Source organism: Rhizobium sp. AB2/73, assembly GCF_020871915.1.
Lineage (GTDB): Bacteria > Pseudomonadota > Alphaproteobacteria > Rhizobiales > Rhizobiaceae > Rhizobium > Rhizobium dioscoreae.
Genome location: NZ_CP067071.1, coordinates 673,937 through 900,404, shown reverse-complemented (window position 1 = coordinate 900,404; position 226,468 = coordinate 673,937). Strand labels below are relative to the sequence as shown.

Here is a 226,468-nt window from a genome sequence, read left to right as displayed (position 1 = left end):
TGGTGGCAACGCGCAGCTTGATGCCTTCCTGCATCGGGGAAATGGATTCGACCGTGCCGACGTCGGTGATAATTCCGGTGAACATCAAAAACCTCTTTCGTATTCGTCGCAGAGATCGTCGCCGAAGCGGCTCTGGCCAACATGCATAAAGTCAGCTGGGATATTGGACTTGAGGACCGGCGATTCAATACCGCCCTCGCCAATATCGGCCGGCCCCTGGAACAGCAGAATGCGATCGACGAGCCCGGCGTCGAGAAAGCGCTGCGCCGTCCTGGCGCCGCCTTCCACCAGCAGGGACGAGATGCCGCGCGTACCCAACGCCTCCAGCAGCTCTCCCGGCTCGCTGGAATTGGATTGCAACACCTCGACGCCGGCAGCATCGAGCGCCGCGCGCCGTCCAAGGAATGCAGCATCGGTATTGCCATCGAAGGACGGCGGATGGCCGGCAACTGCGATCACCGGATACTGCCGGGCCGTCCGGACCAGCTTGCTGCCGAGGGGCAGCCGCAGTTCACCATCGATGACGATACGGAGCGGCGAACGATCCTCCAGGCCGGGAAGCCGGCAAGTCAATTCCGGATCATCTGATATCGCCGTGCCTATGCCGACGAGAATGGCGTCGCTTTCGGCGCGCAGCATCTGGACCTGCGCGCGCGCGATATCGCCGGTAATGCGCACCTGTCCCTCGCCCGACTTGCCGATCATGCCATCGGCGGAAACGGCAAGCTTGAGAGTCACATAGGGCCGGTTTCTCGTCTGGCGCATGAGATAGCCGGCGAGAGACCGCCTGCCTTCCGCCTCCAGAATGCCGGCGTCGACCTCGATGCCCGCATCGCGCAGCATGGTGATGCCACGCCCGGAAACGCGCTGGTCGGGATCGGTGACGCTGATGACGACGCGTGCCACGCCATAGGCAATCAGCGCCTCGGCGCAGGGCGGTGTCTTGCCGTAGTGAGAACAGGGTTCCAGCGTCACATAGGCGGTTGCGCCCCGCGCCTCCTCCCCCGCCTCGGCCAGAGCCTGAGGTTCGGCATGCGGCCGCCCGCCAAGCGCTGTCACAGCGCTGCCCAAGACTACGCCGTCCTTGACGACGATGCAGCCGACGGACGGATTGGTGGAGGTCAGCCCCAGATGCCTGCGCGACAGGCGGATGGCCGCGGCCATGAAACGCTCGTCTTCAGGCCGCGGCGTCATGGTCAGGGATCCAGCGGATCGCGGGCGATCTTCGCGTTGATCTCGTCGATCACGTGTTCGAAATCCTCCGCATGCGAAAAATCGCGGTAGACGGAGGCGTAGCGCACGAAAGCGACGTCATCGAGGCTTTTCAACGCTTCCAGCACCTGCAGACCGATCTGCTCGGAGCTGATTTCGGTCTCGCCCGAGCTTTCGAGGCGGCGCACGATGCCGGATACGGCCCGCTCGATCCGGTCACGATCGACCGGACGCTTGCGCAGGGCGATCTCGAAGGAGCGCACCAGTTTGTCACGATCGAACGGCACCTTGCGGCCTGTCTTTTTGATAACCATGAGCTCGCGCAACTGCACGCGCTCGAAGGTGGTGAAGCGGCCGCCGCAATCCGGACAAATGCGCCGACGGCGGATGGACGTATTGTCCTCCGCCGGGCGCGAGTCCTTGACCTGGGTATCTTCTGAGCCGCAGTAAGGGCAGCGCATGCGCTCTCCTTAGCCCATGTAGCCGTACATCGGGAAGCGGTCGGTGAGCTTGACCACTTTCTCGCGCACGGCAGCTTCGACGGCAGCATTGCCTTCGTCGGAATTGGCGACCTTCAAGCCATCGAGCACTTCGATGATCAGATTGCCGATTTCACGGAACTCGGCTTCCTTGAAGCCGCGCGTCGTGCCGGCCGGCGTGCCGAGGCGGACGCCCGACGTTACGAAGGGCTTTTCGGGGTCGAAGGGAATGCCGTTCTTATTGCAGGTGACGTAGGCACGGCCGAGAGCGGCTTCCGCGCGCTTGCCCGTGGCATTCTTCTTGCGCAGGTCGACCAGCATCAGGTGGTTATCGGTGCCGCCGGAGACGACGTCGACGCCGCCGGAAATCAGCGTTTCGGCAAGAGCCTTGGCGTTCTTGACGATCTGGGCGGCATAGTCCTTGAAATCGGGCTGCAGCGCTTCGCCGAGGGCAACGGCCTTGGCGGCGATGACGTGCATCAGCGGGCCACCCTGGAGACCCGGGAAGACGGCCGAGTTGAACTTCTTTGCCAGATCCTCGTCATTGGTAAGGATCATGCCGCCGCGCGGGCCGCGGAGCGACTTGTGCGTGGTCGTGGTGGCGACATGGCAATGCGGGAACGGCGACGGATGCTGTCCGCCGGCGACGAGACCGGCAATATGGGCCATGTCCACCATCAGATAAGCGCCGACGCTGTCGGCGATCTCACGGAAGCGCTTCCAGTCCCATATACGGGAATAGGCCGTGCCGCCGGCGATGATGAGCTTCGGCTTATGCTCTTCAGCCTTGCGCTGCACTTCATCCATGTCGAGCAGGTTATCGCCTTCGCGCACGCCGTAGGACACGACGTTGAACCACTTGCCGGACATGTTGACCGGCGAACCATGCGTCAGATGACCGCCCGAATTCAGGTCGAGACCCATGAAGGTATCGCCCGGCTGCAGAAGCGCGAGGAAGACGGCCTGGTTCATCTGCGAGCCGGAGTTCGGCTGAACGTTGGCGAAGTTGACGCCGAACAACTTCTTGGCGCGCTCGATGGCGAGTTCTTCGGCGATATCGACGAACTGGCAGCCGCCGTAGTAGCGCTTGCCCGGATATCCCTCGGCATATTTGTTGGTCATGATCGAGCCCTGCGCTTCCAGAACGGCGCGCGAGACGATGTTTTCCGAGGCGATCAGTTCGATTTCGTGCCGCTGGCGACCGAGTTCCTTGCCGATCGCGCCAAAGATTTCCGGATCGGTGTCGGCAAGCGAGCGATTGAAGAAGGGTTCGGTGGACGCGTTGGTCATCGTGAAAGCTCCTGAACGGGCCGGAACGGCAATGCAGACGGTATTAGCGCCCGGGTCGCCGGAGAGCAATACGACCAGCGACATTTGCTGGGCAAACTACGATAGCTGACACCGACACACGAAAAAGCCGCGTCCGAAAACGCGGCTTCGATAAGAATTGCAATTGGAATGCCGATTATTGAACCGGCTGCTCCATGCCCTCAGTCGTATTGAGCGCCAACTGGGAATTGCCGTCGAGATTATAGATGTCGTCACGGAACTGGACGATGCCGTCGCGGGCGCTCCAGGCTGAAATATAAACGAAATAGACGGGCACTTCGGTCGCCAGCTTGATCGGCGTGTTGACGCGGGTGGAAATGACCTGCTCGATGTGCTGACGCGGCCAGCCTGGCGTTTCAGCCAGCAGCCAGGTTGCGAGGTCGCGCACGTTCTGAACGCGCACGCAGCCCGAGCTGTCGAAACGCATCAGCTTGTTGAACAGGCCCTGTTCGGGCGTGTCGTGCATGTATTCGTTGTTGGGATTATAGAAGTTGATCTTCGTGGATGCCATGGCATTCGTCTTGCCCGGGTCCTGACGGAACATCAGGTCCGGCGCCTTGTCCGAATTCCAGTCGATCGTCTCGGGGGCCACTTCCTGGCCCTTGCCGTCGAGAAGGCGAATGTTGTTCTTCGTCAGGTAGGTCGGGTCCTTGCGCATCAAGGGCACGATGTCCTTGACGACGATGGAGCGCGGCGCCGTCCAGTACGGGTTGAGGATGACCTCATAGATCTTCGAATTGATGATGTGCGTCGGCCGCGATTCACGGCCCACGATCGCCTGGTGGCGCAATGCCACCTGGCCATCCTCGACGGCTTCGACACGTGTCGCCGGGATGTTGACCATGACGTGACGACGGCCGAGGTCGGACGGGAACGTCTGGAGGCGAACAAGATTGGTGTTGAGCTGCTGCAGGCGGACATTGGCGGGGATGTTCATCGCCTTCAGCGTGAAATCGCCGAGGACGCCATCTGCCGGCAGTCCGTGGCGGGCCTGGAAACGCTTGACCGCACCGTCGACATAGGAGTCGAAGGCGGAGGAGATACCAGCCTCACGCGGCAGGTCGCCGGTGATCATCAAATGCTGACGCAGCGACTGTACCGCCGGATCGGTCACACCGAGCTGCATCGGCTGCTGGCTTGTCGGATTGATCTGCGGCCATCCGCCGTTGGCGGCGATACTCTGGTATTGCGCGATCGCCTGCTGAATATTCGGTACGGAATCTGGCCCGAGAATTGGCGTGTTCGACTGAACAGCAGCGGCGGTTCGCGCCGCAGCCTTGGCGTCGAACTGATCATCCCAATTGCCGCGAGAACGGTCGTTAATCAGCGCTTCCAGTGGGGTCGCGTTTTGCGCGAGAGCCGGAGCAGCCAGTGCGGCAGCGCCAAGAGTTGCAGCCGACCGCAGGAAAGCGCGGCGCGAAAAGGGTTCAATTCCGTTTTTCTTCGACATATCCTAACCGTTCAACGCTGCGATCCAATCATGCGCAGCCTAGAGAGGAAGCAGTAAATAGCGCAAGCCTGCGCCAAGTAACGTGGCTCAGTATCAATCCGTTCCCTTAATGCACCACCAAAAACTTAGCCACGAACTATCACAATATCGCGAAGCCAAGACCTTCAGGTCGGAAGATCGTATTTCGAGAACGCTGCCTGCAGTCGATTTCCGCTGTCATAGCAATATGGCCAATTCGTGTCTCCCGGCACGGAACTTGCTTTGCCGCGCGAGTGCGAAAGAAAAGCCAAACTGCATTTGCTAAAATACCACAGCTGCGCGTGGTTCATAGCGTGTCCTGATCTTGCGTCAATGGCTTAGCTGGCCGGGACGTTACATGTGACGGAAGGTGAAGCGCGGACGTGGCAAAAAACGCACAACGGCCGGACCATCAACGCGTTCAAGCCGGACACGCAGGGAACGTGTCCAGCTTGCTTTGACTGGAAGGTCTTGGGATCTGTCCCTACCCGCTACTTACAGGCGATAGAGGATCTGATCGTTCCAGAAGCGGTCGAGGCGCTGCAGGAGCTTGTTCATCTGGGTGAATTCGTCGGTGCCGATGCCGCCGACCTTGTCGATCGAGCCGATATGGCGCTCATAGAGCTTGGCGACGGTTTCGGCGATATCCTGGCCGGTTTCCGTCAGGCTGATGCGGACCGAGCGACGGTCGATGCGCGAGCGCTGATGGTTGATGAAGCCGAGGTCGACCAGCTTCTTGACGTTGTAGGAAACGTTGGAGCCGAGATAGAAGCCGCGGGAGCGCAGCTCGCCGGCCGTCAGCTCGGAATTGCCGATATTGAAAAGGAGCAGCGCCTGGACGGCGTTGACGTCGTCGCGGCCCTGACGGTCGAACTCGTCCTTGATAACATCAAGCAGGCGGCGGTGCAGACGCTCGACCAGGTGAAGGGATTCCATGTAGAGAGCCCGGATGTCATCAACCTGCTGATCCCGAGCGTTTGCAACTGCCTGCGGCTTGATTTTCGTGTTCATCATGACTTGGCCTCACTCTGTTTTGTTTGGCGGTGTCGTTTTCTTCCCGCCTTGAGTGAGACCCTATCGAATACACATAAAATTCTACTTAAACTGCAGGCTTAACAGCATCTTACCAGGAAGTGTTGCTGTCTCAGGGTAAATCAACCATTACCTGCTGCCGACGACGCCGGCGTTTCTCCTGCCACAGCAGGACGCGGAAAGCGCAATAGATCACCGCAACGCAGGCATGCAATATCATGATCAGCGGGTTGGATCCGAATATCTCCGGCCAGACGCCATACATCAACCCCTGCCCGCCTGCAGCCAGCACCCACATGACCGGCCCCCAGGAGACGGTAAGCCATAATCCAAGGGCTGCGACCGGAAAAACCACGGCAAGCCCGGCGCCCGCGACCTTCCAAGGCAAAGCGAGCAAATCGAAGCGGGCGTGACCATCCAGCGAATAACCGACCAGCATCGCCCAATATTGCAGGCCGAGCCAGAAGCAGGCGATCGCGATCAGCCGCAGGAACAGCACGAACAGGATGTCCGTCAGCGTATTCTTGGGTACGGTCGAAGAATCAGGTTCCATGCGCGAACAATACGTAGGAGGCACGTGCCTCGCCAGAATATAATGGCTGCGGCCTTTCGCCTTGTTTTGAATCCTGGGGACGGCGTGATAGGTACGCGCCCCATAGAGAATGCCATAAATAGACGAAGAAGGATGGCGGCATCATGGAGAACAAGACGCATCTCGTTGACGAGATCACCGGACATCGGCGCATGCGGCGCAACCGCAAGGCCGACTGGACGCGCCGTCTCGTGCAGGAAAACCGGCTGACGGTCGACGATCTGATCTGGCCGATCTTCGTGATCCCGGGCACCGGCATCGCCGAGCCCATCCCGGCCATGCCCGGCGTCAACCGCATGACCGTGGACAAAGCTGTGGAAGCGGCAAAGGAGGCAGCCGATCTCGGCATTCCCGCGCTCGCGACATTCCCGAACATCGAGATGGAACTGCGCGACGAGACCGGCTCCAACAGTCTCGAGAGGAATAATCTCATCAATCTCGCCACGGCCGCAATCAAGAAGGCCGTGCCGAATATTGGTGTCATCACAGACGTCGCGCTCGACCCCTTCACCAGCCACGGCCATGACGGCATCCTGCGCGGCAACGAAATCGTCAACGATGAGACGGTCGAGCAGGTAGCGCAGGCCGCCGTCTACCAGGCGGATGCCGGCGCAGATATCATCGCGCCTTCGGAAATGATGGATGGCCGTATCGGTGCGATCCGTCAGGCGCTCGATGCAGCCGGCCACCAGAGTGTCGGCATCATGAGCTATGCGACGAAATTCAGTTCGGCCTTCTATGGCCCCTACCGCGAGGCGATTTCGACCGGCGGTCTGCTGAAGGGCGACAAGAAGACCTATTATATCGACCCGGCAAACGGCACCGAGGCCGTGCGCGACGCCGCGCTCGACGTCGAGGAAGGCGCCGACATGCTGATGGTCAAGCCTGGCCTGCCCTATCTCGACATCTGCTGGCGGCTGAAGGAAGCCTTCGGGCTTCCGACCTTCGCCTATCAGGTCTCCGGCGAATACGCGATGATCAAGGCGGCTGCTGCCAATGGCTGGATCGACGGTGATCGCGTGATGCTCGAAACCCTGCTCGCCTTCAAGCGCGCTGGCTGCGACGGCATCCTCACTTATTTCGCTGTCGATGTGGCGCGACATCTGGCGAAGAAATAGCTTCAGGCTGCCGGCTTATTGTATTTGCTGGAGCCGATACCATATGTTCGGCAAATGTTTCCCCACTGTTTCCTCAAGGAGGAAAGCAATGAGCCTGAACCCCAGCCCGCTCTATGCAGCACCGGACGACTGGCGCGCCTATAGTGGCGTGCTGAGCCGGCGCATCTTTGCGTTCATCGTCGATTACATCATCGTTGCGCTGCTGTGCATTCCCGCGGCTGTGCTTCTGTTTTTCGTTTCGATACTGACACTGGGGCTCGGCTTCTTCCTCTACCCGGTGCTGTTCGTCCTTGTTGCCGGCCTCTATTTCGGCTGGACGCTCGGCGGCCCCTATCAGGCGTCGCTCGGCATGCGCGCCATGGGCCTCGCCATGGTTCGAGTCGATGGCCGGCGCATGGACTTCCTGACGGCGATCGTCCATCTGGCACTGTTCTGGATTCTAAATTCCGTCCTGACGCCGCTGATCCTGCTGGTGGGTCTCTTCACCGATCGCAGCCGGCTGGTGCATGACTTGCTGCTTGGTACGGTCATCGCACGGACGGCTTAAAACAACGCATAAGCATAGGACACCCGATGATTTCCCGCGTGCCTGATGGCCCGCGGGAGATATTTCTGTGCATGGTCCATTAGGAAACTTCGATCTTTAGCGAAGGACGTAGTTGACGTTTTCTAAACTTGGGCCATGCTTGTAGAAAACGGGTGCCGAGAGAAAGGTCAATCAACGGCAGATGAACACGCAGTCGACGCCATCTCCGCAGTTTTATCTGACGGCACCGGCTTCCTGCCCGTACCTGCCGCACGAGATGGAACGCAAGGTCTTCACACACCTTGTAGGACCTCGTGCCGCCGAGATGAACGATATCTTGACGCAAGGCGGCTTCAGGCGTTCTCAGAACATCGCCTATCGTCCCGCCTGCGAATCGTGCAGGGCCTGCATATCGGTACGCATCCTCGCCCAGGAATTCGAGCCCACCCGATCGATGAAACGGGTGCTGACCGCCAACAACGACATCATCGCCACCGAATTTCCGGCGCAGCCCTCCAGCGAGCAATATTCGCTCTTCCGTCGCTATCTCGACTATCGTCATCAGCAGGGCGGCATGTCCGACATGACCGTGCTCGACTATGCGATCATGGTCGAGGACACGCATGTGAATACCCGCATCATCGAATATCGCCGTCGCGAAGAGGGTTCGGGGCTGGAACAGCGCCCGAAGGGCGAACTGCTGGCTGCAGCTCTGACCGACGTCATGAGCGACGGACTGTCCATGGTCTATTCCTATTTCAATCCCGATCTCGATGCGCGGTCGCTCGGCACGTTCATGATTCTGGATCACATCAAGCGGACGAAGGCCCTGGGGCTGCCGCACGTCTATCTCGGCTATTGGGTCAAAGGCTCGCGCAAGATGGACTACAAGACGCGCTTCCAGCCTCAGGAGCATCTCACCCCACGCGGATGGGAGCGCTTTGATCCGGCCGCCGACGGCGACAAAGAAACCGTCCGCTGAATGTTCTCCCAGCTTTCGGACCACAAGAAGGGCCTGTTGCTGACGACGCTCGGCGGCCTTGCCCTGTCGATGGATATTCCCTTGATCCGGCTTTCCAGCGGCGAAGTCTGGTCGGTGCTGTCGGCACGCAGCCTTGCGACCATCGTCGTGGCGCTCGCAGCTCTTTTCGTCATCCGCCGGGTCACAGGCTCGTTGCAAGGCGTACTGCCGGGCTGGCTTGGAATTCCCGTCGGCTTCTTCTACGGGCTGACCACCATCACTTTTCTTCTCGCGGTCTATTATACCAAGGCGGCGAATGTGGTCTTCATCATCGCGCTCAACCCGATGTTCACCGCGCTGCTGTCTTGGATTTTCCTGAAAGAGCGGCCTGCCCTGTCCACCTTCATCACCATGGCAGTGATGATCCTCGGTGTTGGCCTGATCGTCGGCGACGGCATGGAGGCTGGACACCTGCTTGGCGATGCCCTTTCGGTGATCGCATCGCTTTCCATCGCCTGCGCAATCACGATCAGCCGCGCCTCGGGGCGGGATATGGGCTTTGCTTCCTTGCTGGCAGCGATCATCCCAGCCGCCGTCGGCCTCCATCACGTGGCTCCCTCCGGCTTTTCCATCGACCATCCCAGCTGGATCCTTTTCGATGGCGCCGTGCTGATGCCGCTTTCCTTCTGGTGCCTTGCGACAGGTACGCGCTTTCTCTCAGCGCCGGAAGTGGCGATGTTCTATCTGCTCGAAACGATCCTCGCGCCGATCTGGGTCTGGATGATCTTCTCGGAGGCGCCGACCACCATGACACTGGCCGGCGGCGCCATTCTGATCTTGGCACTGGCCGCCCACTCGCTCTGGCAGGCGCGGGTCAAAGCGAGAGCGACAATCACCGCGCAGAGCCTTGCGCATTGAAATGATCGTCAGCCAATGTTATAACCATGTTATTACATTGGAGCTAAATATGAACGTTACCATCCGCAAGATCGGCAATTCCGAAGGCGTGATTATTCCGAAGGAAGTTCTCGACCAGTTGGGACTCGGCGCTGGTGATACATTGGAGCTCAGCTTGAAGGATGGTGGATTGCTGATGCAACCGACCGACGCTGACTTTGCGCGCCAGATGGAACACGCGCAGCGTTTCATGGATCAATATAAAGTGGCACTCAAGAAGTTGGCAGAGTGATGCCCTTTATCTTCCTGACTAGGCCGCTCATCGAACAATTGCACAAGATGCAGATCAAAAGGTTCGGTGGCTCCTATGGTCTACGCGACGAAGGCTCCCTCGAATCCGCTTTGGCGCGGCCGATTAACAAAGCCCAATATGGCAGCAATGATATCATCGAACTGGCGGCCGCTTATCTATTTGGGTTGGCGAAAAACCGCGCGTTCATAGATGGCAACAAACGCATCGCCATCGTAGCGGCCGCAGTCTTTCTTATGGACAACGGCCACCGTATTCAAACGACGGACGCCAATCTTTACAGCTTTGTCGTAGCAGTAGCAGCTGGTGAAATCGACGAAGAAGGAGCAATGCGCTTCCTGCGGGACGTCTGTGTTCCAGAAGCAGGTTAGAAACTAACCGCCTCCTATTCACTTCAACGTTGGGTTTCCGATGTTTGTCAGCAATCGACCCGGCGGCCGGTTGCCGTGTGTTGAGGGCAAGCAGCACCAACCGGCCCTTTGCTAGGGCTCAGGGCGTTCGTCGCTGCAATCGACCCAACGGGCCGATTGCTCGGACCTAGGTCCGTCGATTCTCACCCCGAAAACCGGCCGCTTCTGGGGAAGCCCTTCGGGACGGCACGGCCGGCGCCGGCGCGGTCGCCCAACCATTCCACCAACTCATCCTTGCTCTTCGTAAAGGTGCGGCCGGCGCTGTCTTCCCAGGTCAGGCCATCGGCGATCGCGAAGCATCTGATATCGGCGATGCCGCCATCCTTGTAGCGCTGCAGGCGCACGCCCTTGCCGCGCGACATTTCCGGCACCTGCGAGAGCGGGAAGATCACCATTTTGCGGTTCTCGCCAACCACGGCGACATGGTCGCCCGAAACCGGAACCAGAAGCTTCGTTTCATCGGGATAGGAGACGTTCATGATCTGCTTGCCCTTGCGGGTATTGGCGACCAGTTCCGCCTCGGCAACGATGAAGCCGTTACCTGCCGTCGATGCGATTATCTGCTTGCGCTGCGGATCATGAACGAAGGCGGTCAGCACATCCTGATCGTTTTCCATGTCGATCATGATGCGCAGCGGCTCGCCATGGCCGCGACCGCCGGGTAGCTTGTCGCCTCCGAGCGTATAGGCCTTGCCGCCGGTGGTGATGATGAGGATCTTGTCCGTGGTCTGCGCCGGGAACGCGACCTTAAGACCGTCACCCTCCTTGAAAGTCAGCGACGATGTATCGGAAATGTGGCCCTTGAGGGCGCGAATCCAGCCCTTTTCCGAGACGACGACGGTAATCGGTTCCTTCTCGATCATCGCCTGCTGGATGGCCGCATCATCGGCTTCAGGCGCTTCGGCAAACTGCGTGCGGCGCCGACCGATATCGGTGGCCTTGGCGAATTTCTTCTTCACCTCGCCGATTTCCCAGGCAACCGTCTGCCACTGCTTCTCGTCCGAAGCGAGCAACGCCTCGATGTCGGCCTTCTCCTTCGTCAGGCCGTCGAACTCCTTGCGGATTTCGAACTCCTCCAGCTTGCGCAAGGAGCGCAGCCGCATGTTGAGGATCGCCTCGACCTGATTGTCCGTAAGGCCGAAACGCTCCATCATCACAGGCTTCGGCTCATCCTCCTCGCGGATGATGGCGATGACCTCGTCGATATTGAGATAGGCGACCAGCAAGCCGCCGAGAATTTCGAGGCGCTTTTCGATGGCCGCCAGGCGGAAGCGCGAGCGGCGCAGCAAGACTTCGCGACGGTGATCCAGCCATTCCTTCAGCACTTCGTTCAGCGCCATGACCTTGGGAATGCGGCCCATGGACAGAACGTTCATGTTGAGCGGGAACCGGCTCTCAAGCTCGGTGAGCTTGAACATCGATTCCATCAGGATCGTTGCGTCGACTGTGCGGCTCTTCGGCACGAGAACGACGCGGATATCCTCGGCGGATTCGTCACGGATGTCCTCGAGCAGCGGCAGCTTGCGCGCCAGAAGCAGTTCGGCGATCTTTTCGATCAGCCGCGACTTCTGCACCTGGAACGGAATTTCCGTGATGACGATCTGGTAGCCGCCGCGACCGAGATCCTCGATCTCCCATTTGGACCGGACGCGGAAACCGCCGCGGCCGGTCTTGTAACTTTCTATGATGCTCTGCCGATCATCGATAATGATGCCGCCGGTCGGAAAGTCGGGACCTGGAATATACAGTTCCACCAGCTTCTCGACCGTCGCATCGCGATCCTTGATCAGATGCAGGGCGGCGTCGCAAAGCTCGTGAGCATTGTGCGGCGGGATAGAGGTCGCCATGCCGACGGCAATGCCAGAAGAGCCGTTGGCGAGCAGATTGGGAAAAGCCCCAGGCAGAACGATCGGCTCGGAATTCGACTCGTCATAGGTGTCACGGAAATCCACGGCATCCTGGTCGATACCCTCGAGCAGCAGCTCGGAAACCGCCGTCATCTTGGATTCGGTGTAGCGCATCGCGGCCGGGCTATCGCCGTCGATATTGCCGAAATTGCCCTGCCCGTTGACCAGCGTGTAGCGCTGCGAGAAATCCTGCGCCAAGCGCGCCAGCGCATCGTAGATCGACTGGTCGCCATGCGGGTGATAGTTACCCATCACCTCGCCGACAATCTTGGCGCATTTGCGGAAGGCGGCGTTCGGGCGGAGCCCCATCTCGCTCATCGCATAGACGATACGGCGATGCACCGGCTTCAGCCCGTCGCGGACGTCCGGAAGCGCGCGTTGCGTAATCGTCGACAAGGCATAGGCCAGGTAACGCTCTTCGAGCGCGGCCTTCAGATCGACCGGAAGGATGTTGTCGTCGCCGTCACCGGGCGGCGGTGTCAGATTTTTTCCCATGGCCCTTGACTATAAGAGATGGCGATTCACAGCAAGAAATCAGCCGAAAGCACCTGTGGATGAAGGCGTTTCAGGCACATTGCAGGGTGGCTATCGATACATTTTTGCTGCTCTCGCTCTCTACACTCATTGCCGTTGGATTTTCACAGAAAGATCAATATAAGTCAGCGCAGTACACGCTCAATCTGTACGCCCCCGCCAATACCACCGGCTCAACGAGGAACGCCATCATGACTTTCTATCGGACCACGCGGCTGATGCTGTGCAGTGCCGCCATCCTGTCTTTCGCCAGCTCCGCCTTTGCGCTCGACGGCAATGATCTGCTGAAGAAGATCAACGACGTCTATGGCCTGCAGGGCGGTTCGATTGCCGCTAGCGGCATCGATGTCGACGGCAGCACGGTGACGCTGAAGGGTGCAAGCGTCAAGGCGGCCGGCATGGAAGACAGCATTCCGCTCGGCGACATCACCCTTGATGGCGTCGAGGAAAACAATGGCGGCTACACGATCGAAGAAATCGATTTTGCGGATGTCGATTTCAAAAAGGATGGTGCCTCCGTTTCCGCCACCGATCTCAAGCTGAGCGGCGTAGAGATCCCGGCCGACGCAAGCAAGGGCGACCTGAGCTCGCTGCTCTACTACAAGAGCGCCCATGCCGGCGCCGTGTCCGTAACGAAGGATGATACCGAGGTGTTCTCGATCGAGGGCGCCGACGCCAACATGAAGAGGCGTGACGACAAGTCGGGCGTCGACTTCGACGCCAAGATCAACGGCATCAAGGCCGATCTCAGCAAGGTCGACGATGCGAAGACCAAGGAAGCGATCGATGCGCTGAAGCTGCAGCAGATCGACGGCACCGTCTCTATGAAGGGCAGCTGGGAAATCGGCCCCGGCACGATCGACATCAGCGAATACTCCCTTGACTTCAGGGACATCGGCAAGCTGAACCTCGCCTTCAGCATTTCCGGCTATACGCCCGCCTTCGCCAAGTCGATGCAGGATGCGCTGAAGACGGTTCGCTCCAATCCGAACCAGCAGGAAGCGCAGCAGTCCGCCGGCCTCGCCATGCTCGGCCTGCTGCAGCAGCTCACCTTCAACAGCGCCCAGATTCGCTTCGACGACGCGTCGATTACGGCACGCGCGCTCGACTTCGCCGGCAAGCAGCAGGGCGTCACGGGCAAGCAGCTCGCCGACACGCTGAAGGCAATGACGCCGATCATGATGGCGCAGCTCAATGTTCCGGAGCTGCAGAATGCCGTCTCCGCAGCCGTCAGCGCCTATCTCGACAATCCGAAGAGCCTGACGGTCACCGCCGCTCCCGGCAAGCCGGTGCCTGTGCCGATGATCATAGGCGCCGCCATGGGCGCGCCGACGACGATCCCGCAGGTCATTGGCCTCAAAGTTTCCTCGAACGACTAACCGGTCATTTCCAAAACCATTCCGGAACCCGGCGATCTCGGTCGCCGGGTTTTTCTTTGCCTCGGCTCAGGCTTCCTGCCGCACTTGATAGCTTTTCAGTTCGTCGAGCGCATGAGACAAGAGGGCAAGCAATTCCTCCGTCGTCGCCCCATCGCGGGCCTGAACGGACATGCCCTGTACGATCGCACCGAGAAAGCGCGCGAGCGACCGAGCGTCCGCGTCCGGCCGCATATCCCCCTCCGCGATACCGCGCTCGATGCGGGCGGTGAAGATATCCAGCGTCTGCAGACGCATCGATGCGACATGATGGGCAATCGGCTCGTTCTCCTCCGCACAATTCAGCACCGCTGTGGATATCATGCAGCCCTTTGGATGCTCCGGAGCCGTGAAGATCTTGGCGGAGTTCGTCAGAAAGCGCTCGAAGGCAGTCACGGTATCCACCTTGTCCTGGAAGGGATTGCCGGGTTCCGGCCGCGGCATGCGCCGATATTGATCCAGCGTCTCACGATAGAGCTCGGCCTTCGAACCGAAGGCGGCATAGAGGCTTTGCGGCGTTATGCCCATCGCCGCCGTCAGATCGGCAATGGAGGAGCCGTCGTAGCCGTGCTTCCAGAAAGTATCCCGCGCGGCGGCAAGAACCGTTTCGCGATCGAAGGCGGGCGGGCGCCCGCGCTTGCGTGGCGAAGAATTTTCCTTCTCTTCAATATTTTTCACAATGGTCACTCTAGAATTATTTCCCGACTTGGTTTATTCAGGAATGGTCATTGTGATTATATAAGGTTTTTCCCCATGAGTCTTCCACTGGAAAATTTCGCTCCGCTCAACGACGGCAGCCTCGCTGAAGGCGTCGATGCTGCAATCGATTCCGCACTGGCAGACAAAAGGCTGGTCGGGACCGTCGTTCTGATCGCTCAGGACGGTGAATTGGTCTACGCCCGTGCCGCCGGTCTGGCGGATCGCGAAAATAAAGTCGCAATGCGGGAAGATGCCATCTTCCGCCTTGCCTCTGTCACCAAGCCGATCGTCACCATTGCCGCCATGCGGCTCGTCGAACAGGGCCGCATCGGTCTCGACGATCCGATCACCAAATGGCTCCCGGATTTCCGGCCGCGTCTGCCCGATGGCGGCGAAGCCGTTATCCGCATCCGGCATCTTCTCACCCATACCTCCGGGTTGGGCTACACATTCGCTGAGGCGCAGGATGGCCCCTATCACAGGGCTGGCGTATCCGACGGGCTGGACACACCGGGTCGTTCGCTGGCAGACAACCTCCAGCGCCTCGCCAGCGAACCCCTTCTCTTCGCGCCGGGCCAAAACTGGCAGTATTCCCTGGCGATGGATGTCCTTGGCGGCATCATCGAGAAGGAAACCGGCGGCCCGCTCGGCGGTGCGGTTGCCGATCTTGTCATGAAGCCGCTCGGCCTTTCCGACACGGGCTTCTACGTGCGCGACCGCAGCCGCCTGGCAGCCGCCTATGTGAATGATGCTCCCGAGCCGCAACGGATGGGAGATGAGGCGCTCGTTCCGATCTTCGATGGCACGATCCGCTTTGCACCCGACAGGATATTCGATCCCGCTTCCTACCACTCCGGCGGCGCCGGCATGGCCGGAACGGCAAGCGACATCCTTGCCATTCTGGACACGATCAGAAAGGGTGGAGCACCGCTGCTCTCTTCCGATACTGTGAAGACCATGATGTCAGATCAGGCGGGCGGCCATATGCAGGCGCAACAAGCGGGCTTCGGTTTCGGCTACGGCTGGTCCGTCGTCCTCGATCCCGTCGTCGCTCAGGTCCCCTTCTCGGCTGGCACGATCAAATGGGGCGGTGTCTATGGGCACAGCTGGTTCGTCGATGCCCAAAAGGGCCTGACGGTGGTCGCGCTGACGAATACAGCGCTCGAAGGCATGTGGGGGCAATTCACGATCGACCTGGCGAAAGCGGTCTATGCCGCAATCTAACTGATATCAGCAGACAAGCAAAAACCCGGCGATTGAGTTCGCCGGGTTTTGTATTTTGTCAAACCTTGGAGATCTTAGTCCTTCTTGACCGGCGGCACCGGGCGGATCGCCAGTTCGCGCAGCTGCGTCGGCGTTGCGGCCGAAGGAGCGCCCATCAGCAGATCCTGTGCCTGCTGGTTCATCGGGAAGAGCGAGATCTCGCGCAGGTTCTTGGCGCCGACCAGCAGCATGACGATACGGTCGATGCCGAAGGCAGCACCGCCGTGCGGAGGCGCGCCATACTGGAAGGCGCGGTAAAGACCGCCGAAGCGCTCTTCGACATCAGTCTGGCTAAGGCCGACCTTTTCGAAGGCGGCGACCATGGTTTCCGGCGACTGGTTACGGATCGAGCCCGACGCGATTTCGAAGCCGTTGCAGACGGCGTCGTACTGGAACGCCTTGATCGTCAGGGGATCCTGGTTCTGCAGCGCCTCGAGACCGCCCTGCGGCATCGAGAACGGGTTGTGAGCGAAATCGATCTTCTTTTCTTCCTCGCTCCATTCGAAGAACGGGAAGTCGACGATCCAGCACAGCTCGAAGCGATCGCGATCGATCAGGTTCAGTTCGTCGGCGGCACGGTTACGGGCTTCACCGGCAAACTTGTAGAACTTGGCGGGATCGCCGGCGACGAAGAAGCAGGCATCGCCATCATCGAGGCCGAGCTGGGTGCGGATCGCATCCGTGCGCTCTTCGCCGATGTTCTTGGCGAGCGGGCCGGCACCTTCGAGCTTTTCGCCTTCCTTGCGCCAGAAGATGTAGCCGAGGCCCGGCTGGCCCTGGCTCTGTGCCCAGGCGTTCATGCGATCGCAGAAGGCGCGCGAACCGCCGGTCTTGGCCGGGATGGCCCAGACTTCGACTTTGGGGTTGGAGGCGATCATGTTGGCGAAGACCTTGAAGCCGGAGCCGGCAAAATGCTCGGTAACGGCTTCCATGACGATCGGATTGCGCAGGTCCGGCTTGTCGGAGCCATATTTGCGGATGGCGACGTCATAGGGGATGCGCGGCCATTCCTTGGTGACCGGCTTGCCGTCTGCAAACTCTTCGAACACCTGGGTCATCAGCGGACCCATGGTGTTCCAGACGTCTTCCTGCGTTACGAAGCTCATTTCGAGGTCGAGCTGGTAGAATTCACCCGGCAGACGGTCGGCACGCGGGTCTTCATCGCGGAAGCACGGCGCGATCTGGAAGTAGCGGTCGAAACCGGCAACCATCAGCAACTGCTTGTACTGCTGCGGCGCCTGCGGCAGCGCGTAGAAGGTGCCGGGATGAATACGGCTCGGCACCAGGAAGTCGCGTGCGCCTTCCGGCGACGAGGCCGTCAGGATCGGGGTCGTATATTCGGTGAAGCCCACTTCGCCCATGTGGCGACGCATGGACGAGATGATCTGCGTGCGCTTGACGATGTTCTTGTGCAACGTTTCGCGGCGCAGATCGAGGAAGCGATACTTCAGGCGAACGTCTTCCGGATAGTCCGGCTCGCCGAAAACGGGCAGCGGCAGCTCCTTGGCGGCGGAGAGCACTTCGATCTCCTGGGCGTAAAGCTCGATCTCGCCGGTCGGCATGTTCTTGTTGACGGTGTCTTCCGTACGGGCTTTGACCAGGCCGTCGATGCGGATGACCCACTCGCCACGAACGGTTTCGGCGAGCTTGAATGCCGGAGAATCAGGGTCGGCAACGACCTGGGTGATGCCGTAGTGATCGCGCAGGTCGATGAACAGCACGCCGCCGTGATCTCGGACGCGATGAACCCAGCCGGCAATGCGGACGGTCGAACCGACGTCGGACTTGCGCAGGGCGGCGCATGTGTGGCTGCGATAGCGATGCATAGTATATATCCTGGGCTTGGCGGGCGGTGGCGCAAGGACATGCAAACCCCTCGCCCGCCGACGAGAAAATCGGGCGGAAAAGCGCATGGTGCGCCCGATTTGTCAAGGCTCGAACGCATGGCTTTCTCGCCCCCGGCGGGCGAGAAAGCAAAAACTTAGGCTTAGATGAGGGCTCGTCCCTCTTCTAAGTCTTAGTTTTTGCAAGAGAGGGGGTAGGTAGGGATGCACCTAATCTTTGAATTATACGAGCGAGAAGAGGACCCTCGCTCTTGCAATTTCAATGGCTTAGAAATTACGCTGCGCTTTGGAAAACGTCGCAGCTGCGCATTGTTTTCGCGAATTGGCGCAATCGAGCCGGTACGTCGCGGCGCATGCGCCCTCCTGTTTTGGCGATTGCGTCCAGGAAAGCATACGGCTCTATCGAGATCCAGCATGACGATAAACATATCGACAGCCGCAAGTAGCTGCTGCGGCAGTTTGGCTACCTTGATGCCATTGCTGAACATCACGGTCAACTTTAAACAGGCAGCCGTATATCTTCCCTCCGGAGCATGACATGCCGATCCTCACCCGCCGCAATCTTTTGAAAGCTTCAGCAGTTGCCGGTGCTTATGGCGTCGGTATCGGGATCGCCGGGAAATTTGCGGGCAAGGCGGCGGCCGCCGAGCCACTCACGCTGAAGACGGCCAAGATCGAGGCAAACCTTACCGACGGCGGCAAAACCAAGAACGTGCTCACCTATGGGGACGCCGGCATGCCGCCGGTCGTGCGCATGAAGAAGGGGGAGCCCTTCGCCGCGCGACTGATCAACGGCATAGACGATCCGACGACTATCCATTGGCACGGCATTCGTCTGCCCAACAATATGGACGGCGTGCCCTTCCTCACCCAGCCCTACGTCTATACCGGCGATCATTTCGATTACGCCTTTACGCCGCCGGACGCCGGCACCTTCTGGTATCACCCGCATTGCAATACGCTGGAGCAGATGGGCCACGGCATGACCGGCGTCATAGTGGTCGAGAACCCCAAGGATCCCGCCTTCGATTCGGAAGTGGTGCTCAATCTGCGCGATTGGCGGCTCGGCAGCGACGGCCAATTCATCGCGCAATTCAAGCCGCGTGATGCGGCCAAATCCGGCACCTATGGCACGGTGCGGACCGCCAATTGGCAGCAGGAGCCGCAATATGACGCGCCTTCCGGCGGGCTGGTGCGGCTGCGCATTGCCATCACCGACGTCACGCGCATCTATTCCTTCCGCATGGACGGCGCCGAAGCGACTGTGATCGCGATCGACGGCAATCCCGTGCCGCAGCGCTTTCCGCTCGATCTCCTGCAACTCGGTCCCGGACAACGACTGGAATTGGCAGTGCGAATGCCGGACAACGAAGGCGCCGTCGTCAAGCTTGAAGACATCAAAGGGACCAATCCGAAGGTGCTGGCGACGCTACGCGCCGTGGGCGCATCATTGAAGCGCGACATGCGCGATCTGGCGCCGCTCGAAGATAATCCCGTGCAGAAGGCAGACCTCGGTTCCGCCACCCATATTCCGCTGATCCTGAGCTCGACGGCGGAGAACACCGCCGATAACAGCATTTGCGGCTCGCTCGGCTACAGTTTCTGGGCGATCAACAAGGTGCCGTGGCCGGGCGATACGCCCGATCCAACCGCACCGCTTGCCGAACTCAAGCTCGGCAAGAGCTATATCATAGACATGGAAAACGTCACGCCGCACAGCCATCCGATTCACCTGCACGGAATGAGCTTTACCGTCATCTCCTCTTCAACGCGGCAGGTGCAGCCCTTCGTCTCCGATACCTATCTGATCCAGCCGGATGAAAAGGTGCAGCTTGCCTTCGTTGCCGGCAATCCCGGCGACTGGCTGCTGCATTGCCATATCATCGAACACCAGAAGACGGGCATGACGAGTTACGTGCGGGTGGCCTAGCCGATTGCGAGCCTCTTCAATTTCCAGTGGCCTTGGTCAAAGCCATCCCTGTTTCCGGCAATTTCAGCGAAAAGCGAAATGCGGCAAGAGCTTTGTCCGCGAAAGTATTGACATATCCGGCTGAAAGGAGAAGGAAGTTAAGAAAGTATTTTACCATTGAATGTGTTGATATGATCGAAACTACCGCCCAATTGGAGGCGGCCTGCCAAGAGCTGGCCAAGTCGGAATTCATCACCATCGATACGGAATTCCTGCGAGAAACGACCTTCTGGCCGGAGCTGTGTTTGATACAGATGGCAAGCCCCACCACGGAAGTGCTGGTGGACCCGCTGGCCAAGGGGCTGGATCTGGCACCCTTCTTCGAACTGATGGCCAACCCATCGGTTTTGAAGGTGTTTCATGCTGCTCGCCAGGACATCGAAATCATCTTCCATCGCGGCAATCTCATTCCGCATCCGATCTTCGATACCCAAGTTGCGGCGATGGTCTGCGGCTTCGGCGATTCGGTTTCCTACGATCAGCTCGTCAGCCGCATCAAGAATGTCCATATTGACAAATCCTCGCGCTTTACCGACTGGAGCCGGCGCCCGCTCTCGGAAAAGCAGCTCGACTATGCACTCGCCGACGTGACGCATCTGCGCGATGTCTATCTCTCGCTCAAGGAGCAATTGCAGCGCGAAGGGCGCGCCTCCTGGCTGCAGGAGGAGATGGCGATCCTCGAAGCGCGCGAGACCTACGACCTGCATCCGGACGATGCATGGCAGCGGTTGAAGATGCGGCTGCGCAAACCGCAAGAGCTGGCGGTATTGAAATACGTTGCAGCCTGGCGCGAACGCGAAGCGCGTGCCCGTAATGTCCCGCGCGCCCGCGTGCTGAAGGATGACGCGATCTATGAGATCGCCCAGCAGCAGCCGAAAGACACCGAAGCGCTGGCGCGTCTGCGCACCATTCCGAAAGGCTGGGAGCGCTCGGCAGCCGGTACGGCGGTGCTTGAAGCGATCAACGCGGCGCTGGCGCTGCCGAAGGCAGAAATGCCGCATCCGCCGCGCCACCAGCAGGCTCCCGAGGGCACGGCAGCGGCTTCCGAACTGTTGAAGGTCCTTTTGAAGCTGATTGCGGAAAAGCATGGCGTTGCGCCGAAGGTCATCGCCAACAGCGACGATCTCGACAAGATCGCCGCCGAGGGCGAGAAGGCCGATGTCGCCGCGTTAACCGGCTGGCGTCGAGATCTTTTTGGCGAGACTGCCCTGCAGCTGATCCAGGGCCAGGTGGCCCTGCGCTTCGTCGGCAAGCGGATCGAAACCATCGCCCTCTAGCCGCTACATTCTCCTTTCCCGCCGTCTTACGATTGCGTATGTTTCATGTATCGAGATGCCGGCTGCCATCACGATTGCGCCGTAAATCTCGTGAAATGAACGTCTTGTGTAATCGTTCTATTCGATGACGTTCCAGTTTGCCGGCGCAATCCCGCGTCGATAACGGGCGTCGCTTCTCGGCGGAAAAGTGAATGGGCATCTTCCATTCGATGCGCAACTGGATCCTGACATCGCTATTCGTCGCTTCGACGGGCGTCATCTACGGCAAGCTATTCTTTCCACAGGCGCCGATGTACATCGGTGCCGTCTTCGCGCTGTTCTGCGGCATGCCGCTGCTGGCCTTCGAACGCCGCATGATCCTGCCGCGGCTGAACGACTGGATGCATCGGCTGCCGACGCCGGCCTTCATCCTTTCGGCCCTGGTCGTCGATTTCCTGCTGATGAGCGCCGGTTACGCCATGGCCGGCAGTATCATGAAGCTGCTGGGGCTGGTCGTTGGCACCTGGAAAGACCTCACGCTGCTGACGATAGACGTCTATCTCTATGCCGTCGTCGTGACCGCCATCGTCATTTTCATCGGCCGCGTGCGGGAATTGCTCGGGCGCGACGTCTTCTCCAGCCTGTTGACCGGCCGCTACCGCAATCCGGTGCAGGAGGAGCGTGTCTTTCTTTTCATCGATCTCGTCGGCTCGACAGCTTTTGCCGAGGAGCATGGCGACCTGAAAACGCAGGCATTCCTCGGCGCGGTGTTCGGTGCCATGGCCGAGCCGGTGCGACGGCACAAGGGCGCGATCGACGACTATATCGGCGATGCAGCCATCATCACCTGGCCGCTCCAACGGGGCGTCAAGAATGCCAATTGCGTGCGCTGCGTCTTCAATATCCTCGACGATATCGAAAAAAACGCCGGAACATGGCTGAAATCCTATGGCAGGGTACCGCGTTTGCGAGCCGCTCTCCATGGCGGCAGCGTCGTAACGGCCGAAATTGGCGTCGACCACCACAAGATCGCCTATTTCGGCGACACGGTGAACACGACCGCAAGGCTGGAGTCTCTCTGCAAAACGCTGGAGCGTCAGGTGCTGATTTCAAGCGACCTTGCCAGAAGGATGGAGCTTCCCGAAGGGATCATCAAGGAAGAGCTCGGCGAGCATGCCGTTCGCGGCCGCGATCAGCACCTTGGCGTCATCGCCCTTCACACGCAGGACCAGCAGGCGCTGAAGACCATTCGCAATATATCGTAAGGAATACACATCGCTAGCTGCAGCCCGATATTGATGCACGCCAGGGCTTCACAGCCTATGGGTTGTCCACAGTCACCAAATCTTCACCTGAGCGTTAATTCACCGACATGGCTCCCCTGTTAAGCGGGATTGTTTTCACCACTTCTCGCCAACAAGGTGACATGATGACCCGAATGCTTTCCGCTTCCACGGCACTTTTCATTCTGCTTGCCGCCTCGGCGCAGGCAGACGAGCAGCAATTCAAGGCAAAGCTCGTCGGACAGGCGATCCTGCCGGCCAACACCATCATTGCCGCCCCAGCCGATGCGGCAGATTTCTTGAAAACGTCAGGCAAATTCACCACGCCGGATCGCAAGCGCACCGACGCTCTCGGCACAGTGCCGGGCAAGGATGGCGCCCGCGTCACCGACCTGAAGCTGCCCTTCGCCGGCCAGCCGATCCAGGGCTTCTCCGGCATCAAGACCATGCCTGACGGCACCTTCTGGACGCTCTCCGACAACGGTTTCGGCTCGAAGCAGAACTCGTCGGATGCGATGCTTTTCCTGCATCAGCTGAAATTCGACTGGGCCAGCGGCAAGGTCGAAGTCGTCAAGAACCTGTTCCTATCCGACCCGAACAAGAAGGCCCCCTTCCCGATCGTTATGGAAGGCGCCGACAAGCGTTACCTGACGGGCGCCGACTTCGACATCGAATCGATCCAGCCAGTTGCCGACGGCTTCTGGATCGGCGACGAGTTCGGCCCTTACCTGCTGAAGTTCGACACGAACGGCCAACTGACCGACGTCTTCGCAACGACGCTCGACGGCAAGCCGGTCCTGTCTCCTGACAATCCGCTGATCCAGCTGCCCGGCAACCCCACGCAGAAGATGCCGGCCTTCAACCTGAAGCGCTCGGGCGGCTTCGAGGGCCTCGCCATGTCGAAGGACGGCTCCAAGCTCTATGGTCTGCTGGAAGGCGCGATCTACAAGGATGACGGCCAGATGGAGAGCGTCGACGGCAAGACAGCCATCCGTGTCATCGAATTCGACGTTGCGTCGAAGAGCTGGACCGGTCGCAGCTGGCTCTATCCCTTCGCGGACAAGGGTGTATCGATCGGCGATTTCAACATGCTCGACGAGACGACGGCCCTGGTCATCGAACGCGACAACGGCGCCGGCACGAAGAACAAGGCCTGCGCCGATCCCAAGCAGCCGAAGCCGGATTGCTTCGAGGCTCCGGCCGAGCTGAAGCGCGTCTACAAGATCGAGTTCAGCGACGCCAATGTCGGCAAGTCCGTTCGCAAGATCGGCTATATCGATCTGCTGCGCATCGAAGATCCCGATCACAAGCGTCGCCAGGGCGGCGGCGATGGCTTCTACGACATGCCCTTCGTCACCATCGAGAATGTCGACCGCGTCGATGCCACACACATCATCATCGGCAACGACAACAACCTACCCTTCTCGGCGGGCCGCGCCGTCGACAAGGCTGACGACAATGAATTCAGCCTTCTCGAAGTCGGCGATTTCCTGAACGCGAAGTAAAAAACCCCCATCCCCCCAGGAGAAGGTGCCCGAAGGGCGGATGAGGGGGAACGCTTTATGACAGGCAGTTTTTCGAGCCTTAGGCGAAAGCCCCCTCAACCCGCGCCGCGCGCGACCTTCTCCCCGCTGGGGAGAGGGTTGTCTGTCATTCAAAGCAGAAGGCCAGCCGACGGTTGGTGAGCTTGCCGAGCTGCTGCAGGCGTCCGTCCAGTCGCTCGCCGGCAAAATCGTGATATTCGGCGGGGACGACGAATTCGAGATCCAGATCCGGGTTCGTCGAACGGCGAAACGACAGATTGCGCACGATACCGGGCATCGACGCCGAAAAGAGATAGACGACGCGCAGCAGGCCGCCGAGCAGCTTGGCGCGTTCGAGGTAAAGCGGAGTTGCAATCGTCGCCAGCGGCTCGGTCGCCCCGTCGTCGTTCAAGCCCTCGAAGCGATAGTAGTTGGCAAGCGCGATGAAGGCACGGCCGGCATGGGTAATGCCGACAAAAGAAGTATGAGCGATGATATTCAGCGCCTGCAGCCCGCGGTAATCCGGATGGGCGCGCCAGCTGATATCGGCAAGCAGACAGGCTGCCTGGCGATAGCGGCTCTCTTCCTCGGTCTCGGTTATACCGAAAAAGGGCATCATCCGGCCAGTCCAATCGGCAAGCTCGCGGGCATGTTCCGGTGAGCGCGCACGCAGAATGGCAAGTTCGCCTGCTGCGGTCAGCAGCGGGTCGCTGTTGCGCTCGGCCTCGGTCAACAACGAGTAGAGGTAGCCTTCGCGCACGCCCTGCGCGGAAAAGGAGATGACGGACGGCTTCATGGCGGTCAGTACTTCGCGCATGGCGACCGCGCCGAAAGGCAGCAGCGAACGACGATGCTTGGAAACCGCCTGCAACGCCGGATCCTTTGAATCCTTCGATTCGACGATCTGGTCCAGGAAGCGCAGCATCTCATCGAGCGGCACTTCATAGCCCTGCATCATGTGCAGCGGATATTTGCGGATTTCCATGTGCAGCTTGGCTACGCTTCGCCACGTGCCGCCAACTGCGTAGAAAGTGCGGCCCTCGCCCTTGCTCAAGAGCTTCGCGGTCTTAACGTGCTTGCGCGCGAAGCTGCGCGCCTTTTCAATCGAACCGCCGGCATATTCCGACAGGCGCAGGCCGCCGAGCGGCAGCGTGATGCCTTTGCCGATCTCCCGGTCCTTGATGTCGATCAGCTCCAGCGAGCCGCCACCAAGATCTCCGGCAATGCCATCGGGGTGGTAAAAACCGCTGATAATGCCAAGCGCGGAAAAGCGTGCCTCTTCTTCGCCCGAAAGCACCCGCACCTTGCGCTGGAGGATGGCTTCTGCCTGATGGATGAACTGCGGACCGTTGCTGGCCTCACGCGCCGCAGCTGTCGCCAGCACGTAGATGGTGGATGCGCGCGCCTGATCGGAGAGCGCCTTGAAGCGATGCAGTGCGGCCAGTGCCCGCGCTACGCTTTCCTCATCCATCTTTCCCGTCAGAGCTATGCCTTTGCCCAGGCCACATAGCACTTTTTCGTTGAAGAGGATGGTCGGCGACCGCGAATGGCCTTCATAAACGACAAGACGGACCGAATTCGACCCGATATCGACAACGGAGACAGGGGCGATGCCCGGAAGACGCCCCTGGGCTTCTGATTCAACCATGCAGGTCCAATTTATTTGTTGCGGCCCGACAGCAGCCCAGCGATGAGTTTCGGTGCGCTGGATTTCAAGGCTTCACCACGGCCGGACAGGCTGGGATTGGTCATGAAATACTGCTGTGCATTGAATGGCTCTTTTCCCTGACGCACTTCCATGCGCCGTGAAGTCCCGTCCGGCAATATCTCGTAGCTTTGCTGATTGTCAATGATATTGCCCAGCATGATCTGTGAAAGCACCTGTTCATGCACGGTCTTGTTGGTGAGCGGGACGAGGGTTTCGACGCGGCGGTCGAGGTTTCTCGGCATCATGTCGGCCGAGCCGATATAGACTAGCGCCTTGTCCGACGGCAGGCCGTGGCCGTCGCCGAAGCAGAAGATGCGGCTGTGCTCGAGGAAGCGGCCGACGATCGACTTGACGCGGATCCTTTCCGAAAGTCCGGGAATCTGGGGACGCAGGCAGCAAATGCCGCGCACGACAAGCTCGATATCGACGCCGGCGTTGCTGGCGCGATAAAGTGCGTCGATGATTTCGGGATCGACGAGCGAATTCATCTTCATCCAGATCGCCGCCGGACGGCCGTTCTTGGCATGTTCGATCTCGCCTTCGATATGCTGGAGGATGCGCGGACGCAGCGTATAGGGCGAAACGGCGATCTTCATGCCCTGTTCCGGCTCACCATAACCGGTGATGAAGTTGAAGATGTTCGCCATGTCGTGAGCGATCGTCGGATCGCAGGTGAAGTAGGAAAGATCGGTGTAAATCTTGGCGGTAACCGGATGATAGTTGCCCGTGCCGAGATGGCAGTAGGTGCGGAGCTTGCCGTCTTCGCGGCGCACAACCATGGACATCTTCGAATGGGTCTTGAGCTCGATGAAGCCGAAGACGACCTGCACGCCGGCGCGCTCCAGATCGCGTGCCCAGCGGATGTTGGCTTCTTCGTCGAACCGGGCCTTCAGTTCCACCAGCGCGGTAACAGATTTACCGAGATCGGCTGCATCGATCAGCGCGCGGACGATCGGGCTGTCGTTGGAGGTGCGGTAAAGCGTCTGCTTTATCGCCAGAACGTCAGGATCCCTAGCAGCCTGGAGAAGGAATTGGACCACCACGTCGAAGGATTCATAGGGGTGGTGGACGACCATGTCCTTTTCACGGATCGCGGCGAAGCAATCGCCGGCATGTTCCCGGACGCGCTCAGGAAATCGGGCGTTGTAGGGCTCGAAGCGCAGATCGTCGCGCGGCGCCTTGCAAATTTCGGAAAGCGTGTTGAGCGCGAGAAGGCCGGGCAGAACCGCAATGCGGTTTCCCGGAACGTTCAGCGACTCCACCACGAATTGACGAAGCTCGAGCGGCATTTCAGAGTCCGTCTCGATGCGGATCACCGAGCCGCGACGGCGGCGCTTCAGCGCGGTTTCGAAGAAGCGCACCAGATCTTCGGCCTCTTCCTCGACTTCGATATCGCTGTCTCGGATGATGCGGAACGTACCGGAACCCTGCACCTCATAGCCGGGATAGAGCCGGTGGATGAAGATGTTCACCACATCCTCGAGCGTGATGTAGCGAATGACGTTGCTGGCGTCAGGCAGGCGGACGAAACGATCGAGCGCCGGCGGCAGGCGCAGCAGCGCCGTCATCGGCTCGCGGCCATTCATGCTCTTCAGCTGCAGCGCGATCGAGAAGCCGAGGTTCGGAATGAACGGGAACGGATGGGCCGGGTCGATGGAAAGCGGCGTCAGGACCGGGAAGATCGCCTGTTCGAACTCGGTATGGAGCCACTGGCGATCGGCATCGGAAAGGGCAGCTGGGCGGACGATCAGAATATCTTCCTTGGCGAGATATTGCTGCAGGACGGCGAGCGAAGCCTGCTGCTCCATCTGAAGATTGTCGATCTCGCGCAGGATATCATCGAGCTGTTCCGCCGGCGTCTTGCCATCTGGGGTACGCACCAGGATCTTCTGGCGCACCTGGCCTTCAAGGCCGGCGACGCGCACCATGAAAAATTCATCGAGGTTGGCGGCGGAGATGGAGAGGAAGCGGACGCGCTCCAGCAGCGGATGGGCGGTGTTCAGCGTCTCCTCAAGGACACGGCGGTTGAACTGCAGCCAGGAGAATTCGCGGTTGATGAAGCGCTCGGGGCTGGTCAGCAATTCGCTGACCGCAGGTGCGGCCTCTGGATTTTCCTGGTTGGCGTCCTGATGTTCCGTGAGTGCCGAGTCCATGTTCCACCTACCCTCTTTCCAATCCTGTGCCACGTATATCAGTTTGACGACGGAACTGTGACAGTCGATGTCAGCTCAATCCGGCTGACCGGAGCCACCCAGTTCGTTCAAGACCTCGGCTGCCAACAGGCGCGTGATCCTTGTTCCTCGCGCCAATGCCAGCCGGTCCAGCCTGTCGACGATCAGCTGCGCCGCGTTCAGGGAACGCTCCATGCGATTGACGATATAGAGGACGAGTTTGTCATCGATATAAAGCTGGCGGTCGGCAAAGAGCTTGACGATTACCTGCGACAGCAATTCCTCGTCCGGCTCGCCGATCTCGACCACCGTCGCGGCCTTCAGGCGCGAGCGCAGGTCGGGCAGCGTCACCGGCCAGGACATCGGCCAGAGCCGGCTCGTCATCAGAAGACTGGTGCCGTTTTCGCGCACGCTGTTGATGACATGAAAGAGTTCCGTGTCGTCAAAGCCGAGGCGATCCACATCCTCGAAAATGACGGGGCCGTTCACCGCTGCAACTGCGGCATCGGAGCCGGCAACGGGATGAATGTGGACGGCGCCGCACCGTTCGGCCCAGATGCTGGCAAGATGCGATTTGCCCGACCCGACAGGACCGGCCAGGATCACCACCGGCGACGGCCAGTGCGGCCAGGAATCGACGATCTTCACCGCCGCGCTCAAGGGATCGGCGACGAGCAGATCGTCGCGCCCATTTGCGGGATCATGCGTAAAGGCCAAGGGCAGCTGCTCGGCGGCCTTCCGCCTTAGATCAGCGTTCTTTGCGTCGGTCATGTCTAGCTATTCTCGGTCTTGCCGGCCTTGGCTCTGCGCGCCTTGCCCGCTTCCGAGCGTCCATAATAGAGATCGCTCTGAAGGTAGCGCGAAAGGGCGAAGCGGACAAGAACACCGCAGGCGGCGGCGGCGGGAACGGCTATCAGCAGCCCGACGAAGCCGAAGAGCGCGCCAAAGGCAAAAAGGGCGAACATCAGCCAGACCGGATGGAGGCCCACGCTTTCGCCGACGAGCTTCGGCTGCAGCACGTTGCCTTCCAGAAACTGGCCGGTGAAGAAGACGACGAGCGTCAGGCCGACCCAGAGATAATCCGGCCAGAACTGAACCAGCGCGACGCCGACGGCCAGAACGAGGCCGACCATCGAGCCGACATAGGGAATGAAGCTGATCATGCCGGCGAAGAGGCCGATCAGCAGGCCGAAATTCAGGCCGACCAGCGAGAGACCGACGCCGTAATAGACGCCGAGAATGATGCAGAGCGAGCCCTGGCCTCGAATGAAGCCGGCGATCGCCTGATCGATCTCGCGAGCGATCTGGCGAACGGTGGCGACATGATCGCGCGGGATCCAGTCGTCCACCTTGGCGACCATCCGATCCCAGTCGAGCAGCATATAGAAGGCGACGACGGGTGTGACGACCATCAGCGAGAGGATGTTGACCAGCGCCTTGCCGGAGCTCCAGAGCTGCGCGAACAGACCGCCGACGAAGCTCAAACCTTCGGACATGATGCTGGAGAAATTGTCCTTGATCGCGCCGAGCTGGTTGCGGATCCAATCCGGCAGCACCATCGTCTGCGCCTTAGCGATCAGCTGCTGGATCTGCTGCACATAGGTCGGAATGTGCTGGATGAAATCGTTGAACTGATTGACGATGATCGGGATGAAGATCGTCAGCGCCAGCGCGAAGATCAGTATGAAGGAAACGAGGATCACCACCGTCGCCATCAGGCGGCTGAGGCCGATCCGCTCGAGCCGGTCGGCGACCGGATCGAGGAAATACGCTACCGCCATGCCAGCGATAAACGGCAGCAGGATCGTGCTGAAGATATAGATAAAGGCGATGAAGACGACGAGCACGATCACCCAGAAGGTGACTTGGCGCTTGAGGCTCGCCCCACTGACCTTTTGCTCCATCGTCTTCCCCGTTGTTTCACGCCCGTTTGCCGTGTGCTTAGGACATAGGATGATGCCGCAATTATGGTCAAGCCTGCGGCCGGAAATCTGCCTTGAGCAATGGGAAGCGGGGAAAATCGAAGGGTTTGCGGCGCTTGCGCCTTGCATAAAGGCCCCTATCATGCAATGGCGAGCCGATCAAAGCCCTGTCACAATGGACGGGCGGCCATCGGAGGCGGAAGCATGAGCCAGTCTGGAAAAAACGGTCTGACCTATAGCGACGCGGGCGTCGATATCGATGCCGGCAACCTGCTGGTCGAAAAGATCAAGCCTGCCGTCCGTTCGACACGCCGGCCGGGTGCCGATGGCGAGATCGGCGGCTTTGGCGGCCTGTTCGACCTCAAGGCTGCGGGTTTTACCGATCCGGTGCTGGTCGCCGCCAATGACGGCGTCGGAACCAAGCTGAAAATCGCGATCGACGCCAACTATCATGATACCGTCGGCATCGACCTCGTCGCCATGTGCGTGAACGATCTGGTCGTCCAGGGCGCCGAGCCGCTGTTCTTCCTTGATTACTTCGCCACCGGCAAGCTCGACCCAGACCAGGGTGCGGCGATCGTCGGCGGCATCGCGGCCGGCTGCCGTGACGCAGGCTGTGCGCTGATCGGCGGCGAGACGGCGGAAATGCCGGGCATGTATTCCCACGGTGATTACGATCTGGCGGGCTTTGCCGTCGGTGCCGCCGAACGCGGCCAGCTGCTGCCCTCGGGCGATATTGCCGAAGGCGACATCATTCTCGGCCTCGCTTCGTCAGGGGTTCATTCCAACGGCTTCTCCCTGGTACGCAAGATCGTCGAACTTTCCGGCCTTGGCTGGGATGCACCGGCTCCCTTCGCCGAAGGCAAGGCGTTGGGCGAAGCGCTGCTGACACCGACGCGCATCTATGTGAAGCCGCTGCTGAAAGCCATCCGCGAAACCCATGCCCTGAAGGCACTCGCACACATCACCGGCGGCGGCTTTCCAGAGAATATTCCGCGCGTACTGCCGAAGCATCTTGCCGCTGAAATCGATCTTGCCGCCGTCAAGGTTCCGCCGGTCTTCTCCTGGCTTGCCAAGATGGGCGGCGTCGACGCAAAGGAAATGCTGCGCACCTTCAACTGCGGCATCGGCATGATCGTGGTCGTCGCTCAAGAAAATGTCGATGCCGTGAAGGCGGTGCTTGAGGCGGAAGGCGAAGCCGTCGTTACGCTTGGCCGCATGGTCGCTCGCGAAGAAGGCTCTCCCGGCACCGTCTATAAGGGCACGCTCGCTCTATGACCACGCCGCGCAAACGCGTCGTCGTCTTCATCTCCGGCGGCGGCTCCAACATGCTGGCTCTTCTGAAGGCCGCGAAGGCAGCGGACTACCCGGCCGAGATCGTCGGTGTCATCTCCGACAAGGCGGATGCCGGCGGGCTGGCAAAGGCTGCGGCGGAAGGCATTGCGACCTTCGCTTTCGTCCGTAAAGAATTTGTCAGCAAGGAAGCCCATGAAGAGGCAATCCTTGCACAGCTTGAAGCCCTCTCGCCCGACATCATCTGCCTTGCCGGCTATATGCGGCTGCTCTCCGGCCGCTTCATCCAGGCCTACAAAGGCCGGATCATCAACATTCATCCCTCCCTGCTGCCGCTTTTCCCCGGCCTGCATACGCATCAGCGCACCATCGACGCCGGCATGCGCATTGCCGGCTGCACCGTACATTTCGTCACCGAAGGCATGGATGAGGGGCCAGTCGTCGGCCAGGCCGCCGTGCCTGTCCTGACCAACGATACCGCCGATAGCCTTGCCGCCCGCGTGCTCACGGTCGAGCATCAGCTCTATCCGCAATCGCTGCGGCTGCTGGCGGAAGGCAAGGTCAGGATGGAAGATGGCAAGGCCGTTAGCCTCGGCAAAACACCTGCTGTCGATGGACGGCAGATTTTGTCACTGCTTGGAGACGCAGAGTAATTACGCAACTCTGGCGTCGAACAACCCCTCATTCGCCCTTCGGGCACCTTCTCCCCAAGGGGAGAAGGAGGAAGTGCTTCGGATGCTGCCTTTTCAATAACGAAGCTAATCCGTCCGGGACTGTGTAACTCCATTGGAAGGTGGAAACGTCACCCTCTCAGCGAGATACTTTTGTCGAGCTGGTGCGTCTAGCAAAAACCCCTTCTCCCCTCGGGGAGAAGGTGCCCAAAGGGCGGATGAGGGGGATGCCAGATGCCTCCTCACGCCGCCATTGCCATCAGCGGATGCAGCGTGCCGTCGCTATAGACGATGCGGCCGCCGCGGAATGTGGCGCGGATGCGGTGAACCGAACCGGGCTCGACGGCGACCAGATCGGCAAGCTGGCCGACGGCAATTTCGCCGCGATCCGTCAGACCGGCCGAACGGGCAGCGTTGGCGGTTGCCGTCGCAACGGCCGCCGGCAGACCGCCAGTAACAACATCGGCGATCTTGAAGATCGCCGGTACGAAGGCAGCTGGATGATAATCGGCCGCGATGATGCCGAGCAGGCCGGAGCGAGCCGCGTCCAATGCGCTGAGATTGCCGGACATGGATTGGCCGCGCAGCGCGTTCGGTGCGCCCATCAGCGTCCAGAGACCGCGGCGGCAGGCTTCCTCCGCCGCCGGTCCCGTCACCGGAAATTCGCTGATCGTCACGCCGAGATCGTGCATCGCCGCCACCTTCTCGGCACTGTCGTCATCGTGCGAGGCCAGCGACAGCTTGTGCTTCAGCGCAAGCTCGACCACCTCATGGAGCTTGCGCTCGATCTCCGGGTCCTGGCGCTGCGCGATGCGCTGTGCGACCACTTCCTCGGCGGCTTCCCGCGACATGGAGCGGCGCTCCGACATGCTGCGGATGTAGCTTTCGATGTCGTTGTACTGCCCCTGCCCCGGTGTGTGGTCGGTGAGCGAAACCATATCGACGGAGCCCTCTTCCAGAAGCCGCTCCAGGGTCGGCGCCGCGCCGAGATTGGTGATCTCGTAGCGTGCGTGGACACGGTGGTCGATCAGGAGCTCCTCGCGCAGGCTGCCGATGCCGCGAATGACAGCCGAAGTGGTTTCGAGCGAACGGACGTGGCCATAGACGCTTTCGGTCGCGAAAGAGAGTGCTGCAAAGGCGGTGGTGACGCCGGCCGCCGCCAGCTTCTTATCCAGCTCATGAATGCCGAAATCGATCGGCATCATCGCATTCGGCCGCGGCGCGATCTCGCGCTCCACCATGTCGCAGTGCAGGTCGACGAAGCCTGGCATCAGCAAACGGCCGCCGCCATCAAACGTCGGCTGCTCCACCGGCTCCGAGCGGATTTCGGCAATCACGCCGTCTTCGATGCGCACGGCGCCCTTTTCGACGACCTCATTGGGAAGAACGAGCGTGAAATTGCTGAGCCACATCGGCTTTCTCCTGAAACAGCGTCCATGATCGAAGGAGGCTCGGAAACATTCGAATGTTTCCGGCCAGCACGCCCCGGTAAGCTCGATTCGTGACATTGTGATGAATGTCGAGCAGAGTTTTTACAAAGCTCCCGCTCACCCAGTGGTCTATTTCAAGGTGGCGACGTTCAAAGTCGCCCATTGCAGCAGCATGATCGTCTTGGCGTCATAGATCTCGCCCTTCTCGATCATCGCCATAGCATCGGACAGGCGAACTTCCAGCACCTCGATATCCTCATGCTCCTCCGCAAGGCCGCCACCATCGGCTACACGGTCGGAGGTATCGATCACGGCCGCGAAGAAATGGATAATCTCCGTCGAAGAGCCAGGCGACGTCATCGATTTGAAGAGGAAGCGGACGTCGCGCACGCGAATGCCGGTCTCTTCCATGGCTTCGCGGCGGATCGCGGCCTCCGGATCGTCACCATCGAGCAGGCCGGCAGGCACCTCGATCATCCGGTCGGGAAGACCGACAAGATGAGACGGGAGACGGTATTGCCGGACGAGTATCACCGTTTCGCGCCTGGGATCGTAAAGCAGGATGCAGGCCGCCGGCGTGCGATGATAGACCTCGCGCTTCAGCCGATGCTTTTCGCCCTGCGAATCCGTGTAGTCGACCTCAAATGTACTCAGCCGCGTCCATTGATCCGCCAGCGTGCTTTCGCTGACGATTTCGGCTTTCGCCTTTTCGAATTTACTCATGCCACGTCCTTGCGAAGCCAGACCTTGTTATCGTGGACAGCCGCACCGCCATAGGGCGCGACGGGATCCGCGCCGGTGAGCACATTGATGCCCTCACCATCGACGTGAGCCTTGTTCGGCCAGAGGCCCTCAGCGATCAGCACGCCCGGCTTCACTTCCGCTGTCACGCGGGCGTGGAGGCGAATATCGCCGCGTGTATTGCCGATGCGAACCAGCTCGCCATGAACGATCTCAAGCCGCTCGGCATCGGCCGGGTTGACCATCACTTCGGGGCGGCCTTCCTTCTGCCGCGACGTCTTCGTCTCCGCGAAACTCGAATTCAGGAAGTTGCGCGAGGGCGAGGTCGCGAGCCGGAACGGATGCTCGGGATCGGCCACCTCGATGACATCGACCTGATCCGGAAACTCCGGCAGCTCGACATGCGGCCCGAGCAATCCCACCGACGCTGGCGGGCGGTTCGGCGCCGGTTGATTGACCCAGTCCGGGCGGAAGCGGAATTTTCCGTCGGGATGGGCGAAGCCCTTGATGAAATGGGCCTCCTCGAAATCCGGCTGGCGATCGAACCATTTGTGTTCGAGGAAATAATCGTAGTCCGGCAGGCCGCTTCTGGACAGAACCCGGTCGATCATTTCGCGAGCGGAGAAGCCGAAGCCGGGGCGATCCGCAACGCCGAGACGCTTCGCCAGCTCCTCGATCACGAAGAGATTGCTGCGTACGGTCGGCGGCGGCTCGACGAGCTTCGGGCCGAGCAGAATGTGGTTCTGACCGCCGGCGCGATAGATGTCGTCATGCTCGACAAACATGGTGGCGGGGATGACGATATCGGCCGTGTCAGCCGTATCGGTCATGAACTGCTCGTGCACGGCGACGAATAGGTCGGAGCGGGCGAAGCCGCGCTTCACCAGCCGCTGTTCCGGCGCGATATTCACCGGATTGGTGTTCTGGATCAGCATGGCGGTTACCGGACCGCGATGACGCAGCGCCACGGCATCACCGATCAAGGCGCGGCCGATCTGCGACTGGTCGATCATGCGGATATCCATATCCTTCATGGCGCGGCCGGTCAGTTCGCTCGCATCCATGCGGAAGATATCACTGTTCGAATGGAAGGCGCCGCCGCCCTCATATTGCCAGGAGCCGAGCACCGTCGCGATCGACGCTGCCGCGTGCATGGCGATCGCGCCATTGCGCTGGCGGGTAAAGCCGTAGCCGAGCCGGAAATAGGTCTTCTTCGTCGTCCCCACCAGCTTGGCGAAGGCTTCGATCTCATCGACCGAGAGGCCAGTGATGCCGGCAGCCCATGCCGGGGTCTTCGATTTCAGGTGCTCTTCGAGACCGGCGGGATCGTCAGCATATTTGGCCATGTAGTCGCGGTCGGCATAGCCGTCGCGGAAGGCGACGTGCATGACGGCGCAGGCAAGGGCCGCATCCGTGCCCGGCTTGACGATCAAGGCCATGTCGGCCTGCTTCATCGTCGGGTTGTCGTAGATATCGACGACGATGATCTTGGCGCCGCGTTCCTTGCGGGATTTCACCGCATGGGTCATGACGTTGACCTGGGTGGCAACCGCATTGGTGCCCCAGATGACGACGCAATCCGTGCGGCCCATCTCGCGCGGATCGGGACCGCGCAGCACGCCCGTCGCCATGGTGAAGCCGGTCCAGGCCGGATTGGTGCAGATCGACGAGAAGAAACCGGAATAGCGCTTGGCATGGCGCAGCCGCTCGATGGAATCGCGCTGCACCCAGCCCATCGTTCCCGCATAGAAATAGGGCCAGATCGCCTCGCTGCCATCCTTGGCTTCGGCCTTGATGAAGGCTTCGGCGATTTCGTCCAGCGCATCGTCCCAGGAGAGCTCCTGCCAGCGCCCCTCGCCCTTGGCGCCGGCACGCCGGAGCGGTTTCATCAGACGATCGGGGTGATAGAGCCGCTCGGCATATCGGGCGACCTTGGCGCAGATGACGCCGGAGGTATAGGAATGATCGTTGGCCCCGCGAACCCGGCCGATCCTGCCGTCTTCGGTCAGATCGACCTCCAGCGCGCAGGTGGAGGGACAGTCATGCGGACAGGCCGTATGGCCGATGCGCGATTTGGCTTGGATAGGGGTCGCAATGTTCATGATGTTTGTATATTTCAAGCGGAGACCGGCCACTAGAGACAATCCGGCCCATCTCAACAATTCATGCGGACTTCACCGGCAATGAACTATCGGCACATCTACCACGCGGGCAATTTCGCCGATGTCTTGAAACATGCGATCCTTGCCCGCCTCGTCCGCTACATGCAGAACAAGGACAAGGCGTTTCGCGTTCTCGACACGCATGCAGGCATTGGGCTTTATGATCTCTCCTCCGAGGAAGCCCAGAAGACGGGCGAATGGCGAGACGGTATCGGCAGGGTGCTGGGGGCGGAATTGGTGCCGCAAGTGGCGGACCTGCTGGATCCCTATCTTGCCACCATCCGCGAGCTGAACGCCGAGGGCGGCGTCAGGCTCTATCCCGGCTCGCCGAAGCTTGCCCGCATGCTGTTTCGCCCGCAGGACCGGCTTTCGGCGATGGAACTGCATCCGGATGATTTCCAGCGGCTGCACCGCCTCTTCGAGGGCGATCACCATGCCCGCGTTACCGAGCTCGACGGCTGGCTGGCGCTTGGCGCGCATCTGCCGCCGAAGGAGAAACGCGGCATCGTGCTCGTCGATCCGCCTTTCGAGGAGGAAGGCGAATATGAACGGTTGATCGACGGGCTGGCGAAGGCCTGGCGCCGCTTTCCCGGCGGCACCTATTGCCTCTGGTATCCGATCAAGAAGGATGCGCCGATCAAGGCATTTCACGAGGCGCTGCAGGCGCTCGAAATTCCGAAGATGCTCTGCGCCGAGTTGATCGTCAAAAGCGATCGCGGCTTCACCGGGCTTACCGGCTCGGGCCTCATCATCGTCAACCCGCCCTTCACGCTGAAGGACGAGTTGCATGCGCTGCTGCCGGCCCTGAAGGATATTCTGGCGCAGGACCGCTTCGCCTCGCAGCGGGCCTTTTGGCTGCGTGGCGAACATTGAGACTATTCACATCCATATCCCGCAGGTGATTCCATGAGACTTCTTTGCTCGTCCACCTCCCCCTTTTCCAGCAAGGTGCGCATGGCGGCACGCCATCTCGGCATCAAGCTTGAGGAAATCCATGTCGATACGAATGCCGGTCCGACGCTGCTGATCGACAACAACCCGCTCGGCAAGATCCCGACATTGCTGACCGGCGACGGCGAGGCGATTTTCGACAGCCGCGCAATCATGCATTATTTCGATCGTCGCGAGGGCGGGCTTTACCCTTCGAAGAAGAGCAAGCGGACCGAAATCGAAGTTCTGGAAGCGCTCTGCGACGGCACCAACGAATGCCTGCTGTCGATCGTCTACGAGCGCCGACTTCGCGAACCCGAGAAGCAGCATCAGCCCTGGATCGACCGGCAGTGGACAAAAGTCAGCCGCGCCCTCACCCATCTCGACGCCGAGCCGCCGAAGATCGGCAAGAAGCTGCATGCGGGTCATTTCGCGCTTGCCTCCCTTGTCGGCTATCTGCAGCTCCGCTTCGAAGGGCAGTGGGAAGCTGACCATGGGGGATTGATAGACTGGGCGCGCAAGTTCGAGAAGCATTTCCCCGATTTTCCGGCGATGAAGCCGCAGGTCTGATTTCGCAGTACCGACAGCGACTCGCGGCGCAAGCCATGCCTTCGCCCGATTTTGGCAACGCAGATAAACAAAAAAGCCAGGGCGCAAACCCCGGCTTTTCCTTCATTCCATGTCGTCAAGCGATTAGAACTTGACGCCGATACCGACCTTGACGCTCTGTTCGTCGTAGCCGCGAGAGAACCGACCGGAGTCGAGGTCGAAGTTCTTCTTGCCGTAGTCCGTGTAACGGTACTCGAGACGAGCCGTGATATTGTTGGTGATGAAGGTTTCAGCACCTGCACCGACCGTGTAACCAACAGCCGTCTTGCTGTCAGACGACGTGTCGTCGGAGAGCTTGTTCTGGCCGAGTGCCAGACCGGCCGTGCCGTACAGCATGAACGGGTTGAAGTCGTAACCGAGACGACCGCGAACCGAGCCGTTGACACCGTTCTTGGCGGTCAGGCCGTTGCGGGTGCTGTCGGCGCCGGAGTAGCCGAGGTCAGCTTCGATACCATATACGATCTGGCCCTGCTGCCAGTTGTAGCCGGTGAAGGCCTGGCCGCCCCAGGCGTAAGCGTCGCCGTTGCGGTTGAAGTGACCGGCGTTCCAGTCGCCAGCGCCACCGATGTAGAAGCCGGACCAGTTGTTGACGGCCGGAGCTGCTTCCTGAGCGACGGGCGGCTGCGGAATCTGCTCAACAGCGTCAGCGGCATGAGCTGCGGTGTAGCCGCCAAGAGCGAAAGCGGAGACCATGAGGGTCTTGATAAGAGTACGCATACTTTTCTCCTTTCAGGCCCGTGTGCCCCGCTTACTGTCCTTGACTTCGAAGCGCCACGAGCAATTAAAACATATCCCTCCCGGATCGAGGTTGAAATTGGAATGCAAATGAGGAATTGGAAGAGCCAAAATATGATATCATTGTGGCACAGACGTGGCTGAATTTCGATGTTGCTTCATCGCAACAGAGGAATTGTTAACCCTAATCATCGGTTAAACCGTGTATACTTATTTTAAACTAAATATATCTCAAGTTTTACATAAGAAACCCCAGAGCGCATCATTTGACCATGCATCTTTTCATATGGTGTATCGACGCCCTATATGAGCATCGATTGGGTAACGACGAGCAAAAGGCGATCTCTTGAGCCAGGAAAAACTACGCACGGCGCTGATAACCGGCGCTTCCAAAAGAATAGGCCGGGCAATTGCCGAGGATTTGTCGGCTAACGGCTTCGCCGTGGCGTTGCATGCTAATCAGTCGCTCGCCGAAGCCGAGGAGATTGCGGCGAAACTGCGGCAAATGGGCCGGAGAGCCATTGCGATCAAGGCGGATCTGCAGAATTTGGGCGAAACTTCAACCCTTGTCGAACGGGTTGTGGATCCCCTCGGCCCGCTCGATCTTCTGGTGAATAATGCCTCAGCCTTCCTCGGCGATTCCGCGGGTCATTTTGACGAAGAAGCCTTCGAGGCGCATTTCGCAATCCATGTGCGGGCGCCGTCGATTCTGGCTGCCGATTTCGTCCGGCAGCTTCCCGAACCGCGTCCGGGCCTGATCGTCAACATGGTCGATCAGCGGGTCTGGGCGCTCAATCCGCGCTTCTATTCCTATACACTGTCGAAAGCCGCCCTCTGGACGGCGACTCAGACGATGGCGCAGAGCTTTGCGCCGCGTATCCGCGTCAACGCGATCGGCCCAGGTCCGACAGTGCGCAGCGTGCGGCAGACCGAAGAGGACTTTCAAGCGCAGATCGACGGCCTCATATTAAAGGCGGCGCCCGGGCTCGAAGAATTCGGCCGGACCATCCGCTTTCTTTTTGACACGCCCTCGATCACGGGCCAAATGATAGCGCTCGATGGCGGCCAGCACCTTGCCTGGGAAACGCCCGACGTGTCGGAGAGTGCGGAATGAATGGAAGAAAGCTGCCTGACGGCGGCGTTCTCTATGACGAATCAGAGGATATCGAAGACGACATCGAGGTGGAAGGCGATGCCGCAGCCTCCCCTATTGCGCCTGTCGACTGGAACGAAGGCGGAAAGAACGAGACGGGGCTGCGCGGCGCCGAGCTGATCGCCGAATTCGTCAAGCGACTACCCAACAATCCCGGCGTCTACCGCATGTTCAACGAGGCCGGCGACGTGCTTTACGTCGGCAAAGCCAGGAACCTGAAGAAGCGCGTTTCCAACTATGCCCTGGGCAAGGTGCACTCCAACCGCATCGCCCGCATGGTGCGCGAAACCGCCAATATGGAATTCGTGACCACGCGGACGGAGACGGAAGCGCTGCTGCTGGAAGCGAATCTCATCAAGCGCTTGCGTCCGCGCTTTAACGTTCTGCTGCGCGACGACAAATCCTTTCCCTATATTCTGATTACGGGCGATCATCGCGCGCCGGCGATCTTCAAGCATCGCGGCGCCCGCGCCCGCAAGGGCGACTATTTCGGCCCCTTCGCTTCGGCGGGCGCCGTCGGGCGCACCATCAATTCGCTGCAGCGCGCCTTCCTGATCCGCACTTGCACCGATAGCGTCTTCGAGACGCGCACGCGGCCCTGTCTGCTCTATCAGATCAAACGCTGTTCCGGCCCTTGCACGTATGAGATCAGCGATGCTGGCTATGCTGAGCTGGTACAGGAGGCGAAGGACTTCCTTTCCGGCAAGAGCCAGAACGTCAAGGCACATATGGCCGAGGCGATGAATGCTGCCGCCGAAGATCTGGATTTCGAACGCGCCGCCATTTTCCGCGACCGTCTGGCGGCGCTCTCGCATGTGCAGAGCCATCAGGGCATCAACCCGGCCGGCGTCGAGGAAGCCGATGTCTTCGCCATCCACCACGAGGGCGGCATTTCCTGCATCCAGGTCTTCTTCTTCCGAACCGGACAGAACTGGGGCAACCGTGCCTATTTCCCGAAGGCCGATCCATCGCTCTCGGGTGCTGAAGTGCTGAACGCTTTCCTCGCGCAATTCTATGACGACAAGCCGGTGCCGCGGCAGATTTTGCTGTCGGAGACGGTCGAGGAAATCGAACTGCTGGCAGCGGCCCTCAGCGAGAAGGCTGGTCATAAGGTTACGATCCTCGTGCCGCAACGCGGCGAGAAGCGCGATCTGGTCGAACATGTCATTGCCAACGCGCGCGAGGCGCATGGCCGCAAGCTCGCGGAAACCGCGTCGCAATCGCGGCTGCTCGAAGGCTTCAAAGAAACGTTCAAGCTTCCCTACACGCCACAACGCATCGAGATTTACGACAACTCCCACATCATGGGCACGAATGCGGTGGGAGGCATGGTCGTGGCCGGGCCGGAAGGCTTCGTCAAAAACCAGTACCGCAAGTTCAACATCAAATCGACCGACATCACGCCGGGCGACGACTTCGGCATGATGCGCGAAGTCATGACCCGCCGTTTCTCTCGTCTCCTGAAGGAGGAAGGCAAGCCCGACCGCAGCGGCGAGACCGACGCCAGCGTCGATGCCGCCGATCGCGCCTTCCCCGCCTGGCCCGATGTCATCCTCATCGACGGCGGCCAGGGGCAAATGACGGCCGTGCGCGCCATTCTCGATGAGCTCGGGATCACCGACAGTGTCATCGCCATCGGCGTCGCCAAGGGCGTCGACCGCGAAGCCGGGCGTGAGCGTTTCTTTGCCCCTTCGCGCGAAAGCTTCTCGCTCCCGCCGCGCGATCCCGTTCTCTATTTCATCCAGCGCATGCGCGACGAAGCGCACCGCTTCGCGATCGGCTCGCATCGCGCCCGGCGCAAGAAGGAGATGGTGAAGAACCCGCTCGACGAGATCGGTGGCATCGGTCCTTCGCGCAAGCGCGCACTTCTCCAGCATTTCGGCACCGCGAAGGCCGTGTCGCGTGCCGCCCTTTCCGACCTGATGGCAGTCGAGGGCATTTCCGAAGCGGTGGCGCGTCAGGTTTATAACCATTTCCACGAGGACGCCGCGAAATAGGGAAAGCTCGTCGCAAATTCCACGCAATAGCGGTGAAAAAACAGAAACAATATTGACGACAAACTGACCAAACCATCATCTAGGGTGTGACCACCAAAAAGTGCGGAGCGGTTTTTGGGATCACACTCCATCAGACAACTTCAGCGGGATGGGATCAACAGTGCCCAATCCGGTTCGGTCGAGACAACAGAAACGAAACGATTTCCATGGCTTCGCGCGCTTACAGCATCCCCAATCTGCTCACCTACGGCCGCATTATCTGCGTACCCCTGATCGTTCTTTGCTTCTTCATCGAGGGTAAGCTGGAGGGCTCCGATTTTGCGCGCTGGGTCGCGCTCTGGATCTTCATCATCGCCTCGATCACCGATTTCCTCGACGGCTATCTCGCGCGCATCTGGAACCAGACCTCGAATATCGGCCGGATGCTTGATCCGATCGCCGACAAGCTGCTGGTCTCGGCTATCCTGCTTCTGGTTGCCGCCGACGGTACCATTGCCGGCTGGTCGCTCTGGGCCGCCATCATCATCCTCTGCCGCGAAATCCTGGTTTCGGGCCTGCGTGAGTATCTGGCGGCGTTGAAGGTCAGCGTTCCCGTGACGCGCATCGCAAAATGGAAGACGACGGCCCAGCTCGTCGCCATCGCCTTCCTTCTGGCTGGGCCGGCAGGCGACAAGGTGCTACCCTATACCACAGAGATGGGCATCGTCCTGCTCTGGGTCGCAGCGCTTCTGACCATCTATACCGGCTATGATTATTTCCGGGCCGGGCTGAAGCATGTCGTGGATGAAGAATGATGACGAAACTCGTCTATTTCGCCTGGGTGCGCGAGCGGATCGGCAAAGCGGAAGAGGAGATTTCCCTTCCCGCCGATGTCGTCACCGTCGGCGATCTCCTGAGTCATTTGAAGGGCTTGGGCGAGGAATACGAGGCGGCACTTCAATTCCCCCAGGCGATCCGCGTCGCTATCAACATGGAACATGCGGAACACGATGAGCCGATCGCCGGAGCGCGGGAGATCGGGCTCTTCCCGCCGATGACGGGGGGGTGAGGAGCGGTCGGGCGAAGCCCGAGCAATCGATCCAGTGAATCGATTGCAGCGACGAACGCCCCTTCGACAGGCTCAGGATGCCAAAGCAAAGGGCTGGAAGGCTCCTCGGCCTGTTTGCGAGATCGATCAAGGAAATTGCGATGATTTCACCATTCGTCAAAGTCCAGCGCGAGGATTTCGATCTCCAGACGGAGATCAATCGGCTGACGGATGGGCGGCACGATATCGGCGCAGTCGTCACCTTCTCCGGTCTCTGCCGCGACGAAGGCGGAGCACTCGGCGCCCTCGAACTCGAACATTATCCCGGCATGGCGGAGGCGGAGATCACCCGCATCGCCAGACTAGCCATCGAACGCTTCGAGCTTCTCGGTCTGACGGCCATCCATCGCTACGGCAAGATTTCGCCCGGCGAGAACATCGTGCTCGTCATTGCGGCCGCGCCACATCGGCAGGCCGCCTTCGACGGCGCCAATTTCGTCATGGATTTTCTGAAGACCTCCGCGCCCTTCTGGAAGAAGGAGCACGGCAAGGATGGTACCGAAGGCGGCTGGGTTTCCGCCAGGGATGCCGACGATGCCGCGCGGGCAAAGTGGGCCGGCAACAGGTAAGCTTCAAGGCACCACTCTTTCGCGCCGGCTCATGACCAGCAGCAGGACGAGGAGCGAGAAAATGACGAAGTCGCGCCACAGGAACGGGCCGTAGGCACCCCACATCGTCTCCGTCAAGCCAAGGAGCGCTGCCCCGCCCGCTGACTTTAGCGGATCGGAATAGCCGCCGACCGCGGCGATCATCAGCACCTTGAGCCCGAACATCAGCCCCGCCCCGAAATCCATCGTTCCATAGTAGGAAGTAGCCAGCAGGCCACAGATGGTTGCGACGAGGGCTGACGCGACATAGGCCAGCAGGAAGACGCGATTGGCACTGGCGCCGCAGAGCTCGGCGGCGAGGGAATCGTCCGTCACCGCCCGCCAGATGCGCCCCCAGCCGGTACATTTCAGAACATAGGCGCCCGCGAGGATGACAAGGATCATCAGGGCCGTGTTGAGCAGCTGGATTTCCGTCAGCGTCACGCGGAAATCGCCGCTATCCCAGAAGACGACGGCATCGTTCAGGAAGGGCGGCAGCCAGATGCCACGCGTATTCGAAGCGAGTCGCGCCGTTTCCATCAGGATGATCATCATGCCGAGCGCCGCGACGATGACCGTATTCGGCGATTTTCGCGACAGCGGCAGCATGATGGCGCGGCCGACGAGGAAGCTGGTGCCGATCGTATAGCCGACGGCGGCGACGGCACCGAAGGCAAAGGCGGCCGGCAGAACCAGATACATCTTGGTGTAGCCGACATCGGTAAAGAGCACGAGCATCTGGCCGGCAAAGGCAAACAGCGCGCCATAGGTAATATCGGCCCGCTTCATGACCCCGAAGGCAATGGAATAGCCGAAGGCCAGCGTCGCATAGAGCGCAGCGAGCGGAACGGCATTCGCCAGTTGCTGCAGAAGATAAGCCATTCCACCTCTCCGAAGAACCAGCAAATAGTAACTGGCAAAATGAATTTTACCAGTTATAATTTTCGCCATGAGTTTTTCTTGGACCCCACATCGCTTCTCCGGTGGCGCGCTCGCGCTCGATGTCGCCAACAGCGTGATCCTGCGCCATGACGACGGGCGTCGGATCGACCGCTTCGAGGCACCGGGACAGATGGATAGCTTCCCGAAGGCGGCTGCCAATTTCTGCGCGGAGCGGGCGCTCTTCGGCGATATCCTGCCCGTGAAGCGGGAAAACCGGGCCGATTTCATTGCCCTCCGCGAGTTGATCGACCGCTATTTCCGGGCACGCATTCTTGGCGAGGCTGCCGATCTGCTGCTTGCGGATCTGCTTGCGGCATTGGCGAAAGTCCTGAAACGAGCCTCAGCCGATGGGCTCGATGCCGCGACGGTGCATTCGACGCTGCGCCTCATCGCCATGCCCGATCCCGAGCGAATGAAAATATGCCGCAACTGCGGTTGGCTCTTCATCGACCGCAGCAAGAACAAGAGCCGCGCCTGGTGCGACATGGCGGTTTGCGGCAACCGAGCCAAGGCCAGCCGGCACTACCGGCGCAAGAAGGAGGAGACTGCGCCATGAGATTGCGAAGGATCATGCTGACAATGATGAGCGCCGGGACCATCGCCGGCCTGGCGCTGGCCGGCTGCCAGAGGAAAGACGGCGAAGGCCCGACCCAGCTCACCGGCCGCCTCTTCGTCTTCAACTACCGCGTGGCGAGCGCAAGCTATATGATCACGCTGAAGAAGATCGCTCCGATCCCCGAGGGAACAAAGGCGATTGCGGAATTCGAAAATCCCGCGGGCGGTGATCCGCTCGTCGTCAACCAGAAGATCTATACATTCTGGGACAAGATCACGCTGGAAAGCCCGGACCTGCACTGCGTTCGCAAGGACCGCCCCTATGCTGTCTCAATCAAGCTGGTGGATGCCAGCGACAAGACGATCCAGACGATCAAGACCGAGGTCAAATCCGATCTCGACCAGACCGTGCTGCCGACGAAACCGCTGGTCGTCGGCCCGGTCTATACCGCCAATCCAGATGTCTTCAAAGGTGACGGCAACGCCGATTACGGGCGTGACGCAGCCTGTCCAGCATGAAAGCCGGGATCGAAATCCCGGCTTTCATGAGTCATTTCAAATCGTTCAGCGCTTTCGCTGAAAGGCCGATTCAGCCTACGATTTCGGTTTCGGAGAACCAGTACGCGATTTCGACGGCAGCCGTTTCCGGAGCGTCCGAGCCGTGAACGGAGTTTTCGCCGATCGAAAGGGCGAAGGTCTTGCGGATCGTGCCTTCGGCAGCGTTGGCCGGGTTGGTCGCGCCCATGATTTCGCGGTTCTTCAGGATGGCGTTTTCGCCTTCCAGAACCTGGACGACGGTCGGGCCGGAGGTCATGCCTTCGACGAGTTCGCCGAAGAACGGACGTTCCTTGTGAACGGCGTAGAAGCCTTCAGCTTCGCGCTTGCTCATCCAGACGCGCTTGGAGGCGATGACGCGCAGGCCGTTGTCTTCAAAAACCTTGGTGATGGCGCCGGTCAGGTTGCGCTTCGTCGCATCCGGCTTGATCATCGAGAAAGTACGTTCAATCGCCATGGGTCCATTCCTTGTAATCAGAGAAAAGTGGGCGGTCTTTACCTGCCCCAAGGCCCGAAAACAAGGGGGATCGGCCAATTTCACGCTGGTGTCACAGTCCGAGCGGCTGATTCGCGATCCGCTGGGTGGCGAAGCAGCTGCCCGCCGCCAAACTTCGCGATAAAATCACCACCACCATAAGAGGAGACGCATATGCTCAAACATTTCAAGATGCTTGCCGACTATAATCGCTGGGCCAATGTCCAGGTCTACAATGCCGCAGCAGACCTCAGCGACGCCGAATTTCACGAAGACCGCGGCGCCTTCTTCGGCTCGCTCCACGGAACGCTCAATCATCTCTTGATAGCGGACCGGCTGTGGATGCACCGTTTCAACGGCACCGGCGGCGTACCTGCGTCACTCGACACCATTCTGCATGGCACCCTTGAAGGCCTTTACAGCTTACGGGAGGCGGAAGATCGAAATATCGTCACCTGGCTGGAAACGCTAGATGCCGACGCGCTTGCCGTCGACATCACCTATACCTCGATCCTGCGCCCGGGCGCCATCACTGTTCCCCTCCATGCGGCAGTATCCCATATGTTCAACCATCACACCCATCACCGCGGCCAGTGCCACACTATCCTCACATCCATGGGCAAGCCGTCTCTGGTGCTGGACCTCCTGCATTTTCTGCGAAGCGAAGGACAGCACTGGATGTAGCCAGGGGAGAACCGTCGTTTCCCGTCTTCGCCCAGACGTTGATCACATGCCTCATTTTGTTGCGCTGCGGCGAGGATCGGCCGTTTTGTTCATGTTCCCTTAACCTGCCGACCTGCAGATTGATAAGATATATCAGCTCACGGTCCAAAGGCAGGCATGAAGAACTCGCAGACAAGCGTTTCGGCATATTCCATCAATGACGATGAAACGGAAACCGAGCTCGAGGTTATCGGCCGCTTCATGACGCGGCTGAAGGTGAAAAACCTGCCGCGCAACTATCAGCTCTTCTATGAAGCGCTCTATGGCCAGGACCGCTGTCTTGCCGAAGAGATCGAGGCGCTTGGCCCCCTTCCCCCGCAAAGCGGGCTCGACGAGATTGGTCTGAAGCATCGTCTGGTCAGCCATTGCGGGCTGGTGGCGCGCAAGTCGGAAAGCGATGCCGCCGAAATGCTGCGCGAAGTCGCCGATCAGCTCGCCAAGGGGCTGATGAAAAAGCAGCATTTTGCCCGCGAGATCGACACGACTCCGCATGGCAATGCTGCACTCGACAGCCTCAATGCCTCGCTCAGCAATCTCATGCTTTATGAAACGGAGTTGACCGAGCGGCTGCGCAACTGCGCCAACCTCTCGAAATCCTCGCAAAAGGCCGGCGCCTAAGCGCCTTCCCGCTCTTGCCTTCGGCGCCGAGTTCGGCCAAAACCGCGCCATGATTTCGATTTCAGACCTTTCCGCCCGCATTGCCGGCCGCCTTCTCATCGACCATGCCAGCGTGACGCTTCCGGCGGGCACGAAGGCTGGCCTCGTCGGTAAGAACGGTGCTGGCAAATCCACGCTGTTCAGGATCATCACCGGCGATCTCGCCGCCGAGAGTGGCTCGGTCTCGATCCCCCGCAATGCCCGCATCGGCCAGGTGGCGCAGGAGGCACCCGGCACCGAGGAGCCTTTGATCGATATCGTCCTGGCAGCCGATAAGGAACGCTCCGCATTGCTTGCGGAAGCCGAAACAGCGACCGATCCGCACCGCATCGCCGATATCCAGACGCGTCTGGCCGATATCGATGCGCATTCGGCTGAAGCGCGCGCCGCCAGCATCCTGGCCGGCCTCGGCTTCGACCACGAAGCGCAGAAACGCCCCGCCTCCTCCTTTTCCGGTGGCTGGCGCATGCGCGTTGCGCTCGCGGCCGTCTTGTTTTCCGAGCCGGATCTGTTGCTGCTCGACGAACCGACGAACTATCTCGACCTTGAAGGCACGCTCTGGCTGGAGGACTACATCCGCCGCTATCCGCACACGGTCATCATCATTTCGCACGACCGCGATCTGCTGAACACGGCGGTCAATTCCATCGTGCATCTCGACCAGAAGAAGCTCACCTTCTATCGCGGCTCCTACGATCAATTCGAGCGGCAGAAGGCCGAGGCCGACGAGTTGCAGATGAAGGCGAAGGCGAAGAACGATGCAGCCCGCAAGCACCTGCAGAGCTTCATCGACCGCTTCAAGGCCAAGGCCTCGAAGGCGCGACAGGCACAGTCGCGCATCAAGGCGCTGGAGCGGATGGGAACGGTCGCCGCCGTCATCGAAGACCATGTGATGGGCTTCAGCTTTCCGGAACCCGAAAAGCAACCCGCCTCACCGATCATCGCGATCAGCGGCGGTGCCGTCGGCTATGAGCCGGGCAAGCCGATCCTGAAACGGCTGAACCTGCGCATCGATGCCGACGACCGCATTGCGTTGCTCGGCTCCAACGGCAACGGCAAATCGACCTTCGCGAAGTTCATTTCGGGCCGGCTCGGCGCGGAGAGCGGCGAAGTCAGGCTCGCACCGAACCTGAAGATCGGTTTCTTCGCTCAACACCAGCTCGACGATCTCATCCCCAACCAGACAGCCGTGGAGCATGTGCGCCGCCGCATGCCCGAAACGCCGGAAGCGAAGGTGCGCGCCCGCGTTGCGCAGATGGGGCTTGCGACGGAGAAGATGGATACGCAGGTCAAGGATCTCTCCGGCGGCGAGAAGGCACGCCTTCTCATGGGCCTTGCCGCCTTCGACGCACCGAATCTGCTGATCCTCGACGAACCGACGAACCATCTCGATATCGACAGCCGCAACGCGCTGATCCAGGCGCTGAACGATTATTCCGGCGCCGTCATCCTGATCTCGCACGACCGTCACCTGATCGAAGCCACCGTCGACCGGCTGTGGCTGGTGCGCGACGGTACCGTCGCGACCTTTGACGGCGATCTGGAAGAATACCGCAGCCTCGTCGTCGCCAGCCCGAAAGCCAAGGACGACAAGGGCAAAGTAAATACCAGCGACGATTCCGTTTCCAAGGCGGATCAGCGCAAGCTCAATGCCGATCGGCGCGCCTCGCTCGCGCCGCTCAAGAAGAAGATCAATGAAATCGAATCCTTGACCGGCAAGCTTGAGAAACTGATTCAGGCCCTTGATGCAGAACTTGCGGATCCCGCCCTCTACGAGAAGGCGCCGGCCAAGGCTGCGGAAAAGGCAAAACAGCGTGCCGACGCGGCAGAAAAGCTCGCGGCGGCCGAGGAGCAGTGGCTGGAACTTTCATCGGAATATGAGAGCGGCATGGCCGGCTGAAGCTGACCGCTGGTTAAGGAATTCGCGGCCGCTCCTAACCGATCATTAACCATAACTGCAGAATATGCGCTCAACTTTCATGGACATAGTGTTGAGCGATTCTGATGAACTACCGTGTGTTGCTGGCTGGCCTCGCCGTGTCTCTGGCTCTCGGAGGATGCGCCACGAAGCCAGGCAATGAAGCATCGCTCAAGAGCAGCTATGCCGCCGAGGAGCCGCATCATAAACCGCTGAAGGCCAACGATCCAATCGAGATGGAGCCGAAGAAATGGCTCGTCGCCGATCTCGAAACGCGGGATGACCTGGCAGGCATGAACGGTCCGCATAATCTCGCCGGCCGCACGCTGGAGGTCTCGTCGCTCAAGGATATCAGGCTCGCCGACAAGGAGGTCATCCTGACCTTCGATGATGGTCCGGCTCCCGGCAAGACGGAACGCATTCTCGCCACGCTCGACAAATTCGGCGTCAAGGCCGCCTTCATGATGGTCGGCGAAATGGCGCAGGCACACCCGGCGACGGCACGCGAGGTGCTTGCACATGGCGATGCGATCGGCAGCCACACCTTCCGCCATCCCGATCTCGACAAGATGACTTTCGACGCGGCGATGACCGAGATCGCCCGCGGCAAGGATGCCGTCACCAAGGCGATCGGCACGGACGCTCCCTTCTTCCGTTTCCCCTATCTTGCCGACTCCAAACACCTGCGCACGGCCATTGCCGCCCGCGACATGATCGTCATGGATGTCGATATCGACAGCAAGGATTACTTCACTTCGACGCCCGCCTCGGTGGTCGATCGCACCATGAAGCAGCTCCATCAGCGCGGCCGCGGCATCGTTCTGATGCACGACATCCACCAGCGCACCGTCAGGATGCTGCCTGTTCTCCTGAGCCGGCTTGAGAATGACGGCTACAAGGTCGTCACGCTGAAATACAAGCGCGAGCTGACTCCGGCGACCAATCTGGTCGCACAGGCCGACACAAAGATGGTCCGCTAAGGCGGGCCTGCAAACGAACGCCGTCGCAGACAACTAGATCAATGGTTGCACCAGCTTCCGATACGCTTGAAACGCGCCGAGCGGCATGATTAGCTGCGGCTGTGATCACGAAGAGCGGGCGAGCTCGCCCGCTCGCATCCTGGGGGGAGAGTAACAGATGGATCGTCGTTCATTTCTGCGGAAAGCCGGCGTCGCCGGCGCCGGGTCGGTGGCAGCGGCTGCAACGCTTGCAGCGCCGGCCATTGCGCAGAGCAATCCGAAAATCAACTGGCGCCTCACATCGTCGTTTCCGAAGTCGCTCGATACGATCTATGGCGGCGGTGAAGTGCTGTCGAAATATGTTTCCGAGGCTACCGATGGCAATTTCAATATCCAGGTGTTTGCAGCCGGCGAAATCGTGCCGGGTCTGCAGGCTGCAGACGCAACTTCAGCCGGAACCGTCGAGGCCTGCCACTCGGTCGCCTATTATTATTGGGGCAAGGATCCGGTCTGGGCATTGGGAGCTGCCGTTCCTTTCGCGCTCAATGCCCGTGGCATGAACGCCTGGCAATATCACGGCGGCGGCATCGATCTCTTCAATGAATTCCTGGCGACGCAGGGGCTGATCGGCTTCCCCGCCGGCAATACCGGCGTGCAGATGGGCGGCTGGTTCCGCAAGGAAATCAACACGGTTGCCGATCTCAAGGGGCTGAAGATGCGTATCGGCGGCTTTGCCGGCAAGGTGGTCGAGCGCCTCGGCGTCGTGCCGCAGCAGCTCGCCGGCGGCGACATCTACCCGGCGCTCGAGAAAGGCACGATCGATGCAGCCGAATGGGTCGGCCCCTATGACGACGAGAAGCTCGGTTTCTACAAGGTGGCGCCCTATTACTATTATCCCGGCTGGTGGGAAGGCGGCCCGACGGTGCATGTCATGTTCAACAAGGCGGCGTATGAAGGCCTGCCGAAGGCCTATCAATCGCTGCTGCGTACGGCCGCGCAGGCGACGGACGCCAACATGCTGCAGAAATACGATTACCTGAACCCGGCCGCCATCAAGCGGGTCGTGGCCGAAGGGGCGAAGCTCCGGCCATTCAGCACCGAGATCCTGAATGCCTGCTTCGACAAGGCCAACGAGGTCTATGCGGAAATGGAAGCCAACAACCCGACCTTTAAAAAGATCTGGGAATCGATCAAGGGCTTCCGCGGCCAGCACTATCTCTACACTCAGGTCGCCGAATACAGCTACGACGTCTACATGATGACGCTGCAGCGCTCCGGGAAGATTTGAGCGACCGGTAGGTCCAAAAGAGAAAACCCCGGAGCGATGCTCCGGGGTTTTTCGTTGCGTCAGATCGACAAGCAGGCCGATGCAGACCGTAATGCCTCAATTAAACGACGGTGGCTGGCTGAGGTCGTTGGCCGGCGCGTTTGACGCGCCGCCGCCCTTATCCGCCGGCTTGCTGTCAAGCGAATTGCCGCCTGGAAGCTGCAGTCCCGGCAGGCCATTGCCATTATCCTGGCCGGGTGCACCGAAGCCCGGGACTTCAATCTTGATCGTGTTGGGATCGACGCCGGTGCCGGCTCCCTTGTAGTGCATGACCATCTGCGGGAACATGATCGTCAACGCCACCATCAGGATCTGGATGCCGACGAAAGGCACGGATCCCCAGTAGATCTGCCCGGTCGTGACGGGCGCGATCTGCTTGCCGGTCACCCTGTCGAGATAGGGCACACGCGCCGCCACCGAGCGGAGATAGAACAGCGCGAAGCCGAAGGGCGGATGCATGAAGCTCGTCTGCATGTTGATGCCGAGCAGTACGCCAAACCAGATGAGATCGATGCCGAGCTTCTCGGCAGCAGGTGCCAGCAGCGGCACGATGATGAAGGCAAGCTCGAAAAAATCGAGAAAGAAGGCAAGCACGAAGACGAGGATGTTGACGGCAATCAGGAAGCCGACCTCGCCGCCGGGCAGCGATACCAGCAGATGCTCGACCCAGACATGGCCGTTGACGCCGTAGAAGGTCAGCGAAAAGACGCGCGAGCCGATCAGGATGAACAGCACGAAGGCCGAAAGCCGCGTCGTGGATGTCAGCGCCGAGCGCACGACCTCCATGTTCAATCGACCCTTGGCAGCCGCCATTATGAGCGCGCCGACCGCCCCCATGGCGCCGCCTTCCGTCGGCGTCGCGATGCCGAGGAAGATCGTGCCAAGCACGAGGAAGATTAGCGCCAGCGGTGGAATGAGCACGATGATGACCTGCTGGGCCAGCCGCGACATCGCGTTGAGTTTCATCCCCTTATCGAGCACGGCGATCGCATAGATGAAGGCGACGCCAACTGTTGCACCGAGAATATCGGCGTTTTCGCCATAGGCGGGGGTCAGGTAAACATGGGCGGCATAGGCCACGCCGGCGCATATCAGCAATGCGATCAGCAAGGACGTGACGCCGGAGCCAAGCGAGCGAGCCTCCTTCGGCAATGCCGGCATGGAGTTCGGCTTCACGATCGACATGATCAATACATAGAGCATGTAGAGACCGGTCAGCACCAGGCCGGGAATCAGGGCGCCGGCATACATGTCACCGACGGAACGGCCGAGCTGATCGGCAAGCACGATCAGGACGAGCGACGGCGGGATGATCTGCGCCAGCGTGCCGGAAGCGGCGATGACGCCGGAGGCGACCCGCCGGTCATAGCCATAGCGCAGCATGATCGGCAGCGAGATTAGCCCCATGGCGATGACCGAAGCCGCAACGACGCCGGTGGTGGCCGCCAGCAGCGCTCCGACGAAAATCACCGCATAGGCGAGCCCCCCGCGGATCGGCCCGAACAGCTGGCCGATCGTGTCGAGCAGGTCTTCGGCCATGCCGGATCGCTCCAGCACGATGCCCATGAAGGTGAAGAACGGAATCGCCAGCAGCGTGTCGTTCGACATCACTCCCCAGAATCGATCCGGCAGCGCGTTGAGAAGCGGCCATGAGAGATTGATTGTGCCGCCCGAATAGGGTGCGAGTTCGACGCCGATCCAGAAGAACAGCAGTCCGTTCGCAGCAAGCGCGAAGGCGACGGGATAACCAAAAAGCAGGAAAATGATCAGCGAGGCGAACATGATCGGCGCCATGTTCCCAGCAATGAGTTCAATCATCAGCGCGCCTCCCCGGTCGGGGTTTCGACATCGAGCGGCGCATGCGTCGGCACGTAGGGGGTCGGATCATCCATATCGCCGCGCATGACGGCGATCTTCTTGATGATCTCGGACGTCCCCTGCAGCGCCAGCAGAAAGAAGCCCGCCAGCAGCAATGCCTTGCCCGGCCAGATGATCAGGCCGCCGGCACTCGAGGAAACTTCTCCCGACAGGAAGGAGGTGCGGACATAGGGCACGAGATCGTAGACCATCAGCAGCACGAAAGGCATCAGGAAAAGGCAGTGGCCGAGGAGATCGATCCAGTGCTGCACCCGGCGCGGCAGGGAGCCGTAGATGATATCGATGCGGATATGCTCGTTCTGGCGCAGCGTATAGGCGGCGGCGAGCATGAAGGCGGCGCCGAACAGATACCATTGCGCTTCCAGCCAGGCATTGGACGATGTGTTGAAGACCTTACGGACGATCGCGTTTCCTGCGCTGACCAAGACAGCGACCAGAATAAGCCATGAGACTGATTTTCCGATGATCTCAGTCACATAGTCGACGATTCGGCTGAAGCCGAGCAATGTTTTCATGACTTCCCCCCGCAGCGATTCTTTCCGGATCTTTTGGCTGCGCAGAGGAAGAGTGCCGATTTCAGGCTGTGAATCAAGAGCCGGCACCCGTTTTCCAAGCATCAAGATTGGACCTGGCGCCTGCATTTGCGATTTGCCGCCCTTGCCCGCATGCGGCATTCTGATAAAGATCGCATCAATAATCATACTAATCGAGAGACACCCATGTCCCCCATCAACCTCGCTATCGTCGGTGTCGGCAAGATCGTCCGCGACCAGCATCTTCCGTCCATCGCGAACAATGCGGATTTCAAATTGATCGCTACGGCGAGCCGCCACGGCACTGTCGAAGGCATCCCCGCCTTCACGACCATCGAAGCCATGCTCGATGCTGTACCGGAGATCGACGCCGTTTCTCTCTGCATGCCGCCGCAATACCGCTATGAAGCCGCCTACAAGGCGCTGTCGGCCGGCAAGCATGTTTTCCTGGAGAAGCCGCCGGGCGCGACACTCAGCGAAGTGGCCGATCTTGAAAACCTTGCAAAGAGCAAGGGCGTGTCGCTTTTTGCAAGCTGGCATTCGCGCTATGCGCCGGCCGTGGAGGCTGCAAAGAGCTTCCTCGCCAGCACTAATATTCGCAGCGCTCATGTGATCTGGAAGGAAGATGTCCGTCACTGGCATCCAAACCAGGAGTGGATCTGGCAGGCTGGCGGGCTCGGCGTCTTCGATCCCGGTATCAATGCGCTGTCGATCGTCACCCACATTCTGCCGCCGCTCTTCCTGACCGGCGCGACACTCGAATTCCCGGAAAACCGTGATTCGCCGATCGCGGCCGAGCTGCACTTCAAGAGCGGAACCGGCCTTCCCGTTCACGCCGAATTCGACTGGCGTCAGACTGGCAAGCAGAGCTGGGATATCGTCGCCGAAACGGATGCGGGACAGATGGTTCTCGCCGAAGGCGGCTCCAAGCTTTCCGTCAATGGCGAGCTGAAATTCTCCGCACCCGAAGCCGAATATCCTTCGCTCTATCGCCGCTTTGCCGAGATCGTCAAAGCCGGCGTCTCCGATGTCGACGTTTCGCCGCTGCGCCATGTCGCCGATGCCTTCATGCTCGGCAAGCGCAAATTCGTTGAAGCATTTTACGATTGACGGGGCTTTCCCGGTGAAGACAATGCCGCCCGCGGCGTGCTAGCGTGGCGCATCGTCTTCACTGGAGAGATGCCTATGGCATCGGAGCATGAACAATCTTTTGGCCTCGGCGTCGGTAACAAGTCCGTCAAGCTCGCCGATCCGAACCAGAGCTGGCACGAAGCCTACTTGCTGGAGGAAGCTGCCATTCGCAAGGCTCTCGGCGACCTTGCAGTCGATGTCCAGCATTTCGGCAGCACCTCGATCCCAACGATAAAAGCCAAGCCGATCATCGATATCGCCGTCGGCGTGCGGCGCTTCGAGGATGGGCTTGCCTGTGTCGAGCCGATGGCCTCCATCGGCTACGTCTATGCTGGCAGCAATATCGTGCCGGACGACCATATTTTCGGCCGAGACATCCAGGGCGATACCCGCACCCATCTCGTGCATGTGGTCGAACATGGCGGCCCCACCTGGCGCAACTTCCTGATCTTTCGCGACCGGTTGCGCAGGGAGCCGGATCTTGCGCATGCCTATGAGGCACTGAAGATCGAGCTTGCGGCAAAATATGCCAATGATCGCGCATCCTATACGGCGGCGAAGAAGGATTTCATTCAGAAGATCCTGTCGGAAGGCGCGTAGCTCTTCACGAGGAGAAAAAGGTCAGGCCTTCTTCTCCCAGCGGCCGTCCTGCGTCTGCTGCCAATAGGTGAGGTTATGCCCCTCGCCTTTCAGGCGTTTCCATTGGGCGCGCGCACTTTCCAGCTGTTCCTGATCGTAGCCGTCGAACATCAGCACGACGCGCTGATAGGCTCCGACATCCGTCGCCTCGGCGCCGTCGATGAAGAAACGCACGTTGGCATCATTTATGTTGTCAGGCGAAATCGTCAGCAGCACTGGCTGGCGACTTGCCAATTCGTCTTCGTCGGTGCCATGTGGCAAAAAGCTGTCCTCGCGATAGGTCCAGAGATGGCTATCGAAAAGATCGCGCCGGGCCGGCTCGCGCATCTGCACGGCGACCTGCCAGCCGCGTTCGACGCTCTTGTCGATCAGCGGCGGCAGGGCGTCTTCAAGCTTCGATTCCGTCAGGTGGTAGAAGAGAACGTCGGTCATGACGCCTCTTCTAGAGCAATTCCAGGAAAAGTGCGAAGCGGTTTTCCGTTCGGAATGCGTCACAAGGGAAGGATAGCGCATTTTCGCGATGCGAAGAAAAGCGGAAAGGCGCTATCTCACAAATCCGGCTGGTCACGATTCGTAATTGGCGCGGACCAGTTCATCGAGCAGGCGTACGCCAAAACCCGAACCCCAGGACTGATTGATCTCGTCCTGGACCGAGCCCATCGCCGTGCCGGCAATATCGAGATGCGCCCAGGGCGTGTCGCCGACGAAGCGCTTCAGGAACTGGGCAGCGGTGATCGAACCTGCGTGGCGTCCGCCGGTATTCTTCATATCGGCGAACTTGCTGTCGATCATCTTGTCGTAGTCCTTGCCGAGCGGCATGCGCCAAAGGCGCTCGTCGGTCACAAGGCCTGCCGCCGTCAGCTCACCCGCCAGCTTGTCGTCATTGCAGAACAGACCGGCCTGCAAATTGCCGAGCGCGACAAGGATCGCGCCGGTCAAGGTCGCCAGATTGATCATGAACTGCGGCTTGAAGCGGTCATTCGTGTACCAGAGTGCATCGCAGAGAACGAGCCGGCCCTCGGCATCCGTGTTGATGATCTCGATCGTCTGGCCGGACATGGAGGTGACGATATCGCCCGGGCGCTGTGCATTGCCGTCGGGCATGTTTTCCACAAGACCGATGACGCCGATGGCGTTGACCTTGGCTTCGCGTGCGGCAAGCGTATGCATGAGGCCGGTAACGGCCGCAGCCCCTCCCATATCCCCCTTCATCTCCTCCATGCCGGCAGCCGGCTTGATGGAGATACCGCCGGTGTCGAAGACAACGCCCTTGCCGATGAAGGCGACCGGCTTGTCCTTCGCCTTGCCGCCCTTCCATTGCATGACCACCAGCCGCGGCGGCCGGGCCGAACCTTGCGCGACACCCAGCAGGGCCGCCATGCCGAGCCGGCGCATTTCACGCTCCGTCAGGATTTCGATTTCGACGCCAAGTTTTTCCAGTTCCTTGGCCTTGGCCGCAAATTCCACAGGCCCGAGAACATTCGGCGGCTCGTTGACGAGATCCCGCGCGAGAATCACGCCGCCGGCCACGGCTTCTGAAGTCGCATAGAGTTTCTTGGCCGCTGCCGCTTCCTGGGTAACGATCGTCACCTTCACCGCCTTGCGGGAGGCACCCTTCTCGTCCTCATCGCCCTTCTTCGTCTTGTAGGTATCGAAGCTATACGCGCGCAGGAGCATGCCCAGGGCAAAATCGGCCGCTTCCTTTGGCCTGACTTCGACGCTGGGTGCATCGAGGAAGATCGCGACCTTCTCCGTGTTGCGGATTTTTGCAGCGGCGGTGCCGCCAAGCTTCAGCCAGTCGTGCGCGGTCAGGTCCTTGGCCTTGCCGGCACCGATGACGATGATCCGGTCGACGGGCGAGGCCTCGGGCGCGATGATATCCAGACTACTCAACGCTTTGCTCTTGAAGCCGGATACCGGCGCCGCCTTGGCGAAAACATTCGCCGGATCGGCGCTTTCGGCACCAGCCGGCAGCTCACTGTCCGTTCCTTTCAGGAGAATGGCCAGACCACCGCTGAGACGAGCCGACTTGGCGAAGGAAATCTCGAATTTCACAGACATTTCTGCTCCGATAACATGCGTCGTAATAAGAGAAGTTTGCACAACCATCATTCTAGGTTTGACTAGGGAACACAAGCGTTTGGCGCTGCATTCCTTATATATGGCGGTCGGCGGCTTCAAATCCCTGTCATTTAGCGAGGCTAGGCTATACGCGATGGTGTTTTAGCCGCCTCGGCGGCGCAATTCTTGTCGGAAAGCCGCCTTGATCATAGATTTCAACAGCCTCAATCGCGAAGACCGCTTTCCAGAGATTCTACGGCCGCGCACGGCAGGTGATGCCTTCATCGCTCTCTTCTGTCTCTGGTGGGCTTTGCTGGGTCTGTTTTCACTGTTTCCACAGATCGATCTCGGCGTCGCGACCATGTTTTTCCAACCGCAGCAATGCCTCGGAGGCAAGTCCGATCAGATCTGCGGTATTTTCCCTTATAGCGGCGATCAGAACATGCGCCTGCTGCGGGAAATATTCTTTCAGCTACCTTACGTCTTCGCCCTCGTGCTGCTCTGGATGCTTCTCAGATGCTGGCAGGATCACGGCGCAACCTTCAACGCGCTGAGAGCCCGCAATCTCAAGGTTGCGCTCGGCTCCCTGCTCCTGGGGCCCGTGCTGATCGTCAATCTATGGCTGAAAGCCTTCTCCGGGCGCCCGCGCCCACGACAGACCGACCTCTTCGGCGGCACGCTCGACTTCGTCCATGCGGGATCCTTCGCCGGAAAATGTGTCAGCAACTGTTCGTTCATTTCAGGCGAAGCGGCGGCTGCGGGCTGGCTGTTCTGCCTGATCCTCATCATCCCGCAGCCGTACCGATCGGCTGCCGCATTGCCGATCGCGGCCGTTTCGATCCTCATCCCCGCGCTTCGGGTCGCTTTTGGCGGACATTACCTCTCCGACGCCGTACTCGGCTGGCTTTCCTCGCTTGTCATATTCGCCGCGCTGCTCGCTTTATCCCAAACGACACACGACAGAAGAATCTCGGAAAATTAACGATTTTTTTTCGAGTTGGTTGTCGCCAAAAAAACGTAAACAGCGTAGAGGAGGGTGAATCTCTGTCGGCTCGTTCGGCAGCTGTTGCGTTTAAGGGCCGGCATGAAGTTATTCGAGACATATATCGTACGGCGTGTCGGTATGATGTTCCTGGTAGCGCTGCTGCCAGTGCTCGCCATTATTTGGACCACCCAGGTCCTGCAACGCATCAATCTCGTGACCGATAGCGGCCAGTCGATGGGCTCGTTTGCGAAGCTCGCGACACTCATCCTGCCGACGATCATCCCGATCGTTCTGCCTTTCGCATTGGTCATCGGCATCACGCAGACCTTGACGGCGATGAACAGCGATTCCGAGCTGACCGTCATGGAAGCTGCCGGCGCGAAGCGCAGCATCATCATCCGCCCGATCATGATTCTCGCCATTGCGATTAGCGTCTTCTCCTTTTTCGTGGACAATGTCGTCGAGCCGAGAGCGCGTGTCGCCGCCCGCCAGATGGTGGCCGAAGCCTATGCCGATCTTCTGTCCACCGTGATCGAAGAGAAGAACTTCCGGCGCATCGAGGATGGGCTCTATGTGCAGATCTCGCAGCGCCTTTCGGGACGAATCCTCAAGGGGCTGTTCGTGGTCGATTCCCGCGACCCCGCCTTTGACCTTATCTATTATGCCAAGGAAGGCGCCGTCGATCCGAGCGGCACGTCGCTGCTGATGAAGGATGGCGAGGTCCACCGCAAGACGCCCGATGGCAGCGTCTCGGTCATCAAGTTCGATTCCTACTCCTTCGACCTGTCGGATATGACGCAAAGCCGCGGCCAGGCAAATGCGCGTGCCAGCGACCGCAGCCTTGGCTTCCTGTTCAATCCGGATACGAACGATCCGGACTACAAGCAAAGACCTGGCGATTACCGCGCCGAATTGCATCGCCGCCTCAACGACTGGGCGCTGCCGGCAATCTTTGCGTTGATATCGCTTGTTATCGCCGGTGATGCGCGATCACATCGCGAGGCGCGGCTACATCCGATGGTATCGGCGCTGACGCTGTCCTTCGCGTTGCGCTGGGCGGATTTCTACGCTGCCAACCAGATCGACCATTCAGCCAAATTCATCGGCGTTCTCTACGCAATCAATATCATCGCGGCGCTTATCGCACTCATCCTGTTGCTGCGGAACCGGAAGATGACGATGCCCGTCTCGATCCGCAACCGCCTCAGCAATTGGCGGCAAAGAGTTCAGGACCGCATGCCGACCGCACCAGGCAGCTCGAACGGGGGCGGTGCATGATTTTCGGCACGCTCGGGCGCTACTTCTTCACGCGTTACATCGTGACGACGTTCTGGTTCTTCCTCGGCGTCCTCTCGATCGTTTATCTCGTCGATTTCAGCGAGACCGCTGGGCGGCTTGCCGGTCTGCCCGGATATACCGTCTCCATCGGCCTGCTGATGACGGCGGTCAGACTGCCATTCATCCTGCAGCAGACGGTGCCGTTCATCGCGCTCTTCGTGGGCATGACGGTACTGATCGCCCTCAATCGCCGCCGCGAGCTGGTTATCGCACGCGCTGCCGGCATCTCCGTCTGGCAGTTCATGACGCCCTTCCTGATGGGAGCTTTCTGCGTCGGGCTTCTGACCATGCTTGCGCTCAATCCGGTAGCAGCATGGGGCCAGCGACATGCCGAAGCGATCGAAGCCGACCTGCGCGGCGACCCGTCCTATCGCAATACACTTTCGATTCCGTGGCTGCGCCAGTCCAACGGAAAAGACGACACGATCATTGGTGCAAAGGCCATTCTGAATAACGGAACGACCCTGACGGGCGTCGTGTTTATCCACTTCGATTCACAGGGAAATATCGTCCTGCGACAGGATGCGGACTCGGCAAAGTTGGAAGATGGTTACTGGCTTCTTAACAATGTTGTCGAACGGCGGCCGGGTGAAATTCCGGATCACAAAAATTCGACACAGGTCCGTACGAATCTGAAACAGGATTTCGTCTCGCAACGTTTGGCGCAACCGGAAACCATTGCTTTTTATGATCTTTCTAATCGAATAAAGGTCGCACGCTCCTTCGGCATCTCGACCAACGCACTTGAGACACAGTTTCATTCGCTGCTGTCACAGCCATTCCTTCTCGTGGCAATGACTCTGATTGCGGCAACCGTGTCCCTAAAATTCAGTAGATTCAATCAATCGCGCTCTGTGATTCTGGGTGGAATCCTCTCCGGCTTCGTGCTTTATGTTGTCACCGTGCTTGTAAAGGCATTCGGGAGCAGCGGAGTGGTTCCTCCCTACGTGGCGGCATGGATACCCGTGATCGTCGCATTGGCATTCGGGGCAACGATCCTGCTTCATCAGGAGGACGGCTAAGTGGCGGCAGGCAACCGCAAGAGTATCAGAAAGTATGTGGCTGCCCTCGTTACGGGCACGGCCGCGTGTGCATATATTTTGAGTCCGGTCGTCGCTTACGCCCAGGCCAATAATAATAATGCCAACCCCAATAATGGCGGCGCCGGCGCTGCGACCTCCCCTATCAAGGTGAAGGTGCCGGAAGGCTCTAAGCTAGTCCTTTCGTCCAACGAATTGGTCTATAACAAGGATACGCAGATCGTTACGGCGACGGGTGCGGTCCAGATCAACTATGGCGGCTATAGAATGGTCGCCCAGAAGGTTGAATATAATCAGAAATCCGGGCGGATGACGGCTCTCGGCAATGTCGAGCTGATCACCCCGGACGGCAATCGCATGTACGGTGACAAAATGGACGTCACCGACAGCTTCTCCGACGGTTTCGTCAACGCTCTGCGTATAGAAATGCCCGACAACACCCGTATGGTCGCCGAAAAGGGCGAGCGGGTCGGCGGCAATCAGCTGATTCTCACAAAAGGCGTCTATACCGCTTGCATGGCCTGTTCCGAGCAAGGCCGCGCGCCACTGTGGCAGGTCAAAGCACAGCGAGTCGTCCAGAACGGCGTGACACACACGATTCGTCTCGAGCACGCCCGTTTCGAATTGTTCGGACAGCCGATCGCCTATGTTCCGTGGGTCACGGTTCCCGACAATACGGTCAAGCGCAAGTCCGGCTTCCTGTTTCCGTCGGTGACTGTTTCCCAGCGTCTCGGCGTCGGTGTAACGGTTCCCTATTATTACGTCATCTCGCCGAGCATGGATGCGACGGTCACCGCAACGGGCTACAGCAATCAAGGTCTGCTGCTCCAAGGTGAATTCCGCCAGCGCTTCGAGAACGGTACTCACACCCTGCGTGTTGCCGGCATCAGCCAGATGAATCCGGACGCCTTCACGGCCGGCACGACCGATGCCGAGCACAAAACGCGCGGCATGATCAACTCCAAGGCAGATTTCAGGATCAATCCTCGCTGGACTTTCGGCTGGGATGTCATGGCGCAGAGCGATAATAACTTCTCGCGCACCTATGGCCTGGATGGTCTCAACCAGAGCACCCATACGAACCAAGCCTATCTGACCGGCATCGGAAAGCGCAATTTCTTCGATATGCGCGCCTTCTACTATAACGTGCAGGACACAGACGATAACGCCACGGCGCAGAAGCAGCAGGCATATGTCTATCCGAGCGTCGATTATCACTATGTCGATCCGAACTCGGTTTACGGAGGCGAGCTGTCGGCAACGATGAATTTCACGCATCTGTCGCGTGATAAGACGTCTGTGCTCGATAATGTCGCAAATCTCGGCGACGCCAATCTGAATGACCGCTACCTCGGTCTTTCCGGAGATTATACGCGTCTGAGCACCGAATTGCAGTGGCAGCGTACCTTCGCTACGGATCAGGGCCTTGTTTTGACGCCGCTGGCAGCACTTCGCGGCGACGTCTACGGCCTGGACATGAACGGGCCGGCGGCCAATACCTACTCCGGCAATTATGACAACAGCGACTATGCCGCGCGCGGCATGGCGACCCTGGGTCTCGAAGCCAAGTATCCGTTCCTCATTACGACGAGCAACAGCACCCATGTGTTCGAGCCGATCGCACAGATCTATGTGCGCCCGGACGAGCAGCTTGCCGGGCGGCTTCCGAATGAAGACGCCCAGAGCTTTGTCTTCGATGCGACAAACCTGTTTGATCGTGACAAGTTCTCAGGCTTCGACCGCATTGAAGGCGGCACGCGTGCCAATGTCGGGTGGCGCTACACCGCCAGCTTCGACAGCGGTTACAAACTGCAGCATATTTTCGGACAGTCCTATCAGCTCGCGGGACGCAACTCCTTTGCGACCGACGATCTGGTCGGTGCAGGTTCGGATTCGGGACTTGAAACCACCCGTTCTGACTATGTCACCATGTTCGGCTTGACGACACCGCAGGGCATTTCGCTGTCGCAGTCCTACCGCTTCGACGAGAAGGATTTCGCCTTCCGTCGCGGGGATACGGCAGTCGGCTTCTCGAACGATGTGTTCCAGACATCCTTGATCTACACGCATATTGCGGCCCAGCCGCAATATGGTTTCACCAGCAATCAGGACGAAATCCAGTCGCGCGCGCAGATCAAGTTCAAGGAATACTGGTCCGTCTTCGGCACGGTCAGCTATGATCTCAACAGCAATGAGATCACTCGCCAGGGCGTCGGCCTTTCCTATGAGGACGAATGCACGATCTTCACCGTGTCATTCCTCGACAAGAAGGATTCGACAGCCAGTTCGGCCACCAATTGGTCGATCGGCGCTCGCCTGACCTTCCGTACGCTTGGCGACGTCAACCTCGGCAGCGTTCAGGACGCAACATTCTGATCTGAATCGAAACTGCAGAGAGCCGGCTTCATCGCCGGCTCTTTTGCATGGATGCGGTTGGCCGCTGCCGGCGTCATTGTTTCGCCGCAAGGATTTTGCAATTCATCGCGCTTGATGTAGACATGTGGCGCGAAGTTGCCGTACTGCGCAACAGGCATAGCAAAACGGCGCCATGCTGGCAGGAAATACCTTTGGGAAGGGGTAATTGATGTTTTCTGGAAAGACACCGATGCGCGCTCTGTTGTTCGGAGCCGCAGCCTTGGTTATGGCAAGCTTCGCCGTACCGAGCAGCGATGTTGCTTTCGCAGCAAGCGAAGTGAAGGTCCTCGTCAATAGCCAGGTAATCACATCCGGCGACATAGCCAGGCGCGTCGCCTTCCTCAAATTGCAGCGCCAGAAAGGCGATCTGAACAAGCTTGCCAAAGAGCAGCTCGTCGACGAAACGCTGAAGCGCGCGGAGATCTCCCGCCTGCGCATGTCCGTTTCGACGACGGACGTCGATGCCGCCTTCGGTCGTTTCGCCTCCAGCAACAAGATGACACCGGCACAGCTTAGCCAGATTCTCGAAAAGGCTGGCGTGGGCGTCGATCACTTCAAATCCTATATCGCCGTTTCCATGAGCTGGCCGCGGGTCGTCAATGCACGTTTCGGCGCAAGAAGCCGCATGTCGAACGACGATCTCGTGACGCGCATGACAGAAAACAAGACAAAGCCGGTCACGACGGAATATTTCCTGAAGCAGATCGTCTTCGTCGTTCCGGCTGCGAAGCGGAACGCCATTTTGAACCAGCGCAAGGCGGAAGCAGAAGCATCGCGGTCGAAGTTCCCGGGCTGCGACCAGGCAAAGGTCTTCGCCGCGACCATGCGTGACGTCTCCGTCCAGGACCTTGGCCGCGTCCTTGCACCAGAAGTTCCGGAAATGTGGAAGCCGCTCCTGGAGAAGGCTTCCGGCAACACGACCACGCCGATCGTAACCGATCGCGGCGTCGAATATGTCGCCATTTGCTCGCAACGTCAGGTGAATGATGACGTCGCCGCCGCTGCCGTGTTCCGTGCCGAGGATATCGGTAAGGACAAGGCAACGGGTGTGAGTGCCAATGACAAGAAGTATATGGATGAGCTGCGCTCAAAGGCGCAGATCGTCTATCGCTGATTGACGATGCCTCCGCGCTCTTCCCTCCCCCTCGCGCTCACACAGGGGGATCCGGCTGGCATAGGTCCCGACATCACCCTCGCCGCCTGGCTTCGCCGCGGCGAGCTGGATTTGCCGCCCTTCCTGTTTCTTGGCGATGCCGCCGTGCTTGCGGCGCGAGCTTCTCAGCTCGGCCTGACCGTACCGCTTGCGACTGCCGATCCGGCGAATGCCTGCAATATCTTTCCCGATGCGCTGCCGATCCTGCCGATCGAAGCTGGCATGGATGTCATCGCCGGCCAGCCGCATGTGGCGACCGCAAAAGGCACGATTGCCGCCATCGAAACGGCCGTTTCCCTTAGCATGAGTGGCCGGACATCCGCAGTCGTGACCAATCCGATCGCCAAATCGGTGCTCTATGATGCCGGTTTCGGTTTTCCCGGCCATACCGAATTCCTGGCGGATCTTGCAACGCGCGCCACTGGAAAGCCGGTCATGCCGGTCATGCTACTTGCCGGTCCCAAGCTTCGCGCGATCCCAGTCACCATCCATATTCCGCTGAAGGCGGTGCCTGAAGCGTTGACCTCTGATCTGATCGCCGAAACCTGCCGGATTACCGATCACGACCTACGCGTCCGTTTCGGCATCTCCAAGCCGCGCCTTGCCGTTGCCGGTCTCAATCCGCACGCGGGAGAGAATGGCGCGCTTGGCAAGGAAGACGACGAAATCGTACGGCCTGCGATCGACAGGCTCCGCTCCGAGGGCATCGACGCATTCGGGCCCCTGCCCGCCGACACCATGTTCCATGACGACGCCCGTCGACGTTACGATGTAGCCATCTGCATGTATCACGATCAGGCCTTGATCCCGGCGAAAGCGCTCGGCTTCGACGATTCCGTCAATGCCACGCTCGGCTTACCCTTTGTCCGCACGTCTCCGGATCACGGCACGGCTTTCGGCATCGCCGGCAAGGGTATTGCCAAGGAAGACAGCCTTGTCGCCGCGCTGAAGCTGGCCAGCGAAATCAGCAGCAAGACCGGAAACGATCCCTGATGGCCGCTCTCGATGGCTTGCCGCCTCTTCGCGATGTAATCCAACGCCACGGCCTCGATGCGCGCAAGGCGCTCGGCCAGAACTTCCTTCTCGACCTCAATCTGACTCAGAAGGTCGCGCGCGCAGCCGGATCGCTCGAAGGGGTCACCGTCTTCGAGGTCGGGCCTGGGCCGGGCGGTCTCACGCGCGCCATCCTGGCACTCGGGGCGGCCAAGGTCATCGCCGTCGAGCGCGATGCGCGCTGTCTGCCGGCGCTGGCCGAAATTGCCGATCACTATCCGGGCCGGCTCGAAGTTATCGAAGGCGATGCGCTGAAGACGGATTTCACCGCCCTTGCCCCGCAAGGACCGGTCAAGATCATCGCCAACCTGCCCTATAATGTCGGGACGCAGCTTTTGGTGAACTGGCTTCTGCCGGCGCAATGGCCACCCTTCTGGCAGTCCCTGACCCTGATGTTCCAGAAGGAAGTCGGCCAGCGGATCGTGGCGCAGGAGGATGACGATCATTATGGCCGGCTGGGCGTGCTCTGCGGCTGGCGGACAGAGGCACGCATGGCTTTCGACGTGCCGCCACAGGCCTTCACGCCGCCGCCCAAGGTGACCTCGACCGTGGTGCATCTGACGCCGAGGGAAAACCCCATTCCCTGCGCCGTCGACAAGCTGGAGAAGGTAACCCAAGCCGCCTTTGGCCAGCGCCGCAAGATGCTGCGACAGAGCTTGAAGCCGCTTGGCGGCGAGGCCCTACTGCTAAAGGCCGATATCGACCCGCAGCGCCGCGCCGAAACGCTTTCGGTGGAAGAATTCTGCCAGCTGGCGAATTGCCTGTAATCAGCTTTACAGCTTCGGCGTCTCTTCCAGCAGATCGCGGACGAAATCGAACATGCCATGCCGCCGGTCGCGGCGCAGGCGCTCGGCCTTGACGATCGACTGAACCGCATCGAAAGCAATGTTCAGATCGTCATTGACGATGACATAATCGTATTCGCGCCAGTGAGCGATCTCGGCCCGGGAATTGGCAAGACGCATGGCGATGACCTCTTCGGAATCCTCTGCGCGGCGGTGCAGCCGCGATTGCAGTTCGGTCATAGTCGGCGGCAGCACGAAGATGGAGACGACATCAGCCGGCATCTTCTCCTGCAACTGCTGGGCGCCCTGCCAGTCGATGTCGAAGAGCATGTCGCGGCCTTCCGACATCGCCGTCTCCACGGGCTCGCGCGGCGTGCCATAGAAATTGCCGTGTACCTCGGCCCATTCGAGCAGGGAGTCGGAATCGCGAAGGCGCTCGAACTCGCGCTGCGAGACGAAATGATAGTGCACGCCTTCGATTTCGCTCGGCCTGCGCTGCCGCGTCGTGACGCTGACCGAGAGGCTCACCTGCTTGTCCTTGTCGAGCAGTGTGCGCGCGATCGTCGACTTGCCGGCTCCTGACGGCGAGGAGATGGCTAGCATCAACCCCCGGCGGGCGATCGGAATGGATGTGGATGTCGCCGGCTTCATGGCCTACTCCAAATTCTGGACCTGTTCGCGGAACTGGTCGATGACTACCTTCAGCTCGATGCCGGCGGCAGTCACGGCCGCTGCATTCGATTTCGAACAGATGGTATTCGATTCCCGGTTAAATTCCTGTGCAAGAAAATCGAGCTTGCGGCCGACAGGGCCGCCCTTGGAGATCAGATCGCGCGCCGCGGCCACATGCGCTTTCAGGCGATCGATCTCTTCGCGCAGATCGGCCTTGGTGGCGAGAAGGGCAGCTTCCGCATGCAGACGGTCACGATCAAGGCCCGACGAGCCGTCCAGAAGCATCGAAACCTGCGTCGCCAGTCTCGCGGCAATTTCCTGTGGGGAACGGGACGGATCGCGCTCGACCGTTGATGTCAGCGCCTCGATCGTCGCGACATGACCGAGCAGAACCTTGCCGAGTGCATCACCTTCCTGCCGGCGCATGTCGCGGAGATCGGCGAGTGCCGCCTCGAGGCCAGCCATGATATCTGCGTCGCGCGCGGCGACGGCGTCCTCGTCTTCCTCGGCTTCCTTGAATTCCACTAGGCCGCGAACAGCCATCAGGCTTTCCAGGCGCAGCGGAGCGGGATCCACGATGCCGGCCAGCTGATCGCGCAGTGCCAGGACCGCCGTCAGCGCATCCTGGTTCACGACGACCTCGATACGGCTTTCTTCCACCGAGAGCGACAGGCTGACCTGAAGATTGCCGCGCGAGAGCCGATCCGCGATCGACTTGCGGACGTCAGTTTCGAGGCGCTCCAGACCCGGCGGCAAGCGCAGGCGGATATCCAAGCCCTTGCCGTTTACCGAGCGCAGTTCCCATGCCCAGCGGCCACGACCACTCGTTCCCTCACGCCGGGCAAAGCCGGTCATGGACTGCAACGCCATGCAAGCCTCCGATAGTTCCTGTCCCCAATCCATCGAAAATCTTCGGATTACGGGCCAATGTAAAGCGAATCCGCGCCGGGCACTCTATGCAGACCACGGCGCGGCGAGGATTAGTTGGTCTTCTTCTTCTGCTGCGCGCCCGAACCGGGGGCTACGGCAGCATCGTCAGGCTGACCATCCACGGCAATGGCGCTGGGATCTTCGCCCTTCTCGGCAACCAGCTTGCGCCAGCGCCTGACATTGGCATTGTGCTCGTCCAGCGTTGCGGCGAAGACATGTCCACCGGTGCCATCCGCCACGAAATAAAGGTCCTGCGTCTTCCAGGGGTTGGCGACGGCCTCCAGAGCATCCTTGCCCGGATTTGCGATCGGCGTCGGCGGCAAGCCCTTGATGAGGTAGGTATTATAGGGCGTGTCCTTCTTCAGGTCGGACTGGTAGATGGGGCGATCGGACGGCTTTCCTTCACCACCGAAGAGGCCATAGATGACCGTCGGGTCGGACTGCAGGCGCATACCCTTGCTCAACCGGTTCAGGAAGACGGAAGCGACATGGGCGCGTTCGTCCGCCACACCGGTTTCCTTCTCCACCATGGAAGCCAGCGTGATGAAATCCTGCTTGCTCGCCAGCTGGACGCTGGAATCGCGCTTCTCCCAAATCTGATCGACCAGTTTGGCCTGTGCCGCCGCCATCTGCTGAACGATTTCGGTGCGCTTGGTGCCGCGCGTGAACTTATAGGTATCCGGTCTCAGGCTGCCTTCCGGCGGCAGGGCCGACGGCAGATCGCCCTCCAGCACGACATCAGCTTGCAGCTTGTTGAACATCTGCCGCACCGTAAGCCCTTCCGGCAAAGTAACCGAATAGAGGATAGACTTGCCGGACTTCAGCAGCTCCATGATGTCCTTCATGGAAGCGCCGGCCTTGATCTCGTATTCGCCGGCGCGAAGCGTTTCACCATCATGCAGATAGGTGGCCGTCAACCAGCGGAAGATGCGCTGATCGGTGATGATGTTATTGGATTCCAGGCGGTTGGCGATCTCGCTGAGGCCAGCACCATTGCGCACGATGAAATTGGTGTTGGTCGTCAGAGGACCGGGACCCTGATAGATCGAAAACGCGTAATAGGCGCCGCCGATGGCGGCAACGGCGACGAAAACCGCAAGCGTCATCAGAAAGTTCAGGAAGATGACCATCTGGCTGCGGGCCTTGCGCGAACGCTTCGGCGGATCCGGAACACGCTCCGGACGCAGGGCTTCATTCGCCGATTTCGGGATAATCGGTCCTTTCTGCCCGTTCGGAGTTCCGTTGCTCTGGTTCGTATCGCTCACCGGCAATCCCTTCCTTTTTGTGATTGCCTGCTCTTTGGCCAAGCAATGCGGCAAAAAGCAGGTTCAGAAGATAAGGCGGAGCTCGAGGCTCCGACTTCGACCGATCAGGCGTTCCCGCACCACATTCCCGAGAAAGACGAAGGCGCAGCAACAATCAAGGGTGCGGGCGAGATTGCCACACCCTCACCCCAACAGTTACGCGTTGTTATTAAGCCTCATAACGGCGCAGGACAAGCGACGCATTCGTGCCGCCGAAGCCGAAGGAGTTCGACAGCGCGACGTTGATTTCGCGCTTGCGGGCCTTGTGCGGAACGAGATCGATGGCGGTCTCGCGCTCCGGATTGTCCAGATTGAGCGTCGGCGGGGCGACGTTGTCACGAATGGCGAGGGTCGCAAAGATCGCTTCGATGGCACCGGCAGCGCCAAGAAGATGACCGGTTGCCGACTTGGTGGACGACATGGAGATCTTCGACGCGGCATTGCCGACCAGCCGTTCGACAGCGCCGAGTTCGATCGTATCGGCCATCGTCGATGTGCCATGGGCATTGATGTAGTCGATATCGGCAGGCGTCAGGCCGGCGCGCTTCAGCGCTGATGTCATGCAGCGGAAAGCGCCTTCGCCGTCCTCGGACGGGGCAGTGATATGATGGGCGTCGCCCGAGAGGCCGTAGCCGACGACTTCTGCGTAGATCTTGGCGCCGCGCGCCTTGGCGTGTTCCAGTTCTTCGAGAACGACGATGCCGGCGCCCTCGCCCATGACGAAGCCGTCACGGTCGCGGTCATAGGGGCGCGAGGCCTTTTGCGGCGTATCGTTGAAGTCTGTCGACAGCGCCTTGCAGGCAGCAAAGCCTGCAAGCGAAATGCGGCAGACCGGAGCTTCGGCACCGCCTGCCACCATGACATCGGCATCGCCGAGCATGATCAGACGAGCAGCGTCGCCGATCGCGTGCGCGCCGGTTGAACATGCCGTGACGACGGCATGGTTCGGTCCGCGCAGCTTATGGCGGATCGAGACCTGGCCCGAAACGAGATTGATGAGACGACCGGGGATAAAGAAAGGCGAAATACGGCGCGGCCCCTTGTCGCGCAGCGTATAGCCGGCTTCGACGATGCCCTCGAGGCCGCCGATGCCCGAGCCGATCATGACGCCTGTTGCAATCTGATCCTCATCCGTTTCCGGGTGCCAATGGGCATCGGCCAGCGCCATATCGGCGGCCGCCATGCCATAGATGATGAAGGGATCGACCTTGCGCTGCTCCTTCGGCTCCATCCAATCGTCAGCATTGAACGTGCCGTCGGTGCCGTCGCCGACAGGAATGCGGCAGGCGATCTTTGCCGCAAGGTCTTCGACCTCGAATTCGGTCACGAGGCGTGCGCCGTTGTGCCCAGCGAGCAAACGCGTCCAAGACACCTCAGTGCCACAGCCCAAAGGTGATACCATGCCGGTACCCGTGATAACGACACGTCTCATCGCCCGCAGACCCCCGTCTTTTTATGATGATATGCGTATAAGCTTGCTTCGTCCGGCGTCGCCGGACGAAATAGGGCGGACTCTTCAGCCCGCCCCGTCAAAAAGCGCGAAAGATTAGGCCTGAGCCTTCTCAATGAACTTTACCGCGTCGCCGACCGTCAGGATCGAGTCGGCAGCGTCGTCCGGAATTTCAACGCCGAATTCTTCTTCGAAGGCCATGACCAGTTCGACGGTGTCGAGCGAGTCCGCACCCAGATCGTCGATGAAGCTTGCGCTTTCAACAACCTTGTCGGCGTCAACGCCAAGATGATCAACAACAATTTTCTTTACGCGTTCTGCGATATCGCTCATGTCGGTTTCCTCGACCTTATATCCTGATGAGAATGCCTTGTGACATCCCTACCCTAATTCAAACCTGCAGCATCTGTTCCGACGCCGCTGGCAAACCCGTTCAACCCGGCATTGAGATCCGGTCCAGCGCCTTGAATGTGGCCCAGTCCGCCTGAATTTTCCGGACGACTGTTCACAGTCATGGCCCGCTTAACACGGTTTAAGTCCGTCGCAAAGCCAGAAAATAGCCGGCTCCGGGTTGCTCAACATGCTATTGGCGGGAAAGTTCCCCCCAACAGCAATTCCTTTAGATCATCGCCATGCCGCCGTTGACATGGATCGTCTGCCCCGTGACATAGCTCGCCTCCGAGGAAGCGAGATAAGCAACGGCAGAAGCGACTTCCTGACCCGTGCCCATACGCTTCATGGGGATCGCCCCCATGATGGCTTCCTTCTGCTTGTCATTCAGCTTGCCCGTCATCGCGCTTTCGATGAAGCCGGGGGCAACGCAGTTGACCGTGACATTGCGCGTTGCGATTTCCTGCGCCAGCGACTTGGTGAAGCCGATCATGCCTGCCTTAGAGGCGCAGTAGTTCGCCTGGCCCGGATTGCCCGTCACGCCGACGACGGAGGTGATGTTGATGATGCGGCCGTAGCGGCGGCGCATCATCGGATGGGTCAACTCCCGCGTCAGGCGGAAGACGGCGGTCAGATTGACTTCCAGCACAGCGTCCCAGTCCTCGTCGCTCATGCGCACGAAGAGGCCGTCCTTGGTGATGCCGGCGTTGTTGACGAGGATATCGACGCCGCCGAGCTCTTCTTCAGCCTTGGCGCCGAGCGCTTTAACCTCGTCACGGTCCGACAGATTGGCGGGGAAGATCTTGACGCGATCGCCGAGCTCGGAGGCCAGCGTCTCGAGTTTTTCGACGCGCGTGCCGTGCAGGCCGACGATGGCGCCCTGCTTGTGCAGGAGCCGGGCAATTTCTTCGCCAATGCCACCGGAGGCACCGGTTACCAGGGCCTTGCGGCCGGTCAAATCAAGCATGTGTGTCCCTCGTTCCTTGAATGTATCAGGCAAGCAATGCGGCAAGCGCCGTGTCTATATCTGCAGCATTGTTGACGGCGATGCCGTTGACCGACTTGTCGATGCGGCGGGCAAGACCCGTCAGCACCTTGCCGGCGCCAATTTCATACAATGTTGTCACATTATTGGCGGCAAACCACTCCACCGTCTCGCGCCAGCGCACTTGACCGGTAACCTGCTCGACCAGCAGCCTCGCAATCTCATCGGCGTCAGTAACCGGAGCTGCCTTAACATTGGCGATAACAGGCACGACCGGATTGATCTTGGCAACTCCGGCAAGCGCTTCGCGCATGGCGTCCGCGGCAGGTGCCATTAAAGCGGAATGGAACGGTGCCGAGACGGGCAACAGGATGGCGCGCTTGGCGCCCTTGGCGGTCGCAAGTTCCGCCGCCTTTTCGACCGGGGCTTTCTCGCCGGAGATAACGATCTGGCCGCCACCATTGTCATTGGCGATCTGGCAGGCGCCGAGTGCGGAAGCCTCCTCGCAAACGGCGACGACATCGGCATGTTCAAGGCCGATGATCGCGGCCATGGCGCCGACGCCGACGGGAACTGCCGCCTGCATGGCATTGCCGCGGATACGCAGCAGGCGTGCCGTGTCAGCAAGCGAGAAGGTGCCGGCGGCACAAAGGGCGGAATATTCACCGAGCGAGTGGCCAGCGACATAGGCGACCTTGCTCTTCAGATCCAGACCGCGCGCTTGCAGTACACGGATAACCGCCATCGACACCGCCATCAGCGCAGGCTGCGCATTGGCCGTCAGGGTCAGCTTGTCTTCCGGGCCGTTGAAGATGACGTCGGAGAGCTTTTCACCGAGCGCTTCATCGACTTCCTCGAAGACGGCACGCGCCTCGGCGAAATTGTCGGCAAGATCCTTGCCCATGCCGACGGCTTGGCTGCCCTGGCCGGGAAATGTGAAAGCAATAGTCATTATAAAGCGTCCTTTTGGGGGTCGTTTTGCTTCCCAATGACATTGTTTGCAGCGGAGTCAATAGTGCAAGCCCCGCTGCCACAGGCTTTTGCGCCCGCGAAGTGCAATGATTTTTTTCTTGCGCTCGCTCAGATCGAGCCTAAATTTGCGCGACCTCATTCATTTTGACCTTCTCCCATCCCCAAGGTTTTCCCATGAAATATAAGAGATTAGGCCGCACCGATATTTCCGTTTCGCAGATTTGCCTGGGCACGATGACCTGGGGCACGCAGAACAGCGAGGCCGAAGCGCATGAACAGATGGACTATGCTGTCCAGAAAGGCATTAATTTTTTCGATACCGCCGAAATGTATCCGACGACGCCTGTGGGACCGGAGACTCAAGGCCGCACCGAGGAATATATCGGCACCTGGTTCGAGAAGACCGGCAAGCGTGGGGATGTGGTGCTCGCCACCAAAGTCGCCGGGCCGGGCCGCGAATATCTGCGCGGCGGACAAGGTCCGGACGCCGCCAATATCAATGCGGCTGTCGACGCCAGCCTGAAGCGGCTGAAGACCGATTATATCGACCTCTATCAGGTTCACTGGCCGAACCGCGGCCATTTCCATTTCCGTCAGAACTGGCGCTATAACCCCTTCAACCAGGATCGCGAGAAAGTCATCGCCGAGATCATCGAAATCCTGGAGACGATGGGCGAGCTGGTAAAGGCCGGCAAGATCCGCGCCGTCGGCCTCTCCAACGAGACGACCTGGGGTATCCAGAAATATCTGACGATCGCCGAGCAGAAGGGTCTGCCGCGCATCGCCACCACGCAGAACGAATACAACCTCCTCTACCGGCATTTCGACCTCGATCTGGCGGAGCTCTCGCATCACGAAGATATCGGCCTGCTCGCCTATTCGCCGCTCGCCGGCGGCATTCTTACCGGCAAATATGTCGGCGGTGCCCGTCCGGCCGGCTCGCGCGGCTCGATCAATCTCGATATCGGCGGCCGCCTGCAGCCGCTACAGGAACCGCCGGTCAAGGCCTATCTGGAAATCGCCGCCAGATACGGTATCGACCCGTCGAAACTGGCGCTGGCCTATTGCCTCACCAAGCCCTTCATGACTTCCGTCATCATCGGCGCGACGACGATGGCGCAGCTCGAAACCGACGTGGCCGCCGCTTATGTGACGCTACCCGAGGAGGCACTGGCCGAGATCGAGCAGGTGCACCGGAAATATCCGATGCCGATGTGAGAAGCCTGTCGATAGGATTCAAAACGAATAAACGGGCAAGTTTGCCCGTTTATTCGGCCGTTACAGCGGAAGCACTGCAGCAGATTTCGCGAACGTAGTCGTTGCCATGAGTGATGATGGCATTGAGAGGGATTTTTTTACTCCCTATCAGGTGTCGATATACCAGCGGAGCGATATTTTTGTCGTAGACGTCCTTAATGGTAAGGGCATACCGCCCCTGCGCGGTCAAATGGATCGCCATGGGAGGGTTTGCCCCCTTGGCCAACTGTATGGCTGTCTGCAACGAGGGATCGACGAATATTTGGATATATTGTTTGCCAAAGCGATTTTCTTCGAACTCGCGCACCCACACCGACGTCTGAAGCATATAGCCGGACTTTTTGCCGATCGACACACGATACCAGTCGCCGATGCTCTTCTTGATCGTCAACTCGCTCCCATTCGGGAAAGTCGCAATCGTCTTGGCGCTCATGTTTCGGCTTGTCTTCAGCAGGGCCGCTCCTGCGTCGTCTTGAACAATGCCGTTTCTCGGGATTGGAACTTGCAGAAGCGGCGACTCCTCGTTCAGTGGCTGAGTTGCCTTACGCGCTTCAGCACTCGCTGCCGGAGCATTGTTGGACGACGACTTTGCTGCGAACTCCTGAATCTCTTGGTATGACACGGTCGTTACCCGAAACTGTGTCATTTCGCTCGATGACAGATAACGAATATCGTTGCTGTCATATTTGAGCGTAAGCTGCAGCAAGCCAGGGTCGATGCCCATTTCGTTCATATAGGCAATCACGTCAGCGGTCTGCCGTTGGACGGCTGCTACGGCAGTCTCGACATCCATTCCTTTCGTATCGCTGAACGAAGACTTGTGAACGCCGATCGAGCCCGGGTGGGCAAAACGGCCCACTCCGCCAAGAAATGACAGGGAACAAGCCGAGGAGCATTCGGCGCTTCTTACAGCGAGTGTGCTGAGCCCCAGAGATCTAATCAGCCGGCCGAGTTCCAATGCTTTGTAGACATTTCCACCGCCGCTGTCGAAGCCGACGTAGTCAGCGTGGCTGGAAACAGCCTTTTCGCGGAATAGGCTCAAATCATCGTCAGCCTCGAAGCTGCCAACGACCGTAATATAGGTAATGCCATCATCCGCAGTTAGAACGTCGTAGCTCAGCCGAGCCGCTGCATCTTGCGCAAGCAGGGCGAAACCCAGAGCAAAACTCAGCAAAGCAAAGCTTTTCTTCACAGCCCACCCCCATTGCAGCCAAGCCATGAATTCCACAGCTCCGGCCGTTTCACAAGCCGTGATTGCAAACACACATTCGAAAGATTGGCCTTGCCGATGAAATTAAGAGCAGGCTCATATGGCAGCGGGAAAAAGCCGTGCTTTCGGCAAGCGGCCGATTACTCCGCCTTCGGCGCAATCGCCAATTCGGAACCATAGGCCTCGCGCAGTTCCTCCTGCCCTTTCACACGGTCCACGGACTTATGAAGCAGGATCGAGCGATAGCCTTCCGGACTCCGCCCCTCGATCAAGGTGACATCGGCATTTCCGGGATTGTCCGAGCGCTCGAACCAATCGACGGGGTGATGCAGGAAATTCATCTCGAAGGCCCGGTTGGTCACGCCATGGCCGACGATGATGACATTGTTCTTTCCGTTTTCGGCGTCGTGCATGACAGTCTGCAGGAACAGACGGACACGCTGGGCGACATCGGCGCGGCTCTCGCCGTCCGGCGGCCGGGCGTAGAACTTGCCGTTATTGTTGCGCAGCCTTGCCCATTTCTCGAACTCATCGGGGAATTTCCGCTTCTGTTCGGCATGATCGTATATTTCGGTGAAGAGGCCGAAGTCCTGCTCACGCAGGAGATAATCCTCTCTGGTATCTCCGATGAGCTCGGCGGGCAGAACCTCCAGCAGGGCATCCTTGCTCTGCCGCGTCCTCAGGAAGGGCGAATACCAGACGCTCAGCTTGCGCAATTCGGCTGATGGCAGCTCTTTCAGAGAGGCTGATATCGCCTGCCCTGCTTCCAGCACCTGTCGATACCCCCATTCCGTCAAGGGCACATTATGATCGCCGAACTGCCGATAGGCGCGGTCGTCGATATTGCCAAGGGATTCGCCGTGCCGAACGAGAAAGATGCGCATGAACCGTCCCTGTTGCTGCAATTCGCATTCCATCATATGGGAGAGCGCGGCGGGTGCAACGCTGCGGCGGATGGGAGCTCGCGATTTGGCCCAAGCATCGACGCCGCTCACGGGCAAAACGGTATAATTTCGCCCCTACCCTTGCCTTTCGAAGAAAAATCCGTATAAGCCGCCCTGTTCGCAACCCGGTCTTCTGGCTGGTGGCTGAACGGAGGGCCGGTTTCCGAGAAGGGAACCGTTCGGAACGGAAGCGTTCCAGCCTCCCGTGTCTCCGCTCTCGACCGTCTCGGAAACGCTTTTCTTGCTTGGGTTCACCCTCTCAGGAGCAGTCGTTGAGGCTTAGCCGCCGAATATCGGGTTCAGACCAACGCAAGAAAGGCAAAGCTATCCATGGCTCTTTACGAACATGTATTCCTTGCCCGGCAGGATATTTCCGCTCAGCAGGTCGACGCCCTCGTAGAACAGTACAAGGGTGTCATCGAAGCTCACGGCGGTAAAGTCGGGCGTATCGAGAACTGGGGCCTCAAGTCCCTCACCTACCGCATCAAGAAGAACCGCAAGGCTCATTACGCCCTGATGGACATCGATGCTCCGGCCGCCGCGATCCAGGAAATGGAACGCCAGATGCGCATCAGCGAAGACGTCCTGCGTTACATGACGATCGCTGTCGAGCAGCACGAAGACGGCCCGTCGGCCATGATGCAGAAGCGCGACCGTGACGACCGTCCCCGCCGCGATGGCGACCGCCCGGAGCGCAGCTTCGGCGATCGTGGTCCGCGCCCGGACCGTGGTGACCGCGAAGACCGTCCGCGCCGTCCGCGCGAAGACCGCGTATAAGGAGATTTGAGAGATGTCTGAAGTTTCTTCCGCACCGGTCCGCCGTCCGTTCCATCGCCGCCGCAAGACCTGCCCATTCTCGGGCGCCAATGCGCCGCGCATCGACTACAAGGACGTTCGTCTCCTGCAGCGCTACATTTCCGAGCGCGGCAAGATCGTTCCTTCCCGCATCACGGCCGTTTCCCAGAAGAAGCAGCGTGAACTCGCCCAGGCGATCAAGCGCGCCCGTTTCCTCGGCCTGCTGCCCTACGTCGTCGCTTAATAGCGTCTGACGCAGAATGAATTAGAGGGAAGGCAGCGATGCCTTCCCTTCTCCCTTTCGCGATGGGCGCGGATCGGAACCTTGAAACCCCATGTTGGGGATAAGCTTTCAGGCCCGTGTGGCGAAGGCATCCTCTAACTGCTCGATACGAAGCAGGACAGCGACGTGAAAAAGTTGAACGCAAAAGAGCTTGGCATCGGCGCGCTCGCCGGCCTGACCGCCGCCCTACTCGTGTATGGCGCGACGGTGCAGCCATTGCTGTTCATCCTGTTCGGCGCACTTTCCGCTCTCCCGATCCTGATCGTCGGCCTCGGCTGGGGCAATATGGCAGTTATCGTTGCCGTCGTGGTCGCCGGCATCGTCGGAACCGTTACGCAGTCGGTCTATTTCGGGCTCTTCGTCGTTCTCCTGACGCTGATCCCTGCATGGCTCAGCCATCTCGCCAATCTGGCGCGTCCCGCCTCCGAACTCGGAGGCCCGGATAATCTGATGGCCTGGTATCCGCTCTCCGACATCATGCTGCACCTGTGCGGTCTCGCCGCCATCGTCATCATCGTCGCCGGAGCGGTCATGGGCTACGGTGCCGATCTGGTGGGCCAGGTCGTCGACGCCTACATGGCCGCGGTAAACCAGCAGTCTCCCGATCTTCAGCTCAATCCGGCTGCGATCGTGAAGATGAAGTCGCTAATGCTTTACATGATCCCGATCGCCTGGGGCATGATCTGGGTTATGATGCTGCTGGCTGCCTATTACGTGGCGACACGTATCGTTGCGGCTTCGAGCCACAATCTACGCCCGCGCGAGGACATTCCCTCGGCGTTGCGCATGAACCGCAATGCAATCTTCGTCTTTCTCGCGGTGATCGTTGCGATCTTCTTCGGTGGCGTACTCGGCCTCATCGCCGCCGCCGTGCTCGGCGCCTTCGGCGCTGGCTTCATCGTTTCCGGCTTTGCTTCGCTGCACTACCGGACGCGGGGCAAGGACTGGCGTCTGCCGGTTCTGATCCTCTGCTACCTGGTATGCTTCTTGGTGACGCTGCCGCTCTTCATCGTTCTCATTCTCGGTCTTTACGATACCCGCAAGGCGATATCGCTGACCCCGAACAAGAATGCCGACACACCCAAACAAGACACGAAAATCTGACATCGAAAGGAACAACGAAAATGGAAGTCATTCTCCTCGAACGCATCTCCAAGCTCGGCCAGATGGGCGAAACCGTCAAGGTTCGCGACGGCTTTGCCCGTAACTACCTGCTGCCGCTCGGCAAGGCACTGCGCGCCAATGCCGCCAACAAGGCTCGTTTCGAAGCCGAGCGCGCAACGCTCGAAGCCCGCAACCTCGAGCGCAAGAGCGAAGCCCAGAAGGTTGCCGACGTTCTCGCCGGCAAGTCCTTCATCGTCGTTCGCTCGGCTGGCGAAACCGGCCAGCTCTACGGTTCGGTCGCTGCCCGTGACGTCGTCGAAATCCTCGCCGCCGAAGGCTTCAACGTCGGCCGCAGCCAGGTTCACATGAACACGCCGATCAAGGCTATCGGCCTGCACAACGTCACGATCGGCCTTCACGCCGAAGTCGAAATCACGATCGAACTCAACGTTGCACGCTCCGCTGAAGAAGCCGAGCGTCAGGCCAAGGGCGAAACCCTCACCTCCGCCGACGCCATCTACGGCGTTGACGAAGACGCCCTGCGTCCGGAAGATTTCTTCGATCCGGAAGCTGACCGCGACGGCGACGAAGAAGCTTGATCGTCAAGCCTTCGTAGGATTGCGAATGAAGAAGCCTGGGTCTTGCGGCCCAGGCTTTTTTATTAGTTGGAATGACGAGCCATCCTCGCCCTTCGAGGCTTCGCGCCTCAGGGGTAAGGATCGGCGCGGTTATAGTATAAAGCTCGGTGCAATATCCTGCCTTGCACAGGACAAAGCCGGATTTTCAGTCACCGGTCCTGGGCTCCGGCAATGGAGCCGAATCCTTGTCGATCGAAACGACGACGGACATGCCGGGCGCCAGCTGATCCGCCAGAGGCTGCCCATCCTCGATCTTGATCCTGACGCCGAGACGCTGGGCGACCTTGGTGAAATTGCCCGTGGCATTATCGGGTTTGATGACCGCAAATTCCGATCCAGCGGCCGGGGAGAAGCGCTGGATGCGGCCCTTGATCTTGCGATGTCCGAGCGCATCGACGGAGATCGTGGCGGGCTGATCGAGCTTCATGCCATCAAGCTGCGTTTCCTTGAAATTCGCGATGACCCAGACGTCCTTCGGAACGAGGTTCATCAGCTGCGTGCCGGGCGTCACATATTGGCCAAGACGCACGCCGATCTCGCCGACGCGTCCGTCCTGCGGCGCCCTGATGGTCGTATTGTCGAGATCGATATCGGCAAGCTGCACGGCCGCTTCCGCGCCGCTGACACCGGCTTCCAGCGAAGCGCGGTTGACGATGATCGTCGTCAGGTTCTGCTGGGAGACATCGAGAGCGGCCTTTGCCTGATTGACCGATGCCTGCGCCTGCTGCAGCGTCGCCTGCGCCTGCTCGGAATCGCTTGTCGTCGAGACGCCTCTGGAGACGAGTGTCGTAACGCGATCGAAGGCAAGCTGGGCACGCTTCAGCGCTGCATTGGCGCTGTCGATCTGCGCCTGGCTGGAGACGATGCCGGCCTTGGCGGCCTGCTCCTGCTGCTGCGAATTGGCGAGTGCGGCCTTCTGTCCGTCCAGCGTCGCGTGGGCCTGCGCCACCTTCTGCTTGTAGATGCGGTCGTCGATCTGGGCGAGCACATCGCCTTCCTTGACGAGCTTGTAGTCCTTGATCGGCACGTCGGTGATATAGCCGCTGACCTGCGGGCTGATGGTCGTGACATAGCCTTTGACATAGGCGTCGTCCGTGGTCTCGACCGAGGTTTTGAACGGCGGCAGATGCCAGGCGTAGAGCACCAGCATGACGCCGCCGATGCCGGCGAGAACGGCGATGACTTCGATTGGGGAGCGAACGAGCCTCGACATGGAGCTATTTCATATCCTCATGAGTTGGATGTCGCGACCTCTACCCGATCTTCGGCCATGCGAGCCCTGACGAAACGGAAGAGAACATGGATAGTTAGGCCGGCAAGAGAAAGGAAGGCGATTACGGCGGCGACAAAAAACGCATCTCCATAGGCAAGCATATTGGCTTCGCGGCTGACCTGCGCGCCGAGCAGCGCCAGCCCCTCTCCCTTCAGCAGCGCGCTATCCCCAATGACCTTGCCATAGGAGGATGAAAGCTGGCTGACGCGGGTGGCCACATGCGGATCCGTCAGCAGCACGCGCTCGGTCAGGACGGCCGAATGGAACTTCTCGCGAATGGTGATCAGCGTGCCGTAGAAGGCCGAGCCGACGAGGCCGCCGATGCTCTGCGTGAAGGTGAAGACGACGAAGAAGGTCACCAGATAGGGCGGGCCTTTGGATATAGCCTCCTTGAAGCCTGCCGACATGGATGGCGGCAAGAAGAGCGCCGCGCCGGCCGCCACCAGGGCCTGGCTGAGATACATCTGCTCGGGACGGGTCAAGTTCGTCACCTGCGAATCCATCAGCGAGCCCACGCCCATCAGAATGAGGGCGACGAACTGGATCTGCCAGCTGAAGCCGTAGCTCATGAAGACAGTGCAGATGAGGCCCCCGATGATGGAGAAGGCCAGGATGATCCAATACAGCACGGAAAGCTGATCATAGAGCAGCCCGACCGCGTTCTGATAGAAGGTCATGATGACGGAGGTCTGCTCGGCGGCAATAATGCGGAAGACCAGAAGGATCGCCGTCAGATGCAGAATTTCCGGACGCAGCAGCCAGCGAACGTCGATCAAAGGCGTCGACCGCCTCAGTTCGACAACGATGGCGACGGTCAGGGACGTGATAGCAATCACCAGGACGACCCCGAGCCATGGCACCTCCAGCCACCAATAGAGGCGCCCGACCGATAGGGTGACGGCAAGACAGCCGAAACCGATCGCCACGAGAAGATAGCTGAAGATATCGCCCAGCACGATAACCTTGACGCGCGGCGGCGGCGTCAGCGGCAGCAGATAGATGATCGGCATGACGAGGAGCGCCAATGCCATTTCAAGCGTATAGAGGCCGCGCCATTCCCCATAATCGAGTAGCGAGGGCGACACGAGGCGAGTGATGGGAGCGGCAAGCAGCGTATTCATCATCGCCAGGCTGACGCCGATCGTCATCTTCTTGGCCGGCTCGAAGGCCTCCAGCATATAAAGGAAGCCGAGCGTCGACAGCGGCGCGCCGGCAATCCCGCTCAGGAAGCGGACGACGATCGCAGAATGCAGGTCGGAGACGAAAAGATTGAGCAGCGAGGCAAGCACGAAGCCGAGAATGCTGACCTCAGCGAAATTGCGCACACCATATTGGAGACGGATCTTCACCAGCGCGATGGCGAGGCTGACATTGGGCGCCATATAGGCAGCAGAAAGCCATGCGGATTCGGTGGTGGTCGCCGCGATGGTTCCCTGGATCTGCGTAAGGTTGGCGAAGGCGAGATTGAGACCGAGGCCTTGCGTCAGGAAGAACATGACGGATGCCGCAATATAGAGCGGCACTTTCCAGCCCGGCATAGGCGGTGGAGCGGGTGGGACGGCGTTGGCTTCCGCATTGGCGACCGGGCCCGGATCCCCGCTCATGCACTACCTCATGATTTGCCGATATTCTGAAGATTGGCAGTCATGGCACGGATAACTTTCAGCGCCATGCCGACATCCTCGTCCGAAATCCCCTCCAAGATATCCGCACGCACACTGGTGGCAAGTGCCTCAACCTCGGCGGCAACGACTTTTCCGGATTCCGTCATGAAGATCTGTTTGGCGCGGCGATCGGATACGGCGGCGCGGCGCTCGATGAAGTTCTGCGCCTCCATGGCGTCAAGGATGCGCACGAGCGTCGGCGTTTCCAGCTCCAGCTCATCGGCAAGCTCTCTCTGATTTATTCCGTCCCGGCGGGAGAGCTTGCGAAAAACCCTCGCGCGGGAAAGGGTCATGCCGTGCTCTCGAACGAGGGCGTCAAACGCTGCCCTCAGCTTGCGATTGAACGCGGAGAGGTCGTCGAAGAGTTCTTGTCTTGATGGCGCACCTGGCATTATTGCAACTTTATATTATTAGCATCCTACCCTAATTTAAGGGGAATACCCGGATTTTCCCAGTTTTTCAAGCAGGATAGCCGCAACAGTTGATGCGCGCAGCGAAAGACCCGGCTAAAATATTCCCCACGGATAGTTTGCATAAGTGATTCGTGTGTCGATCTTTGCGTTGCAAAGTGGCCACAAGGGATTTTTTACGTGGCAGAAACTTGTCCCTGTGGACGAGTGGAACAACGTTAAAAGGTCGGTATGGCCACCCGTTTGCACGGTTGACCATGACACGAGATCATCGCAAACCAGTCGATACCCTAAAGCATGAAGAGATGGAAAATGAACGAAGCTGCGCGCAAGCTCGCTGCCATTGCTCCCGCCGACCAGCATTATCGCGAAGCGCCCAATAACATTGAGGCGGAACAGGCTTTGCTCGGTGCCATCCTCGTCAACAACGACGCCTATTATCGCGTCTCCGATTTCCTGAAACCGATCCATCTTTACGAACCGCTGCACCGCAAGATCTTCGAGGTCGCCGGCGATATCATCCGCATGGGCAAGACCGCCAACCCTGTGACCATCAAGAGCTTCGTGCCGGCTGACGAGAAGGTCGGCGACATGACGGTCGCGCAATATCTCGCGCGTCTCGCCGTCGAAGCCGTGTCCATCATCAATGCAGAAGATTACGGCCGTGCCATCTACGACCTGGCGCTGCGCCGTGCGCTGATCACCATCGGCGAAGACATGGTCAACATCGCCTATGACGCGCCGCTTGACATGCCGCCGCAGACGCAGATCGAGGATACGGAGCGCCGGCTGTTCGAGCTTGCCGAGAATGGCCGCTACGACGGCGGTTTCCAGTCGTTCAATGATGCCGTTGCACTGGCGATCGACATGGCGGCCGTCGCCAAGGAGCGCGACGGCGGCCTCTCCGGCATTTCCACGGGCATCCACTCGCTTGATAGCAAGATGGGCGGCCTGCAGCGCTCCGACTTGATCATCCTTGCCGGCCGCCCCGGCATGGGCAAGACCTCGCTTGCCACCAACATCGCCTATAATATCGCCGCCGCCTACGAGGGCGAAGTCCAGCCTGATGGCTCGATGAAGGCGAAGAATGGCGGTGTCGTCGGCTTTTACTCGCTGGAAATGTCATCGGAGCAGCTCGCCACCCGTATCATCTCCGAGCAGACGGAAGTCTCCTCCTCGAAGATCCGCCGCGGCGACATCAACGATGCCGATTTCGAGAAGCTGGTGGCCTGCTCGATGATGATGCAGAAAGTGCCGCTCTATATCGACCAGACGGGTGGTATTTCCATCGCCCAGCTCGCGGCCCGCGCCCGCCGCCTCAAACGCCAGCGCGGCCTCGACGTTCTGGTCGTCGACTACGTACAGCTCATGACGGGTTCGAAGAAGTCGGGCGAGAACCGCGTTCAAGAAATCACCGAAATCACGACCGGCCTGAAGGCGCTCGGCAAGGAGCTCAACGTTCCGATCGTGGCACTCTCCCAGCTCTCGCGTGCGGTCGAAAGCCGCGACGACAAGCGGCCGCAGCTTTCGGACCTGCGTGAATCCGGCTCGATCGAGCAGGATGCCGACGTGGTGCTCTTCGTGTTCCGCGAGGAATATTATGTGAAGAACCAGGAGCCGCGCGATCCGAACGATCCGAAATATGCGGAATGGGAAGCCCTGTTCGATCGCGTCAAGGGCACGGCCGACGTCATCATCGCCAAGCAGCGTCACGGACCGACGGGCACGGTGAAGCTGGCTTTCCAGTCGGAATTCACCCGCTTTGCCGATCTCGCCGACCCGTCTTTCACGCAGTACGAAGAACATTGACGCTTGCCGCGTCAATGCTCCGCTGGGACGAGAACCGCTTCGCACTTTTGCCGGAAAGGCTTCAGAGTCCCACAGCCCGCAGCAAAGCCACCGTCGCAACGCCGACGATAACGCTTGCCAGTAACGGCAAGCGGCGAGAGACGATTGCGGTGACCGCGCAGGCCAGCGTCTCCGCCCAGCCGGTAGCAAAAGCTGTGGGGGCAATGACAGCCATCAGCACGGCCGGTGGAATGACTTCGATTGCGGCTTGCCGGCGGTCGTCAAGCTTTGCGTAACGAATCAAGACGAGACCGCCAACACGGGTGAAGATCGTTGCGGCAGCCATGGCGAGGATGGCGAGCAGAGTGTTGAAATCGAGCGTCATGCCACCTGCTCCCGCGCCCTGCCCTTCCAGAAAGCCATTGCCAGTCCCGCCAGCGCGCCGGCTGCAATATGCCAGACACCAGGCACGAACTGGTGGACTACAACGGCTGCAATTCCGCTTGCGGCAAGCACCGCGCCGGTTTCCGGTCCTTTCCAGAAGCCCATGACCAGCACGATGAAGACGGCCGGAAAGGCGAAGTCGAGACCGATGACGGCGGGATCGCCGAGAAAGGCGCCAAGCAGAGCACCCGCAAGCGACGAGCCGACCCAGGCCAAGTAGAAAGGCGTGACGATGCCCGCATACCAGGCAGGGCGGAGCCGCATCGTGCCGGCGCGGAACTCCGCCATGGCCCAAATCTCATCGGCGAGAAACAGCATGGCGAGATAGCGTTTGATGCCGGTGAAAGATTGCATCTTCGTGCCAATCGAAGCACTCATCAGCAAGTGCCTGACATTGACGAGCAGGGCCGCGATGCCAGCACCCATCCAGCTTGCGGGATGTGTCCAGATATCCATCGCCACGAATTGCGAGCCGCCAGCGAAGACGAGCGCGCTCATCAGTGTGGTCTCCAGCGGCGAAAGCCCCTTGGTCGCCGAAACCGCGCCGAACACGAGGCCGATCGGCAGGACGGCGACGATCAGCGGAAGAATGGCACGCATCCCGGCTTTGAATTCGCCGGCAGGCCGGCTTTGCTGCAACATTGGCAACCTCCACTTCAACAATGACGGAGAGGTAGCCGACGGCCGCCGACGCTGTATTGAACGAAAGTGATTAGACGCATTCCGGACAGAAAGCCGTTTCGCAATTGGAAATGCGCTAGCCGACGCGGAACTGGCCCGGGGTGACGCCGGTGCGCGATTTGAAGTGGCGCGTGAAATGCGCCTGATCGGCAAAACCGCATTCCATGGCGACATCGGCGGGCATGCGGCCTTCCCTGAGCAATCGGCGGGCAACGATGACGCGCCGGTCGGTCAGAAAGGCATGGGGCGTAATATGATACTCCCTGCGGAAGGCGCGGATCAGGTGCGCGCGGCTCAGGCCTGCGATCTTGGCCAACTCCTCCAATCCGATATCGCTATCGAAATTCTCCGTGAGATAATCGCGGGCACGCGCGACGGCGCTACGCTCCTTGGTATCGACGGGAAGGACGATCGTGCTGCCGTAGCGCGCAAATAGGGCCGCCAGCACAGAGAACATGCCTTCATCGGATTCCAGCGCACCGGCGCCGCTCTCGAGTGTGCGATGCGCCTTGTGGAAGGCGCTTGCAAGCTGCGGATCGCGCAACAACGAATTGGCGAAAGATGGCGTCGCATTGAAGGCTTTGCCCGTGACGTCTTCCAGAATATCGACGAAGAGCTTCGCGTCCGGGTAGATCATGCGGTAGCGATAGCCTTCGCCGCCCGGAGCGCCGTCATGCACTACTCCAGGATTGATCATATAGAGATCGCCCGGTCCGGCTTCTTCCCGACTGCCGAGCAGCGTGGTGATCTGGCTGCCTCTTTCAATCGTCCCGATGCTGAAGGTGTCGTGCGCATGCGGCGCATATTCATGCGTCACGAAGCTTGCGCTCAGGCACTCCATGTCACGAAAGCGACCATCTCGCCAGAAGCGGGTCGATTCCACCTTGGCAAGCGGCATGGCGTCAGCCGCCTCTTTCTGCGAAACGTTCTGCATCCCCGAAGATTAGCGCGCCAGCTCCCGCGCGTCTTGAACAAAAGTGATCGCATGTGGGAAAGGCTGGCATCCACCCGTCCGCGCTTTTTTTGAGAAGGTGTGGTCGGATCCGTCGTTCCGCTGGACGATCCGAAGATGAAAACCTAAAAAGCATTTAGGCCCAAACTCGCCTTTTGGAGGAGAAGGAAAATTGAAACGCATTGAGATGACGGTAAGCGGCGGCTGCCAGTGCGGTGCCGTGCGCTATCACGCAACTGCCATGCATGATAATTCGCATCTCTGCCATTGCCGCATGTGCCAGAAAGCCTCCGGCAACATCTTTGCCGCGCTTGTCGCCGCGCCTGATGATGCGCTCACCTGGACGCGCGGCAAGCCGAGCATCTGGAAGAGTTCTGAGCTTGTCGAGCGCGGCTTCTGCGCCAATTGCGGCACGCCATTGTTCTTCCATCACCTCGAAAACGGCCGCACCAACCTGATGATCGGTTCGCTTGATAATCCGCATGCCTTCCCGCCGCATGCCAATACCTGCACCGAGAATATGGTGACATGGTTCGATACGGTCACGGGCATAGAAAATACCGGCGTGACTGAAAATAACGGCGCCGATTGGGCTGCGGCGATCAAGACGAGCAACAACCAGCATCCTGATCGCGATACCGCCTCATGGGCGGTGAGAAGGCGTGACGACTGAGCCTATTCCGGCGATCGCCAGCGGGGCACGATGCCGCTGTTCGGGAATAGACATCATCCCGGAAACCAAAGCCTACGACAGCCTGCCTTCAAGATGATGCGCGCAGCACACCTGGAGGTCTGTTCTTCAGCTCATTCGCGCCGCAAAGCAGCCTGTTGGTTTCCGACCTTCAGCCGGAAGCTATCGTCAGAAATGCGGTGGCGGTTTTATCTGGTTCCGCATACATGCCTCGCGGCACTTTTTCTTTTCATCGACGGCCAGTATCCTGCCCCAAGCCAAATCATCTCCGGCCACTTCCTATTCGGGACGCTCCATGACAGATAATTTCAATGACGATGATGCTTTCGCTTCCGCTGGCCTGCGGCTGACGGTTGACCTCGGCGCCCTCGTCGAAAACTGGCGTGACCTCGCGCGCCGCTCGGGCAAGGCCCGCACGTCAGCCGTCGTCAAGGCCGATGCCTACGGGCTTGGCATCGAGGATGTGGGCGAAACGCTTTATGCTGCAGGTGCGCGCGATTTCTTCGTCGCCACCGCCGACGAGGGTGCGACCTTGCGGCTCTACGCGCCCGAGGCGCGGATCTTCGTGCTCAGCGGCATCTGGCCGGGCATGGAGCGCCGGTTTTTCGAAAACGATCTCGTGCCGGTCATCGCTTCGGAAGAGCAGCTGACCTTCTGGATGGCCGTGCTGTCTGATTATGGCGATTACCCTTGCGCGCTGCAGGTCGACACCGGCTTCAACCGGCTCGGCCTGCCGATGGACGATGCGATCGCGCTTGCCGATGACGTCTCGCGTCCGGCAAGCTTTGCGCCGGTTCTCGTCATGAGCCACCTCGCCTGCGGCGACGATCCTTCCAACGCGATGAACGGGCAGCAGCTCGAGGCTTTCCGTAAAGTCAGTGCTGCCTTCGAAGGCATCGAGGCGAGCCTTGCCAATTCGGCCGGCATCTTTCTTGGGGCCGACTATCACTTCGATCTCACTCGCCCCGGCATCGCCACCTATGGCGGCGAGGCGGTTCCCGGCATGGCCAATCCGATGCGCCCGGTGGCAACGGCGGAGGCGCGGATCATCCAGACCCGCTCGGTCAAGGCAGGCGAGACGGTAGGGTATGGCCGCGCGCTTCAATTGACCCGCGACAGCCGGCTGGCGATCGTCTCGGCAGGTTACGCCGACGGCTATATGCGCAGCCAGTCGAGTGCCGGCGTGCCATTGCGCCAGACCGGTATTGCGGGCGGTCACGGCTTCATAGCCGGCCATAAGGTGCCCGTTGCCGGCCGCATCACCATGGACCTCACCATCTTCGATGTCACCGACCTGCCGGAAAACCTGGTCAGAGCCGGTGACTACGTTGAACTTTTCGGCAGCAACATCTCGGTCGACGAGGCCGCAAAAGCTGCAGGCACCATCGGCTACGAGATGCTGACCAGCATGGGGCTGCGGCACGAGCGCCGGTATATCTCGGAAGAGACCGAGGAATAGCCCGGCTACAGCTAGCAATATTTAGCGGGCGCTGATCGCCAACCGAACGCCAAGCGCCACGAACAGCGTGCCGAGACCGCGATCGAGCCAAAGGCCAAGGCTGCGATTGCGCCGAAGCGCGTCACTCAGGCGGCCGCCGAGCAGGATCAGCGGCGGCTCGATGAAAGCGGCGACGACAATGATCAGGCTTCCGTGCAGCAAAAGCTGTGCCCAGACCGGGCCGGCGCCTTCAACAACAAATTGCGGCAGGAAGGCCAGGAAGAAGATGGCGACCTTCGGATTGAGCAGCGAAACCATGATGCCCTGTCGATAGATGCGGCCCCAGGAGAGCGTCTTGCCCGCCTCCTTGATCCATGCCCCCTCGCCTTTCGAGCGAAGCGCCTGAATGCCGAGCCAGATCAGATAGGCCGCGCCGATCCATTTGACCGTCGAGAAAGCCAATGCCGAAGCGGCGAGAATCGCCGACAGACCGGCGGCCGCCATCAGCACATGCAGGCACGCGCCGCTCCAGATGCCGAATAACGCCGCAAAGCCGGAACGCATGCCGCTTCTGATCGTGTGGCCGAGAATGAAGGCGATATCCGGCCCCGGGGACAGGTTAAGAAGCGTCGCGGCGGACAAAAACGCGATCCAGTGCGCAAGCGAATAGTCAAACATCGGTCATCATCCATAAAACCCGGCATAAAAGCTGACACGATCGCCGTTGATACGGAAATCATTAGTTTTGATAGGCAGGGAAAGACATTATCTGACTGCCCAAGCGATTCGTCGCGAAAAGCGAAGTGTTTGAATTTGAGAATAGCGTCCTATGGCTAAGGCCCGCACACAATTCATCTGCCAGAACTGCGGCACGGTCCACAATCGCTGGGCCGGCAAGTGCGACAGTTGCGGCGCATGGAATACCATCGTCGAGGAAGATCCGATGGGCGGGATCGGCGGCGGACCGGCGAAGACGCCGCGAAAGGGCAAGCCCGTCACGCTGACCACGCTTTCGGGTGAAATCGAGGAAGCGCCGCGCATCCATACCGGCATATCCGAGCTCGACCGCGCCACCGGCGGCGGTTTCGTGCGCGGCTCGGCCGTTCTCGTCGGCGGCGATCCCGGCATCGGCAAGTCGACGCTACTGATGCAGGCGGCAGCGGCCCTCGCCCGGCAAGGACACAAGATCGTCTATGTCTCCGGCGAAGAGGCCGTGGCGCAGGTGCGCCTGCGCGCCCAACGGCTGAAGGCGGCCGATACCGAAGTGCTGCTCGCCGCCGAAACCAATGTTGAGGATATCCTGGCAACGCTCGCGGAAGGCAAGCGGCCGGATCTCGTCATCATCGATTCCATCCAGACCCTGTGGAGCGAGCTTGCCGAATCCGCACCCGGCACGGTAACGCAGGTGCGCACCGGCGTGCAGGCGATGATCCGCTTTGCCAAGCAGACGGGAACTGCCATGGTGCTGGTCGGCCATGTCACCAAGGATGGCCAGATCGCCGGGCCGCGCGTCGTCGAGCATATGGTCGATGCCGTTCTCTATTTCGAAGGTGATCGGGGCCATCATTACCGTATCCTGCGCACGGTGAAGAACCGCTTCGGTCCGACCGACGAGATCGGTGTCTTCGAAATGTCCGACGCCGGGCTTCGCGATGTGCCCAACCCATCCGAACTTTTCCTTGGTGAACGCAACGAAAAGTCGCCAGGCGCGGCCGTCTTCGCCGGAATCGAGGGCACGCGCCCGGTGCTGGTCGAGGTGCAGGCGCTGGTCGCGCCGACATCGCTCGGCACGCCGCGCCGCGCCATCGTCGGCTGGGATTCGGCGCGCCTTTCCATGATTCTCGCCGTTCTGGAAGCGCATTGCGGCGTGCGGCTCGGTCAGCACGATGTTTACCTCAATATTGCCGGCGGCTACCGCATTTCCGAGCCGGCTGCGGACCTTGCGGTCGCTTCTGCACTGGTTTCCTCTTTGGCCGGTCTTGCTCTGCCCGCCGATTGCGTCTATTTCGGCGAAGTCAGCCTGTCGGGCGCCGTCCGGCCGGTTGCGCACACCGCCCAGCGCCTCAAGGAAGCCGAGAAGCTGGGATTTTCCGCGGCCGTTCTGCCTGCCGCTTCCGCCGATCTGCCAAAGGGCAATGGCGGACGCTGGAGCGAGATCGACAGCCTGCCGGATCTGGTGGCGCGCATTGCCGGATCGAAAGGTGCGCTCAAGCGAGCGGAAGACGAAGACTGAGCCTTACTTCAGCCGTTCTTGGCGAAGAAGAGGCTCATGAATTGAGGCCGATGCCGACCATGAGGTCCGGCAAGTCTTGAAGTGGATTATAGATGCCCATTACGATTTTCGACGGTATTGTTATCGGCGTTCTTCTCTTCTCCGCCATTCTGGCCATGGTTCGCGGTTTTTCGCGCGAAATTCTCTCGATCGTAAGCTGGGGCGGCTCCGCGGTCGCCGCATATTATCTTTATCCGCTGCTCGTTCCCTATGCTTTGCAATACAAGGCCGACACCAAGATCGCCACGATTGCGTCAGCCGCCGTCATCTTCCTGCTGGCGCTCATCATCATTTCCTTCATCACCATCCGGATTGCCGATTTCATCATCGACAGCCGCATCGGCGCGCTCGACCGCACGCTCGGCTTCCTCTTCGGCGCGGCACGCGGCCTGCTGCTGATGGTCGTCGTCGTTGCCTTCTGGAACTGGCTGGTGGCACCGGCCGCACGTCCGGACTGGGTCAATAACGCCAAGTCGAAGCCTTTCCTCGATTCGATGGTCGAGAAGCTGACCGCAGCGCTGCCGCAAGACATTCAGGCAAGGCTGCCGGCCGAAATCCTCAACAAGATCGCGCCAAACCAGCAGCAACAGCAGCAGCAGGGAAGCGGCGACAACGCCACGCCGAACGATACTGCTCCGTCGGATGATGCACCTGCGCCGCAGACAAACAATTGACGGTGCGTTTACAGGCTTGACCTGCCGCCCGAGAATCGCCATTTGAGCGGCGTGACAATAGAAGATCCGGCCCGATATTTTTTCCGGCCGGATTTTAAGTTATTTTAATGGTCACTCGTGACGCCGCCCCGATCCGCCCACGTTGAGAGCAAAGGCCCGCAGCCATGAACCATTCCGTTTCCTTCGAGGACGATATCGACGGCGACACGCTGCATGAAGAATGCGGCGTCTTCGGCATCCTGGGGCACCCGGATGCGGCAACATTGACGGCGCTCGGCCTGCACGCCTTGCAGCATCGCGGCCAGGAAGCGGCCGGCATCGTCTCCTTTGATGGTCAGCGCTTCCACTCGGAGCGGCGGATGGGTCTGGTCGGAGACCACTACACCGACCCGGCTACCCTCGCCCGCCTCCCCGGTGACCGCTCGATCGGTCATGTACGCTACTCCACCACCGGCGAAACCATCCTGCGCAACGTCCAGCCACTGTTTGCCGAGCTAGAGGTCGGCGGCATCGCCATTGCCCATAACGGCAATTTCACCAACGGCTTGACCATGCGCCGCCAGCTGATCGCCGATGGCGCCATCTGTCAGTCGACCTCGGATACCGAAGTCGTGCTGCATCTCATCGCCCGCTCCAAGCATCCCTCCTCCTCCGACCGCTTCATCGATGCCATCAGGCAGATGGAAGGCGGCTATTCGATGCTCGCCATGACGCGCACGAAGCTGATCGCCGCCCGCGACCCGATCGGCATCCGGCCGCTGGTCATGGGCGAACTCGACGGCAAGCCGATCTTCTGCTCGGAGACCTGTGCTCTCGACATCATCGGCGCGAAATATGTCCGCGACGTCGAAAACGGCGAGGTCATCATCTGCGAGATCCAGCCTGATGGTTCGATCACCATCGACGCACGCAAGCCGGAAGTTTCACAACCCGAGCGTCTCTGCCTGTTCGAATATGTCTATTTCGCCCGTCCCGACTCCGTCGTCGGCGGCCGCAACGTCTACGTCGCCCGTAAGAATATGGGCATCAACCTTGCCAAGGAAGCGCCTGTCGCAGCCGACGTGGTCGTGCCGGTGCCGGATGGCGGCACACCGGCCGCCATCGGCTATGCGCAGGCAAGCGGCATTCCCTTCGAGCTCGGCATTATCCGCAACCATTATGTCGGCCGTACCTTCATCGAGCCGACGCAGCAGATTCGCGCCTTCGGCGTCAAGCTCAAGCATTCCGCCAACCGCGCCATCATCGAGGGCAAGCGCGTCGTGCTGATCGACGATTCCATCGTGCGCGGCACGACATCGGTGAAGATCGTGCAGATGATCCGCGATGCCGGCGCCAGCGAGGTGCATATCCGCGTCGCCAGCCCGATGATCTTCCATCCGGATTTCTACGGCATCGACACACCGGACGCCGACAAGCTACTCGCCAACCAGTACAACAGCCTAAAGGCCATGTGCGATTACATCGGCGCAGACTCTCTGGAATTCCTGTCGATCGACGGCCTCTATCGGGCCGTGGGCGGCGAGCCGCGCAACAATGCGCAGCCGCAGTTCACCGACCATTACTTCACCGGCGACTATCCGACGCGCCTCCTCGACAAGGAAAGCACCAGCAATGTGCGCAAGCTTTCTGTTCTCGCGAGCAATGGTTGACCTTATAAACGGTTGACCCCAGAAAGGACGGGGGCGTTCTGCCCCTATTCCTTTGCAACATATCCGGATCAAGGCAGCATGAGCGTCAATCTCAAGGACAAGATCGCCCTCGTCACCGGCGCATCGCGCGGTATCGGCTATTTCACGGCATTGGAGCTGGCCAAGGCCGGCGCGCATGTGATCGCCTGCGCCCGTACGGTCGGCGGACTTGAGGAGCTTGACGATGCCATCAAGGCTGCGGGCGGCTCGGCGACCCTTGTGCCCTTCGATCTTGCCGACATGAATGCCATCGATGCGCTCGGCGCCTCCATCTACGAGCGCTGGGGCAAACTCGACATCCTCGTCGCCAATGCCGGCGTGCTTGGCGTGATCTCGCCGATCGGCCATGTCGAAGCCAAGGTGTTCGAAAAGGTGATGACGATCAATGTCACCGCCACATGGCGGCTGATCCGTTCCGTGGAGCCGCTGCTGATGCGCGCCGAAGCGGGCCGCGCGGTCATCCTCTCCTCGGCCGCCGCCCATCGCTGCCGGCCCTTCTGGGGCCCCTATTCCGCCTCCAAGGCTGCCGTCGAGGCGCTGGCCCGCACCTGGGCCGGGGAAACGCAAAGCACGCCGCTGCGCATCACCAGCGTCGATCCGGGCGCTACCCGCACCGCCATGCGCGCTCAGGCCATGCCAGGCGAAGACCCGGATACGCTGCCGCATCCGCGAGAGGTCGCCCAGGCGATCGTTCCGCTCGTCGGCCCCGACGTTACCGAAACCGGCAAGCTTTTCGTCGTGCGCGAGAACAGGCTCGTCGACTATCGGATGCCGGAATAAAAACATCTCAGCCCTTTACGCGAGACGCCTTATCCCTACTTGACCAAATTCATCCGGCGCGCGATAAAGCCGCCCATGAAAACGGTTATCTGCATTATCTGCCGGAAGATTATTCGCTAGCGTTTCGCTGGCCTGGCCGTTTTCGTCTCCCAAAATCCAAGATGACAAACGTCCGGCCTGCCGGTGACGATATTTTTTCGGATTTATGCCTTGGGAGAGTGACATGGCCGCCGAGCCGCAATTGAAGTTCTACAACACGCTGACGCGCGAAAAGGCCGATTTCCAGCCGATCAACCGCAATAACGTCCGCATGTATGTCTGCGGCCCGACGGTCTATGATTTCGCCCATATCGGCAATGCCCGCCCGGCCATCGTTTTCGACGTGCTGTTCCGGCTTCTGCGGCATGTCTACGGCGAGAGCAAAGTCACCTATGTCCGCAACATCACCGACGTCGACGACAAGATCAACGCACGCGCGCTGCGCGACCATCCCGGCCTGCCGCTGAACGATGCGATCCGCCTGGTGACGGAGAAGACCGAACGGCAGTACCGCGAAGACACGACAGCGCTCGGCTGCCTGGAACCATCGGTGCAGCCGCGCGCGACCGACAATATCGCTGAGATGATCGCGATCATCGAAACGCTGATTACCAAGGGCCATGCCTATCGGGCGGCCGGCGAAGTGCTGTTCGATACCAAGTCGATGCCCGATTACGGCCAGCTTTCGAAGCGCAATCTCGACGAACAGCAGGCCGGCGCCCGCGTCGCCGTCGACGAGCACAAGAAGAGCCCCGGCGATTTCGTTCTGTGGAAACTTTCGGACGCGAACGAACCCGGCTGGGAAAGCCCCTGGGGCCGGGGTCGTCCGGGCTGGCATATCGAATGCTCGGCCATGAGCGGACGCTATCTCGGCGATGTTTTCGACATTCACGGCGGCGGCCTGGACCTGATCTTCCCGCATCATGAAAACGAAATCGCGCAATCGCGCTGCGCGCATGGCACGCATGCCATGGCCAATGTCTGGATGCATAACGGCTTCGTGCAGGTCGAAGGCCGCAAGATGTCGAAGTCGGAAGGCAACTTCGTCACCATCTACGAGCTGCTGCAGACGGAAAAGCTCGGCGGCCGGACCTGGCCGGGCGAGGTGCTGAGGCTTGCCATGCTGATGACACATTATCGCGAGCCGATCGATTTCTCTGTGAAGCGTCTGGAAGAGGCCGAACGGCTAATCGCCAAATGGCCGGCGGGGGATGCCAGCGGTGCCGCGCCGGATCAGACAGTCCTTGCCGCTCTCGGCGATGATCTCAACACCGTCGCCGCCATCCAGGCACTGCATGCCCTGGCGCAAGCAGCCAATGCCGATGCCAATCTCCTGCCTGTCTTCACGGCCAGCGCCGATCTTCTCGGCCTGCTGCCGAAGAGGGCGGAGATGGACGAAGCTGTGGTCGCGGAGATCGATGCCAAGGTGCGCCAGCGCCTGGAGCTGCTGAAGGCCAAGAACTTTGCTAAAGCCGACAAGCTTCGCGAAGAGCTGACTGCCATGGGCATTCAGCTCAAGGATGGCAAGGATCCAACGACGGGCGAGCGTATCACGACTTGGGAGATCAAGCGGTGAGCCTTGTTACCCCCCTCTGTCACTATCGTGACATCTCCCCCACAGGGGGGGAGATTGGGGGGAGTTTGCGGCATCTGTCCGCAAAACCGCAGAGCTTAATTTCCGCAGATTCGATCTCCGTTTGGGGCGCGCAAGTGCCACGGGTTAACGATCTCCCCCCTTGTGGGGGAGATGTCCCGACAGGGACAGAGGGGGGTAACTTGCCGCATACTCCAGTCCCGCCGAAAGCCCGAAGCAATGCGCGCCGCATGCGCAAGGTCATGACGGACGCGGAACTGCGTCTCTGGAACGAATTGCGCGCCCATCGCCTCATGGGCCTCGGCTTCCGCCGCCAGTTGCCCATCGCTGGATATATTGTCGATTTCGCATGCCCTGCGGAAAGGCTGATTGTCGATGTCGACGGCTCCCAGCACGGCAATGATCGTGATCAGACCTATGACCAGATTCGCACCCGCCGCCTCGAAGCCGATGGCTGGACTATCCTGCGCTTCTGGAATGACGATGTCCTGAAGGATATTGATAACGTCTGCATGCATATCCTGATCGTCAGCGGAAAGGATAAGTCATGACCGTCTCGACCTACACCGGCGGCTGTCAGTGCGGAGCGGTTCGCTTCCGCGTGCGGGGCGAACTGAAGGATGCGTCGATCTGTCATTGCCGCATGTGTCAGAAGGCTTTCGGCGCCTATTATGCGCCGCTGGTCTCAACGCGTGGTACCGAGCTCGCATGGACACGTGGCGAGCGGAAGCTGTTCCAATCGTCCAATTATGTGAAGCGCGGCTTCTGCGGGGATTGCGGCACACCGCTAACCTACGAGGCACCGGATGGCATTGCGGTGGCGGCCGGCGCCTTCGATGACCCCTCGCAACTGCCGCCTGTCGTGCAATATGGCACGGAAGCCAAGATCGGCTTCGTCGATCGGCTGCATCTGCTGCCCGGACACTTGACGGAGGAGGACGCTGCGCAGGCGCCCTTCGTATTGAACATCATATCCAACCAGCATCCCGATCACGATACGGCAATATGGCCACCGGAGAGCAGCAAATGACAATGACAGCGGGATATAGCGGCGGATGCCAATGTGGCGCGGTTCGTTATCGCACCGCCGGCGCGCTCGGCTATCCGCATCTTTGTCATTGCCGCATGTGCCAGAAAGCATCCGGCAATTATGCCCTGCCGCTGGGAAACGCCAAACGAGCCGATTTCGAGCTGACACGCGGCGAACCCTCATGGTTTCATTCGTCCGATCTCGTGCGCCGCGGCTTTTGCGGCACCTGCGGCACGCCCCTGTTCTATGATGTTCCCGGCACGGATTCCATCAATGTGACGCTTGGTTCATTGGATGAGCCAACGCTGGTCCAACCCGTCGCACAATCGAACCGCGCGGCAAAGATGCCCTGGTTCCATGCACTCGATGCGCTGCCGATGGAACCGGACGAGGATGGCTCGGACCGTGCGATATCGATCAAGCTGTCCAATCATCAGCATCCCGATCACGATACCTCAAGCTGGCCAGAGGAGAAGAGTCATGAGTGAAGCTACCAGAAGCGGAGGATGCCAATGCGGCGCGGTACGGTTTCGCATCCGCGGCCAGCTCGGCCGCCCGTCCATCTGCCATTGCCGCATGTGCCAGAAGCAGTTCGGCAATTTCTTCTCCGCGCTTGTTACCGCCCCCGAAGACGGTGTGGAATGGACGCGCGGCGAGCCGAGCTATTTCCAGTCTTCCGTCAATATCGACCGCGGCTTCTGCAAGAACTGCGGCACGCCGTTGACCTACCGTCATCCCGGTGGCCTTGAAATCGCGATCGGCGCCTTCGACGAGCGCGACGATCTCGCGCCGCAGATCCAGGTCAACCATGCCTATCGTCTGCCTTGGGTAGAGACGATTTTCGAAAAGCCCATCCATCAGGATCCGGATTTCTATTCGCGGCAGGAGCAGATCATCTCCTTCCAGCATCCCGATCATGACACCGATGTCTGGCCGGCCGAGGGGCTGAAAATATGACCGAAGTCCTGCGCACATTCTATCCGGAAATCGAACCCTATGCCTCCGGTCACCTCGATGTCGGCGACGGTCATGTGATCTATTGGGAACGGGTGGGGACGCCAGGCGCCAAGCCCGCCGTCTTCCTGCATGGCGGGCCTGGCGGCGGCATTTCGCCCAGTCATCGCCGCGTGTTCGATCCGGCGCTTTATGACGTGACCCTGTTCGACCAGCGCGGCTGCGGGCGCTCCACGCCGCATGCCGGCCTGGAAGCCAACACCACCTGGCATCTGGTCGACGATATCGAACGACTGCGCAAAATGGCCGGTGCGGAAAAGTGGATGGTTTTCGGCGGCTCCTGGGGCTCGACACTGGCGCTCGCCTACTCCGAAACGCATCCGGAGCGGGTTTCCGAACTGATTGTGCGCGGCATCTACACGCTGACCAGAGCCGAGCTCGACTGGTATTATCAGTTCGGCGTCTCCGAAATGTTCCCTGACAAATGGGAGCGCTTCATCGCCCCTATCCCACCGGAAGAGCGCCATGAGATGATGGCCGCCTACCATCGGCTGCTGACCCATCCCGATAAGGCTGCCCGCCTGGAAGCCGCGAAAGCATGGTCGATCTGGGAAGGCGAGACGATCACGCTCCTGCCGGAGCCTGCTGTCAGCGCCCAGTTCGAGGATGCGGAATATGCGCATGCCTTCGCCCGTATCGAGAACCACTTCTTCGTCAATGCCGGCTGGCTCGAAGAAGGGCAGCTGCTGCGCGACGCTTACAAGCTGAAAGACATTCCCGGCGTCATCGTCCATGGCCGCTACGACATGCCCTGCCCGGCGCGATATGCCTGGGCGCTGCACAAGGCTTGGCCGAAAGCGGAATTTCATCTGATCGAGGGCGCGGGCCATGCTTCGTCGGAACCCGGCATTCTCGATCAGCTGATCCGCGCGACGGACAGGTTTGCCGGAAAAGTGTAATGCCGAATAAGGCCCCTCGCCCCGCATGCGGGGAGAGGCAACAAGCTCACAAGCCCCTTCGCCCCGTGTAAACGGGGAGGAGGTGGACTCTCTCGGTTTCGCAAAGCGAAACCGAGAGAGGACGGATGAGGGGCACCCCACTATCAAGCCGGTTCGCCGGAGGAAACCGTATGACACGCGAAAAAATCTATCTCTTCGACACGACGCTCCGCGACGGGCAGCAGACGCCCGGCATCGACTTCTCGGTCGAGGACAAGATTGCCATCGCCACCATGCTGGACGAATTCGGCCTGGATTATGTCGAAGGCGGCTATCCCGGCGCCAACCCCACCGATACGGCATTCTTCAACGAGAAGCGCACCAATTCGGCCTCCTTCGTCGCCTTTGGCATGACGAAGCGCGCCGGCATCTCCGCCTCCAACGATCCCGGCCTTGCGAGCCTGCTGCAGGCGAAATCAGACGCGATATGTTTCGTTGCGAAGAGCTGGGACTATCACGTCAAGGTGGCGCTCGGCTGCACCAACGAGGAGAACCTCGAAAGCATCGCCGAAAGTGTCAAGGCGGCCATTGGCGCCGGCAAGGAAGCTTTGGTCGATTGCGAGCATTTCTTCGACGGCTACAAGGCCAATCCTACCTATGCGCTTGCCTGCGCCAAGACGGCCTATGATGCCGGAGCGCGTTGGGTCGTGCTCTGCGACACCAACGGTGGTACGCAGCCGCCGGAGATTCGCGCCATCGTCGAGGCCGTCATCGCCTGCGGCGTCCCCGGGCACTGTCTCGGTATTCACGCCCATAACGACACTGGCCAGGCGGTCGCCAATTCGCTTGCCGCGGTCGAAGCCGGCGTGCGGCAGATCCAGGGCACGCTGAACGGCATCGGTGAGCGCTGCGGCAATGCCAACCTGATCACATTGATCCCGACCCTGGCACTGAAAAGAGCCTATAGCGAACGCTTCGAAACAACGATCGACGCCGAGCGCCTGGTGGGCTTGACTGGCCTTTCGCATGCCTTCGACGAGCTGCTGAACCGCTCACCCGACCATCAGGCACCCTATGTCGGCGCCTCCGCCTTCGCGACCAAAGCCGGCATCCATGCCTCGGCGCTGCTGAAGGACCCGCGCACCTACGAGCATGTGCCGCCGGAAAGTGTCGGCAATTTCCGCAAAGTGATGGTCTCCGACCAGGGCGGCAAGTCGAATTTCATCAATGCGCTGAAGCGGCGCGGCATCGAGGTCGGTAAGGACGATCCGAAGCTCGACCAGCTGATCCAGATCGTCAAGGAACGCGAAGCGACAGGCTATGCTTACGAAGGCGCGGATGCGAGCTTCGAACTTTTGGCGCGCCGCATGCTCGGTACCATCCCGGAATTCTTTGCGATCGATGGTTTCCGCGTCATGGTGGAACGCCGCTTCGATTCCCACGGCCGGGTGAAAATCGTCTCGGAAGCCGTCGTCAAGATCATCATCGACGGCGAAACCATCATGTCGGTTGCCGAGGGCGACGGCCCGGTCAACGCACTCGACCTGGCGCTGCGCAAGAATTTCGGCAAATACCAGCACGAGATAGACGATCTGGAACTGGCCGACTTCAAGGTGCGTATCCTCAATGGCGGCACGGAGGCCATCACCCGGGTCCTGATCGAATCCACCGATAGCGATGGCGTACGCTGGTGGACGGTCGGTGTCTCCGAAAACATCATCGATGCGTCCTTCCAGGCCTTGATGGATTCGGTCATCTACAAGCTGATGAAAAACCGGCATATGGCAGGCAGGATTGCGGCGGAGTAATCCGCCGCCCATCAAAAAGCTTGACGATGCCGTCAATGAAATGAATTAGCCATGCCGCATGCATTGGAGTAATCCCGTCTCGAATAACAGAGAATGACGGGAAAATTCATGGCCACTGACGCGGTCAAACCTGAAATCAAGAACAACGACGCTATCCGCGGCTTCGGCTTTGCGATGACGGCCTATCTCTTCTGGGGCGTTCTGCCACTCTATATGAAGGCGCTGGCGCATATCCCGGCTTTCGAGGTCATCGCCCATCGCATCGTCTGGTCGGTTCCCGTCGCCGGCATCGTGCTGCTGGCGCTCGGCCGCCTGGGCGACGTGAAGGCGGCGTTTCGCAACCCGCGGACAATCGCCATGGCGTCGCTGACGGCAGCGCTCGTCACCATCAACTGGGGAACCTATGTCTGGGCCATCGGCGCCGGCCATTCGCTTGATGCCGCCCTCGGCTACTTCATCAATCCGCTGTTCAGCATCGCGCTCGGCGCCATCCTGCTCAAGGAAAAGCTGGCGCCGACGCAGATCGTCGCGATCTGCCTTGCAGCCGCCGCCGTCATCATTTTGACGGTGAAAGCCGGCACCCTTCCCTGGGTCGCGTTGTCGCTGACCTTCTCCTGGGGCTTTTATGCCTTTTTCCGCAAGACCCTGCCTGTTGGAGCCAACCAGGGCTTTTTCATCGAGGTGCTGCTGCTCTGTATCCCGGCAGCATTTTACATCCTCTATCTGGAAGCGCGCGGCGAAGGTCACTTTTACCAGACCGGCCTTTCGGATACCGCGCTCCTGCTCGGCTGCGGGCTCGTGACGGCGCTGCCGTTGATGATCTTCGCCAATGGTGCGAAGCTTTTGAGGATGTCGACCATCGGCATCATGCAATACATCGTTCCCACAATGGTCTTCCTGATCGCCGTTTTCCTGTTCAAGGAACCCTTCGGCACGACGCAGCTCGTTGCATTCTCGCTGATCTGGGCCGGTCTCGTCCTCTACAGCTGGTCGATGCTGCGTCAGAGCAGAGGAGGATAACCAGCGGGCCTGGCTGGCAGATTCTCAATTAAAGCTTGGAAATCACGGCCTCTTCTCCGCCGCGGTCGCCGCGCGTCTCTGCGGCATGCTTGCGGATCGCTGGAATGATATCGGCAATCTTGTCGATGACGAGCGGCTGCACGCGATGAGCGGTGTGGACGAAGCCCTCTTCCGTCATATGGCGTATCAGCTCCATCACCGGATCCCAGAAACCGTTGATATTGGCGAAGACCATCGGCTTTTCGTGGCGGCCGAGCTGACCCCAGGTCATGATCTCCACGATCTCTTCCAAAGTACCGATACCGCCCGGCAACGCCACGAAAGCGTCGGCGCGCTCGAACATGCCATGTTTGCGCGCATGCATATCAGGCGTTATGATGAGCTCGTCGAGTTGACCGAGCGAATGGCGCGTCGCTTCCATATCGACCAGAAATTCCGGAATGATGCCGGTGACCTGACCGCCGTGCGATAGCACGCCGCTCGCGACAGCGCCCATGATACCCTTCGTTCCGCCGCCATAAATCAGGCGCAGGCCGTTTTCGGCAATGCTTTTGCCCAGTTCGCGGCCGGCAGCCATGTGGGAGGGGTCGCGTCCCGGCCGCGAGCCGCAATAGACGCAAATGGTTCGAATTGGCGTGGAATCGTCGGTCATGGATGCAAACAACTATGCTGCGGATGCTCAGTCAAGATTTTTCAAAGGAAAACTTGTGACGGAACATGCGAAAATGGCTGAGAAAGCTTGTAAAAGCAGGCGAAATCGCTAGCAATTTCAGGAGTTGCGATGACTTCGCCGCGTGGAGATGAATGATGATGAAGAACCGTGCCGGTTGGCTGGCTCTGTTGGTGTTGGCAATTGCGACCCTGTTGATGGTCTTCTTCGTGATGCCGCGCATCAACGGTGACAAGACCCCGATCGGCAACGTGGTCAATCAAGCCAGCAATGCGGTGAAAAATACGATCGACCAAAACGCGCAGAAGGCTGGCGAGACCGCCGAGAGCGCGACCAAGGCCACGCAGAATGCCGTGTCGGCCGCCGTCAACACCGCAGACCTTGCGAAGAAGCTGACCGACCTGACGGGCGCGGCAACCGCTTCGCTGGCCGATTTGAAGGCGCTCTTCAAGGACGGCAATGCACCGGCCCAGGATGCCTTTACGGCTGCGAGGACAAAGGCGATTACCGCCCTGCAATCGATCGTCGGTTTCGCACTTCCCGAAGGGATCGATGCGACGACGACGGGACTCGTTAAGAAAGCGCAGGACGGTGCAGGCAAGGCTCTCGCCATCATCCAGTCTCTTCCCGACAACGCTGCCGAAGCCAGTGCGGCGATCGACAAGGCTTTCGCAGCGTTGACAGGCCAACAGGCGCCCGGGACCAACTCGGCTGCCAATCCTCGTGTACCGTCATTCGATGTATTGCGCGTCGAACCGGATGGCTCCACTGTTATCGCAGGCTCAGCCGAGCCGAATGCCAAGCTGGAGATCGTCGACGGCGAAAAGGTTGTCACGACGACCAATGTCGGCCCGAGTGGCGACTTTGCCGCCGTACTCGACAATCCGCTGCCGCCCGGAGACCACGAATTGGTGCTGCGCGCCACCGGCAGGGACGGCAAGGCCGTCAGTTCCGAGGAAGTCGCAACCGTCTCCGTGCCGAAGGACAATTCCACCCAGGTCCTCGCGATGGTGTCCAAGCCAGGCGCTGCAAGTCGCATCATCACCGCGCCTTCCGCCAAACAGGGCCGCGTGGCCGCCGGCGAACAGGACGCGTCCGCAGCCGACACTCAGGCCAAAGCGACCACGACGGATGCCAAGCCGCAACAGGATGGTACGGCGGTCGCATCCGCCAATCCTACGGCAGGCACGGCAACACCGCCAGCAGCGAAGGTGGAGGCGAATCCAGACGTCATGGTCAATGCGGTGGAGATCGAAAACGATCATATCTTCGTTGCCGGCACCACGAAGCCGAATGCCAAGGTCCACGCCTATGCCGACGACAAGCTCATCGGCGAGAACGTCGCGGGTGCGGACGGTCACTTTGTCGTGGACGGACCCATGCCTCTTGCCGTCGGCGATCACAAGATCCGCGTCGACGTACTCGATGGCGCCGGCAAAGTCGTCGTGCGGACCAGCGTCAACTTCACACGCCCCGAAGGAAATCAGGTGACGGTTGCGGCGCAAGCTCCGACGGCCGGCAATGGTCAGGCGCAAGCGACCACGGCAAACATGGTGCCACTCGACGAAGGCGAGCTTGCCAAGCTCAAGGAAGGCGCGGGCAAGGCTTTTGCGCTGCTCAAGGGCCTCTTTACCGACGGCAAGCAGCCGAATACGGAGCAGCTAGCAGCCGCCCGCTCCGGCACGGAAATCGCGCTCAAGTCGCTGTCTGAATTCCGGCCGACCATCAACGCCAGTGCTGCGTTGAAGAAGGCTGCTGCCGATGCTTCGAGCGCGGCCTCCAAGGCGCTTGCCACCTTGCTGGCTTTGCCGAAAGATCCGATATCGGTTGGCGCGGCGCTGCCTGGGCTCGAACAGATGATTGCTGTCATCACCGCGCCGGTGCAGACGGCGCCGGCACAGCCGAACACAGAGGTCTCGTCCAGCGACAGTGGCCCGAAGACAATCGAGCAGGCGCCGCTCTCGCAGGATAGCAATGCCGTCATCATCCGTCGCGGCGATACGCTTTGGCAGATCTCACGCCGCATCTACGGTGCGGGCGTGCGTTATACGACGATCTATCTGGCCAACGAGGATAAGATCAACAATCCGGACCGGATCCTGCCGGGTCAGGTCTTCGGCCTGCCGAAGGACGCATTGCCGAATGCCGAGGAGCTTCACCGCAAGCGGCTTTCGGGCGAGCATCTCTAGCGGCAAGGACCGCCCATCGTGAACATTGGCAGCGGCCAGGCTCATCAACGCCTGGCCGCTGCTTTTATACCGCATGAAAATAGTATAAGCGTCGCCCGATCCCATAGCCTTCCCACAACGGCCATGTCTTGGCTATGAAGGCTTGCCAGTCGGCTGTGCAAACGCTGCCACACCCGGCTGCCCAATCATTCGCCGGAGACGGACATGGCAGGCCAGAAGAAAACCATATCGGCGGATTCCAGCAATCCATTGAACACGATCGTCAATCTCTGGCCCTATATGTGGCCGAGCGGGCGCATGGATCTGAAAATGCGGGTGGTCTGGGCGACCGTCTTCCTGCTGGTCTCGAAATTCTTCCTGCTGCTGGTCCCCTACTTCTTCAAATGGTCCGTCGATGCGCTGAACGGCAAGCTCGACATGCAAGGCATTCTGCCTGCTTTCCTGGTCGGTGCCATCGCTTTGATCATCGCCACGAACGCGACACGCCTGATCCAGCTCGGCCTCAACCAGCTGCGCGACGCCCTTTTTGCGAGCGTCGGCCAATATGCGGTGCGCCAGCTCGCCTACAGGACCTTCGTGCACATGCACGAGCTCTCGCTGCGTTTCCATCTGGAGCGCAAGACCGGTGGCCTCTCGCGCATCATCGAGCGCGGCACCAAGGGCATCGAGACGATCGTCCGCTTCACGATCCTCAACACGTTTCCGACCTTCATCGAATTCCTGCTGACCGCCATCATCTTCTGGCGCGGCTACGGCTTTTCCTATCTCGCGGTCACGGCCGTCACGGTCTGGCTCTACATCTGGTTCACCGTCAAGGCGAGCGACTGGCGTATCTCCATCCGCCGGACGATGAACAACAGCGATACCGACGCGAACACCAAGGCGATCGATTCGCTGCTGAACTTCGAGACGGTCAAATATTTCGGCAACGAGGAGATGGAAGCCAGACGCTTCGATCAATCGATGGAGCGATATGAAAAGGCAGCCACCAGCGTCTGGACGTCGCTTGGCTGGCTGAACTTCGGCCAAGGCTTGGTCTTCGGCCTTGGCACGACGGTGATGTTGGTCATGTCCGGCTTGTCCGTCCTGAACGGCCATCACACGGTCGGCGACTTCGTCTTCATCAACGCGATGCTGCTGCAGCTCTCCGTGCCGCTCAACTTCATCGGCTTCGTCTATCGCGAAATACGCCAAGGCCTGACCGATATCGAGGAGATGTTCGACCTGCTCGAGGTTAAGCCCGAGGTGGTCGATGCGCCTGATGCCAAGGAGCTTGTCATCGCCGACGGGGCGATTGCGTTCAAGGACGTGCATTTCGCCTATGATCCGGCACGGCCGATCCTGAAGGGCATCTCCTTCGAAGTGCCCGCCGGCAAGACGGTCGCCGTGGTCGGGCCTTCGGGCGCCGGAAAATCGACGCTGTCGCGTCTGCTCTATCGCTTTTACGACGTGCAGGACGGCACGATCACCATCGACGGCCAGGATCTGCGAACCGTTACGCAGAAGAGCTTGCGAAAGGTCATCGGCATGGTGCCGCAGGATACCGTGCTCTTCAACGATACCATCGCTTACAACATCCGCTATGGCCGTCCGAGCGCCAGCGAAGCTGAAGTTACCGCGGCCGCGGAGATCGCGCAGATCGGCGAGTTCATCCGCACTCTGCCGGAAGGGTTCGAGACCAAGGTCGGCGAGCGTGGCCTCAAATTGTCCGGCGGCGAGAAGCAGCGTGTGGCGATCGCGCGCACCGTTCTCAAATCGCCGCCGGTTCTGATCCTCGACGAGGCGACCTCCGCGCTCGATACGACGACCGAGCGCGAAATACAGGCTGCCCTCGACGTCGTCTCCAAGAACCGCACGACGCTTGTCATCGCTCACCGCCTATCGACCGTCATCGGCGCGGATGAGATCATCGTGCTGAAAAGCGGCGTGATCGCCGAGCGCGGCACACATGCCGAGCTTCTGGCGCGGAACGGGCTTTATGCGTCCATGTGGAGCCGCCAGCGCGAAGCAACGCAGGCCGAGGAGCATCTGAAGCAGGTGCGCGAGAGCGACGATCTGGGCGTTATCGACCGGCTGGCGCCGGCAAGGTGAGAAAACCCGTGGAAGCATGGAATTCCGCCGCCCATGACAGCATCGGGTGCGCCGCGGTTATGCACCGATTGTTGTCACGAGACTGAGACGACAGCTTGCTAGGTACGAGGGTCTTTTTCAACGGAGCCCCCCAAATGCGTAGTTTTGCCAAAGCTTTAAGCCTTTTGCTCGTCGTCGGCCTGGCCTCGCCGGTTTTCGCCGAAGATGCCAAGCCTTTCACCGATGCCAAGGAGATCAACCTCCTCGATCTGCTGCCGCCGCCGCCCGCCAATGATTCCGCGCAGATGAAGGCGGAGCTCGGCGAAATCCTGACGATCCAGGTGACCCGCACGCCGGAAATGGCGGCTCGCGCCGTGGCCGATGCCGAAGAGAACGTCTGGCGCTTCTCCGACGTCATCGACAATCCGAAATTCACCAAGGAAAACCTGCCGAAGTTTTCGGCCTTCTTCGATCGCGTCGTCGAGACCGAAGGGGCCGTCGTCGATCCCGCCAAGGATGTCTGGAAGCGCCCGCGTCCGCATCTCTACAGCGATCTCGTCAAGCCGATCGTACCGCTCTCCAAGTCCGGCTCCTATCCGTCAGGCCACGCCACGGTCGGTACCCTGATGGGCATCGTGCTCGCAAATATGGTACCGGAGAAACGCGCCGCCATCATGGCGCGTGCCTGGGAATACGGCCATAACCGCATCGTCGGCGGCATCCACTACGCCTCCGATGTCGAAGCCGCCCATATTGCAGGCACCGTCATAGCCGAAACCATCATGACGCATGACGACTACAAGACCGAATACGAAGGCGCCAAGGCTGAGCTGCGCGCTGCTCTCGGCCTCTGATTTCCGATCGGCCGACGCGGGACACAGAAGGCCGCCGCCATCGGCGGCCTTTTCATTGCGTCCCGCACGGGTTTCCACAGGCTGCACTTTTCAAGTCAGGGGAACGTTGGCATCTTGCTTGACGCGGATTGCGTTGAGGACGAGCGCGCGAAAGCATTGCTCATGACAGAGTTTGCCTGTAGTCACGCTCGACTGGTATTCAGAGCAAGACTGCTTATCTTGTTCTCATTCTTTTGACTGGCATGATCTTCGAAGAACCGGAGCCCGGTTCCTGGTGAGCATGCCCTAACGGAGTAGGCCATAGATGAGCTTGATGAACAGCGTACGCAACGTCATCGTTCCCATACACAAGGAGGGCTATCCCTTCGTTGCAGGCTTCTTCGTCGCGTCGCTGGTACTCGGTTGGATCTTCAAGCCGCTCTTCTGGATCGGCCTGATCCTGACGCTGTGGTGCGCCTATTTCTTCCGCGATCCCGAACGCATGACGCCTCAGGACGATGATCTGGCGATATCACCTGCCGACGGCAAGGTTTCGAGCGTGCAGATGGTGACGCCGCCGGCCGAGCTCAATCTCGGCAGCCAGCCGATGCTGCGCATCTCGATCTTCATGAACGTGTTCGATTGCCATGTGAACCGTTCGCCGATGCGCGGCCGCATCACCAACGTCGCCTATCGCCAGGGCAGCTTCCTCAATGCCGAGCTCGACAAGGCCAGCGAACAGAATGAACGCAACGGCCTCGTGATCGAAACGAAGCATGGCGAAATCGGGGTCGTGCAAATTGCCGGCCTCGTTGCCCGCCGCATTCTTTGCTTCGTCCATCCGAACGAGCCGCTGGATGCCGGCGAGCGCATCGGCCTCATCCGCTTCGGCTCGCGCCTCGATGTTTTCCTGCCGGAAGGCGCTTCATCGCGCGTTGCCGTCGGCCAGCGGGCGATCGCCGGCGAAACCGTCATTGCCGAATTCGGCTCGGCCAAGGGCACAACCATTAGCCGCCGCAGCTGAAGTGTAGGAACACGAGCGAGATGAAGACGCCTTTTCCGCCTTTCGAGCCGCACGGGCCCAATGACGAAGCGCGTGGGCCGCGTCTCCGGGAAATTCCGTTGCGGCTGATCGTGCCGAACATGATCACCGTGCTGGCGATCTGCTCCGGCCTGACGGGCATTCGCCTCGCTTTCGAAAATCGTTACGAGCTCGCCGTCGTGGCGGTGCTGGTCGCCGCCTTCCTCGACGGCATCGACGGGCGCGTCGCGCGGCTGATGAAGGCCACCTCGAAATTCGGCGCGCAGATGGATTCGCTCGCCGATATCGTCAATTTCGGCGTTGCGCCGGCGCTCGTCGTCTACGTGTTCCTGCTCGACCAGGCCCGCTCGCTCGGCTGGATCGCGGCGCTGATCTACACGATCGCCGCCGGACTGCGGCTTGCCCGCTTCAATGTCATGGCCGAACGCGAGCATAAGGCCTCGTGGCAATCCGAATATTTCGTCGGCGTACCGGCGCCTGCCGGCGCCATGCTGGTGCTGCTGCCTGTTTATCTCGGCTTTCTCGGCCTTACGCCGGACCGCACCTTCGCCTTATGGGGCGCAGCCTACACGGTTCTCATCGGCTTCCTGCTGGTCAGCCGTCTGCCCGTATGGTCCGGCAAATCGGAAGGCAACGGCGTAAGGCGCGATCTGGTGCTGCCGATCATGCTCGGCCTCGTCGTCTATGTCGCGCTGCTGATGAGCTATACGTGGCATGTCATGGTCGTGACCGTCGTCATCTATTTGCTGTCCCTGCCCTTCGGCGCACGCTCCTGGGCAAAGAAATACGGCACCTACACCATCAATGGCCCCGCCGATCCCAATGTCGACGATTCCAACGACGACATCGGCCGACATATCTAGGACCAGCATATCAAACCGCCGCACAACAGTCCTCTGTCGGCACTGCCGCGCTGCAACCGCTAGTCTGTAAGCCTCCCTTATCAATCAGAGACAAGACGGTCGCTCATCGGCGCAGCGGAAAGCCAGGTCGGCGCGACATTTCCGCAGATTCAAACATTGCGGCAGTGCGGATTCTACACGAGGTTTCGGCGCTAATCTCTCGAAATATGGTCGTTGTTTACAAAAGCTGATTGGAAAACGCCTTCGATTTGTCATGATTTACGACAAAAAGCACTACTCGACTGTGAATCGAAAAATGCTCCGTGGGAGCATGGTGAGGAGTGAAACATGACGCAGAAAAAGGACCAGCCGCCACAACCGCAGGCAAAGATCGATCCCAGCAAGCATTATCGTCCGCTGGGGCTGAAAGCCGTTCTTGCAGCCCATCTGATGCTGAAGACAAAGCCTCTCAAGAAGAAGATCGCCTGAGAATATAGTTCTGCCCACCGCCGACCAATGCCGGCAGGCAGCATTTCCGCTCACTGGCCGCTAAAATGGCGGCCGCTTAGAGAAGGCTTAGTTGGCCATCGTCCGGATCCGTTTTCTTCGGCGGTTTCCTGACCGGATCGAGCACCACGGGTGTCTGCACATCCGGCCCCATATTGGCAACTTTGTTGACGCGATCCGAAACCGGAACCGCCTCGAAAAAATCCTCCTGGACCGGTTTCATCAGATCAAGGACATCGCGAGGCTCCTGCGTCTTGCAGTCGAGCCAGCGGGCGAAATCCTCCGGCTTGATGACGACGGGCATGCGGTCATGGATGGATCGAATGGCGCTGTTTGCCGCTGTCGTCAGGATCGCACCCGTATCGACCTCGGAACCATCTGCCGACGACCAGGTTTCCATCAGCCCCGCAAAAGCGATGACGCCGCCGCCGCGGGGCCGGATCCAGTAGGCTTGCGGCTTCCCGCCGCTTTCCTTCGGCGGCCGATGCCATTCATAGAAGCCGGATGCCGGGATGAGGATGCGGCGATGGCGCATGGCCGCGCGGAAGGAGGCCTTGCCTATTGCCGTTTCCGCCCGCGCATTGATCAGAAGCGGGAAATCCTTGGGGTCCTTCACCCAGTCGGGCATAAAGCCCCAGCGCACGAGCAAGGCGCGACGATCCGGCAGATTGCTTCCCGGTCGCTGCCGATCGCCCGATATCACGACAAGGATCGGCTGCGTCGGCGCGATGTTGTAGCGCGCGGGAAATGCCTCGTTCAGCAGGACGCCGAGCGCTTCCCCCACGTGATCTGCCGTCGATGTCAAAGCGAAACGTCCGCACATCAGGCCTGTGTTGCACCCGAAAAGCGGCTGGTCAAGCCTAACGTCAGCCGCGCGGACCGAGCAGAATGACCGCCGCCCCGACGAGGCAGATGACGGCGCCCGAAATATCCCATCGGTCCGGTAGCCGCCCTTCGGCGAACCAGAGCCAGAGAATGGAGGCAACAATATAGACGCCGCCATAGGCAGCAAAAGTGCGGCCGGCCGCCTCGCTCGGCACCAACGCCAGCAGCCATGCAAAGAGCACCAGCGAGACAAGGCCGGGTGCAAGCCACCAGACGGGCTTCGACAGACGCAACCACGCCCAGAAGGCAAAGCAGCCCGCAATTTCGGCAAGAGCCGCCAAAGCATATAGCCCGTAGATCATTCCCGATCGTCCCCGTGTTCGGCGCATTCAGAATCGCGGCTTCCGCTGGAAGCGAGTTAAGGGGCTTTCCCATGGGACAGCAAGCGCCGTTTCCTGTAGAAATTAGCCACAGGTGGCTCGTTGCCATCGCGCATCGTTCTTCATCCGAATGCAAAGTGATCCATGACTTCCAATCCTCGCCCTGCCTCCTCCGCCATCCTCGAACGCAACGGTCGCTTCCTGCTTGTCTTGCGCAGCAATCCGCCGTCCGCCGATATGTACGCCTTTCCGGGAGGGCGGGCCGAAGACGGAGAGACACCGGCCGACGCGGCGCTGCGCGAGTTCAAGGAGGAGACTGGCATCTCAGCCCGCAATCCTCGCCTGTTCGAGACTTACGATCTCCGCTCCCACGCGGCGGACGGAACGCTGACGAGCCACTTCCTGCTCTCGGTCTTTCTTGTGGATGCCGATGAGGATGCGGTCGCCGAAGCCGCCGACGATGCGGCTGCCATTGGCTGGTACACGCTGGAGGAAGTGCGCACCCTCCCCGTCCCCGCCAGCGTGCTCGAATGCGTGGAACGACTTGCTGCAGAAAACGCATAGCTCGGCGCCGAAATTAACGATGCTGAGCAATATCGGCGTGGAAACCGCCTGCCGCGCCTTGTTCCCGTCATGCTTGTCCGGTCAACATGGTTACATGATTCATAACAGCCTTGGCCGACCGCTTCTGATCTGCATCGCGCTTGCCGCAGCCTTTCCCGCTGCCGCACAGCCAGCAGCAAGCGCGCCACCGGCACAGGCTGCCGATAATGCGAACGCCGAGCAGCCTGCGCCCTATGACGAGCAGCTTTCCCGGCTCTCCGAAATACTCGGTTCAATCGACTATTTGCGCAATCTATGCAGCCCAGCGCAGGAAGACGGTTGGCGCGGCGACATGCAGCACTTGCTCGACACGGAGACCAAGAGCGAGCCGAAACGAAAGGAAAGGCTCACTGCCGCTTTCAACCGTGGATATCGGTCGTTTGCATCGGTTTACACGAATTGCACGCCGCAGGCCCGCGTCGCGGAAGAGCGATACCGTAACGAAGGTGCAACACTGGCGACAGAAATCACCGCACGCTTTGGAAATTGACGATTTATTAACCTCTTTTCACGGCGAGCCGTGTCGTTTTGGGAAAAGGCTGATAGAGTTATTAAGCAAGTGGTAAGGACATGAACGTCTCGAGGAAAGAAACAATGGAAACCAGCCTGAACGAAATCGACGACATGATCGTTCATGAAAAGATGCAGGCAGCGCTGGAATACCAGAATGAAGCTTGGGCCGACGGCATGGCAGATGGCATCGAGCCCGAAATCATCGCCGACGCCGCCATCGCCCACGCGATTCGCGAGACGATCCGGAATCAAGGGGAACAGGGCGCCGAAGCCTTGCTCGAATCGCTGCGTGAACGCATGCTCGCTGGCGAGTTCTCTCCGAACCGTACCCTGCAATAACACCCAGAGATTGCTAATGCGTATCTTTCCAGGCAATGCGCTCACCTGTTCCATTGCCTCGTTCGCTGCCGTAACCCTGCTTTTGGGCAGCACCGCCTTGCCGCTACCGGCCAATGCTTTTTCCCAGCTCAACCCGCCGGCTCCTCAGGCGAAAGAGGCAGCACAGTCCACTCCCAAAAAGAACGAGAAGCCGATGGAGCAGGCGCTGGAAGCGCCTGCCAACAACGCGCTGCCAATGCCCGATCCGCTGATCAACAAGCAGGCAAGTCAGAGCAGCGGCGATGCTTCGAACACGAACAAGTCAGTCGAATTCCTCTACGATATCGATAGGGCGCCGGAGCCGGTAAAGAAGCTCCGCGCGGCGATCGTCGAGGCTGCCGCTTCCGGTGATCTCGAACGCCTGCGCCCGCTGATGAATGTCGGCGGCGGGCTCAAGCAGACGCAGGTCACCGCCGACGACCCCGGCGAAGATCCGATCAAGACCCTGCATGATCTTTCAGGCGATCCCGACGGCATCGAAATCCTGTCCATTCTCCTCGACATCATGTCGACCGGCTTTGCTCATGTCGGCCAGGGAACCCCTGATGAGGTCTATGTCTGGCCCTATTTCGCCGAGAAGGACATCAAGACGCTCTCCACGCCGGAGAAGGTCGATCTGATGCGCATTGTGACGGCCGGCGACTATGCCGACATGCTGGAATTCGGCGGCTATAATTTTTATCGAGTCGGCATCACGCCGGACGGCCGCTGGAAATTCTTCACCTCGGGCGAATGATGCGGCCGGGGAACTTGCGGTTCCCCGTCGAAGGCCCTACCTCTGCCTGATGAAGCATGTCGCGCAAAAGTGCGCAGCGGTTTTGCGACAACGACATGCGCAAGATCAAAGACCTGAAGCGCAGGAAGCGATCTGAAAGATCGCGACGTGCTTTAGGCCAAATCAGCGGAACCATCATGCCAGCCGTATTCCTCAGAGAGCGCTCCTTCATCCGCATTGCCGGCGCGGAGGCGGAGACGTTCCTGCACAATCTCATCACCACCGATCTTGCCTCGCTTGGCGCCGATGAGGGTCGCCCCGGCGCGTTGCTGACGCCGCAGGGCAAGATCCTGTTCGACTTCATGATCTGGCGGGACGGCCCTGGCTTTTTGCTCGAAACCGATACCGCACAGCGGGAGAGCCTGCTCAAGCGGCTCACCATGTATCGCCTGCGAGCCAAGGTCGATTTCATCGCGGAGGACATACAGGGCGTTACGGTCGCATGGGGAGATGCCGCAGTGGAAGGTCCTAAGGACAGCCGTTTCGCGAAGGCGGGAATTGTGCTGACCCGGACGCCCGGCGAGCACGGCAACGACCCCGAGACACTTTATGACGCACTGCGGATCGCTAACGGCATCGCTATTTCCGGCCGTGACTTCGCATTGCAGGACGCGTTCCCGCATGACGTGCTGATGGATCTGAACGGCGGCCTCGGCTTCCGTAAGGGCTGTTATATCGGCCAGGAAGTGGTTTCCCGCATGCACCATCGCGGAACGGCGCGCAGGCGTGTCGTCATCGTCAACGGCAGGGCCGAATTGCCGCCCTCCGGCACGGAATTGACTGTTGCCAGCAAGCCGATCGGAACGCTCGGCTCGACCGCCGGCAATATGGGCCTAGCCATCGTCCGCATAGACCGCGCCGGCGAAGCCATTGCCGAAGAGGTTCCGATAAAGGCTGGTGAGGTCGACGTCACCGTGTCTCTTCCGACCTGGTCCGGCCTCGCCTTCCCCACCCGCGCCGACGAGGCGTCGGCATGACATCGGCGACGACCGCGCGCGCCTGGCAGCGCATGTTATCCGGGCGCAGGCTCGACCTTCTCGATCCCTCGCCGCTCGACGTCGAGATCAGCGACATTGCACATGGGCTTGCCCGTGTCGCGCGTTGGAATGGACAGACGTCCGGCGACCATGCCTTTTCGGTGGCGCAACACAGCCTTGTCGTCGAGGCGATCTTTCGCCATCTCAATCCGGCAACGCCCGACGAACTGCTTGCCGCCTTGCTGCATGACGCACCGGAATATGTGATCGGCGACATGATCTCGCCGTTCAAGTCCGTCGTCGGCGGCGATTACAAGGTCGTGGAGAAGCGGCTCGAGGCGGCAATCTACCGGCGCTTCGCCCTGCCCCCGCATTGCGCGCCGAAGCTCAAGGAAAAGATCAAGAAGGCCGATACGATCTCGGCCTATTTCGAAGCGACGCTGCTTGCCGGCTTCACGCCCGATGAAGCCCGCAAATTCTTCGGCCAGCCGCGCGACATCACGCGCGAGATGCTGCCGATCACCCCCATGCCGGCAATCGAGGCACAGCGGCTGTTCCTCAAGCGCTTCGAGGCGATCGAGGCGGAGCGTGCCGCCATGAGGGTCGGCGCGTGACAGTAATCATCGTATCGCCGCTTGCGCGCATCGCCGAAATGGCCGTTCGCCATGGCGCGCGCGAAATGATCAGCCTGATGGCCAAGGAGCAGAGTTTTCACCGTCCCGCCGTCATCAAGGCGGATCGGCATCTGCTGCTCAATATGAACGACATCAGTTTTGCCGGAACCGGCGATCTCGTCGCCCCGCAGGAGACGCATGTTCGCGCCATCATCGATTTCGCTACCGGTTGGGATCGAGGCGCGCCCCTGCTCATTCATTGCTGGATGGGTATTTCACGCTCGCCAGCGGCGGCACTGATTGCAGCTTTGGCCGTTCACCCGGAGGAGAACGACCTTGTACTGGTCCGCCGCCTGCGCGCGAGCTCGCCATTCGTCACGCCGAATGCCCGGCTCATTGCCATCGGCGACGACATGCTTGGCCGCCGGGGGCGGCTGGTTGCTGCAGTCAAAGAGATCGGCCGTGGCGCAGATGCCGACGGCAATGCGCCATTCACACTATCCTTGGCGAGCTAGCGCATTAACGGCTATCGAATCATAGCGCCACTTGGCATCGCAGCAGAACAATCGCTGTTTGATGCCAACCGCGCCTATGACTCGCCTCACCCTCGCCTGCCGGCCGGCTTCCTATTGGATGACGGCACATGCCAAGCGCTTGCCCGCGCCGCCGACGGGCTGACTGCGGTAATCATCCGAGTCGGCATGGATCATCAGCGTGCGGCCGCGAATGCCGTCTTTGCCGTTCAGCGATACCATGCCATTGAAGACCTGGGCGCGCAGCTTGCCATCCTGATCGACATACTGGTTCGGCATATCGCCGGCATGCGGCCCGCTGGCGGCCAGAAAGCCATGTTCCGCCTTGGTGGGGTTGAAATGACCACCCGCGGACTCGAAGCCATGCGTATGCTCACACCGGCTATTTTCATGGATGTGGAAGGCGACCCAGCGATTGGCCGGCATGCCGGACACTTCCATCTCGATCAGCACGCCCTTTTTGCCCTCGGTCAAGGTCGCCCGGCCGGCTTGTCTACCGTCGAGCCCGACGAAATCAGCAGTGGCGGTGTTTTGACTTTGGGTTTGTGCTGCCGCGGGCGCGGCTGCGGCAAGGGCAAGAATTGCAACGATCATCATCCGCTTCATGGAACACCCTCCCTGTTCTGCGTGGCAATGGCCCAACGCGTGGCAGGCATGAGGGTTCCGGCGAATGGAAAAAAATGACCCTAATCAAAATGATAAGGCGACTTGACGGTATTCCGGCAGGTCGCCTTGCATCGGATGAAAGTGCCTGTCAGGCCGCTATGCTGTCGACGTCATACTGGCCGTATGTGCTGTTATAGGCATCCATCGGCGACGGCAGATCCAGGTCAAAATCGACATTGGATTCCGGTGACTTGGCCGTGGAAGCGATATCGGCGGTCGGCAATTGCATGAGCTTGGCAATGAAGCCGCTCAGTGCACCATTCGAACCATTGGCAACAGCGTCGGTATTGCTGGCCTCGAGAATGCCGGGGCGCTCGTCCACCGCGCGTTCCTCTTGGCTCAAAAGACCATCGCCATTCGAATCGAGACGCGAAAGCGTGCCGCGATACGGGTAGGAGCTGTTGGATGCGGAAGAAACATGGGACATACAAACCTCCTGAGGTAGGAGCCGCCTCATGCGACGTCGTTTGTACGCAATACATTCAGAGTTGGACTATGAGTCCGTTATTAAGCTGCTTCGCGCTGCCGGTAAAGACAAATTGTTAATGAGTATTAACCGTAGTTCCCAAGTGGTAAATCTGAATTTCCTAATGTTCCTTTTGCAATCCGTTATGAGGTAGACCGGCATAATCCGCTGGAATCATAGGGAAATCTGACTATCTAATCTTACCCGGCGAGCGGTTTCATATATGCTACGGCGGATCGCCCATGGAGAAGACATGATGGAATTGTTACCGCTCGTCATCCTGGTCGTCGGTATCCTGGTACTGCGGGGCCACAACCTGAGAATAAAGCAGCTGGAAGCGCGCGTTCAGGAGCTGCAAAATGCTCTCGCGGGCAAGGTACTGACGGCGGAAACGGGCGAATCGATTACTGCGACGGATTCGACGGCTCTTGCTGCCGGACAGCCTGTCGAAGAGGAGCCAAAGGCGGTTATCGAAGAGATCTCCGCGCCCGATACCGAGCAACCGGCCCTCGCCGCAAACAATGCCGCGGATGCGGTCGAGGAAGAGGCCACCCCTCTTGCCGGCCAGACATCCGTGCAGGCCAAGGAAAGCCTGGAGAGCACGATCGGTGCACGCTGGGCCGTCTGGGTCGGCGGCATCGCGCTGGCGCTCGGCGGCATCTTCATGGTCAAATATTCGATCGAGAGCGGTCTTCTCAGCCCCGGCGTCCGGCTTGTTCTTGCGGCGCTCTTCGGTCTCGTCCTGATTGCCGCGGGTGAAGTGATCCGCCGCCGCGCCGCGCCGGTTCTGAACAATGCCTTCCAGAATGCGATGATCCCTGGCGTCTTGACGGCGGCTGGCGTCGTTGCCCTGTTCGGCGCGACCTATGCCGCGCATGCTATCTACGAATTCATCGGCCCCACGACCGCCTTCATTCTTCTCGCACTGATCTCGCTCGCCACGCTTGGACTATCGCTGTTGCATGGGCAGGCGCTTGCCGGCCTCGGTCTGCTGGCATCAATGGCAACCCCTGCCCTGATCGCATCGACCGCGCCACGCCCTTGGACACTCTTCAGCTATCTCGTTCTGACCTGGCTTGCGACCCTATTGGCATCCCGCCTGCGCCGCTGGCTGATCGTGCCATCCCTAGCAAATGGGTTGCTGAGCCTCTGGCCGCTGCTCTACATCACCTTCAGCCCCACCGTCGATCTGACGCCGGTAGCGCTTTCCATGCTTGCGATGATCGGCGGCACCATCTTCCTCTGGCCGGGGCGCTATCCGATCTCCGAGGCAGCAAAGGAAGACAGCGCAACGGCGCCCGCCGAAGATATGCCCCAACAATCGAGCGCCGGCATGAAATGGGCGGCGTTTCTCGCCCGACAGCCCCTCGGCATGACGCTGACGGCGGCGATTGGCGCGCTTGCGGTATCGCTCTGTATCGTCGGCTACAGCCTTCGATATGGATATCCCATTGTCGACGCCACATTCATGTTTGCGGCGATCGTTGCGGCGGTAGCGACCTTCGGTGCCGGTCGCCTGCATGCAGCCTGGGCAACGATCCTGTCGGCGCTTGTCGCCGTCATCGGCGCGTCCGGCATTCTGGCCAACTGGATCGCCGGGATCGAATCCACGGGTACGGACGGAACCGCGGGTCTGCAGAGCACAGTGCTCTATGAAGTGCTCGGCCTCGGCGCCCTTTTCGTACTGATCGGCGCCTTTTTCCTCAGGCGTTTCGCCCAGGCTGAGAAACCCTATGCCGCACTTTGGAGCCTCGTCATGGCCGCCACGCCGCTAGCGATCGCGACGATCAGCTTCGTCAACTTCGGCAACTGGACGCTCGACTGGCTGCATGGGCTTTACGGCATCGGACTGGCCCTAGTTCTCATCGGGCTTGCGGAATGGCAGGATCGCCGAGACGGAGAAGCGTTGAAGCTGCCGACGAATATCCTGGCGGCCGGCTCTTTTGCCGCCGCAGTCTTCGCCCTGCATACGCTTGCGCATCATGCCACCGCGACGATCCTGCTGCCGGTTCTCGGCATCGTCTATCTGCTGGCGGGACGTCTGCGCAACTGGCCCGTTCTGCCATGGACCATGGTTGCCGCGCTGGTCATCGCCATGGGACGCATCGCCTGGCAGCCGACGATCGTCGATCCCTCGGAACTTGGCACGACGCCGGTCTTCAACATGCTGCTTGCCGGCTATGGCATTCCGGCCGCCCTTGCCGTCCTAGCCGCCTTCATCACCCGTCATTCGCCGAGCCTGCGGCTGCGCAACGCTTTGCAGGCGCTCGCCTGCTTCCTTGTGTTGCTGACGATCGCTATCCTCGTGCGCCACGCCATGAATGGCGGCGTCCTGAACGATGCGGTTCCGACGCTCGGCGAACAGTCGATCTACACGCTGCTGGCGATCGGTGCTTCGGCGACGCTGATGGCGCTCGACCTCAGCGCCGCAAGCCCTGTCTTTCGCTATGGCGGCATGGCGCTCAGCGTCATTTCGGTCTTCATGATCCTGACCCTGCATCTGCTGGGGCTGAACCCGTTCATGACGGGGGAGAGCACAGGTGACATCCCGCTCTTCAACCTGCTGCTGCTCGCCTATTTCCTGCCCGCCATCGCTTATGCCGGCCTGGCGCTCTTTGCCCGCAATCGTCGTCCCCTGCCCTATGTCGGCATGCTGGCGGTCGCGGCGGCCGTCATGGCCTTCACATGGGCAACCCTGTCAGTGCGGCGCTTCTGGCAGGGCGAGTACATTCCCTTCTGGAACGGTTTCATCCAAGGCGAGCTCTATTCCTATTCCGTCGTCTGGCTGCTGATCGGCATCGCGCTTCTCGGGCTCGGGACCCGCCTCGAGGCCCGGAGCCTGCGTATCGCCTCGGCGGTGCTGGTCTTCATCGCCGTCGTCAAGGCCTTCCTCATCGACATGGCGAACCTGGAAGGCTTCCTGCGGGCGCTATCCTTTATCGGCCTCGGCGCTGTCTTGATCGGTATCGGCCTGTTCTACCAGAGAATCCTGACGCGCAAGAGAGCGACCGAGTGATTGCGGCGAATCCATTGACCCGGTAGGACAATGAACCTGCCGACTAATCATCCCGGAGCAAGTGCGACCATGAATACCGACAAGATGGCGCGGGCTTTCGCCCCGTTCGAAGCACTGGCTGCGGATCTCATCGCCCACGCCGCCGATGGCGATGACGGTTCGCACGATATTGCCCATATCCTGCGCGTCTTCCGCAACGCCATGGCCATCCAGGCCGAGGAAGGCGGCAATGCCCGTATTCTCGCCGCCGCCGTGCTGCTGCACGATTGCGTTGCAGTCGAAAAGAATTCGCCGCATCGCGCGCAGGCCTCGCGGCTCGCAGCCGAGAAAGCTTCGGGCATTCTGCGGCAGCTCGGCTGGGCGGAAGAGGATATCGCAGCTGCCGCGCATGCGATCACCACGCATAGTTTCTCCGCCAACCTGCAGCCGGAAACGCTCGAAGCGAAGATCCTGCAGGATGCCGACCGGCTGGATGCCATCGGCATGATCGGTGCGGCACGTTGTTTCTACATTGCAGGCCGTCTCGGTTCCGGCCTTTACGACCCGTTCGATCCGCTTGCGACAGAGCGGCCGCTTGACGACAAGCGCTTCGCCATTGACCATTTCGAGACAAAGCTGTTCAAACTTGCGGATGGATTCCAGACCGAGACCGGGGCCAGGTTTGCCGAAGCGCGGCATGACCGGCTGAAGACCGTGCTGGCAATGTTCATCGACGAAATCTGAGAGCCACCCATGCGCGTCAGCGATCTTTTCATCTATCCCCTCAAGAGTGCCCGCGGCATCGCCATTCCGTCGGCAGCCATCGATGCCTTCGGTCTCGCGGGCGATCGTCGCGCCATGCTGGTCGATCCCTCGGGCAACTTCATCACTCAGCGCGAATTGCAGGCACTGGCCCGGATCGATATCCAGCCGGCGCCTTCCTATCTGCGTCTGAAGATGGAGGGCAAGGCTGACATCATCGTGCCGCCGCCACACCCCGACAACCGCATGGATATCGTCGTCTGGAAATCAGCCGTCAACGCGTCCGTCGCGGATGAGGAAACCAACAAGGCCCTATCGGCCTGGCTGGATCGTGAGGTCAGGATGGTCTTCTTCGACAGGCTCGCGAAGCGCGTCGCGAACCCGGAATGGGCCGGCGAGGACACCCCTGTCACCTTTGCCGACGGATACCAGATCCTCGTCACGACGACCGGCTCGCTGAAGGCGCTCAACGCCAATCTTGCCGCGCACGGCGAAGGCGCAGTCGGCATGGAGCGCTTCCGCCCCAACATCGTCATCGATATCGACGAGGAATGGCCGGAGGATCGCTGGGCCGCCATCGAAATCGGCGGTATCCGTCTCGATCTCGTCAAGCCCTGCTCGCGCTGCATCATGACGACTCAGGATCAGCAGACCGGCTCGCGCGACGTGCCGAACCCGATGCCCGCCATGGGCCGTATCCGCATGTCCGCCGACCGGCGAGTGCCCGGCCCGCTCTTCGGCTGGAATGCCGTGCCGCGTGGCGGAGGCGCTGTGAAGATCGGCGATACGGTGACGGTGCTCGAGGAACGACCGGAAGGCTGGGCACTCAAGCGGCGCTAAAACTGATCCTCTGTGCAGGCCTTTTACTGCTCAGCCTTTGGCGACAAGGCCCGGGGATGCCATGCCCTCGTTCAGCGAAGCGACGGCAACCGCCTTCAGCGCGGCTTGCATAAAGCCGTCGCGCGCCGCGGCAATCTCTATGCCGCGCGGTTCGTAGACGTGTCGATGCAAAAAGAAGCCAGTGAGACGGAAAGCGGCGGAAAGGCTTTCCCGATCCGCGGCGATCATGGCCCCTGTCGTCAGAAACGGCGGCAATGCCAACATCTTGTCCGCCCAGGGCATGCCGGCTGCCCGGCAGACGGCACGCCCCGACTTCGGCGAAACGAAAGCCAGATCCTCACGCACGCCAGTTGCCGCGCATTCCGTCAAATCGAGGCCGAAACCAAGATCATTCAACACGGCAAGCTCGAAGCGCACGAAGAGTTCGCCGGCGTCGGCGGGATTCTGCAGGTTTTCAAGGATGACATCGAGGGCATCGTAGAGGTGCGGGTGCGGATCGCGCTCCGGCAACAGCCGCAGCAAAGCGGCCATCGCCTGCACGCCATAGACAGCGGTCGCTGTCTCCATCAGCCGCGCAGCCCTCAGTGTCACCGGCTCCATGCGAAATTCGCCGAGATGCTCATGCAGTCTTGCTCGCCAGGTGACTTCGACGAGATTGCCGGCCTGCAGTACCGGCTGCATGGCGCGCGAGCGGCCGGATCGCACCAATCCCATATGGCGACCGCGGGTACGCGTCATCACCTCGGCGACGACGCTGGTCTCGCCGAGACGTTTGACGCCCAGAATGATCGCATGGTCCTGCCACTGCATCGGCCGGTTGCCCCGAAAGATTTCTGCGATTCGAGTTTAGGACAAATGACTGCCGCTGTCACATGGCGAGCGGGGAACTGCCGGCCAGCGTCTCGACGAAGAGGCGCATGGATTGCTCGTCGAAAGGCTTGTTCAAAAGCGGCACATGCCGCAGATCTGCCGGAAAATCGAGTGTATCGGAATAGCCGCTGACGAAGCCGAAGGAAATGCCGCGTTCCATCAGCAATCGGGCAAAGCCGAAACTGGTCGACTCCCCAAGATTCACGTCGAGCATTGCAAAATCATAATGTTCCGAATGAATGGCGTTGACCGCCTGCTCCAGATTCGAAGCAATCTCAATTTGTTGGATTCCGACGAGGTGAAGAATTTCCTCCGCCTCCATGGCAATGATAAGATTATCTTCCAGTATAAGGACGCGCTGAAACGTCATATCAGCGCCATCCTTGCACGTACGCGCCAACTGGCGCACCCCGTAAAAAGTCCCGCATCTATCCCTCCGGCGCCAATCATCGGCCCGTCTTGAATGGATGGCTTTGCCCATCCGTTTTGGCTCAGTCTCTTGTGACATGACTTCGCCTCCAATCCGCTTCGCACTTTTTGCACTGCGGGACTATGGACTCGTCACCATGCTCCAATCGCTTTTGCCGCCGCGGTTAGTAAAAGGTGAAACTGGTCGAAAAGTGACGATAACAATAATCTATGCTGATACAGTTGTCGTCAGCATTTAAAAAAGACATGTCGTTTGTGCAAAAGGCTGCCCTCAAATGAAGGGGCGCCTGACCGAATCAAGGCCGTCCCAACCGGCGAGCTCAGCAAGGCCTTCGCTGTCCAAAACCTCACAGCCTCGTTCGTTCCAGAGCAGCAGCTTCCGCGCCGCCAACTTTTTCAATGTCTTGTTGGTATGAACCACCGAAAGACCAAGTGTGTCGGCGACGTGCTGCTGCCGGATTGGGATGGTCTTGCTGCCATTGAACAAGCGGAGTGCGCGGGCGCGCTGATGCAGATACGCGATCAGATAGGCTGCACGCTCGAGCGCGGAGCGGCGACCTATGCTCAGAAGATGTTCATCCAGTATCCGCTCCTCACGCGACGCGATCCAGGTCAGATCATAGGCCAGCGAAGGATGGGAATTGTAGAGCGTCATCAATTCCGTGCGCTCGAAGACGCAAAGCGATATCGGCGAAAGCGCCTCCGTCGAGTGCTGCATCTCGCCCATGATCGAACCTTGCAATCCAATGAGGTCGCCGGGCATCACATAATTCAGGATTTGGCGGCGCCCATCCTCCAGCGTCTTGTAACGGAAGCCCCAGCCGGAGAGGATGGTGAAAAGGTGGGCGCTATGCGCGCCTTCAAGAAAGATCGTAGCCCCGGCGTCGACAAGAAGTTCGCCCTTCTTGAAACCGCTGATGAAATTCAGCTCGTCGCGCTCGAATTCTCGGAAATGCGGCAGGGATCTTAGTGGACATTGCTGGCAGGGCGTGCGTTGTCCATGCACCGTCGCGGCTGCCTTCATCATGAAACGCTCCCCTCAGTCGCAGCGGCAAAGCGATATGCCCGATAAACCGCTGCAATATAAAGCGCTCAGGGAAGCAAAGTTCCATCAATGCGGGAAATCGAGCCCCATCTCCCGGAAACGCTCGGGATCGTCTCCCCAGTTTTCGCGGACCTTGATGAAGAGGAAGAGGTGCACGGGCTGTTCCAGAATTTCGGAGAGTTCCTTGCGCGACGCGGTCGAGATCGCCTTGATCGTCTCGCCACCCTTGCCGAGCGCGATCTTTTTCTGGCTCTCGCGCTCGACATAGATCACCTGTTCGATGCGCACCGAGCCATCCTTGCGCTCCTCCCATTTCTCGGTCTCGACATGCGAGGAATAAGGAAGCTCCTGGTGCAGGCGCAGGAACAGCTTTTCCCGGGTAATTTCCGCGGCGAGCTGACGCATCGGCAGGTCCGAAATCTGATCCTCGGGATAGTACCAGGGACCTTCCGGCAAGGTCTTTGCCAGATAATCCATCACGTCGTCGCAGCCGGAGCCGTTCTCCGCCGAGATCATGAAGGTCTGCTCGAAGGCGATCTTCTCGTTGGCGGCGGCGGCAAGCGCCAGCAGGTCCTCGCGGCGGACGCGGTCGATCTTGTTCAAAACCAGGATCTTCGGCTGGGAAACGTCCTTCAAGCCTTCCAGAATGGCTTCGGCATCGCCACGCAAGCCGCGCTCGCTATCGATCAACAGCATGATGAGGTCGGCATCCTTGGCTCCGCCCCAGGCAGACGTCACCATGGCGCGATCCAGCCGGCGGCGCGGCTTGAAGATGCCGGGCGTATCCATGAAGACGATCTGCGCATTGTTGTGAATGGCAATGCCACGCACGATCGCGCGCGTCGTCTGCACCTTGTGGCTGACGATCGAAACCTTGGCGCCCACAAGCCGGTTGACCAGCGTCGACTTGCCGGCATTGGTGGGGCCGATAAGGGCGACGAAGCCTGAATGCGTCGGACCGATATGTTCAGCCGCGTCGTCTCCGGCGGGCGTATGCTGCTGATTGCTCATTTATCACTATTCCCCGGCAGTCACTTCTCAGTCAACTGAGGCTGCCATACACCTTCGCGCTCCAGGATCCGTGTCGCCGCCATCTGTTCGGCCGCACGTTTGGAGCGCTCTATTCCCGTTTCGGGCGCGGTACCCTTGACTTCCACGGTCACTGTAAAGCGCGGATCATGATCCGGTCCGCTGCGATCATCAACCCTATAGATCGGAGTGACGCCAAATTTCGCATGCGCCCATTCCTGCAATTCCGTTTTTGCATCGCGCCTTGCGCCTTCCGGCCGAATAGCCCGGCGCTCCCAGAAACGCAGGATGAACGCGCGGGCGACTTCAAGGCCGCCATCCAGATAAAGCGCGGCAATCAGGCTTTCGACGACATCGGCGCGCACGTTGAGCATGCGCTTGCCCGTGAGCTTCTTCACGTCGGCACCAGTGCGGATGTAAAGATGCAACTCCATCTCATCGGCAACTTCGGCGCAGGTCTCCGCACTCACCAGCTGGTTGAGACGTACCGAAAGCTCGCCTTCTGTCGCCGCGCCGAAGGTCTTGAAAAGCAATTCTGCAATGCACAGGCCGAGAACACGGTCGCCGAGAAATTCCAGCCGTTCATAGTTGCCCGTCTTGTGCGTCCGCGCGCTGGCATGGGTCAGCGCGCGGTCGAGACGCTCCTTTTCGGCGAATTCATGGCCTATAACGACCTCAAGCCTGGCACGATCCGCCTGGGAGAGCGTCTGCGCCTTCGTCATTCGACAACCTTGAAAATACGGTCCCAACGCATGTTGGTCGGCCATTTCCAGACTTCGCGGAACGAGGTGTCGTGACCCAGCGAGAAGAAGATGATGCTGGCGCGGCCGATCAGGTTCTCGGCAGGGACATAGCCGACATCGAAACGGCTATCGTCGGAATTGTCGCGATTGTCGCCCATCATGAAGTAATGGCCCGGCGGAACGACATATTCCTGGGTATTGTCGCCACGCGAATTCGGCGAAAGATCCAGCGTGTCATAGACCTTGCCGGTATCAGGCAGGCGCTCGCTGTAGACGGCGATGTTGTCGCCCGGCTCCTGGCTGTAGTCCGAGGAGAAGGTGCCATGCGGCTCGCGCGGAACGGCCTGACCGTTGATGTAGAGGATATCGTTCTTCACCTGGATGCGGTCGCCCGGCAGACCGATCACACGCTTGATGTAGTCGACATCCGGATTCGGCGGGAAGCGGAAGACCACGACGTCGCCACGCTTCGGTTCGCTGCCCAGGATGCGGCCGCTGAACAGATCCGGCGAGAACGGCATCGAATACTTGGAATAGCCGTAGGCGAACTTGTTGACGAAGATGTAATCGCCGACAAGAAGCGTCGGCATCATCGAGCCTGACGGGATGGTGAATGGCTGAAAGAGAAACGTGCGGATGATCATGGCCAGGACGAGCGCCTGTACGATGACCTTGATGTTCTCCCACAGGGCGTTCTGCTGTTTTACGGCTTTCTCGGACACGCAGTCTTATTCCTTTTTCGCACCCCACCGGCGCACTTGCATTCAGGCACTGTCTACTCGCTTCACATCATCGCGGCAATGGCGCGGTTGCCAAAAGCGACATACAGTCGTGATTCAGGCATCCATCGGCAGCGCTTCGATGATCACAAAAGCCTGAGCAAGAGGAAAATCATCCGTTATCGTCAAATGAATGGCGGCGCGATGATTTGGTGGCAGCATGGCCGCCACTCTTTCAGCGGCACCGCCGGTCAATTGCATCGTCGGCTTGCCGCTTGGCAGATTGACGACCCCCATGTCGCGCCAGAAAACACCCTGCGCCAACCCCGTGCCCAAAGCCTTGGAGCAAGCTTCCTTGGCAGCAAAACGCTTGGCATAGGAGGCCGCCTTGTTCTTGCGGCGCTCGGACTTGGCGCGCTCAATATCGGTAAAGCAGCGCTCGGTGAACCGGGCGCCGAAACGTTCGATCGTCTTCTCGACCCGGCGAATGTCGATAAGGTCGCTGCCTATGCCGATAATCATGGGAAGGCCCTCCTGGCGGCCCGGACAAGGTCGGGCACGTCAGACGCTCGATGCGTTTTCGGCGAGCGCGAGCCGCTCGCGCGCACGTTCCATCAAGCGCTCCTTGCGGCGCGTCTTGAAGGTCTTCACACCATAATAGGTAAGCGCATAGACGATCACACCCGTCACGATGGCGGGCGGAATGCCGCCGATCAGCATCGGCTTCAAAACCGGGTCCCAGATTTGCGTGAGATCGCCCTTGTGCCACAGCGCCGGCAGATCGATGCTGCCGCCCTGGCCGCCGCTGTCACGCGCCAGGATCAAATGACCGATTTCCCAGGTCAAAGCCCAGATGAAGGGATAGGTAATCGGATTGCCGGCAGCCAGACAGCCGAGCGCGGAGGCAATGACATTGCCACCGACGAGATAGGCTATGATGATCGCCATGACAAAATGCACACCGATGAACGGCGTCCAGGACACGACAATGCCCGCCGCAAAGCCGGCCGCAACTGAATGCGGCGAGGCGGCGAGGCGAACGAGGCGCTTACCGAAATATTGGAACGAACGGACGAAACCCTTGCGGGGCCAAAGGTGTTCCCGCAGTTTTTCCTTGAATGTCAGTGGTTTTCGGCGACGAAACAGCATGCGGCTTATCTAGTGCAATGGAGGCCGTCGTGACAAGAGCGGCCGAATGTATCATGCACTGATTAAGAACCGAAAGTGCGGCTCTTTTTGGGAACGTCATCTGCACGGCGCGCAGAAAATTGACGCTCTCTTCATTTGCAGTAAGCAATCCCGCAAGATCGGGATGCTCCAAGGGCGCAACAACGACGCGCCCCTTCTGGTCTTTCAAGTATTAACAGCGATTAACGCGTGCGGAACAGACCGCGGTCGACCTGACGCTGACGATACTCAAGGTCAAAACGGTCATGCGAACCATTCAGGTAAGCCATTTCGCGTTCTTCAACACTCGGAACACGCAAGGCACGGGCGATTTTCTTGATCGGGCTAAACATTGTCTTCTCTCATCTCAGTTTCGTTTCTTCGATGACAAGAAGATAGGCCTGACAAAGGTTAATTACCACCGCTCTAAAATATATACAGCCATGCGCTCAATGCATATCTACCCAAAAAAGCGCTCGAATTTGGTCATAAAATGATCACAAAATATGCAGCCTGCCTCGGATCGCCAGCAATCCCGGCGGATCTCATTCGTAGAGGCGCTTTACTGTCGCGATACAGTCGAGTTCCTTGAGCTGCACCAGAAGCTGGTTGAGCTGGCGCAGATCCCAGACTTCGACGTCGAGGGCCATTTCGGTGAAATCGGCTGCAACCCGAACGGTGTTAAGCACGCGAATATTGACGTCGACATCCGCCACGGTTTGCGCCACCTTCGCCAGGGTGCCCGGCTCATTGAGGGCATTGATCAGGATGCGGGCCGCAAAGCGGGACTTGTTGGCCTCGTCCAAATCCCAGCGCACATCGATCCAGCGCTCCGGCTCGTCATCGAACCGCTGCAGGACAGGCGACTGGATCGGATATATGGTGATGCCCTTGCCTTTTTCCATGATGCCGACGATGCGGTCGCCGGGGACGGCGCCGGTCGGCGCGAAATGCACCTCGACGTTCGAGGAGATGCCGCGGATCGGCGGCGCATCGAGATCGGTGCCGTCGGAAACCTCAGCCTTGTTCTTGCCGGGGATCTTGAAGATCATGCCCGAGGCGCTGCGGACGTTGAACCAGCCCTCGTCGCCTGCGGGCTTCACGGTCACGCGTTCGTCCTGATGATCGGGATAGACGGCGCGCAAGACATCAAGCGAAGACATCTCCCCTCGCCCGACGGCGGCGATCGCGTCCTCGACGTCCTTCTGGCCGAGGCGATGCAGGGCCGGCTTCAGGGCATCGCGCGAGAAGACCTTGCCGGCGCGCTCGAAGGTGCGCTCCAGAATGCGATGGCCGAGGCCGGCATATTGCTTGCGGATGGCAAGGCGGGTTGCGCGGCGAATAGCGGCGCGCGCCTTGCCGGTGACGACGATCTCTTCCCAGGCGGCCGGTGGCACCTGCACGCCCGAGCGGATGATCTCGACCTCATCGCCATTGTTCAGCCGCGTGACGAGCGGCATGATGCGGCCGTTGATCTTGGCGCCAACCGTGGTGTCACCGATATTGGTGTGGACGGCATAGGCAAAGTCGATCGGCGTCGCGCCGCGCGGCAGGGCGATCAGCTTGCCCTTGGGCGTGAAACAGAAGACCTGGTCCTGAAACAGTTCGAGCTTCGTGTGCTCTAGGAATTCTTCAGGGCTGTCGCCTTCGGCCAACGCCTCGATCGTATGGCGCAGCCAGGAATAGGCATTGCTTTCCCTCGACAGGAGCTCGCTATCGCCATTGGTGTTGGCGCCATCCTTATAAAGCGTGTGGGCGGCAATGCCGAATTCGGCGATCTCATGCATGCGCTTGGTGCGGATCTGCAGTTCGATGCGCTGGCTCGAAGGGCCGACGATTGTCGTGTGCAGCGAGCGGTAATCATTCTGCTTGGGCGTCGAGATATAATCCTTGAAGCGGCCGGGAACGACGCGCCAGCGGGTATGGACGATGCCGAGCGCCCGATAGCAGGAGGGAATATCGTCGACCAGAAGGCGAAAGCCGTAGACATCGGAAAGCTGCTCGAAGGAGAGCGACTTCGACTGCATCTTGCGAAAGACCGAATAGGGCTTTTTCAGCCGGCCCTTGACCATGGCGTTGGCCAGGCCATTGGCGACGAGCAGATCGCGCAGCTCGGTCTCGATCTTCTTGACCAAGCCCTCGTTACGGCGCGAAAGCTCCTCAAGGCGCTTGGTGACCGTCTCGTGCGCTTCGGGATTGATATGGCGGAAGGAGAGTTCCTCCAGTTCCTCGCGCATGTCCTGCATACCCATGCGGCCGGCAAGCGGCGCATAGATTTCCATCGTCTCCTCGGAGATGCGGGCGCGCTTTTCCGGCGACATGTGATCGAGCGTGCGCATATTGTGCAGGCGGTCGGCAAGCTTCACCAGAAGCACGCGCACGTCGTCGGAAATGGCGAGCAGCAGTTTGCGCAGGTTTTCGGCCTGCTTGGCCTTCTTGGTGACGAGATCCAGCTTCTTGATCTTCGTCAGGCCCTCCACCAGGCGACCGATGTCTTCGCCGAACATCTCATCGATTTCGGCGCGCGTCGCGGTCGTATCCTCGATCGTGTCGTGGAGAAGAGCGACCGCGATGGTCGATTCATCCAGGCGCATATCCGTCAGTATCGCAGCAACTTCGAGAGGATGGGAAATATAGGGGTCGCCGCTGGCACGTTTCTGCTGGCCATGCTTCTGCATCGCATAAACATAGGCTTTGTTGAGGAGAGCTTCGTTGGCATCGGGCTTGTATTTCTGCACGCGCTCAACAAGCTCGTATTGCCGCATCATTCCAAAGCTACTCCAGCAAAAACAAAAGCGCGCCAGTCATATGACCGGCGCACGCATTTCCTCATCATATCGCTCCCGCCGGGAGCATCAAGATCGACGATCAGTAATCGTCGCTTTTTTCCGGCGGAACCAGACCTTCGATACCGGCCAGAAGCTCTTCTTCCGACATCTGATCGAACGTAACAGTTTCCGGCAGATCTTCTTCCTCGTCGCTGGAGGCGGAAGCGCCGGCGGCGAGCAGGCTTGCGGGATCGGGCTCAGGCTCATCCACTTCGACATGCTTCTGCAGCGAATGGATGAGATCTTCCTTGAGATCGTCCGGCGACAGCGTCTCGTCGGCGATTTCACGCAGAGCAACAACAGGGTTCTTGTCGTTGTCGCGATCGATGGTGATCGACGAGCCCTGCGAAATCAGGCGGGCGCGATGGCTGGCGAGCAGCACGAGCTCGAACCGGTTCTCTACTTTATCAATGCAATCTTCTACTGTGACACGGGCCATTGCCTGTCCTTTGCGGTCGTGATGTCGTCATCATGTCTCGGAGTAGCACGCCGATACAAGCAAACGATGGCAAATTCAAGTTTTTCCTGTTTCAGCGCCTTTGCACCCTTCCGGAAAGTGCTAAAATTCCCCCCGACAAACGATGATTTCCACCTTGGGTTGCTTGGAATATCGCATTGCGTGCCCTAAATCTGGGCTATATGAATAATTCATAAAGTAATACGAATTATTCTGCAAGGCCCTACAAGGCATTGTTTTAGCTTGTGTTTGAATGAAGTGATTACGTTTTTATAACAGTGGATACGCAAGAGATGTTTGACCCACGCGAAAAAATTGCACTCTTTATAGACGGCGCCAATCTCTACGCTGCATCCAAGAGCCTCGGCTTCGATATCGACTACCGGAAGCTCCTGAAAGCATTTCAGAAACGCGGCTATCTGCTGCGCGCCTATTATTACACCGCCCTCATCGAAGACCAGGAATATTCCTCTATCCGGCCGCTGATCGATTGGCTCGATTACAACGGCTACAAGGTCATTACCAAGCCGGCCAAGGAATTCACCGATTCCATGGGACGCCGAAAGATCAAGGGCAATATGGATATCGAGCTGGCGATTGATGCCATGGAGCAGTCCGAAACCGTCGATCATCTGGTGATCTTTTCCGGCGACGGTGATTTCACGACCCTCGTTGAAGCTCTCCAGCGTCGCGGACGCAAGGTATCGGTCATCTCGACCATGGCGACCCAGCCGCCGATGATCGCCGACGATCTGCGCCGTCAGGCCGATCATTTCATCGATCTCGTATCGCTGAAGGCCGAAATCGGCCGCGAGGCTTCCGAGCGTCCACAACGTCCCGCCGAACCGACACCGGCCGCTTCGGATGACGAAGAATAATTAGGACTGGCTGCATCTGACAGGTTCGCTGGCCGCCGGAGAGTAATTGCGCGCAGCGGAAACGGTTGTTGTTGCCGCGGCCACCGGCCCTTCGCTAGGGCATCCTGAGCCTGCCGAAGGGGCGTTCGTCGCTGCAATCGATTGACGCGCAGCTGTGGTTGCGCAGGGATGGTTGTAGACGCCGGTAAGCGTTTCGTATTTGCCGCAACAGCCGGCCCTTCGCTAGGGCTCAGAGCGTTCGTCGCTGCAATCGCTTCACTGGATCGATTGCTCGGGCTTTGCCCGACCGCTTCTCACCCTCACCCATTGTCCTTGAGCAGGCGGCTCTTCTGCCTGTTCCAATCGCGCTCCTTCTCGGACTCGCGCTTGTCATGCAGCTTCTTGCCCTTGGCAAGAGCCAGTTCCAGCTTGGCGCGGCCGCTGTCGTTGAAGTAGATTTTCAGCGGCACGAGCGTCATGCCTTCGCGATTGATGGCCGAGCGCAGCCGGCCGATTTCGCGGCTGGAAAGCAGCAGCTTGCGGCGGCGGCGCGGCTCGTGATTGAAGCGGTTCGCCTGCAGATATTCCGGCAGATAGGAGTTGATCAGCCAGATCTCGCCATCCTCGTCCGAAGCGTAGGACTCTGCAATGTTCGCCTTGCCTTCGCGCAGCGACTTGACCTCGGTGCCCTTCAGCACGAGCCCTGCTTCATAAGTATCGATGATCTCATAGTTGAAGCGTGCCTTGCGGTTCTCCGCCACAATCTTCTTCACCACACGCTGGCTGCCTTTGGGTGCCATGATTCTTCTTCTTTTCTGCGTCATTCCGGCAGCGGCCGAACGCGCGCCTGTCCCCTAAATAAGCGAGACCGCCCTCCTTGTGAAGAGAGCGGTCCGGCAGAGTTTCGGCAACGCGCCTGTGACGCCGTTAGTTCAGGAGACCGGCATGGCGCATGGCCGCGTCGATCGCTGCCTCCGTGCCCGGTTCCAGGGTCGACAGGAGCGGCGAGCGCACGTTGCGGCTCATGCGGCCAAGACGCGAAAGACCGTACTTGGCGCCGCAGAGACCGGGTTCGAGGAAGATCGCCTTGTGCAGAGGCATCAGGCGATCCTGATATTCGAGCGCCTTGGCATAATCGCCTGCAAGGGTCGCAGCCTGCATTTCGGCGCAAAGGCGCGGCGCAACATTGGCCGTCACCGAGATGCAGCCGACGCCACCATGGGCGTTGAAGCCGAGCGCCGTCGCATCTTCACCGGACAGCTGACGGAAATCGCGGCCGCAGCTGATGCGTTGCTCGGAGACGCGCTCGATCTTGCCGGTCGCATCCTTCACACCGACGATATTGGCGTAGGCCTTGGCGAGCGCGCCCATCGTCTCCGGCGTCATGTCGACAACGGAGCGTCCCGGAATGTTGTAGATATAGATCGGCAGCTTCACGGCTTCCGCAACCGCGGCGAAATGCGCGTAGAGGCCCTTCTGCGTCGGCTTGTTGTAATAGGGTGTCACGACCAGCACCGCATCGGCGCCGACCTTTTCGGCATGCTGCGCCAGCTCGATCGCCTCGCGCGTGTTGTTCGAGCCGGCGCCCGCCATCACCGGTACGCGCTTGTTGGCGATCTCGATGCAGAGCTCGACGACGCGCTTGTGTTCATCATGCGAGAGGGTGGGAGATTCACCCGTCGTACCCACCGGCACCAGTCCCTTGCTGCCCTCTTTTATCTGCCAATCGACATGCGAGGCGAAGGATGCCTCGTCCACCTTGCCGGCGTCAGTAAAGGGCGTAACGAGAGCGGGAATGGATCCCTGGAACATGCAAGTCTCCTAGCGGCGCGGCATTCATGCTTCAGCCGCAATCCATGGTTATGAATCCGCGCACCATAAAGCGCCGGCTTGACGGCGACAAGCACGCTTTGAATGGTAAAGGGCAGTTTCCGATATCATAATTGATTGAAATTCGGACCACCGGTAAGGTTTCGTTAACATAGCATTTGGCAAATGGAAGGGGCCTGTTTGTTTTGTGAGTAGCCGGATGAAGAGACCAGTCATGATCTGGACCGCCTTGGGCTTGGCGGTCGCCTGGGGCGCGGTTGCCTCGCAACTTCCCGGCCAGCAGATACCGACGAGCGCCAACGCCTATGTCGCCATGGCGCCGGACCCCATGAGCACGGCCGCGATCCCGCGTGGCGGCACCATCGCGCCGGTGAGCGGAGACCTGAAAGCAGGCCTCGACGCCCTTTCCAACAAGAACCCGATGCAGGCGCTCGCCATCCGCAACGGCATGGGTGAAGGCACGCTCGATCGCCATATCCTGACCTGGGCAATCGCGACTTCGGGCCAACCGGGCATTCCCTCCGGCGAGATTGCCGCCGCCGCCCGCGAGCTTCAAGGCTGGCCGGGCCTCGGCAGCCTGCGCGCCAATTCCGAGCGGGCGCTCTACATGGAAAATCCGGCAACGGATCAAGTCCTTGCCGCCTTCGGCAGCTCGCAGCCGGAAACCGTGGAGGGCAGCATCATCCTCTCGCGTGCTCTTATGGCACGCGGCGCGTCGGCACAGGCCGGAAAGCTGATCCGCAAGATCTGGCGCGATGAGCCATTGGACAAGCCTCTCGAAGACAAGATCCTTGCGGAATTCCCCAGCCTGCTTTCGCCTGCCGATCACAAGGCGCGCATGGATTATCTGCTTTACCGCGACCGGACCGCGCAGGCCAAACGCTTCGGCGATCTCGGCAAAGCGCAATCGCTCTACAAGGCGTGGGCGGCGGTCAATGATCGCTCGCCGAAGGCCGATGCGCTGATCGCAGCCATCGACGCGCAATGGCGCAAGGACCCCGCCTATCTCTTCATGCGGATCGAAAACCTGCGTCGTCAGAACAAATATGACGATGCCGCCAATCTTCTGGCGCAAATGCCCAAAGACCGCAGCGTGCTTGTCAGCCCCGGCGCATGGTGGGCCGAGCAGCGCATCGTCAGCCGCGGCCTGGTGGATCAGGGTGAGTTCAAGGCCGCCTACCGCGTCGTCGACGCCAGCGTTGCGGAAAGCCCGCAGGATGTCGGCGAGGCCGAATTCCATGCCGGCTGGTACGCTCTGCGCGGCCTGCAGGATGGCGCAAACGCGTCAGCCCATTTCCGCAGGATCCTGCAGGTCTCGAACGGCCCGATCTCGCAATCGCGTGGCTGGTATTGGCTCGGCCGCGCCGCCGAAGCGGGCGGCCCGGGCAAGGCTGCCGATTTCTACGCGAAGGCCGCCTCCTATCCGAGCACCTTCTACGGCCAGCTTGCCGCCGAGAAGCTTGGTCGCCGCACCCTCAACGTCACCTATCCCTCGCCCTCGGCAACGGATCGCCAGCGCTTCCAGGGACGCGAGGCGGTACAGGCGATTTCGCGGCTTGAGGCCGCAGGGCACGGATGGCGTGCCGATGCGCTCTATCGTGCGCTCGCGAAACAGCTGGATAGTCCCGGCGAAGTCGCCATGCTGGCCGCCCGCGCGGAGCGTTCCGGCAATCACCAGCTTTCGCTGCAGATCGGCAAGATCGCCTATGGGCGCGGCATCGACGTTGCTGCACTCGCCTTCCCGATCGGCGTCATTCCGGACAATGCGAATATTTCCGGCTCCGGCAAAGCGCTAGCCTATGCCATTGCCCGGCAGGAGAGCGCCTTCAATCCGGCCGCCGTTTCCTCTGCCAATGCCCGAGGCCTGCTGCAGCTGCTGCCGAAGACGGCAAAGGCGGTTGCCGGCCGGCACGGCATGACCTTTTCGGCCGACAAGCTGACGCAGGATGCGGGCTACAATGCCACGCTTGGCGCTCACTACCTCGGCGAGCAGATCGACACCTTCGGCGGCTCCTACATTCTGACCTTCATCGCTTACAATGCAGGGCCGAACAAGGTGCCGGAATGGATCAGCCGCTATGGCGACCCGCGCGGCAAATCGCTCGACGATGTGATCGATTGGATCGAGCGCATCCCCTTCCCCGAGACCCGCAACTACGTGCAGCGTGTGATGGAAAACTATCAGGTCTACAAGGCCCGGCTGGGACAGAAGACCGACATCGTACACGATCTGGTTTACGGCCGCGGCTAGGCCCGATCACTATCGCAAAGCCGCCGCCCGGCCTTGCGCGACGATATGCTTCAGCCAACAACCTCAGTTGTGAAGGCTACGGAAATGACGTTACATCCCTCGTAATAGCCAGAGCACGAGGGATGACGCATGCGCAGCGACGACGAAAGCGGTTTTCTTGTCAGAACGATCGCAGCCGAAGATGGCCTGAAGCTCCATGTGCGGGACTATGCCGGTGACGAGACGACCACGAAGGCCAGAACACCCGTCTTCTGCCTGCCCGGCCTGACACGCAACTCGCGGGACTTTCATCAACTGGCGCTGCTTCTGTCACAGGATCCGGTAGCCCAGCGCAGGGTGATCACGCTCGATGCCCGCGGGCGCGGGGCATCCGAATGGGATGAGGACAAATCTCACTACAATCTCATCGTGGAAGGGCAAGATGTCCTCGCTGTTTGCGCTGCGCTCGGGATTCATCAGGCCATCTTCATCGGCACCTCGCGCGGCGGCCTGGTCCTTCATATGCTAGCGGCCAGCCGGCCCGATATCCTCAAAGCGGTGATTCTCAACGATATCGGTCCAGTCCTCGAGAAGATCGGATTGGCGGATATCCGCGATTATCTCAACCGGGACAAGAAACCCGCCAATTGGGACGAGGCGATCGAGATCCTTCGGGAGAACCATGGCAGCGCCTTTGGCGCGCTCGACGAGGAGGATTGGCAGGACATGGCACGGGCAATCTATGCCTTTCGCGACGGCAAGCCGATTGCCGATTACGATCCCGCCATCGCAGCGCAGATGCAGGCACTCGACCTGGAGGCGCCGATTCCAGACCTCTGGCCGCAATTCCAAGCGTTTCAAGATATTCCGCTGATGGTGATTCGCGGGGAGAATTCGAAGCTTTTGACACAGACCACGACGGACGAGATGGCAAGCCGCCACCCGGGAATGGCCGTCAAGATCGCGAGAGGACAAGGACATGCCCCGATTTTACATTTGGGCGATGTTCCGGATGCGATCCGGCATTTCATCTCGGAGTTCTGACAACAGGCACCCGCGCACGATTGGACATCCGCCCAAGGCAAAAGGCCCGGTTGGGAGACCGGGCCTTTCCTCTTCCGATCGGAGGTCTGACCAGAAGATTTATCAAACTTGTTCGGCGAACGAATTAGAAGGTGCGCTGGAAGCGCAGGATACCTGCCCAAGTGTCCTTGTTGACGGCGTCGTAGTTGACGTAGGTCACTTCCGGCTCGATCAGCAGATCCTTGACGGGGTTGAACTTGACGTTCGTCGTCGCGGCGAAAGTCTTCAGATCGTCGTAGGCGAGCTGCAGGTTCCACTTCAGCTTGTCGTTGATCGGAACGCCAACGCCGCCCCAGACAGCCCAGTCACCCCAACCGAGACCAGCACCGCCAGCGCCGGCATACTTGTTGAGCTTGTCGCCATCAGTGTTCCAGCCGCCCATAACGAAAGCGGTGAGAACGCCGAAGTCGGCATCGACGCGAGCCTTAACCGCGCCTTCTTCAACGATGGAGTCATAGCCGCCAACAACGCGGAACTGCCAAGCGCCGGCCTTGTAGCCAACACCGGCAACGACGTCCGGAGCGTAGTGGTCGGAGCTGTCTTCGCCGTTTGCACCGGTCGCGCCCGTGCCGGAATTGGAATCTTCCAGCGAGATCACAGCCGTGAAGCCGTTGCCGGCGTCATACTTGTAGGTGATCTGGTTCAGTTCGTCGGTGTTATTGATGCCGTATTCGATCACGTCGTCGTTAATGACGTCGCCGGCATAGCCGAGGAAGGTCGAGTAGACCGAATCGGCCTTACCGACGAGGAAGCCGCCGAGGCTGATGTTGGCCCAAAGCAGCTTGGTCGTGGTGGCGTTGCCGTCATTCCAGTCCCAACGAACAACGGTGTTGGTCTTCAGCGGGCCGTATTCGGTGTCGGTGGCAGTGTCGAGAGAGAGTTCGGCGCGGGTATGCCAATAGGTACCACGGGCACCTGCGTCCTGGCCAGCCTTGTAGGCGTTGTACCAGCCGCCTTCGGTACGGACGCGGCCACCGATCTTGAGGCAGGTTTCGGTGCCCGGGATGAAGAAGTAGCCAGCGCCATAGGCATCGCAGATGCGGACGTATTCCAGCGGCTCCGGCTCAGCAGCGACGATCGCGTCAGCCGCGTGAGCACCGGATGCTGCTGCCAGCGCAGCAGCGGAGCCGAGAAGAAGGCTCTTGATGTTCATAGTAACTCCAGTTCCAATATCGATTAGGTATGACAATTCACGCCGAGAAAATCGACGCGCCCTACCCCACCTGGTTTTAAAAGTTGACCCCTGATCTGGGAGAACCAAGACGCTAAGTCTCGCTTCCGATTTGGAACCTACAGATCGTTTTTTTCAGAGCAATATCAGAGATAAACTATGAACAATTGTGACGGCGGTTTCAAACGTGTGCGTTGCACAAAAATCACGTCGCAAAACTGTCATACTACTGACACGTTAGTAGCCGAAAACTACTTCAGATTACTTGGAAGATATACGCAACCACGGGTCGATCGCGCCGAAAAAGAGCATAGAACGCCCTCAAGACTGAACTCTAATTATCGATATTCTCAAATAAAGAAAGCCCAGCTATTCGCCGGGCTTTCCATCATCGTAGTGAACAATCTTAAATGACCGAGGTCAGATCAGATTAGAAGGTGCGCTCGAAGCGGAGGATACCAGCCCACTGGTCCTGATTGATGGAGTCCCAGTTGGTGTAGGAGACTTCCGGCTCGATGAGCAGGTTCTTGACCGGGTTCCACTTGACGTTCGTCGTGGCGGCAAAGATCTTCGAGTCGGTGTAGGCGAGCTGGAGGTTCCACTTCAGCTTTTCGTTGATCGGAACGCCAACGCCGCCCCAAACAGCCCAGTCACCCCAGCCGATACCGGCAGCATCGCCAGCGCCGTTCGAACCAGCGTACTTGTTGAGCTTGTCGCCATCGGTGTTCCAGCCGCCCATCAAGAAGGCCGAGAATGCGCCGAAGTCGGCGTCAACACGAGCCTTGACAGCGCCTTCTTCAACGATCGAGTCGTAACCGCCGACGACCTTGAAGCCCCATGCGCCAGCCTTGTAGCCAACACCTGCGACAACGTCAGGAGCATAGTGGTCGGAGCTGTCTTCGCCGTTGGAACCGGTAGCACCAACGCCCGAGTTGCTGTCTTCGAGCGAGATCACAGCCGTGAAGCCGTTGCCGGCGTCGTAGTTGTAGGTGATCTGGTTCAGTTCGTACGGGCCGTCATAGACCACGTCGTCGTTGATGACGTCGCCGGCGTAGCCGGTGAAGACGTTGAACTGCGAGTCCGTCTTACCAACCGTGAAGCCGCCGAGGCTGATGTAAGCCCACAGCAGGTTGGTCCTGGTGGCGTTGCCGTCGTTCCAGTCCCAACGAATGATGGTTTCCGTCTTCAGCGGACCGTATTCGGTGTCGGTCGCGGTGTTGACGTTCAACTCAGCACGGGTGTGCCAGAGCGTGCCCAGACGAGAGTTCGGGTTGTAGGCGTCGTACCACTGACCTTCGGTACGAACCTTACCGCCGATCTTGAGGCAGGTTTCCGTGCCCGGAATGAAGAAGTAACCAGCACCGAATGCATCGCAGATACGGACGTATTCGAGCGGCTCCGGCTCAGCAGCGACGATAGCGTCAGCCGCATGAGCACCGGATACTGCTACGAGTGCAGCAGCGGAGCCGAGAAGAAGGCTCTTGATGTTCATATTGACCTCCAGTCAAAGTTTTATCTCGAGAATGAGAACTACCCGAAGGTATTCCCTGTCCCATCCTCGTGTTTCAAGAAGTGGACGATCAATCGCCCTCGCTTCCGAGAGTGAAAATACAAGACGTGCACTGTCACGCAATCGACATTTTCGCGGAACAGGGGATTTGCGTAAGCCTTCCGCAGGTCCTGTTGCCGAAAGGACACAAGTCAGCAACACGGCGGCCGCAATTATTTAGACTTCATTAAGAAACTCCTTAATCTACCGGCACTTACGCGCGCGGTGAAAATGGTCCTCGCCGATTGGAAAAAGGCATTCGAATGGCCTTTCCATGGCTAACCGGCGGATTTTGCTGGGTTTGGTAAGCTCTGTATGACGCTTGCCTCGCCGATCCACCCAGGATCGACAGCCACTGGCGGGCCAGGCCCTCGTCCCAAAACGACGCAAGGACGGGGTGATTCCTCGAAATGGCCGATTCGACTACGACGTGTAGGCATCGAGCAAGGCCGAGCCGCCAATGACTAGAGATCGCCCTATATCGTCATTTCCTTCGATAGAGGATCATTCCGGCGTGATGAAGCACACCATCGATGAAATCGCCATTGGCGGTGAAACCGGTATCGTCCCAATAGTCGATATGATCCCCCGTCACCACGTAGCGCCCCTGATAGGCACGCTCACGGCTTCCCCGCGCTTCGATATATCGGCCGTTTGGCAGGAGTTCATGGCGGATATGATTGTCGGTCGTCGTCCACATGCCGACGTAAGCTTGTATCGGTGTCTTCATTTCGATTCGATCCTCGGAAAGTGCGGGCGGCGCGAATACGACGCCGGACAGGGTGATAACAAAGAGAGCGCGAATCAATGTGCCGCCCGCGTCGGGCGAACGACGATCTCATTGACATCGACATCATCGGGCTGCTCGACGGCGAAGCGTACCGCGCGACCGATGGCATCGGGCGTTAGCGCGACGGCCCGATAGGATCTCATCGCTTCGGCCGCCACCGGGTCGGTGATCGTATCCGCCAGCTCGCTCTCGACGACGCCTGGATGGATGCAGGTGACCCGGATATCGCGGCATTCCTGGCGCAGCCCGTCGGAGATCGCCCGAACGGCATATTTGGTCGCGCAATAGACGGCGGCGGTCGGAGAGACGGCCAGCGCCCCGATGGAGGCGATATTGATGATGTGACCGGAGCCACGCGCCGTCATTTCAGGCAGGACAGCCGCAACGCCGTGAAGCACGCCCTTGATATTGACGTCGACCATTCTGTCCCATTCCTCGACTTTCATCGAAGCCATCAGGGAAAGCGGCATGATGCCGGCATTGTTGACAATCACATCGACGCCGCCCCAGGCCAGGCGTGCCGCCTGTGCAAAGGCAGCTACGTCAGCCCTGTCGGTGACGTCGAGCCGGCGGGTCATGACCGTGCCACCCATTTCTCGAATCTCGGCCGCCAATGCTTCCAATCTATCGATGCGCCTGGCGCCCAACATGACCCTTGCGCCGGCGGAAGCGAGTTCGCGGGCGATGCCCGCACCGATGCCGCTGGAGGCACCCGTGATGACAATGACTTTATCGATAGGCATACGATCACTCCTTGCTATGTGAACGATTCTCTCCTGGAACCGCTACAGGGAGGATACAGAGCCTCATTGTCGTGATAAGCCATCCATGCAGTGACAGCTTGGAAAGCAATAGTTACCAATGTGGCCTGATCTCAACGCTCTCTCCGTCTTCATTCTCGTCGCCCAAGAGCGCAATTTTCGCGCCGCTGCCGACAGGCTCGGCGTCACCCGGTCGGCAGTCAGCCAGACGATCCGGCGACTGGAGGAGAGCATGGGCATCGCGCTGCTGCAGCGCACAACCCGCAGCGTCAGCCTGACAGAGGCTGGTGAACGGCTTTATGCGGACGTAGAGCCGGCGGTATCGGACATACGCACCGCGATGGAAAAGACGGACGCATTGCGGACGCGGCCCGGCGGTCAATTACGGCTCACCGTTTCATCGATCGCGGAGCGATTTCTCTCCGGCGATTTTCTAGCGGGCTTTGCGGCCGCCAATCCCGAAATCCAGCTCGACATCACCGTCACCGACGAGGAATTCGACATCGTCTCGGAAGGCTACGACGCCGGCGTCCGGCTTGGCGAGGTCATCGATCAGGATATGATTGCCGTACCCATCGCCGGCAACGAGCGGCAACTGGCCGTCTGTTCGCCCGCCTATCGCGACCGATTCGGCATCCCCACGCATCCGAAAGAACTCTCCATGCACCGATGCATAGGCTGGCGCCCCGCACCGAAAGCTGTCCCCTACCGCTGGGAATTTGCGGAAGAGGGCAAGGAATTCCGGGTGGAGGTCACACCGGAGGTGACGACGAATGACATGGGCGTGATGATCAAGCTGGCTGTCGCCGGGGCGGGAATCACATTCGGGATGGAGGAAAGTTTTCGCGCCTTCATCGGCAGAAACGAACTGGTGCCGATCCTGGAGGAATATTGTCCCTATTTCCCTGGCTTCTACCTCTACTATCCCAATCGACGGAACATGGCTCCGAAGCTTAGGGCGCTGATAGCATATCTGAAGCGCTACGAAGGCTTTGCGGGCCGAAACTCCCGATAATAATTGGCCTTGTCCGGTTTGGCAGCGCCAAGATCGCGGACCGTCATCTGTAGGGTAGGATAATCGGGAAAATGGCGGAGAAGATGGGATTCGAACCCACGATACCATTTCTGGTATACTCCCTTAGCAGGGGAGCGCCTTCGACCACTCGGCCACCTCTCCGGTGCGGCCCTGATAGGGCCATTCATTTATCGACGCAAGCGCTTTTTCGCGCTTGTGTACGTTCTTTCCATGATTCAGCAACATGCGATTGCCGGCCGAAGCATGGTCCGGCCGATCTGAATTTATATCAAACCAGCAGCTGCTTCAAATCCGCAGCCGGGTCGGCAAGAGCCTCCCTGGACGGATTGGCGCCGGTCTCCAGCAGCTTCTTGCCGGTAACATAAGCCTTTGCGTCGTTTATCGCGTCGACGGCTACGAAACGACCCTGCTTGAAATACCAGACGGAAGCGGCACCCTCGCGCGCGCCGGGACGCAGAAGGGTCTCGTCGTAACCCATATTGAAACCGGCGATCTGCAACTTGACGTCATATTGATCCGACCAGAACCATGGCTTCGGATCGTAGGCTTTCTCGTTGCCGGCTATGATTCCCGCCGCGGCTTCCGCCTGGTCGACGGCGTTCTGCACGGATTCGAGCCTGATACGGCCACCCTCCCATGGCAACTCCACGCAATCCCCCATGGCGAAGATTGCGGGATCGGAGGTGCGGGCAAACGAATCGACGACGATGCCGTTGCCGACCTCAAGGCCGGCCTCTTTGGCAAGCCTATCATTGGGCGCAACGCCGATGCCGACGACAACGAAATCGACATCGATGGTAGATCCATCGGACAATTCGGCGGCGGCGACATGGCCGTTGCGGCCGATGAGCTGCTTCAGGCCGGTCTTCTCGCGAATGACCACGTCGTGCTTTTGATGAATGGCTCTGAAAATATCAGCCGTTTCCTTGGCCGCCACCCGCTGCAATATTCGGTCGCCCATCTCGATGAGAGTGACCTCAAGGCCGCGATGGCGCGCGACAGCGGCTGCCTCGAGCCCGATATAGCCGCCGCCGATGATGAGCACCCGGCGTCCGGGGCGCATCTCGCCGGCAAGAAGATCGGCATCGCGCTTGTCGCGGGCGAGATAGACGCCTTCGAGCGCGCCGCCGACGGAGGGCGGCAGGCGGCGGGGCGTCGAGCCCGTCGCAAGCGCCAGCGTCTCATAATCCAGCCTGGAGCCGTCCTGCATGACGATCTGCTTTGCGGCACGATCGATCTGCTCGACCCAGGTGGACACCCGAATCTCGACATTATTGTCGGTGTACCAATGTTCGGGCCGGAACAGCAGGCGATCAAAAGTCATCTCGCCGAGCAGATACTTCTTGGTCAGTGGCGGTCGCTGATAGGGAAGATTCTCTTCAGCACCGACGATGGTGATCGGCCGCGAATCACCCAACCCGCGCAATTTGGCAGCGAGCGCGAAACCCGCCTGCCCGGCCCCGATAATGACCAATCTGCCCGTCACGATCCGTACTCCATTGTTATTATGGCGCTCCTCCGCGTTGCGCGGAAGGTTGCCTATGGACTTCAGGGGTAACGCCTGCATCCGCAAGCGTCAATCACGGCTGACCCTGCGCCCCGGATCGGGAGAAAATTAGGCCGACAGGCTCAGCCTGATATTTCGACCCAGCGGCGTTCATGGAAAGATTGCGCCATGGCGTGTACCGATTTTTCGATGCGCAAGCCATCCCTGAAAGCCACAACCGACGCAGCTTCGCCCGCTATGGCGCGGATCAGCTCTCGGCATTCGATGATCTTCAGATCATTGAAGCCAAGGCCGTGGCCGGGCGCCGGGATGAAGCGGTCATAGGGCTTGTGCGCGGGTGCCGCCAGCACCTTGCGGAAGCCCTGTTCGCTGTCCCTGCCCTCGGCCTGATAGAGCTCGAATTCGTTCATCCGCTCCTGGTCATAGGAGATCGAGCCCTTGGAGCCGAAGATCTGCAACGCGATCCGTCCCTTGCGGCCCCAGGCGGAGCGGTTGGCCATGAGAACCGCGGAAATGCCACCGCCAAGCCGCATCAGCACATTGGCAAGATCGTGATTTTCGACCGCGCGGCTGCCGCCATCCTTCAACGGCCGTTCGGCATAGGGCTTCACCATTTCGGTAATGACAGCTTCCACATGGCCGAACAGGAACCAGAGCAGCGAAAGCGGATGCACGGCGAAATCATCGAGAGCGCCATAACCGGAGGCAAGCTCGCTCTTCCAATAGAACAGGCCGTTCGGATCGGCCATGAAGTCCTCGTCCATCTCGACGCGGATGTGGTTCACCGCTCCGATCGCGCCTTCCGCGATCAGCGCCTTGATGTGCCGCATCACCGGGTTCTGGATATAATTGTAACCGAGGATGGCGACTTTGCCCGAGGCCTTGGCCGCAGCCAGCATGCGTTCGGCATCGCCATAGGATGGCGCCATCGGCTTTTCGCACCAGACATGCTTGCCGGCTTCAAGGGCTGCGATCGCCATTTCCGGGTGGAACTGGTTGGGGGTCGTGACCGAGACGACGTCGACATCCGGGTCTGCGATGAGCTCGCGCCAGTCGGCCGTTGCCTTTTCGAAGCCGAATTCGTCGCCGCGCGCCTTTGCCAGATCGGCATTGGCTTCGGCAAGATGCACCAGGCGCGGCCGCGCGACATCACCGAATACGGTTTTGACCGCATTCCAGGCCAACGCATGGCATTTGCCCATGTAACCGGTGCCGATCAATCCAACGCCCAACGGCTTCATTTGCCCTTCCTCCTCAAATTCGCTCCCGAAGTTGCGCGATTTTTGGAATATTTAGACCGTTTTGACAAGCACACTCATGGCATCGGCATCTCTTCCGCAGGCAAGAGTTCATATTTACACGTTTAAAATCATGATCTTAAAAATATTCGTGCCGAACGATTCAAAATCCGGTATCGTTGGAAATATGGAACATTTGTTTCATTAAGGGTGGTGGGGGAGCTGAAGGACGGTGAATGGACAACAATATCGAGACGCAGACCAAGGTACCACGCGACTTCGAAAGCCTGCGCAGCACCATCATAGAGCGCAAGAATGCCATGCCGAAGCGGTTGGCGCAGGTTGCCGCCTTTGCGCTCGGCAATCCCGATGAGATCGCTTTCGGCACGACGGCCAGCATCGCCACGGCCGCCGAAGTTCAGCCTTCCACGCTGGTGCGCCTTGCTCATCACCTCGGCTATGAGGGCTTTTCCGATCTTCAGAGCATCTTCCGCGAACGGCTGCGCGACCGGACGCTGAGCTATGAGGAGCGGCTGGTAACGCTCGAACGCTCCGGTATAGAAAACGAAGAGGCCAGCATTCTCTCAGGCTTCCTCTCTGCTGCGAGCCAATCCGTCAATAGACTCGCGGCAACCATCGAGACCGACACCTTCGCCAAGGCCGTCGACGTACTTGCAGCGGCCGAAACGATCTATCTCATCGCCAAGCGCCGCTCCTATCCGCTGACGGCGCATATGACCTATGCCTTCTCCAAGCTGAACATTCGTCACCAGATCGTCGCCTCGCCGAACGGCATCGACGGCGAGATCACCCGCTTCGCAACGGAGAAGGACGCCGCCATCGCCGCGAGCTTTTCGCCCTATGCCGCCGATAGCCTGGCGCAGGCACAGGATCTCGCCTCGCGCAATGTCCCGGTCATCGCCATTACCGATTCGGCCTTTTCGCCGCTTACCGCTTGCGCCGACTACTGGTTTGAAGTGGCGGAAGCCGATTTTGCCGGTTTCCGCTCCTTATCGGCTTCGATGGCGCTGATCATGGCATTTCCTGTCGCCGTCGCCGAGCGCCGGCGAAAAGCTGCGACAAAAGCGGACAAAACAAAAATGGAATAAATATTCCGAATTGACAAAATCTCGGAACCAATGTTTCACTACAACCAAGATCACGGCCGCGGGAGATGGTCGTCAGATCCATAGCAACCGGGACGAAACGAACACCGGCACGTTCAATAACGCATGATCTCGGCGCAGGCTGAAAAGCAAAAGAGGTCATGCTCCGACGGGAGGACATCATGGCACACGACAATCCTGGCGCTGGGCCGGACGCAAAACTCGATGTGATCACCATCGGCCGCTCTTCCGTCGACCTTTATGGTCAGCAGATCGGCTCGAAGCTCGAAGACATCGCCTCTTTCGCCAAATCGGTCGGCGGCTGCCCGGCCAATATCGCCATCGGTACGGCGCGGCTCGGCCTGAAATCCGGTCTGATCACCCGTGTCGGCGACGAGCAGATGGGCCGCTTCATCCGCGAACAGGCGGCGCGCGAAGGTGTGGCGATCGATGGGATCAAGACGGACAAGGAGCGCCTGACGGCACTGGTGCTGCTGGCGGTCGAGGCCGAAGGCGTCTCGCCGATGATCTTCTATCGGTCAGATTGCGCCGACATGGCGCTGAATGAAGACGATATCGACGAGAACTTCATTAAGTCCTCGGGCGCCGTTCTCGTCTCCGGCACGCATTTCTCCAAGCCCAATACCGAAGCAGCACAGCGCAAGGCGATCCGCATCGCCAAGGCACACGGCCGCAAGGTGATCTTCGATATCGATTATCGGCCGAACCTCTGGGGCCTCGCCGGCCACGCCGAGGGCTTCGAGCGCTATGTGAAGTCGGAGCGCGTGTCCTCCAAAATGAAGGAGACGCTGCCGGATTGCGACCTGATCGTCGGCACGGAAGAAGAGATCATGATCGCCTCCGGCGCCGACGACGTGCTGGGCGCCCTGAAGGAAATCCGCCGCCTCTCCTCGGCCGTCATCGTGCTGAAGCGCGGCGCCATGGGCTGCATCGTCTATGAAGGCCCGATCTCGGACGACCTCGAAGCCGGCATCGTCGGCCAGGGTTTCCCGATCGAGGTCTTCAACGTTCTCGGCGCGGGCGATGCCTTCATGTCCGGCTTCCTGCGCGGCTATCTGCGCGGCGAGCCCTTGAAGACCTGTGCCACTTGGGCGAATGCCTGCGGCGCCTTTGCCGTCTCGCGCCTGCTCTGCTCGCCGGAGTATCCGACCTGGACGGAGCTCGATTTCTTCCTGAAGACGGGCAGCAAGCATAGGGCGCTGCGCAAGGACGAGGCAATCAACCATATTCATTGGGCGACGACCCGCCGCGCCGATGAAATTCCGCTGCTGATGGCGCTTGCGATCGACCATCGTTCGCAGCTCGTCAGCGTCTGCGATGAACTGGGCATTGGCCATGACAAGATCGTCGCCTTCAAGCGGCTGGCCGTCGAGGCGGCAGCTCGGGTGGCCGACGGCCGCCCCGGCTATGGCATGCTGATCGACGAGCGCTTCGGGCGCGACGCCTTCTTCGATGCGGCAACAAAGAATTTCTCCTGGATCGGCCGCCCTGTCGAACTGCCGGGATCGAAGCCGCTGAAATTCGAATTCAGCCAGGACATCGGCTCCCAGCTCGTCGAATGGCCGCTCAATCATTGCATCAAATGCCTATGCTTCTACCATCCGGACGATCCGCAAGAATTGAAGGCGGAGCAGCAGGAGAAGCTGCGGACCCTGTTCGAGGCCGCGCGCAAGGTAGGACGCGAACTGCTGATCGAGATCATCGCCAGCAAGAACGGCCCGCTGACCGACGATACGATTCCGAGGGCGATGGAAGAGCTCTATGCACTCGGCATCAAGCCGGATTGGTGGAAGCTGGAGCCGCAGGAATCGACCACTGCCTGGCAAAAAATCGATGCCGTGATCGCCAAAAATGATCCATGGTGCCGTGGTATCGTCCTGCTCGGCCTGGAGGCGCCGGCGGAGGAACTGATCCGCAGCTTCGAGGCGACGCTGGCGGCTCCCTCGGTCAAGGGCTTCGCCGTTGGGCGGACCATCTTCTCCGATGCGGCCCGTGCGTGGCTCTCGGGCGGCATGAACGACGAGGAAGCGACTGCCGACATGGCCGGCCGCTTCCGGCAACTGACGGCGGCGTGGCTCAAGACTCGCGGTCTGTGAGAATCTAGCATTTGGGAGGCGCCCGATGGGCAAGACGATCCGATTGACGATGGCACAGGCCGTCGCACATTTCCTCAAGAAGCAGATGACCATTATCGACGGGCAGAAGCAGCCGATTTTCGGTGGCGTCTGGGCGATCTTCGGTCACGGCAATGTCGCCGGCATCGGCGAGGCCCTCTATCAGGTGCGCGAGGAGCTACCCACCTTCCGTGCCCACAATGAGCAGGGCATGGCCCATGCCGCCATCGCCTATGCCAAGGCGAACTTTCGTCAGCGCTTCATGGCCTGCACCACCTCCATCGGCCCCGGCGCGCTGAATATGGTGACGGCCGCCGGCCTTGCGCATGTCAACCGCATCCCCGTTCTCTTCCTGCCCGGCGACGTCTTTGCCAATCGCGCTCCGGATCCGGTGCTGCAGCAGATCGAGGATTTCGGCGACGGCACCGTTTCGGCCAACGACGCCTTCCGCCCGGTATCGCGCTATTTCGACCGCATCACCCGCCCGGAACAGATCATAACGGCGCTGAAGCGGGCCATGCAGGTGCTGACCGATCCCCTCGATTGCGGCCCGGTGACGCTTTCGCTCTGCCAGGATGTGCAGGCCGAAGCCTATGATTATCCCGAAAGCTTCTTCGAAGAGCATGTCTGGACGCAGCGTCGGCCGCAGCCGGATGCCGACGAACTCGCCAGCGCTATCTCGCTGATCCGTCGCTCGGAAAAGCCCGTCATTCTCGCCGGTGGCGGCGTGCTCTATTCGCAGGCGACGAAGGAACTCGCCGCTTTCGCCGAAGCCCATGATATTCCCGTCGTCGTCACGCAGGCCGGTAAATCGGCCATCGACGAGACGCATCCACTCGCGCTCGGCTCTGTCGGCGTAACAGGCACCTCGGCCGCCAATGCCATCGCCGAGGAGACCGATCTGGTGATCGCCGTCGGCACACGCTGCCAGGATTTCACCACAGGCTCCTGGGCTTTGTTCAAGAACGAGAAGCTGGCCATGATCGGCCTCAATATCGCGGCCTATGATGCGCTGAAGCACAACAGTCACCCACTGGTGACGGATGCGCGCGAAGGGCTGAAGGCGCTTTCCGCGGGCCTGACCGGCTGGCGCGCGCCCGCATCGCTGGCCGAAAAGGCGACGAAAGAAAAGCAGATCTGGATGGAAGCCGCCGCCAAGGCCATGGCGACCACCAATGCCGCCCTGCCCTCCGACGCCCAGGTCATCGGCGCCGTCACCCGCACGCTCGGTGGCGAAAACAGCATCCTCGTCTGCGCGGCCGGCGGCCTGCCCGGCGAGCTGCACAAGCTCTGGCCGGCGACCGCACCCGGCAGCTATCACATGGAATATGGCTTCTCCTGCATGGGCTACGAGATTGCCGGCGGCCTCGGCGTCAAGATGGCGCGCCCGGAGAAGGATGTCGTCGTCATGGTCGGCGACGGCTCCTACATGATGCTGAATTCGGAACTGGCGACCTCCGTCATGCTCGGCCTGAAGATCACCGTCGTCCTGCTCGATAACCGCGGCTATGGCTGCATCAACCGCCTGCAGATGGCGACCGGCGGCGCGAACTTCAACAATCTCTTGAAGGATGCGCGCTACGAGGTGATGCCGGAGATCGACTTCCGGGCGCATGCGGCCAGCATGGGCGCGATAGCCGTAAAGGTCTCGTCCATCACCGAGCTGGAACAGGCCATCGAAGCATCGAAGAAGAACGACCGCAGCTCGGTCATCGTCATCGACACCGACCCGCTGATCACCACGAATGAAGGCGGCCACTGGTGGGATGTCGCTGTTCCCGAAGTCAGCCCGCGCGCCGAAGTCAACAAGGCTCGCGCCGCCTACGAACAAGCCCGCGCCGCCCAGCGCATCGGCTGATCCATTTCCGTTATTTTTCTGGAGGAGCTTCGGCTCCTCCAATAGCTTTTCAAGGAGACCATTGATGAAGGCCAAACTCGGCATGTCGCCCATCGCCTGGTGGAACGACGATCTTCCGGAGCTCAGCGACGACGTATCTCTGGAAGAATGCCTGCGCCAGTCGCGCGGCGCGGGCTTCACCGGCATGGAACAGGGCCGGCGCTTCCCCAGCAACCCCGATGAGATGCTGCCGATCCTGCGCGCCGCCGACGTGACGCTCTGTGGAGGCTGGTTCTCCGGTACGCTCGTCAATGAGGAGCTCGCCGCCAACAAGGATCGCATCGCGCCGATGATCGAGCTGTTCAAGGCTGTCGATGCGCCTTGCATCGTCTATGGTGAGGTCGGCCGTTCCATCCAGGGCGACCGCTCCAAGCCGCTCGCCACCAAGCCGCGTCTTTCCGACGACGAGATGAAGGCCTATGCCCGCCGCATCACCGAATTCGGCGAATGGTGCGCCGAGCAAGGCATGCCGCTCTCCTATCATCACCATATGGCCGCCGTCGTCGAAACCGAGCCGGAGCTTGATGCCTTCATGCGCTACTCCGGCGAAGGCATTCCGCTGCTGCTCGATGCGGGTCATCTGGCTTTTGCCGGCGGCGACGTGCTGCGCGCCATCGACAACCACCATGCCCGCATCAATCATGTTCACGTCAAGGATATCCGCAAGTCCGTCGTCGACGGGCTGGACCGCAGCCGACAGTCCTTCCTTGATGCCGTCGCGCTTGGCGCCTTCACGGTGCCGGGCGATGGCTCGCTCGATTTCGGCGCGATCGTCCAGCGTTTCGCCGATTACGGCTATGAAGGCTGGTTCGTGGTCGAGGCCGAACAGGATCCGCGCAAGGCGCCGCCGCAGAAGATGGCCGAGATCGGTTATGCCGAACTGATGCGCGTCATGACGGCCGCAGGCTACACGGTGGAAACAGAAGGCTTTCCCAAGGGATAGCTTGAGCGCTTCCGCTTTTCTTCGAATCGCGAAAACGCTCTAGCTCTTTGTTTTTACGCAATTCCGGACGGAAAACCGCTGCGCACTTTTCCTGGAATTGCTCGAGAGATGAACGCTCCTCGCCCCATCGAGGGATGAAGAGGCGTTTTCCAAGCAATGGAGGAACAGACCCATGCCCAATCTCAAGGTCAAGCCTGACGGCTCTCATGGCCGCGTCATTCATGTCACGCCCGAAAGCGCCGGCTGGACCTATGTCGGCTTCGATCTCCACCGCTTGAAGCCGGGCGAAACCGCCTCGGCCGAAACGGGCGATCGCGAGGTCTGCCTTGTCTGGGTCAGCGGCAAGGGCAGCGCCAAGGCGGGTACGAAGGATTTCGGCTCGCTCGGCGGTCGCATGAGCCCTTTCGAGGGCGCGCCCCACGCGCTCTATATTCCAGCCGGATCGAGCTGGTCGGTGACCGCCGAGACCGATCTGGAACTGGCCGTGTGCTCGGCACCGGGCGGCGGCTCCTATGAAGCCCGCGCCATTCCGCCGGGCACGCATCCGGCGCTGACGCGCGGCAAGGGCACCAACGTCCGCTACGTGAACAACATCATGCCGGAAGACGATGGCGCGGCCCATTCGCTGCTCGTCGTCGAAGTGATTACGCCCGGCGGGCACACCTCATCCTACCCTCCGCACAAGCACGATCAGGACGATCTCCCAAACGAGAGCTTCCTGGAGGAGACCTATTACCATCGCTTGAACCCGCCGCAGGGCTTCGGCTTCCAACGCGTCTATACGGACGACCGGTCGCTCGACGAAGTCATGGTGCTGGAGGATGGTGACGTGACGCTGGTGCCGAAGGGTTATCACCCTTGCGCTGCCTGCCACGGCTACGATCTCTATTACCTGAACGTTATGGCCGGGCCGAAGCGCATCTGGAAGTTCCACAATGCCGTGGAACATGAATGGCTGCTGAAGTCCTGAGCTGGTGGCGCTGTTCTCAACCATCGCCCTCGTGCTTCGAGACCGCCCTTCGGACCTCCTCAGCATGAGGGCTAATCTTTTGCGCAAGACATCGCGCTGAGCTCGCCTCAAGCGAGAAGCGTACCCATCCTCACCCTGAGGAGCGAAGCCTCGAAGGGCGAGGATGGCCACAGGCTCCCGGAAACAAAGGGCCGCGCCCGAAAGCGCGGCCTTTCTCATGTCATGCGGGCAACAAGCCGTAGCGCCATTTCCGATCCCTGGCATTGCGCGACAGCACCAGCCAGGTCAGCAGAATCATCCCCATTTCTGCAAAGATCGGTGTCATCCAGATCCCGCGCTCGCCGAAGACGAGCGGCAGGAGGAATGTCAGCGGCAGGGTGAATAGATAGGACCGTGACAGGCCGAAGATCGCGCCGCGTTTCGCATCACCGATCGACTGGAAATAGGACGACAGGATGATCGCCTGACCGAAGAGGAAATAGGCGCCGATCGTCCAGGGCAGGATGCGGCCAACTTCCGCGACGATCAGGGGATCGGCGACGAAGATCGAGGCCAGATGCCCTGCCAGCAGCTCGACGACGAGTTCGACGGCGGCGCAATAGACCAGAGCCGAAATCAGGGCGATCAGGACGCTATGACCGACGCGCGCCGGAAGCGCTGCGCCGTGGTTGTGGCCCGATATTGTCTGGAGAGCGATGCTCAAGCCCAGCAGCGGCAGATAGGCGAAGGTCATCACCCGCGTGACGATCCCGTAGGCGCCAACGGTCGCAACATAATCGCCCTGATGCCAGATCGACACGTTGAAGAGGATGGCCGCCGAGCTTAGCGAAATGCCGATGAAGCCGAGGCTCATCGGCGCGCCGAAAACAAAGATGCCGCGCCACTCGCGAATATGCAGCGCCGTGTCGACCCAAAGACCGTTCGGCCGACGCAGGCGATAGATCACAACGATCGCCAGGCAGATGAATTGCGCCAGAATCGAGCCGCCGGCGGAGCCGACCACGCCCCGCTGAAAGACGGCCATCAGCAGCCAGTTTGCCAAGATGTTGAGCAGCGTCGAGGTAAGCGTCACCAGCGTCATGAAGCCGAGCTTTCCTTCGCAGCGCAGCCCATCGAGATGGATCGAAAGAAAGAAGCTGATCGGCGCGAAGGCGACCATGATGCCCATGAAGGCCTCGGCGCTGCGGGCGACATCGACATTTCCCGCCGCAGCCACGGCAATGAACTGCCGGCCGGCGAGCCAGTAGATGAGGTTGATGACGACCACGACGGCAAGTGCCAGCGTGTGGGCGCCGGTGAATACCGACTTCGCGCCCTCGCGATCACCGGCGCCGAGGCGGCGGGCGAGAATGCTCGCCATGCCGTTCGAAACCAGCGTCTGCAGCGCAATCAGCAACATGAGCGCGGGAAAGATGAGGCTGACGGCGGATAGCGCGTCGGCGCCGACATAGACGCCGAGGAAATAGGCGTCGACGACGGCGAAAAGGCCGCTGACCGTGGTGATGACGATGATCGGCGCGGCTGTTTTGGCAAAGACGCCGGGCAGCCAGCCGTTGAGGAACATGTTGTTTTCGATGGTGTGCGCCATGATGGTATCCGGACGGAATCGCTCGCAAGCAGCGAAGATAATGGTCTAGCGATGAAGGATGAAGTCAGATGTCGAGAACGAGGTGCGGTATGCCGTTCGACGTTCGGCGCGGCGAAATGCCATCGGCGTCGACCTGGGCATTGATGCGCTGACGGAATGCCGAGAAGCTCTCGAATTCCACCACATCGACCGGCTCGTCGAAATGGATCGTTATCTTGTAGAGCCCGCCTGACTTCGCCGACATCGCCAAAACCTTGCCCGTGAAGGGCTTGTTGAGATAGCGCCCGCGCACGGCGGAACCGACATCGAAAGGCACGTCCGGCCCGTCATTCGGTTTTGCGGCAAGCGCCGAAAGCGTGTTCCAATCACGCAGCCCGTGTTGCTTGGCGATGAGTTCCAGTGCCGTCGAGTGGCTCATGTCGTCGCCGCGTTCGGCCATCGCCTGACGCAGACGCCGGGCCTGAGCCTTCAATTCATCTATGGACGGATACGTCGTCATAGGATCAGCCTTTGCTAAGGCACGCACTTACGACCGTGAAACGGAGCTCGCATTACCGTCAGTCAGCATGCCCTGAATGGCTGTGACCTAAAACAGCGAAGACTTCACCTTGGATTTTCATCCGCGAGCGGCAGGCGCCTCGAACCAAGCCCCCGTATGATCGAAGCCGCTCCCGCTGTCAAGATGCGCCCAAATCGGCACAAAAGACGAACCCGTTAAAATTCTACCAATGCAATTGACGCTTCCGCAAAATCTCCGTGCAAGGTTCGTAGTGTAACCGAGATGAATTCGGTCTGTTCTTCAACAGGGAATGACAATGCTTCGCGCAACCCATCTGGCGAAAGTCAAATCCGAAGTCTACGAACGCAGCTGGGAACGGTTCTACGTCCAGCGGCCCGCGCGCCTCGTAGCGGTTCGTCCCTGTCTGACGGGTATTTCCGTACGCAGCGCCGAGATTACCGACATTTCGCGCGGCGGCGCGAGCTTCACCGTCGCCACGACCGTCGGCCTGCCGACCCACTACTATCTGAACATCCTCGGTCTTGCCTACCGTATCGCCTGCGCTGAAACGAGCCGCAACGGCAACCGCGTCCATGTCCGCTTCATCAACCTGATCGAACCGGAGACGCTGCGCCGCGTCGTGCGCGCCGATTTCATGATCGGCAATGTCGAAGCGCTGGCTGCGCGCGGCAAGAGGCGGCCGGTATAAATTCGGCTTCACATCCTCAATCGCTTCGCACGTCTCCGCGGGCATATCGTGCAGGCGGCATACCTGTGTATCGCGCAAATGCAACGCTGAAAGTGCTTGCCGATCCGTAGCCAACGCGTTCAGCTACCTGATCCATCCGCAATTCGCGGCTGCGCAATAGCTGCTTTGCAAGAGCCATGCGCCAAGCCAATAGATATTCCATTGGCGGCAGGCCAACGACGCGGCTGAAACGCGCAAAGAAAGCCGATCGGGACAGTGCCGCTTCGGTCGCAAGATCCGCGACAGTCCAAGGATGGGAAGGACGCGCATGCATCGCGTGAAGTGCTGCGGCTAGGCGTTCATCGGCAAGGCCGCGACTCAAGCTCGACGTGACGGTTGTTTCCGTGCCGGATCGCAATGCCTCGATCAACAACACCTCCAGCAGCCGTTCCAGCACGAGTTCGCGTGCCGGCCGGCGCTCGCGCGTTTCCTCACCGACCAATTGCATCAGCGTCGCGAGTCGAGGCTCGTCACGAACGATAACTACATCAGGCAAGAGAGAAACGAGCAAGGCCGCATCCGGCGCACCGAAGCTGCAATGCCCTATGCGCATGCGCATATCCGCCGGCCCTTCGAGGCGTCCGACACGGAAATGGCCGCCACTCAGCTGCGTTGGAACCATGGCGGACAGACCGGCCGGTGCGTCGATACTCTCGTTGATGAGGTCGCGCATGGCCGGCACGAGCACGAAATCGCCGGCTCGCAGGATGAAAGGCTGATGTCCTCCAAACGTTACACGGCAACGCCCCTCAAGGATTGCGCAGTAGAATGGCCCGCCTGTGGCCTCGCGATGAATTCGCCAGGCGCCGGCGCATTCCACCAGCTTCGAAAAGCGTGCGGCCGGCTGCAGCAGTGTGACGATTTCGGCAAGGGGATCGACGGCCATAATCAGGACTAACGCTAAAGAAAGGGAGACTATAGCGTATATAAAGTCTCTCGCGCGGTCACTACCATGGCATCATTCCTTTTGTTTGGAGAGGCTCATGTCCGCGATATTGATTACTGGTTGCTCGTCTGGCTTCGGCCTGGAGACCGCGAAACTGTTTTTTGAACGAGGATGGGATGTCATCGCGACAATGCGCACGCCCAAACCCGAGCTGCTACCGGTTTCCCAACGCATGCGTATTCTCGCGCTCGACGTCACCAATCCGGCAAGCATCGCGAACGCCGTGAAGGCTGCCGGTCCGATAGACGTATTGGTCAACAATGCCGGTTTCGGAGCGCCCTCACCAATCGAGCTGACTGCGCCGGAGACGGTGCAGTCGCTGTTCCAGACAAATACGATCGGCACATTGGCGATGATTCAGGCCGTATTGCCCCAGATGCGTCAACGTCGGGCCGGAGTCATCGTCAACGTCACCTCCACGGTGACGGTCAAGACTCTGCCTGTGATTGGGATCTACCGGGCGAGCAAGGCAGCGGTGAACGCCTTCACCGAGTCCTTATCGGTGGAGATGGAGCCATTTGGCGTGCGGGTGCATATTGTCCTGCCAGGCCGGTCGCCGGAAACTCGCTTCGGGGAGAATGCGCGTCCACATTTGCGTGGTCTGGACGATCCGGATTATGCGCCCTTGATCCAGCAATTCATAAAGAATGTACAGGACGACACCGGCCCTGTGACCTATGCTCCCGACGTAGCGAAGGCAGTGTGGCGGGCAGCCACCGATCCATCCGCCCCGCTGCGAATTCCGGGCGGCGCGGATGCTGAACTCTGGATGGCTGAGGCAGGTTTGTAACCGGAATCGGTGGCAGCCAAAAAGCTGCTGCCGTCCCGACTCGACCGTGCATTAGAGGGAACACGCAGCCATCGGCCCCGGGAGCGCGGACCGGCGGCTGCGTTCGGCCCTTTGCGCCGTTCTATAACGGCAGGCGCAGTTCGCCCATTGATATGCGGCGTATGAGATCGGTGAAAAGGTTGCATTCCGCAGCCATGACCCGTTGTTCCAGCGAAACTACGCTATCGTCGGGATGGATTTGAACAGTCGTTGTGACCACAGTTCTTCCGTGGTCATACTCTCCGTCTACGAGGTGGATTGTTGCGCCTGTTTCCGTCTCTCGATTGTCGAGCACGGCTTGGTGAACTCTTCGCCCGTACATCCCCAATCCACCGTATTTGGGTAGCAGCCCCGGATGAACATTCAATATTCGCCCCTCAAAAGCGGCTAGCGCAAGCGGGCCAAGTTTCTTGAGATAGCCAGATAAGACAACGATTTCAGCGCCATAAGCGATTAGCGTGTCGCGAAGCTGTTTGTCCGCATCAGCTTCCCTGTCCTTCGTTGGAATATGAAACGAGGGAATACCGTTGGCGTCAGCATAGACTAACGCCGAGGACGAAGCCCTATTGCTGATCAGCACAACGGCGACAGCGTTCATCGTGTTCGCTCGAATGGCCTCGTTGATCGTCCGAAATGAGGTTCCATTGTTGGATGCAAGGAACGCTATTGCGAGCTTATTCATAAGGGCCTCGTTAATCGATGCTATCGCGACGACCGAGACTCCCTTTAATGACAACTGACGAGAATTTTCAATGATTGCGACGACGCAATCCGAAGGCCGCGTCTTTCCACCTTGCAACCACCCGCCAAGCGCCTATTCTGCCGCACCCAGCAACCGAATTCAGGAAACAAAGCCAGCATGTCCGCCTTCTCGCGCTTCACGCCGCTGATCAGCGCCCTTCCCTCCACGGTTCCTTTCGTCGGCCCCGAGGCGCTGGAGCGTCAGCGCGGGCTGACGGTCAAAGCCCGTATCGGCGCCAATGAGAACGGCTTCGGGCCGGCGCCCTCCGTCATTGCGGCCATGCGCGAAAACGCCGGCGATATCTGGATGTATAACGATCCGGAAAATTTCGAGCTGAAGCAGGCGCTGGCGGCACATCTCGGCGTCCAGCCGGCCAATATCGCCGTCGGCGAAGGCATCGACAGTCTGCTCGGCCTGATCGCGCGCATGGTCATCGAGCCGGGTACACCCGTCGTTACCTCGCTCGGCGGCTATCCCACCTTCAATTTCCATGTTGCAGGGTTCGGCGGCCGCCTCGTCACCGTGCCCTATGTCGATGATCGCGAAGACCTCGATGGGCTGCTCGAAGCAGTGAAGCGCGAAAACGCGCCGCTCGTCTATTCCGCCAATCCCGACAATCCGATGGGCAGCTGGTGGAATGCCGACAAGATCGTCGCCTTTGCCCGTGAATTGCCTGACAATTGCCTGCTGGTCCTCGACGAAGCCTATAGCGAAACCGCGCCTGCCAGCTCGCTGCCCGATGTTTCCACGCTGATCGACTTGCCGAATGTCTTGCGCACCCGCACCTTTTCCAAGGCCTATGGGCTTGCCGGCGCCCGCGTCGGCTATGTCATCGGCACGCCCGAGACGGTGCTGACCTTCGACAAGATCCGCAACCATTTCGGCATGAACAGGCTTGCGACCGTGGCGGCGCTCGCCGCGCTGAAGGATCAGGCCTATCTTGCCGAAGTGGTCGGCAAGATCCGGGCCGCGCGCGAGGAGATCGGCACCATCGCCCGCGACAATGGCTTGCTGCCGCTCACCTCCGCCGCTAACTTCGTCGCCATCGATTGCGGCCGCGACGGCACCTATGCCCGCGCGATCGTCGACGGGCTGATCCAGCACGGCGTCTTCATCCGCATGCCGGGTGTCGCGCCTCTCAACCGCTGCATCCGCGTCAGCGTCGGCCCGAAGCAGGATCTCGATCTCTTGGCCGAGGCGTTGCCGAAAGTCCTGAAGGCGATCGGTTAAGCTCAAAACGACGAAACCGCGCCTGCCTTGTCCCGGCCGGTCGCGGTTTTCATCATTTCGGCTGGCGTCTCCGTCAGCCGCCGACATCCCCTCTTGAGAGGTCAGGAAGTCTTACTGCTAGCGGCCCGCTTCAATGCGTGGTCATCCATTCGCGAGCGGCGCGCAGCGCGGCTGCGAGCTGCATCTTGGTCAAAGTCGCGGCGACGTCGGCGCGAAGCTCGGCGGCGCGCTCGCTGCCACGGATGGCGGCGATATTCAACCATTTGTGGGCGGCAACGAGGTCTGCATTGCAGCCCCTGCCGGTCGCGTAGTTCACGCCCAGTTCGCAAAGGGCATCGGCGCTGTTACCACCCATCATGGCATTTCCAGACATCGGCGTTTCGAAGCGTGCCATTGCTATTATCCCTGTTTGACTTCTGTTCGTATCTGCCCTGTTTTCCGTCCGAACCTTGCCATCATCCGCGGCTTTCCGGTTCTTCCGGCCGGCGGGTTTGCCCCGCTCGTTTGATGGCTTCACTATCGCAGACGGCTTTCAAAAAACGCCTAAAATGCATGATTAATTCGATGCAAACAAAGTGCAAATGCTTGGTAAACTTGGGATTTTGTTAAACATCGCTTCCCTTGCAAATTAAGGATTTTCGCGTGAGTTTAACCATCTGTTAGGATTTGGATTTAAACCCTTCCTTCACCACAAAAAGAGCGCAGTTGAATTGGATGTCATGTTTCCAAGGCCTGGATGTCCGGCGCGACGGAGATTTGTGCGCCGAAAATCATATTTACCTTTACGTTCGCGTTAGATAATCTCGCCGCGTATCCGGCCATGGAGCCGGATGGCGACCGGGGAGAAATAAGAACATGATCCGTGCCACCATTCTTGCTGCCGCGATGCTGTTGAGCGCGAACGCGGCCTTTGCCGAAGAGCCGATCGTCGGCAACTGGAAGACCGTCGCTGGCGATACAGCCGCCATCGCGCCCTGCGGCGACAGCTACTGCGTGACGCTGAAGACAGGCAAATATGCCGGCAAGCAGATCGGCAAGATGCAGGGCAAGGGCAACAGTTACACGGGCGAATTGACCGACCCCTCCGAAGACAAGACCTATAGCGGGTCCGGCACGGTCAACGGCAACAAGATCAAGATGCAAGGCTGCGTGCTGAAGGTATTCTGCAAGTCGCAGACCTGGACAAAGCTTTAAGACGGCTCCTGCTTATTTCAGAAAGCGCTATTGCGCCTGCCCGCCCCAGTTGGAAGGCGGCTTTTATTTGCCTGCGGAAGATTCATTCGACCATTCGAATCCGGTAATATTTATGAACGCTGGATGAACCGGTATCTCAGCACCTGTTCAGCATGACCATGGCAAAACGGTGTCCAGTATAGGGCACGGGTAGGCCAAGGACATGGACTCGATCATCATCGCGCGGCGCTTCGTTGTTATCATGCTGTTTGCCGCCATCTTTGCATTCAGCTTCTCGGTTGCGGTCGAGCATGGCGGCCGCAGCGGCGCGCAGTCGCACTTCGGGGCAAGCTTCACCTGCGTGCAAACCGGCACTCCTTATTGCACGACGGTGCAATAAGGAACGCCTGCGCGCGATCCTCGCGCAGGCCCTTGGCCGGCTCTAAAAATAGCTGCGAGAAACCGAGCCGCCTGTTGCAACGTCGTTTGCTTGTAACCAACGACACTCTATAATGGCGCATGAGCAACAGAATCTCTCCCTTTTCACCCCTCGACATCTCCTCTCCCAGCCCGTTCCAGCCGCGGACCTTCGATGATTCGGGCAAGGCCGTGGAAGCGCTGACGGAGCTTTACGATCGCAACACCGCGTTCCTGATCGACAATTTCACCAAGCTTGCCAAGGGCGCGCCGATCACCGCGCGCTATCGCGCTTTCTATCCGCAGGTCAGCATCGAAACGACGAGCTTCGGCCATGTCGACTCGCGTCTTTCCTATGGCCACGTGACGGCGCCCGGCGTCTACACGACGACGATCACCCGCCCGCAGCTCTTCAAGCATTATCTCAAGGAACAGCTGGCGCTGCTGATGCGCAGCCACAATGTTCCGGTCGTCGTATCGGAATCGACGACGCCCATCCCGATCCATTTCGCCTTCGGTGAAGGCGCTCATGTGGAAGCAACCGCGAGCATTTTCGAAGACATTCCGCTACGCGACCTCTTCGACACACCGGACTTGAACACCACGGACGACGAAATCGCCAACGGCGAATATATCCCGCCGCCGGGCGAGCCCTCACCGCTTGCTCCCTTCACCGCGCAGCGCATCGATTATTCGCTGGCTCGCCTCGTTCACTACACGGCGACGAGTGCGGCGCATTTCCAGAATTTCGTGCTGTTCACGAACTACCAGTTCTATATCGACGAGTTCTGCAAATGGGCGCGGGAGCTTATGGCAAGCGGCGGCGACGGCTATACCGAGTTCGTCGAACCGGGCAACATCATCACGAAGGCTGGCTCCAGCCAGCCCGAAGGCGATGTGACCGCGCCGCGGCTGCCGCAGATGCCGGCCTACCATCTGAAGAAGAAGGGCCATGCAGGGATCACCATGATCAATATCGGCGTCGGCCCTTCCAACGCCAAGACAATCACCGACCACGTGGCCGTGCTGCGCCCGCATGCCTGGCTGATGCTCGGCCACTGCGCCGGCCTGCGCAACAGCCAGCGGCTCGGCGACTACGTGCTCGCCCATGCCTATATGCGCGAGGACCACGTTCTCGATGACGACCTGCCGGTCTGGGTGCCGATCCCGGCTCTCGCCGAAGTGCAGGTGGCGCTTGAGGCGGCCGTTGCCGAAATCACCGGCTATGAAGGCTTCGAGCTGAAGCGCATCATGCGCACGGGCACGGTCGGCACCATCGACAACCGCAACTGGGAGCTGCGCGATCAGGCAGGCCCGGTGAAGCGGCTGTCGCAGGCCCGCGCTGTCGCGCTCGATATGGAATCGGCCACGATCGCCGCCAACGGTTTCCGCTTCCGCGTTCCCTACGGTACGCTGCTCTGCGTTTCCGACAAGCCGCTGCATGGCGAATTGAAGCTGCCGGGCATGGCAACCGCCTTCTACCGCACGCAGGTCAATCAGCATTTGCAGATCGGCATCCGCGCCATCCAGAAGCTGGCCGCCATGCCGCCGGAAGCGCTGCATTCGCGCAAGCTGCGCAGCTTCTTCGAAACTGCATTTCAGTAAGCAACAGGGTTTCGCCCTATTGCCCATCTAAAGACAACGACTGCGCCTGGTAAGCGGCCGCGACTTGCGGCCGTTCGTCGTTTGGCGCTGCCCACAAATTCAGTCCAAGGATCATTACGGCAAAAATGGCAAATCCGATTGCCGTGCGAGCAATCACTTCGCCGGGATTTGACATTTGAAAGATCTCTTCGTCCGACAGGGTCTTCTTCTGCCAGTGGTAGATGAGAGCTGCTTCGAGGTTGTACATGTCCGTTTCTCCTTTTTGAGATGACGGAACTGGTCGACCAGGCCCCGGCTTTTTCGACAGCATCGAAAATTTTTGTCATGCTGTGGATCGGGATGTCGATTTGCTTGGCGGCCGCTCGTCTATGGCTGTCAGCAAATTGAAGAGGAGACGCTGCGATGAAATATCTCTGCCAGGTCTGGTTCGATGGCACGAGGCTCGACCTCATGACCAAGGATGAGAAGCACAAGCTCGATTCAGATTCGCTCGGCTATGACCGTGACCTGATGGCGAGCGGCAATATGATCCATGCCGAAGCGCTGCAATCGCCAAGATCTGCGGTGACGGTGCGGGTCCGCAATGGCGAGACGGCGGTCACCGACGGCCCTTTCATAGAAACCAAGGAATATCTTGGCGGCTTCATTCTGATCGAGGCCAAGGACCTGAACGATGCGATCCGGATTGCCGCCGGCATTCCGCTCGCCAAGCTGGGCGCGATTGAGGTACGGCCGATCTATAATTTCGGCCCGGATGCTTGAGGAGGCAACGATGAAATTTCTTTGCCAGGTATGGTTCGAGAGCGCGGAGATCGCCAAGCTTTCCGAGGAGGAAGGGCGCAAGCTGACCCAGGATTCGATCGATAGCGACAACCGGCTGCGCGAGAGCGGGCACCTCATCGTCGCCAATGCCCTACGCGAACCGGAGACCGCAAGGACGATTCGGGTACGCAGGGGCGAAACCGCCGTGACGGACGGCCCTTTCACTGAAATGAAAGAGCATCTCGGCGGCTTCGTTCTGATCGAGGCCCGGGACATGGAGGAGGCGACCGCGATCGCCGCCACCTTCCCCGTCGCCCGTTACGGCATGATCGAGGTCCGCGCCGCCTACGATATCCGCTTTCCGAACGAATAGAAGCGAGGGAAATATATGCGGTTTCTATGCCTGATCTACACAACAGTCGATGTCGACGGACGATTGACGCCGAACGAGATGAACCATCTGATCGCCGAGCATTTCGTCTTCGACGAGGGCTTGCGGCGGGACGGCACCATGATCGTTTCCGATGCGCTGGCGCTTCGAGACAAATCGATCGTCATCCGTCCGGACGGCGACACATTTTCGGTAACGGATGGGCCGTTCGTGGAGACGAAGGAGCATCTGGCCGGCTTCTACCTCATCGAAGCTCCCGATCTTGAGGAAGCAGTCGGGATCGCCAAGCGCATTCCCTCGGCGCGTTACGGCGCCGTCGAAATCCGCCCTGTGCGTATCTTGACGCTACAGGGAGACCTGGCGGAGACATCCTGACATCCATGTCGCTGAACCAAACCCTCGAAAGCATCTATCGCAGCCACTCGCGCCGCGTGCTGGCAACGTTGATCCGCCTGCTTGGCGATTTCGACCGGGCCGAGGAAGCGCTCCACGATGCCTTCGCGGCGGCGGCGCAGCAATGGACGGAAGAGACGATCCCAGCCAATCCCTATGCCTGGCTCGTTTCCGCCGGACGCTTTCGCGCCATCGACCATATCAGGCGGCGGGCGCGTTTTGACACCGCCCGCTCCGATATCGCCGAGAGCCTTTATCCGGAGGGAGAGGCGATGGAGATCGCCGAACATCAAGAGATCGAGGACGACATGCTGCGGCTGATCTTCACCTGCTGCCATCCGCTTATTCCTGCCGAGGCGCGGATGGCGATGGCGCTGCGGGAGGTGTGCGGGCTGACCACGGAAGAGATCGCCCATGCCTTTCTGATTCCGGCCCCGACAGTCGCCCAGCGCATCGTCCGCGCCAAGAACCGCATACGCACCGCCAACATTCCCTATGAGGTGCCTGACAAGACCGAACTGCCGGAGCGGCTGGCGCAGGTGCTGCATGTCATCTACCTCGTTTTCAACGAGGGCTACTCGGCCTCCTCCGGCTCTGCGATCGTGCGCGCCGATCTGGCCGCGGAGGCCATACGGCTCGGCAGGCTTTTGCTGCAGCTATTGCCGGATTCGGAAGTCGAGGGGCTACTGGCAATCATGCTGCTGCAGGATTCGCGGCGGCATGCGCGTACCGATACCTCCGGCGATCTCGTTCTGCTCGTCGATCAGGATCGTGCACTGTGGGATCATGGCCAGATACGCGAGGGCCTGCAGCTGTCGGCGCGAGCCATGTCAGCGGAGAGCGTCGGCAGCTATGCCCTGCAGGCCGCGATCGCGGCGGAACATGCGCGCGCCGTAACCGCCGACGACACCGACTGGCGGCAGTTGGTGACACTTTACGACCTGCTGCTGATCGCAAGCCCATCCCCTGTGATCGAGCTCAATCGGGCGGTGGCCATCTCCATGCGCGACGGGCCTGCGACGGCACTGTCCATCGTCGACGGGCTGTTGCGGGAGGAGCGTATGGCACGGTATCATCTCACCCATGCCGCGAAGGCGGATTTCCTGCGCCAGCTTGGCCGGACGGACGAGGCGCGGCAATCCTACCTAACAGCGCTATCGCTCTGTCAGCAGGCGCCGGAGCAGGCCTTCTTGCGCAGGCGATTGGCCGAGCTTGAAGATAAGACGACCCGGCATTAAAGCGCGTCGTGATCTTTCAGGGCGCAGTTGCGCGCTTGCGTGAGACCAGCAATCCGATCGCGGTTCCTGTTAGCGCCGATACCACGATCAGGAGGTGAGCATTGATGCTGGCCTGCGCGAGATTTTCGATTGCCTCTTTTGCACTCGAAGCACCAAAGGCCACGGCACCGGCGGTAATGCCGGCCGGATAGGTGCCCACACCTCCGGGTGCATGCACGGGCAGGACTGAGGATAGTTCGCCGCCGAGCGCGCCACCGAAGCTTGCCGAAAGCGGCGTGACGTTCATGAGGCCGAGTGCCCAGGCGAGCACCACGACCTTCACCAGCCAATTGACGATGGTCGTCAACCAGGCGCGGCCAAAGGCGCTGGCATCAACCGGCAGACCGCGCTCCAGCTCATGCACCAGCCCCTGCGCCTTCTTCGGCAGGACGCGGGCGGCAAGGCGGATTAGCGGTCGCCGGGAAGCGAAACCCGCGACCGGCAGCAGCAGGAAAGCCGCCCATACGATCCAGGCCAGGACATGATAGGGGGAAGCAAGCGCAAGGCCGACGCCGGCCGCGGCCAGCAGCGCATGCAGGTCGAGCAGCCGCATGACGAACAGCGCCGAGGTGCCGCGGGCCAGCGGGATACCGAATTCGGAGCGCATCAGCACCGGGAAGCTGGTTTCCCCCGTTCGGAACGGCATCATGATATTCAGCAGATTATGAACCTGCGTCACGCGAAACAGCGCCGCAAAACGGCCCGAAGTTTCCTTCGGGAAATAATCGTAGATGCGCCATGTGCGCAGGAAATAGGTGCTTGTCAGAAGCGCCAGCGCCAGAAGGATCGGCAGCGCGCCGACCTTGCTCCATTGCGCCAGGATCGAGCTCCAGCCCCAAAACCATTCGATGAAGGCAGCGTAGGCAAGGACGACCGCGAGCGTCAGCAGCGTCATTCGGTTGCGAATAAACCAATTCTGTCGGCTGGCAACCGTCGGAGTCTTCATGTAGTTAGGGCACCCAAATGCGAGCGGAAGGCTGAAACCGGACTTTTCGCTCGTTCCGTCCGGCAGGTACTGCCGGTCTTTTAGGAGAAAGAAGTGTTGCAGACAACGGCAGAGTCGACCCTCCCCCAGGCCGATCCGGTAAGCCCTCTCGAGCTTTCGCTGGTCGTGCCCGTCTTCAACGAGGAAGAAAGCGTCGGACCGCTGATCGAGCGCATCTGTTCCGCCATGGCAGGATTTCCCAAATCCTGGGAACTGATCCTGGTCGATGACGGCAGCACGGACGCGACGCTCGTCAATGCGCGCCGGTCGCTTTCGCAGGAAGGGCTGACGCTGCGCATCGTCGAGCTTCAGCGCAATTTCGGCCAGACGGCCGCCATGCAGGCCGGCATCGATGCAGCGAACGGCCGCCTCATCGCCACCATGGACGGCGACCTGCAGAACGATCCGAAGGACATTCCTTCCATGGTCGAGGAACTGGAGCGGCGGCAGCTCGACCTGCTCGTCGGCTGGCGCAAGAACCGCCAGGACGGCCTGCTGCTGCGCAAAATCCCCTCCTGGTGCGCCAACTACCTGATCGGCCGCATCACCGGCGTCAAGCTGCACGATTACGGCTGCAGCCTGAAGATCTATCGCTCCTCCATCATCAAGCAGGTGAAGCTGATGGGCGAAATGCATCGCTTCATCCCCGCCTGGGTCGCCGGCGTCGTACCAAGCTCGCGGATCGGCGAAGTTCCGGTTACCCACCATGCCCGCCAGCACGGCACCTCGAAATACGGGATCTCGCGCACCTTCCGCGTCATCCTCGATCTGCTCTCGGTGATGTTCTTCATGCGCTACAAGGCGCGGCCGGGGCATTTCTTCGGCTCGCTCGGCCTCGGCCTCGGCGCGCTTGCCGGCCTGATCCTGCTCTGGCTCTTCATCGACAAGTTCATCTTCGGCGATGATATCGGCAGCCGCCCGCTGCTGATGGTCGGTGTTGTGCTGCTGCTATCATCGGTGCAGATGATCACGACAGGCATCCTCGCTGAAATGATTGCCCGCATCTATTATCGCGATGACCTTTCGCCGAACTATATCGTGCGCAAGATCTTCGACCGAGATCATCAAGATGCCTAGGCATCCTTTGCCTGTGTATGGGTCTATCTGAAACAGGGACTGAGCCACGCGTGAGCCAGAAAGACGATATCGTAACCTTGGTGTCGGACACGGTGGATCTCCCGCCCTGGCAGACGACGAGCTCAACGCATCTGGTTCATGATCGCTGGCTGAAGGTTCGCGCCGACAACTGCGTGACGGCGGAGGGCGTGGAAATTGCGCCCTACTACGTATTGGAATATCCCGATTGGGTCGAGATCATCGCGCTCGATGCCGAGGATCACATCTATCTCGTCCAGCAGTATCGTCACGGGCTCGGCGTCGTGGCGCTCGAGCTCCCCGGCGGAGCGATGGATGCGAGCGATACAAGCCCGGTCAAGGCGGCCGCGCGCGAATTGAGAGAAGAAACAGGACTCTCCTCTACCGATTGGGACTATGTCGGCAAGCTCGCGCCCAATCCGGCGACACATACCAACCTCGCGCATATCGTCATCGCCCGCAATGTCGAGCTTACCACCAGGCCGGCGGACGACCCGACCGAGCGCATTCGCCTGATCCGCATGCCGATCCGGCAGGCGATCGAACTGGCACTGGAAGGCAAGATGATCCAGGTCATCCATGTTGCGGCACTGACCCTTGCCCTTCACCAGGCAGGCAAATGGGACGTGCCTGCGCCATCAGGCAAGCTCTAGTTAAGACTTCACTTCCGCCCAGACGGCATCGAGCGCGCCGCGCGCGATGCGCACCATGACATCCACTTCCTCGTGGCTGATGACGAGCGGGGGCGAAGCCAGCATGCGGTCGCCGGTGGCGCGCAGCACCAGGCCGTTCGCCAAAGCATGGTTGCGAACGGCGGAGCCGATTGCATCCGGCTTTTCGAAGCGGCGGCGGGTGGATTTGTCGGCGGCGAGCTGCAGGCCGCCCATGAGGCCAATGCTGACTGCCTCGCCGACCATGTCGTGATCGGCGAGGCTGCCCCAAGCCTTGGCGAAGTAAGGGCCGATATCGTCGCGCACGCGCTCGATCAGCTTTTCTTCTTCGATGATCCGCAGATTTTCGAGAGCGGCGGCAGCGCAAACCGGGTGGCCGGAATAGGTGAAGCCGTGATTGAATTCGCCGACTTCGTTGATCAGCACATCGGCGATACGGTCGCTGACCAGCACGCCGCCGATCGGCAGGTAGCCTGAAGACAGCCCCTTGGCGATCGGCGCGAGGGCAGGCTCGACACCGAAATGCTGATGGCCGAACCATGCGCCGAGACGACCGAAGCCGCAGATCACTTCATCGCAGACGAGCAGGATGTTCCTTGCCTTGCAGATGCGGGCAATCTCGGGCCAATAGGTCGACGGCGGGATGATGACACCGCCGGCACCCTGAACCGGCTCGGCGACAAAGGCTGCGACATTGTCCTCACCCAGCTCATCGATCTTGGCTTCTAGATCGCGTGCGACCTTGAGGCCGAATTCCTCCGGCGAGAGATCGCCGCCCTCGGCATACCAATAGGGCTGGCCGATATGAACGACGCCTGGGATCGGCAGATCGCCCTGCTCGTGCATGTATTTCATGCCGCCCATGCTGGCGCCAGCGACCGTCGAGCCGTGATAGCCGTTCTTGCGGGCAATGATGGTCTTCTTCGTCGGCTTGCCCACGGCAGCCCAATAGACCCTCGCCATGCGGAACCAGGTGTCATTGGCCTCGGAGCCGGAATTGGTGAAGAAGACATGGTTGAACTGCGGCCCGGCATGGGCGCAGACCTTTTCGGCAAGCAGCGTCGCGGGTGTCGTGGTGGTGCCGAAGAAGGTATTGTAATAGGGCAGCTCGTTCATCTGCCTGGCGACGGCATCGGCGATTTCGGTGCGGCCGTAGCCGATGTTCACGCACCAGAGACCGGCGAAGCCATCCAGATACTTCCGCCCTTCCGCATCGAAAATATAGACGCCCTCACCGCGCTGGATGACGCGGGCACCTTCGGCATTGAGCTTGCGCATATCCGCGAAGGGATGGAGGTGATGGGCGGCATCGAGGGCGGCGAGATTGGAGCGGGTGGATGTATCGGACATGGCTTATTCAAACCCTCTTTGAATTGGCGCCCACCAGGCAAGTCGGCCAACGCCGCGACGATGTGCCTGGCCCAAGGCACGAAACCGCTACGCAGCCACACTTGACTGAAAGCTATCTTGGTTTACGACCATGCCGTGAGCATGGGGGATTTACAAGAGCATGGCGGCCGACAACGCAACCGAAGGTAATGCGCGCATCGAAGTGCTGATCTCGGACATGAATGGGCGGCTGCGCGGCAAGCAGATACCGATTTCAGCCGAAAAGAAGGTCTGGTCCGGTGCCGTACGCCTGCCGACCTCGACGCAATCGCTCGATATCTGGGGCGACGACAATGACGATATTACCGGTCTGTCGCTGACGATCGGAGATCCCGACGGGACCTGCGTTGCCGACCAGCGTACGCTCGCCGACATGCCTTGGGCACCGGCGGGATCGAAGCAGGTGCTCGCCACCATGCATGAGCTCGATGGCCGCCCGAGCTTCCAGGACCCGCGTGCCATTCTTGCCGCCGTCGTTGATCGCTACAAGGCGCTAGGCCTGACGCCAGTCATCGCGACCGAGCTGGAATTCTACCTTCTGGCCGGAGACTGGCGCGACAAAGGTATCCCATCGCCGCCGCCGGCCCTGAGCTACCGGGGCGAACCGAACGGCTTTCAGCTTTACGACATGGATGCCGTCGATCTCCTTGATGGCTATCTTCAAACCTTGCGTGCCTATGCGCGGGCTCAAGGGTTGCCGGCGGACGCAACGACGGCGGAATTCGGCCCCGGCCAGTTCGAAGTGAACCTTCTGCATCGCCCGGATGCGCTGGCCGCTGCAGATGACTGCATCATGCTGAAGCGCGTGGCCGAGCAGGCGGCGCGCAAGCACGGTCTGAAATCGACCTGCATGGCCAAGCCCTATACAGACCATGCCGGCTCGGGACTGCATGTGCATGCGAGTATAATCGACGCTCAAGGGCGCAATGTCCTCGATGCAGCTGGCGGCGAACCGAAGAGACTGAAATCGATCTGCGCGGGGTTGCTACGGACACTGCAGGACGCGCAGCTGATCTTTGCACCCTATGCCAATTCCTACCGCCGCTTCCAACCAGGCTCCTTTGCCCCCGTCGATCTGACCTGGGGCTTCGGCCATCGCGGCACGGCCGTGCGCATTCCCGAAAAGGACGGGCCGGGTGCACGCGTCGAGCACCGTGTCGCCGGCGCGGATGCCAATCCCTATCTCATGCTGGCGGCAATCCTGGGCGGCATGCTGCTCGGCGTGCAGAACGACCTCGATCCCGGTGAGGAGACGACGCCGGCTTACGTGCCGGCCGACGCGCCCAAGCTGACGCATGATTTTCTGGCTGCGGTGGAGCGCTTCCGAACGTCAGCCTTCATTGCCGATGTGTTCGGCGAGCAATATCAAAGGCTCTATGGCGATACCAAGCACAAGGAGGCGATCCGCTATCTGCGCACCGTTTCCGATTTCGATTATCGCACCTATCTGCCGCGCCTCTGACGACGTCAGACGGCGAGGCTATCGATAGCACCCTCGCTCTGGACACGCGCGGCGGTCCCTTCACGGACCATCACCTTGAGCTCGCCCGGATGCACCTTGAGCGTCACATCACGCTCGAGGGGCAGCAACTCGCCATCCATGACGCAGTTGGCAAGCTGGCGCAGCTTCGGAAAGTGCAGATGCACTTCCGGCGCATGCATGACCATGACATCGGCGTTCTCGCGAACCCGGCCGCGCAGCATGTCGATGGCAAGACGCGCGACGCCGAGCGGCCGCAAGGGCTTTGCCGTGTAGAAGCCCAGTTCGCCGCTGCGCAGGCTGTCGGCGTAAAGCAGCGCATTGGCACCGAAGGGATTGTTCGAAACCGAGATCGCCGAGACATGCCGGCGCTCGCGAATGCCGCCGGCCTCGAAGTCGACGTCGAATTCCGGGGGATTGGCAATGACGCCGAAGGCGGCGCGCGTGCTGGCCGACATCTTTCCGATGCGCGAGCGATAGGTGTAGCCATTGCGATAGCGCACCATGCGCGCATGCAGGCCCGCCGAGAACTGATGCACGAAGGCGCGTCCGTTAGCGCTGCCGATATCGACACTGTCGACCTCGCCTGTCGCCAGCACGCTCAACGTCTGCCAGATGTCGAGCGGCAGCCGTAACGAACGGGCAAAGAGGTTCATGGTGCCCGCCGGAATCACGCCGAGCGCGACGCCATTCTTCCAGGCGATGGCGGCAGCGGCCGAAATCGTGCCATCGCCGCCGCCGGCGACAATGCCGTCAATATCATCACGGCGCGCCGCGCGGTCCATCGCCGCCACGATGTTGCGTCCCTCCACGACCACGGCTTCGAAATCATGACCGGCGTCGCGGAAGACCTGTTCCGCTTTCCTTTCATAGGCAGCCATGTCGGTCGTGCGGAACGTTCCGCCATCGCGATTGAAAAAGCCGATCAACTTCATCGGGGGCTCTCGGTCTTCCGGCAAACTATGTCTCTGAGGGGCTGAGGCCCCCTGCGCTTCTTCTCAGATGGTTTTGGATGGAATGATTTCAAGCATTGCGGCCGTTTCGCCGGTCGCCGCAGCGCACTTATGCATGATCGGACATACTGCACTGCAAAAAATGCACGCGACAGGAACATTGCTCTCATTGATAGTATCAACGAGGGTGTGTCCATACCCGCCTGTCCCTTATTCCATTTTGATGCACTGAGCGCCGAATGCCGGGATTTGCCGCCTGATTCGCGGCACTTGACCTTCGTGTGCCGCCCAAGGAGTTTTCGTGAGCGATATTACCGCCGAGGTCCTCGATACCCAAACCACCCTCGAAGCACCGTCGCGCACCGCGATCGCGCTGGTGACTTTGGCGCTGGCCGTCGGCAGCTTCGGTATCGGCACGGGCGAATTCGTCATCATGGGACTCTTACCGAATGTAGCCGACACCTTCGGCGTTACCACTCCGGAAGCAGGTCATGTGATCAGCGCCTATGCGCTCGGCGTCGTCGTCGGTGCACCTGTGATCGCCGTGCTGGCCGCAAAGATGGCGCGCCGCACGCTGCTCCTCCTGATGATGGCGATCTTTGCCGCCGGCAATATTTCCAGCGCCTTCGCACCCACTTTCGAAAGCTTCACGGCACTGCGCTTCATCACCGGCCTGCCGCATGGTGCCTATTTCGGCGTTGCCGCGCTCGTAGCTGCCTCGATGGTGCCGGTCCATCGCCGCGTGCGCGCCGTCGGCCAGGTCATGCTCGGTCTCACGATCGCGACGCTGATTGGCACGCCGATCGCGACTTTCCTCGGGCAGCTTCTGAATTGGCGCGCAGCCTTCATGATGGTTGGCGCTATCGGCCTTGCCACCATGCTGCTGATCGCCCTCTTCCTCCCTAAGGACAAGGTTGAGGAAGGCGCGAGCATTACGCGCGAGCTCGGCGCGCTGAAGCGCATCCAGGTCTGGCTTTCGCTTGGAGTCGCCGCCGTCGGCTTCGGCGGCATGTTCTCGATCTTCAGCTATGTGGCCACGACGACCACAGAGGTCGCCGGCCTCGGCTCCGCCATGGTGCCGGCCGTGCTGGCTCTCTTCGGCATCGGCATGAATGTCGGCAATATCGTCGGCTCGCGCCTTGGCGATATCTCCATCAAGGGAACGATCGGCGGCATGATGATCTTCAACATCGTCATCATGACGCTCTTTTCGCTGACGGCGGCTAACCCGATCATGCTCTGCATCTGCGTTTTCCTGATCGGCTGCGGCTTTGCCGCTTGTCCGGCCGTACAGACCCGGCTGATGGATGTGGCTGCCGACGCACAGACGCTGGCCGCCGCCTCCAATCATTCCGCCTTCAACATCGCCAATGCCCTCGGCGCCTGGCTTGGCGGGCTGGTGATCTCCTGGGGTTTTACGGCTGCGGCCACCGGCTATGTCGGCGCGGTGCTTTCCGTTGCAGGCCTCGCCGTCTTCGCCGTTTCAGTTGGCCTGGAGCGCCGCACCGGGCGTGCATGACATGCCAGGGGCGCCCAGCTGCTGGCGCCCATCGCGGCAAAATACATTCTCCTCGCCCCAAACGGCCATCGCCTTGATGATCGGCCCCAGGCTGGCGCCAAGCGGCGTCAGCGCATAATCGACACGCGGCGGCACGACCGGAAAGACGGTGCGTGATAGCAGCCCGGATTCTTCCAATTCCCGTAATTGCTTGGTCAACATGCGCTGCGTTACCGACGGCAGCTTGCGGCGGATTTCGTTGAAGCGCAGCGTTCCATCCATCAGGTGAAACAGGATCACGCCCTTCCATTTGCCGTCGAGCACGCTCAGCGTCGCCTCGACCGGGCATCCGGGAAAATTGCCGACAAGCTTGGAGCGGGGAACCGACATTTGACAGTATCCTTTTTGTATCTACGTACAGAAAATGTGCATTCTTGCGCCTTTTGAGGATAATGCGCATCTAGCCTCTGTGCAACCAACTCAGGAGCTTCTCCCATGCGCGCAGTCGCCTACAAGCAGCCACAACCCATCTCCGCAGAAACATCCCTGATCGACATCGAACTGCCGATGCCCGAGGCAGAGGGTCATGATCTGCTCGTCGAAGTGAAGGCAGTTTCCGTCAATCCGGTCGATGTCAAAGTCCGTTCCAATGTCGCCCCGCCGGAGGGTGAATACAAGGTCATCGGCTGGGATGCTGCCGGCATCGTCAAGGCGGTTGGCCCCGACGTCACCATATTCAAGCCGGGAGACGAAGTCTTCTATGCGGGCGCCATCAATCGCGGCGGCTCCAACGCTGAATTCCATCTGGTCGACGAGCGCATCGTCGGCACGAAACCGAAGAGCTTGGATTTTCCAGCCGCCGCCGCTTTGCCGCTGACCTCGATCACGGCCTACGAGACACTCTTCGATCGGCTGAAGGTGCAGGATCCGGTTCCCGGCGTCGCCAATGCGATCCTTATCATCGGCGGAGCCGGCGGGGTTGGATCGATCGCCATCCAGATTGCGCGCGCGCTGACCGATCTGACCATTATCGCCACGGCATCCCGGCCGGAAACGCAAGCCTGGGTGAAGGAATTGGGCGCCCATCACGTGATCGACCATTCGAAACCGATTGCGCCGCAGATCGAGGCGCTCGGGATCGGCGCGCCGGCTTTCGTCTTCTCGACGACCAACACGTCTGATCATGTCGGCTCGATCGTCGAAGCCATTGCGCCGCAAGGCCGCTTCGCCCTGATCGACGACCCGAAAACGCTCGATGTCGTGCCCTTCAAGCGCAAGGCGGTATCGACCCATTGGGAACTGATGTTTACCCGCCCGCTCTTCAACACAGCCGACATGATCGAGCAGCACAAGCTCCTGACGAAGATCGCCGAACTGGTGGATTCCGGCAGAATTCGCTCGACCCTGACGGAGACCGCAGGCGCGATCAACGCCGCCAATCTGAAGAAGGCGCATGCCCTCGTCGAAACCGGCAAGATGAAGAGAAAGGTCGTTCTGGCCGGCTTCTGAGCAGCCGATATTCATGGCAGATCGGGCCGGGCGAATTTCGTCCGGCCGCTTTGTTTTAACGCATTTGCATCAGATTTTGTTGCATTGCAAAAATTTGCGGCCGCCTAAACAAATTTTTATCGCAGGCTCGAGCATTTAGGCGTGTCCGCCTCTTGACTTTTCATGCCTTCGGCGCGACTTCTCCGCACGTGGGGAACAGCGTTTTCCATACCGATTAACCGGAGCCATCTTTCGATGCCTAGCGACAGTAGTAGTCGATTGCCTTTGCCGTCAGTAGCATTCGTGCACTAACCGACTCCTGTCGGCTCGCCACGATCCGCTACGACGGCGGATCGACCGGAAAGGCGAGCTATAATGAATATCAACAGCTTTCCCGCGCGGGCCGGCAATGCCGCTCGTGCATTCATCAATAATAATCGCGCCGTCACCATTGCGGAACGCGTCGAGGCCCTGAACGCAACGGACGTGGCAGAGGCTGCTCGCATTCTCGCCAAGATGCCGGAAGAGCGCGCCGTGCGCATTCTCGACCGGCCGGAGCTGCGCAACGCATCCGCCATTCTCGAGGTCATGGGCAATGCAGATGCCGCGCGCCTGCTGCACGGCATGTCCAACGACCGCGTCGCCGACGTGCTGCTCGAAATGGATGTCAACGCACGCGCCCGGCTGTTCGCGACCTTTGACGAGCACGCCAGGCAGGCGATCCAAGACCTGATGGGCTATCCGCCGCGCACGGCCGGCGGCATCATGACGACGGAATTCGTCAGCGTTTTCGCGAGCTGGACTGTGGCACAGACGCTTGATCACGTTCGCCAGGTCGAGCGCTCCCGCGAAACGGTCTATGCCATCTATGTGCTCGATGACGAGACGAATGTGCTGCTGCACGTCGTGACGCTGCGCCGCCTCATCACCGGCGAGCCCGATGCCTGCATTCTGACGGTGGCCCAGAAGGGCGTGCCGGTTACGGCACCGCCGCTGATGAAGCAGGAGGATGTCGCGCGCCTGATCCGCCGCCACGATCTGCTGGCGCTGCCTGTCGTCGACGACAAGGGCCATATGCTCGGCATCGTCACCGTCGATGACGTCATCGACACGATGATCGCCGATACGACCGAGGACGCCCAAAAGTTCGGTGGTATGGAGGCGCTCGGCCAGCCCTATATGAAGATCAGCTTTGCGGGCATGATTCGCAAGCGCGCCGGCTGGCTTGCCGCCCTCTTCCTGGGCGAGATGTTGACCGCGAGCGCCATGCAGCACTTCGAAGGCGAGCTGGAAAAGGCTGTCGTGCTGACGCTCTTCATCCCACTCATCATGAGCTCGGGCGGCAATTCCGGCTCGCAGGCGACCTCGCTGATCATCCGGGCGTTGGCACTCGGCGAGCTCAAGCTTTCGGACTGGTGGCGCGTGGCGTTCCGCGAACTGCCGACCGGCATTGTGCTCGGCGCGATCCTCGGCCTCGTCGGCTTTGCCCGCATCATTCTCTGGCAGACCATCGGTCTCTTCGATTACGGCCCGCATTGGCAGCTGGTCGCTTTCACCGTCTTCGCGGCCCTGATCGGCATCGTCACCTTCGGCTCGCTTGCCGGCTCTATGCTACCCTTCGTTCTGCAGAAGCTGCGACTCGACCCAGCCAGCGCATCGGCGCCTTTCGTTGCAACGCTCGTCGATGTTACCGGCCTGGTGATCTATTTCTCGGTCGCGTTGTTGATCCTCAGCGGCACGATGCTCTGAAGATAATCAAATTCTCATGGCAAAGGGGCCGGCGACGGCCCTTTTTCATTTTTACTCCGGCTATTTCATTCAGGCTGTGGCAGTTTCAGAGCACCGTTGGTCTTGATCGTGCGAATCGCGAAGTTCGAGCGCAGATCGACTACGCCTGGAAGGACAAGCAGCTTTTCCGACATCACCTTCTCATAGGCGGCCAAATCCTCCACCACGACCTCAGCCAGGAAATCGGCCGTGCCCGAAATCAGATGGCAGGCGACGACTTCCGGAATGGCGAGCAATGCTGCCTGCTGCGTCTCGGAATTCTCCTTCGAATGATGGCCGACCTTGAGTTCCACGAAGACCGTGAGATCGAGACCGGCCTCCTTGCGGTCAATATCCGCGCGATAGCCGCGCAAAAGCCCGGATTTTTCCAGATTGCGAATACGCCTGAGGCAAGGAGACGGCGAGAGATTTACCCGCTCGGCGATCTCGACATTGGTGGCGCGCGCATCCTCCTGAAGGCAGTTGAGGATCGCGATATCGAATTTATCCAGTTTTGGCATATCCGAGAAACTCTGATTTGCAAATTGGCAGATTATTGCTGATAGCACGATTTGAGAGCCATAACTAGCAAGGACATGCCTCGGCCTTCGGGGCTATCTTTTCCTCATTCGAAAGATAACCGGATCGTTGGAAAGGATATGTCGATGACCGCTTTGTCTCTCTCCACCCGCAAGGCAACCCCCACCATGGTCGGCTATGCCGGCGCCATCGTCACCGTCTTGATCTGGGCAAACTGGATTCTTGCAACCCGCCACACGGCCGAAACGCAGATGGGCACCATCGATCTCGGTCTGATCCGTTACGGCGTGCCGGCCCTCGTGCTCGCTCCCGTCTGGTGGAAGGCGGGCCTGCTGCCGAAGGGCGTGCCACTGAAACTGCTCGCGCTGATGGTCTGCGGCTCCGGCGCCCTCTTCTTCCAGCTGACCACGCTTGCCATCCAGTTCACGCCCGCCTCGTCGGCCGGCATCCTGCTCGGCGGCTCCATGCCGCTGGCAACTGCGCTGATTGGTGTGCTGTTGTTCCGCGAGCGGCTTGATATCACCCGCTGGCTCGGTCTTGGCGGCATCGTCGCCGGCGTCGTGATCCTCCTGGCACGCAGCCTCTATGGCGTGCAGATCTCCTGGGAGGGCTTTACCCTGCTGCCGCTGTCGGCCGTGCTCTGGGCAAGCTACACCCATGCCTTCCGCCGCTCCGGCCTGAGCGCCCTGCAGTCGAGCGCCATCATCGCCGTCTGGTCGTTCCTGATCCATGTCGGCCTGGCCGCTGTCTTCGGCAGCTCGCTTGCCTCCGTGCCGCTGCCGGAAATCGGCCTGCAGATCGTCAGCCAGGGGCTGCTGTCTGGCCTTGCCGCCACCCTCGCCTATGGCCTCGCCGTCCAGGCTCTCGGCGGCACTCAAGCCGCGGCCTTCACCGCCATCACACCCGTCCTTGCCACGATCGGCGGCGGCTTTCTGCTCGGCGAGGAAATCGGAACAGCCGGGATTGCCGCAGCGATCGTCACGGGGCTTGGGGTGGCACTTTCGACCGGGGTGCTGGCCCGGAAATAAGTCTTTCAACTGCAAGACAATGGATCGAAGGCTGCCATGTGCAACCCTTGGCATTGAAAGCAGCATTATCTGATGCTAATTTTGATGACAACGGAGATATCAATGCGCACTACCGTAGCCATCGATGACAAGTTGCTTGCGGATGCACGCGAGGTTACCGGTCTCGCCGAGACCTCGGCAATCCTACGTGAAGCATTGAAAGCCCTTGTGGAACGGGAAGCCGCCAAAACGCTGATACGTCTCGGCGGCACCGAACCGAATATCACGGCTCCCCCTCGTCGTCAGTTTGGCGTCGAATGATCCTGGTCGATACGTCGATCTGGATCGATCACTTTCATACGCCGGAGGCGCGGCTTCAATCTCTGCTGGAGCAAAAACAAGTCGTCGTTCATCCCTTTGTCGTTGGTGAGATCAGCCTTGGCAATCTGCGGCAATATGATCTCGTGATAGGAAGCCTCCGTAGACTGCCTGCAATTGCGAGAGCCTCGGATGAGGACGTTCTTTATTTCATCCGAAGCAACAAACTGCAGGGTACGGGAATCGGCTATATCGATGCCCATCTCGCGGCGGCCACGATACTGACGCCCGGAACCTATCTCTGGACGCGTGACAGGCGGCTGCAACGAGTCGCCGAAAACCTCGGAATTGCCGCGCCGCTATAATTCAGAAACGCAGCGCCATGGCCACGCGTCTGGCCGGATCGGCGCCGTGGGCAACCTCATTCTCAAGGATCTGCGTCAGAGCGGTCGGCCTTTCTCCGTCATCGAGATTGCGAAACCCCATCGAGGCGTAGAATGGCGCGTTGAAAGCCACCTCCCGGTCCGTCGTCAAAGTGACGCCAGCGGCCGCTTGCGTTTTCGCCGCCGCAATCGCAGCTTCCATCAGCCGCCGTCCGACGCCTCGCTTCTGCCAACGCCTGACGACATCGATTTCGGCGATGTAAACCGAGCTATCTTTCATAACGCCGGCCAAAAAGCCGAACGGCCGATCTTCATCGTCGACGGCAACGAACAGCAAGCCTTCAGCAAGGGATTGCTCCAACACGTCGAGAGGCAGGGACGTCGGCTCGCAAGCAACCGCGCCCGCCTCATGCAGAGCCCAGAAAGCATCGATCTCGATGGCCGCGAGCAAATGCAGTTCGTTGGCCCTGGCCGAACGGATCGTCCAGACGCCGTGTTCGATCTCCGTCATCGCATCTCACATATTCGGATAGACCGGCCCTTCGCCGCCCTGCGGCGGCACCCAGTTGATGTTCTGGTTCGGGTCCTTGATGTCGCAAGTCTTGCAGTGGACGCAGTTCTGGGCGTTGATGACGAAGGTGTCTTTGCCGTCCTTCTCCACCCATTCGTAGACCCCTGCCGGGCAGTAGCGCGTTGACGGACCGGCATAGACATCGTGTTCCGAATTCTTCTGTAGGTCCATGTCCCTGACCTGCAGATGCACCGGCTGGTCTTCCTCGTGGTTGGTGTTCGACAGGAACACCGAGGAGAGACGGTCGAAGGTGAGCACGCCATCCGGCTTCGGATAATCGATCTTCTGGTGCTTTGCGGCGGGCTCTAGGCTCTGCGCGTCCGTCTTGCCGTGCTTCAGCGTACCGAAGAAGGAGAAGCCAAACAGCTGGTTCGTCCACATGTCGAGGCCGCCGAGCGCCACGCCGATCGCCGTCCCGAACTTCGACCACAGCGGCTTGACGTTCCGGACGCGCTTCAGGTCCTTGCCGATATCCGAAGAGCGCCACTCGTTCTCGATCTCGACCACCTGGTCATTGCCGCGGCCGGCGGCGATCGCCTCGGCGATCCTGTCGGCCGCCAGCATGCCGGACAGCACCGCATTGTGGCTGCCCTTGATGCGGGGAACGTTGACGAAGCCGGCCGAACAGCCAATCAGGGCGCCGCCCGGGAAGGTGAGCTTCGGCACCGACTGATAGCCGCCCTCGGTGATGGCGCGTGCGCCGTAGGAAATGCGCTTGCCGCCCTCGAAGGTACCGCGGATGGCCGGATGCGTCTTGAAGCGCTGGAATTCCTCGAAGGGATAGAGATAGGGGTTCTTGTAGTTCAGGTGCACGACGAAGCCGACCGCGACCAGATTGTCTTCCAGGTGGTAGAGGAACGAGCCGCCGCCCGTCTTCATGCCAAGAGGCCAGCCGAAGGAGTGCTGCACCAGGCCCTTCTTATGGTTCTCGCGCTTGACCTCCCAGAGCTCCTTGATGCCGATGCCGAACTTCGGCACGTCGCTGTTCCGCGCGAGATCGAACTTGGCAATCAGCTGCTTTGCGAGCGAGCCGCGCACGCCCTCGCCGATCAGCACATATTTGCCGAGCAGCGCCATGCCGCGGGTATAGTTCGGGCCGGGTTCGCCATTCTTCTCGATGCCCATGTCGCCGGTCGCGACACCGATGACGGCTCCCTCATCATTATAGAGCACTTCGGTCGCGGCAAAGCCGGGATAGATCTCGACGCCGAGAGCTTCGGCCTTCTCCGCCAGCCAGCGACAGACATTGCCGAGCGAGACGATATAGTTGCCGTGGTTGTTCATCAGCGGCGGCATCAGGAAATTCGGCAGGCGGACGGAACCGGCAGGCCCCAGGAACAGGAAGTGGTCGCTCGTGACTTTGGTCTTGAAGGGATGCGTCTCCTCGTCACGCCAGCCCGGCAGCAGGCGGTCGATGCCGATCGGATCGACGACGGCGCCCGATAGGATATGCGCGCCGACTTCGGCTCCCTTCTCGAGCACGACGACGGTCAGATCGGGATTGATCTGCTTCAGCCGGATCGCCGCAGACAGGCCCGCTGGACCTGCGCCGACAATCACAACGTCGAATTCCATGCTCTCGCGTTCCGGCAGCTCGTTCGCGTCAGTCATTCATCTTCTCCGCTTGGCCGGCATCCGATCCCGGATCGCAGCCTTCCCCCTTGGGCGTCTTCCCCGTTTCGGTTATCTCTTGTCAAAATGGGAGGGGATTGTCGAGCCGGGAAGCGACAGGCAATCCCCCAATTTGCCCAACACGTAAAACAAGTTAAATTACTCTTACGTTAACGTCAATATTTCAATGGTATTTGCAGCTACCTGCGAAGTGCGCCTTCCATCCTCGCCAGATGGCGCTTTATAAATAGCGCTCAAGCAATTCGAATAGCATGAAGGTTGATTAGGATGGATCTTGGGATTGGCGGAAAACGCGCGCTGGTGCTTGCGTCGTCGAAGGGGTTGGGCCATGGCATCGCGGTGGCACTCGCCCGCGAGGGCGTGAACGTCCTACTCTGCGGCCGTAGCGGTGACAGGCTCGAAAACAATTGCAAGGCCATCAATGCCGAAGGCAAAGGCCGCGCCGACTGGATCTGGGCCGACCTCAACGACGAGAACTTCGTGGACGTCGTCTCAAAAGCAGCTACGGAAAAGCTTGGCGGCATCGATATTCTCGTCAACAACAGCGGCGGCCCGACGCCGGGGGCGACGGAAGATATGACCGCCGACCGGCTGGAGACCTATTTCATCTCCATGGTGTCGCGGATTATCACCCTCACCAATGCGCTCTTACCAGGCATGAAGGCGCAGGGATGGGGACGTATTCTCACCGTGGCCTCCTCCGGCGTCATCGAACCCATTCCCAATCTCGCACTTTCCAATACGCTGCGCCCGGCACTTGCCGGCTGGAGCAAGACGTTGGCCAGCGAAGTGGCGGCGCATGGCATTACGGTCAATATGTTGCTGCCGGGCAGCATTGCGACCGACCGGCTGGCAGAGCTCGACACAGCCGCGGCCAAGCGCGGAGGCAGGAGCCTGGAGGATGTCAGCGCCGAACGTCAGCAGCGCATTCCGGCCGGCCGCTACGGTCGCGTGGAGGAGTTCGCCGCCACAGCAGCATTCCTCTGCAGCCAACCGGCAAGCTATGTCACTGGCACCATGGTCCGCTGCGATGGGGGAGCGGCTCGCTCTCTTTGATCGTTACGGCGAGATGATTCAGGCCCCCACCAGGGCCTGACAACACAATTTCGTGAGCAGCGTAGCGCTTCTCTGCACGCTGCAGCACGTCTTTGCAGTATAAATACCGCCTCAGGCTGTTTTTCGCGTCGAATATTACATACTGGCAATCAAAAAATAGTCATTCGACTGTTTGCTGCGCTGCATAAACGAAACCTATTCCAAAGCTTTCCAAGCTTTAATTTTTCGCCGTACGGAACTGTGGTAAATTGCACGGCATCAGCGTTCATGAATTCGCGTAAAAAGGGACAGAATTACCGAACGTTAGCGGCGACGGCGATGTGATGAATTGCGGCGAAACGCGTCTTTGTTGTGCGGCGCAGTAAATACATTTCACCGTCCTCGTGCTTCCTGCAACAAGCCCCGACCGGTTCTTTAAATATGAAAAAACTTTGGCTTCCCCTCGGCCTTTTTGTCGTCGCAGCCCTTGCGGCATGGAGCTATCGCGACCGTCTTCCTTTCCTTTCCGCCTTTGTCGATCAAGCGTCCGCAGAAACCAAAGACGCCGGCAAGGCGGCGCAGGCCGGCGGCAAGCGTCAGGCCGGCCCAATCGCGGTGAAGACCGTTGCCGCAGTCAAAACTACGCTCCCGATGGACGTTCCCGCGACCGGCTGGGTCGTGCCGATCGATTCAACGACGATCGCCGCACAGGAAGCCGGGTTGATCACGCAGATCGCCGTAAAAGATGGCGCGACGGTCAAAGCCGGCGACCTGATCGCAAAACTCGATCCGCGTACGGCACAGGCTGCCGTCGACAAGGACAAGGCGAATATTACGAAAGACCAGGCAAACCTTGCCCAAGCGGAGACCGCGCTGACCCGCGCCAATAGCTTGCTCACGAGCAGCGCCGGCACTCAGGCGACCGCCGATGAAGCACGTGCGACCCGCGACGGCGCCATTGCCACGCTCAGCGCGGACCAGGCACAGCTTGCCTCGGATCAAGTCCTGCTCGGAAATACCGACATACGGGCACCCTATGATGGCCGGCTTGGCGATGTTCAATTGAGCCTGGGTGCTTATGTCAGCGCCGGCACGCCAATCGTGACGATCAGCAAATATGATCCGGCATATATCAAGTTTACGCTGCAGGAAAACAATCTGCGAGAACTGCAGGAACAGCTCGCCGCGGGTCCTGTTCACGTCACCACCGTTCCCCGTTCCGCACAGGGCAAGCCCCGCACCGGAACGATCACCTTTTACGACAACACGGTCGACGAGGCTTCCGGAACGATCGCCGTGAAGGCAACGTTCGAAAATGCCAACGGTGCCTTGTGGCCGGGACGCTCCGCGAATGTCATGGTTCACTTCGCCGACAACGAGCAGCTGACCGTCGTGCCGACCGTTGCCGTCAGCCCGGGGCCGGACGGCTATATCGCCTTTGTGGTGAAAGACAACAAGGTCAAGATTACGCCAGTGACGATTGCTCGCGCCAATGGCGGCCGCACAGCCGTCGCCACAGGCCTTTCGGTCGGCGATCATGTCGTTGTCGAAGGCCAGTCGCAACTGAACAACGGCACCGAAGTCAAGGAACAGTTCAGCGACAATCCAAACGAGAAGGTCGCTTCGGCCGATGATGGAAAAACCGAAACCATCACAGTTGGAGCGCAACAATGATCCCGACCTTCTGTATCCAGCGTCCGGTCGCGACCACGCTCCTCGCGATCGGCGTGGTGCTTGCCGGTCTCGCCGGCTATCAGCTCATCCCCGTCGCGGCAGTGCCGCAGGTGGATTTCCCGACGATCAACGTCTCGGCCCAGCTGACGGGCGCCTCACCACAGACGATGGCGACATCGGTCGCCACGCCGCTGATCAAGCAGTTCGAGACGATCCCCGGCATCAGCGAAATTTCTTCGACAAACTCGCTTGGCAATACCAGCATCGTGCTGCAGTTCAATCTCGACCGCAACATCGATGCCGCCGCCGGTGACGTGCAGGCGGCGATTTCGACCGCGCAAAGAAAACTTCCCAACAACCTGACCACCCCGCCAAGCTACCGGAAGACCAATCCGGCCGACGCGCCTGTCATGCTGATCGCCGTACAAAGCGACACCTTGCAGCGCAGCAAGCTCGACGATATCGCCGAGAACATCATCTCTCCATCGATCTCGACACTGCCTGGCGTCGCTGAAGTGACCGTAAACGGCGCGCAGACCTACGCGGTGCGCATCGACGTCGATCCGAACAAGCTTCTGGATCGCGGCATCGGTATCGACACGGTCAATACAGCCGTCGTCAACGCCAACAACCAGGTCCCGGTCGGCACGTTGCAAGACTCGGCGCAGAGCATGACGATCAATGCTAATACGCAGCGCGTCAATGCCGACGAGTTTCGCACGCTTGTGATTGCCAATCCCAACGGCAAGCCAATTCACCTCGGCGACGTCGCCGACGTGCAGGACAGCGTGGAAAACCAGAATATCGGTAGCTGGTATGATGGCCAGCGAGCGATCATTCTGGCTATTCAACGCCAGCCCGATGCCAACACCGTCGACGTCGTCGACGCCGTGAACAAGACGCTGCCGAAGCTGCAGGCCGAAATGCCGGCTTCCGTCAAAATGACGGTTATGAACGACTCGGCCCAGCCAATCCGCGAGGCCATCTCGGACGTCAAGTTTACCTTGCTGCTGACCATCGGCCTGGTCGTTCTCGTCATCTACCTGTTCACGGGCCATGTGACGGCAACGATTATCCCCGGCCTCGCCGTGCCCCTTTCGCTGATATCAACTTTCGGCATGATGTATGTGCTCGGCTATAGCGTCGACAATATCTCGCTGCTCGGGTTGACGATTGCAGTGGGCCTCGTGGTGGATGACGCCATCGTCATGCTGGAGAACATTCTAAGGCACATGGAAGAAGGCATGCCTGTGCGGCAAGCAGCCATCCAGGGCGCGGCCGAAGTCAGCTATACGATTATCTCCATGTCGGTCTCGCTGATCGCCGTGTTCATCCCTATCCTGCTGATGGGCGGCGTCGTTGGCCGTATCTTCAACGAATTCGGGATGGTCGTGGCAATCGCGATCATATCGTCCGCGGTGGTTTCGCTGACCGTCACGCCGATGCTCGGCTCGCGTCTCTCCAACGCCCACAGCCATCCTCCCTTGCCGGTGCGCATCTTCAATAAGGGCTTCAACTGGACCGAGGTCAATTACGGCAAGGGCGTGGAATGGTGTATTCGCCATCGCTACATCGTGCTTGGAAGCTTCCTTGCTTCGGTCGCGCTGTCGGCCTACCTTTTCCTGACGCTGCCGGCCAGCTTCTTCCCCCAGGAAGACATCGGACGGCTGCAGATTTCAACGCGCGCCCGCCAGGATATTTCCTATCCGGCGATGCGTGACCTTCAGAACCAGGCCGCTGCGGCGATCAAGGCGAATCCTGCCGTCGAGCACGTGATGTCGGTTGTCGGCGCCAGCGCGCGCCAGACACTCAACAACGGTACGATCTACGCGCAGCTAAAGGATAAGAAGGATCGTCCGCCTCTCGACCAGACTTTGCGCGAAATACGCGCCGCCGTCGCCAAAATCCCAGGCATTCAGGTCTTTATCAACCCTCAGCAAAGCCTTCGCTTCGGCGGACGCCAGACCGCCAGCCAGTATCAGCTCGTTATCCAGGCGCTTAACGCCGATCTGACAAACCAGTGGGCCAACAAGATGCTGCAGGAGATGCGAAAGGATCCACGCTTCACCGACGTGACCACCGACGCACAATACAATGCACTGCAGGCCAATATTGTGGTCGATACGGAGAAAGCCGCCGCCTACGGCATCAACAACAACCTGCTGCGCACGACGCTTGAGGAGGCCTTCAGCGACTACGCCGCCGCACAGATCCAGTCGACCGGCGACAGCTATGACGTAATCATCGAATATGATGCGAACCAGCCTTGGGACGACCAGAAGCTGTCGCGTATCCATGTGACGTCTTCGAGCGGCCAGCAGGTTCCATTGTCGGCCTTCGCGCGCATCGAGCGCAATACCGGTCCGGTAACCATCAACCAGACCGGCCAGCTCGTCTCGACCACGGTATCCTTCAACCTGCCGGCCGGCGAAGCGCTTGGCGACGCCACGGCACAGATCGAACAGATCAAGAAGGACATCAACATGCCGGCGGACATCTTCACGTCCTACGGCGGCACGGCGCAGATCTTCCAGCAGTCGCAGGGCAGCACGCCCTATTTGATCCTCGCTGCGGTGCTGACGATCTACGTGGTTCTCGGCGTTCTCTATGAGAGCTTCATCCACCCCCTGACCATTCTGTCCGGTCTGCCGGCCGCCGCTCTCGGCGCACTGCTTGCGCTGAAGATCTTCGGCTTCGACCTGTCGGTCATCGCGCTCATCGGCTTGCTGATGCTGATCGGTATCGTCAAGAAAAACGCGATCATGATGATCGACGTGGCACTGGAAACGTTGCGCTCGAGTACTGGCATGTCGCCGGCGGAAGCGATCCATGAGGCCTGCGTACGACGTTTCCGGCCGATCATGATGACCACCTTCTGCGCCCTGCTCGGCGCCCTACCGATCGCGGTCGGCAGCGGCGCAAGCTCCGAGCTGCGCCAGCCGCTCGGTATCGCTGTAGTTGGCGGCTTGGTGGTTTCGCAGCTCCTGACCCTGTTCATCACGCCGGTCATCTTCCTTGAGATGAACCGCCTGAGCGACTTCCTCGGTCGTTTCGGCCGGCGCAAGGACGACGATCCGCACCAGAAGGAACCGCCGTCGGCGATTGCCGCGGAATGACAAAAACGGGCGCCGAAAGGCGCCCAATCCTTTTCCAGCAAAGCGAAACGCATCGCCGGTGAAATACTGTCGGCGGATACCACGGCGGGCAAAAATAAAAGCACCTCTCCGTCTTGAACTTGACGTCCAGCCATGTCATGACGCGCCCTCCTTGCGACAGGGCGCGTCATGCGTCCCATCAGGGGCTTGGCCCCAATCCAGACAATTTCGACGGAAAGGAGTGCGGGCATGGCTCGGGCGCTTGGTTTCGACTTCGGCACCACGAACACGGTTCTGGCGATGGCCGATGGACCCGTGACACAATCGGTCGCCTTCAACAGCGCTGCCGGCACCGCCGACAGCATGCGCACTGCGCTCTCCTTCATGAAGGATCCGGGGCTGGGTGCGGCCGCGCTCAAGGTCGAGGCAGGACATGCGGCCATCCGGCAGTTTATTGACAATCCCGGCGACTGCCGCTTCCTGCAGTCGATCAAGACTTTTGCGGCGAGCGCACTCTTCCAAGGTACGCTGATCTTTGCCAAGCGCCATAGCTTCGAGGATCTGATGGAGATCTTCGTGCGTCGCCTGCGCGCCTACGCCGGAGAGGGATGGCCGGAGAATGTCTCGCGCATCGTCACCGGCCGGCCGGTGCATTTTGCCGGCGCCAATCCGAACCCTGCCCTTGCCACCGAGCGCTACAATGCCGCTCTTGCAAGGTTCGGCTTCCCGGAAATTCACTACGTCTACGAGCCGGTGGCAGCGGCCTTCTATTTCGCCCAACACCTGAAGAAGGATGCGACCGTGCTGGTGGCCGACTTTGGCGGCGGTACGACCGACTATTCGATCATCCGCTTCGAGACCCACGGCGGCAAGCTGACGGCGACGCCTATCGGCCATTCCGGCGTCGGCATCGCCGGCGATCATTTCGATTTCCGGATGATCGACAACATCGTCTCGCCGGCCATCGGCAAGGGAAGCTACTTCAAGAGCTTCGACAAGCTGCTGGAAGTGCCGACCTCCTACTACGCCAATTTCGGCCGCTGGAACCAGCTCTCGATCTTCAAGACCTCGCGCGAATATGCCGACCTGAAGACGCTGGTGCGCAGCAGCCTGGAGCCGGAGAAGCTGGAGACCTTCATCGAGCTCGTCGAGCATGATGAAGGCTATCCGCTCTACCAGGCCGTATCGGCGACGAAAATGGCGCTTTCGAGCGAGGAAGAGGCCGAATTCAACTTCCCTCCGCTCGGCAAGGCCGGCCGCAAGCATGTTCGCCGCGCCGATTTCGAGACGTGGATTGCGGAAGACCTCGCCCGCATCGAAGGAGCGCTGGATGACGTGCTGACAACGACGAACACCTCGCCCGATGCGATCGACAAGGTGTTCCTGACGGGCGGCACCTCCTTCGTGCCGGCTGTTCGACGCATCTTCACGGAACGCTTCGGCCAGGAGCGCATCGAAACGGGCGGAGAACTATTGTCGATCGCCCATGGTTTGGCCCTGATCGGCGAACGCGACGATATCGCCCAGTGGACGGCGTGAGATAGCCGACCACCCTGCCCTTTCGTTCCTGCGCCGCTTTGGTTAGAGTTCGCCCATGATTTCCGCCAGCGACCTCACACCGGCCGAGCTTGCCGCCCTTCTGCACTTCCATGCGGATGCCGGCGTTGATTGGCTGCTGGAAGATGAGCCGGTGGATCGGTTTGCGGAATTCGAGGCGATGCGCGCCGCGCGGCAGGGCTCGCGCGCAACGCAGCCAAGGGCCGAAGCGCCAGCACCTGCCCCACGGTCACAGCCGGAGCGTCGCCCCGCCGCAAAGGCGGCGACGCCTTCTGCGCCGCGCGCCACGCCGGCCATTCCCGACGAGCAAGCCGTCGAGCAGGCCCGATTCGCGGCCGAAAGTGCGCGTTCTCTCAGTGAGTTAAAGACTGCGATCGAAGCCTTCAATGGCTGCAACCTCAAGAACAGCGCCCGCTCAACGATCTTTGCGAGCGGCACGCCGGAGGGCCGGATCATGGTGATCGGGCCGATGCCGAGCGCCGACGATGATCGCGAGGGGGCGCCGTTTGCTGGCCGCGCGGGGCAGCTGCTCGACCGAATGCTTGCCGCCATCGGCCTGCAGCGCGATGGGATCCTGCTGACCAACGTCATTCCGTGGCGGCCGCCGGGCAACCGCGCCCCTTCTCCGGCTGAAATCGAGATATGTCGTCCGTTCATAGAACGGCAGATTGCGCTTGCCGAGCCGAAGGCTGTGCTGCTGCTCGGTAATTTCACCGCCCGCCACTTCTTCGGCGGTGGCGAAACCATCCATGGATTGCGCGGACAATGGCGGGAAATCAGCATTCTCGGCCGAACCATCCCCGCTATCGCCAGCCTCCATCCGCAGGAGCTGCTGACCGCGCCCATCAATAAACGTCTGGCCTGGAGCGATCTTCTGGCCTTCAAGAATTATATCGCCGCTGAAATATTAGGCTAATTTAAACAGCTATTAACGGAGAATGACACAAGTCATGCATTTTTTGCATGGTAGTCTTCTTTTGCTGTGCATTGCAGAATCTATGCTGCACTGCAATATAAAGGTTGTCTTGGGAGGAATTCGAAAGGAACCAAGGCAATGACTGCACGTTTTCGCCCTATTCACTGCGGGTTTGATACCCTGCGCCGCGCCATCGAGCCCGAGCGCGCCATAAACGGCCATCGCAATCTCGGCATCGCTGCCAATGAGCAGATGACCGCGCGAGGCACCGGCATCTCGGCCCGCATCAGCCGCCCGACTGCCATTTTCGCCGATTTCCGCGCCTGCTGACCTGCGGGCGCGAATTGCCGGGCGATCCAGCGTAGCGTTCAAGTATCAGGATTTCCATTATGTCTTCAGGTTTGCGTTCATTCATCGCTCTGCTCGATTCCGTCGGTCATATCGGCTCTGCGGTGCGGGCCGCCGAGGAATTCGAGCGCGCACGCAATTCTCACAAGGACGAATGCCACAGCACAAGCGCTGCCCGGATCGTCGCGACCAGTATTCCGCTTTGAGATTTTACAGAGAGCCCCTGACCTTTAGGCGGACCGCGCCCAGGCGAAGGCCTCATCGACCGCCGCCAATTTTATGGCCTGCCATCCGCAATACTGATCCAGAAAATTGCGCGATATCCACATACGCGTCTTCTTGGGTTCGTCATGCCAGCCGATGTCTCCGCGGTCGGCAGATTTGCGCAGGATACGCTGCAAATGGGTACGCGATATCATAAAATGCGCGGCCAGAGCGCGGGCATCGACATGGCCGATATCGATTCGATCGCCGACTTCTCCACTGAGATCCAGCCTGGACACGATATGATCGACAACAAGACCGCCGGATTCCGTCCAGAGAAATAGGCCCACGCTTTCCGGCGGTTCGCGCCAGATGTCGGCGGCCAGACAATTGCGGGTCATACGCGGCTGTGCCAGATCCATCAGCATCGGCGAAGCCACCAGCGCGGCTGCGCGGCTGCCATTGTCAAGGAGATCGAGCGCGGCCAGATTGGCGAGATACCAGCCGAACATCGCCGTATAGCTGATTTCGGTCGGCACGTAGCGGCGCGGACGGCGGGCAGGCCCTGGAGCCAACTCCAGGAAGCGATAGGTCAGCAGTTCCTCGACGAAGCTCAGGACCGTATTGCGGCTGGCGATGCGATAATGCGTGATGAGGTTGCGCAGTGCAACAACGGTCAGCCCCGAGCCCGGAATCCCCGGATCATATTCAAGATGAAGCGCATAGGCGGCCTGGGTCAGAAGCCAGCGCTGATGTGAGGCGAGCATGCGCGCAACCCTCGGGCCGCTATCATAACGGTTTCGCAATGTCTCGGAGAGAAAGCTCAAGGATGCTACGAACTTGGGATGACGAGCAAGTTGCTCGATGGGAAAACTCAATCGGGCCTCCTGGGGTGCCCTTCTTAAAAAGCAACAGAAAGTGGATGTTTCATTTTTGTGAACGAAATCATCGGAATCGATCATAATTCCGATATCTAATAGCATGCTATAGTTATGCAAGCGCTTTTATATCGCAAGGGGTTAAACAAATAATTTACTTTAAATTATTGTTTCCCGACCGTAACGGCCTGCATCCAACAGCAATGCAGTCATGGTGATCCATTTGAATGTTATGGTAGCAATTGTACTGCCGGTCTGCAAATGCAGGGGCAGAGCTACCACTTTTTATTCGAATAGCTGAATCGAGAACCGCTCGGCGAGTGAATACTTGTTGTGCCATAACAAAACATATCGGCATTGCGATATGACTTTAACTTTGGTTCAGATTTCGGTGTAATGATGCGGCACTTTCAGTCCGGAGCAGGGCTTCGGACTGTGCCCGCCATAGCATAGCCTGATCAGGATAGACCATGCGCACAGACACCGGCCAGATCGTCAATCTGGCAGACTATCGTCCCACCGACTTCGTTCTGGAACGCGTGGACCTCACCTTCGATCTGCATCCGACCGAGACCAAGGTGGAGGCACGGCTGATCTTCCATCGGCGCGAAGGTATCGATCCCACGGCACCCCTTGTGCTCGATGGCGACGAGCTGGTGCTCTCCGGCCTGCTGCTCGATCAGACGGAGCTGTCTGCCGCGCAATATGACGCCACGCCTGAAAGCCTCACGGTTCGCGATCTGCCGGAAAGCGCGCCTTTCGAGCTGACGATCACGACCGTGATCAACCCGGAAGCCAACACGCAGCTGATGGGTCTCTATCGCACCGGCGGCATTTATTGCACGCAGTGCGAGGCCGAAGGCTTCCGTCGTATCACCTATTTTCCCGACCGGCCGGATGTTCTCGCCCCCTATACGGTCAACATCATCGCCGACAAGGCCGCCAATCCGCTGCTGCTGTCGAACGGCAATTTCCTCGGCGGCGCCGGCTATGGTGAAGGCAAGCATTTCGCCGCGTGGTTCGATCCACACCCGAAGCCGAGCTATCTCTTCGCGCTCGTTGCCGGCGATCTTGGTGTCGTCGAAGACACGTTCACCACAATGTCCGGCCGTGAGGTCGCACTGAAGATCTATGTCGAGCACGGCAAGGAGCCGCGTGCGATCTACGCCATGGATGCGCTGAAGCGCTCGATGAAGTGGGACGAAGAGCGGTTCGGCCGCGAATACGATCTCGACATCTTCATGATCGTCGCCGTATCGGACTTCAACATGGGGGCGATGGAGAACAAGGGTCTCAACGTCTTCAACGACAAATATGTGCTCGCCGATCCCGAGACGGCGACTGACGCCGATTACGCCAATATCGAAGCCATCATCGCGCACGAATATTTCCACAACTGGACGGGCAACCGCATCACCTGCCGCGACTGGTTTCAGCTCTGCCTCAAGGAGGGCCTGACCGTCTATCGCGATCACGAATTCTCCGCCGACCAGCGCTCGCGTCCCGTCAAGCGGATTGCCGAAGTCCGTCACCTGAAGTCGGAACAGTTTCCAGAGGACAGCGGGCCGCTTGCCCATCCGGTGCGGCCAACGACATACCGTGAAATCAATAACTTCTATACGACAACCGTCTATGAGAAGGGCAGCGAAGTCACGCGCATGATCGCAACCCTGCTCGGCCGCGATCTCTTCAAGAAGGGCATGGACCTCTATTTCGATCGGCATGACGGACAGGCTGTCACCATCGAAGATTTCGTCAGATGTTTCGAGGATGTCAGCAGTCGCGATCTCACACAGTTTTCGCTGTGGTATCACCAAGCCGGCACGCCGCTCGTCACGGCATCCGGCGCCTATGATGCCGATGCCAAGACGTTCAACCTGTCGCTCGAGCAGATGGTGCCGGCAACGCCGGGCCAGAGTGTGAAGAAACCGATGCACATTCCGCTACGCATGGGCTTGCTCGCCGACGACGGCACGATCATCACGTCCGCCTCCGTTACCGGGGCAGAGCTCACCGACGACGTCCTGCATCTGACGAAGCAGGCGCAGACCGTGACATTCCACGGCATTCCCTCGCGGCCGGTTCTTTCGCTCAATCGCAGCTTCTCGACGCCGATCAACCTGCAATTCAGCCAGAGCACCCAGGATCTTGTACTGATTGCTCGCTACGAGACCGATCATTTCGCCCGCTGGCAGGCGCTGATCGATCTTGGCCTGCCGAACCTCTTGCAGGCGGCGCGCGATATACGCCAAGGCATCGATATCACTTGCGATTCAGCCTTCACCGAGGCGCTGCTCGCAGCCGCAGCCGACGAAAGCCTGGAGCCGGCATTCCGCGCTCAGGCGCTCGCCCTGCCCAGCGAGGCCGATATCGCCCGCGAACTCGGCGGCAACAACGACCCCGATGCCATTCACGCCGCGCGCCAGACGATCATCAAGCGGGTGGCGGAAGCTGGAAAGCACGTCTTCACCGCCCTCTATGACAGCATGCAGACGTCGGGCGCCTTTACCCCGGATGCCGAAAGCGCCGGACGTCGCGCCTTGCGCAATACGGCGCTGAGCTATCTCTCGCAGCTGGACGAGACGCCAGCGAGAGCAAAGGCCGCCTATGACGCGGCGAACAACATGACCGATCTCAGCGCCGCGCTGACCATTCTGGCCCAACGCTTCCCGGATACTGCCGAGACGGCGGCAGCGCTTGCGCATTTCCGCGACCGCTTCGCAGACAATGCGCTCGTCATAGACAAGTGGCTCGCCATTCAGGCCGCGATTCCCGGCGCCGGTGCGCTGGAGCGCATCCGGCTGCTCATGGGGACACCGCTGTTCAAGCACGCCAATCCCAACCGCGTGCGGGCACTGATCGGCACCTTCGCCTTCGCCAACCCCACCGGCTTTGGCCGCGTAGATGGTGCCGGATACAATTTTCTGGCCGACGAGATCCTCGAGATCGATCAGCGCAATCCGCAGCTTGCGGCACGCATCCTGACTTCGATGCGCTCCTGGCGCCTGCTGGAGCCGGTACGGGCCGGCCATGCCCGCGCGGCACTGATGCGGATCGAGCGCGCAGGCGGTCTTTCGACAGACGTGCGCGACATCGTCGAACGTATCCTCAAGGAGTGATTTCGACCGCCCGGTGCGCCGATTTCAAAGGCTGATTTGCATCCGCTTTTTCAGCTTCAACGAGTCCCGAACGCACGCAACTTACCGCTGCGTGTGCAAAATATGCTGAAATCGCAGATGGTTAAGAAAGTTTTACCGCACCCTCTGGACAAGCCGAATCACGAATGATTCATTAGGGCAGATTCGGGCGAGCGGCGCAGCGAATCACACGAGGGACAAGGCTAAAGCGATGGTGGACGTGCGGCGGGCAACCGCGGCCGATGGACGGCTGCGTGTTAATTTCGACGGTCTGAAATCCTGGCATAGCGGCGTTACCGATCGAACCGGAGTGCGGGTGGAGACGATTTCGCGTCGTTTTCCGCAGACGGAGCATATTCTCAAGCGCATCATTCCCGTCCTCATCGTTTCCTTCCTGATGGTCGTTGCCGCCTCGCATTTCTTCGGCATGATCACGGAGCATAGCCGGATGGCGGCCGCCGCCCGCCGCGCCACCTCTCTTTCCATCGCCGCCGCATCCGCCGCCTTTTCGAATGACGCCAGCCTCTTCCAGGCGGGGGACCGCAGCAGCGCAGAACGGAAACTGGCCTCCTATCTGCCGCAGGATCGACTGGACACCGGCGCTTTCGTTCTGTTGGTGCAGGCAAGCGGCCGGGTGTTCGGCTCGTCGGCCGCCGGCTCGGGCTATATCGGCATGCTTGTCTCCGATTTCTTTCCGGAAGTCTCGGCCATCCGCAGTTTCGGCGATCACGCCGGCGTGATCGAGACCACGATCGGCGGCGAGCCCTTCTACGCAGCCATTTCCCTGATCGGCGACAAGGGTGATTTCATTCTGTCGGCTGCATCGATGGATCAGATCGACAAGCTCTGGCGCGACGAGCTGACCCTGAACGTCACGCTGTTTGCCGGCATATCCTCCATCCTGCTCGTCATCCTCTATGCCTATTACACGCAGGTGAAACGCGCCCGGGACGCGGACGAAATCTTCCTTGAATCCAACCTGCGGGTCGAGACGGCGCTGTCACGCGGGCGCTGCGGTCTCTGGGATTTCGATTTCACCAGCCGCCAATTCTTCTGGTCGCGCTCGATGTACGACATGCTCGGGCTGCCGGTCGCAGATAAACCGCTCGCTTTCACGGACGCGGCGCGGCTGATGCATCCGGATGATAGCGGCCTGCATATGCTAGCCCGTACCGTCACCCGCGGCAATGCCGGCCAGGTGGACCAGATCCTGCGCATTCGCCACGCCAAAGGGCATTATGTCTGGATGCGCGCCCGAGCCCAGGTGATCCGAACCAATTCCGGCCGCGTCCACATGATCGGCATCGCGATGGACGTGACCGAACAGCACCGGCTGGCGCAGCGCTATGCCGAGGCCGACCAGCGGCTGGCCGATGCCATCGAGTGCACCTCCGAAGCCTTCGTGCTGTGGGACAAGAACGATCGCTTGGTCATGTGCAACGCCCATTTCCAGCAGGCCTATGGCCTGCCCGACAATGTGCTCGTTCCCGGCACCGAGCGCGCCGTTGTCAATGCCGCTGCGGCACGCCCGGTCATCGAGCGCCGCATCGTCGATCCCGGTCGCTCCAATCATTCGCAGACAACGGAGGTGCAGCTCGCCGACGAGCGATGGCTGCAGATCAACGAACGACGCACCCGCGACGGCGGCCTTGTCTCCGTCGGTACCGACATCACACAGCTCAAGCGCAATCAGGAGCGTCTTCGCGACTCCGAGCGCCGGCTGATGGCGACGATCAATGATCTCTCCGCATCGCGGCAGATCCTGGAGAAGCAAAAGGCGGAGCTTTCGACCGCCAACGCCAACTATCTCGCCGAGAAGGAGCGCGCCGAAGCCGCCAACAGGGCCAAATCGGAATTCCTCGCCAACATGTCGCATGAGCTGCGCACGCCGCTCAACGCCATTCTCGGCTTCTCGGAAATCCTGCAGGACCAGATGTTCGGTCCGCTCGGCTCGGCCCGCTACAACGAATATGCCAAGGACATTCACGATAGCGGCAGGCATCTGCTCAACGTCATCAACGACATTCTCGACATGTCGAAGATCGAAGCCGGACATATGAAGCTCTCCTGCGAGCGGATCAATCTCGCACCGCTCATCGAGGAATGCCTGCGCTTCACCCGCATTCCGGCCGCACAGAAGAACATTCTCGTCGAGCAGGATATTTCCTCCGAGATCAAGCTCAATGCCGACCGGCGGGCGATGAAACAGATCGTGCTAAACCTGCTCTCCAATGCCGTGAAATTCACCAATGATGGCGGCCGCATCGCGGTTCGCACACGCAGGGTCGACGATGCCGTCATGCTCGTCATCGCCGATACCGGTATCGGCATTCCGAAATCGGCGCTCAGCAAGATCGGCCAGCCCTTCGAACAGGTGCAGAGCCAATATGCGAAGAGCAAGGGAGGCTCCGGCCTGGGGCTTGCAATTTCCAGATCGCTGACCGCGCTGCATCAAGGCCGCATGCGCATCCGCTCGCGCGAAGGTATCGGCACGGTGATCGCGATACGCATCCCGGATCAGAGCTGATCAGCTTCCGACTGTTGCCTGGAATACTTTCCGAACCGCCTTCGACAGGCGCTTCAGCTCCGCTTCCAGCGTGCGGATATCCGGGCAATCGCCGGCGCGGCAAACCAGCTCGATCAAGCCGGAAGGCGTATTTTTCGAATCGAACGTGCCATCGATGCAAAGGCGGATAAGCTGCGACACTTCCGTATAGAGCTGCAGAGCTTTCAGGCAGACGTCCAGATCGTTGCGATCCATCATGCTGCCGCCGAGCAGTTTCAACGCTTCGGCGGTGCTGAGGCCGTTTGCATCGATGCCAACGCCGCGAACCGACGCGATCAGCCGCAGATATTGCGCGATGAATTCGATATCGATCAGGCCGCCGGGGATCAGTTTTAGATCCCAGATGCTTTCCGGCGGCTTTTCCTGTTCGATCAGGGCACGCATCTCGCGAACATCCTTAGCGATCCTGGCGACATCTCTCTTTGTCGAAAGAACCTCGCCTATGACGCGCTCGGCATCGTTCACCAGCTTCTCGTCGCCGCAGATCAGGCGCGACCGTGACAGCGCCATATGCTCCCACGTCCAGGCTTCCTCGCGCTGGTACTTCTCGAAGGAATTGATGCGCGTGGCGACAGGTCCCTTGTTGCCGGAGGGACGCAAACGCATGTCCACCTCATAGAGCACGCCCTCGGCCGTCGGTGCAGAAAGGGCCGCGATCAGGCGCTGCGTGATACGCGTGAAATATCGTGTGGCATCGAGCGGCTTCGGACCATCGGATTCGCTGGCTGCGTCGTCGTAATCGTAAAGCAGGATGATATCGATATCGGAACCGGCCGAGAGCTCGAAACTGCCGAGTTTGCCCATTCCGACGACAGCGACGCGGCCTCCGGGATATTCGCCATGCGCCGCGCGGATTTCCGTCATGACGGCGTCCAGTGCCGCCTCGACGATGAGATCGGCAAGATAAGTGAAGGCGCGGGCCGCCATGACCCCGCCGATTGCACCCGTCAACAGGCGAATGCCGATCAGGAAACGCTGTTCGGAGGCGAAGATGCGCAAGAGATCGAGCGTCTCTTCATAATGCCGCGCCGGGGCAAGGAAGCTCTGGAGGCGCTCCGCCAGATAGTCGCGCGTTGGTAATTCCGCCATCAGCCTTGGATCCAGCATGCCGTCAAAGACATGCGGCTTGGCCGCGATGATCTCGGCAAGGCGAGGCGCCGACGACATGATGTTGACGATGAGCGAGAGGAGCGCCGGATTGGTGCCGAGCAGCGAGAAGAGCTGGATGCCTGCCGGCAGGCCAGAGATAAAGCTGTCGAAGCGCAACAAAGCCTTGTCGGCACGCTTGCTTTCGCCAAAGACGCGCAGCAGCTCCGGCGTCAGTTCCGTCAACCGTTCTCGTGCTTCCACGGATTGCGTGGCGCGATACCGGCCGTAGTGCCAGGTGCGGATGACGTTGGCGATATCAGACGGACGATCGAAGCCCAGGCGGCGTAGCGTCTCCAGGGTATCGGGATCGTCGCCCTGGCCGGTAAAGACCAGATTGCCGGTTTCGCTCGACAGCTTGGTTTCCTGTTCGAACAGGCGCGCATAGCGGCGCTCGACGGTTTTCAACGTCATCACCAGCGCTTCGGAAAAAGCCGACACGTCGGCAAAACCCATCATGTAGGCGATGCGCCGGAGTTCGGCATCGGTTTCCGGCAGCAGATGCGTCTGCTCATCGCGCACCATCTGGATGCGATGCTCGACGTCGCGCAGGAACCAATAGGCCGTCACCAGTTCATCGCGCGTTTCCGCATCGATCCACTTCGCCTCGGTCAACTCGAAAAGCGTCTCCTCCGTCGATCGGCTGCGCAGAGACGGCATGCGACCGCCAGCAATCAGCTGCTGCGTCTGCACGAAGAACTCAATCTCGCGAATGCCGCCGCGGCCGAGCTTGACGTTATGGCCTTTAACCGCGATGGCGCCATGTCCCTTATGCGCGTGGATCTGCCGCTTGATGGAGTGGATGTCTGATATCGCGGCATAATCCAGATATTTGCGGAAGACGAAGGGCACGAGATCGCGGATGAAAGCCTGACCGGCAGCGATATCACCGCCGACGGGGCGCGCCTTGATGAAGGCGGCGCGCTCCCAGTTCTGCCCCCTGCCCTCATAATAGATCATCGCAGCGTCCACAGGGATCGCGAGCGGCGTGGAGCCGGGATCGGGACGCAGGCGAAGATCGGTGCGGAAGACATAGCCATCTGCCGTGCGCTCCTGCAGGATGCGCACCAGCCGGCGCATCAGCCGCGGGAAGATGTCGATGGCATCATCGGGATCGGCCACGATGGCTGCCGTCTCGTCGAAAAAGACAACCAGATCGATGTCGGAGGAATAGTTCAGCTCTTCGGCGCCGAGCTTGCCCATCCCGAGGACAATCAACCCGGATTTCCGGCTCGGGGCAGCGGGATCGGGAACCACGATCTTGCCGGCCTCGTGCGACGACAGCAACAGGTGATCGATCGCCGCTGAGATGGAGGCCTCCGCAAGCCTGCTCAGCCAGCGTGTCGTCACCCTGCCGTCATAGATGCGCGCGAGATCGGCAAGGGCAACGAGGAAGGCCGCACGGCGCTTGGCAATGCGCAGACGGCTCATTACCTCAGATTCAGCAGGAGAGGCACCTTCCCCATCCGCGGGCAGCCAGGCTCGGCGAGCCTCTTCCACCAGCCCTTCGATTTGCGGCGAAAGCGGCTTCTCGATCGCGGCGACGAGGAGCGACGGTTCGAGATTGGCGATTTCGCGCAAGTGAGGGGACAGGGTCAGAGCGGCGACGATGAAATCCCGCAATGCACTCTCGCCCGCAAGGAGATCGGCAACGACCGGCTCCGTTCCCGCAATCTGCTTGAGATCGGCAAGTGCAGATTTCGTCTCCGTCTGGTTTAACGGCCGCAACCGCCCGGCCGGAACATCCCGCAGCAAATCGCTTTGCGTCGTCATGCAGTTCTCCCCAACAGCAAGCGGATAGAGCATGATGCCGAAAAGTATGAGCGGTTTTCGGATAACATCATGCTCTACTTCTTTGACGCTAGAGCGGATTCAGATTTCAGGTCGTTTCAACCTAAAATCATCCGGCTCTAGTGCAGGATTAACCTATTGTTTCTGCATGGGGAAGATCATGGTGACCGTTAATCCCTTCGCGTCGGGACTGTCGGGGACCGTATCGGAAAGCTCAAGCCGACCGCCATGCAGCTCCATGACAGCCTCCACCAGTGCAAGGCCGAGGCCTGTTCCCGGCTTCGAGCGGCTTTCGTCCAGACGGAAGAAACGCTTGACCACATCGGCACGCTGATGGGCGGGAACGCCTGGCCCATGATCGGCGACCGCGAGCGTCACGGCGTCGTTGGTGCGCGCCAACTTGAAGGTGATCGTCTGCTCGCCATTGCAGCCCGTCGCATATTTGAGGGCATTGTCGATGAGATTGAAGAGTGCCTGACCGATCAGCTCGCGATTGCCCTGAATTTCGACATTCGGCTCGATATCGGCCGTCAGCGTCAGACCCACCTCTTCTGCGACCGGCTCATAGAGTTCGGCGGTATCGGCGACGATGGAAGAGAGATCGACCTCAGTCATTTCCGCCGCCACCGACCCCGCCTCGACGCGGGAAATCATCAGAAGGGCATTGAAGGTGCGGATCAGCTGATCGGATTCGCCGATAATGCCCTCAAGGGCGACACGACGACCCTCGCTGTCCGCACTGTCGAGCGCATCGGCGGCCTTGTTGCGCAGGCGCGTCAGCGGCGTCTTGAGGTCATGAGCGATATTGTCGGAGACCTGTCGCAGCCCTTCGTTCAGCTTCTCGATGCGCTCGAGCATCGCATTCAGCGAGGCGGACATGCGGTCGAACTCATCGCCGGAACCACCGACCGGCAGCCGCTGCGAAAGATCGCCCGCCATGATCTTACGGCTGGCATCCGTCATCCGGTCAATGCGCTTCAATGCGTTGCGGCCGATGCCGAACCAGATGACCAGTGCGCCGAGGCCCATGATCGCCAGCGCCAGCATCAGCGCCTGGCGCACCAGCACGCGGAAGCGCTCCGGCTCGCCGAGGTCGCGGCCGATGAGGATGCGCAAGCCGTTGTCGAGAATGAAGATATTGGCAATCGCCAGATGCCGGCGCTCCGGATCGTTGGAGGCGTCGGTATAGCGCTCGTAGGAGAAGGGCAACTCGGTCCAGCCGGACTGGCCGAGAACGCCGGGCTGTACGGAGGCGACGTTGCCGGCCAGGATATCGCCGGAAGGACCGGCAATGACGTAGAGATTGGCACCCGGCTGACGGGCGCGGCGCTCCATGGTGCGCAGAAGCAGGTTCAGACCGCCGATGTCGTAGGCGCGCTTGACCTGACTGACCTCCTGCTGGACTGCATCGCGGATCTGCCCCGTCAGCAGCCGTTCGGACATGGCCGTGACGTAGAAGACGAGCGTCGCGGCGCAAAGCGAGAAAAGAAGGATGTAGAGGGCGGAAAGGCGGACTGCGGTGGACTTGAAGAGGACGCGGAAGCGACTCATCCCTCGTCCTTGATCATGTAGCCGGCGCCGCGAATCGTCTTCAGCAGCGGCTGGCTGAAATCCTTCTCGATCTTGGAGCGCAGCCGTGAGACATGGACGTCGATGACGTTTGTCTGCGGATCGAAATGATAATCCCAGACATTTTCCAGCAGCATGGTGCGGGTCACGACTTGGCCGGCATTCTTCATCAGATATTCCAGCAGACGGAATTCGCGCGGCTGCAGCAGGATTTCCTTGCCGCCGCGGCGCACCTCATGCGAGAGGCGGTCCAGTTCCAGATCGCCGACGCGATAAAGAACATCCTGTTCCGGCGTCCCCTTGCGGCGGCCGAGCACTTCGACGCGGGCCAGAAGCTCGCTGAAGGCATAGGGCTTGGGCAGGTAATCGTCGCCGCCGGCACGCAGGCCGGTGACGCGGTCATCGACCTGGCCGAGCGCAGAAAGGATCAGAACCGGCGTGTGAACGCCCTTGCGACGCAATTCGCTTATGACGGAGAGGCCATCGCGGCGCGGCAGCATGCGGTCGATGATGGCGACATCGTAGGTGTTTTCAGTGGCCATGAAGAGACCGCTCTCGCCGTCGCTCGCGTGATCGGCAATGATGCCGGCCTCGCGGAACGCTTTGGTGAGGTAAGCCGCCGCTTCGAGATCGTCTTCGATGATCAGAATCTTCATATGGGCGACATTACCTGCCGAGGCTGCCTCGGCACAACCAGAATCGGAGGAATTCACGGCATGTTGGCCAGCGGTTGTCATCTTTCACCTGCCTTGGAGCCAGTCGTCTTCGACATGTTCTAAAAAGGAAGCCGCGCAAGCCGTGGCCTGCGCGGCTTCCTGATTCATTTCATCCGATTAAAGGATCAACCGGCATTGATTGGGAGAGCGACGAAGCGGCTGCCATTGCCGGACTGAATCTGGAACAGGGCACGCGTGCGGCCATCCTTCTTCGCCTGCTCGATGACCTTGGCGATATCGCCGGCGTTCGAGACCTGCTGGTTGTTGACCGAGGTGATCTTCTCGCCCTCCTTCACGCCCTTGTCGGCGGCATCGGAGTCGGGATCGACCGCGGTGATCGCAACACCCTTGCCATCGTCGGAAGGGCCGACGGTGAGACCGAGGTCAGCCAGCGCCTTCTCGGAGGACGGCTGCTGCGGCTGCTGATCCGGCTGCGAGTCGTCATTGGAAGCCTGGTTCTGATCGGCCGGAAGCGTGCCAAGCTCGACCGTGACCGACTGCGACTTGCCAGCGCGCCAAATCGAAACCTCGACCTTGGAGCCCGGCTGCATGGCGCCGATGCGACGAGCGAGGTCGCGCGGATCCTTGACCGGATCGCCATTAACCGCCGTGACGACGTCACCGTTCTTGATGCCGGCCTTCTGGCCCGGCGAACCATCCTGCGGGGAGACGACCAGAGCGCCGCTTGCTTCGGCAAGGCCGAGCGATTCGGCGATGTCCTTGGTGACGGGCTGGATCTGAACACCGAGCCAGCCGCGTGAAACGGTGCCGGTCTTGATCAGGTCGGTTACGACGTCCTTGGCGGTCGTCGCCGGGATTGCGAAGGCAATGCCGACGCTGCCGCCTGACTGCGAGAAGATCGCGGTATTGATGCCGACGACCTGGCCATTCAGGTTAAACGTCGGGCCACCGGAGTTGCCCTTGTTCACGGGTGCGTCGATCTGGATGTAGTCATCGTAGGGGCCGGAATGGATATCGCGGCCGCGGGCAGAAACGATACCCGCAGTGACGGTTCCGCCGAGGCCAAACGGGTTGCCGACGGCAACGACCCAATCACCGACGCGGACCTTGGAGTCATCGGCCCAGCCGACATAGGTGAACTTCTTGCCCTTGGGATCGACCTTCAGGACCGCCAGGTCGGTGCGGCTATCCTTGCCGACGAGCTTGGCGTCGAGCTCCGTGCCGTCATTGAGAACGACGACGAAAGCGGCACCATCGGAAACGACGTGATTGTTGGTGACGATGTAGCCATCTTCCGAAACGAAGAAGCCGGACCCTTGAGCGACGGGGCGCAGACGGCCTTTGTCCTCAGAATTCTTTTGCTGGTTCTGGCCACGCTGCTGACCGCGGCCCTGCTGCTGCTCGAACTGGCGGAAGAACTTCTTCAGCGGGTGATCGTCCGGAAGGTCGTCAAAGCCGCGGCCGAGACCGAAAGAATCATCTTCGTCCGCTACCGAGTTGACGCGGGATTCGACGCGAACCGACACGACGGCCGGCGAAACGGCATCCACCACGTTGGCAAAGCTCGGAACCTGCGGCGCCTGAACGTTGACGGCATCGGCATAGGCACCCGTTACGACGGCCGGAACACCCGTTGCCAGAGCAGCGACAGCGAGGCCTGCGACGACGGAAGCCTTCATAGCGGTGCTGCGGGACAAAGTGTCCTTGATATTCCTGAACATATGCGAATTACCTTCTCTTTTCTCGTCAGATTTGCGCCGGCGGAACCGGCTGTGTTGCGCTATAATGAAGATATAGGGCACGGCACCTTACAACGAACTGTCCGCCCCATGAAAAATTCGTAATGTAAGGTATCGGTGCAACGTTATGACGAAAGACGCCGGTCGGGTCACTCCCCGAGGATATTTTTCAACTGCGCCTCTTCATCGGCACTCAAAGCGCTACCGGTAGGCTTGCCAGCGCGGCGGCGCGCATAGACGGCAAGGGCCAATCCGCCTGCTACGAAGAGCACGATCGGCGCTCCCCAGAGGATGTATGTCTTTTCGCTCAAGCGCGGCTTGAGCAGCACGAACTCGCCGTAGCGGGAGACGATGTAATCCAGCACCTGCTGATCGCTGTCGCCATCGGTCAGGCGCTTGCGCACCAGCAAGCGCAGGTCACGCGCGAGATCGGCATTTGAGTCATCGATGGATTGATTCTGGCAGACCATGCAGCGCAGCTCGGCCGAGATCGTGCGCGCCCGTGCCTCCAGGGCCGGATCGGAAAGGACTTCATCGGGATTGACGGCGAAGGCAGGGGCCGCGGCAAAGAGCAATGCCAACAACATAAGCAGGCGCGCGAACACCGCTACCTTCTTCCCGGCCCCGCTATTCTTGACACGCAATACCCCCTCATCCGCCCCTCGGGGAGAAGGTGCCCGAAGGGCGGATGAGGGGGTATTGGTCAAACCTATCATTCGGCTGGCTCCATCACCGGACGAGCCGGTTTTGCCTTGCGGCTCGGCGCGCCGACGCGCAGGCGACGGTCGCTGAGCGATACGAAGCCGCCGATCGCCATGACCAGCGCGCCAAGCCAGATGCAGAGAATAAACGGCTTCCACCAGATGCGTACGATCATGCCGCCATCCTTGCTGGCATCGCCGACCGACACATAGAGCTGGTTCAGGCCGAGCGTGAGAATGCCGGATTCGGTGGTCGCCGTGCGGCTTGCGGTAAAGACGCGTTTGGCGGACGACATTTCCGCAAAGGCAACCCCGCCACGGCTAACGGTGAAATGGGCGCGATCCTCGGTAAAATTGGGGCCGACGCCCGGCTGCACTCCATCGAAGCGCAAGCTGTAGCCGCCAAGCTCGGCGATCTCGCCCGGCTTCATGCTGGTGATGTGTTCTCCCTCGAAAGTCGTCACAGCGACGATGCCGAGTACGGTGATACCGAGGCCGGCATGGGCTAGCGCGGTGCCGAAGGCAGAGCGAGGCAGTCCGCACAGGCGGCGCCAGGCGACACCAGCCGCCACCTTGCCGACGCCGGCGCGATACCAGAGATCGGCCAAGGCGCCAAAGGCCAGGAAGAAGCCGGCGGCAAGACCGAGAGCGGCCAGTACGGGGCCGCCATGCTCGATGTAAAACAGAACAAGGCCAGCCAGGAAGGCTAGGCCTGCCACGACATAGAGCCTCTGCAGCGCGCCGAGCAGGTCGCCGCGCTTCCAGGCGAGCAGCGGCCCGAACGGCACTGCGATGAGGATCGGCGTCATCAGCAATCCGAATGTCATGTTGAAGAAGGGCGGCCCAACGGAGATCTTGTCGCCGGTCAATGTCTCGAGTGCCAGCGGATAGAGGGTGCCGGTCAAAACCGTACCACAGGCGACGGTGAGGATCAGGTTGTTCAGCACAAGCGCACCCTCGCGCGAGATCGGCGCGAACAATCCGCCGGCGGCAAGCTTCGGCGCACGCAGCGCGAAAAGCGATAAAGCCCCGCCGATGAAGATCAGGAGAATGCAGAGAATGAAGATACCACGCGTCGGGTCGCTGGCGAAGGAATGCACCGAAGTCAGCACGCCGGAGCGGACGAGGAAGGTGCCGAGCAGTGACAGCGAAAACGTCAGGATTGCCAGCAGCACCGTCCAGATCTTCAGGGCGTCGCGCTTTTCCATGACCAGTGCCGAATGCAGCAGGGCCGTGCCGGCAAGCCAGGGCATGAAGGAGGCATTTTCCACCGGATCCCAGAACCACCAGCCGCCCCAGCCGAGCTCGTAATAGGCCCAATAGGAGCCCATGGCGATGCCGAGCGTCAGGAAGCTCCAGGCGGCGAGCGTCCAGGGGCGGACCCAACGCGCCCAGGCAGCATCGATGCGACCTTCCAGAAGCGCGGCGACGGCAAAGGAGAAGCAGACGGAGAAGCCGACATAGCCGAGATAGAGCAAGGGGGGATGGATCGCCAGGCCGATATCCTGCAGCACGGGATTGAGATCCTTGCCCTCGGCCGGCGCCGGGTTGAGCCGAATAAAGGGATTGGAGGTGAGCAGAATGAAGACAAGGAAGGCCGAGGAGATCCACGACTGCACAGCCAGCACATTGGCACGCAGCACATCCGGCAGATTGCGGCCGAAGAGCGCGACGAACGCACTGAAGAGCGCCAGGATCAGCAGCCAGAGCATCATCGATCCCTCGTGATTGCCCCAGACGCCGGAAATCTTGAAGATCAGCGGCATCAGCGAGTGGGAATTGGCCCAAACATTGAGGACGGAGAAATCGGAGGCGACATAGGCGTAGGTCAGCGCGCCGAAGGAGAAGGCGACCAGTAGAAACATGACGATGGAGCCGACCGGGGCGATGTCCATCATCGACACGTCCCCGCGCCGGGCGCCGACGACGGGCAGGATGGAGACGATCAGCGCGGTCGCGAGCGCCAGCACCAGGGCATAGTGTCCGAGCTCGATGATCATTGGCTGGCCTCCTCGCCTTTCCAGACGCCATCAGCCTTCAGTTTGTCGGCGACCTGCTTCGGCATGTAACGCTCATCATGCTTGGCGAGCACGCTGTCGGCAACGAAAACGTCACTGCCCGGCTCGAACTTGCCTTCGGTGACGACGCCCTGCCCTTCGCGGAACAGGTCCGGCAGGATGCCATCATACTTGACCTTGATCGTATCGGTGCCGTCGGTGACCGAGAATTGAACCTGTGTTCCCTGACCGCGCACGATCGAGCCTTCACCGACGAGGCCGCCGAGGCGGATCAGCGTCCCGGCGCTGACCGGTGTCTTCGCGAGATCCGCCGGCATATAGAAATAGGCGACCGACTGGCTGAAGGCGAACAGCACGAGCAGCACGGCGGCGGCGATGAAACCCATGCCGCCGGCGATCACGGCCAGACGTTTCTGCTTGCGGGTCATTGCTGCTTCACCTCCGTCGGCAGGCCCAATTCCTTCGCCAGCGCCAGAAGCTGCTGGCCCTCCCCTCCATCGGCCGGAAAGGCCGCAAGACCGCGCTTCAATGCATCCGCCGCGCGCTCCCGATCATTCAGCACGGCGTAGGAGCGGATCAACCGCATCCAGCCCTCGAAATTCTTCGGATCTTGCTTGAGCTTGGCATCGAGGCTGTCGACCATGCCGCGGATCATCTGCTGGCGATCGCCGCTGCTCAGCGCATTGGCGGCAGCGACATCCTCCGCGGTCGGATTGCCGGGTGCATTGTCATTGGCGGATGCCATCGCCTGGCCGCCGTTCTTGACGATATGCTCATTGACCGCGGCAAGCCAGGGTGCATCGGGCGGTGATTGTTTTGCCAGGGCCTCAAAGGCCGTTTTCGCATCGGCCGCCTTGCCCTCCTGCTCCAGTGCCAGCGCCAGATAGAAAAGCGTGCGCGGATTGGTGGCATCGAGCGACAGCGATTGCTGCAGCACCTCGCGCGCCTCCGCCGTTACGATGCCATTGGCCTTGACGACCAGCACCTCGCCCAGATCGCCAAGCCGAGCTGCGTTCGGTCCCAGCAGGCGGATGACATTGCGATAGGCAAGCTCGGCGTCGCCGATACGGTTGGTCTTGAAATAGATCGGGGCCAGGACCTCCCAGCCCTTGGCATCATCCGGGTTCTTGGCCAGATGCTGCTCGATCTTGACGATCGAGATGGCAAGATCGTTTCCCGGCTTCTCCAGCCGCGCTTCCAGCGGCTGCGCCGGCAGGCCGGGATCGCCATTGATAAGATAAAGACAGAGACCAACGGCCGGAAGAAGGACGATGATAAAGGCCTGGGCAAGACGATAGCTGCCATGCGCGGGCGATTTCGCTGCCGTCTTCTCGTCCTTCGCGGCTGCGATGAGACGCCGTCCGATTTCGGCGCGGGCATAGTCGGCCTCCTGCGCGGAGATGAGGCCGCTGGCAAGGTCCCGGTCCAGTTCGCTGAGCTGATCGCGATAGACCTCGGCCTCGCCGGAACGACGGTCCTCCGCCTCCTTCGCACCACGCAGAAGGGGATAGAGGAGCACAGCGCCGACAACTGCCGTAAGAACGGCCACGAGAATCCAGAACAGCATAGACGCCCAATACTTTAACGGGGCGCTTATTCCAACCAGGAAAGGCCATCTGACGAAGATTTGAGGCGTTTGGCCGCGCCTGTCAGTGCAGACGCCTATTCAAGCGGCGTCCAGGTGCCGTCGTCATTGCGGCAGGCCGCACCTCTTGCGGTCGTCGGCTTGCCGTCGACCGTGACGGTATGCGTATATTGCCGGCAATTCTGTGAGCCAACCTGGTAGGGCGCAGCGGGAACAACCTCGCCGCTTGCATTCCTGCCCTTCCATGCCACAGGTTGGCCGAGAGGCGAGGTTTCGAGGGCACGATATTCCGCTTCCAGCGCACGCTGTTTGTCATTGTCACTCAGCTTGATGCCGGTGCGCTCGACGATACCACCATCAAGAGCATTGATGAAGGTCGCTGAGGCCGGAGGCTTCGCGGACGAAAACAGGCTCTTGCTGCCCCCCAGGCCGCTTGTCGTCGAGCAACCAGAAAGCGCAAGCGCAGCGAAAAGAGAGGGAATGACCAGAAAAAAGGTACGAAGCTTCATACAACCGAACCAGTATCAAAAAGCAAAACCATAGGTACTGCGCCGCGGCATCATCATGACCCACAGCGCCTTTTTGGCATCATGCCGTTCCTCACGCAACATCCTTCGTCAGACCCGGCAAAATTAGGCTCGCGCGAAGCCCGCCCCAGCTGCCCCGGGAGAGTTCGAAACGGCCTTGATATTCGTTGGTGATCTCGCTGACGATCGACAGGCCGAGACCGGTGCCGGGCTTGCTTTCGTCCAGCCTGCGCCCGCGTTTCATGGCTTCGCGGATCTCATCCGGCTCCAGCCCAGGGCCATCGTCCTCAACCACCAGTTCCACCCAATGGCGCCGCGCCGGATCGATGCCCTTGACCTCCGCCGGCGCCTCGTTAGCAACCAGACGCACCTTGTGTTCGGCAAAGCGGGCGGCGTTTTCGAGAAGATTGCCGACCGTCTCCTCGAGATCCTGCTGCTCCATGGCGAGCGCCAGATTGGGCGATACGGAGAGTTCGAATTCCTTGTCGGCGTTCAGCCGCCGCATGACGCGGACCAGCCGCTCCAGCGCCGGCTCTGCTTCGGTGCGCGCCAGCACGGATTCGCGCTGGGCGGCGATGCGGGCACGATTGAGATAGGATTGCACCTGGCCCTGCATGACCTCGGCCTGGTTCTTCACCAGATCGCCATGCGATCGCTCGAGGACACGGGATTCATTCAGAAGAACCGCAATCGGCGTTTTCAGCGAGTGCGCGAGATTACCCACCTGCATGCGGGCGCGCTCGACGATACGCCTATTGCTTTCGATCAGTGCATTGACCTCATTGGCAAGCGGCAGGATTTCGCGCGGAAAATCGCCTTGCAGGCGCTCGCTCTCGCCGGCGCGGATGCGTTCCAGTGCGGCGCGTGCCTTATCGAGCGGCTTCAAGCCATAGAGAATGGCGAGCGCATTGACGATCAAACTGCCGACGCCGAAGCCGACGAGCGCGAAATAGAGGCTGTGGGAGAAATTACGCACGTCATCTTCGACGACGGCGACATTGCCGGTCACGCGGAAGCGCGCCGCACGGCCGTCCGTGTCGAGCACGACCTCGGTTTCAGCCACCTGAACGCGGTTTCCGAAGGCGTCTGTGACGATATAATAGCGCTCGTAATTCTTGTCGAAAGGCGCTTCCAGCACCGAGAGGACCGGGAGGTTCGAGGCGCCGAGCGACGGCGAGACCAGTGGCGTCGCCGTATAGGTGCCGAGCGGCTCGACCATCCAGTACCAGCCCGTCTTCGGCTGGGCGAACCGCAGGTCGCCGAGCTGCGGGCTGCCGGCCAAGGCGCCCTGATCACCGATGGTCACTGAATTGATGACGTTATAGAGCTGGGCGCGCAGCAGATCCTGAAAGCCGCGCTCGGCACTCTTGCGGTAGATATTCGAGATGACGAGGCCAATCACCACCAGCGCGACCGCCGACCAAAGCGTGGTCAGCAGCAGGACGCGAGCGGTGAGCGACTTAATTCGCATTGGTCGGAGCTTGGATGCGGTAACCAAGGCCACGGACCGTTTCGATCAGATCGACGCCCATCTTCTTGCGAAGGCGTCCGACAAAAACTTCAATCGTATTGGAATCACGGTCGAAATCCTGATCGTACATGTGCTCGACCAGTTCGGTGCGTGAGACGACCTCGCCCTTGTGATGCATGAGATAGGCAAGCAGCCGATATTCATGAGACGTAAGCTTGAGCGGCTTGCCGTCCACGGTCGCCTTCGAGCTCTTCGTGTCGAGCCGCACCGGGCCGCAAACGATTTCCGAAGAAGCGTGGCCCGCGGCGCGGCGAATGAGCGCGCGGATGCGAGCAAGCACTTCCTCGACGTGGAAAGGCTTGGCGACATAGTCGTCCGCGCCGGCGTCTATGCCTGCCACCTTGTCGCTCCAGCGGTCGCGAGCGGTCAAAATCAGCACCGGCACGGTACGTCCGGCGCCGCGCCATTTTTCAAGCACGGTGATGCCATCCATTTCAGGCAAGCCGATATCGAGGATGATCGCGTCATAAGGTTCGGTGTCTCCGAGAAAATGCCCCTCTTCGCCATCAAAGGCCGTATCGACCACATAGCCCGCCTCCTTCAAGGCCTCGGCAAGCTGACGGTTCAAGTTGATATCGTCTTCGACTATGAGAATGCGCATCTCTGAATCCAATTTCCCCGGTTCGAGAAACAGTACTGTAAATCACGCTGCAGTGGAATCACGGAAACAATAAGATTTCGTGTGAGATTCAAGGCTTTAGGTTGCCGCCCACGTGCCCTGGCATCACATCGGCACCTTCATCGTCACCTTGCGCGGGCGCTGCCCGTTGCCCTGAACGAGAACGGTGATGATGCAGCTGTCGCCGGATGGTTGTGCGGAAAGAAGCTGGCCACCGGTCTTGGCGACGACTTCCTCGGCTGCCGCACTGCAATCACTGTTGGCGCGCGCGACCAGGGTCGACGTCGGCGCTGGCGCCGGCAGAACAGACGAGCCGGCCAGAACGAGGGCCGCTGCTGCTATGCTTGAAAATGAGGCCATGCTTCGGACTTCCCACAGGGATGTGAACTTGGGCGATTATTTACCCAAACACGTCTGAATGGCAAATGAATGGGCTGTAATTTTCGGCCAACCGGGCGTAGGGATTGCCTAAAGGAACTGCTAAGAATTTGAAATTGTTGAATGTGAACCCACTGCAGCGTGATAACAGCAACCGGCTGTCGCTCCAGAGTGCGCTGCCGATACAATCTATCGGCGATATGCGTGGATCGACGCATGTCCGCCTTCACGGGCACCACGCTCGGAGCCGCAGGCTTAGCCATTTTTAATCATTCCCACTTATCATCGGTTCGTGTGGGCGAGATGAACCGCGCCCTCCCGTGGCCAATGCAACCGGCCAGGAGACGCCTTATCGGCATAAGGCGTGATGATTTCCTTGAGTCCTTTGAATCGCTTGCCGCGATTTCCTCTCAAATTGAGTCCGGAGCTTCAAAAGTTGATTCAAGAACTTCAAGCCGAGAATCCGGTCGCGGACAATCCGATTCCGCTCGCATGCTCAATCCATTGAAAGGACTGGCGGGAAATGGTTCTGCCCCCGCTCGACGTTCAGAAAGGTTCACGGACGGCCGTCGCCGTCTCGTAATCTGCGGCAATGCGCATTTCGCGCAGCGGCCGAACGCGCCCGATGGAGCGTTGGTAATTCGGATGGGCCTTGTAAGCCGCCAATGCCGCCTCGTCGTCGAATTCACCGTAGACCACAAGATCGACTTCGGTTCCGAGCTGATCGGTCTTGACGTTCGTGCCGATCTCCAAAAGCCGCGCATGCGGAATGGCCGTGAGGATCGAGAGGCCGGAACGGACCTCCTCAAGCTTGGCGCGATCGGGAACGGTAAAGAAGACGATATGACGGATCACGCGACGGCTCCTTGTACATATGCGAGGGCACCGCGCGATACCATGTGGACAGGCTCAATTCAATAAACTCACCATCTCGTCGTAGAACCGTTTGGTCGCACCCTTTTCAAGCCTCCATTTACTGCATGGAGATGATACTGTCGCGGCCATGACCGACGAGGACCTTATATCCCTTGCCCTTGGCCTGCCGGAAGCAGCAGAGAGTTCGCACTTCGGAACCCGCGACTTTCGTGTTCGGGGCAAGATTTTCATGACACTTCGGGGACCGGATTTCTGCGTCGTCAAGCTGACGCCGGACCAGCAGCAGATGGCTTCGGCCGTCATGCCAAGGCATGTCGCCGCTGTGCCCGGCAGCTGGGGCCTGAAAGGATGGACGCGACTTTTCCATCGCGATGCCGGAAACGAGGAGATCAAAAGGCTCTTGCGCCAGGCTTGGCGAAACGTGGCGCCGAAATCTATGGCTTTGCCGGAGGATTAGGCATCATGTCATCCTCGACGGTCAGCGGCCAGTCGACGACATAATCCTCGAAATCGTCAAGATCGACATCGTTCTCGCTGACGGTGCGCCCTTGGGCGGAAACACCGGCGATATGCACCGTTTCCGGATCGCCCGAGATCAACGGATGCCACCAATAGAGATCGCGACCCTCGTTGACGAGGCGATAGGCGCAGGTGGGCGGCAGCCATTCCAGCTCCGGAACCTTCTCCGGCGTCAGCTGCACGCAGTCGGGCACGAAATCCCAACGGTTCGGGTAGCTGGTGCAGCGACAGCTTTCGCCGTCCATCAGCTTGCAGCGGATCGAGGTGAAATAGACGTCGCCGCTATCCCACTCCTCGAGCTTGTTGAGACAACAGAGGCCACAGCCGTCGCAAAGGCTTTCCCATTCCGACGGGCTCATCTCCGCCAGGGTCTTGCTTTTCCAGAAGGGTATCTCGTCTGTCATCATCGTCGTCCTCGCCACCCGAGAGGAATTCGGGCTGCGGCATGCATGTCTCTTGTTCTTTTCTCTAAATCAACCAATTATTCAATTAGCCGTCCTATGAGATAATGGGCTTTGCGTGTGCCACAAGAAGACACGCGGCAGTAATGTGGTCGGGAAGTAGAGCGTGGAAGACCCATCCAATCCAGAAAACGGGCCGAAGATGGAGCCCGAGACGCCTAGGGATAACGGGGCCGAAAAGCCGCGGCGTCGCAAGCGCTATTTCTTTTTGCGCCTTGATTCATGGATCGACTCCACTTTGTGGAATGCCGGCTTCGGTCTCGCCGAGGCATGGGAGGAGATCACCATCTTCTTCCGCCGCTTCCGCGTCCGCGGCTGGAAACGCATCTTTTTCGAACTGCTCGGTGAAGGCTTGACGCTGGGAACAGCCGGTTCCGTCGTCATGTTGATGCTCGCCATGCCGGCCTTTGAGGCGACGCAGGGCGACTGGCGCAACCGCGGCAATTTCGCCGTCACCTTCCTCGATCGTTATGGCAACGTCATCGGCCATCGCGGCATCATTCACGAGAATTCCGTGCCGGTAGACCAGCTGCCGGACTATTTCATCAAGGCAGTGCTGGCGACCGAGGACCGGCGCTTCTTCGACCATTTCGGCATCGACGTCATCGGCCTGTTCCGCGCGGTCACCGTCAACGCGCAGGCCGGCGGCGTCGTCCAGGGAGGCTCGACGCTGACGCAGCAGCTTGCCAAGAACATCTTCCTCAGCAATGAGCGCTCCATCGAACGCAAGGTCAAGGAAGCCTTCCTGGCGATCTGGCTGGAGGCCAATCTCTCAAAGAAGGAGATCCTGAGCCTCTATCTCGACCGCACCTATATGGGCGGCGGTACCTTCGGCGCAGCGGCGGCGGCGCAATTCTATTTCGGCAAGAGCATTACCGACGTCAATCTGGCGGAAGCCGCGATGCTCGCCGGCCTCTTCAAGGCGCCGGCGAAATATGCGCCGCATGTCAACCTGCCGGCGGCGCGCGCCCGCGCCAACGACGTGCTGTCCAATCTCGTGCAAAGCGGGCTGATGACCGAGGGACAGGTGATCGCCGCGCGGCGCAACCCGGCTTCGGTGGTCGACCGCGCTCAGATCGAATCCCCGGATTATTTCCTCGATTGGGCCTTCGATGAAGTGCAGAGGCTTGCTACGCGGTTCCCCGAGCGCTCGCTGATCGTGCGCACCACCATCGATATGGGGCTGCAGAAGGCGGCGGAGGATTCGGTTCAATCCAGCCTGATGGAGTTCGGCGAGCGCTATAAGGCTAAACAGGGCGCCTCCGTCGTCATCGAAAATGGCGGCGCTGTGCGCGCCATGGTCGGCGGCAGCGACTATGGCGAAAGCCAGTTCAACCGCGCGACCAAGGCGCTGCGCCAGCCCGGTTCGTCCTTCAAGATCTATACCTATTCGGTCGCGATGGAGAACGGCATGACGCCGACGTCCACCATCGTCGATGCGCCGATCAGCTGGGGCAACTGGAGCCCGCATAATTACGAGAACCGCTACGAAGGCAAGGTGACGCTCACCCAGGCGCTGACGCAATCGATCAACACTATCCCCGTGCGGCTTGCCAAGGAGAAATTCGGCATTCAGCCCATCCGCAACATGGCCAAGGCCATGGGCGTGGAAACGCCGATCCGAAACGACAAGACCATTCCGATCGGCACTTCGGAAGTGACGGTGCTCGATCAGGCCACGGCCTACGCGGTGTTCCCGGCCAACGGCATGCAGTCGCGCCGCCACGGCATCGAGCAGATCACCGGCTATGACGGCAAGGTGCTCTATGATTTCGGCCGTGACGAGACGCCAGCCAAGCGGGTTCTGAGCGAAAAAGCCACCTCCTACATGAACCAGATGCTGACGCAGGTTCCGGTGATCGGCACCGGCCGCAGAGCGGCACTCGACAATGGTATCGTGGTCGGCGGCAAGACCGGCACCACGCAGGCCTATCGCGATGCCTGGTTCATCGGCTTTACCGGCAACTACACCTGCGCCGTCTGGTTCGGGAATGACGACTATACCTCCACGAACAACATGACGGGGGGCACGCTGCCGGCCATGACCTTCAAGAAGATCATGGACTACGCCAATCAGGGCATCGTGCTGAAGCCGATCCCGGGCATCACCAACCCCTTCCCGGTGCAGAAGCCGCAAACAGTTGCCGCCAAGAAGCCCGCCGACACCGCCAGTAGCGCCCTGCCGCCGCTGGTGCGCCCGCGCTCGCTTTCGGTAGACTCCACGAATATCCTGCGCGGTATCGGCGAAAGGCTGAAGGCGGCGACACCGCTCGGCGCGCAGAAGGTGGCGACGGCGGAGCATCGCAGCACGACTGCGCCTGAGTGACCGACCCTCCCCGAAACTGTACTGCAGCGCGAGGCAGATGACGGCGGCAAACCTGCCGTCGAATCGAAGGATGGAAGCCGGCGTTTTGGATGCCTACTGCCGTTCCCGATCTTGCCTATTGTTCCCAAGACAGCCGTAAATGGTGGCTTGCCCTTCCCCCTACCGCCAGAATCAGGAATAAATCGACACCGATTTGTCACGAGGACGATCCCAGGGTGTTCCGAGTTCCCCTTCTTGTTGCGCTTTCGCTTGTCATCGCCTTTGGCGGCGGTATCGTGTTCACGCTTCTGGCGTTGGATGTCACCTCCGGCTTCGGCGCGATCAAGCTTGGCGCCTGGCAGGCGTTCCCCGAAATGCAGACGACGGATGCGGACCCTTATGCGAAATCGCATCGAGCACGCGCGGGGCGTTTGCTGTACGGCACAGCCGAGGGGCTGGTGTTTACCGCCTCCGACGATGACAGCAAAGCGCGGCTGACCGCAAATTGCACCTACCGCATCAGCGGCCAGACGCCGCCGGCAAGGCTTTGGACCCTCTTCATCGCCGGCAATGACGGCCGGCCGATCGAAGACGCTGCCGGTCGCCCTTCCACCATCAATTCCTGGGTGGTGCTGCGCAAGCCGGATTCGACCTTCAACATCACGGTTTCATCCAATCCCCAGGCGGGCAACTGGCTCGCCCTGCCGCCATCCGGCAATTTCCGCCTGGTATGGACGCTCCTGGATTCGCCGGCGGCCAGCAATTCCGGCCTGATCGATCTCGGCATGCCGAAACTCGAGAAGATCGGATGCGGCAATGTTTAGATTCGTCTTCGCGATCCTCACCGGCCTATTCGGCGCGGTGCTGTTGCATATCATTATCATTCTGTCGCTGCCGCATTTCTCCGATCGGGACGCCTATACGCGTGTATCGGACGAGGGTGACGAAAATCATTTCTATATGCTCGACAACAAGGATGACGATGCGGGGCTTTCCAATACCGATCCCTATATCCGCACGGCTGTCTGCGCCTTCGACATCGAGGATACGCCCGTTCATCTGACCGCGAAGGGCAAGGTGCCGTTCTGGTCGCTTGCCATCTATGACGCGGCATCCAATGAAGTGTTCAGCATGAGCGACCGTACGTCGGTCGGCGGAACGCTCGATTTGCTGCTTGCATCGCCTGTCCAGCTGACTGGCATACGCAAGGCACTGCCACCCGCGCTTACCCAATCGATCCTGGTGGAAGTGCCGCGGGCTCAAGGCTATGCGGTGCTGCGCACCATGGCGCCGCAAGCGAGTTTCGACGATGCGGCGCAAGAATTTCTCTCCGAGGCCGGCTGTGACGAATTCGACAATGGCTGAAATCTTTTGGGGCTGAGATCTTAGGAGCTAAAATCTTTGGCTGAAAACCCTGAATCTGGAATTATGCGGCGGGAAGCTGGCGGCCCGTGGCGAGTGGCGCCAGCAAGCGCTATTCGGCTGGACAGCGACGATAACCGGCAGGCGCGAGAACTCGCCACGCGCTTGCATATGTTGAAGCGCTTACTTTCCCTTTGCCCGCTTCGGGCCTGCCCCGGGGCGATGCGTTGGCGTATCAAGATGCTCGTAACGTACGCCGGTGAACAATAGTATCTTTGCCTCCACCGGTTCCTTCTGGGCGCGCGGCGGCAGGCGCAATCGCCAATCCGAAAGAGATATGATCTTTGCCATTCTCGTCTCCATTAACGTCTCGAGACGGATGAACCTGCGACTTGATTTCACCCTGCCCGCCACTGAAGCGGGCTAGCGCTCCCCTCCGTTCCAGCCTTTGTTTTGGGCTTCAATGGAGGCATCCGCGCCTTCTCACGGCATTTCCCTTACACCGTGGCATGAGCACCGATTTTTCGGCTTCCATGCTGTCTTTACACTCGATCACATTCTGCCAATGGCTGCTTTCAATCGGAATTCAGACATATCGCAGTTAACAGAATGCTAATTCCCGTCGCTCGTCATTCCCGGCATCACTCGTCGTGCTCTATTAACGCCGTGACGGCGGCTTTGGTTTCATCGGCCGTTGAAAAATTGCAGAACGCGCTTTTGCCATGAAATCAAGAAATATCATGTACTTAACTCAACATATAACCCGGCGGGCACATGGAAAGCGCGAATACCACGTTGCAGAAAAGCGTCACACAAATATTATTTGCGCTCACGAAAAATTAACGTAATGTAAGGCCGTAATTCGAGGGCAATCAATGTTTGCGGCGGGTAGTTCCGTCTTTTTACCGGAGGACGTCACCGTCCTGCGCGATGCGCTGGATGGGTGGTGCCTGGAAAAGCGGATCGATATTAGAAGCACGGAAGCCCAGTTCGCGGCCACGGCGGCAATCGGCCTTTTTCAATCCGGCTACAACACCTCGGAAAAGCTGCTCGCAGCCTTGCGCGAGCATAAGGACATCTGAAGAATCCCACCTGCATCAAGAAGCCGGATCTCCGCTTTTGCAGCGAGTGACATCGCTTTTGACTATCTCCACAGCAGAAGCACTCATAGGTTGAATTTGTCTGTAAGCACCCATGCCCAGAACGGTTTTCCACAGGTCCGCTTTCGCCCCGAACTGCTGTCCCTGCGGCCAAAAAGCCGCTGGACTCCTCGCGCAAGCTTAACGCGCAATTTTTATTCGGATTTTAATAAAGTTTTCACGAACCATTAACCCTGCCGGCCTTAGTCTTTCTCGAAAGCCAGACAAGGACGACCGTGTCCATACCCGTTTCGACAGTCATCATCGAGGACGCCCTCTTTATCGAAAGAGTCGTCCCGTTCGACTGGAGTGAAGTAAAGCGGAGGCCATGGGCGACCTTCGGGCTCCCTGCTTTTTTGTTCGGCGTATCAGTATGGGTGTTGGCGTGCGTGATCGGTTTAGAGACCTTGAAGAGCCTGCGACTGTCCGCAAGAAGGACGTGGTTCTAATGGCGACGATCACCAGCTTCGAAGGCATGGGCCATCCGTCCAAATCGGAACTTCGCCAGTTCGCCGAGCTTTTCACCCCCGTTTTCCAGGCATCTTCGGACGAGGCAAAGCGGCAGGCGGTTGCCGCTCTCTCCCAATGTGAAACCGTGCCCCAGGCCGTTGCCCTGTTCATCGGCTGTCAGCCGATCGCCATTGCCGCTCCGTTCCTCACGAGTTCGCAGGCGATCGACGACGATACACTCATCACCATCGCACGCACGCAAGGGGCCGCCCATGCACGGGCAATCGTGCGCCGCTCCTCGCTCTCCCCCAAGGTCATCGATGCGCTCGTCGGTCTGCATCAGGCCGAACCGGAACGCGGCATGACAGTGCCGGAACAACCGGCAGCCGTCGCTGCATCCCAAGTCGAGGCGACAGAAACCGCACGGCAATCGCGCGAAGAAATCTTGCGCCAGCAGATCAAACAGGCTGCACGCCATCTCAACCGCGATGACAGCGACCGGCTCGGTCTGCGCAGCCTTAGCGAGACGCAGGAAGCGCTGCTCGTCCGCTTTGCGCGCGAACGCGATGCGGTGCAATTCGCAACGACGCTTGCCGATGCCCTCTCCTCCAGCTACTGGCTTGCTGAACGCATTCTGCTCGACACTTCGGGGCAACAACTTGCCGTCACGCTGGTGAGCCTCGGCATGGGCATCGCCGATGCCGTCTACTCGTTGGAGCGCTTCTATCCGCATCTGGCCGAACGGCATGGCAGCGTCAGCCGGGCGTGGCTGGTGCTCGATGATATCGACTCGGAAGAGAGCCAGGCGCGCGTCGAGGCATGGCGCCGCGCCGACAGTTACACCTATCTGCCGCAGGAAAAGCCGGCGCAGCGTCCTGAAGCGCCGTTGTTCGGGGCAAAATCAGGTTCTCTTCGCGAATTGCGTGCGGCAAACCGTCGGTAAAGACGGCTCAATCCAGCGGATTGGCGCGGAAACCGGCCAATGGGACGATATCGGCGATATCGTCCGTTTCCAGTTCGACGATCCATAAATCAGGATCGAATTTCAGCTCGCGATCAAGGGTTTCACGGATTTCCTGCGGTTCCTTCCGCTCGATGCGGATCTCGAAGAGCCGCGTCCCGCTCTCCTCCTCATCGAACAGGCTCTGCGGTGCCGGCGCATAGAGGGTCTCCGATCCATCGCGGAAACGTTGGCGGATGAAGATCGCGCCAGCCTGCTCCTCGCCCTTGTGCTCGACAGCGGCAAAATCCCCACGCGCAAACAAGCGGCGGACAAGGGCGGAAACAAAGATGTCGCTGCGCAATCTCATGCTCGAGCTATAGCGATGCATGCTCGCCAAGGCAATTGAAGCCGCCTGCAGCGCGTAGTCGTCACCAGGTTTGCGGCAGAGGCTTGTACCGCTGGCTTCAGAGCGCGCCGATATCCTGCAGCTTCTTGAGGACCGCCATATTCGGCTCGCCGGTTTCCGGCAGGCGATAGTGCTTCTGGAAGCGGCGGATCGCTGCCTTCGTCTGCTCTCCGGCTACGCCGTCGATGCTGACATTGCTATAGGCGATGTTGCTCAGACCCTTCTGGATCTGCATGACCATATTGACCTTGTTGACCGCATCGCTGGGCGTTGCTTTGGCCGCTACCGCGCCGGTCTTCGAGTTCTTTTCGGCATTCTGTATGGCGGCAGCAACCGGGTCGATTGCATCAGCCGTGGCGGAAACGTTGACGGGGCGCTCGGCGGGGACGGCAGCCGTCGCATTCGCTCTGCCGCTGGCCGGCTGTGCAGCGGCGGCATTGCTGGCCTTGAGGGCGGCCAGAAGCTCCGGTGTCGGCGTGCCGGTTTGCGGAAGACCAGACGCCTCCTGAAAGAAGAGGATGGCCGATGTCGTGCGCGATCCCGGCTTCCCGTCGGCTGCGCCATCATAGAGGCCGTGACGGCTGAGTTCAGCCTGTACATCGGCAATCAGTTTCGACGGCGCGCTGGACGACTGTGCTGTCGAGGGTGCCGTGGCGGAATTGGAAGCCGAATCCTGCCTTTCTATCCGAAAGGTGGTGACATTGCCGGCATCGGCCTGCTGCGCGTGCAGGAAGGATTTGCGGCCGGGGATCTGGTAAGGAGATGCGGGATCGCGGGTACGCATTATGGGCGATGGATGCGCACCCGTCTGATACCAGAGCGCGTTGGCGGTGACGAAACCGAAAACCCCGAAGAAGAGCGCGACGCCGCCGGCAATGGCGGGATGACGGCCGACTGCACTGCCGATCAGAGCGGCGAGCGCACCCACACCGCGAAGGCCAAGGCCGCCCAGCGCAGTGCTGCCGCGCAGGCTCAGGCTGCCAAGGGCAACCGCACCACGGGAAGCCAGGCCGGGCTGCTTGCGCTTGCCCTTCCCTCTTCCGTTAGGCGATTTTCGCTTTTGCGGGGCCATTCATCAATTCCTTGTTTCGCCCTTCATCTATCTCCACAGTATGTTTCAGGCGCGGCGGAAAATCGACAGGGCGATTAACATCCACAGGCTGCTGCATTGTCACGGCACCGGAGCCGTCGAACGGAATGAGGATGGTAATGACTGTGCCCTCGCCCGGCGCGCTGGCAATCGAGAAGTTTCCGCCATGCAGGCCGACGAGACCCTTGACGAGCGACAGGCCGAGACCAGTGCCGGCATAACGGCGGGTGTAATCGTTCTGGATCTGCACGAAGGGCTGGCCGAGCGATGCCAGCCGTTCGCTGGCAATGCCGATGCCCGTATCGCCGACCGACAGCTTCAACATGCCATCGGCCAAGGCCGCATCAATGGTGATCGCGCCACCCGCATCGGTAAATTTGATGGCGTTGCCGACGAGGTTGATGAGGATCTGCTGGATCGCCCGCTGGTCGGCGACGATCTCGCCGAGGCCGCGCTGGATGCGGCTTGTCAGCGTCAGCCCCTTTTCCTTCGCCTGCAGCCCGAGCATTGCTTCGCATGTCGCAATGGTATCTTCGATCGCGAAGGATTCGAGCAGCAGTTCGTAGCGGCCGGCCTCGATCTTGCTCATATCGAGCATGGTGTTGACGACCGACAGAAGATGGGCACCCGACTGGCGGATCAGGCCGACATATTCGCGCTGGCGGTCATTTTCCAGCTTGCCGAAATATTCGCCGCTCAGAATATCGGAAAAGCCGAGGATGGCGTTGAGCGGGGTACGCAGCTCATGGCTGACGGCAGCCAGGAAGCGCGACTTGGCATCATTGGCCGATTCCGCCTCAGCCGCCTTGCGCGCCGCATCCTCGCGGAGCTGCTGGTCCTGAGAGATATCGCGCAGTTGGCTGACGATTGCCGTCAGGCGCCCCTCGCCATCGCGGCGCGCGGTCAGCTCCATGCGCACATTGACGAACTGGTCATCACCGCCGACGACCGCCGACCGTTCCAGGCGCAAATCGGCGCTATGGGCATCCCTTCCCTGGCGCAGTACATCGATCGCCTGCAGGAAGACGATTCTGTCTGATACGTGGATCTGCTCGACGAAGCCACGCCCGGCGGGGTCGCGCATCCAGCTCAGGAATTCCGCACGATCGCGACCACCGACCGTGGTTACATTGCCCTGGGGGTTGAGCAGCAGGACGAGGCCGAAGGCCGACTCCAGCATCAGATCGCGGTGCTCGACGACGACAGCCTCTGCCGGGTGGAGGGCAGGCCGCTGACGCGACAGCGCGATGCTGCCCACAGCCGAAAAGAGGAAGGCGGCGCATACCGTGGCCACGCCGGCAGGCAGCGCCACGGCCGGGCTGGTAAGGAGGGAAAGACCCGCCGGAACGGCAAAGAGCGCGACGGAAGAAGCAAGCGCAAGCCGGCGCAGGATCGCCAATTCCTGCCCATGGACTTCGCCATCCCCGCTCGTTCGGGAAAGCCAGCTTCGGCCTACCCGGTCCACGAGGGCTACAGCCCCGACAGAAATGTCACTCAATACGCGCACACTACAACCCGTCAAAACGGTCACTTATCGGACCGCACAATAGGCCCCGCCGACTTAAGGAAAGAATAAAGAAGGAACGCTGAAGACGGCCGAAAAGGGCTCAAAATCCCGTTTTGACGCAGAATGAGGGACCATTGTTTTTTGTGGTTAACAGCAGGTAAGCAACGGATTTTATTCGTATTTCTGCCGCGCGTTAACTTTTGCGGCAAGGCTTGCATTCGCAAACCCCTGTATATCAGGTGGATAGGGCGAGACATGCTTAACGGCAATCGCTACAATTTGAACCAAATGCTGGTCAAAGCCGGAAAGCTAAAATTTGAATCAAAATTGCAGAAAATGCTGCCGACTTTTGAAAAGCGCTGTTGTCCTCTGCCAGATAGGGTTCGAACCAGATCGGACGGGCAAGTCCGAATCGGCGATCGAGCCGAGCGACAGAGAGGATGGGGCTAGGCGATGTGGTTTCTGATTAGAGCAGGGTTCTGGTTTTCGCTGGTTCTCATGTTCCTGCCGATCTTTGCAAAGCCCGAGGGTGCGCCGCGGCCGGCAGGTGAAGCGACGCTGCAGGTTACCGATGCGATTTCGGCTGCATCGGGCGTCGTTCAATATGTCGGCGCCATGTGCAACGAGAAGCCGGATGTCTGTGCCAAGGGCGGCGAAACGCTGACGGCGCTCGGCTATCAGGTCGGCGACGGCGCTCGCGTCGCCTACGACATGCTCGGCCGTCATTTCAAGGATCACGACGCAAATCCGCAGGCAGCTGCCGCAACGGCTCACACGGGCACCGATCAGATCGCCGCCATGGCGCAGCCAATGCCGGCCAAGCGCATCACGGGTACGGAAACGGCCGACGTCGTCGTTACCGGCACGGTCAAGCTGCCGTCCTCCATTCCACTGCCGATGCCGCGCCCACATATCTGACATTTCTCCATTGGCCCCAACTTCAGCGCCACCGACCCCTATGGTCGATGGCGTTCTTTGTCGTCCCGGGTTCAAATCGGGTACCGTTTCGCCTATATCCAAGACAATGGACAATCTGGACTGCTGCAATGACACCGCTTGAGAAGATCATCGAAGACTTTTCCTTCCTGGACGAATGGGAGGATCGCTACCGCTTTGTAATCGAGCTCGGCAAGGCGCTGCCCGACCTGCCGGAGGAAAAGCGGACGTTGGAAAACAAAGTGCAGGGCTGTGCGAGCCAGGTCTGGCTCGTCACGCATGCATCTGGCGATCCGGACAATCCGATATTGACCTTTGAAGGCGATTCAGACGCGCATATCGTGCGCGGGTTGGTGGCGATCGTGCTTGCCACCTATTCCGGCAAGCCAGCTTCGGAAATCGCGGCTCTCGACGCACTCGATGTCTTCGGGAAGATCGGGCTGGTGGAGCATCTGTCCTCACAGCGCGCCAACGGCTTGCGCTCGATGATCAAACGCATTCGCGAAGAGGCTCGTGTCAGGGCCGTGGCATAGGCCGCTCCTGCAGCCAACATGCGGATAACCCGGCCCAAAAGCCGGGTTATCTTTAAGGTCGTTATGGAACTCTCAGCGGCCGCGCTTGCGACGTTGGCCGAGGCCCATTTCCTTTGCCAGGCGCGAACGGGCTTCCGCATAGGCTGGCGCCACCATCGGATAATCGGCAGCGAGGTCCCACTTTTCGCGATATTCTTCCGGCGAAAGACCATGATGGGTCATGAGATGGCGCTTCAAAGACTTGAAGCTGCCACCACATTCGAGGCAGGTGATCTGGTCATCCTGCACGGATTTGCGAACGGATACGGCCGGCTTCTGCTTTTCGACCACGGTTACGGCAGGTGCCGGGGCCGAGGTGCTGCTCAAGGCGGAATGTACGTCGGAAATCAAATTCGGAAGGTCGCTGACCGGTACGACATGGTTGCTGACATAGGCCGCAACAATGTCGGCGGTCAGTTCAACCAGTAACTCCTGCCCATTGCCAAGGGCCGCATCTGTCATTGTGTTCTCCTGTTCATCGGCTTGCCTGCTGCGTCCGCGCCTCCGGAGAGCACGCAGGGCACAACGTTGCTATATATTTCGCGCTCGGCTACGGAAATCTGTCGATTTCGCTATGTCCCAGCGCCGAACAATCCGCACAAACGCATTGCTCGTATTCGTAGCAGTCACCAGCAAGAAAACGGTGGATAAAACCAAATTTCTTACCGCATGAAATCCACCCCTAGACCTCACGCGAGAGAAAACCGCCCCTTGCCGCCTGACATCAGAATTAGCGACCGCGATAGCGATCTTTAATCGCTTACCGGAAGAAAGTTTTGCTCAGCTTTTCATCAAAGAAAGATAAAAGCATCGAGAGCTTAAACCCGGTCGAGACTAACTCAACATCAGAACTCTACTTGAATCTGAATTAGCACTCTTTATCCAAATGTCCAGTTTTTAATCCCTACATTTCTTCGCAAAAAATTCATCTATTAAAAAACAGATAACTAATAACGCGAACAGCTATTCCTTTCTGAACAATTTCCACGTTTGTTAGCCCTTCTTTCTATACGCGCTTTTGGTGATCTGCTCCCTCGCCAGCAGTTCATCCCGCACGGAAGGCGGCGTCAGCCGGTGTCCGGCCCTATGTGCAGCCCGCGCGAGAAGATGTGCTGCGATCGGTGCCGTCAGCACGAAAAAGACGAAACCCGCCAATGCTCTTGCCAGGACCGATATGTCCTGCGAGTGGATACCGACTGCAAGTAGTAGCAGGCCGGAGCCGACCGTACCCGCCTTCGACGCCGCATGCATGCGGCTGTAGAGATCGGGAAGGCGCACGATGCCAATCGCCGCGATGAGCGAGAACAGCGCACCCGAAAGTAGAAGCACGGTTACTATGATGGCCCAAAGCAAATCCACTATCGCCCTTCCTTCTTCCGCCCGCGGTGCTTACGCCTCTTTTTGCCTTCGGCTGCGATATTCTCATCCGGTCCTGCGCCAGCCTGTTGCACGGCATCCGATTGCCCCTGTGTCAGGATGAACCGTGCGAAGGCGACCGTCGCGAGAAAGCCGACGAGACCGAGCGAGATGGCAATATCGATATAGAGCGTGAAACCCGTCTTGATGGCGATGATGGCGATGAAGCCGATGGCGATCGCCACCAGCATGTCGAGCGCGAGAACCCGGTCCGGCAAGGTCGGGCCGGCCACCACACGATAGACGGTCAACAGGAAGGCAATGCTCAGAATGCCGAGCGCCACCATCGCGGCGGCCGAAACGACGGACGCGGCCATCATCGGAAAGCCTCCATGATCCGGCGCTCGAAGCCATCGGCGATGATGCGCCTGATGGCCTCCGGATCGGAGCAATCGAGCGCATGGACGTAAAGCGTCTTGCGATCTTCGGAGACGTCGACGGACAGAGTTCCCGGCGTCAGTGTGATAAGATTGGCAAGCAGCGTGATTTCGAAATCGCGATCGACCGTCAAGGAAAAGGCGAAGATACCGGGCTTCACGTCCATCCTGGGGCTCATGACGGCGACGGCGACCGCCCAGACCGACTTGGCGAGCTCCCGTATGAACAGCAACAGCAATGCCAAAATGCGGCGGGCACGGCCGAGATAAAGCACGCCGCCATAGGACGAGCGGACGATCGCCAGCGCAATTGCCGCAAGGACGAATCCGAAAACCAGATTGAGGAAGGAAGCGCTGCCGGTAATGGCTACCCAGACGATGGCGAGCAGCAGATTGAAGACGAACAGGATCATTGCGCGCCTCCTGCCGTGGGAAAGACGGAGCGCAGATAGGCCGACGGTTGCTCAAGGCCGGCAGCGGCGGCCTGCGTCAGGTGCAGGAGCCATTCCGGAAACAGGCCGAAGCCGACGACAAGCACAGAAAGAGCAAGGAGCGGCAGCGCCGCCTGCCATGCAATCGGCTCCGCTGCGATCCCATCTGTCGCCGCCGGGCGCCAATAGGCCAGGAGAAATACCCGCCCGAACACGATCGTCGTCAGGAAACCGGCCAAAAGGATTGTTGCGGCAAGCCACCATGCGCCCGTCGCGAGCGCCGCCTTCACGAGCACGACCTTGGGCCAGAAGCCGGAAAAGGGCGGCAAGCCGCTAATGGCGAAGAACAGCACCAGCGAGATGCCGGCAAACCAGCCGTTGCGGCGATAGAGGCCACCGAGGGCGCTCAAGGAAAAGCTGCCGCCGAGCCGAGCCGCCTGCCCTGCGAGCAGGTAAAGTGCCGTCATCAGCACCATCGAATGCAGTGCATAGAAGATCGCCCCGCTGAGGCCCGCGGCACTGCCGAGAGCGACACCCGCAAGCATGGTTCCGATACCGGAGATGACGATATAGCCGAGCATGCGCCTGACATCGTTTGCCCCGAGCGCGCCGACGACGCCGACAAGCATGGTGGCAATAGCAACGACCGCGACGAGCGGGCCAAGCTCCGCCCGCTCGACAGGCAGCAGCATGACCAGAACCCGGATCAGCGCATAGACCCCGACCTTGGTCAGCAAGCCGGCAAAAATCGCCGAAACGGTTATGCGTGGCGTGTGATAGGAGGCCGGGAGCCAGAAATTGACCGGAAAGGCGGCAGCCTTGATGCCGAAGGCCAGCAGGAACAGGCCGGCCAGCGTCATCAGCGGTACGTTGCTATGATCCGCCCTCGCCCTCATCGCGATATCGGCCATGTTGAGCGTGCCGAAGACGGCGTAAAGATAGCCGACGGAGACGAGAAAGAGCGTGGTGGCGATCAGGTTGAGGACAGCATATTTCAGCGCACCGTCGATCTGCTCCGGCTCCGAGCCGAGGATCAGCAGGCCGAAAGACGAGATCAGCAGCACCTCGAACCAGACGTAGAGATTGAAGACATCGCCCGTCAAGAAGGCGCCGCTAACGCCGGCGAGCAGCAGCATCAGGAATGGAAAGAAACCGTATCTCCGACCACTCACCGTGATTTCGCCAAGAGAATAGAAACCCGCTGCGAGTGCAACGACCGCCGCCGTCAAAGCCATGAGCGCGCCGAAAATATCGACAGTGAAGGCGATGCCGAAGGGCGGCAGCCATCGCCCCATGACCATGGTCACGGCGCCGTCGCTGACGACCCGATAGAGCAAGGCGGCATCGATCAGCACCAATAGCACAAGGCCGGGAATGGCGATCGCAGCATGCCATTCGGTACGATTGCGCAGCATCAGAAGAAGCGCGCCGAGCCCGATACACAAGACGACCGGCAAAATGACGAGCCAATGTCCCATCGGTATCGGCGCGGCAACCAGCGCTTGGGAAAGATCAACTGCGGTATCCGTGGGTCCAGCCATGGCGTCAGTACCCCAAGGGCGGCAGCGGCCGCTCCTCCGGTTCAGCGAGCCGCATCTCGCCTGTGTTGTCGGTCTTCAAGGCTTGGTAGGCCCGATAGGTCAGGACGAGCAGAAAAGCCAGGAACGAGAAGGAGATGACAATCGCCGTCAGGATCAAGGCCTGCGGCAGCGGATTGGCGGCGGCAAGATCGAGCGTGGCCGCGCCTTTCTGAATGATCGGCGGCACTTCGGGCGTGACCCGACCGGCCGTGAACAGCAAAAGGTTGACGGCGTTGCCGAGGATCGCGATGCCAAGCATGATGCGGATGGAGTATCGCGACAGCATCAGATAGATCGCAGCGGTGAAGAAGATGCCGACGACGACGGCGAAGACGGCTTCCATCAATCCACCTCCCGCTCTTCGAGCGCGAGCGCGATCGAGGTAATAGCGCCGACGACGACCAGATAGACGCCGGTGTCGAAGAGCATGACGGTGGAAAGCGGCACCTCGACACCGAAGAGATGCGGATAGATCCACAACCCCGTCATGAACGGCACGCCGGCAAAGACGGACACCAAGCCGGCAAGGGTCGAGGCAAGCAGACCGAAACCGGCAATCGCCAGCGGATGAAAGATGATCGCGCGGCGGACCGCAGTCACCCCGCAGGCAATGCCATAGATCGCGAGCGCCGAAGCCGCGATCAGGCCGCCGATAAAGCCGCCGCCGGGCTCGTTGTGACCGCGCAGCAGCACGAAGATGGAGAAGAGCAACATCAGGGCCGTCAAAAACGGCGCGGCGGTGC

General features: G+C 60.1%; 223 protein-coding genes and 1 tRNA gene (2 of these 224 cut by a window edge). 118 read left to right on the top strand and 106 right to left on the bottom strand.

The features are described from left to right. The 7 genes from I8E17_RS04540 to I8E17_RS04510 form a co-directional block, all read right to left on the bottom strand. Nucleotides 1-85, bottom strand: partial view of a riboflavin synthase gene (locus I8E17_RS04540; RefSeq protein WP_069616244.1) — the start only. The gene continues 536 nt to the left of window position 1, outside the view; only the first 85 of its 621 coding nucleotides appear in the window; it begins with the start codon at nucleotides 83-85; the stop codon falls past the left edge of the window. Beyond that, entirely contained in the window at nucleotides 85-1,194 is a 1,110-nt protein-coding gene (gene ribD, locus I8E17_RS04535) for a bifunctional diaminohydroxyphosphoribosylaminopyrimidine deaminase/5-amino-6-(5-phosphoribosylamino)uracil reductase RibD (protein ID WP_069616243.1), read from the bottom strand. Before ribD ends, I8E17_RS04540 begins: the two co-directional genes overlap by 1 nt. A 2-nt stretch (nucleotides 1,195-1,196) precedes the next feature. Then, on the bottom strand, nucleotides 1,197-1,673 hold the full coding sequence (gene nrdR, locus I8E17_RS04530) for a transcriptional regulator NrdR (RefSeq protein WP_015339425.1): 477 nt from the start codon (nucleotides 1,671-1,673) through the stop codon (nucleotides 1,197-1,199). 9 nt (nucleotides 1,674-1,682) lie between these two features. Continuing rightward, nucleotides 1,683-2,981 (bottom strand): serine hydroxymethyltransferase, encoded by a 1,299-nt coding sequence (gene glyA, locus I8E17_RS04525; RefSeq protein ID WP_069616242.1) that lies wholly within the window; start codon nucleotides 2,979-2,981, stop codon nucleotides 1,683-1,685. A gap of 175 nt (nucleotides 2,982-3,156) precedes the next feature. Further along, nucleotides 3,157-4,470 (bottom strand): L,D-transpeptidase family protein, encoded by a 1,314-nt coding sequence (locus I8E17_RS04520; RefSeq protein ID WP_069616241.1) that lies wholly within the window; start codon nucleotides 4,468-4,470, stop codon nucleotides 3,157-3,159. Nucleotides 4,471-4,983: 513 nt separating this feature from the next. Continuing rightward, entirely contained in the window at nucleotides 4,984-5,499 is a 516-nt protein-coding gene (locus I8E17_RS04515; RefSeq protein ID WP_069616333.1) for a MarR family winged helix-turn-helix transcriptional regulator, read from the bottom strand. Between the two features lie 133 nt (nucleotides 5,500-5,632). Next, complete coding sequence (locus I8E17_RS04510) at nucleotides 5,633-6,073, bottom strand: DUF6163 family protein (RefSeq protein WP_069616240.1); 441 nt, start codon at nucleotides 6,071-6,073, stop codon at nucleotides 5,633-5,635. Nucleotides 6,074-6,216: 143 nt separating this feature from the next. Between I8E17_RS04510 and hemB the strand changes: the two genes are divergently transcribed. The 6 genes from hemB (at nucleotide 6,217) to I8E17_RS04480 (ending at nucleotide 10,295) form a co-directional block, all read left to right on the top strand. Next, nucleotides 6,217-7,230, top strand: coding sequence for a porphobilinogen synthase (gene hemB, locus I8E17_RS04505; protein ID WP_069616239.1), 1,014 nt, complete (start codon nucleotides 6,217-6,219; stop codon nucleotides 7,228-7,230). An 88-nt stretch (nucleotides 7,231-7,318) separates the two neighbouring features. After that, complete coding sequence (locus I8E17_RS04500) at nucleotides 7,319-7,777, top strand: RDD family protein (RefSeq protein ID WP_069616238.1); 459 nt, start codon at nucleotides 7,319-7,321, stop codon at nucleotides 7,775-7,777. Nucleotides 7,778-7,958: 181 nt separating this feature from the next. Then, nucleotides 7,959-8,738 carry an arginyltransferase gene (locus tag I8E17_RS04495; RefSeq protein ID WP_069616237.1) on the top strand — a complete coding sequence of 260 codons (780 nt, stop codon included), beginning with the start codon at nucleotides 7,959-7,961 and terminating at the stop codon, nucleotides 8,736-8,738. Next, a complete protein-coding gene (locus tag I8E17_RS04490) occupies nucleotides 8,739-9,635 on the top strand; it encodes a DMT family transporter (protein ID WP_069616236.1) in 897 nt (298 codons plus the stop codon). Between the two features lie 49 nt (nucleotides 9,636-9,684). Next, a complete protein-coding gene (locus tag I8E17_RS04485) occupies nucleotides 9,685-9,906 on the top strand; it encodes an AbrB/MazE/SpoVT family DNA-binding domain-containing protein (protein WP_069616332.1) in 222 nt (73 codons plus the stop codon). Next, nucleotides 9,906-10,295 (top strand): type II toxin-antitoxin system death-on-curing family toxin, encoded by a 390-nt coding sequence (locus I8E17_RS04480; protein WP_069616235.1) that lies wholly within the window; start codon nucleotides 9,906-9,908, stop codon nucleotides 10,293-10,295. The genes I8E17_RS04485 and I8E17_RS04480 overlap by 1 nt, the downstream gene beginning before the upstream one ends. Before the next feature lie 182 nt (nucleotides 10,296-10,477). On the opposite strand, the gene parC is transcribed toward I8E17_RS04480, so the two are convergent. Next, nucleotides 10,478-12,736, bottom strand: coding sequence for a DNA topoisomerase IV subunit A (gene parC / locus I8E17_RS04475; protein WP_069616234.1), 2,259 nt, complete (start codon nucleotides 12,734-12,736; stop codon nucleotides 10,478-10,480). Nucleotides 12,737-12,966: 230 nt separating this feature from the next. On the opposite strand from parC, the gene I8E17_RS04470 reads away from it, so the two are divergent. Continuing rightward, nucleotides 12,967-14,154, top strand: a complete 1,188-nt coding sequence (locus tag I8E17_RS04470; RefSeq protein WP_069616331.1) for a hypothetical protein — start codon at nucleotides 12,967-12,969, stop codon at nucleotides 14,152-14,154. A gap of 66 nt (nucleotides 14,155-14,220) precedes the next feature. On the opposite strand, the gene I8E17_RS04465 is transcribed toward I8E17_RS04470, so the two are convergent. Beyond that, nucleotides 14,221-14,877 (bottom strand): TetR/AcrR family transcriptional regulator, encoded by a 657-nt coding sequence (locus tag I8E17_RS04465; protein WP_176728076.1) that lies wholly within the window; start codon nucleotides 14,875-14,877, stop codon nucleotides 14,221-14,223. A gap of 66 nt (nucleotides 14,878-14,943) precedes the next feature. Here I8E17_RS04465 and I8E17_RS04460 point away from each other — a divergent pair, with 66 nt between their 5' ends. Continuing rightward, on the top strand, nucleotides 14,944-16,113 hold the full coding sequence (locus I8E17_RS04460; RefSeq protein WP_069616233.1) for a serine hydrolase domain-containing protein: 1,170 nt from the start codon (nucleotides 14,944-14,946) through the stop codon (nucleotides 16,111-16,113). Nucleotides 16,114-16,187: 74 nt separating this feature from the next. Here the strand turns inward: I8E17_RS04460 and aspS are convergent, their stop codons facing one another. Then, nucleotides 16,188-17,978 carry an aspartate--tRNA ligase gene (aspS, locus tag I8E17_RS04455; protein ID WP_069616232.1) on the bottom strand — a complete coding sequence of 597 codons (1,791 nt, stop codon included), beginning with the start codon at nucleotides 17,976-17,978 and terminating at the stop codon, nucleotides 16,188-16,190. Between the two features lie 556 nt (nucleotides 17,979-18,534). Between aspS and I8E17_RS04450 the strand changes: the two genes are divergently transcribed. From I8E17_RS04450 to I8E17_RS04435, 4 genes are all read left to right on the top strand, one after another. Continuing rightward, entirely contained in the window at nucleotides 18,535-19,926 is a 1,392-nt protein-coding gene (locus I8E17_RS04450; protein ID WP_069616231.1) for a multicopper oxidase family protein, read from the top strand. A 170-nt stretch (nucleotides 19,927-20,096) separates the two neighbouring features. Beyond that, on the top strand, nucleotides 20,097-21,242 hold the full coding sequence (rnd, locus tag I8E17_RS04445; protein WP_069616230.1) for a ribonuclease D: 1,146 nt from the start codon (nucleotides 20,097-20,099) through the stop codon (nucleotides 21,240-21,242). A 191-nt stretch (nucleotides 21,243-21,433) separates the two neighbouring features. Beyond that, entirely contained in the window at nucleotides 21,434-22,486 is a 1,053-nt protein-coding gene (locus I8E17_RS04440) for an adenylate/guanylate cyclase domain-containing protein (RefSeq protein WP_069616229.1), read from the top strand. Between the two features lie 164 nt (nucleotides 22,487-22,650). Then, a complete protein-coding gene (locus I8E17_RS04435; protein ID WP_069616329.1) occupies nucleotides 22,651-24,009 on the top strand; it encodes an esterase-like activity of phytase family protein in 1,359 nt (452 codons plus the stop codon). A 145-nt stretch (nucleotides 24,010-24,154) separates the two neighbouring features. Here the strand turns inward: I8E17_RS04435 and ppx are convergent, their stop codons facing one another. The 4 genes from ppx to I8E17_RS04415 all read right to left on the bottom strand — a co-directional run bounded on the left by ppx (nucleotide 24,155) and on the right by I8E17_RS04415 (nucleotide 29,810). Further along, nucleotides 24,155-25,675: an exopolyphosphatase gene (ppx, locus tag I8E17_RS04430; protein WP_069616228.1), complete on the bottom strand. Its 1,521-nt coding sequence runs from the start codon at nucleotides 25,673-25,675 to the stop codon at nucleotides 24,155-24,157. 11 nt (nucleotides 25,676-25,686) lie between these two features. Beyond that, on the bottom strand, nucleotides 25,687-27,888 hold the full coding sequence (locus I8E17_RS04425; protein WP_069616227.1) for an RNA degradosome polyphosphate kinase: 2,202 nt from the start codon (nucleotides 27,886-27,888) through the stop codon (nucleotides 25,687-25,689). A gap of 75 nt (nucleotides 27,889-27,963) precedes the next feature. Beyond that, the gene (gene hdaA / locus I8E17_RS04420; protein ID WP_069616226.1) at nucleotides 27,964-28,677 is read right to left on the bottom strand and encodes a DnaA regulatory inactivator HdaA; all 714 of its coding nucleotides are present in this window, start codon (nucleotides 28,675-28,677) and stop codon (nucleotides 27,964-27,966) included. A 2-nt stretch (nucleotides 28,678-28,679) separates the two neighbouring features. Further along, on the bottom strand, nucleotides 28,680-29,810 hold the full coding sequence (locus tag I8E17_RS04415; protein WP_069616225.1) for an AI-2E family transporter: 1,131 nt from the start codon (nucleotides 29,808-29,810) through the stop codon (nucleotides 28,680-28,682). A gap of 222 nt (nucleotides 29,811-30,032) precedes the next feature. Here I8E17_RS04415 and purM point away from each other — a divergent pair, with 222 nt between their 5' ends. Both purM and purN read left to right on the top strand, forming a co-directional pair. Then, nucleotides 30,033-31,106 carry a phosphoribosylformylglycinamidine cyclo-ligase gene (gene purM / locus I8E17_RS04410; RefSeq protein ID WP_069616224.1) on the top strand — a complete coding sequence of 358 codons (1,074 nt, stop codon included), beginning with the start codon at nucleotides 30,033-30,035 and terminating at the stop codon, nucleotides 31,104-31,106. Next, nucleotides 31,103-31,774 (top strand): phosphoribosylglycinamide formyltransferase, encoded by a 672-nt coding sequence (gene purN / locus I8E17_RS04405; RefSeq protein ID WP_069616223.1) that lies wholly within the window; start codon nucleotides 31,103-31,105, stop codon nucleotides 31,772-31,774. Before purM ends, purN begins: the two co-directional genes overlap by 4 nt. A gap of 260 nt (nucleotides 31,775-32,034) precedes the next feature. On the opposite strand, the gene I8E17_RS04400 is transcribed toward purN, so the two are convergent. The 3 genes from I8E17_RS04400 to I8E17_RS04390 form a co-directional block, all read right to left on the bottom strand. After that, nucleotides 32,035-33,204, bottom strand: a complete 1,170-nt coding sequence (locus I8E17_RS04400; RefSeq protein WP_069616222.1) for an alpha-D-ribose 1-methylphosphonate 5-triphosphate diphosphatase — start codon at nucleotides 33,202-33,204, stop codon at nucleotides 32,035-32,037. 147 nt (nucleotides 33,205-33,351) lie between these two features. Further along, complete coding sequence (locus I8E17_RS04395) at nucleotides 33,352-33,945, bottom strand: NUDIX domain-containing protein (RefSeq protein WP_069616221.1); 594 nt, start codon at nucleotides 33,943-33,945, stop codon at nucleotides 33,352-33,354. Beyond that, a complete protein-coding gene (locus tag I8E17_RS04390; RefSeq protein ID WP_229002078.1) occupies nucleotides 33,942-36,065 on the bottom strand; it encodes a molybdopterin oxidoreductase family protein in 2,124 nt (707 codons plus the stop codon). The genes I8E17_RS04395 and I8E17_RS04390 overlap by 4 nt, the downstream gene beginning before the upstream one ends. An 81-nt stretch (nucleotides 36,066-36,146) precedes the next feature. Here I8E17_RS04390 and I8E17_RS04385 point away from each other — a divergent pair, with 81 nt between their 5' ends. Then, nucleotides 36,147-36,998, top strand: coding sequence for a 23S rRNA (adenine(2030)-N(6))-methyltransferase RlmJ (locus I8E17_RS04385; protein ID WP_069616219.1), 852 nt, complete (start codon nucleotides 36,147-36,149; stop codon nucleotides 36,996-36,998). 33 nt (nucleotides 36,999-37,031) lie between these two features. Continuing rightward, nucleotides 37,032-37,625 carry a glutathione S-transferase gene (locus tag I8E17_RS04380; protein ID WP_069616218.1) on the top strand — a complete coding sequence of 198 codons (594 nt, stop codon included), beginning with the start codon at nucleotides 37,032-37,034 and terminating at the stop codon, nucleotides 37,623-37,625. 123 nt (nucleotides 37,626-37,748) lie between these two features. Here I8E17_RS04380 and I8E17_RS04375 read toward each other — a convergent pair whose 3' ends face one another. After that, entirely contained in the window at nucleotides 37,749-38,381 is a 633-nt protein-coding gene (locus I8E17_RS04375) for an outer membrane protein (protein WP_069616217.1), read from the bottom strand. A 364-nt stretch (nucleotides 38,382-38,745) separates the two neighbouring features. Between I8E17_RS04375 and I8E17_RS04370 the strand changes: the two genes are divergently transcribed. The 5 genes from I8E17_RS04370 to I8E17_RS04350 all read left to right on the top strand — a co-directional run bounded on the left by I8E17_RS04370 (nucleotide 38,746) and on the right by I8E17_RS04350 (nucleotide 43,205). Next, nucleotides 38,746-39,513 (top strand): SDR family oxidoreductase, encoded by a 768-nt coding sequence (locus I8E17_RS04370; protein WP_069616216.1) that lies wholly within the window; start codon nucleotides 38,746-38,748, stop codon nucleotides 39,511-39,513. Further along, entirely contained in the window at nucleotides 39,510-41,549 is a 2,040-nt protein-coding gene (gene uvrC, locus I8E17_RS04365; protein ID WP_069616215.1) for an excinuclease ABC subunit UvrC, read from the top strand. The genes I8E17_RS04370 and uvrC overlap by 4 nt, the downstream gene beginning before the upstream one ends. Nucleotides 41,550-41,755: 206 nt before the next feature. Next, a complete protein-coding gene (gene pgsA, locus I8E17_RS04360; RefSeq protein WP_069616214.1) occupies nucleotides 41,756-42,343 on the top strand; it encodes a CDP-diacylglycerol--glycerol-3-phosphate 3-phosphatidyltransferase in 588 nt (195 codons plus the stop codon). Continuing rightward, nucleotides 42,343-42,597, top strand: coding sequence for a molybdopterin converting factor subunit 1 (moaD, locus tag I8E17_RS04355; protein ID WP_069616328.1), 255 nt, complete (start codon nucleotides 42,343-42,345; stop codon nucleotides 42,595-42,597). The genes pgsA and moaD overlap by 1 nt, the downstream gene beginning before the upstream one ends. Nucleotides 42,598-42,737: 140 nt before the next feature. Next, nucleotides 42,738-43,205 (top strand): molybdenum cofactor biosynthesis protein MoaE, encoded by a 468-nt coding sequence (locus tag I8E17_RS04350; RefSeq protein ID WP_069616213.1) that lies wholly within the window; start codon nucleotides 42,738-42,740, stop codon nucleotides 43,203-43,205. Between the two features lie 3 nt (nucleotides 43,206-43,208). On the opposite strand, the gene I8E17_RS04345 is transcribed toward I8E17_RS04350, so the two are convergent. Beyond that, nucleotides 43,209-44,105, bottom strand: a complete 897-nt coding sequence (locus tag I8E17_RS04345; RefSeq protein ID WP_069616212.1) for a branched-chain amino acid ABC transporter permease — start codon at nucleotides 44,103-44,105, stop codon at nucleotides 43,209-43,211. 67 nt (nucleotides 44,106-44,172) lie between these two features. Between I8E17_RS04345 and I8E17_RS04340 the strand changes: the two genes are divergently transcribed. Both I8E17_RS04340 and I8E17_RS04335 read left to right on the top strand, forming a co-directional pair. Continuing rightward, on the top strand, nucleotides 44,173-44,721 hold the full coding sequence (locus I8E17_RS04340) for a CGNR zinc finger domain-containing protein (RefSeq protein WP_069616211.1): 549 nt from the start codon (nucleotides 44,173-44,175) through the stop codon (nucleotides 44,719-44,721). After that, nucleotides 44,718-45,239 carry a hypothetical protein gene (locus I8E17_RS04335; protein ID WP_083258377.1) on the top strand — a complete coding sequence of 174 codons (522 nt, stop codon included), beginning with the start codon at nucleotides 44,718-44,720 and terminating at the stop codon, nucleotides 45,237-45,239. Before I8E17_RS04340 ends, I8E17_RS04335 begins: the two co-directional genes overlap by 4 nt. 70 nt (nucleotides 45,240-45,309) lie before the next feature. Here the strand turns inward: I8E17_RS04335 and ndk are convergent, their stop codons facing one another. Beyond that, nucleotides 45,310-45,732 carry a nucleoside-diphosphate kinase gene (gene ndk, locus I8E17_RS04330; protein ID WP_069616210.1) on the bottom strand — a complete coding sequence of 141 codons (423 nt, stop codon included), beginning with the start codon at nucleotides 45,730-45,732 and terminating at the stop codon, nucleotides 45,310-45,312. 192 nt (nucleotides 45,733-45,924) lie between these two features. On the opposite strand from ndk, the gene I8E17_RS04325 reads away from it, so the two are divergent. The 5 genes from I8E17_RS04325 (at nucleotide 45,925) to I8E17_RS04305 (ending at nucleotide 51,295) form a co-directional block, all read left to right on the top strand. Beyond that, complete coding sequence (locus tag I8E17_RS04325; protein ID WP_069616209.1) at nucleotides 45,925-46,434, top strand: DinB family protein; 510 nt, start codon at nucleotides 45,925-45,927, stop codon at nucleotides 46,432-46,434. A gap of 156 nt (nucleotides 46,435-46,590) precedes the next feature. Then, entirely contained in the window at nucleotides 46,591-47,091 is a 501-nt protein-coding gene (locus I8E17_RS04320) for a hypothetical protein (protein ID WP_069616208.1), read from the top strand. Nucleotides 47,092-47,140: 49 nt separating this feature from the next. After that, entirely contained in the window at nucleotides 47,141-49,030 is a 1,890-nt protein-coding gene (locus I8E17_RS04315; RefSeq protein WP_069616207.1) for an ABC-F family ATP-binding cassette domain-containing protein, read from the top strand. A 104-nt stretch (nucleotides 49,031-49,134) separates the two neighbouring features. Continuing rightward, nucleotides 49,135-50,028, top strand: a complete 894-nt coding sequence (locus I8E17_RS04310; RefSeq protein WP_069616206.1) for a polysaccharide deacetylase family protein — start codon at nucleotides 49,135-49,137, stop codon at nucleotides 50,026-50,028. A 157-nt stretch (nucleotides 50,029-50,185) separates the two neighbouring features. Next, a complete protein-coding gene (locus I8E17_RS04305; RefSeq protein WP_069616205.1) occupies nucleotides 50,186-51,295 on the top strand; it encodes a TRAP transporter substrate-binding protein in 1,110 nt (369 codons plus the stop codon). 96 nt (nucleotides 51,296-51,391) lie between these two features. Here I8E17_RS04305 and I8E17_RS04300 read toward each other — a convergent pair whose 3' ends face one another. Next, the gene (locus I8E17_RS04300) at nucleotides 51,392-53,152 is read right to left on the bottom strand and encodes a TRAP transporter large permease subunit (RefSeq protein WP_069616204.1); all 1,761 of its coding nucleotides are present in this window, start codon (nucleotides 53,150-53,152) and stop codon (nucleotides 51,392-51,394) included. Further along, the gene (locus tag I8E17_RS04295; protein ID WP_069616326.1) at nucleotides 53,152-53,727 is read right to left on the bottom strand and encodes a TRAP transporter small permease subunit; all 576 of its coding nucleotides are present in this window, start codon (nucleotides 53,725-53,727) and stop codon (nucleotides 53,152-53,154) included. Before I8E17_RS04295 ends, I8E17_RS04300 begins: the two co-directional genes overlap by 1 nt. 204 nt (nucleotides 53,728-53,931) lie before the next feature. Between I8E17_RS04295 and I8E17_RS04290 the strand changes: the two genes are divergently transcribed. Both I8E17_RS04290 and I8E17_RS04285 read left to right on the top strand, forming a co-directional pair. Beyond that, nucleotides 53,932-54,855 (top strand): Gfo/Idh/MocA family oxidoreductase, encoded by a 924-nt coding sequence (locus I8E17_RS04290; RefSeq protein WP_069616203.1) that lies wholly within the window; start codon nucleotides 53,932-53,934, stop codon nucleotides 54,853-54,855. Between the two features lie 75 nt (nucleotides 54,856-54,930). Beyond that, entirely contained in the window at nucleotides 54,931-55,476 is a 546-nt protein-coding gene (locus tag I8E17_RS04285) for a GrpB family protein (protein ID WP_069616202.1), read from the top strand. 21 nt (nucleotides 55,477-55,497) lie between these two features. On the opposite strand, the gene I8E17_RS04280 is transcribed toward I8E17_RS04285, so the two are convergent. Then, entirely contained in the window at nucleotides 55,498-55,947 is a 450-nt protein-coding gene (locus I8E17_RS04280) for a DNA polymerase III subunit chi (RefSeq protein WP_069616201.1), read from the bottom strand. Nucleotides 55,948-56,079: 132 nt separating this feature from the next. Continuing rightward, nucleotides 56,080-57,576 (bottom strand): leucyl aminopeptidase, encoded by a 1,497-nt coding sequence (locus I8E17_RS04275; RefSeq protein ID WP_069616200.1) that lies wholly within the window; start codon nucleotides 57,574-57,576, stop codon nucleotides 56,080-56,082. A gap of 202 nt (nucleotides 57,577-57,778) precedes the next feature. Here I8E17_RS04275 and I8E17_RS04270 point away from each other — a divergent pair, with 202 nt between their 5' ends. The 4 genes from I8E17_RS04270 to I8E17_RS04255 all read left to right on the top strand — a co-directional run bounded on the left by I8E17_RS04270 (nucleotide 57,779) and on the right by I8E17_RS04255 (nucleotide 63,315). Further along, on the top strand, nucleotides 57,779-58,558 hold the full coding sequence (locus I8E17_RS04270) for a phosphatase PAP2 family protein (RefSeq protein ID WP_069616199.1): 780 nt from the start codon (nucleotides 57,779-57,781) through the stop codon (nucleotides 58,556-58,558). Nucleotides 58,559-58,660: 102 nt separating this feature from the next. Continuing rightward, nucleotides 58,661-59,839: an LPS export ABC transporter permease LptF gene (gene lptF, locus I8E17_RS04265; protein ID WP_069616198.1), complete on the top strand. Its 1,179-nt coding sequence runs from the start codon at nucleotides 58,661-58,663 to the stop codon at nucleotides 59,837-59,839. Further along, nucleotides 59,836-60,921, top strand: a complete 1,086-nt coding sequence (gene lptG, locus I8E17_RS04260; RefSeq protein WP_069616197.1) for an LPS export ABC transporter permease LptG — start codon at nucleotides 59,836-59,838, stop codon at nucleotides 60,919-60,921. The genes lptF and lptG overlap by 4 nt, the downstream gene beginning before the upstream one ends. Next, the gene (locus I8E17_RS04255; protein ID WP_069616196.1) at nucleotides 60,922-63,315 is read left to right on the top strand and encodes an LPS-assembly protein LptD; all 2,394 of its coding nucleotides are present in this window, start codon (nucleotides 60,922-60,924) and stop codon (nucleotides 63,313-63,315) included. On the opposite strand, the gene I8E17_RS04250 is transcribed toward I8E17_RS04255, so the two are convergent. Beyond that, a complete protein-coding gene (locus I8E17_RS04250; protein WP_141720156.1) occupies nucleotides 63,297-63,542 on the bottom strand; it encodes a hypothetical protein in 246 nt (81 codons plus the stop codon). The genes I8E17_RS04255 and I8E17_RS04250 overlap by 19 nt on opposite strands. 38 nt (nucleotides 63,543-63,580) lie before the next feature. Here I8E17_RS04250 and I8E17_RS04245 point away from each other — a divergent pair, with 38 nt between their 5' ends. The 3 genes from I8E17_RS04245 to rsmA are packed head-to-tail and all read left to right on the top strand — an operon-like array spanning nucleotide 63,581 to nucleotide 66,327. After that, nucleotides 63,581-64,468, top strand: a complete 888-nt coding sequence (locus I8E17_RS04245) for a peptidylprolyl isomerase (RefSeq protein ID WP_229002101.1) — start codon at nucleotides 63,581-63,583, stop codon at nucleotides 64,466-64,468. Nucleotides 64,469-64,474: 6 nt separating this feature from the next. Then, nucleotides 64,475-65,500, top strand: a complete 1,026-nt coding sequence (gene pdxA, locus I8E17_RS04240) for a 4-hydroxythreonine-4-phosphate dehydrogenase PdxA (protein WP_069616325.1) — start codon at nucleotides 64,475-64,477, stop codon at nucleotides 65,498-65,500. After that, the gene (rsmA, locus tag I8E17_RS04235; RefSeq protein WP_069616194.1) at nucleotides 65,500-66,327 is read left to right on the top strand and encodes a 16S rRNA (adenine(1518)-N(6)/adenine(1519)-N(6))-dimethyltransferase RsmA; all 828 of its coding nucleotides are present in this window, start codon (nucleotides 65,500-65,502) and stop codon (nucleotides 66,325-66,327) included. Before pdxA ends, rsmA begins: the two co-directional genes overlap by 1 nt. A gap of 6 nt (nucleotides 66,328-66,333) precedes the next feature. Here the strand turns inward: rsmA and gmk are convergent, their stop codons facing one another. From gmk to fabD, 7 genes are all read right to left on the bottom strand, one after another. After that, on the bottom strand, nucleotides 66,334-66,996 hold the full coding sequence (gene gmk, locus I8E17_RS04230) for a guanylate kinase (protein WP_069616193.1): 663 nt from the start codon (nucleotides 66,994-66,996) through the stop codon (nucleotides 66,334-66,336). Nucleotides 66,997-66,999: 3 nt separating this feature from the next. After that, complete coding sequence (locus I8E17_RS04225) at nucleotides 67,000-67,887, bottom strand: YicC/YloC family endoribonuclease (protein WP_069616192.1); 888 nt, start codon at nucleotides 67,885-67,887, stop codon at nucleotides 67,000-67,002. Between the two features lie 110 nt (nucleotides 67,888-67,997). Next, nucleotides 67,998-69,212: an endolytic transglycosylase MltG gene (mltG, locus tag I8E17_RS04220; protein WP_069616191.1), complete on the bottom strand. Its 1,215-nt coding sequence runs from the start codon at nucleotides 69,210-69,212 to the stop codon at nucleotides 67,998-68,000. A 208-nt stretch (nucleotides 69,213-69,420) separates the two neighbouring features. Continuing rightward, nucleotides 69,421-70,683, bottom strand: a complete 1,263-nt coding sequence (fabF, locus tag I8E17_RS04215; RefSeq protein ID WP_069616190.1) for a beta-ketoacyl-ACP synthase II — start codon at nucleotides 70,681-70,683, stop codon at nucleotides 69,421-69,423. 114 nt (nucleotides 70,684-70,797) lie between these two features. Continuing rightward, nucleotides 70,798-71,034 carry an acyl carrier protein gene (locus tag I8E17_RS04210; protein WP_004122114.1) on the bottom strand — a complete coding sequence of 79 codons (237 nt, stop codon included), beginning with the start codon at nucleotides 71,032-71,034 and terminating at the stop codon, nucleotides 70,798-70,800. Between the two features lie 286 nt (nucleotides 71,035-71,320). Continuing rightward, nucleotides 71,321-72,058, bottom strand: a complete 738-nt coding sequence (fabG, locus tag I8E17_RS04205) for a 3-oxoacyl-[acyl-carrier-protein] reductase (RefSeq protein WP_047627181.1) — start codon at nucleotides 72,056-72,058, stop codon at nucleotides 71,321-71,323. 25 nt (nucleotides 72,059-72,083) lie between these two features. After that, on the bottom strand, nucleotides 72,084-73,028 hold the full coding sequence (fabD, locus tag I8E17_RS04200; RefSeq protein WP_069616189.1) for an ACP S-malonyltransferase: 945 nt from the start codon (nucleotides 73,026-73,028) through the stop codon (nucleotides 72,084-72,086). 194 nt (nucleotides 73,029-73,222) lie between these two features. Between fabD and I8E17_RS04195 the strand changes: the two genes are divergently transcribed. Continuing rightward, the gene (locus I8E17_RS04195; RefSeq protein ID WP_113366349.1) at nucleotides 73,223-74,266 is read left to right on the top strand and encodes an aldo/keto reductase; all 1,044 of its coding nucleotides are present in this window, start codon (nucleotides 73,223-73,225) and stop codon (nucleotides 74,264-74,266) included. A 49-nt stretch (nucleotides 74,267-74,315) separates the two neighbouring features. Here the strand turns inward: I8E17_RS04195 and I8E17_RS04190 are convergent, their stop codons facing one another. Both I8E17_RS04190 and I8E17_RS04185 read right to left on the bottom strand, forming a co-directional pair. Then, entirely contained in the window at nucleotides 74,316-75,524 is a 1,209-nt protein-coding gene (locus I8E17_RS04190; RefSeq protein WP_113366348.1) for a hypothetical protein, read from the bottom strand. Nucleotides 75,525-75,655: 131 nt separating this feature from the next. Then, entirely contained in the window at nucleotides 75,656-76,399 is a 744-nt protein-coding gene (locus tag I8E17_RS04185) for a phosphoglycerate mutase family protein (RefSeq protein WP_069616324.1), read from the bottom strand. A 390-nt stretch (nucleotides 76,400-76,789) separates the two neighbouring features. Here I8E17_RS04185 and rpsF point away from each other — a divergent pair, with 390 nt between their 5' ends. From rpsF to rplI, 4 genes are all read left to right on the top strand, one after another. Further along, on the top strand, nucleotides 76,790-77,236 hold the full coding sequence (rpsF, locus tag I8E17_RS04180) for a 30S ribosomal protein S6 (RefSeq protein WP_069616186.1): 447 nt from the start codon (nucleotides 76,790-76,792) through the stop codon (nucleotides 77,234-77,236). Nucleotides 77,237-77,249: 13 nt separating this feature from the next. Continuing rightward, nucleotides 77,250-77,498 carry a 30S ribosomal protein S18 gene (gene rpsR / locus I8E17_RS04175; RefSeq protein WP_004122103.1) on the top strand — a complete coding sequence of 83 codons (249 nt, stop codon included), beginning with the start codon at nucleotides 77,250-77,252 and terminating at the stop codon, nucleotides 77,496-77,498. A 165-nt stretch (nucleotides 77,499-77,663) separates the two neighbouring features. Next, nucleotides 77,664-78,641 carry a DUF2232 domain-containing protein gene (locus tag I8E17_RS04170; protein ID WP_069616185.1) on the top strand — a complete coding sequence of 326 codons (978 nt, stop codon included), beginning with the start codon at nucleotides 77,664-77,666 and terminating at the stop codon, nucleotides 78,639-78,641. A gap of 20 nt (nucleotides 78,642-78,661) precedes the next feature. Next, the gene (rplI, locus tag I8E17_RS04165) at nucleotides 78,662-79,240 is read left to right on the top strand and encodes a 50S ribosomal protein L9 (RefSeq protein ID WP_069616184.1); all 579 of its coding nucleotides are present in this window, start codon (nucleotides 78,662-78,664) and stop codon (nucleotides 79,238-79,240) included. Nucleotides 79,241-79,424: 184 nt separating this feature from the next. On the opposite strand, the gene I8E17_RS04160 is transcribed toward rplI, so the two are convergent. Genes I8E17_RS04160 through I8E17_RS04150 form a run of 3 tightly spaced genes read right to left on the bottom strand, consistent with a single transcriptional unit; the run spans nucleotide 79,425 to nucleotide 82,608 of the window. Continuing rightward, on the bottom strand, nucleotides 79,425-80,492 hold the full coding sequence (locus tag I8E17_RS04160; RefSeq protein ID WP_069616183.1) for an HlyD family secretion protein: 1,068 nt from the start codon (nucleotides 80,490-80,492) through the stop codon (nucleotides 79,425-79,427). 17 nt (nucleotides 80,493-80,509) lie between these two features. Beyond that, nucleotides 80,510-82,156 (bottom strand): MFS transporter, encoded by a 1,647-nt coding sequence (locus I8E17_RS04155; RefSeq protein WP_229002077.1) that lies wholly within the window; start codon nucleotides 82,154-82,156, stop codon nucleotides 80,510-80,512. Between the two features lie 8 nt (nucleotides 82,157-82,164). After that, a complete protein-coding gene (locus tag I8E17_RS04150; RefSeq protein ID WP_069616181.1) occupies nucleotides 82,165-82,608 on the bottom strand; it encodes a MarR family transcriptional regulator in 444 nt (147 codons plus the stop codon). A 330-nt stretch (nucleotides 82,609-82,938) separates the two neighbouring features. Here I8E17_RS04150 and I8E17_RS04145 point away from each other — a divergent pair, with 330 nt between their 5' ends. Beyond that, nucleotides 82,939-84,435: a replicative DNA helicase gene (locus tag I8E17_RS04145; protein ID WP_069616180.1), complete on the top strand. Its 1,497-nt coding sequence runs from the start codon at nucleotides 82,939-82,941 to the stop codon at nucleotides 84,433-84,435. Between the two features lie 61 nt (nucleotides 84,436-84,496). On the opposite strand, the gene I8E17_RS04140 is transcribed toward I8E17_RS04145, so the two are convergent. From I8E17_RS04140 to I8E17_RS04130, 3 genes are all read right to left on the bottom strand, one after another. Further along, the gene (locus I8E17_RS04140) at nucleotides 84,497-84,799 is read right to left on the bottom strand and encodes an AzlD domain-containing protein (protein WP_069616179.1); all 303 of its coding nucleotides are present in this window, start codon (nucleotides 84,797-84,799) and stop codon (nucleotides 84,497-84,499) included. Continuing rightward, on the bottom strand, nucleotides 84,796-85,500 hold the full coding sequence (locus I8E17_RS04135; protein WP_069616178.1) for an AzlC family ABC transporter permease: 705 nt from the start codon (nucleotides 85,498-85,500) through the stop codon (nucleotides 84,796-84,798). Before I8E17_RS04135 ends, I8E17_RS04140 begins: the two co-directional genes overlap by 4 nt. 115 nt (nucleotides 85,501-85,615) lie before the next feature. Beyond that, complete coding sequence (locus I8E17_RS04130) at nucleotides 85,616-86,437, bottom strand: AraC family transcriptional regulator (protein WP_069616323.1); 822 nt, start codon at nucleotides 86,435-86,437, stop codon at nucleotides 85,616-85,618. Between the two features lie 226 nt (nucleotides 86,438-86,663). Here I8E17_RS04130 and I8E17_RS04125 point away from each other — a divergent pair, with 226 nt between their 5' ends. Further along, nucleotides 86,664-87,164: a GFA family protein gene (locus I8E17_RS04125; protein ID WP_113366347.1), complete on the top strand. Its 501-nt coding sequence runs from the start codon at nucleotides 86,664-86,666 to the stop codon at nucleotides 87,162-87,164. A gap of 313 nt (nucleotides 87,165-87,477) precedes the next feature. After that, the gene (gene alr, locus I8E17_RS04120) at nucleotides 87,478-88,641 is read left to right on the top strand and encodes an alanine racemase (RefSeq protein WP_069616176.1); all 1,164 of its coding nucleotides are present in this window, start codon (nucleotides 87,478-87,480) and stop codon (nucleotides 88,639-88,641) included. A 21-nt stretch (nucleotides 88,642-88,662) separates the two neighbouring features. Here the strand turns inward: alr and I8E17_RS04115 are convergent, their stop codons facing one another. Continuing rightward, entirely contained in the window at nucleotides 88,663-89,298 is a 636-nt protein-coding gene (locus I8E17_RS04115; RefSeq protein WP_069616175.1) for a LysE family translocator, read from the bottom strand. 151 nt (nucleotides 89,299-89,449) lie between these two features. Between I8E17_RS04115 and radA the strand changes: the two genes are divergently transcribed. The 4 genes from radA to I8E17_RS04095 all read left to right on the top strand — a co-directional run bounded on the left by radA (nucleotide 89,450) and on the right by I8E17_RS04095 (nucleotide 94,034). Beyond that, nucleotides 89,450-90,853 carry a DNA repair protein RadA gene (gene radA / locus I8E17_RS04110; RefSeq protein ID WP_069616174.1) on the top strand — a complete coding sequence of 468 codons (1,404 nt, stop codon included), beginning with the start codon at nucleotides 89,450-89,452 and terminating at the stop codon, nucleotides 90,851-90,853. A gap of 92 nt (nucleotides 90,854-90,945) precedes the next feature. Beyond that, nucleotides 90,946-91,566, top strand: a complete 621-nt coding sequence (locus I8E17_RS04105) for a CvpA family protein (protein WP_069616173.1) — start codon at nucleotides 90,946-90,948, stop codon at nucleotides 91,564-91,566. A 164-nt stretch (nucleotides 91,567-91,730) separates the two neighbouring features. Continuing rightward, nucleotides 91,731-93,215: an amidophosphoribosyltransferase gene (purF, locus tag I8E17_RS04100; protein WP_069616172.1), complete on the top strand. Its 1,485-nt coding sequence runs from the start codon at nucleotides 91,731-91,733 to the stop codon at nucleotides 93,213-93,215. 78 nt (nucleotides 93,216-93,293) lie between these two features. Next, nucleotides 93,294-94,034, top strand: a complete 741-nt coding sequence (locus I8E17_RS04095; RefSeq protein ID WP_069616171.1) for an SDR family NAD(P)-dependent oxidoreductase — start codon at nucleotides 93,294-93,296, stop codon at nucleotides 94,032-94,034. A gap of 15 nt (nucleotides 94,035-94,049) precedes the next feature. On the opposite strand, the gene I8E17_RS04090 is transcribed toward I8E17_RS04095, so the two are convergent. Further along, on the bottom strand, nucleotides 94,050-94,259 hold the full coding sequence (locus I8E17_RS04090; RefSeq protein WP_141720155.1) for a hypothetical protein: 210 nt from the start codon (nucleotides 94,257-94,259) through the stop codon (nucleotides 94,050-94,052). Here I8E17_RS04090 and cysS point away from each other — a divergent pair. The 8 genes from cysS (at nucleotide 94,258) to rarD (ending at nucleotide 101,417) form a co-directional block, all read left to right on the top strand. Beyond that, nucleotides 94,258-95,649, top strand: coding sequence for a cysteine--tRNA ligase (gene cysS, locus I8E17_RS04085; RefSeq protein ID WP_069616170.1), 1,392 nt, complete (start codon nucleotides 94,258-94,260; stop codon nucleotides 95,647-95,649). The two genes, I8E17_RS04090 and cysS, sit on opposite strands and share 2 nt — an antisense overlap. Before the next feature lie 200 nt (nucleotides 95,650-95,849). After that, nucleotides 95,850-96,218 (top strand): DUF559 domain-containing protein, encoded by a 369-nt coding sequence (locus I8E17_RS04080; protein ID WP_083258376.1) that lies wholly within the window; start codon nucleotides 95,850-95,852, stop codon nucleotides 96,216-96,218. Beyond that, a complete protein-coding gene (locus I8E17_RS04075; RefSeq protein ID WP_069616168.1) occupies nucleotides 96,215-96,697 on the top strand; it encodes a GFA family protein in 483 nt (160 codons plus the stop codon). The genes I8E17_RS04080 and I8E17_RS04075 overlap by 4 nt, the downstream gene beginning before the upstream one ends. Beyond that, nucleotides 96,694-97,185, top strand: a complete 492-nt coding sequence (locus I8E17_RS04070) for a GFA family protein (protein ID WP_069616167.1) — start codon at nucleotides 96,694-96,696, stop codon at nucleotides 97,183-97,185. Before I8E17_RS04075 ends, I8E17_RS04070 begins: the two co-directional genes overlap by 4 nt. After that, entirely contained in the window at nucleotides 97,178-97,654 is a 477-nt protein-coding gene (locus I8E17_RS04065; protein ID WP_069616166.1) for a GFA family protein, read from the top strand. Before I8E17_RS04070 ends, I8E17_RS04065 begins: the two co-directional genes overlap by 8 nt. Beyond that, nucleotides 97,651-98,610, top strand: coding sequence for a prolyl aminopeptidase (gene pip / locus I8E17_RS04060; protein ID WP_069616165.1), 960 nt, complete (start codon nucleotides 97,651-97,653; stop codon nucleotides 98,608-98,610). The genes I8E17_RS04065 and pip overlap by 4 nt, the downstream gene beginning before the upstream one ends. Before the next feature lie 170 nt (nucleotides 98,611-98,780). Next, entirely contained in the window at nucleotides 98,781-100,397 is a 1,617-nt protein-coding gene (cimA, locus tag I8E17_RS04055) for a citramalate synthase (RefSeq protein ID WP_069616164.1), read from the top strand. 108 nt (nucleotides 100,398-100,505) lie between these two features. After that, nucleotides 100,506-101,417 carry an EamA family transporter RarD gene (rarD, locus tag I8E17_RS04050; RefSeq protein ID WP_069616163.1) on the top strand — a complete coding sequence of 304 codons (912 nt, stop codon included), beginning with the start codon at nucleotides 100,506-100,508 and terminating at the stop codon, nucleotides 101,415-101,417. 28 nt (nucleotides 101,418-101,445) lie between these two features. Here the strand turns inward: rarD and I8E17_RS04045 are convergent, their stop codons facing one another. Next, nucleotides 101,446-102,069 carry a TIGR00730 family Rossman fold protein gene (locus I8E17_RS04045; RefSeq protein ID WP_069616322.1) on the bottom strand — a complete coding sequence of 208 codons (624 nt, stop codon included), beginning with the start codon at nucleotides 102,067-102,069 and terminating at the stop codon, nucleotides 101,446-101,448. 155 nt (nucleotides 102,070-102,224) lie between these two features. Here I8E17_RS04045 and I8E17_RS04040 point away from each other — a divergent pair, with 155 nt between their 5' ends. The 6 genes from I8E17_RS04040 to I8E17_RS04015 all read left to right on the top strand — a co-directional run bounded on the left by I8E17_RS04040 (nucleotide 102,225) and on the right by I8E17_RS04015 (nucleotide 109,552). Next, nucleotides 102,225-104,276 carry a LysM peptidoglycan-binding domain-containing protein gene (locus tag I8E17_RS04040; protein WP_069616162.1) on the top strand — a complete coding sequence of 684 codons (2,052 nt, stop codon included), beginning with the start codon at nucleotides 102,225-102,227 and terminating at the stop codon, nucleotides 104,274-104,276. A gap of 204 nt (nucleotides 104,277-104,480) precedes the next feature. After that, nucleotides 104,481-106,367 (top strand): ABC transporter ATP-binding protein/permease, encoded by a 1,887-nt coding sequence (locus I8E17_RS04035; RefSeq protein ID WP_069616161.1) that lies wholly within the window; start codon nucleotides 104,481-104,483, stop codon nucleotides 106,365-106,367. Between the two features lie 134 nt (nucleotides 106,368-106,501). After that, nucleotides 106,502-107,200 (top strand): phosphatase PAP2 family protein, encoded by a 699-nt coding sequence (locus I8E17_RS04030; RefSeq protein WP_069616160.1) that lies wholly within the window; start codon nucleotides 106,502-106,504, stop codon nucleotides 107,198-107,200. 304 nt (nucleotides 107,201-107,504) lie between these two features. Then, nucleotides 107,505-108,203 (top strand): phosphatidylserine decarboxylase, encoded by a 699-nt coding sequence (locus I8E17_RS04025; protein ID WP_069616159.1) that lies wholly within the window; start codon nucleotides 107,505-107,507, stop codon nucleotides 108,201-108,203. Between the two features lie 20 nt (nucleotides 108,204-108,223). Next, a complete protein-coding gene (gene pssA / locus I8E17_RS04020) occupies nucleotides 108,224-109,084 on the top strand; it encodes a CDP-diacylglycerol--serine O-phosphatidyltransferase (protein WP_015339321.1) in 861 nt (286 codons plus the stop codon). 327 nt (nucleotides 109,085-109,411) lie between these two features. Beyond that, nucleotides 109,412-109,552: a hypothetical protein gene (locus I8E17_RS04015; RefSeq protein WP_176728075.1), complete on the top strand. Its 141-nt coding sequence runs from the start codon at nucleotides 109,412-109,414 to the stop codon at nucleotides 109,550-109,552. Nucleotides 109,553-109,628: 76 nt separating this feature from the next. Here I8E17_RS04015 and I8E17_RS04010 read toward each other — a convergent pair whose 3' ends face one another. Both I8E17_RS04010 and I8E17_RS04005 read right to left on the bottom strand, forming a co-directional pair. After that, a complete protein-coding gene (locus tag I8E17_RS04010; RefSeq protein WP_069616158.1) occupies nucleotides 109,629-110,393 on the bottom strand; it encodes an SOS response-associated peptidase in 765 nt (254 codons plus the stop codon). Nucleotides 110,394-110,436: 43 nt separating this feature from the next. Continuing rightward, on the bottom strand, nucleotides 110,437-110,757 hold the full coding sequence (locus tag I8E17_RS04005; RefSeq protein WP_069616157.1) for a YnfA family protein: 321 nt from the start codon (nucleotides 110,755-110,757) through the stop codon (nucleotides 110,437-110,439). A 162-nt stretch (nucleotides 110,758-110,919) separates the two neighbouring features. Between I8E17_RS04005 and I8E17_RS04000 the strand changes: the two genes are divergently transcribed. From I8E17_RS04000 to I8E17_RS03970, 7 genes are all read left to right on the top strand, one after another. Then, nucleotides 110,920-111,339: an NUDIX domain-containing protein gene (locus I8E17_RS04000; protein ID WP_069616156.1), complete on the top strand. Its 420-nt coding sequence runs from the start codon at nucleotides 110,920-110,922 to the stop codon at nucleotides 111,337-111,339. Between the two features lie 19 nt (nucleotides 111,340-111,358). Beyond that, nucleotides 111,359-111,868 carry a TIGR02301 family protein gene (locus I8E17_RS03995; RefSeq protein WP_229002076.1) on the top strand — a complete coding sequence of 170 codons (510 nt, stop codon included), beginning with the start codon at nucleotides 111,359-111,361 and terminating at the stop codon, nucleotides 111,866-111,868. A gap of 104 nt (nucleotides 111,869-111,972) precedes the next feature. Then, nucleotides 111,973-112,230: a hypothetical protein gene (locus tag I8E17_RS03990; RefSeq protein WP_068385602.1), complete on the top strand. Its 258-nt coding sequence runs from the start codon at nucleotides 111,973-111,975 to the stop codon at nucleotides 112,228-112,230. A 16-nt stretch (nucleotides 112,231-112,246) separates the two neighbouring features. Next, the gene (locus I8E17_RS03985) at nucleotides 112,247-113,005 is read left to right on the top strand and encodes a hypothetical protein (RefSeq protein ID WP_069616155.1); all 759 of its coding nucleotides are present in this window, start codon (nucleotides 112,247-112,249) and stop codon (nucleotides 113,003-113,005) included. A gap of 176 nt (nucleotides 113,006-113,181) precedes the next feature. Continuing rightward, complete coding sequence (locus I8E17_RS03980) at nucleotides 113,182-114,021, top strand: folate-binding protein YgfZ (RefSeq protein WP_113366359.1); 840 nt, start codon at nucleotides 113,182-113,184, stop codon at nucleotides 114,019-114,021. After that, nucleotides 114,018-114,635, top strand: coding sequence for an HD family hydrolase (locus tag I8E17_RS03975; protein WP_069616154.1), 618 nt, complete (start codon nucleotides 114,018-114,020; stop codon nucleotides 114,633-114,635). Before I8E17_RS03980 ends, I8E17_RS03975 begins: the two co-directional genes overlap by 4 nt. Continuing rightward, on the top strand, nucleotides 114,632-115,150 hold the full coding sequence (locus I8E17_RS03970; RefSeq protein ID WP_069616153.1) for a tyrosine phosphatase family protein: 519 nt from the start codon (nucleotides 114,632-114,634) through the stop codon (nucleotides 115,148-115,150). The genes I8E17_RS03975 and I8E17_RS03970 overlap by 4 nt, the downstream gene beginning before the upstream one ends. Nucleotides 115,151-115,261: 111 nt before the next feature. Here the strand turns inward: I8E17_RS03970 and I8E17_RS03965 are convergent, their stop codons facing one another. Both I8E17_RS03965 and I8E17_RS03960 read right to left on the bottom strand, forming a co-directional pair. Continuing rightward, a complete protein-coding gene (locus tag I8E17_RS03965; protein WP_069616152.1) occupies nucleotides 115,262-115,774 on the bottom strand; it encodes a superoxide dismutase family protein in 513 nt (170 codons plus the stop codon). 148 nt (nucleotides 115,775-115,922) lie between these two features. Next, a complete protein-coding gene (locus I8E17_RS03960) occupies nucleotides 115,923-116,261 on the bottom strand; it encodes a hypothetical protein (protein WP_069616151.1) in 339 nt (112 codons plus the stop codon). Nucleotides 116,262-116,553: 292 nt separating this feature from the next. Here I8E17_RS03960 and I8E17_RS03955 point away from each other — a divergent pair, with 292 nt between their 5' ends. From I8E17_RS03955 to I8E17_RS03945, 3 genes are all read left to right on the top strand, one after another. Continuing rightward, nucleotides 116,554-119,316 (top strand): DUF2339 domain-containing protein, encoded by a 2,763-nt coding sequence (locus I8E17_RS03955; protein ID WP_229002075.1) that lies wholly within the window; start codon nucleotides 116,554-116,556, stop codon nucleotides 119,314-119,316. An 84-nt stretch (nucleotides 119,317-119,400) separates the two neighbouring features. After that, complete coding sequence (locus tag I8E17_RS03950) at nucleotides 119,401-120,039, top strand: HD domain-containing protein (RefSeq protein ID WP_069616318.1); 639 nt, start codon at nucleotides 119,401-119,403, stop codon at nucleotides 120,037-120,039. A gap of 9 nt (nucleotides 120,040-120,048) precedes the next feature. Next, complete coding sequence (locus I8E17_RS03945; protein WP_069616150.1) at nucleotides 120,049-120,897, top strand: MOSC domain-containing protein; 849 nt, start codon at nucleotides 120,049-120,051, stop codon at nucleotides 120,895-120,897. A 30-nt stretch (nucleotides 120,898-120,927) separates the two neighbouring features. Here the strand turns inward: I8E17_RS03945 and recO are convergent, their stop codons facing one another. From recO to rpoZ, 11 genes are all read right to left on the bottom strand, one after another. Continuing rightward, entirely contained in the window at nucleotides 120,928-121,707 is a 780-nt protein-coding gene (gene recO / locus I8E17_RS03940; protein WP_069616149.1) for a DNA repair protein RecO, read from the bottom strand. Nucleotides 121,708-121,765: 58 nt separating this feature from the next. After that, a complete protein-coding gene (locus tag I8E17_RS03935) occupies nucleotides 121,766-122,248 on the bottom strand; it encodes a response regulator (RefSeq protein WP_229002074.1) in 483 nt (160 codons plus the stop codon). 219 nt (nucleotides 122,249-122,467) lie between these two features. Continuing rightward, nucleotides 122,468-123,220 (bottom strand): Crp/Fnr family transcriptional regulator, encoded by a 753-nt coding sequence (locus I8E17_RS03930; protein ID WP_069616317.1) that lies wholly within the window; start codon nucleotides 123,218-123,220, stop codon nucleotides 122,468-122,470. A gap of 87 nt (nucleotides 123,221-123,307) precedes the next feature. Beyond that, the gene (gene era / locus I8E17_RS03925; protein WP_069616147.1) at nucleotides 123,308-124,252 is read right to left on the bottom strand and encodes a GTPase Era; all 945 of its coding nucleotides are present in this window, start codon (nucleotides 124,250-124,252) and stop codon (nucleotides 123,308-123,310) included. Between the two features lie 20 nt (nucleotides 124,253-124,272). Further along, nucleotides 124,273-124,992, bottom strand: coding sequence for a ribonuclease III (rnc, locus tag I8E17_RS03920; protein WP_069616146.1), 720 nt, complete (start codon nucleotides 124,990-124,992; stop codon nucleotides 124,273-124,275). After that, nucleotides 124,989-125,735 carry a signal peptidase I gene (lepB, locus tag I8E17_RS03915; protein ID WP_069616145.1) on the bottom strand — a complete coding sequence of 249 codons (747 nt, stop codon included), beginning with the start codon at nucleotides 125,733-125,735 and terminating at the stop codon, nucleotides 124,989-124,991. Before lepB ends, rnc begins: the two co-directional genes overlap by 4 nt. Before the next feature lie 114 nt (nucleotides 125,736-125,849). Continuing rightward, complete coding sequence (gene acpS / locus I8E17_RS03910; RefSeq protein WP_015339297.1) at nucleotides 125,850-126,254, bottom strand: holo-ACP synthase; 405 nt, start codon at nucleotides 126,252-126,254, stop codon at nucleotides 125,850-125,852. Between the two features lie 39 nt (nucleotides 126,255-126,293). Then, nucleotides 126,294-126,881, bottom strand: a complete 588-nt coding sequence (locus I8E17_RS03905; protein ID WP_069616144.1) for a DUF2062 domain-containing protein — start codon at nucleotides 126,879-126,881, stop codon at nucleotides 126,294-126,296. 221 nt (nucleotides 126,882-127,102) lie between these two features. Continuing rightward, complete coding sequence (locus tag I8E17_RS03900) at nucleotides 127,103-127,252, bottom strand: DUF3563 family protein (RefSeq protein ID WP_015339295.1); 150 nt, start codon at nucleotides 127,250-127,252, stop codon at nucleotides 127,103-127,105. Nucleotides 127,253-127,444: 192 nt separating this feature from the next. Beyond that, nucleotides 127,445-129,667: a bifunctional (p)ppGpp synthetase/guanosine-3',5'-bis(diphosphate) 3'-pyrophosphohydrolase gene (locus tag I8E17_RS03895; protein ID WP_069616143.1), complete on the bottom strand. Its 2,223-nt coding sequence runs from the start codon at nucleotides 129,665-129,667 to the stop codon at nucleotides 127,445-127,447. Between the two features lie 100 nt (nucleotides 129,668-129,767). Then, complete coding sequence (rpoZ, locus tag I8E17_RS03890; protein WP_069616142.1) at nucleotides 129,768-130,166, bottom strand: DNA-directed RNA polymerase subunit omega; 399 nt, start codon at nucleotides 130,164-130,166, stop codon at nucleotides 129,768-129,770. Nucleotides 130,167-130,477: 311 nt separating this feature from the next. Between rpoZ and I8E17_RS03885 the strand changes: the two genes are divergently transcribed. After that, nucleotides 130,478-131,062, top strand: a complete 585-nt coding sequence (locus tag I8E17_RS03885; RefSeq protein WP_069616141.1) for an NYN domain-containing protein — start codon at nucleotides 130,478-130,480, stop codon at nucleotides 131,060-131,062. A gap of 299 nt (nucleotides 131,063-131,361) precedes the next feature. Here the strand turns inward: I8E17_RS03885 and smpB are convergent, their stop codons facing one another. Both smpB and dapA read right to left on the bottom strand, forming a co-directional pair. Further along, the gene (smpB, locus tag I8E17_RS03880; RefSeq protein ID WP_069616140.1) at nucleotides 131,362-131,841 is read right to left on the bottom strand and encodes an SsrA-binding protein SmpB; all 480 of its coding nucleotides are present in this window, start codon (nucleotides 131,839-131,841) and stop codon (nucleotides 131,362-131,364) included. Between the two features lie 127 nt (nucleotides 131,842-131,968). Continuing rightward, nucleotides 131,969-132,853 carry a 4-hydroxy-tetrahydrodipicolinate synthase gene (gene dapA / locus I8E17_RS03875; RefSeq protein WP_069616139.1) on the bottom strand — a complete coding sequence of 295 codons (885 nt, stop codon included), beginning with the start codon at nucleotides 132,851-132,853 and terminating at the stop codon, nucleotides 131,969-131,971. 217 nt (nucleotides 132,854-133,070) lie between these two features. Between dapA and I8E17_RS03870 the strand changes: the two genes are divergently transcribed. Both I8E17_RS03870 and I8E17_RS03865 read left to right on the top strand, forming a co-directional pair. Beyond that, on the top strand, nucleotides 133,071-135,122 hold the full coding sequence (locus I8E17_RS03870; protein ID WP_069616138.1) for a lytic transglycosylase domain-containing protein: 2,052 nt from the start codon (nucleotides 133,071-133,073) through the stop codon (nucleotides 135,120-135,122). A 129-nt stretch (nucleotides 135,123-135,251) separates the two neighbouring features. Continuing rightward, nucleotides 135,252-136,145 (top strand): alpha/beta hydrolase, encoded by an 894-nt coding sequence (locus I8E17_RS03865; protein ID WP_069616137.1) that lies wholly within the window; start codon nucleotides 135,252-135,254, stop codon nucleotides 136,143-136,145. Nucleotides 136,146-136,269: 124 nt separating this feature from the next. Here the strand turns inward: I8E17_RS03865 and I8E17_RS03860 are convergent, their stop codons facing one another. The 4 genes from I8E17_RS03860 to I8E17_RS03845 form a co-directional block, all read right to left on the bottom strand. Beyond that, complete coding sequence (locus I8E17_RS03860; RefSeq protein WP_069616136.1) at nucleotides 136,270-137,337, bottom strand: porin; 1,068 nt, start codon at nucleotides 137,335-137,337, stop codon at nucleotides 136,270-136,272. A 448-nt stretch (nucleotides 137,338-137,785) separates the two neighbouring features. Continuing rightward, nucleotides 137,786-138,847: a porin gene (locus I8E17_RS03855; RefSeq protein WP_069616135.1), complete on the bottom strand. Its 1,062-nt coding sequence runs from the start codon at nucleotides 138,845-138,847 to the stop codon at nucleotides 137,786-137,788. Between the two features lie 541 nt (nucleotides 138,848-139,388). Beyond that, entirely contained in the window at nucleotides 139,389-139,640 is a 252-nt protein-coding gene (locus I8E17_RS03850) for an Atu4866 domain-containing protein (protein WP_069616316.1), read from the bottom strand. Nucleotides 139,641-139,708: 68 nt separating this feature from the next. Then, entirely contained in the window at nucleotides 139,709-140,437 is a 729-nt protein-coding gene (locus I8E17_RS03845) for an SDR family oxidoreductase (RefSeq protein WP_069616134.1), read from the bottom strand. Nucleotides 140,438-140,555: 118 nt separating this feature from the next. Between I8E17_RS03845 and I8E17_RS03840 the strand changes: the two genes are divergently transcribed. Then, nucleotides 140,556-141,470 (top strand): LysR family transcriptional regulator, encoded by a 915-nt coding sequence (locus tag I8E17_RS03840; protein ID WP_069616133.1) that lies wholly within the window; start codon nucleotides 140,556-140,558, stop codon nucleotides 141,468-141,470. A 72-nt stretch (nucleotides 141,471-141,542) separates the two neighbouring features. On the opposite strand, the gene I8E17_RS03835 is transcribed toward I8E17_RS03840, so the two are convergent. The 3 genes from I8E17_RS03835 to I8E17_RS03825 all read right to left on the bottom strand — a co-directional run bounded on the left by I8E17_RS03835 (nucleotide 141,543) and on the right by I8E17_RS03825 (nucleotide 144,239). Further along, nucleotides 141,543-141,632, bottom strand: a tRNA-Ser gene (locus I8E17_RS03835). Between the two features lie 127 nt (nucleotides 141,633-141,759). Next, the gene (locus tag I8E17_RS03830) at nucleotides 141,760-142,977 is read right to left on the bottom strand and encodes an FAD-dependent oxidoreductase (protein WP_069616132.1); all 1,218 of its coding nucleotides are present in this window, start codon (nucleotides 142,975-142,977) and stop codon (nucleotides 141,760-141,762) included. A 143-nt stretch (nucleotides 142,978-143,120) separates the two neighbouring features. Further along, entirely contained in the window at nucleotides 143,121-144,239 is a 1,119-nt protein-coding gene (locus I8E17_RS03825) for a Gfo/Idh/MocA family oxidoreductase (protein WP_219510985.1), read from the bottom strand. Nucleotides 144,240-144,472: 233 nt separating this feature from the next. On the opposite strand from I8E17_RS03825, the gene I8E17_RS03820 reads away from it, so the two are divergent. The 5 genes from I8E17_RS03820 (at nucleotide 144,473) to iolB (ending at nucleotide 151,287) form a co-directional block, all read left to right on the top strand. Further along, on the top strand, nucleotides 144,473-145,345 hold the full coding sequence (locus I8E17_RS03820) for a MurR/RpiR family transcriptional regulator (RefSeq protein ID WP_069616130.1): 873 nt from the start codon (nucleotides 144,473-144,475) through the stop codon (nucleotides 145,343-145,345). A 179-nt stretch (nucleotides 145,346-145,524) separates the two neighbouring features. Further along, nucleotides 145,525-147,459 carry a 5-dehydro-2-deoxygluconokinase gene (gene iolC / locus I8E17_RS03815; RefSeq protein WP_069616129.1) on the top strand — a complete coding sequence of 645 codons (1,935 nt, stop codon included), beginning with the start codon at nucleotides 145,525-145,527 and terminating at the stop codon, nucleotides 147,457-147,459. A 25-nt stretch (nucleotides 147,460-147,484) separates the two neighbouring features. Further along, nucleotides 147,485-149,335 carry a 3D-(3,5/4)-trihydroxycyclohexane-1,2-dione acylhydrolase (decyclizing) gene (gene iolD, locus I8E17_RS03810; RefSeq protein ID WP_069616128.1) on the top strand — a complete coding sequence of 617 codons (1,851 nt, stop codon included), beginning with the start codon at nucleotides 147,485-147,487 and terminating at the stop codon, nucleotides 149,333-149,335. A gap of 64 nt (nucleotides 149,336-149,399) precedes the next feature. Continuing rightward, the gene (iolE, locus tag I8E17_RS03805) at nucleotides 149,400-150,317 is read left to right on the top strand and encodes a myo-inosose-2 dehydratase (protein ID WP_069616127.1); all 918 of its coding nucleotides are present in this window, start codon (nucleotides 149,400-149,402) and stop codon (nucleotides 150,315-150,317) included. 172 nt (nucleotides 150,318-150,489) lie between these two features. Then, complete coding sequence (iolB, locus tag I8E17_RS03800) at nucleotides 150,490-151,287, top strand: 5-deoxy-glucuronate isomerase (RefSeq protein WP_069616126.1); 798 nt, start codon at nucleotides 150,490-150,492, stop codon at nucleotides 151,285-151,287. A 220-nt stretch (nucleotides 151,288-151,507) separates the two neighbouring features. Here iolB and I8E17_RS03795 read toward each other — a convergent pair whose 3' ends face one another. Together I8E17_RS03795 and I8E17_RS03790 are read right to left on the bottom strand one after the other, a co-directional pair. Further along, nucleotides 151,508-152,875, bottom strand: a complete 1,368-nt coding sequence (locus tag I8E17_RS03795) for an MATE family efflux transporter (protein ID WP_069616125.1) — start codon at nucleotides 152,873-152,875, stop codon at nucleotides 151,508-151,510. Between the two features lie 64 nt (nucleotides 152,876-152,939). Further along, complete coding sequence (locus I8E17_RS03790) at nucleotides 152,940-153,374, bottom strand: glyoxalase superfamily protein (protein ID WP_069616124.1); 435 nt, start codon at nucleotides 153,372-153,374, stop codon at nucleotides 152,940-152,942. A 310-nt stretch (nucleotides 153,375-153,684) separates the two neighbouring features. Between I8E17_RS03790 and I8E17_RS03785 the strand changes: the two genes are divergently transcribed. After that, a complete protein-coding gene (locus tag I8E17_RS03785) occupies nucleotides 153,685-154,083 on the top strand; it encodes a PilZ domain-containing protein (RefSeq protein WP_173002491.1) in 399 nt (132 codons plus the stop codon). A 16-nt stretch (nucleotides 154,084-154,099) separates the two neighbouring features. Here I8E17_RS03785 and I8E17_RS03780 read toward each other — a convergent pair whose 3' ends face one another. Then, nucleotides 154,100-155,008, bottom strand: a complete 909-nt coding sequence (locus I8E17_RS03780) for an AraC family transcriptional regulator (RefSeq protein ID WP_069616122.1) — start codon at nucleotides 155,006-155,008, stop codon at nucleotides 154,100-154,102. A gap of 97 nt (nucleotides 155,009-155,105) precedes the next feature. On the opposite strand from I8E17_RS03780, the gene I8E17_RS03775 reads away from it, so the two are divergent. Next, a complete protein-coding gene (locus I8E17_RS03775) occupies nucleotides 155,106-155,858 on the top strand; it encodes an SDR family oxidoreductase (protein WP_069616121.1) in 753 nt (250 codons plus the stop codon). A gap of 121 nt (nucleotides 155,859-155,979) precedes the next feature. Here I8E17_RS03775 and I8E17_RS03770 read toward each other — a convergent pair whose 3' ends face one another. After that, complete coding sequence (locus I8E17_RS03770; protein WP_069616315.1) at nucleotides 155,980-156,579, bottom strand: phosphoribosylglycinamide formyltransferase; 600 nt, start codon at nucleotides 156,577-156,579, stop codon at nucleotides 155,980-155,982. 177 nt (nucleotides 156,580-156,756) lie between these two features. Here I8E17_RS03770 and I8E17_RS03765 point away from each other — a divergent pair, with 177 nt between their 5' ends. Beyond that, complete coding sequence (locus I8E17_RS03765) at nucleotides 156,757-157,869, top strand: pyridoxal phosphate-dependent aminotransferase (RefSeq protein ID WP_113366346.1); 1,113 nt, start codon at nucleotides 156,757-156,759, stop codon at nucleotides 157,867-157,869. Between the two features lie 130 nt (nucleotides 157,870-157,999). Here the strand turns inward: I8E17_RS03765 and I8E17_RS03760 are convergent, their stop codons facing one another. Further along, entirely contained in the window at nucleotides 158,000-158,263 is a 264-nt protein-coding gene (locus I8E17_RS03760) for a sel1 repeat family protein (protein ID WP_015339268.1), read from the bottom strand. Nucleotides 158,264-158,724: 461 nt separating this feature from the next. On the opposite strand from I8E17_RS03760, the gene I8E17_RS03755 reads away from it, so the two are divergent. The 3 genes from I8E17_RS03755 to I8E17_RS03745 all read left to right on the top strand — a co-directional run bounded on the left by I8E17_RS03755 (nucleotide 158,725) and on the right by I8E17_RS03745 (nucleotide 161,064). Then, nucleotides 158,725-159,063: a DUF2147 domain-containing protein gene (locus tag I8E17_RS03755; RefSeq protein WP_069616119.1), complete on the top strand. Its 339-nt coding sequence runs from the start codon at nucleotides 158,725-158,727 to the stop codon at nucleotides 159,061-159,063. A 202-nt stretch (nucleotides 159,064-159,265) separates the two neighbouring features. Next, nucleotides 159,266-159,442: a hypothetical protein gene (locus tag I8E17_RS03750; RefSeq protein WP_173002492.1), complete on the top strand. Its 177-nt coding sequence runs from the start codon at nucleotides 159,266-159,268 to the stop codon at nucleotides 159,440-159,442. Between the two features lie 119 nt (nucleotides 159,443-159,561). Continuing rightward, nucleotides 159,562-161,064 carry an AMP nucleosidase gene (locus I8E17_RS03745; RefSeq protein ID WP_069616118.1) on the top strand — a complete coding sequence of 501 codons (1,503 nt, stop codon included), beginning with the start codon at nucleotides 159,562-159,564 and terminating at the stop codon, nucleotides 161,062-161,064. 16 nt (nucleotides 161,065-161,080) lie between these two features. Here I8E17_RS03745 and I8E17_RS03740 read toward each other — a convergent pair whose 3' ends face one another. Further along, on the bottom strand, nucleotides 161,081-161,311 hold the full coding sequence (locus tag I8E17_RS03740; protein ID WP_069616117.1) for a hypothetical protein: 231 nt from the start codon (nucleotides 161,309-161,311) through the stop codon (nucleotides 161,081-161,083). Nucleotides 161,312-161,466: 155 nt separating this feature from the next. Here I8E17_RS03740 and I8E17_RS03735 point away from each other — a divergent pair, with 155 nt between their 5' ends. Genes I8E17_RS03735 through I8E17_RS03720 form a run of 4 tightly spaced genes read left to right on the top strand, consistent with a single transcriptional unit; the run spans nucleotide 161,467 to nucleotide 163,848 of the window. Beyond that, complete coding sequence (locus I8E17_RS03735; protein ID WP_069616116.1) at nucleotides 161,467-161,826, top strand: YciI family protein; 360 nt, start codon at nucleotides 161,467-161,469, stop codon at nucleotides 161,824-161,826. 10 nt (nucleotides 161,827-161,836) lie between these two features. Beyond that, the gene (locus I8E17_RS03730) at nucleotides 161,837-162,199 is read left to right on the top strand and encodes a YciI family protein (RefSeq protein WP_112724392.1); all 363 of its coding nucleotides are present in this window, start codon (nucleotides 161,837-161,839) and stop codon (nucleotides 162,197-162,199) included. A gap of 15 nt (nucleotides 162,200-162,214) precedes the next feature. After that, nucleotides 162,215-162,592 (top strand): YciI family protein, encoded by a 378-nt coding sequence (locus tag I8E17_RS03725; protein WP_069616115.1) that lies wholly within the window; start codon nucleotides 162,215-162,217, stop codon nucleotides 162,590-162,592. Between the two features lie 11 nt (nucleotides 162,593-162,603). Then, nucleotides 162,604-163,848: an RNA polymerase sigma factor gene (locus I8E17_RS03720; protein WP_162750894.1), complete on the top strand. Its 1,245-nt coding sequence runs from the start codon at nucleotides 162,604-162,606 to the stop codon at nucleotides 163,846-163,848. A gap of 16 nt (nucleotides 163,849-163,864) precedes the next feature. Here the strand turns inward: I8E17_RS03720 and I8E17_RS03715 are convergent, their stop codons facing one another. Next, a complete protein-coding gene (locus tag I8E17_RS03715; protein WP_069616113.1) occupies nucleotides 163,865-164,833 on the bottom strand; it encodes a lysylphosphatidylglycerol synthase domain-containing protein in 969 nt (322 codons plus the stop codon). Nucleotides 164,834-164,929: 96 nt separating this feature from the next. Here I8E17_RS03715 and I8E17_RS03710 point away from each other — a divergent pair, with 96 nt between their 5' ends. Together I8E17_RS03710 and I8E17_RS03705 are read left to right on the top strand one after the other, a co-directional pair. Then, nucleotides 164,930-165,949 carry a glycosyltransferase family 2 protein gene (locus I8E17_RS03710; protein ID WP_069616313.1) on the top strand — a complete coding sequence of 340 codons (1,020 nt, stop codon included), beginning with the start codon at nucleotides 164,930-164,932 and terminating at the stop codon, nucleotides 165,947-165,949. Between the two features lie 50 nt (nucleotides 165,950-165,999). After that, entirely contained in the window at nucleotides 166,000-166,620 is a 621-nt protein-coding gene (locus tag I8E17_RS03705; RefSeq protein WP_229002073.1) for an NUDIX hydrolase, read from the top strand. Here I8E17_RS03705 and I8E17_RS03700 read toward each other — a convergent pair whose 3' ends face one another. Then, nucleotides 166,621-167,988 carry an aspartate aminotransferase family protein gene (locus I8E17_RS03700; protein ID WP_069616112.1) on the bottom strand — a complete coding sequence of 456 codons (1,368 nt, stop codon included), beginning with the start codon at nucleotides 167,986-167,988 and terminating at the stop codon, nucleotides 166,621-166,623. A gap of 160 nt (nucleotides 167,989-168,148) precedes the next feature. On the opposite strand from I8E17_RS03700, the gene I8E17_RS03695 reads away from it, so the two are divergent. Continuing rightward, nucleotides 168,149-169,489, top strand: coding sequence for a glutamine synthetase family protein (locus tag I8E17_RS03695; RefSeq protein WP_069616111.1), 1,341 nt, complete (start codon nucleotides 168,149-168,151; stop codon nucleotides 169,487-169,489). Nucleotides 169,490-169,494: 5 nt separating this feature from the next. Here the strand turns inward: I8E17_RS03695 and I8E17_RS03690 are convergent, their stop codons facing one another. After that, nucleotides 169,495-170,442, bottom strand: coding sequence for a diacylglycerol kinase family protein (locus I8E17_RS03690; protein ID WP_069616110.1), 948 nt, complete (start codon nucleotides 170,440-170,442; stop codon nucleotides 169,495-169,497). A gap of 319 nt (nucleotides 170,443-170,761) precedes the next feature. Between I8E17_RS03690 and I8E17_RS03685 the strand changes: the two genes are divergently transcribed. Beyond that, nucleotides 170,762-171,979 (top strand): MFS transporter, encoded by a 1,218-nt coding sequence (locus tag I8E17_RS03685; RefSeq protein WP_069616109.1) that lies wholly within the window; start codon nucleotides 170,762-170,764, stop codon nucleotides 171,977-171,979. Here I8E17_RS03685 and I8E17_RS03680 read toward each other — a convergent pair. Beyond that, nucleotides 171,944-172,348 (bottom strand): helix-turn-helix domain-containing protein, encoded by a 405-nt coding sequence (locus tag I8E17_RS03680; RefSeq protein WP_069616108.1) that lies wholly within the window; start codon nucleotides 172,346-172,348, stop codon nucleotides 171,944-171,946. The two genes, I8E17_RS03685 and I8E17_RS03680, sit on opposite strands and share 36 nt — an antisense overlap. Before the next feature lie 105 nt (nucleotides 172,349-172,453). Here I8E17_RS03680 and I8E17_RS03675 point away from each other — a divergent pair, with 105 nt between their 5' ends. Then, nucleotides 172,454-173,467: a zinc-binding alcohol dehydrogenase family protein gene (locus tag I8E17_RS03675; RefSeq protein ID WP_113366344.1), complete on the top strand. Its 1,014-nt coding sequence runs from the start codon at nucleotides 172,454-172,456 to the stop codon at nucleotides 173,465-173,467. A gap of 354 nt (nucleotides 173,468-173,821) precedes the next feature. After that, nucleotides 173,822-175,195: a magnesium transporter gene (gene mgtE / locus I8E17_RS03670; RefSeq protein WP_069616106.1), complete on the top strand. Its 1,374-nt coding sequence runs from the start codon at nucleotides 173,822-173,824 to the stop codon at nucleotides 175,193-175,195. Between the two features lie 65 nt (nucleotides 175,196-175,260). On the opposite strand, the gene I8E17_RS03665 is transcribed toward mgtE, so the two are convergent. Beyond that, nucleotides 175,261-175,734: an Lrp/AsnC family transcriptional regulator gene (locus tag I8E17_RS03665; protein WP_069616105.1), complete on the bottom strand. Its 474-nt coding sequence runs from the start codon at nucleotides 175,732-175,734 to the stop codon at nucleotides 175,261-175,263. A 144-nt stretch (nucleotides 175,735-175,878) separates the two neighbouring features. Between I8E17_RS03665 and I8E17_RS03660 the strand changes: the two genes are divergently transcribed. The 3 genes from I8E17_RS03660 to I8E17_RS03650 all read left to right on the top strand — a co-directional run bounded on the left by I8E17_RS03660 (nucleotide 175,879) and on the right by I8E17_RS03650 (nucleotide 177,443). Then, complete coding sequence (locus I8E17_RS03660) at nucleotides 175,879-176,781, top strand: DMT family transporter (protein WP_069616311.1); 903 nt, start codon at nucleotides 175,879-175,881, stop codon at nucleotides 176,779-176,781. 102 nt (nucleotides 176,782-176,883) lie between these two features. Next, a complete protein-coding gene (locus tag I8E17_RS03655) occupies nucleotides 176,884-177,081 on the top strand; it encodes a type II toxin-antitoxin system VapB family antitoxin (protein ID WP_069616104.1) in 198 nt (65 codons plus the stop codon). Further along, nucleotides 177,078-177,443, top strand: coding sequence for a type II toxin-antitoxin system VapC family toxin (locus I8E17_RS03650; RefSeq protein ID WP_112724384.1), 366 nt, complete (start codon nucleotides 177,078-177,080; stop codon nucleotides 177,441-177,443). The genes I8E17_RS03655 and I8E17_RS03650 overlap by 4 nt, the downstream gene beginning before the upstream one ends. Nucleotide 177,444: 1 nt before the next feature. Here the strand turns inward: I8E17_RS03650 and I8E17_RS03645 are convergent, their stop codons facing one another. Together I8E17_RS03645 and I8E17_RS03640 are read right to left on the bottom strand one after the other, a co-directional pair. Continuing rightward, a complete protein-coding gene (locus I8E17_RS03645; protein WP_083258374.1) occupies nucleotides 177,445-177,972 on the bottom strand; it encodes a GNAT family N-acetyltransferase in 528 nt (175 codons plus the stop codon). A gap of 6 nt (nucleotides 177,973-177,978) precedes the next feature. After that, nucleotides 177,979-179,643, bottom strand: coding sequence for an electron transfer flavoprotein-ubiquinone oxidoreductase (locus I8E17_RS03640; protein WP_069616103.1), 1,665 nt, complete (start codon nucleotides 179,641-179,643; stop codon nucleotides 177,979-177,981). Between the two features lie 288 nt (nucleotides 179,644-179,931). Between I8E17_RS03640 and I8E17_RS03635 the strand changes: the two genes are divergently transcribed. From I8E17_RS03635 to I8E17_RS03605, 7 genes are all read left to right on the top strand, one after another. Continuing rightward, nucleotides 179,932-180,720 carry an SDR family oxidoreductase gene (locus I8E17_RS03635; RefSeq protein ID WP_069616102.1) on the top strand — a complete coding sequence of 263 codons (789 nt, stop codon included), beginning with the start codon at nucleotides 179,932-179,934 and terminating at the stop codon, nucleotides 180,718-180,720. A 420-nt stretch (nucleotides 180,721-181,140) separates the two neighbouring features. Beyond that, entirely contained in the window at nucleotides 181,141-182,373 is a 1,233-nt protein-coding gene (locus I8E17_RS03630) for an efflux RND transporter periplasmic adaptor subunit (RefSeq protein WP_069616101.1), read from the top strand. Next, nucleotides 182,370-185,489, top strand: coding sequence for an efflux RND transporter permease subunit (locus I8E17_RS03625; RefSeq protein WP_069616100.1), 3,120 nt, complete (start codon nucleotides 182,370-182,372; stop codon nucleotides 185,487-185,489). Before I8E17_RS03630 ends, I8E17_RS03625 begins: the two co-directional genes overlap by 4 nt. A 228-nt stretch (nucleotides 185,490-185,717) precedes the next feature. Then, nucleotides 185,718-187,007, top strand: coding sequence for an Hsp70 family protein (locus I8E17_RS03620; RefSeq protein ID WP_069616099.1), 1,290 nt, complete (start codon nucleotides 185,718-185,720; stop codon nucleotides 187,005-187,007). 55 nt (nucleotides 187,008-187,062) lie between these two features. Further along, nucleotides 187,063-187,941, top strand: coding sequence for a uracil-DNA glycosylase (locus tag I8E17_RS03615; protein ID WP_219510987.1), 879 nt, complete (start codon nucleotides 187,063-187,065; stop codon nucleotides 187,939-187,941). Between the two features lie 138 nt (nucleotides 187,942-188,079). After that, on the top strand, nucleotides 188,080-188,271 hold the full coding sequence (locus tag I8E17_RS03610; protein WP_069616097.1) for a hypothetical protein: 192 nt from the start codon (nucleotides 188,080-188,082) through the stop codon (nucleotides 188,269-188,271). Nucleotides 188,272-188,330: 59 nt separating this feature from the next. Then, nucleotides 188,331-188,495 (top strand): hypothetical protein, encoded by a 165-nt coding sequence (locus tag I8E17_RS03605; RefSeq protein WP_176728074.1) that lies wholly within the window; start codon nucleotides 188,331-188,333, stop codon nucleotides 188,493-188,495. A 24-nt stretch (nucleotides 188,496-188,519) separates the two neighbouring features. Here I8E17_RS03605 and I8E17_RS03600 read toward each other — a convergent pair whose 3' ends face one another. Beyond that, the gene (locus I8E17_RS03600; RefSeq protein WP_069616096.1) at nucleotides 188,520-189,371 is read right to left on the bottom strand and encodes a hypothetical protein; all 852 of its coding nucleotides are present in this window, start codon (nucleotides 189,369-189,371) and stop codon (nucleotides 188,520-188,522) included. Between the two features lie 470 nt (nucleotides 189,372-189,841). Between I8E17_RS03600 and pepN the strand changes: the two genes are divergently transcribed. Further along, a complete protein-coding gene (gene pepN, locus I8E17_RS03595; protein WP_069616095.1) occupies nucleotides 189,842-192,490 on the top strand; it encodes an aminopeptidase N in 2,649 nt (882 codons plus the stop codon). A 229-nt stretch (nucleotides 192,491-192,719) separates the two neighbouring features. Continuing rightward, complete coding sequence (locus tag I8E17_RS03590; protein ID WP_069616094.1) at nucleotides 192,720-195,035, top strand: PAS domain-containing sensor histidine kinase; 2,316 nt, start codon at nucleotides 192,720-192,722, stop codon at nucleotides 195,033-195,035. On the opposite strand, the gene I8E17_RS03585 is transcribed toward I8E17_RS03590, so the two are convergent. From I8E17_RS03585 to I8E17_RS03525, 13 genes are all read right to left on the bottom strand, one after another. Then, complete coding sequence (locus tag I8E17_RS03585) at nucleotides 195,036-197,993, bottom strand: bifunctional [glutamine synthetase] adenylyltransferase/[glutamine synthetase]-adenylyl-L-tyrosine phosphorylase (RefSeq protein ID WP_069616093.1); 2,958 nt, start codon at nucleotides 197,991-197,993, stop codon at nucleotides 195,036-195,038. A gap of 153 nt (nucleotides 197,994-198,146) precedes the next feature. Further along, nucleotides 198,147-199,562 carry a HAMP domain-containing sensor histidine kinase gene (locus tag I8E17_RS03580; protein ID WP_069616092.1) on the bottom strand — a complete coding sequence of 472 codons (1,416 nt, stop codon included), beginning with the start codon at nucleotides 199,560-199,562 and terminating at the stop codon, nucleotides 198,147-198,149. Continuing rightward, nucleotides 199,559-200,236, bottom strand: a complete 678-nt coding sequence (locus I8E17_RS03575) for a response regulator transcription factor (RefSeq protein WP_197044210.1) — start codon at nucleotides 200,234-200,236, stop codon at nucleotides 199,559-199,561. The genes I8E17_RS03580 and I8E17_RS03575 overlap by 4 nt, the downstream gene beginning before the upstream one ends. Nucleotides 200,237-200,421: 185 nt before the next feature. Beyond that, a complete protein-coding gene (locus I8E17_RS03570) occupies nucleotides 200,422-201,978 on the bottom strand; it encodes a Do family serine endopeptidase (RefSeq protein ID WP_069616090.1) in 1,557 nt (518 codons plus the stop codon). 167 nt (nucleotides 201,979-202,145) lie between these two features. Further along, complete coding sequence (locus tag I8E17_RS03565) at nucleotides 202,146-202,601, bottom strand: cytochrome c-type biogenesis protein (RefSeq protein WP_113366343.1); 456 nt, start codon at nucleotides 202,599-202,601, stop codon at nucleotides 202,146-202,148. A gap of 107 nt (nucleotides 202,602-202,708) precedes the next feature. After that, a complete protein-coding gene (locus I8E17_RS03560) occupies nucleotides 202,709-204,697 on the bottom strand; it encodes a heme lyase CcmF/NrfE family subunit (protein WP_069616089.1) in 1,989 nt (662 codons plus the stop codon). Then, complete coding sequence (gene ccmE, locus I8E17_RS03555; RefSeq protein WP_069616088.1) at nucleotides 204,694-205,143, bottom strand: cytochrome c maturation protein CcmE; 450 nt, start codon at nucleotides 205,141-205,143, stop codon at nucleotides 204,694-204,696. The genes I8E17_RS03560 and ccmE overlap by 4 nt, the downstream gene beginning before the upstream one ends. After that, a complete protein-coding gene (gene ccmI / locus I8E17_RS03550; RefSeq protein WP_069616087.1) occupies nucleotides 205,140-206,282 on the bottom strand; it encodes a c-type cytochrome biogenesis protein CcmI in 1,143 nt (380 codons plus the stop codon). Before ccmI ends, ccmE begins: the two co-directional genes overlap by 4 nt. A gap of 95 nt (nucleotides 206,283-206,377) precedes the next feature. Beyond that, on the bottom strand, nucleotides 206,378-206,809 hold the full coding sequence (locus I8E17_RS03545) for a hypothetical protein (RefSeq protein WP_069616086.1): 432 nt from the start codon (nucleotides 206,807-206,809) through the stop codon (nucleotides 206,378-206,380). Between the two features lie 91 nt (nucleotides 206,810-206,900). Next, nucleotides 206,901-208,298 (bottom strand): HAMP domain-containing sensor histidine kinase, encoded by a 1,398-nt coding sequence (locus I8E17_RS03540; protein WP_069616085.1) that lies wholly within the window; start codon nucleotides 208,296-208,298, stop codon nucleotides 206,901-206,903. Further along, on the bottom strand, nucleotides 208,288-208,959 hold the full coding sequence (locus I8E17_RS03535; RefSeq protein WP_069616084.1) for a response regulator transcription factor: 672 nt from the start codon (nucleotides 208,957-208,959) through the stop codon (nucleotides 208,288-208,290). Before I8E17_RS03535 ends, I8E17_RS03540 begins: the two co-directional genes overlap by 11 nt. A 123-nt stretch (nucleotides 208,960-209,082) precedes the next feature. Beyond that, the gene (locus tag I8E17_RS03530) at nucleotides 209,083-209,337 is read right to left on the bottom strand and encodes a hypothetical protein (protein WP_069616083.1); all 255 of its coding nucleotides are present in this window, start codon (nucleotides 209,335-209,337) and stop codon (nucleotides 209,083-209,085) included. A gap of 564 nt (nucleotides 209,338-209,901) precedes the next feature. After that, the gene (locus I8E17_RS03525) at nucleotides 209,902-210,210 is read right to left on the bottom strand and encodes a Dabb family protein (protein ID WP_069616082.1); all 309 of its coding nucleotides are present in this window, start codon (nucleotides 210,208-210,210) and stop codon (nucleotides 209,902-209,904) included. Between the two features lie 148 nt (nucleotides 210,211-210,358). Between I8E17_RS03525 and I8E17_RS03520 the strand changes: the two genes are divergently transcribed. Further along, complete coding sequence (locus tag I8E17_RS03520) at nucleotides 210,359-210,688, top strand: MmcQ/YjbR family DNA-binding protein (protein ID WP_069616081.1); 330 nt, start codon at nucleotides 210,359-210,361, stop codon at nucleotides 210,686-210,688. Here I8E17_RS03520 and I8E17_RS03515 read toward each other — a convergent pair. Continuing rightward, on the bottom strand, nucleotides 210,666-211,154 hold the full coding sequence (locus tag I8E17_RS03515; protein ID WP_069616308.1) for a YcgN family cysteine cluster protein: 489 nt from the start codon (nucleotides 211,152-211,154) through the stop codon (nucleotides 210,666-210,668). The two genes, I8E17_RS03520 and I8E17_RS03515, sit on opposite strands and share 23 nt — an antisense overlap. Before the next feature lie 163 nt (nucleotides 211,155-211,317). Between I8E17_RS03515 and I8E17_RS03510 the strand changes: the two genes are divergently transcribed. From I8E17_RS03510 to I8E17_RS03500, 3 genes are all read left to right on the top strand, one after another. After that, a complete protein-coding gene (locus tag I8E17_RS03510) occupies nucleotides 211,318-213,537 on the top strand; it encodes a transglycosylase domain-containing protein (protein WP_069616080.1) in 2,220 nt (739 codons plus the stop codon). 215 nt (nucleotides 213,538-213,752) lie between these two features. Then, on the top strand, nucleotides 213,753-214,340 hold the full coding sequence (locus I8E17_RS03505) for a DUF1214 domain-containing protein (protein WP_069616079.1): 588 nt from the start codon (nucleotides 213,753-213,755) through the stop codon (nucleotides 214,338-214,340). Further along, on the top strand, nucleotides 214,333-214,881 hold the full coding sequence (locus I8E17_RS03500) for a DUF1254 domain-containing protein (RefSeq protein ID WP_069616078.1): 549 nt from the start codon (nucleotides 214,333-214,335) through the stop codon (nucleotides 214,879-214,881). The genes I8E17_RS03505 and I8E17_RS03500 overlap by 8 nt, the downstream gene beginning before the upstream one ends. A gap of 180 nt (nucleotides 214,882-215,061) precedes the next feature. On the opposite strand, the gene I8E17_RS03495 is transcribed toward I8E17_RS03500, so the two are convergent. Next, nucleotides 215,062-215,229, bottom strand: coding sequence for a hypothetical protein (locus I8E17_RS03495; RefSeq protein WP_167459816.1), 168 nt, complete (start codon nucleotides 215,227-215,229; stop codon nucleotides 215,062-215,064). A gap of 524 nt (nucleotides 215,230-215,753) precedes the next feature. Between I8E17_RS03495 and I8E17_RS03490 the strand changes: the two genes are divergently transcribed. Together I8E17_RS03490 and I8E17_RS03485 are read left to right on the top strand one after the other, a co-directional pair. Beyond that, nucleotides 215,754-215,960: a hypothetical protein gene (locus I8E17_RS03490; protein WP_069616077.1), complete on the top strand. Its 207-nt coding sequence runs from the start codon at nucleotides 215,754-215,756 to the stop codon at nucleotides 215,958-215,960. 442 nt (nucleotides 215,961-216,402) lie between these two features. Next, nucleotides 216,403-217,410, top strand: coding sequence for a DUF2336 domain-containing protein (locus I8E17_RS03485; protein ID WP_229002072.1), 1,008 nt, complete (start codon nucleotides 216,403-216,405; stop codon nucleotides 217,408-217,410). 7 nt (nucleotides 217,411-217,417) lie between these two features. Here I8E17_RS03485 and I8E17_RS03480 read toward each other — a convergent pair whose 3' ends face one another. From I8E17_RS03480 to I8E17_RS03470, 3 genes are all read right to left on the bottom strand, one after another. Beyond that, nucleotides 217,418-217,777, bottom strand: a complete 360-nt coding sequence (locus tag I8E17_RS03480; RefSeq protein WP_069616307.1) for a DUF1491 family protein — start codon at nucleotides 217,775-217,777, stop codon at nucleotides 217,418-217,420. 97 nt (nucleotides 217,778-217,874) lie between these two features. After that, nucleotides 217,875-218,888, bottom strand: a complete 1,014-nt coding sequence (locus I8E17_RS03475; protein ID WP_113366342.1) for a peptidoglycan-binding domain-containing protein — start codon at nucleotides 218,886-218,888, stop codon at nucleotides 217,875-217,877. Beyond that, nucleotides 218,860-220,413 (bottom strand): ATP-binding protein, encoded by a 1,554-nt coding sequence (locus I8E17_RS03470; RefSeq protein ID WP_113366341.1) that lies wholly within the window; start codon nucleotides 220,411-220,413, stop codon nucleotides 218,860-218,862. The genes I8E17_RS03475 and I8E17_RS03470 overlap by 29 nt, the downstream gene beginning before the upstream one ends. 453 nt (nucleotides 220,414-220,866) lie before the next feature. Here I8E17_RS03470 and I8E17_RS03465 point away from each other — a divergent pair, with 453 nt between their 5' ends. Next, the gene (locus tag I8E17_RS03465) at nucleotides 220,867-221,331 is read left to right on the top strand and encodes a DUF5330 domain-containing protein (RefSeq protein ID WP_069616073.1); all 465 of its coding nucleotides are present in this window, start codon (nucleotides 220,867-220,869) and stop codon (nucleotides 221,329-221,331) included. Nucleotides 221,332-221,459: 128 nt separating this feature from the next. Further along, complete coding sequence (locus I8E17_RS03460; protein ID WP_069616072.1) at nucleotides 221,460-221,882, top strand: SufE family protein; 423 nt, start codon at nucleotides 221,460-221,462, stop codon at nucleotides 221,880-221,882. Between the two features lie 72 nt (nucleotides 221,883-221,954). Here the strand turns inward: I8E17_RS03460 and I8E17_RS03455 are convergent, their stop codons facing one another. From I8E17_RS03455 to I8E17_RS03425, 7 genes are all read right to left on the bottom strand, one after another. Next, entirely contained in the window at nucleotides 221,955-222,383 is a 429-nt protein-coding gene (locus I8E17_RS03455; RefSeq protein ID WP_069616071.1) for a MucR family transcriptional regulator, read from the bottom strand. A gap of 531 nt (nucleotides 222,384-222,914) precedes the next feature. Continuing rightward, nucleotides 222,915-223,280 carry a monovalent cation/H(+) antiporter subunit G gene (gene mnhG, locus I8E17_RS03450; protein ID WP_069616070.1) on the bottom strand — a complete coding sequence of 122 codons (366 nt, stop codon included), beginning with the start codon at nucleotides 223,278-223,280 and terminating at the stop codon, nucleotides 222,915-222,917. Then, complete coding sequence (locus tag I8E17_RS03445) at nucleotides 223,280-223,657, bottom strand: cation:proton antiporter (protein ID WP_069616069.1); 378 nt, start codon at nucleotides 223,655-223,657, stop codon at nucleotides 223,280-223,282. Before I8E17_RS03445 ends, mnhG begins: the two co-directional genes overlap by 1 nt. Further along, complete coding sequence (locus tag I8E17_RS03440) at nucleotides 223,654-224,127, bottom strand: Na+/H+ antiporter subunit E (RefSeq protein WP_069616068.1); 474 nt, start codon at nucleotides 224,125-224,127, stop codon at nucleotides 223,654-223,656. Before I8E17_RS03440 ends, I8E17_RS03445 begins: the two co-directional genes overlap by 4 nt. Next, nucleotides 224,124-225,686: a Na+/H+ antiporter subunit D gene (locus I8E17_RS03435; RefSeq protein ID WP_069616067.1), complete on the bottom strand. Its 1,563-nt coding sequence runs from the start codon at nucleotides 225,684-225,686 to the stop codon at nucleotides 224,124-224,126. Before I8E17_RS03435 ends, I8E17_RS03440 begins: the two co-directional genes overlap by 4 nt. Nucleotides 225,687-225,690: 4 nt before the next feature. Then, entirely contained in the window at nucleotides 225,691-226,068 is a 378-nt protein-coding gene (locus I8E17_RS03430; protein WP_069616066.1) for a Na+/H+ antiporter subunit C, read from the bottom strand. Further along, nucleotides 226,068-226,468: the 3' portion of a Na+/H+ antiporter subunit B gene (locus I8E17_RS03425; protein WP_069616065.1), read on the bottom strand. The gene runs 19 nt beyond the window's last position; 401 of the gene's 420 nt are visible here — the last part of the coding sequence; the start codon falls outside the window, past its right edge — the gene reads right to left on this strand; it ends in the stop codon at nucleotides 226,068-226,070. Before I8E17_RS03425 ends, I8E17_RS03430 begins: the two co-directional genes overlap by 1 nt.

Coding starts and splice junctions, on each gene's coding strand:
- I8E17_RS03860 (WP_069616136.1), bottom strand. CDS start 137,337: ATGAACATCAAGAGCCTTCTTCTCGGCTCCGCTGCTGCGCTGGCAGCA.
- I8E17_RS04155 (WP_229002077.1), bottom strand. CDS start 82,156: ATGAGCGGGGATCCGGGCCCGGTCGCCAATGCGGAAGCCAACGCCGTC.
- I8E17_RS03515 (WP_069616308.1), bottom strand. CDS start 211,154: ATGACAGACGAGATACCCTTCTGGAAAAGCAAGACCCTGGCGGAGATG.
- I8E17_RS04030 (WP_069616160.1), top strand. CDS start 106,502: ATGCGTAGTTTTGCCAAAGCTTTAAGCCTTTTGCTCGTCGTCGGCCTG.
- I8E17_RS04035 (WP_069616161.1), top strand. CDS start 104,481: ATGGCAGGCCAGAAGAAAACCATATCGGCGGATTCCAGCAATCCATTG.
- I8E17_RS04245 (WP_229002101.1), top strand. CDS start 63,581: ATGGCAAGCTTCGCCGTACCGAGCAGCGATGTTGCTTTCGCAGCAAGC.
- aspS (WP_069616232.1), bottom strand. CDS start 17,978: ATGCATCGCTATCGCAGCCACACATGCGCCGCCCTGCGCAAGTCCGAC.
- I8E17_RS03870 (WP_069616138.1), top strand. CDS start 133,071: ATGAAGAGACCAGTCATGATCTGGACCGCCTTGGGCTTGGCGGTCGCC.
- I8E17_RS04325 (WP_069616209.1), top strand. CDS start 45,925: ATGCTCAAACATTTCAAGATGCTTGCCGACTATAATCGCTGGGCCAAT.
- I8E17_RS04520 (WP_069616241.1), bottom strand. CDS start 4,470: ATGTCGAAGAAAAACGGAATTGAACCCTTTTCGCGCCGCGCTTTCCTG.
- I8E17_RS04380 (WP_069616218.1), top strand. CDS start 37,032: ATGAGACTTCTTTGCTCGTCCACCTCCCCCTTTTCCAGCAAGGTGCGC.
- I8E17_RS04480 (WP_069616235.1), top strand. CDS start 9,906: ATGCCCTTTATCTTCCTGACTAGGCCGCTCATCGAACAATTGCACAAG.
- I8E17_RS03575 (WP_197044210.1), bottom strand. CDS start 200,236: ATGAAGATTCTGATCATCGAAGACGATCTCGAAGCGGCGGCTTACCTC.
- acpS (WP_015339297.1), bottom strand. CDS start 126,254: ATGATTATCGGCATAGGCAGCGACCTTATCGACATTCGCCGGGTCGAG.
- I8E17_RS03990 (WP_068385602.1), top strand. CDS start 111,973: ATGGAAACCAGCCTGAACGAAATCGACGACATGATCGTTCATGAAAAG.
- I8E17_RS04350 (WP_069616213.1), top strand. CDS start 42,738: ATGATTTCACCATTCGTCAAAGTCCAGCGCGAGGATTTCGATCTCCAG.
- I8E17_RS03700 (WP_069616112.1), bottom strand. CDS start 167,988: ATGTCCGATACATCCACCCGCTCCAATCTCGCCGCCCTCGATGCCGCC.
- I8E17_RS04075 (WP_069616168.1), top strand. CDS start 96,215: ATGACCGTCTCGACCTACACCGGCGGCTGTCAGTGCGGAGCGGTTCGC.
- I8E17_RS04095 (WP_069616171.1), top strand. CDS start 93,294: ATGAGCGTCAATCTCAAGGACAAGATCGCCCTCGTCACCGGCGCATCG.
- I8E17_RS03675 (WP_113366344.1), top strand. CDS start 172,454: ATGCGCGCAGTCGCCTACAAGCAGCCACAACCCATCTCCGCAGAAACA.
- fabF (WP_069616190.1), bottom strand. CDS start 70,683: ATGAGACGTGTCGTTATCACGGGTACCGGCATGGTATCACCTTTGGGC.
- I8E17_RS03780 (WP_069616122.1), bottom strand. CDS start 155,008: ATGGCCGTCGATCCCCTTGCCGAAATCGTCACACTGCTGCAGCCGGCC.
- I8E17_RS03665 (WP_069616105.1), bottom strand. CDS start 175,734: ATGCCAAAACTGGATAAATTCGATATCGCGATCCTCAACTGCCTTCAG.
- I8E17_RS04425 (WP_069616227.1), bottom strand. CDS start 27,888: ATGGACTCGGCACTCACGGAACATCAGGACGCCAACCAGGAAAATCCA.
- I8E17_RS03730 (WP_112724392.1), top strand. CDS start 161,837: ATGAAATTTCTTTGCCAGGTATGGTTCGAGAGCGCGGAGATCGCCAAG.
- I8E17_RS04225 (WP_069616192.1), bottom strand. CDS start 67,887: ATGGCGTTGCAGTCCATGACCGGCTTTGCCCGGCGTGAGGGAACGAGT.
- I8E17_RS04495 (WP_069616237.1), top strand. CDS start 7,959: ATGAACACGCAGTCGACGCCATCTCCGCAGTTTTATCTGACGGCACCG.
- I8E17_RS03785 (WP_173002491.1), top strand. CDS start 153,685: ATGACAATGCTTCGCGCAACCCATCTGGCGAAAGTCAAATCCGAAGTC.
- I8E17_RS04190 (WP_113366348.1), bottom strand. CDS start 75,524: ATGGCTTGGCTGCAATGGGGGTGGGCTGTGAAGAAAAGCTTTGCTTTG.
- dapA (WP_069616139.1), bottom strand. CDS start 132,853: ATGTTCCAGGGATCCATTCCCGCTCTCGTTACGCCCTTTACTGACGCC.
- I8E17_RS03540 (WP_069616085.1), bottom strand. CDS start 208,298: ATGCGAATTAAGTCGCTCACCGCTCGCGTCCTGCTGCTGACCACGCTT.
- I8E17_RS03980 (WP_113366359.1), top strand. CDS start 113,182: ATGCCAGCCGTATTCCTCAGAGAGCGCTCCTTCATCCGCATTGCCGGC.
- I8E17_RS04340 (WP_069616211.1), top strand. CDS start 44,173: ATGAGTTTTTCTTGGACCCCACATCGCTTCTCCGGTGGCGCGCTCGCG.
- I8E17_RS03930 (WP_069616317.1), bottom strand. CDS start 123,220: ATGAAGGCAGCCGCGACGGTGCATGGACAACGCACGCCCTGCCAGCAA.
- I8E17_RS03745 (WP_069616118.1), top strand. CDS start 159,562: ATGAGCAACAGAATCTCTCCCTTTTCACCCCTCGACATCTCCTCTCCC.
- rpsF (WP_069616186.1), top strand. CDS start 76,790: ATGGCTCTTTACGAACATGTATTCCTTGCCCGGCAGGATATTTCCGCT.
- I8E17_RS03750 (WP_173002492.1), top strand. CDS start 159,266: ATGGACTCGATCATCATCGCGCGGCGCTTCGTTGTTATCATGCTGTTT.
- I8E17_RS04185 (WP_069616324.1), bottom strand. CDS start 76,399: ATGCGCATCTTTCTCGTTCGGCACGGCGAATCCCTTGGCAATATCGAC.
- I8E17_RS03655 (WP_069616104.1), top strand. CDS start 176,884: ATGCGCACTACCGTAGCCATCGATGACAAGTTGCTTGCGGATGCACGC.
- nrdR (WP_015339425.1), bottom strand. CDS start 1,673: ATGCGCTGCCCTTACTGCGGCTCAGAAGATACCCAGGTCAAGGACTCG.
- I8E17_RS04415 (WP_069616225.1), bottom strand. CDS start 29,810: ATGGAGCAAAAGGTCAGTGGGGCGAGCCTCAAGCGCCAAGTCACCTTC.
- I8E17_RS03530 (WP_069616083.1), bottom strand. CDS start 209,337: ATGGCCTCATTTTCAAGCATAGCAGCAGCGGCCCTCGTTCTGGCCGGC.
- I8E17_RS04335 (WP_083258377.1), top strand. CDS start 44,718: ATGAGATTGCGAAGGATCATGCTGACAATGATGAGCGCCGGGACCATC.
- I8E17_RS03545 (WP_069616086.1), bottom strand. CDS start 206,809: ATGAAGCTTCGTACCTTTTTTCTGGTCATTCCCTCTCTTTTCGCTGCG.
- I8E17_RS04145 (WP_069616180.1), top strand. CDS start 82,939: ATGAACGAAGCTGCGCGCAAGCTCGCTGCCATTGCTCCCGCCGACCAG.
- I8E17_RS04210 (WP_004122114.1), bottom strand. CDS start 71,034: ATGAGCGATATCGCAGAACGCGTAAAGAAAATTGTTGTTGATCATCTT.
- pssA (WP_015339321.1), top strand. CDS start 108,224: ATGAAGACGCCTTTTCCGCCTTTCGAGCCGCACGGGCCCAATGACGAA.
- gmk (WP_069616193.1), bottom strand. CDS start 66,996: ATGAAGCCGGCGACATCCACATCCATTCCGATCGCCCGCCGGGGGTTG.
- uvrC (WP_069616215.1), top strand. CDS start 39,510: ATGAATGGAAGAAAGCTGCCTGACGGCGGCGTTCTCTATGACGAATCA.
- iolE (WP_069616127.1), top strand. CDS start 149,400: ATGAAGGCCAAACTCGGCATGTCGCCCATCGCCTGGTGGAACGACGAT.
- lptG (WP_069616197.1), top strand. CDS start 59,836: ATGATTTTCGGCACGCTCGGGCGCTACTTCTTCACGCGTTACATCGTG.
- mgtE (WP_069616106.1), top strand. CDS start 173,822: ATGAATATCAACAGCTTTCCCGCGCGGGCCGGCAATGCCGCTCGTGCA.
- purN (WP_069616223.1), top strand. CDS start 31,103: ATGACCACGCCGCGCAAACGCGTCGTCGTCTTCATCTCCGGCGGCGGC.
- I8E17_RS04305 (WP_069616205.1), top strand. CDS start 50,186: ATGGATCGTCGTTCATTTCTGCGGAAAGCCGGCGTCGCCGGCGCCGGG.
- I8E17_RS04160 (WP_069616183.1), bottom strand. CDS start 80,492: ATGTCGAGGCTCGTTCGCTCCCCAATCGAAGTCATCGCCGTTCTCGCC.
- I8E17_RS03740 (WP_069616117.1), bottom strand. CDS start 161,311: ATGTACAACCTCGAAGCAGCTCTCATCTACCACTGGCAGAAGAAGACC.
- rnd (WP_069616230.1), top strand. CDS start 20,097: ATGATCGAAACTACCGCCCAATTGGAGGCGGCCTGCCAAGAGCTGGCC.
- I8E17_RS04450 (WP_069616231.1), top strand. CDS start 18,535: ATGCCGATCCTCACCCGCCGCAATCTTTTGAAAGCTTCAGCAGTTGCC.
- I8E17_RS03615 (WP_219510987.1), top strand. CDS start 187,063: ATGATTTCCGCCAGCGACCTCACACCGGCCGAGCTTGCCGCCCTTCTG.
- I8E17_RS03445 (WP_069616069.1), bottom strand. CDS start 223,657: ATGATGGCCGCGTCCGTCGTTTCGGCCGCCGCGATGGTGGCGCTCGGC.
- I8E17_RS03480 (WP_069616307.1), bottom strand. CDS start 217,777: ATGAGATTGCGCAGCGACATCTTTGTTTCCGCCCTTGTCCGCCGCTTG.
- glyA (WP_069616242.1), bottom strand. CDS start 2,981: ATGACCAACGCGTCCACCGAACCCTTCTTCAATCGCTCGCTTGCCGAC.
- recO (WP_069616149.1), bottom strand. CDS start 121,707: ATGCAGTGGCAGGACCATGCGATCATTCTGGGCGTCAAACGTCTCGGC.
- fabD (WP_069616189.1), bottom strand. CDS start 73,028: ATGACTATTGCTTTCACATTTCCCGGCCAGGGCAGCCAAGCCGTCGGC.
- I8E17_RS04065 (WP_069616166.1), top strand. CDS start 97,178: ATGAGTGAAGCTACCAGAAGCGGAGGATGCCAATGCGGCGCGGTACGG.
- radA (WP_069616174.1), top strand. CDS start 89,450: ATGGCTAAGGCCCGCACACAATTCATCTGCCAGAACTGCGGCACGGTC.
- rsmA (WP_069616194.1), top strand. CDS start 65,500: ATGGCCGCTCTCGATGGCTTGCCGCCTCTTCGCGATGTAATCCAACGC.
- I8E17_RS03960 (WP_069616151.1), bottom strand. CDS start 116,261: ATGTCCCATGTTTCTTCCGCATCCAACAGCTCCTACCCGTATCGCGGC.
- I8E17_RS03955 (WP_229002075.1), top strand. CDS start 116,554: ATGATGGAATTGTTACCGCTCGTCATCCTGGTCGTCGGTATCCTGGTA.
- pepN (WP_069616095.1), top strand. CDS start 189,842: ATGCGCACAGACACCGGCCAGATCGTCAATCTGGCAGACTATCGTCCC.
- purF (WP_069616172.1), top strand. CDS start 91,731: ATGAACCATTCCGTTTCCTTCGAGGACGATATCGACGGCGACACGCTG.
- I8E17_RS03440 (WP_069616068.1), bottom strand. CDS start 224,127: ATGATCCTGTTCGTCTTCAATCTGCTGCTCGCCATCGTCTGGGTAGCC.
- I8E17_RS04130 (WP_069616323.1), bottom strand. CDS start 86,437: ATGCCGCTTGCCAAGGTGGAATCGACCCGCTTCTGGCGAGATGGTCGC.
- I8E17_RS04140 (WP_069616179.1), bottom strand. CDS start 84,799: ATGACGCTCGATTTCAACACTCTGCTCGCCATCCTCGCCATGGCTGCC.
- hemB (WP_069616239.1), top strand. CDS start 6,217: ATGGAGAACAAGACGCATCTCGTTGACGAGATCACCGGACATCGGCGC.
- I8E17_RS04345 (WP_069616212.1), bottom strand. CDS start 44,105: ATGGCTTATCTTCTGCAGCAACTGGCGAATGCCGTTCCGCTCGCTGCG.
- I8E17_RS04005 (WP_069616157.1), bottom strand. CDS start 110,757: ATGATCTACGGGCTATATGCTTTGGCGGCTCTTGCCGAAATTGCGGGC.
- I8E17_RS04395 (WP_069616221.1), bottom strand. CDS start 33,945: ATGAGTAAATTCGAAAAGGCGAAAGCCGAAATCGTCAGCGAAAGCACG.
- I8E17_RS03535 (WP_069616084.1), bottom strand. CDS start 208,959: ATGCGCATTCTCATAGTCGAAGACGATATCAACTTGAACCGTCAGCTT.
- rpsR (WP_004122103.1), top strand. CDS start 77,250: ATGTCTGAAGTTTCTTCCGCACCGGTCCGCCGTCCGTTCCATCGCCGC.
- I8E17_RS03790 (WP_069616124.1), bottom strand. CDS start 153,374: ATGACGACGTATCCGTCCATAGATGAATTGAAGGCTCAGGCCCGGCGT.
- I8E17_RS04105 (WP_069616173.1), top strand. CDS start 90,946: ATGCCCATTACGATTTTCGACGGTATTGTTATCGGCGTTCTTCTCTTC.
- ribD (WP_069616243.1), bottom strand. CDS start 1,194: ATGACGCCGCGGCCTGAAGACGAGCGTTTCATGGCCGCGGCCATCCGC.
- I8E17_RS04320 (WP_069616208.1), top strand. CDS start 46,591: ATGAAGAACTCGCAGACAAGCGTTTCGGCATATTCCATCAATGACGAT.
- I8E17_RS04460 (WP_069616233.1), top strand. CDS start 14,944: ATGAGTCTTCCACTGGAAAATTTCGCTCCGCTCAACGACGGCAGCCTC.
- I8E17_RS03625 (WP_069616100.1), top strand. CDS start 182,370: ATGATCCCGACCTTCTGTATCCAGCGTCCGGTCGCGACCACGCTCCTC.
- I8E17_RS03590 (WP_069616094.1), top strand. CDS start 192,720: ATGGTGGACGTGCGGCGGGCAACCGCGGCCGATGGACGGCTGCGTGTT.
- I8E17_RS03610 (WP_069616097.1), top strand. CDS start 188,080: ATGACTGCACGTTTTCGCCCTATTCACTGCGGGTTTGATACCCTGCGC.
- I8E17_RS04090 (WP_141720155.1), bottom strand. CDS start 94,259: ATGTCACTCTCCCAAGGCATAAATCCGAAAAAATATCGTCACCGGCAG.
- I8E17_RS04400 (WP_069616222.1), bottom strand. CDS start 33,204: ATGTGGCTCAGCAATTTCACGCTCGTTCTTCCCAATGAGGTCGTCGAA.
- I8E17_RS04275 (WP_069616200.1), bottom strand. CDS start 57,576: ATGTCTGTGAAATTCGAGATTTCCTTCGCCAAGTCGGCTCGTCTCAGC.
- I8E17_RS03640 (WP_069616103.1), bottom strand. CDS start 179,643: ATGACTGACGCGAACGAGCTGCCGGAACGCGAGAGCATGGAATTCGAC.
- I8E17_RS03435 (WP_069616067.1), bottom strand. CDS start 225,686: ATGGCTGGACCCACGGATACCGCAGTTGATCTTTCCCAAGCGCTGGTT.
- pip (WP_069616165.1), top strand. CDS start 97,651: ATGACCGAAGTCCTGCGCACATTCTATCCGGAAATCGAACCCTATGCC.
- I8E17_RS04485 (WP_069616332.1), top strand. CDS start 9,685: ATGAACGTTACCATCCGCAAGATCGGCAATTCCGAAGGCGTGATTATT.
- I8E17_RS03475 (WP_113366342.1), bottom strand. CDS start 218,888: ATGGCCCCGCAAAAGCGAAAATCGCCTAACGGAAGAGGGAAGGGCAAG.
- I8E17_RS03560 (WP_069616089.1), bottom strand. CDS start 204,697: ATGATCATCGAGCTCGGACACTATGCCCTGGTGCTGGCGCTCGCGACC.
- I8E17_RS03770 (WP_069616315.1), bottom strand. CDS start 156,579: ATGAATAAGCTCGCAATAGCGTTCCTTGCATCCAACAATGGAACCTCA.
- I8E17_RS03570 (WP_069616090.1), bottom strand. CDS start 201,978: ATGTTCAGGAATATCAAGGACACTTTGTCCCGCAGCACCGCTATGAAG.
- I8E17_RS03690 (WP_069616110.1), bottom strand. CDS start 170,442: ATGAAGTTGATCGGCTTTTTCAATCGCGATGGCGGAACGTTCCGCACG.
- pgsA (WP_069616214.1), top strand. CDS start 41,756: ATGGCTTCGCGCGCTTACAGCATCCCCAATCTGCTCACCTACGGCCGC.
- purM (WP_069616224.1), top strand. CDS start 30,033: ATGAGCCAGTCTGGAAAAAACGGTCTGACCTATAGCGACGCGGGCGTC.
- I8E17_RS03845 (WP_069616134.1), bottom strand. CDS start 140,437: ATGCCTATCGATAAAGTCATTGTCATCACGGGTGCCTCCAGCGGCATC.
- fabG (WP_047627181.1), bottom strand. CDS start 72,058: ATGCTTGATTTGACCGGCCGCAAGGCCCTGGTAACCGGTGCCTCCGGT.
- lptF (WP_069616198.1), top strand. CDS start 58,661: ATGAAGTTATTCGAGACATATATCGTACGGCGTGTCGGTATGATGTTC.
- I8E17_RS03965 (WP_069616152.1), bottom strand. CDS start 115,774: ATGAAGCGGATGATGATCGTTGCAATTCTTGCCCTTGCCGCAGCCGCG.
- I8E17_RS04470 (WP_069616331.1), top strand. CDS start 12,967: ATGACTTTCTATCGGACCACGCGGCTGATGCTGTGCAGTGCCGCCATC.
- I8E17_RS03645 (WP_083258374.1), bottom strand. CDS start 177,972: ATGACGGAGATCGAACACGGCGTCTGGACGATCCGTTCGGCCAGGGCC.
- cysS (WP_069616170.1), top strand. CDS start 94,258: ATGGCCGCCGAGCCGCAATTGAAGTTCTACAACACGCTGACGCGCGAA.
- I8E17_RS03865 (WP_069616137.1), top strand. CDS start 135,252: ATGCGCAGCGACGACGAAAGCGGTTTTCTTGTCAGAACGATCGCAGCC.
- I8E17_RS03580 (WP_069616092.1), bottom strand. CDS start 199,562: ATGAGTCGCTTCCGCGTCCTCTTCAAGTCCACCGCAGTCCGCCTTTCC.
- I8E17_RS03585 (WP_069616093.1), bottom strand. CDS start 197,993: ATGACGACGCAAAGCGATTTGCTGCGGGATGTTCCGGCCGGGCGGTTG.
- I8E17_RS03885 (WP_069616141.1), top strand. CDS start 130,478: ATGTTTGACCCACGCGAAAAAATTGCACTCTTTATAGACGGCGCCAAT.
- I8E17_RS03635 (WP_069616102.1), top strand. CDS start 179,932: ATGGATCTTGGGATTGGCGGAAAACGCGCGCTGGTGCTTGCGTCGTCG.
- I8E17_RS04500 (WP_069616238.1), top strand. CDS start 7,319: ATGAGCCTGAACCCCAGCCCGCTCTATGCAGCACCGGACGACTGGCGC.
- I8E17_RS03695 (WP_069616111.1), top strand. CDS start 168,149: ATGGCGGCCGACAACGCAACCGAAGGTAATGCGCGCATCGAAGTGCTG.
- ndk (WP_069616210.1), bottom strand. CDS start 45,732: ATGGCGATTGAACGTACTTTCTCGATGATCAAGCCGGATGCGACGAAG.
- I8E17_RS04015 (WP_176728075.1), top strand. CDS start 109,412: ATGACGCAGAAAAAGGACCAGCCGCCACAACCGCAGGCAAAGATCGAT.
- iolC (WP_069616129.1), top strand. CDS start 145,525: ATGGCACACGACAATCCTGGCGCTGGGCCGGACGCAAAACTCGATGTG.
- I8E17_RS03900 (WP_015339295.1), bottom strand. CDS start 127,252: ATGTTTAGCCCGATCAAGAAAATCGCCCGTGCCTTGCGTGTTCCGAGT.
- I8E17_RS03775 (WP_069616121.1), top strand. CDS start 155,106: ATGTCCGCGATATTGATTACTGGTTGCTCGTCTGGCTTCGGCCTGGAG.
- I8E17_RS03950 (WP_069616318.1), top strand. CDS start 119,401: ATGGCGCGGGCTTTCGCCCCGTTCGAAGCACTGGCTGCGGATCTCATC.
- I8E17_RS03620 (WP_069616099.1), top strand. CDS start 185,718: ATGGCTCGGGCGCTTGGTTTCGACTTCGGCACCACGAACACGGTTCTG.
- I8E17_RS03460 (WP_069616072.1), top strand. CDS start 221,460: ATGACACCGCTTGAGAAGATCATCGAAGACTTTTCCTTCCTGGACGAA.
- I8E17_RS04315 (WP_069616207.1), top strand. CDS start 47,141: ATGATTTCGATTTCAGACCTTTCCGCCCGCATTGCCGGCCGCCTTCTC.
- I8E17_RS03855 (WP_069616135.1), bottom strand. CDS start 138,847: ATGAACATCAAGAGCCTTCTTCTCGGCTCCGCTGCTGCACTCGTAGCA.
- rnc (WP_069616146.1), bottom strand. CDS start 124,992: ATGACGAAGGCGCAGACGCTCTCCCAGGCGGATCGTGCCAGGCTTGAG.
- I8E17_RS04390 (WP_229002078.1), bottom strand. CDS start 36,065: ATGAACATTGCGACCCCTATCCAAGCCAAATCGCGCATCGGCCATACG.
- smpB (WP_069616140.1), bottom strand. CDS start 131,841: ATGGCACCCAAAGGCAGCCAGCGTGTGGTGAAGAAGATTGTGGCGGAG.
- I8E17_RS03455 (WP_069616071.1), bottom strand. CDS start 222,383: ATGACAGATGCGGCCCTTGGCAATGGGCAGGAGTTACTGGTTGAACTG.
- hdaA (WP_069616226.1), bottom strand. CDS start 28,677: ATGACCGACGCAAAGAACGCTGATCTAAGGCGGAAGGCCGCCGAGCAG.
- I8E17_RS03725 (WP_069616115.1), top strand. CDS start 162,215: ATGCGGTTTCTATGCCTGATCTACACAACAGTCGATGTCGACGGACGA.
- I8E17_RS04375 (WP_069616217.1), bottom strand. CDS start 38,381: ATGCGTACTCTTATCAAGACCCTCATGGTCTCCGCTTTCGCTCTTGGC.
- I8E17_RS03735 (WP_069616116.1), top strand. CDS start 161,467: ATGAAATATCTCTGCCAGGTCTGGTTCGATGGCACGAGGCTCGACCTC.
- I8E17_RS04115 (WP_069616175.1), bottom strand. CDS start 89,298: ATGTTTGACTATTCGCTTGCGCACTGGATCGCGTTTTTGTCCGCCGCG.
- I8E17_RS03935 (WP_229002074.1), bottom strand. CDS start 122,248: ATGGGCAAAGCCATCCATTCAAGACGGGCCGATGATTGGCGCCGGAGG.
- I8E17_RS04045 (WP_069616322.1), bottom strand. CDS start 102,069: ATGACCGACGATTCCACGCCAATTCGAACCATTTGCGTCTATTGCGGC.
- I8E17_RS03495 (WP_167459816.1), bottom strand. CDS start 215,229: ATGGCAAAGATCATATCTCTTTCGGATTGGCGATTGCGCCTGCCGCCG.
- I8E17_RS04010 (WP_069616158.1), bottom strand. CDS start 110,393: ATGTGCGGACGTTTCGCTTTGACATCGACGGCAGATCACGTGGGGGAA.
- iolB (WP_069616126.1), top strand. CDS start 150,490: ATGCCCAATCTCAAGGTCAAGCCTGACGGCTCTCATGGCCGCGTCATT.
- I8E17_RS04195 (WP_113366349.1), top strand. CDS start 73,223: ATGAAATATAAGAGATTAGGCCGCACCGATATTTCCGTTTCGCAGATT.
- I8E17_RS04280 (WP_069616201.1), bottom strand. CDS start 55,947: ATGACCGACGTTCTCTTCTACCACCTGACGGAATCGAAGCTTGAAGAC.
- I8E17_RS03945 (WP_069616150.1), top strand. CDS start 120,049: ATGCGCGTCAGCGATCTTTTCATCTATCCCCTCAAGAGTGCCCGCGGC.
- I8E17_RS03820 (WP_069616130.1), top strand. CDS start 144,473: ATGGACAACAATATCGAGACGCAGACCAAGGTACCACGCGACTTCGAA.
- I8E17_RS03430 (WP_069616066.1), bottom strand. CDS start 226,068: ATGGAAGCCGTCTTCGCCGTCGTCGTCGGCATCTTCTTCACCGCTGCG.
- I8E17_RS03795 (WP_069616125.1), bottom strand. CDS start 152,875: ATGGCGCACACCATCGAAAACAACATGTTCCTCAACGGCTGGCTGCCC.
- I8E17_RS03825 (WP_219510985.1), bottom strand. CDS start 144,239: ATGAAGCCGTTGGGCGTTGGATTGATCGGCACCGGTTACATGGGCAAA.
- moaD (WP_069616328.1), top strand. CDS start 42,343: ATGACGAAACTCGTCTATTTCGCCTGGGTGCGCGAGCGGATCGGCAAA.
- I8E17_RS03490 (WP_069616077.1), top strand. CDS start 215,754: ATGTTTGCGGCGGGTAGTTCCGTCTTTTTACCGGAGGACGTCACCGTC.
- I8E17_RS03500 (WP_069616078.1), top strand. CDS start 214,333: ATGTTTAGATTCGTCTTCGCGATCCTCACCGGCCTATTCGGCGCGGTG.
- I8E17_RS04295 (WP_069616326.1), bottom strand. CDS start 53,727: ATGAAAACATTGCTCGGCTTCAGCCGAATCGTCGACTATGTGACTGAG.
- I8E17_RS03755 (WP_069616119.1), top strand. CDS start 158,725: ATGATCCGTGCCACCATTCTTGCTGCCGCGATGCTGTTGAGCGCGAAC.
- I8E17_RS03630 (WP_069616101.1), top strand. CDS start 181,141: ATGAAAAAACTTTGGCTTCCCCTCGGCCTTTTTGTCGTCGCAGCCCTT.
- I8E17_RS04150 (WP_069616181.1), bottom strand. CDS start 82,608: ATGCCAGGTGCGCCATCAAGACAAGAACTCTTCGACGACCTCTCCGCG.
- I8E17_RS03715 (WP_069616113.1), bottom strand. CDS start 164,833: ATGAAGACTCCGACGGTTGCCAGCCGACAGAATTGGTTTATTCGCAAC.
- I8E17_RS03605 (WP_176728074.1), top strand. CDS start 188,331: ATGTCTTCAGGTTTGCGTTCATTCATCGCTCTGCTCGATTCCGTCGGT.
- I8E17_RS03765 (WP_113366346.1), top strand. CDS start 156,757: ATGTCCGCCTTCTCGCGCTTCACGCCGCTGATCAGCGCCCTTCCCTCC.
- I8E17_RS04490 (WP_069616236.1), top strand. CDS start 8,739: ATGTTCTCCCAGCTTTCGGACCACAAGAAGGGCCTGTTGCTGACGACG.
- I8E17_RS04135 (WP_069616178.1), bottom strand. CDS start 85,500: ATGTTGCAGCAAAGCCGGCCTGCCGGCGAATTCAAAGCCGGGATGCGT.
- I8E17_RS04440 (WP_069616229.1), top strand. CDS start 21,434: ATGGGCATCTTCCATTCGATGCGCAACTGGATCCTGACATCGCTATTC.
- I8E17_RS03985 (WP_069616155.1), top strand. CDS start 112,247: ATGCGTATCTTTCCAGGCAATGCGCTCACCTGTTCCATTGCCTCGTTC.
- I8E17_RS03975 (WP_069616154.1), top strand. CDS start 114,018: ATGACATCGGCGACGACCGCGCGCGCCTGGCAGCGCATGTTATCCGGG.
- I8E17_RS04515 (WP_069616333.1), bottom strand. CDS start 5,499: ATGAACACGAAAATCAAGCCGCAGGCAGTTGCAAACGCTCGGGATCAG.
- I8E17_RS04000 (WP_069616156.1), top strand. CDS start 110,920: ATGACTTCCAATCCTCGCCCTGCCTCCTCCGCCATCCTCGAACGCAAC.
- I8E17_RS04435 (WP_069616329.1), top strand. CDS start 22,651: ATGACCCGAATGCTTTCCGCTTCCACGGCACTTTTCATTCTGCTTGCC.
- era (WP_069616147.1), bottom strand. CDS start 124,252: ATGAGCAATCAGCAGCATACGCCCGCCGGAGACGACGCGGCTGAACAT.
- I8E17_RS03650 (WP_112724384.1), top strand. CDS start 177,078: ATGATCCTGGTCGATACGTCGATCTGGATCGATCACTTTCATACGCCG.
- I8E17_RS04385 (WP_069616219.1), top strand. CDS start 36,147: ATGAACTATCGGCACATCTACCACGCGGGCAATTTCGCCGATGTCTTG.
- I8E17_RS04040 (WP_069616162.1), top strand. CDS start 102,225: ATGATGAAGAACCGTGCCGGTTGGCTGGCTCTGTTGGTGTTGGCAATT.
- I8E17_RS04510 (WP_069616240.1), bottom strand. CDS start 6,073: ATGGAACCTGATTCTTCGACCGTACCCAAGAATACGCTGACGGACATC.
- I8E17_RS03905 (WP_069616144.1), bottom strand. CDS start 126,881: ATGCTGTTTCGTCGCCGAAAACCACTGACATTCAAGGAAAAACTGCGG.
- I8E17_RS03660 (WP_069616311.1), top strand. CDS start 175,879: ATGACCGCTTTGTCTCTCTCCACCCGCAAGGCAACCCCCACCATGGTC.
- I8E17_RS03895 (WP_069616143.1), bottom strand. CDS start 129,667: ATGATGCGGCAATACGAGCTTGTTGAGCGCGTGCAGAAATACAAGCCC.
- I8E17_RS04290 (WP_069616203.1), top strand. CDS start 53,932: ATGTCCCCCATCAACCTCGCTATCGTCGGTGTCGGCAAGATCGTCCGC.
- rpoZ (WP_069616142.1), bottom strand. CDS start 130,166: ATGGCCCGTGTCACAGTAGAAGATTGCATTGATAAAGTAGAGAACCGG.
- I8E17_RS04285 (WP_069616202.1), top strand. CDS start 54,931: ATGGCATCGGAGCATGAACAATCTTTTGGCCTCGGCGTCGGTAACAAG.
- I8E17_RS04310 (WP_069616206.1), top strand. CDS start 49,135: ATGAACTACCGTGTGTTGCTGGCTGGCCTCGCCGTGTCTCTGGCTCTC.
- I8E17_RS03520 (WP_069616081.1), top strand. CDS start 210,359: ATGACCGACGAGGACCTTATATCCCTTGCCCTTGGCCTGCCGGAAGCA.
- I8E17_RS04025 (WP_069616159.1), top strand. CDS start 107,505: ATGAGCTTGATGAACAGCGTACGCAACGTCATCGTTCCCATACACAAG.
- I8E17_RS03465 (WP_069616073.1), top strand. CDS start 220,867: ATGTGGTTTCTGATTAGAGCAGGGTTCTGGTTTTCGCTGGTTCTCATG.
- I8E17_RS03840 (WP_069616133.1), top strand. CDS start 140,556: ATGTGGCCTGATCTCAACGCTCTCTCCGTCTTCATTCTCGTCGCCCAA.
- I8E17_RS04070 (WP_069616167.1), top strand. CDS start 96,694: ATGACAATGACAGCGGGATATAGCGGCGGATGCCAATGTGGCGCGGTT.
- I8E17_RS03995 (WP_229002076.1), top strand. CDS start 111,359: ATGCTGAGCAATATCGGCGTGGAAACCGCCTGCCGCGCCTTGTTCCCG.
- I8E17_RS03760 (WP_015339268.1), bottom strand. CDS start 158,263: ATGGCACGCTTCGAAACGCCGATGTCTGGAAATGCCATGATGGGTGGT.
- I8E17_RS04300 (WP_069616204.1), bottom strand. CDS start 53,152: ATGATTGAACTCATTGCTGGGAACATGGCGCCGATCATGTTCGCCTCG.
- alr (WP_069616176.1), top strand. CDS start 87,478: ATGACAGATAATTTCAATGACGATGATGCTTTCGCTTCCGCTGGCCTG.
- parC (WP_069616234.1), bottom strand. CDS start 12,736: ATGGGAAAAAATCTGACACCGCCGCCCGGTGACGGCGACGACAACATC.
- iolD (WP_069616128.1), top strand. CDS start 147,485: ATGGGCAAGACGATCCGATTGACGATGGCACAGGCCGTCGCACATTTC.
- ccmE (WP_069616088.1), bottom strand. CDS start 205,143: ATGACCCGCAAGCAGAAACGTCTGGCCGTGATCGCCGGCGGCATGGGT.
- cimA (WP_069616164.1), top strand. CDS start 98,781: ATGACACGCGAAAAAATCTATCTCTTCGACACGACGCTCCGCGACGGG.
- pdxA (WP_069616325.1), top strand. CDS start 64,475: ATGCCTCCGCGCTCTTCCCTCCCCCTCGCGCTCACACAGGGGGATCCG.
- rarD (WP_069616163.1), top strand. CDS start 100,506: ATGGCCACTGACGCGGTCAAACCTGAAATCAAGAACAACGACGCTATC.
- rplI (WP_069616184.1), top strand. CDS start 78,662: ATGGAAGTCATTCTCCTCGAACGCATCTCCAAGCTCGGCCAGATGGGC.
- I8E17_RS03680 (WP_069616108.1), bottom strand. CDS start 172,348: ATGTCGGTTCCCCGCTCCAAGCTTGTCGGCAATTTTCCCGGATGCCCG.
- ccmI (WP_069616087.1), bottom strand. CDS start 206,282: ATGCTGTTCTGGATTCTCGTGGCCGTTCTTACGGCAGTTGTCGGCGCT.
- ppx (WP_069616228.1), bottom strand. CDS start 25,675: ATGGTTGAATCAGAAGCCCAGGGGCGTCTTCCGGGCATCGCCCCTGTC.